This is a genomic window from Ornithinimicrobium pratense, assembly GCF_008843165.1.
GTDB lineage: Bacteria > Actinomycetota > Actinomycetes > Actinomycetales > Dermatophilaceae > Ornithinicoccus > Ornithinicoccus pratensis.
In genome coordinates this window covers 454,692-685,377 of the sequence record NZ_CP044427.1, presented here as the reverse complement: position 1 = coordinate 685,377, position 230,686 = coordinate 454,692, and the positions used below count along the sequence as shown (strand labels likewise).

At 70.7% G+C, this 230,686-nt stretch carries 198 protein-coding genes, 7 tRNA genes and 6 pseudogenes (2 of these 211 only partly in view); 80 read left to right on the top strand and 131 right to left on the bottom strand.

Features of this window, described 5'->3' with window-relative positions:
* On the top strand, positions 1-1,368 hold the 3' portion of the coding sequence (gene treS, locus FY030_RS03135; protein WP_158060244.1) for a maltose alpha-D-glucosyltransferase. 369 nt of this gene lie to the left of the window's left edge; 1,368 of the gene's 1,737 nt are visible here — the last part of the coding sequence; the start codon falls outside the window, past its left edge; it ends in the stop codon at positions 1,366-1,368.
* Complete coding sequence (gene glgB, locus FY030_RS03130) at positions 1,368-7,445, top strand: 1,4-alpha-glucan branching protein GlgB (protein ID WP_158060243.1); 6,078 nt, start codon at positions 1,368-1,370, stop codon at positions 7,443-7,445. Before treS ends, glgB begins: the two co-directional genes overlap by 1 nt.
* Positions 7,446-7,488: 43 nt before the next feature.
* Here the strand turns inward: glgB and FY030_RS03125 are convergent, their stop codons facing one another.
* Positions 7,489-8,493: a tetratricopeptide repeat protein gene (locus FY030_RS03125; protein WP_158060242.1), complete on the bottom strand. Its 1,005-nt coding sequence runs from the start codon at positions 8,491-8,493 to the stop codon at positions 7,489-7,491.
* 87 nt (positions 8,494-8,580) lie between these two features.
* The gene (locus FY030_RS03120) at positions 8,581-9,810 is read right to left on the bottom strand and encodes a hypothetical protein (RefSeq protein ID WP_158060241.1); all 1,230 of its coding nucleotides are present in this window, start codon (positions 9,808-9,810) and stop codon (positions 8,581-8,583) included.
* Positions 9,811-10,060: 250 nt separating this feature from the next.
* On the opposite strand from FY030_RS03120, the gene FY030_RS03115 reads away from it, so the two are divergent.
* Positions 10,061-11,317 carry an NRAMP family divalent metal transporter gene (locus FY030_RS03115; protein ID WP_158060240.1) on the top strand — a complete coding sequence of 419 codons (1,257 nt, stop codon included), beginning with the start codon at positions 10,061-10,063 and terminating at the stop codon, positions 11,315-11,317.
* Positions 11,318-11,328: 11 nt separating this feature from the next.
* On the opposite strand, the gene FY030_RS03110 is transcribed toward FY030_RS03115, so the two are convergent.
* The 4 genes from FY030_RS03110 to FY030_RS03095 all read right to left on the bottom strand — a co-directional run bounded on the left by FY030_RS03110 (position 11,329) and on the right by FY030_RS03095 (position 15,730).
* Positions 11,329-11,844, bottom strand: coding sequence for a GNAT family N-acetyltransferase (locus FY030_RS03110; RefSeq protein ID WP_158060239.1), 516 nt, complete (start codon positions 11,842-11,844; stop codon positions 11,329-11,331).
* 29 nt (positions 11,845-11,873) lie between these two features.
* Complete coding sequence (meaB, locus tag FY030_RS03105; protein WP_158060238.1) at positions 11,874-12,842, bottom strand: methylmalonyl Co-A mutase-associated GTPase MeaB; 969 nt, start codon at positions 12,840-12,842, stop codon at positions 11,874-11,876.
* Between the two features lie 14 nt (positions 12,843-12,856).
* Positions 12,857-14,065: an acetyl-CoA C-acetyltransferase gene (locus FY030_RS03100; protein WP_158060237.1), complete on the bottom strand. Its 1,209-nt coding sequence runs from the start codon at positions 14,063-14,065 to the stop codon at positions 12,857-12,859.
* Between the two features lie 123 nt (positions 14,066-14,188).
* Positions 14,189-15,730 (bottom strand): amidohydrolase, encoded by a 1,542-nt coding sequence (locus FY030_RS03095; RefSeq protein WP_158060236.1) that lies wholly within the window; start codon positions 15,728-15,730, stop codon positions 14,189-14,191.
* 92 nt (positions 15,731-15,822) lie between these two features.
* Between FY030_RS03095 and mce the strand changes: the two genes are divergently transcribed.
* Positions 15,823-16,338: a methylmalonyl-CoA epimerase gene (mce, locus tag FY030_RS03090; RefSeq protein ID WP_158060235.1), complete on the top strand. Its 516-nt coding sequence runs from the start codon at positions 15,823-15,825 to the stop codon at positions 16,336-16,338.
* A 261-nt stretch (positions 16,339-16,599) separates the two neighbouring features.
* Here mce and FY030_RS03085 read toward each other — a convergent pair whose 3' ends face one another.
* Both FY030_RS03085 and FY030_RS03080 read right to left on the bottom strand, forming a co-directional pair.
* Entirely contained in the window at positions 16,600-16,920 is a 321-nt protein-coding gene (locus FY030_RS03085) for a hypothetical protein (RefSeq protein WP_158060234.1), read from the bottom strand.
* A gap of 20 nt (positions 16,921-16,940) precedes the next feature.
* The gene (locus FY030_RS03080; protein WP_158060233.1) at positions 16,941-18,614 is read right to left on the bottom strand and encodes a 3-hydroxyacyl-CoA dehydrogenase family protein; all 1,674 of its coding nucleotides are present in this window, start codon (positions 18,612-18,614) and stop codon (positions 16,941-16,943) included.
* A gap of 67 nt (positions 18,615-18,681) precedes the next feature.
* Here FY030_RS03080 and nucS point away from each other — a divergent pair, with 67 nt between their 5' ends.
* The 4 genes from nucS to FY030_RS03060 all read left to right on the top strand — a co-directional run bounded on the left by nucS (position 18,682) and on the right by FY030_RS03060 (position 22,025).
* Complete coding sequence (gene nucS, locus FY030_RS03075) at positions 18,682-19,377, top strand: endonuclease NucS (RefSeq protein WP_158060232.1); 696 nt, start codon at positions 18,682-18,684, stop codon at positions 19,375-19,377.
* A gap of 14 nt (positions 19,378-19,391) precedes the next feature.
* The gene (locus FY030_RS03070) at positions 19,392-19,778 is read left to right on the top strand and encodes a GtrA family protein (protein WP_158060231.1); all 387 of its coding nucleotides are present in this window, start codon (positions 19,392-19,394) and stop codon (positions 19,776-19,778) included.
* A complete protein-coding gene (locus tag FY030_RS03065; RefSeq protein WP_158060230.1) occupies positions 19,775-21,301 on the top strand; it encodes a gamma-glutamyltransferase in 1,527 nt (508 codons plus the stop codon). The genes FY030_RS03070 and FY030_RS03065 overlap by 4 nt, the downstream gene beginning before the upstream one ends.
* An 82-nt stretch (positions 21,302-21,383) precedes the next feature.
* Positions 21,384-22,025, top strand: coding sequence for a cob(I)yrinic acid a,c-diamide adenosyltransferase (locus FY030_RS03060; protein WP_158060229.1), 642 nt, complete (start codon positions 21,384-21,386; stop codon positions 22,023-22,025).
* Here FY030_RS03060 and FY030_RS03055 read toward each other — a convergent pair.
* The gene (locus FY030_RS03055; RefSeq protein ID WP_158060228.1) at positions 22,022-22,450 is read right to left on the bottom strand and encodes a DUF2550 family protein; all 429 of its coding nucleotides are present in this window, start codon (positions 22,448-22,450) and stop codon (positions 22,022-22,024) included. The genes FY030_RS03060 and FY030_RS03055 overlap by 4 nt on opposite strands.
* Before the next feature lie 7 nt (positions 22,451-22,457).
* Positions 22,458-22,736: a F0F1 ATP synthase subunit epsilon gene (locus FY030_RS03050; RefSeq protein ID WP_158060227.1), complete on the bottom strand. Its 279-nt coding sequence runs from the start codon at positions 22,734-22,736 to the stop codon at positions 22,458-22,460.
* Positions 22,737-22,885: 149 nt separating this feature from the next.
* Between FY030_RS03050 and FY030_RS03045 the strand changes: the two genes are divergently transcribed.
* Entirely contained in the window at positions 22,886-24,115 is a 1,230-nt protein-coding gene (locus FY030_RS03045) for an acetyl-CoA hydrolase/transferase family protein (RefSeq protein ID WP_158060226.1), read from the top strand.
* A gap of 120 nt (positions 24,116-24,235) precedes the next feature.
* Here FY030_RS03045 and atpD read toward each other — a convergent pair whose 3' ends face one another.
* From atpD to FY030_RS02985, 12 genes are all read right to left on the bottom strand, one after another.
* Positions 24,236-25,693, bottom strand: a complete 1,458-nt coding sequence (atpD, locus tag FY030_RS03040) for a F0F1 ATP synthase subunit beta (protein ID WP_158060225.1) — start codon at positions 25,691-25,693, stop codon at positions 24,236-24,238.
* Between the two features lie 17 nt (positions 25,694-25,710).
* Positions 25,711-26,607, bottom strand: coding sequence for a F0F1 ATP synthase subunit gamma (locus FY030_RS03035; RefSeq protein WP_158060224.1), 897 nt, complete (start codon positions 26,605-26,607; stop codon positions 25,711-25,713).
* Positions 26,608-26,696: 89 nt separating this feature from the next.
* Positions 26,697-28,328 carry a F0F1 ATP synthase subunit alpha gene (atpA, locus tag FY030_RS03030; RefSeq protein WP_158060223.1) on the bottom strand — a complete coding sequence of 544 codons (1,632 nt, stop codon included), beginning with the start codon at positions 28,326-28,328 and terminating at the stop codon, positions 26,697-26,699.
* An 87-nt stretch (positions 28,329-28,415) separates the two neighbouring features.
* Positions 28,416-29,234: a F0F1 ATP synthase subunit delta gene (locus FY030_RS03025; protein WP_158060222.1), complete on the bottom strand. Its 819-nt coding sequence runs from the start codon at positions 29,232-29,234 to the stop codon at positions 28,416-28,418.
* Complete coding sequence (locus tag FY030_RS03020) at positions 29,234-29,800, bottom strand: F0F1 ATP synthase subunit B (RefSeq protein ID WP_158062600.1); 567 nt, start codon at positions 29,798-29,800, stop codon at positions 29,234-29,236. Before FY030_RS03020 ends, FY030_RS03025 begins: the two co-directional genes overlap by 1 nt.
* 89 nt (positions 29,801-29,889) lie before the next feature.
* Entirely contained in the window at positions 29,890-30,096 is a 207-nt protein-coding gene (locus FY030_RS03015; RefSeq protein ID WP_158060221.1) for an ATP synthase F0 subunit C, read from the bottom strand.
* Between the two features lie 72 nt (positions 30,097-30,168).
* Complete coding sequence (gene atpB, locus FY030_RS03010; RefSeq protein ID WP_158060220.1) at positions 30,169-30,990, bottom strand: F0F1 ATP synthase subunit A; 822 nt, start codon at positions 30,988-30,990, stop codon at positions 30,169-30,171.
* Positions 30,991-31,090: 100 nt separating this feature from the next.
* Positions 31,091-31,351: an AtpZ/AtpI family protein gene (locus tag FY030_RS03005; RefSeq protein WP_202879751.1), complete on the bottom strand. Its 261-nt coding sequence runs from the start codon at positions 31,349-31,351 to the stop codon at positions 31,091-31,093.
* Entirely contained in the window at positions 31,348-31,839 is a 492-nt protein-coding gene (locus tag FY030_RS03000; RefSeq protein ID WP_158060219.1) for a hypothetical protein, read from the bottom strand. The genes FY030_RS03005 and FY030_RS03000 overlap by 4 nt, the downstream gene beginning before the upstream one ends.
* 77 nt (positions 31,840-31,916) lie before the next feature.
* Positions 31,917-33,023, bottom strand: a complete 1,107-nt coding sequence (locus FY030_RS02995; RefSeq protein WP_158060218.1) for a glycosyltransferase family 4 protein — start codon at positions 33,021-33,023, stop codon at positions 31,917-31,919.
* A 16-nt stretch (positions 33,024-33,039) separates the two neighbouring features.
* The gene (locus FY030_RS02990; protein ID WP_158060217.1) at positions 33,040-34,341 is read right to left on the bottom strand and encodes a serine hydroxymethyltransferase; all 1,302 of its coding nucleotides are present in this window, start codon (positions 34,339-34,341) and stop codon (positions 33,040-33,042) included.
* A gap of 33 nt (positions 34,342-34,374) precedes the next feature.
* Positions 34,375-35,214: an L-threonylcarbamoyladenylate synthase gene (locus FY030_RS02985; RefSeq protein ID WP_158060216.1), complete on the bottom strand. Its 840-nt coding sequence runs from the start codon at positions 35,212-35,214 to the stop codon at positions 34,375-34,377.
* A gap of 620 nt (positions 35,215-35,834) precedes the next feature.
* On the opposite strand from FY030_RS02985, the gene FY030_RS02980 reads away from it, so the two are divergent.
* A complete protein-coding gene (locus tag FY030_RS02980) occupies positions 35,835-37,907 on the top strand; it encodes an acyltransferase family protein (RefSeq protein ID WP_158060215.1) in 2,073 nt (690 codons plus the stop codon).
* Here the strand turns inward: FY030_RS02980 and prmC are convergent.
* The 6 genes from prmC to argS all read right to left on the bottom strand — a co-directional run bounded on the left by prmC (position 37,904) and on the right by argS (position 45,314).
* Positions 37,904-38,767: a peptide chain release factor N(5)-glutamine methyltransferase gene (gene prmC / locus FY030_RS02975; RefSeq protein WP_158060214.1), complete on the bottom strand. Its 864-nt coding sequence runs from the start codon at positions 38,765-38,767 to the stop codon at positions 37,904-37,906. The genes FY030_RS02980 and prmC overlap by 4 nt on opposite strands.
* A complete protein-coding gene (gene prfA, locus FY030_RS02970; protein ID WP_158060213.1) occupies positions 38,764-39,864 on the bottom strand; it encodes a peptide chain release factor 1 in 1,101 nt (366 codons plus the stop codon). The genes prmC and prfA overlap by 4 nt, the downstream gene beginning before the upstream one ends.
* 76 nt (positions 39,865-39,940) lie before the next feature.
* Positions 39,941-40,156 carry a 50S ribosomal protein L31 gene (gene rpmE / locus FY030_RS02965; RefSeq protein ID WP_158060212.1) on the bottom strand — a complete coding sequence of 72 codons (216 nt, stop codon included), beginning with the start codon at positions 40,154-40,156 and terminating at the stop codon, positions 39,941-39,943.
* Between the two features lie 110 nt (positions 40,157-40,266).
* Positions 40,267-42,429, bottom strand: coding sequence for a transcription termination factor Rho (gene rho / locus FY030_RS02960; RefSeq protein ID WP_158060211.1), 2,163 nt, complete (start codon positions 42,427-42,429; stop codon positions 40,267-40,269).
* A 252-nt stretch (positions 42,430-42,681) separates the two neighbouring features.
* Positions 42,682-43,644, bottom strand: coding sequence for a homoserine dehydrogenase (locus FY030_RS02955; RefSeq protein WP_192498697.1), 963 nt, complete (start codon positions 43,642-43,644; stop codon positions 42,682-42,684).
* Positions 43,645-43,649: 5 nt separating this feature from the next.
* Positions 43,650-45,314 (bottom strand): arginine--tRNA ligase, encoded by a 1,665-nt coding sequence (gene argS, locus FY030_RS02950; protein ID WP_158060209.1) that lies wholly within the window; start codon positions 45,312-45,314, stop codon positions 43,650-43,652.
* Positions 45,315-45,395: 81 nt separating this feature from the next.
* On the opposite strand from argS, the gene FY030_RS02945 reads away from it, so the two are divergent.
* The 4 genes from FY030_RS02945 to FY030_RS02930 all read left to right on the top strand — a co-directional run bounded on the left by FY030_RS02945 (position 45,396) and on the right by FY030_RS02930 (position 46,494).
* Positions 45,396-45,467, top strand: a tRNA-Arg gene (locus FY030_RS02945).
* An 18-nt stretch (positions 45,468-45,485) separates the two neighbouring features.
* Positions 45,486-45,578, top strand: a tRNA-Sec gene (locus FY030_RS02940).
* Between the two features lie 266 nt (positions 45,579-45,844).
* The gene (locus FY030_RS02935) at positions 45,845-46,093 is read left to right on the top strand and encodes a type II toxin-antitoxin system Phd/YefM family antitoxin (RefSeq protein WP_158060208.1); all 249 of its coding nucleotides are present in this window, start codon (positions 45,845-45,847) and stop codon (positions 46,091-46,093) included.
* Complete coding sequence (locus tag FY030_RS02930; protein WP_158060207.1) at positions 46,090-46,494, top strand: type II toxin-antitoxin system VapC family toxin; 405 nt, start codon at positions 46,090-46,092, stop codon at positions 46,492-46,494. The genes FY030_RS02935 and FY030_RS02930 overlap by 4 nt, the downstream gene beginning before the upstream one ends.
* 1,655 nt (positions 46,495-48,149) lie before the next feature.
* On the opposite strand, the gene FY030_RS02920 is transcribed toward FY030_RS02930, so the two are convergent.
* The 7 genes from FY030_RS02920 to FY030_RS02890 all read right to left on the bottom strand — a co-directional run bounded on the left by FY030_RS02920 (position 48,150) and on the right by FY030_RS02890 (position 56,458).
* Positions 48,150-48,482, bottom strand: a complete 333-nt coding sequence (locus tag FY030_RS02920; protein ID WP_158060205.1) for a hypothetical protein — start codon at positions 48,480-48,482, stop codon at positions 48,150-48,152.
* A 115-nt stretch (positions 48,483-48,597) separates the two neighbouring features.
* Positions 48,598-48,951: a single-stranded DNA-binding protein gene (locus FY030_RS02915; protein ID WP_192498696.1), complete on the bottom strand. Its 354-nt coding sequence runs from the start codon at positions 48,949-48,951 to the stop codon at positions 48,598-48,600.
* A gap of 105 nt (positions 48,952-49,056) precedes the next feature.
* Complete coding sequence (locus FY030_RS02910; RefSeq protein WP_158060203.1) at positions 49,057-49,659, bottom strand: hypothetical protein; 603 nt, start codon at positions 49,657-49,659, stop codon at positions 49,057-49,059.
* Between the two features lie 279 nt (positions 49,660-49,938).
* On the bottom strand, positions 49,939-53,751 hold the full coding sequence (gene mobF, locus FY030_RS02905; RefSeq protein WP_158060202.1) for a MobF family relaxase: 3,813 nt from the start codon (positions 53,749-53,751) through the stop codon (positions 49,939-49,941).
* 284 nt (positions 53,752-54,035) lie between these two features.
* Positions 54,036-54,698, bottom strand: coding sequence for an RES domain-containing protein (locus tag FY030_RS02900; RefSeq protein ID WP_158060201.1), 663 nt, complete (start codon positions 54,696-54,698; stop codon positions 54,036-54,038).
* The gene (locus FY030_RS02895) at positions 54,695-55,087 is read right to left on the bottom strand and encodes a hypothetical protein (protein ID WP_158060200.1); all 393 of its coding nucleotides are present in this window, start codon (positions 55,085-55,087) and stop codon (positions 54,695-54,697) included. Before FY030_RS02895 ends, FY030_RS02900 begins: the two co-directional genes overlap by 4 nt.
* Positions 55,088-55,318: 231 nt before the next feature.
* Positions 55,319-56,458, bottom strand: a complete 1,140-nt coding sequence (locus FY030_RS02890) for a tyrosine-type recombinase/integrase (RefSeq protein ID WP_238348522.1) — start codon at positions 56,456-56,458, stop codon at positions 55,319-55,321.
* Between the two features lie 382 nt (positions 56,459-56,840).
* Here FY030_RS02890 and FY030_RS02885 point away from each other — a divergent pair, with 382 nt between their 5' ends.
* The 7 genes from FY030_RS02885 to FY030_RS02855 all read left to right on the top strand — a co-directional run bounded on the left by FY030_RS02885 (position 56,841) and on the right by FY030_RS02855 (position 65,528).
* Positions 56,841-57,827 (top strand): ABC transporter ATP-binding protein, encoded by a 987-nt coding sequence (locus tag FY030_RS02885; RefSeq protein ID WP_158060198.1) that lies wholly within the window; start codon positions 56,841-56,843, stop codon positions 57,825-57,827.
* A complete protein-coding gene (locus FY030_RS02880) occupies positions 57,824-58,660 on the top strand; it encodes an ABC transporter permease subunit (protein WP_158060197.1) in 837 nt (278 codons plus the stop codon). The genes FY030_RS02885 and FY030_RS02880 overlap by 4 nt, the downstream gene beginning before the upstream one ends.
* Positions 58,661-58,753: 93 nt before the next feature.
* On the top strand, positions 58,754-62,761 hold the full coding sequence (locus FY030_RS02870) for a multifunctional oxoglutarate decarboxylase/oxoglutarate dehydrogenase thiamine pyrophosphate-binding subunit/dihydrolipoyllysine-residue succinyltransferase subunit (RefSeq protein ID WP_192498695.1): 4,008 nt from the start codon (positions 58,754-58,756) through the stop codon (positions 62,759-62,761).
* A 36-nt stretch (positions 62,762-62,797) separates the two neighbouring features.
* Positions 62,798-63,556: an alpha/beta fold hydrolase gene (locus FY030_RS02865; protein ID WP_192498694.1), complete on the top strand. Its 759-nt coding sequence runs from the start codon at positions 62,798-62,800 to the stop codon at positions 63,554-63,556.
* A gap of 27 nt (positions 63,557-63,583) precedes the next feature.
* Positions 63,584-64,654 carry a GNAT family N-acetyltransferase gene (locus FY030_RS02860; protein WP_158060195.1) on the top strand — a complete coding sequence of 357 codons (1,071 nt, stop codon included), beginning with the start codon at positions 63,584-63,586 and terminating at the stop codon, positions 64,652-64,654.
* A gap of 9 nt (positions 64,655-64,663) precedes the next feature.
* A complete protein-coding gene (locus FY030_RS16250; protein WP_192498693.1) occupies positions 64,664-64,834 on the top strand; it encodes a DUF6104 family protein in 171 nt (56 codons plus the stop codon).
* A gap of 28 nt (positions 64,835-64,862) precedes the next feature.
* Positions 64,863-65,528, top strand: a complete 666-nt coding sequence (locus FY030_RS02855; RefSeq protein WP_158060194.1) for a GDSL-type esterase/lipase family protein — start codon at positions 64,863-64,865, stop codon at positions 65,526-65,528.
* Here FY030_RS02855 and pheA read toward each other — a convergent pair.
* The 5 genes from pheA to FY030_RS02830 form a co-directional block, all read right to left on the bottom strand.
* The gene (gene pheA, locus FY030_RS02850) at positions 65,488-66,432 is read right to left on the bottom strand and encodes a prephenate dehydratase (protein ID WP_158060193.1); all 945 of its coding nucleotides are present in this window, start codon (positions 66,430-66,432) and stop codon (positions 65,488-65,490) included. The two genes, FY030_RS02855 and pheA, sit on opposite strands and share 41 nt — an antisense overlap.
* 19 nt (positions 66,433-66,451) lie before the next feature.
* Positions 66,452-67,996, bottom strand: a complete 1,545-nt coding sequence (locus tag FY030_RS02845; protein WP_192498692.1) for a sugar transferase — start codon at positions 67,994-67,996, stop codon at positions 66,452-66,454.
* A 209-nt stretch (positions 67,997-68,205) separates the two neighbouring features.
* On the bottom strand, positions 68,206-68,697 hold the full coding sequence (gene tsaE / locus FY030_RS02840) for a tRNA (adenosine(37)-N6)-threonylcarbamoyltransferase complex ATPase subunit type 1 TsaE (protein ID WP_158060191.1): 492 nt from the start codon (positions 68,695-68,697) through the stop codon (positions 68,206-68,208).
* Complete coding sequence (gene alr / locus FY030_RS02835) at positions 68,694-69,893, bottom strand: alanine racemase (RefSeq protein ID WP_158060190.1); 1,200 nt, start codon at positions 69,891-69,893, stop codon at positions 68,694-68,696. Before alr ends, tsaE begins: the two co-directional genes overlap by 4 nt.
* Before the next feature lie 24 nt (positions 69,894-69,917).
* Entirely contained in the window at positions 69,918-71,051 is a 1,134-nt protein-coding gene (locus FY030_RS02830) for a 3-isopropylmalate dehydrogenase (protein ID WP_158060189.1), read from the bottom strand.
* A gap of 91 nt (positions 71,052-71,142) precedes the next feature.
* Here FY030_RS02830 and leuC point away from each other — a divergent pair, with 91 nt between their 5' ends.
* Together leuC and leuD are read left to right on the top strand one after the other, a co-directional pair.
* The gene (leuC, locus tag FY030_RS02825) at positions 71,143-72,606 is read left to right on the top strand and encodes a 3-isopropylmalate dehydratase large subunit (RefSeq protein ID WP_158060188.1); all 1,464 of its coding nucleotides are present in this window, start codon (positions 71,143-71,145) and stop codon (positions 72,604-72,606) included.
* Positions 72,606-73,205, top strand: a complete 600-nt coding sequence (gene leuD, locus FY030_RS02820) for a 3-isopropylmalate dehydratase small subunit (protein WP_158060187.1) — start codon at positions 72,606-72,608, stop codon at positions 73,203-73,205. Before leuC ends, leuD begins: the two co-directional genes overlap by 1 nt.
* Before the next feature lie 27 nt (positions 73,206-73,232).
* Here leuD and FY030_RS02815 read toward each other — a convergent pair whose 3' ends face one another.
* Complete coding sequence (locus tag FY030_RS02815) at positions 73,233-74,450, bottom strand: CaiB/BaiF CoA transferase family protein (RefSeq protein ID WP_158060186.1); 1,218 nt, start codon at positions 74,448-74,450, stop codon at positions 73,233-73,235.
* Between the two features lie 255 nt (positions 74,451-74,705).
* On the opposite strand from FY030_RS02815, the gene bar reads away from it, so the two are divergent.
* Entirely contained in the window at positions 74,706-75,842 is a 1,137-nt protein-coding gene (gene bar / locus FY030_RS02810) for a barbiturase (protein ID WP_158060185.1), read from the top strand.
* Positions 75,843-76,093: 251 nt separating this feature from the next.
* On the opposite strand, the gene FY030_RS02805 is transcribed toward bar, so the two are convergent.
* The 5 genes from FY030_RS02805 to FY030_RS02785 all read right to left on the bottom strand — a co-directional run bounded on the left by FY030_RS02805 (position 76,094) and on the right by FY030_RS02785 (position 82,943).
* Positions 76,094-77,524, bottom strand: coding sequence for an amidase (locus FY030_RS02805; protein ID WP_158060184.1), 1,431 nt, complete (start codon positions 77,522-77,524; stop codon positions 76,094-76,096).
* Positions 77,521-78,885 carry a uracil-xanthine permease family protein gene (locus FY030_RS02800; RefSeq protein WP_272950552.1) on the bottom strand — a complete coding sequence of 455 codons (1,365 nt, stop codon included), beginning with the start codon at positions 78,883-78,885 and terminating at the stop codon, positions 77,521-77,523. Before FY030_RS02800 ends, FY030_RS02805 begins: the two co-directional genes overlap by 4 nt.
* Positions 78,886-78,994: 109 nt before the next feature.
* Positions 78,995-80,419 carry a YlbE family protein gene (locus FY030_RS02795; RefSeq protein ID WP_158060183.1) on the bottom strand — a complete coding sequence of 475 codons (1,425 nt, stop codon included), beginning with the start codon at positions 80,417-80,419 and terminating at the stop codon, positions 78,995-78,997.
* Positions 80,416-81,975, bottom strand: a complete 1,560-nt coding sequence (locus FY030_RS02790) for an FdrA family protein (protein ID WP_238348520.1) — start codon at positions 81,973-81,975, stop codon at positions 80,416-80,418. The genes FY030_RS02795 and FY030_RS02790 overlap by 4 nt, the downstream gene beginning before the upstream one ends.
* Positions 81,972-82,943 (bottom strand): oxamate carbamoyltransferase subunit AllH family protein, encoded by a 972-nt coding sequence (locus FY030_RS02785; protein WP_192498691.1) that lies wholly within the window; start codon positions 82,941-82,943, stop codon positions 81,972-81,974. Before FY030_RS02785 ends, FY030_RS02790 begins: the two co-directional genes overlap by 4 nt.
* A gap of 61 nt (positions 82,944-83,004) precedes the next feature.
* Here FY030_RS02785 and FY030_RS02775 point away from each other — a divergent pair, with 61 nt between their 5' ends.
* The 11 genes and pseudogenes from FY030_RS02775 (at position 83,005) to FY030_RS02730 (ending at position 97,223) form a co-directional block, all read left to right on the top strand.
* Positions 83,005-84,663, top strand: coding sequence for a PucR family transcriptional regulator (locus tag FY030_RS02775; RefSeq protein WP_158060181.1), 1,659 nt, complete (start codon positions 83,005-83,007; stop codon positions 84,661-84,663).
* A gap of 204 nt (positions 84,664-84,867) precedes the next feature.
* Complete coding sequence (locus tag FY030_RS02770; RefSeq protein WP_158060180.1) at positions 84,868-86,409, top strand: uracil-xanthine permease family protein; 1,542 nt, start codon at positions 84,868-84,870, stop codon at positions 86,407-86,409.
* Positions 86,410-86,522: 113 nt separating this feature from the next.
* Positions 86,523-87,416: an FAD binding domain-containing protein gene (locus tag FY030_RS02765; protein WP_158060179.1), complete on the top strand. Its 894-nt coding sequence runs from the start codon at positions 86,523-86,525 to the stop codon at positions 87,414-87,416.
* Positions 87,413-88,063, top strand: coding sequence for a (2Fe-2S)-binding protein (locus FY030_RS02760; RefSeq protein WP_158060178.1), 651 nt, complete (start codon positions 87,413-87,415; stop codon positions 88,061-88,063). The genes FY030_RS02765 and FY030_RS02760 overlap by 4 nt, the downstream gene beginning before the upstream one ends.
* Positions 88,060-90,459, top strand: a complete 2,400-nt coding sequence (cutA, locus tag FY030_RS02755) for an aerobic carbon-monoxide dehydrogenase large subunit (protein WP_158060177.1) — start codon at positions 88,060-88,062, stop codon at positions 90,457-90,459. Before FY030_RS02760 ends, cutA begins: the two co-directional genes overlap by 4 nt.
* Positions 90,362-90,760 (top strand): annotated as a pseudogene (locus tag FY030_RS16715) (SRPBCC domain-containing protein); the annotation flags it as partial. The gene cutA and the pseudogene FY030_RS16715, both read left to right, overlap by 98 nt.
* A 59-nt stretch (positions 90,761-90,819) precedes the next feature.
* On the top strand, positions 90,820-91,158 hold the full coding sequence (locus FY030_RS16710) for a hypothetical protein (protein WP_238348702.1): 339 nt from the start codon (positions 90,820-90,822) through the stop codon (positions 91,156-91,158).
* Positions 91,159-91,335: 177 nt separating this feature from the next.
* A complete protein-coding gene (locus tag FY030_RS02745; protein ID WP_158060176.1) occupies positions 91,336-93,549 on the top strand; it encodes a hydantoinase/oxoprolinase family protein in 2,214 nt (737 codons plus the stop codon).
* Positions 93,546-95,441 carry a hydantoinase B/oxoprolinase family protein gene (locus tag FY030_RS02740; RefSeq protein WP_158060175.1) on the top strand — a complete coding sequence of 632 codons (1,896 nt, stop codon included), beginning with the start codon at positions 93,546-93,548 and terminating at the stop codon, positions 95,439-95,441. Before FY030_RS02745 ends, FY030_RS02740 begins: the two co-directional genes overlap by 4 nt.
* Positions 95,442-95,451: 10 nt before the next feature.
* Entirely contained in the window at positions 95,452-96,291 is an 840-nt protein-coding gene (locus FY030_RS02735; protein WP_192498690.1) for an SDR family oxidoreductase, read from the top strand.
* Positions 96,288-97,223 carry a carbamate kinase gene (locus tag FY030_RS02730; protein WP_158060173.1) on the top strand — a complete coding sequence of 312 codons (936 nt, stop codon included), beginning with the start codon at positions 96,288-96,290 and terminating at the stop codon, positions 97,221-97,223. The genes FY030_RS02735 and FY030_RS02730 overlap by 4 nt, the downstream gene beginning before the upstream one ends.
* 42 nt (positions 97,224-97,265) lie before the next feature.
* On the opposite strand, the gene FY030_RS02725 is transcribed toward FY030_RS02730, so the two are convergent.
* The gene (locus tag FY030_RS02725) at positions 97,266-97,796 is read right to left on the bottom strand and encodes an acyl-CoA thioesterase (protein WP_238348519.1); all 531 of its coding nucleotides are present in this window, start codon (positions 97,794-97,796) and stop codon (positions 97,266-97,268) included.
* A 431-nt stretch (positions 97,797-98,227) separates the two neighbouring features.
* Here FY030_RS02725 and leuA point away from each other — a divergent pair.
* Positions 98,228-99,921, top strand: a pseudogene (leuA, locus tag FY030_RS02720) (2-isopropylmalate synthase).
* 110 nt (positions 99,922-100,031) lie between these two features.
* On the opposite strand, the gene FY030_RS02715 reads toward leuA, so the two are convergent.
* From FY030_RS02715 to glmS, 6 genes and pseudogenes are all read right to left on the bottom strand, one after another.
* Complete coding sequence (locus tag FY030_RS02715; RefSeq protein WP_158060171.1) at positions 100,032-100,652, bottom strand: superoxide dismutase; 621 nt, start codon at positions 100,650-100,652, stop codon at positions 100,032-100,034.
* A gap of 97 nt (positions 100,653-100,749) precedes the next feature.
* Positions 100,750-101,211, bottom strand: a complete 462-nt coding sequence (locus FY030_RS02710) for a VOC family protein (RefSeq protein WP_158060170.1) — start codon at positions 101,209-101,211, stop codon at positions 100,750-100,752.
* A 47-nt stretch (positions 101,212-101,258) separates the two neighbouring features.
* Positions 101,259-101,804: an ADP-dependent NAD(P)H-hydrate dehydratase gene (locus FY030_RS17170; RefSeq protein ID WP_337692474.1), complete on the bottom strand. Its 546-nt coding sequence runs from the start codon at positions 101,802-101,804 to the stop codon at positions 101,259-101,261.
* Between the two features lie 119 nt (positions 101,805-101,923).
* Positions 101,924-102,715 (bottom strand): annotated as a pseudogene (locus FY030_RS17165) (NAD(P)H-hydrate epimerase); the annotation flags it as partial.
* A gap of 77 nt (positions 102,716-102,792) precedes the next feature.
* Positions 102,793-103,149, bottom strand: coding sequence for a holo-ACP synthase (locus tag FY030_RS02700; protein WP_158060169.1), 357 nt, complete (start codon positions 103,147-103,149; stop codon positions 102,793-102,795).
* A 7-nt stretch (positions 103,150-103,156) separates the two neighbouring features.
* Entirely contained in the window at positions 103,157-105,016 is a 1,860-nt protein-coding gene (gene glmS, locus FY030_RS02695; protein ID WP_158060168.1) for a glutamine--fructose-6-phosphate transaminase (isomerizing), read from the bottom strand.
* A gap of 74 nt (positions 105,017-105,090) precedes the next feature.
* Here glmS and coaA point away from each other — a divergent pair, with 74 nt between their 5' ends.
* The gene (coaA, locus tag FY030_RS02690) at positions 105,091-106,050 is read left to right on the top strand and encodes a type I pantothenate kinase (protein ID WP_158060167.1); all 960 of its coding nucleotides are present in this window, start codon (positions 105,091-105,093) and stop codon (positions 106,048-106,050) included.
* A gap of 60 nt (positions 106,051-106,110) precedes the next feature.
* Here the strand turns inward: coaA and FY030_RS02685 are convergent, their stop codons facing one another.
* The 3 genes and pseudogenes from FY030_RS02685 to FY030_RS02675 form a co-directional block, all read right to left on the bottom strand.
* Complete coding sequence (locus FY030_RS02685) at positions 106,111-107,133, bottom strand: aggregation-promoting factor C-terminal-like domain-containing protein (RefSeq protein ID WP_158060166.1); 1,023 nt, start codon at positions 107,131-107,133, stop codon at positions 106,111-106,113.
* A gap of 243 nt (positions 107,134-107,376) precedes the next feature.
* Positions 107,377-108,750 carry a PhoH family protein gene (locus FY030_RS02680; RefSeq protein WP_238348518.1) on the bottom strand — a complete coding sequence of 458 codons (1,374 nt, stop codon included), beginning with the start codon at positions 108,748-108,750 and terminating at the stop codon, positions 107,377-107,379.
* 345 nt (positions 108,751-109,095) lie between these two features.
* Positions 109,096-109,859 (bottom strand): annotated as a pseudogene (locus FY030_RS02675) (isoprenyl transferase).
* Between the two features lie 119 nt (positions 109,860-109,978).
* On the opposite strand from FY030_RS02675, the pseudogene trhA (FY030_RS02670) reads away from it, so the two are divergent.
* Positions 109,979-110,703: pseudogene (gene trhA / locus FY030_RS02670) on the top strand (PAQR family membrane homeostasis protein TrhA).
* A gap of 34 nt (positions 110,704-110,737) precedes the next feature.
* Here trhA (FY030_RS02670) and FY030_RS02665 read toward each other — a convergent pair.
* Positions 110,738-111,058 carry a HAMP domain-containing protein gene (locus FY030_RS02665; protein WP_158060165.1) on the bottom strand — a complete coding sequence of 107 codons (321 nt, stop codon included), beginning with the start codon at positions 111,056-111,058 and terminating at the stop codon, positions 110,738-110,740.
* Positions 111,055-112,089: a mycothiol conjugate amidase Mca gene (mca, locus tag FY030_RS02660; RefSeq protein ID WP_158062593.1), complete on the bottom strand. Its 1,035-nt coding sequence runs from the start codon at positions 112,087-112,089 to the stop codon at positions 111,055-111,057. Before mca ends, FY030_RS02665 begins: the two co-directional genes overlap by 4 nt.
* Positions 112,090-112,207: 118 nt before the next feature.
* Between mca and FY030_RS02655 the strand changes: the two genes are divergently transcribed.
* Positions 112,208-112,681 carry a DUF4307 domain-containing protein gene (locus tag FY030_RS02655; RefSeq protein ID WP_192498689.1) on the top strand — a complete coding sequence of 158 codons (474 nt, stop codon included), beginning with the start codon at positions 112,208-112,210 and terminating at the stop codon, positions 112,679-112,681.
* Between the two features lie 38 nt (positions 112,682-112,719).
* Here the strand turns inward: FY030_RS02655 and greA are convergent, their stop codons facing one another.
* Both greA and FY030_RS02645 read right to left on the bottom strand, forming a co-directional pair.
* Positions 112,720-113,214: a transcription elongation factor GreA gene (gene greA, locus FY030_RS02650; protein ID WP_158060163.1), complete on the bottom strand. Its 495-nt coding sequence runs from the start codon at positions 113,212-113,214 to the stop codon at positions 112,720-112,722.
* A 155-nt stretch (positions 113,215-113,369) separates the two neighbouring features.
* Complete coding sequence (locus FY030_RS02645; protein WP_158060162.1) at positions 113,370-114,800, bottom strand: glutamate mutase L; 1,431 nt, start codon at positions 114,798-114,800, stop codon at positions 113,370-113,372.
* Between the two features lie 196 nt (positions 114,801-114,996).
* Here FY030_RS02645 and msrA point away from each other — a divergent pair, with 196 nt between their 5' ends.
* A complete protein-coding gene (gene msrA / locus FY030_RS02640; RefSeq protein WP_158060161.1) occupies positions 114,997-115,677 on the top strand; it encodes a peptide-methionine (S)-S-oxide reductase MsrA in 681 nt (226 codons plus the stop codon).
* 12 nt (positions 115,678-115,689) lie between these two features.
* On the opposite strand, the gene FY030_RS02635 is transcribed toward msrA, so the two are convergent.
* Complete coding sequence (locus tag FY030_RS02635) at positions 115,690-116,628, bottom strand: hypothetical protein (protein ID WP_158060160.1); 939 nt, start codon at positions 116,626-116,628, stop codon at positions 115,690-115,692.
* A 214-nt stretch (positions 116,629-116,842) separates the two neighbouring features.
* On the opposite strand from FY030_RS02635, the gene FY030_RS02630 reads away from it, so the two are divergent.
* From FY030_RS02630 to FY030_RS02610, 5 genes are all read left to right on the top strand, one after another.
* Complete coding sequence (locus FY030_RS02630; protein WP_192498688.1) at positions 116,843-117,865, top strand: 3-oxoacyl-ACP synthase III; 1,023 nt, start codon at positions 116,843-116,845, stop codon at positions 117,863-117,865.
* A 10-nt stretch (positions 117,866-117,875) separates the two neighbouring features.
* Positions 117,876-120,593, top strand: coding sequence for an alpha/beta fold hydrolase (locus FY030_RS02625; protein ID WP_238348517.1), 2,718 nt, complete (start codon positions 117,876-117,878; stop codon positions 120,591-120,593).
* Entirely contained in the window at positions 120,593-121,606 is a 1,014-nt protein-coding gene (locus FY030_RS02620; RefSeq protein WP_192498687.1) for an NAD-dependent epimerase/dehydratase family protein, read from the top strand. The genes FY030_RS02625 and FY030_RS02620 overlap by 1 nt, the downstream gene beginning before the upstream one ends.
* 98 nt (positions 121,607-121,704) lie before the next feature.
* Positions 121,705-122,928 (top strand): acetyl-CoA C-acetyltransferase, encoded by a 1,224-nt coding sequence (locus FY030_RS02615; protein ID WP_158060158.1) that lies wholly within the window; start codon positions 121,705-121,707, stop codon positions 122,926-122,928.
* Between the two features lie 66 nt (positions 122,929-122,994).
* On the top strand, positions 122,995-123,966 hold the full coding sequence (locus FY030_RS02610; protein WP_158060157.1) for a DUF808 domain-containing protein: 972 nt from the start codon (positions 122,995-122,997) through the stop codon (positions 123,964-123,966).
* Positions 123,967-124,419: 453 nt separating this feature from the next.
* Here the strand turns inward: FY030_RS02610 and FY030_RS02605 are convergent, their stop codons facing one another.
* The gene (locus FY030_RS02605; protein WP_158060156.1) at positions 124,420-124,704 is read right to left on the bottom strand and encodes a hypothetical protein; all 285 of its coding nucleotides are present in this window, start codon (positions 124,702-124,704) and stop codon (positions 124,420-124,422) included.
* A gap of 1 nt (position 124,705) precedes the next feature.
* A complete protein-coding gene (locus FY030_RS02600) occupies positions 124,706-125,587 on the bottom strand; it encodes a Bax inhibitor-1/YccA family protein (protein WP_158060155.1) in 882 nt (293 codons plus the stop codon).
* Between the two features lie 245 nt (positions 125,588-125,832).
* On the opposite strand from FY030_RS02600, the gene FY030_RS02595 reads away from it, so the two are divergent.
* From FY030_RS02595 to FY030_RS02585, 3 genes are all read left to right on the top strand, one after another.
* Positions 125,833-128,325: a M14 family zinc carboxypeptidase gene (locus FY030_RS02595; protein WP_158060154.1), complete on the top strand. Its 2,493-nt coding sequence runs from the start codon at positions 125,833-125,835 to the stop codon at positions 128,323-128,325.
* A 68-nt stretch (positions 128,326-128,393) separates the two neighbouring features.
* The gene (locus FY030_RS02590; protein WP_158060153.1) at positions 128,394-129,629 is read left to right on the top strand and encodes an MFS transporter; all 1,236 of its coding nucleotides are present in this window, start codon (positions 128,394-128,396) and stop codon (positions 129,627-129,629) included.
* A 23-nt stretch (positions 129,630-129,652) separates the two neighbouring features.
* A complete protein-coding gene (locus FY030_RS02585) occupies positions 129,653-130,414 on the top strand; it encodes a MerR family transcriptional regulator (protein WP_158060152.1) in 762 nt (253 codons plus the stop codon).
* 261 nt (positions 130,415-130,675) lie between these two features.
* On the opposite strand, the gene FY030_RS02580 is transcribed toward FY030_RS02585, so the two are convergent.
* From FY030_RS02580 to mfd, 14 genes are all read right to left on the bottom strand, one after another.
* Positions 130,676-130,749: transfer RNA gene (locus tag FY030_RS02580), tRNA-Leu, on the bottom strand.
* Between the two features lie 31 nt (positions 130,750-130,780).
* A complete protein-coding gene (locus FY030_RS02575; RefSeq protein ID WP_158060151.1) occupies positions 130,781-131,605 on the bottom strand; it encodes a uracil-DNA glycosylase in 825 nt (274 codons plus the stop codon).
* A gap of 44 nt (positions 131,606-131,649) precedes the next feature.
* A complete protein-coding gene (locus tag FY030_RS02570; RefSeq protein ID WP_158060150.1) occupies positions 131,650-134,181 on the bottom strand; it encodes a CHAT domain-containing protein in 2,532 nt (843 codons plus the stop codon).
* An 8-nt stretch (positions 134,182-134,189) separates the two neighbouring features.
* Positions 134,190-134,693: a hypothetical protein gene (locus FY030_RS02565; protein ID WP_158060149.1), complete on the bottom strand. Its 504-nt coding sequence runs from the start codon at positions 134,691-134,693 to the stop codon at positions 134,190-134,192.
* Positions 134,680-135,309: an RNA polymerase sigma factor gene (locus FY030_RS02560; RefSeq protein ID WP_238348516.1), complete on the bottom strand. Its 630-nt coding sequence runs from the start codon at positions 135,307-135,309 to the stop codon at positions 134,680-134,682. The genes FY030_RS02565 and FY030_RS02560 overlap by 14 nt, the downstream gene beginning before the upstream one ends.
* Positions 135,306-136,844: a S8 family peptidase gene (locus FY030_RS02555; RefSeq protein WP_158060148.1), complete on the bottom strand. Its 1,539-nt coding sequence runs from the start codon at positions 136,842-136,844 to the stop codon at positions 135,306-135,308. The genes FY030_RS02560 and FY030_RS02555 overlap by 4 nt, the downstream gene beginning before the upstream one ends.
* 534 nt (positions 136,845-137,378) lie before the next feature.
* Positions 137,379-138,320, bottom strand: coding sequence for a Ppx/GppA phosphatase family protein (locus FY030_RS02550; RefSeq protein WP_158062589.1), 942 nt, complete (start codon positions 138,318-138,320; stop codon positions 137,379-137,381).
* Positions 138,317-138,835, bottom strand: coding sequence for a DUF501 domain-containing protein (locus FY030_RS02545; RefSeq protein ID WP_158060147.1), 519 nt, complete (start codon positions 138,833-138,835; stop codon positions 138,317-138,319). Before FY030_RS02545 ends, FY030_RS02550 begins: the two co-directional genes overlap by 4 nt.
* The gene (locus tag FY030_RS02540; RefSeq protein ID WP_158060146.1) at positions 138,832-139,335 is read right to left on the bottom strand and encodes an FtsB family cell division protein; all 504 of its coding nucleotides are present in this window, start codon (positions 139,333-139,335) and stop codon (positions 138,832-138,834) included. The genes FY030_RS02545 and FY030_RS02540 overlap by 4 nt, the downstream gene beginning before the upstream one ends.
* Positions 139,336-139,449: 114 nt before the next feature.
* Positions 139,450-140,730 carry a phosphopyruvate hydratase gene (gene eno, locus FY030_RS02535; RefSeq protein WP_158060145.1) on the bottom strand — a complete coding sequence of 427 codons (1,281 nt, stop codon included), beginning with the start codon at positions 140,728-140,730 and terminating at the stop codon, positions 139,450-139,452.
* A 43-nt stretch (positions 140,731-140,773) separates the two neighbouring features.
* A complete protein-coding gene (locus FY030_RS02530) occupies positions 140,774-141,820 on the bottom strand; it encodes a nucleoside triphosphate pyrophosphohydrolase (protein ID WP_158060144.1) in 1,047 nt (348 codons plus the stop codon).
* Complete coding sequence (locus FY030_RS02525; RefSeq protein ID WP_158060143.1) at positions 141,793-142,341, bottom strand: SurA N-terminal domain-containing protein; 549 nt, start codon at positions 142,339-142,341, stop codon at positions 141,793-141,795. The genes FY030_RS02530 and FY030_RS02525 overlap by 28 nt, the downstream gene beginning before the upstream one ends.
* 28 nt (positions 142,342-142,369) lie before the next feature.
* Complete coding sequence (locus FY030_RS02520; RefSeq protein WP_158060142.1) at positions 142,370-142,810, bottom strand: DUF6918 family protein; 441 nt, start codon at positions 142,808-142,810, stop codon at positions 142,370-142,372.
* 62 nt (positions 142,811-142,872) lie between these two features.
* Positions 142,873-146,478 (bottom strand): transcription-repair coupling factor, encoded by a 3,606-nt coding sequence (gene mfd, locus FY030_RS02515; protein WP_158060141.1) that lies wholly within the window; start codon positions 146,476-146,478, stop codon positions 142,873-142,875.
* 109 nt (positions 146,479-146,587) lie between these two features.
* Between mfd and FY030_RS17000 the strand changes: the two genes are divergently transcribed.
* The 4 genes from FY030_RS17000 (at position 146,588) to FY030_RS02495 (ending at position 152,241) form a co-directional block, all read left to right on the top strand.
* A complete protein-coding gene (locus FY030_RS17000; RefSeq protein ID WP_192498686.1) occupies positions 146,588-148,684 on the top strand; it encodes a TPM domain-containing protein in 2,097 nt (698 codons plus the stop codon).
* A 145-nt stretch (positions 148,685-148,829) separates the two neighbouring features.
* Positions 148,830-149,549, top strand: a complete 720-nt coding sequence (locus tag FY030_RS02505) for a PspA/IM30 family protein (protein ID WP_158060139.1) — start codon at positions 148,830-148,832, stop codon at positions 149,547-149,549.
* Between the two features lie 50 nt (positions 149,550-149,599).
* The gene (locus FY030_RS16245) at positions 149,600-151,267 is read left to right on the top strand and encodes a TPM domain-containing protein (RefSeq protein WP_192498685.1); all 1,668 of its coding nucleotides are present in this window, start codon (positions 149,600-149,602) and stop codon (positions 151,265-151,267) included.
* Entirely contained in the window at positions 151,267-152,241 is a 975-nt protein-coding gene (locus FY030_RS02495) for a TPM domain-containing protein (protein ID WP_192498684.1), read from the top strand. The genes FY030_RS16245 and FY030_RS02495 overlap by 1 nt, the downstream gene beginning before the upstream one ends.
* Here FY030_RS02495 and FY030_RS02490 read toward each other — a convergent pair.
* From FY030_RS02490 to glmU, 8 genes are all read right to left on the bottom strand, one after another.
* On the bottom strand, positions 152,238-153,065 hold the full coding sequence (locus tag FY030_RS02490) for a MetQ/NlpA family ABC transporter substrate-binding protein (protein WP_158060137.1): 828 nt from the start codon (positions 153,063-153,065) through the stop codon (positions 152,238-152,240). The two genes, FY030_RS02495 and FY030_RS02490, sit on opposite strands and share 4 nt — an antisense overlap.
* A 71-nt stretch (positions 153,066-153,136) precedes the next feature.
* Positions 153,137-153,979: a MetQ/NlpA family ABC transporter substrate-binding protein gene (locus FY030_RS02485; RefSeq protein WP_158060136.1), complete on the bottom strand. Its 843-nt coding sequence runs from the start codon at positions 153,977-153,979 to the stop codon at positions 153,137-153,139.
* Positions 153,980-154,125: 146 nt separating this feature from the next.
* A complete protein-coding gene (locus FY030_RS02480) occupies positions 154,126-154,785 on the bottom strand; it encodes a methionine ABC transporter permease (protein ID WP_158060135.1) in 660 nt (219 codons plus the stop codon).
* Entirely contained in the window at positions 154,785-155,765 is a 981-nt protein-coding gene (locus FY030_RS02475) for a methionine ABC transporter ATP-binding protein (protein WP_158060134.1), read from the bottom strand. The genes FY030_RS02480 and FY030_RS02475 overlap by 1 nt, the downstream gene beginning before the upstream one ends.
* Before the next feature lie 471 nt (positions 155,766-156,236).
* Entirely contained in the window at positions 156,237-156,833 is a 597-nt protein-coding gene (gene pth / locus FY030_RS02470; RefSeq protein WP_158060133.1) for an aminoacyl-tRNA hydrolase, read from the bottom strand.
* A gap of 150 nt (positions 156,834-156,983) precedes the next feature.
* Positions 156,984-157,637: a 50S ribosomal protein L25/general stress protein Ctc gene (locus FY030_RS02465; RefSeq protein ID WP_158060132.1), complete on the bottom strand. Its 654-nt coding sequence runs from the start codon at positions 157,635-157,637 to the stop codon at positions 156,984-156,986.
* A gap of 320 nt (positions 157,638-157,957) precedes the next feature.
* Entirely contained in the window at positions 157,958-158,941 is a 984-nt protein-coding gene (locus tag FY030_RS02460; protein ID WP_158060131.1) for a ribose-phosphate diphosphokinase, read from the bottom strand.
* Positions 158,941-160,452 (bottom strand): bifunctional UDP-N-acetylglucosamine diphosphorylase/glucosamine-1-phosphate N-acetyltransferase GlmU, encoded by a 1,512-nt coding sequence (gene glmU / locus FY030_RS02455; protein ID WP_272950534.1) that lies wholly within the window; start codon positions 160,450-160,452, stop codon positions 158,941-158,943. The genes FY030_RS02460 and glmU overlap by 1 nt, the downstream gene beginning before the upstream one ends.
* Before the next feature lie 81 nt (positions 160,453-160,533).
* Here glmU and FY030_RS02450 point away from each other — a divergent pair, with 81 nt between their 5' ends.
* From FY030_RS02450 to FY030_RS02440, 3 genes are all read left to right on the top strand, one after another.
* The gene (locus tag FY030_RS02450; protein ID WP_158062588.1) at positions 160,534-161,142 is read left to right on the top strand and encodes a TetR/AcrR family transcriptional regulator; all 609 of its coding nucleotides are present in this window, start codon (positions 160,534-160,536) and stop codon (positions 161,140-161,142) included.
* 63 nt (positions 161,143-161,205) lie between these two features.
* A tRNA-Gln gene (locus tag FY030_RS02445) sits at positions 161,206-161,287 on the top strand.
* Positions 161,288-161,306: 19 nt separating this feature from the next.
* On the top strand, positions 161,307-161,807 hold the full coding sequence (locus FY030_RS02440) for a MarR family winged helix-turn-helix transcriptional regulator (RefSeq protein ID WP_158060129.1): 501 nt from the start codon (positions 161,307-161,309) through the stop codon (positions 161,805-161,807).
* Here FY030_RS02440 and FY030_RS02435 read toward each other — a convergent pair.
* From FY030_RS02435 to FY030_RS02415, 5 genes are read right to left on the bottom strand one after another with little or no spacing between them, the layout of a single operon-like run.
* On the bottom strand, positions 161,773-162,759 hold the full coding sequence (locus FY030_RS02435) for an arsenic resistance protein (protein WP_158060128.1): 987 nt from the start codon (positions 162,757-162,759) through the stop codon (positions 161,773-161,775). The genes FY030_RS02440 and FY030_RS02435 overlap by 35 nt on opposite strands.
* Before the next feature lie 7 nt (positions 162,760-162,766).
* Positions 162,767-164,605 carry an ABC-F family ATP-binding cassette domain-containing protein gene (locus tag FY030_RS02430; protein ID WP_158060127.1) on the bottom strand — a complete coding sequence of 613 codons (1,839 nt, stop codon included), beginning with the start codon at positions 164,603-164,605 and terminating at the stop codon, positions 162,767-162,769.
* Positions 164,605-165,546 carry a 4-(cytidine 5'-diphospho)-2-C-methyl-D-erythritol kinase gene (locus FY030_RS02425; RefSeq protein WP_158060126.1) on the bottom strand — a complete coding sequence of 314 codons (942 nt, stop codon included), beginning with the start codon at positions 165,544-165,546 and terminating at the stop codon, positions 164,605-164,607. The genes FY030_RS02430 and FY030_RS02425 overlap by 1 nt, the downstream gene beginning before the upstream one ends.
* Complete coding sequence (gene rsmA / locus FY030_RS02420; RefSeq protein WP_238348515.1) at positions 165,543-166,400, bottom strand: 16S rRNA (adenine(1518)-N(6)/adenine(1519)-N(6))-dimethyltransferase RsmA; 858 nt, start codon at positions 166,398-166,400, stop codon at positions 165,543-165,545. Before rsmA ends, FY030_RS02425 begins: the two co-directional genes overlap by 4 nt.
* A gap of 37 nt (positions 166,401-166,437) precedes the next feature.
* The gene (locus tag FY030_RS02415) at positions 166,438-167,631 is read right to left on the bottom strand and encodes a zinc-dependent alcohol dehydrogenase (protein ID WP_158060124.1); all 1,194 of its coding nucleotides are present in this window, start codon (positions 167,629-167,631) and stop codon (positions 166,438-166,440) included.
* Positions 167,632-167,710: 79 nt separating this feature from the next.
* Between FY030_RS02415 and FY030_RS02410 the strand changes: the two genes are divergently transcribed.
* On the top strand, positions 167,711-168,733 hold the full coding sequence (locus tag FY030_RS02410) for an SDR family NAD(P)-dependent oxidoreductase (RefSeq protein WP_158060123.1): 1,023 nt from the start codon (positions 167,711-167,713) through the stop codon (positions 168,731-168,733).
* Here the strand turns inward: FY030_RS02410 and FY030_RS02405 are convergent.
* From FY030_RS02405 to FY030_RS02385, 5 genes are read right to left on the bottom strand one after another with little or no spacing between them, the layout of a single operon-like run.
* Entirely contained in the window at positions 168,715-169,566 is an 852-nt protein-coding gene (locus FY030_RS02405) for a TatD family hydrolase (protein WP_158060122.1), read from the bottom strand. The two genes, FY030_RS02410 and FY030_RS02405, sit on opposite strands and share 19 nt — an antisense overlap.
* Entirely contained in the window at positions 169,563-171,380 is a 1,818-nt protein-coding gene (gene metG / locus FY030_RS02400) for a methionine--tRNA ligase (RefSeq protein WP_158060121.1), read from the bottom strand. The genes FY030_RS02405 and metG overlap by 4 nt, the downstream gene beginning before the upstream one ends.
* A 33-nt stretch (positions 171,381-171,413) precedes the next feature.
* Positions 171,414-172,283 carry a hypothetical protein gene (locus FY030_RS02395; RefSeq protein WP_158060120.1) on the bottom strand — a complete coding sequence of 290 codons (870 nt, stop codon included), beginning with the start codon at positions 172,281-172,283 and terminating at the stop codon, positions 171,414-171,416.
* A 54-nt stretch (positions 172,284-172,337) separates the two neighbouring features.
* Positions 172,338-173,726 (bottom strand): hypothetical protein, encoded by a 1,389-nt coding sequence (locus tag FY030_RS02390; RefSeq protein ID WP_158060119.1) that lies wholly within the window; start codon positions 173,724-173,726, stop codon positions 172,338-172,340.
* Positions 173,719-174,204: a SigE family RNA polymerase sigma factor gene (locus FY030_RS02385; RefSeq protein WP_158060118.1), complete on the bottom strand. Its 486-nt coding sequence runs from the start codon at positions 174,202-174,204 to the stop codon at positions 173,719-173,721. Before FY030_RS02385 ends, FY030_RS02390 begins: the two co-directional genes overlap by 8 nt.
* 160 nt (positions 174,205-174,364) lie before the next feature.
* Here FY030_RS02385 and FY030_RS02380 point away from each other — a divergent pair, with 160 nt between their 5' ends.
* Positions 174,365-175,138, top strand: coding sequence for a HipA family kinase (locus FY030_RS02380; protein WP_158060117.1), 774 nt, complete (start codon positions 174,365-174,367; stop codon positions 175,136-175,138).
* Positions 175,135-175,515 carry a DUF3037 domain-containing protein gene (locus FY030_RS02375; protein ID WP_158060116.1) on the top strand — a complete coding sequence of 127 codons (381 nt, stop codon included), beginning with the start codon at positions 175,135-175,137 and terminating at the stop codon, positions 175,513-175,515. The genes FY030_RS02380 and FY030_RS02375 overlap by 4 nt, the downstream gene beginning before the upstream one ends.
* A gap of 1 nt (position 175,516) precedes the next feature.
* On the opposite strand, the gene FY030_RS02370 is transcribed toward FY030_RS02375, so the two are convergent.
* Both FY030_RS02370 and FY030_RS02365 read right to left on the bottom strand, forming a co-directional pair.
* Positions 175,517-177,757, bottom strand: a complete 2,241-nt coding sequence (locus FY030_RS02370; protein WP_158060115.1) for a hypothetical protein — start codon at positions 177,755-177,757, stop codon at positions 175,517-175,519.
* Positions 177,750-178,241: a SigE family RNA polymerase sigma factor gene (locus FY030_RS02365; RefSeq protein WP_192498683.1), complete on the bottom strand. Its 492-nt coding sequence runs from the start codon at positions 178,239-178,241 to the stop codon at positions 177,750-177,752. Before FY030_RS02365 ends, FY030_RS02370 begins: the two co-directional genes overlap by 8 nt.
* Before the next feature lie 191 nt (positions 178,242-178,432).
* On the opposite strand from FY030_RS02365, the gene FY030_RS02360 reads away from it, so the two are divergent.
* Positions 178,433-179,044 carry a DUF4126 domain-containing protein gene (locus FY030_RS02360; RefSeq protein ID WP_158060113.1) on the top strand — a complete coding sequence of 204 codons (612 nt, stop codon included), beginning with the start codon at positions 178,433-178,435 and terminating at the stop codon, positions 179,042-179,044.
* Positions 179,045-179,087: 43 nt separating this feature from the next.
* On the opposite strand, the gene FY030_RS02355 is transcribed toward FY030_RS02360, so the two are convergent.
* The 5 genes from FY030_RS02355 to FY030_RS02335 form a co-directional block, all read right to left on the bottom strand.
* On the bottom strand, positions 179,088-179,519 hold the full coding sequence (locus FY030_RS02355) for a hypothetical protein (RefSeq protein ID WP_158060112.1): 432 nt from the start codon (positions 179,517-179,519) through the stop codon (positions 179,088-179,090).
* Positions 179,520-179,737: 218 nt separating this feature from the next.
* Complete coding sequence (rsmI, locus tag FY030_RS02350) at positions 179,738-180,592, bottom strand: 16S rRNA (cytidine(1402)-2'-O)-methyltransferase (RefSeq protein ID WP_158060111.1); 855 nt, start codon at positions 180,590-180,592, stop codon at positions 179,738-179,740.
* Between the two features lie 7 nt (positions 180,593-180,599).
* Positions 180,600-181,340, bottom strand: a complete 741-nt coding sequence (locus FY030_RS02345) for a succinate dehydrogenase/fumarate reductase iron-sulfur subunit (protein WP_158060110.1) — start codon at positions 181,338-181,340, stop codon at positions 180,600-180,602.
* A complete protein-coding gene (locus FY030_RS02340; RefSeq protein WP_158060109.1) occupies positions 181,337-183,319 on the bottom strand; it encodes a fumarate reductase/succinate dehydrogenase flavoprotein subunit in 1,983 nt (660 codons plus the stop codon). Before FY030_RS02340 ends, FY030_RS02345 begins: the two co-directional genes overlap by 4 nt.
* A 13-nt stretch (positions 183,320-183,332) precedes the next feature.
* The gene (locus FY030_RS02335; protein ID WP_158060108.1) at positions 183,333-184,034 is read right to left on the bottom strand and encodes a succinate dehydrogenase cytochrome b subunit; all 702 of its coding nucleotides are present in this window, start codon (positions 184,032-184,034) and stop codon (positions 183,333-183,335) included.
* Positions 184,035-184,116: 82 nt separating this feature from the next.
* Between FY030_RS02335 and FY030_RS02330 the strand changes: the two genes are divergently transcribed.
* On the top strand, positions 184,117-185,637 hold the full coding sequence (locus FY030_RS02330; protein ID WP_158060107.1) for a dolichyl-phosphate-mannose--protein mannosyltransferase: 1,521 nt from the start codon (positions 184,117-184,119) through the stop codon (positions 185,635-185,637).
* Positions 185,638-185,643: 6 nt separating this feature from the next.
* Here FY030_RS02330 and FY030_RS02325 read toward each other — a convergent pair whose 3' ends face one another.
* The 9 genes from FY030_RS02325 to FY030_RS02285 all read right to left on the bottom strand — a co-directional run bounded on the left by FY030_RS02325 (position 185,644) and on the right by FY030_RS02285 (position 192,932).
* Positions 185,644-186,000 (bottom strand): tetratricopeptide repeat protein, encoded by a 357-nt coding sequence (locus FY030_RS02325; RefSeq protein ID WP_158060106.1) that lies wholly within the window; start codon positions 185,998-186,000, stop codon positions 185,644-185,646.
* A 7-nt stretch (positions 186,001-186,007) separates the two neighbouring features.
* Entirely contained in the window at positions 186,008-187,450 is a 1,443-nt protein-coding gene (locus FY030_RS02320; protein ID WP_192498682.1) for a PH domain-containing protein, read from the bottom strand.
* Between the two features lie 233 nt (positions 187,451-187,683).
* On the bottom strand, positions 187,684-188,217 hold the full coding sequence (locus FY030_RS02315) for a PH domain-containing protein (protein ID WP_158060104.1): 534 nt from the start codon (positions 188,215-188,217) through the stop codon (positions 187,684-187,686).
* Complete coding sequence (gene argF / locus FY030_RS02310) at positions 188,214-189,218, bottom strand: ornithine carbamoyltransferase (protein WP_158060103.1); 1,005 nt, start codon at positions 189,216-189,218, stop codon at positions 188,214-188,216. The genes FY030_RS02315 and argF overlap by 4 nt, the downstream gene beginning before the upstream one ends.
* A 77-nt stretch (positions 189,219-189,295) precedes the next feature.
* Positions 189,296-189,371: transfer RNA gene (locus FY030_RS02305), tRNA-Ala, on the bottom strand.
* A gap of 49 nt (positions 189,372-189,420) precedes the next feature.
* The gene (locus tag FY030_RS02300) at positions 189,421-190,338 is read right to left on the bottom strand and encodes a hypothetical protein (RefSeq protein WP_158060102.1); all 918 of its coding nucleotides are present in this window, start codon (positions 190,336-190,338) and stop codon (positions 189,421-189,423) included.
* A gap of 96 nt (positions 190,339-190,434) precedes the next feature.
* Positions 190,435-191,139 (bottom strand): GNAT family N-acetyltransferase, encoded by a 705-nt coding sequence (locus tag FY030_RS02295; protein ID WP_158060101.1) that lies wholly within the window; start codon positions 191,137-191,139, stop codon positions 190,435-190,437.
* A gap of 39 nt (positions 191,140-191,178) precedes the next feature.
* The gene (gene moaC / locus FY030_RS02290) at positions 191,179-191,664 is read right to left on the bottom strand and encodes a cyclic pyranopterin monophosphate synthase MoaC (RefSeq protein ID WP_158060100.1); all 486 of its coding nucleotides are present in this window, start codon (positions 191,662-191,664) and stop codon (positions 191,179-191,181) included.
* A complete protein-coding gene (locus FY030_RS02285) occupies positions 191,661-192,932 on the bottom strand; it encodes a molybdopterin molybdotransferase MoeA (RefSeq protein ID WP_158060099.1) in 1,272 nt (423 codons plus the stop codon). Before FY030_RS02285 ends, moaC begins: the two co-directional genes overlap by 4 nt.
* A gap of 60 nt (positions 192,933-192,992) precedes the next feature.
* Here FY030_RS02285 and FY030_RS02280 point away from each other — a divergent pair, with 60 nt between their 5' ends.
* The gene (locus tag FY030_RS02280; RefSeq protein WP_192498681.1) at positions 192,993-193,625 is read left to right on the top strand and encodes a 5-formyltetrahydrofolate cyclo-ligase; all 633 of its coding nucleotides are present in this window, start codon (positions 192,993-192,995) and stop codon (positions 193,623-193,625) included.
* A gap of 13 nt (positions 193,626-193,638) precedes the next feature.
* On the opposite strand, the gene FY030_RS02275 is transcribed toward FY030_RS02280, so the two are convergent.
* Together FY030_RS02275 and FY030_RS16700 are read right to left on the bottom strand one after the other, a co-directional pair.
* A complete protein-coding gene (locus FY030_RS02275) occupies positions 193,639-195,543 on the bottom strand; it encodes a penicillin acylase family protein (RefSeq protein WP_238348514.1) in 1,905 nt (634 codons plus the stop codon).
* Positions 195,504-196,319, bottom strand: a complete 816-nt coding sequence (locus FY030_RS16700; RefSeq protein ID WP_238348513.1) for a penicillin acylase family protein — start codon at positions 196,317-196,319, stop codon at positions 195,504-195,506. The genes FY030_RS02275 and FY030_RS16700 overlap by 40 nt, the downstream gene beginning before the upstream one ends.
* Before the next feature lie 60 nt (positions 196,320-196,379).
* On the opposite strand from FY030_RS16700, the pseudogene FY030_RS17160 reads away from it, so the two are divergent.
* Positions 196,380-196,472: pseudogene (locus FY030_RS17160) on the top strand (FmdB family zinc ribbon protein); the annotation flags it as partial.
* Positions 196,473-196,534: 62 nt separating this feature from the next.
* On the opposite strand, the gene FY030_RS17155 reads toward FY030_RS17160, so the two are convergent.
* Positions 196,535-196,720 carry a hypothetical protein gene (locus FY030_RS17155; protein ID WP_337692506.1) on the bottom strand — a complete coding sequence of 62 codons (186 nt, stop codon included), beginning with the start codon at positions 196,718-196,720 and terminating at the stop codon, positions 196,535-196,537.
* A 110-nt stretch (positions 196,721-196,830) separates the two neighbouring features.
* Here FY030_RS17155 and FY030_RS02265 point away from each other — a divergent pair, with 110 nt between their 5' ends.
* The gene (locus FY030_RS02265; protein WP_192498680.1) at positions 196,831-197,385 is read left to right on the top strand and encodes an SAF domain-containing protein; all 555 of its coding nucleotides are present in this window, start codon (positions 196,831-196,833) and stop codon (positions 197,383-197,385) included.
* A gap of 110 nt (positions 197,386-197,495) precedes the next feature.
* Positions 197,496-197,903, top strand: a complete 408-nt coding sequence (gene mscL, locus FY030_RS02260; RefSeq protein ID WP_158060095.1) for a large conductance mechanosensitive channel protein MscL — start codon at positions 197,496-197,498, stop codon at positions 197,901-197,903.
* Positions 197,904-197,991: 88 nt separating this feature from the next.
* Here the strand turns inward: mscL and FY030_RS02255 are convergent, their stop codons facing one another.
* The 3 genes from FY030_RS02255 to FY030_RS02245 are packed head-to-tail and all read right to left on the bottom strand — an operon-like array spanning position 197,992 to position 203,158.
* A complete protein-coding gene (locus FY030_RS02255; protein ID WP_158060094.1) occupies positions 197,992-198,189 on the bottom strand; it encodes a hypothetical protein in 198 nt (65 codons plus the stop codon).
* A complete protein-coding gene (locus tag FY030_RS16240; protein WP_192498679.1) occupies positions 198,186-201,785 on the bottom strand; it encodes a hypothetical protein in 3,600 nt (1,199 codons plus the stop codon). Before FY030_RS16240 ends, FY030_RS02255 begins: the two co-directional genes overlap by 4 nt.
* Positions 201,782-203,158 (bottom strand): MFS transporter, encoded by a 1,377-nt coding sequence (locus FY030_RS02245; RefSeq protein ID WP_238348512.1) that lies wholly within the window; start codon positions 203,156-203,158, stop codon positions 201,782-201,784. Before FY030_RS02245 ends, FY030_RS16240 begins: the two co-directional genes overlap by 4 nt.
* A gap of 58 nt (positions 203,159-203,216) precedes the next feature.
* On the opposite strand from FY030_RS02245, the gene trhA (FY030_RS02240) reads away from it, so the two are divergent.
* Positions 203,217-203,918: a PAQR family membrane homeostasis protein TrhA gene (gene trhA / locus FY030_RS02240; RefSeq protein ID WP_238348511.1), complete on the top strand. Its 702-nt coding sequence runs from the start codon at positions 203,217-203,219 to the stop codon at positions 203,916-203,918.
* Between the two features lie 84 nt (positions 203,919-204,002).
* A complete protein-coding gene (locus tag FY030_RS16235; protein WP_192498678.1) occupies positions 204,003-204,179 on the top strand; it encodes a hypothetical protein in 177 nt (58 codons plus the stop codon).
* A 238-nt stretch (positions 204,180-204,417) separates the two neighbouring features.
* On the opposite strand, the gene FY030_RS02230 is transcribed toward FY030_RS16235, so the two are convergent.
* Positions 204,418-205,164, bottom strand: coding sequence for an HAD-IA family hydrolase (locus FY030_RS02230; protein ID WP_158060091.1), 747 nt, complete (start codon positions 205,162-205,164; stop codon positions 204,418-204,420).
* A gap of 298 nt (positions 205,165-205,462) precedes the next feature.
* Between FY030_RS02230 and FY030_RS02225 the strand changes: the two genes are divergently transcribed.
* Together FY030_RS02225 and FY030_RS16995 are read left to right on the top strand one after the other, a co-directional pair.
* On the top strand, positions 205,463-206,230 hold the full coding sequence (locus tag FY030_RS02225; RefSeq protein ID WP_202879747.1) for a CHRD domain-containing protein: 768 nt from the start codon (positions 205,463-205,465) through the stop codon (positions 206,228-206,230).
* Between the two features lie 13 nt (positions 206,231-206,243).
* Positions 206,244-207,050, top strand: a complete 807-nt coding sequence (locus tag FY030_RS16995; protein ID WP_158060090.1) for a class F sortase — start codon at positions 206,244-206,246, stop codon at positions 207,048-207,050.
* Positions 207,051-207,268: 218 nt separating this feature from the next.
* On the opposite strand, the gene FY030_RS02215 is transcribed toward FY030_RS16995, so the two are convergent.
* The 3 genes from FY030_RS02215 to FY030_RS02205 form a co-directional block, all read right to left on the bottom strand.
* Positions 207,269-208,543, bottom strand: coding sequence for an MFS transporter (locus FY030_RS02215; protein ID WP_202879746.1), 1,275 nt, complete (start codon positions 208,541-208,543; stop codon positions 207,269-207,271).
* Positions 208,540-209,148: an ArsR/SmtB family transcription factor gene (locus FY030_RS02210; RefSeq protein ID WP_158060089.1), complete on the bottom strand. Its 609-nt coding sequence runs from the start codon at positions 209,146-209,148 to the stop codon at positions 208,540-208,542. Before FY030_RS02210 ends, FY030_RS02215 begins: the two co-directional genes overlap by 4 nt.
* A gap of 248 nt (positions 209,149-209,396) precedes the next feature.
* A tRNA-Ser gene (locus tag FY030_RS02205) sits at positions 209,397-209,494 on the bottom strand.
* A 179-nt stretch (positions 209,495-209,673) separates the two neighbouring features.
* Between FY030_RS02205 and FY030_RS02200 the strand changes: the two genes are divergently transcribed.
* The 6 genes from FY030_RS02200 (at position 209,674) to FY030_RS02175 (ending at position 213,680) form a co-directional block, all read left to right on the top strand.
* Complete coding sequence (locus tag FY030_RS02200) at positions 209,674-209,916, top strand: type II toxin-antitoxin system Phd/YefM family antitoxin (protein ID WP_158060088.1); 243 nt, start codon at positions 209,674-209,676, stop codon at positions 209,914-209,916.
* Positions 209,913-210,185: a Txe/YoeB family addiction module toxin gene (locus FY030_RS02195; protein ID WP_158060087.1), complete on the top strand. Its 273-nt coding sequence runs from the start codon at positions 209,913-209,915 to the stop codon at positions 210,183-210,185. The genes FY030_RS02200 and FY030_RS02195 overlap by 4 nt, the downstream gene beginning before the upstream one ends.
* Positions 210,186-210,445: 260 nt before the next feature.
* Positions 210,446-210,721, top strand: a complete 276-nt coding sequence (locus FY030_RS02190; protein WP_238348510.1) for a DUF1905 domain-containing protein — start codon at positions 210,446-210,448, stop codon at positions 210,719-210,721.
* Between the two features lie 36 nt (positions 210,722-210,757).
* The gene (locus FY030_RS02185; RefSeq protein ID WP_158060086.1) at positions 210,758-210,988 is read left to right on the top strand and encodes a hypothetical protein; all 231 of its coding nucleotides are present in this window, start codon (positions 210,758-210,760) and stop codon (positions 210,986-210,988) included.
* Positions 210,989-211,059: 71 nt separating this feature from the next.
* On the top strand, positions 211,060-211,971 hold the full coding sequence (locus FY030_RS02180) for a hypothetical protein (protein ID WP_131104409.1): 912 nt from the start codon (positions 211,060-211,062) through the stop codon (positions 211,969-211,971).
* Positions 211,972-212,514: 543 nt separating this feature from the next.
* Positions 212,515-213,680, top strand: a protein-coding gene (locus tag FY030_RS02175; protein ID WP_420371868.1) for an IS3 family transposase whose coding sequence is annotated in 2 segments (ribosomal slippage) — positions 212,515-212,799 and positions 212,802-213,680 — 1,164 coding nt in all. Because the reading frame shifts where the segments join, the coding sequence is not laid out codon by codon here.
* Positions 213,681-214,078: 398 nt separating this feature from the next.
* Here FY030_RS02175 and FY030_RS02170 read toward each other — a convergent pair.
* The 4 genes from FY030_RS02170 to FY030_RS02155 all read right to left on the bottom strand — a co-directional run bounded on the left by FY030_RS02170 (position 214,079) and on the right by FY030_RS02155 (position 216,485).
* Positions 214,079-214,537, bottom strand: coding sequence for a GNAT family N-acetyltransferase (locus tag FY030_RS02170; RefSeq protein WP_131104408.1), 459 nt, complete (start codon positions 214,535-214,537; stop codon positions 214,079-214,081).
* 122 nt (positions 214,538-214,659) lie between these two features.
* Positions 214,660-215,367, bottom strand: coding sequence for a DUF6308 family protein (locus FY030_RS02165; RefSeq protein WP_192498677.1), 708 nt, complete (start codon positions 215,365-215,367; stop codon positions 214,660-214,662).
* Positions 215,368-215,594: 227 nt separating this feature from the next.
* The gene (locus FY030_RS02160; RefSeq protein WP_158060084.1) at positions 215,595-215,834 is read right to left on the bottom strand and encodes a hypothetical protein; all 240 of its coding nucleotides are present in this window, start codon (positions 215,832-215,834) and stop codon (positions 215,595-215,597) included.
* A gap of 111 nt (positions 215,835-215,945) precedes the next feature.
* Positions 215,946-216,485, bottom strand: a complete 540-nt coding sequence (locus FY030_RS02155) for a hypothetical protein (RefSeq protein WP_158060083.1) — start codon at positions 216,483-216,485, stop codon at positions 215,946-215,948.
* 466 nt (positions 216,486-216,951) lie between these two features.
* On the opposite strand from FY030_RS02155, the gene FY030_RS02150 reads away from it, so the two are divergent.
* Positions 216,952-217,158: a hypothetical protein gene (locus tag FY030_RS02150; RefSeq protein ID WP_158060082.1), complete on the top strand. Its 207-nt coding sequence runs from the start codon at positions 216,952-216,954 to the stop codon at positions 217,156-217,158.
* Between the two features lie 322 nt (positions 217,159-217,480).
* Here the strand turns inward: FY030_RS02150 and FY030_RS02145 are convergent, their stop codons facing one another.
* Positions 217,481-218,224 (bottom strand): hypothetical protein, encoded by a 744-nt coding sequence (locus FY030_RS02145; RefSeq protein ID WP_158060081.1) that lies wholly within the window; start codon positions 218,222-218,224, stop codon positions 217,481-217,483.
* 453 nt (positions 218,225-218,677) lie between these two features.
* Here FY030_RS02145 and FY030_RS02140 point away from each other — a divergent pair, with 453 nt between their 5' ends.
* On the top strand, positions 218,678-219,166 hold the full coding sequence (locus tag FY030_RS02140) for a hypothetical protein (protein WP_158060080.1): 489 nt from the start codon (positions 218,678-218,680) through the stop codon (positions 219,164-219,166).
* A gap of 1,434 nt (positions 219,167-220,600) precedes the next feature.
* On the opposite strand, the gene FY030_RS02135 is transcribed toward FY030_RS02140, so the two are convergent.
* Complete coding sequence (locus FY030_RS02135; protein WP_158060079.1) at positions 220,601-221,491, bottom strand: hypothetical protein; 891 nt, start codon at positions 221,489-221,491, stop codon at positions 220,601-220,603.
* Positions 221,492-222,387: 896 nt separating this feature from the next.
* Positions 222,388-226,158 carry a MobF family relaxase gene (gene mobF / locus FY030_RS02130; RefSeq protein ID WP_202879745.1) on the bottom strand — a complete coding sequence of 1,257 codons (3,771 nt, stop codon included), beginning with the start codon at positions 226,156-226,158 and terminating at the stop codon, positions 222,388-222,390.
* Positions 226,159-226,507: 349 nt separating this feature from the next.
* Between mobF (FY030_RS02130) and FY030_RS02125 the strand changes: the two genes are divergently transcribed.
* Together FY030_RS02125 and FY030_RS02120 are read left to right on the top strand one after the other, a co-directional pair.
* Positions 226,508-226,705 carry a helix-turn-helix domain-containing protein gene (locus tag FY030_RS02125; RefSeq protein WP_029202704.1) on the top strand — a complete coding sequence of 66 codons (198 nt, stop codon included), beginning with the start codon at positions 226,508-226,510 and terminating at the stop codon, positions 226,703-226,705.
* Positions 226,702-227,826 carry a tyrosine-type recombinase/integrase gene (locus FY030_RS02120; protein ID WP_158060077.1) on the top strand — a complete coding sequence of 375 codons (1,125 nt, stop codon included), beginning with the start codon at positions 226,702-226,704 and terminating at the stop codon, positions 227,824-227,826. The genes FY030_RS02125 and FY030_RS02120 overlap by 4 nt, the downstream gene beginning before the upstream one ends.
* 35 nt (positions 227,827-227,861) lie before the next feature.
* Here FY030_RS02120 and FY030_RS02115 read toward each other — a convergent pair.
* Positions 227,862-227,934 (bottom strand) — tRNA-Arg (locus tag FY030_RS02115).
* A 79-nt stretch (positions 227,935-228,013) separates the two neighbouring features.
* A complete protein-coding gene (locus tag FY030_RS02110; protein WP_158060076.1) occupies positions 228,014-228,481 on the bottom strand; it encodes an SRPBCC family protein in 468 nt (155 codons plus the stop codon).
* A 104-nt stretch (positions 228,482-228,585) separates the two neighbouring features.
* Between FY030_RS02110 and FY030_RS02105 the strand changes: the two genes are divergently transcribed.
* On the top strand, positions 228,586-229,062 hold the full coding sequence (locus FY030_RS02105; RefSeq protein WP_158060075.1) for an OsmC family protein: 477 nt from the start codon (positions 228,586-228,588) through the stop codon (positions 229,060-229,062).
* Between the two features lie 80 nt (positions 229,063-229,142).
* Entirely contained in the window at positions 229,143-229,769 is a 627-nt protein-coding gene (locus FY030_RS02100) for a GNAT family N-acetyltransferase (protein WP_238348509.1), read from the top strand.
* A 36-nt stretch (positions 229,770-229,805) separates the two neighbouring features.
* On the opposite strand, the gene FY030_RS02095 is transcribed toward FY030_RS02100, so the two are convergent.
* Positions 229,806-230,686: the 3' end of an AAA family ATPase gene (locus FY030_RS02095; RefSeq protein WP_158060074.1), read on the bottom strand. The gene runs 1,828 nt beyond the window's last position; only the last 881 of its 2,709 coding nucleotides appear in the window; its start codon lies off the right edge, out of view; its stop codon occupies positions 229,806-229,808.

The following is a 230,686-nucleotide window of genomic DNA, read 5'->3' as shown; positions in this document are numbered from 1 at the left end:
CAGGCCAGCCGGTCCGACCCGGAGGGGCCGTACGGCCACTTCTACGTCTGGTCCGACACCGACGAGAAGTATGCCGACGCCCGGATCATCTTCGTCGACACCGAGACCTCGAACTGGACCTTCGACCCGGTCCGGCGGCAGTTCTTCTGGCACCGGTTCTTCTCCCACCAACCCGACCTCAACTTCGAGAACCCGGCCGTCCAGGAGGCCATGTTCGACGTCGTCCGGTTCTGGATGGACCTGGGCATCGATGGTTTCCGCCTGGATGCGGTGCCCTACCTCTTCGAGGAGGAGGGGACCAACTGCGAGAACCTGCCCAGGACGCACGAGTTCCTCGCCGAGCTGCGGGCCATGGTCGACGCGGAGTACCCGGGCCGGGTGCTGCTGGCTGAGGCCAACCAGATGCCCGCCGAGGTCGTCGACTACTACGGCACGGAGGAGGCTCCCGAGTGCCACATGTGCTTCCACTTCCCGGTCATGCCGCGGCTGTTCTACGCCCTCCGGGAGGAGAAGGCCGAGCCGATCATCCGGGTGATGGACGAGACACCGCCGATCCCCCCGGGCACGCAGTGGGGCACCTTCCTGCGCAACCACGACGAGCTGACCCTGGAGATGGTCAGCGCCGAGGAGCGGGCGGCGATGTACGGCTGGTACGCCCCCGATCCGAGGATGCGCGCCAACATCGGCATCCGACGCCGCCTGGCGCCATTGCTGGACAACTCCCGCAGCGAGCTGGAGCTGATCAACGCCCTGCTGCTGTCCCTGCCTGGCTCACCGTGCCTGTACTACGGCGATGAGATCGGGATGGGCGACAACATCTGGCTCACCGACCGGGACGCGGTTCGTACCCCGATGCAGTGGACCCCCGACCGCAACGCCGGTTTCTCCACCGCGGACCCGGGCAAGCTCTACCTGCCTGTGGTCGGCTCGCTGGTGTACCACTACAACAACGTCAACGTCGAGGCCCAGATGGCCAGCGGTGCATCGCTGCTGCACTGGACCCGGGGGATGTTGCACGTGCGCTCAACCCACGAGGTCTTCGGGGTGGGCGACTACGTCCCCTGCGAGGCGGACAACGACACGGTGCTGGCCTTCTGCCGGATGATGCCCGAGACCGAGCAGAGCGAGCAGCGCGAGGGCGTGCCCGCGGTGCTGTGCATCAACAATCTGTCCTCCCGGCCTCAGGCGGCGACCGTGGTCCTGCCCGAGCAGTTCAAGGGCGCTGAGGTCCAGGACCTGTTCGGCGGCCAGGGCTTCGTGGACGTCACCCCCGAGGGCACGATCACGCTCACCCTGGGGTCTCGCGGCTTCTACTGGCTCGGCCTGACCCCCTCGACCCCCGTGACCCCCGCCACCGAGGAGTCCTGATGCCCACCCTGACGCCGCCGTTCGAGGAGTTCCTGCCGGACTGGGTCGCACGCCAGCGGTGGTTCCGTGGCAAGACCGCCGGCGGTCCGCCGCGGCTGCGTCGGATCGGCTCGGTGCGGTGGGAGGACCCGCTGGGCGAGGTCGGTCTCGAGGACCACATCGTCATCGACGAGTCCGGCCCGGAGCCGGTGGTCTATCAGATCCCGCTGTCCTACCGGGCCGAGGCGGTGGCGTTCATGTCCGCCGGGCTCGTCGGCACCGCGGAGCACAGCGAGCTGGGCACCCGCTACGTCTACGACGCCACCCATGACCCGGTCTTCGCCCAGGTGCTGCTGCAGCACATGTATGCCGGCACCGACGTGCCCTCGGCGCACGCGCGGAGGCTGGCCGCGCACGACACCGTGCCTGCCCTGCGCACCGCGCAGGTGCTCACCGGCGAGCAGTCCAACACCTCGATCATGGTGCAGCTGCACCGGGAGGGGGACCCGGTCATCATCAAGGTCTTCCGGGTCCTGGCCGACGGAGACAACCCGGACGTGGTCGTCCAGGCCGCCATCAGCGACACCGGTTCCCGCCAGGTGCCGAGCCCGCTCGGCTACGTCGAGGGTCGCTGGTCGACCGACGACGGCGAGGCCCGGGGACACCTGGTCTTCGCCCAGGAGTTCCTGCCCGACACCCGGGACGCCTGGCAAGGCGCGCTGGAGGCCTGCCGTGACGAGGCAGACTTCACCGCTGCTGCCCACACCCTCGGGGCGGCGACGGCGGCAGTCCACCGCGCCCTCCGCGAGGCCTTCGGCACCACCGAGCCCGACGACGAGCGCCGCCGCACCCTCGTCACGCAGATGCGCCGCCGGGCCGAGGCGGCCTACGCCGACGCGCCCGAGCTGGCGCAGGTGGCTGCGCAGGTCGAGGCGGTCTACGCGCGCCTGGAGTCGCAGCCCCTGCCGACCCTGCAGCGCATCCACGGCGACTACCACCTGGGTCAGGTGCTGCAGGTGCCCGACCGGGGCTGGGTGCTCCTGGACTTCGAGGGCGAGCCCCTGCGCCCGCTGCCTGAGCGCACGGCCCCCGACCTGACGCTGCGTGACGTGGCCGGCATGCTTCGCTCCTTCGACTATGCCGCGGCATCCGTCTCCCTGACCGGGGAGCGCGCCGGGTGGGCTCGCGCGGCCCGTCAGGCCTTCGTCGAGGGGTATGCCGAGGAGTCCGGTGAGGACGTGTCGGCCCAGCAGGACGTGCTGGACGCCCTGGAGCTGGACAAGGCGCTCTACGAGGCCAGCTACGAGGCTCGCAACCGCCCTGACTGGCTTGCGATCCCCGTCGCCGCGGTCCACCGCCTGGTGGCCGGCGCGGTCCAGGTAGCGCCGGGGCCGGACTCCGGCGCCGAGCACACGGCTGCGCGCGAGACGCCCACCGACCCCCCGACAGGGTCCGCGGCGGCGCCGCTGAGCGACGCAGCACCTGTTGAGACCAGCTCGACACCCGGCGCCCAGAGCACCAGCCAGGACGATGCCGACGATGCCGTCCCCACCGAGGACTCTGACGACCTCGGTGCGACCGAGCAGGTTCAGACCCAGCAGACCCAGCAGACCCACGAGACCCAGGGCACCGAGGAGGCTTCAGTGGCTGTCGATGAGCGCACCGGCGACGAGGCCCAGATCCCCGATGCCAGCATCCCCGACGACGACTACGGGTCCAGCCTGATCGAGATGGAGCACGTCCATCAGACCGTGGCCCATCCCGGCGACCGGGCTCTGGCCAGCGGCGGCGTCCCGCACGCGCCCGTCGCACCACCGCGCGGCGCGTTCGACCTGGAGCTGCCGCCCCTGGCGCCTGTCGGTCACCGGCCCGGGGAGAGCGCCGGCACCGCCGCGGCAGGAACCGAGGGCAGGACCCTGACCTCGGGCGAGCTGCGCGCCCTGAGCGCCTCCGGCTGGTCCGGCGTCGTGGACCTCGACCCCGCCGCCTCGCGGGACCGGGCCTGGCAGGACGCCATCGGGTCCCCCGATGTCGTCACCGGCCGCACGGTCGGTGGCGCTGCCTCCGGCGACAGCGCCGACGAGGACGGTGGGGCAAGCGACGTCCGGGCCGGCACCAAGGTCACGCGCCGGCCGCTGGAGGGGCCGAGCGAGCCCTCGGCACCGCATACCCGGCCCCTGGACCTGGAGGAGGCGACCGACGTCGTCCACGGTTTGCACCGCAACCCGCACGCGCTGCTGGGCGCCCACCCGCACGAGGGACACGTCACGATCCGCACCCTGCAGCCCGAGGCGGAGGCGGTCGAGGTGGTCCTGGGCCAGGGGCGCACCGTCTCGATGACCCACGAGACCGGCGGCATCTGGGTGGCGGTGATCCCCGAGCCGGAGGTCCCGGCCTACCGGTTGCAGGTGGCCGGCTCGGAGGGCGCACGGCTGGTCGACGAGGCCTACCGGCACACCTCCAGCCTGGGCGAGACCGATCTGCACCTCATCGGCGAGGGCCGGCACGAGGAGCTCTGGCGGGCGCTGGGATCGCACGTCATGACCGTGCGCGACGAGCTCGGACCGGTGACCGGCACCCGCTTCGCCGTGTGGGCGCCTCACGCGCTGGCCGTGCACGTCATCGGTGACTTCAACGGGTGGAACGGCAACACGCACGCCCTGCGCGCGCACGACAGCGTCGGGGTCTGGGAGCTCTTCGTGCCCGGTGTGCGCGAGGGCGCCCACTACAAGTACGACATCACCGGTCCGGACGGGGTGCGGCGGGCCAAGGCCGACCCGATGGCACGGGCCAGCGAGGTGCCGCCCTTCAACAACTCGGTGGTCACCGTCAGCCGCCACCGGTGGAGCGACGGGGACGCGGCCTGGATGAGGCGGCGGTCGGAGAACAATATCCACCACGGCCCGATGAGCATCTACGAGATGCACCTGGGCAGCTGGCGACAGGGGCTGTCCTACGAGCAGCTGGCCGACGAGCTGGTGGACTACGTGGCCGACCTGGGCTTCACGCACGTGGAGTTCATGCCGGTCATGCAGCACCCCTACGGTGGGTCGTGGGGCTACCACGTCACCGGCTACTTCGCCGCGGACAGCCGGTTCGGGCACGAGGACGGGCTGCGCTACCTCATCGACCGGCTGCACTGCGCCGGGATCGGCGTCATCCTCGACTGGGTGCCGGGGCACTTCGCCACCGACCCCTGGGCGCTGGCCAGGTTCGACGGGACCCCCATCTACGAGCACCCTGACCCGCGCAAGGGCTGGCACTCGGAGTGGGGCTCCTACATCTTCGACTTCGGCCACCCCCAGGTGCGCAACTTCCTTGTCGCCAACGCCACCTACTGGCTGGAGGAGTTCCACGCCGACGGGCTGCGGGTGGACGGCGTGGCCTCGATGCTCTACCTGGACTACTCGCGCCAGCCGGGCCAGTGGGTGCCCAACCGTTACGGCGGCCGGGAGAACCTGGAGGCGGTCGCCCTGCTGCAGGAGACCAATGCCACCGCCTACCGCCGCAGCCCCGGCGTGGTGATGATCGCCGAGGAGTCCACCTCCTGGCCCGGGGTCACCGCCCCCGTGGACGAGGGCGGACTGGGCTTTGGCTTCAAGTGGAACATGGGCTGGATGCACGACACCCTCGACTACCTGGGGCAGAGTCCGTATGCCCGTGCGCACCACCACCACACGATGACCTTCTCGATGGTCTACGCCTTCGGCGAGAAGTACATCCTGCCGATCAGCCACGACGAGGTCGTGCACGGCAAGGGCTCGCTGGTGCGCAAGATGGCCGGTGACGCCTGGCAGAAGTTCGCCACCATGCGCGCCTTCCTGGCCTACCAGTGGAGCCACCCGGGCAAGCAGCTGCTCTTCATGGGCACCGAGTTCGGCCAGGTGCGCGAGTGGGCCGACCAGGCCTCGCTGTCCTGGGAGCTGACGCAGCGGCCCGAGCACGCGGGCGTGCTGGCCCTGGTCCGCGACCTTAACCGGCTCTACCACGAGCTGCCGGCGCTGTGGCAGATCGACCACCACGAAGACGGCTTCCGCTGGCTGGACGCCAACGACGCCTCGCGCAACCTCTACTCCTACCTGCGCTGGGGTGACGAGGGGCCGGACGGGTTGCGGCCGGCCGTGGTCGTGCTGGTCAACTTCAGCGGCGTCACCCAGCACCAGGTGCACGTCGGCCTGCCCTACGGCGGACGCTGGCACGAGGCCCTCAACACCGACGCCGAGGTCTACGGCGGGTCCGGGCAGGGCAACATGGGTTACGTCCAGGCCTACGACCACCCCCACCAGCACCAGCCGTTCTCGGCTCTGGTGACCGTGCCGCCGATGGGCGCGATCTATCTCGTGCCCGACCCGGAGCCCGAGGCTGCGACGGTGGACGAGGAGGGCGCCCTCGAGCCGGGCAGCGCCGAGGGGGCAGCCTCGGAGGACAGCCCGACGCGGCACGCGCGGGCGGGGCAGCCGGCCAGGTCTGAGGACCTCGTCGACGTGGCTCAGCTGTTGGCCGCCTACACCGAGATCGTGCCTGACCCGGACGACGTCGACCAGCAGGTCGCCTTCGGCACCTCGGGCCACCGGGGCAGCGCGCTGGACGGGGCCTTTAACGAGCAGCACATCCTGGCCACCACCCAGGCGATCTGCGACTACCGCCGCGACCAGGGCACCGACGGGCCACTCTTCCTCGGCCGGGACACCCACGCCCTGTCCGAGCCGGCCTGGCGCAGCGCGCTGGAGGTCCTCATCGGCAACGGGGTGGACGTGCACATCGACAGCGGTGAGGGCTACACGCCCACCCCCGCGGTGTCCCGGGCAATCCTGCAGCACAACCGGGAGACGCCCGACGCGCAGGGTGAGGCTGACGGCATCGTGGTCACCCCCTCCCACAACCCGCCGCGCGACGGTGGCTTCAAGTACAACCCGCCGCACGGTGGACCGGCAGACACCGACGCCACCAGCTGGATCGCCGACCGCGCCAACGAGCTGCTGCGGGCCGGGCTGGACGAGGTCCAACGGGTCCCCTTCGAGCAGGCCCACACCCGCGCCGCCGGCTACGACTTCATGGGCGAGTACGTCCGGGCCCTGCCCCGCGTCATCGACCTGGACGCGATCCGCGAGGCAGGGGTGCGGATCGGGGCCGACCCGCTCGGCGGTGCCGCCGTCGACTACTGGGGTGCGATCGCCCAGGAGCACGGTCTGGACCTGACCGTCGTCAACCCGGACGTGGACCCCACCTGGCGGTTCATGACCCTGGACTGGGATGGCAAGATCCGGATGGACTGCTCCTCACCCGACGCCATGGCCTCGCTCATCGAGGTCATGCGCGGCGAGCAGGGTGGACAGCCGCGCTTTGACGTGGCCACGGGCAACGACGCGGACGCCGACCGGCACGGGATCGTCACCCCGGACGCGGGGCTGATGAACCCCAACCACTACCTGGCGGTAGCCATCGACTACCTCTACGGCGGCGCCCGCCCCGACTGGCCGCAGGACATCGCGATCGGCAAGACGCTGGTCAGCTCCTCGATGATCGACAAGGTGGCCCAGAGCCTGGGCCAGCAGCTCATCGAGGTGCCGGTCGGCTTCAAGTGGTTCGTCCCGGGCCTGCTCGACGGCTCGGTCGGCTTCGGTGGTGAGGAGTCCGCCGGCGCCTCGTTCCTGTGCCGGGACGGGTCGGTGTGGTCCACCGACAAGGACGGGATCATCCTGGCGCTACTGGCGGCCGAGATCATCGCGCGCACCGGGCGCACGCCCTCCCAGCGGTATGCCGAGCTGGTCGCCGAGCACGGTGACCCGGCCTACGCGCGGGTCGACGCGCCTGCGGGCCGCGAGCAGAAGGGCCGCCTGAAGAAGCTGTCCGCGCGGGACATCAGCGCCACCGAGCTGGCCGGCGAGCAGATCACCGCCGTCCTCACCGAGGCGCCCGGGAACGACGCTGCCATCGGTGGGGTCAAGGTCGCCACCGAGCACGCGTGGTTCGCCGCCCGGCCGTCCGGGACCGAGGACGTCTACAAGATCTACGCCGAGAGCTTCCGCGGGCCCGAGCACCTCGCCCAGGTCCAGGCAGAGGCCCAGCAGGTGGTCGACCAGGCGCTGCGCGGCTGACCACCGCAGGCGGCGCCCGCGGCTGACCACCCGGGAGCGGCGGCTAGAAGAGCGCGCTCATCAGGGCCGACCGCGCCTTCTGCACGCGCGGGTCCTGGGGGCCGACGACCTCGAAGAGGCTGAGCAGGTGGGTGCGGGCGGCGTCCCGGTCCTTGTCCGAGGTCCGGCGCACGGTGTCCACCAGCCGGGCGAAACCGTCCTCGACGTGCCCGCCGACCACGTCCACGTCCGCGGCCTCGATCTGGGCGCTGACATCGGTGGGGTCGGCCGCCGCGCGGGCCCGGACCGCCGCAAGGTCGAGGGTGCTGGTCCGTTCCAGGAGCCGGACCTGTCCCAGTCCCAGCCGGGCCATCTCATCGGACGGGTCCTGCTCCAGCGCCTGCTCGTAGGCGGTGATGGCGGCGGCCCAGTCACCCCGGTCGATGGCGTCATAGGCGGCCTGGTGCAGGGGCGGCAGCTCCCCCTCCTCACCCGCCTCATCCACGGGGGCGTCGGCGGCGCCCACCTCCACGCGACCGGTGACGCCGTTGGCCACCGCCGCCTCGAGGAACTTGGTGAGCAGCTGGTCGACCTGGGCCATGGGCTGCACGCCGACGTAGAACGGCATCGGCTGCCCGCCGAGCAGTCCGATGACCACCGGCAGAGAGCTGACCTGGCCGAAGGCCTGCTGCAGCAGCGGGGTCAGCGCCTGCATGATGCCCGGGCTCGCGGCGAGGTCAGCGGCCGCCACCTGGAAACGTCCGCCCGAGCTGCGCGCGGCGTCCACCAGCTCGCGCAGGTGCTGGGCGGACTCTGGCGCCTGCGGTGACCACAGGACCAGCACGACGGGCGCAGTCAGGCTGGCGGTGACGACCGACTCGAAGCTGCTGTCGTCCATCGTCACCAGGGCGCCCTGGCGGCCGGGCACGGCGCCGGTCTCCGCCGGCCCAGATCCTTGCGCGGACGCTGCTGAGGGGGGCTGCTGAGTCCCGCCGCGCGGTCGCGCGCCCAGGCCGGACAGGTCGACGGCACCGCGCAGGGCGGCAGGGCTGAAGGGCTGCTGGGTCATGGTCCCCAGGGTATGCGCAGGGGCCGGGGCGGGACCAACCCGCTCCGGCCCCCTCACGACGTCCGTGCGGTTGGCTCGACTACCCGCTCACTCGCCCCAGGCGTCGACCAGCTGCTCGCGGGCTGCGATCATCTCCGGCTTGAACTCCACCTGATCCGAGGGTGCCCGCATCCCGATGAAGACCGTCGTGCGCAGCACGGCCTCCTGAGTGAGGACCGGGGTGTCCTGGAAGACCCGGAAGGTGTCCGGCGGATTGAGCTCGCTGCCGCCGTTGACCCGGAACTGGGTGTCGCGCAGCAGGGTGCCCATCACGAAGGCGCTGCCGTCGTCGAAGAGCAGGGTCTTGGTGTCCTCCGAGACCAGCCAGTTCTTCTCCTGCAGGGTGGCCTGGCCGGCGACGGCGTCCGCCTGGTTCTGGGCGGCGCGGCGCACCGTGGGGGCGTAACCGTGGGTGCGGTAGTCCGGGACGTCCTCGGGCTGGGGGTAGCTGATGTAGGACGCCACCGACTTCAGCAGGTCGCGCGGGGCCATCGTGAGGTCGCCGGAGCCGGAGCGCAGCACCGGGGAGCCGACCGAGCGGCGCTCGAAGCTGGGCAGCTCGGTGCCGGGCAGCATCGGGGCCTCCCAACTGATCCGGAAGTCGGCGCTCTCGCCGGTGCGGCTCTCGAGGAGGTGTAGCAGCGGCACGCTCCCCTCCTCGGGGACGGTCTGCACCAGGAGGAACATCGGCAATTCGCCGTCGTCCTTGCTGATCGCCAGGACGATAGGCTCGACCGGGTTGCGCTCCAGGTCGACCTGCGGCGGCTCTCCGTTGACCGACTCGAGCTGGTCGGCGGCCTCGTGGGCCGTGCGGACGTTGCCCATCATCGACTTGCGCTGCAGGTCGGTGATGTCCTCCCCGTCGCCCTGGTCGGCCTGGAACCGCGCCGTGAGCACGGTCTCGGCGACCTCCTCGGCCTCCTCCAGGGGGATGGCCGCGGTGATCTCGTCGGTCGCCATGGCCACCTCGGTGGTGGACTCGTCGTCCGCGGCACCCGCGGTCGTGGCCGCCTGGTCGGTGACGGCCGCATCGTCGCCGGCGGTGCTCGCGCCGTCGTCCGTGGTCGCGCCGTCATCGGTGGTCGTGTCGTCGCCGGCGGTGGTCGCGCCGTCGTCGGTGGTCGTGTCAGCGGTGGTCTCGGTGCTGTCGTCGGCCGGCGACGGGGTGGTCTGGGCCGCGGGGCCGACGCCCTGCTCCTCGGGGTCCTCACCCGAGCAGGCCGTCAGGACGAGGGCCGAGCTGAGGGTGGCCGCAAGGATCGAACGGGAGAACTTCATAACGAAACGGTAAACTTCTCAGGGCCAAGAATGAAATCAGCGAACACCCAGCATCCCGGCTGCGGCACCCGGCCTTCCCTCTGGCAGGGCGCTGACCTGCAGGGACAGCGCCAATCGGGCGTGAGCAGTTCCACAGAGTGACGCCCCCGGTCCAGGTGACCGCGGCCGCCTATCCAGGCCGGCTCCCGCCATCGCTGGTCGGACCGCACACGATGCGGTGGCGCTCCGAGACCTGGTAACCTGCCTGCCCATGTCGACGACGACGAGCCCGGCCCACGCACCGGGATCCCGGTGGGCGGCCGTCGGTCCTGGCCTGCTGATGGCCTCGGCCGCGATCGGCGCCTCACACCTGGTGGCCTCCACGCAGGCGGGGGCCTTGTTCGGGTGGCAGCTGGTGGGGCTGATCCTCGTGGCGAACCTGCTGAAGTACCCGTTCTTCCGGTTCGGGCCGCAGTTCACCGCCGAGTCCGGGCTCTCCCTCGTCGAGGGGTACGCCCGCAAGGGCCGGGGCTACCTCATCGTCTTCTTCATCCTGTGTATCTACTCCTCGGTGGTCTCTGCCGCAGGCGTGGCGCTGCTGTGCACGGTGATCCTCGCCTACCTGCTGCCGGCCAGCTGGGGACTGGGGGTGCCGCTGCTGGCCACCCTGCTCATGGGTATCACCTGGGCGCTGCTCGTCGGTGGCCGCTACAAGGCCCTGGACACGGTGACCAAGGTGATCCTGGTCGTGCTGTCCCTGTCGACCGTGGTCGCGGTCGTGATGGCCGCCTCGCAGGGGACGGTGCGTGAGCCGGGTTTCCTCGATCCCTCGCCGTGGAACCTGGCCACCCTGGCCTTCCTGGTGGCCCTCATCGGCTGGATGCCCGCCCCGATCGAGGTCAGCGCCCTGAACTCGCTGTGGATCCGGGCCAAAGCCCAGGACCGCACGGTACGGCCCCAGGACATCATCTTCGACTTCAACCTCGGTTTCATCGTCTCCACCGTGCTCGCGGTGATCTTCGTGGCGCTCGGCGTCTTCGTGCAGTACGGCAGCGGCGAGGAACTGCAGATGGCTGGCGGTGCCTACATCCCGCAGCTGATGTCCATGTATGGCGCCGCGATCGGCACCTGGGCTGTGCCGCTCATGGCGCTCATCGCCTTTGCCGCGATGTTCGGCACCGTGATCACGGTGGTGGACGGTTATGCCCGGGCCAGCGCCGAGTCGTTGCGGCTGCTGCGCCGCCGGCCCGACTTCAGCCGACGGGAGAAGAACCTCTGGATCACCGGCATCTCGTTGGCGGCGCTGGCGATCGTGCTGTGGATGAGTGCCGAGCTGGCCGACATGCTGCGGTATGCGATGATCAGCGCCTTTGTCACGGCGCCGGTCTTCGCCTGGCTCAACTTCTCCCTGGTCCGCCGCGGGCCCCGGCTCTCCCCGGCGCTGCGGTGGCTGTCCTGGGCGGGCCTGGTCTTCCTGGTCGGCTTCACCCTGCTCTTCCTGCTCACCCTGGTGGGGGCCGTCGGCTAAGGAGGTCCGGGTCAGTGCCGGACCATGCGCAGCTCGGTGACACCGTCGTGCCGGCCGGTGCTCTCGGTCCGGTCCAGGGTGAAGCCGTTGCGCTCGTAGAACCGGATCGCGCGCCCGTTGCCCCTGGCCACCCACAGGTAGGCCTCCCCCGGCCCCAGACCCTCGTCCATGAGCCGCTGGGCGATCCCGAGGCCGTGGTGCTCGGGGTGCACGTTGAGGGAGTAGAGCTGACGTTGGACCGGCCGGTCCTCGTCCCGGCCGGGCCCGAAGAAGATGAAGCCCACGGGCTCCTCGTGCAGCGTCGCCACCCAGAAGCCACGCCCGTCGTCCGGGATCGTGCCCTCGTCGTAGCCGCTGCCCACCGCCATCCAGGTTGCCGCGAAGCTTGACGGCTCCAGCGCGTCGAGCACGCGGTCCTCCATCAGCCCCCGGTAGGCCGACCGCCAGACGTGCACGTGCAGCGTGGAGAACGGCACCGTGTCGCTGCGGGTGGGGCGACGGATGAGGTAGTCCTCGACGTTCGTCATGCCCAGGGACGCTACCAGCGGGTGGTTGCTCAGCCAGCAACCCGGGAGACCACCTGGTCGGCGGCGGCATACGGGTCCAGCCGGCCGGCGAGCACCTCCTCGGTGGCCTCGGCGAGGGCCCCGTCGCCGAGCACCTCACCCATGCGCGCGCGCAGCCGCTGGAGCGCGATCGCCTCGACCTCCCGGGCCGCACGGGTGCGGCGGCGACGGTCCAGCTCGTCGTGCTCCTGCATCCAGGCCAGGTGCCTGTCCAACGCCTCGACCACCTCCTCACCACCCTCGTGGCGGTCGGCCACGGCCTTGAGCACTGGCGGGCGCCAGAGGCCGGGCTCGGTGCGGTCCCCCAGGGAGATCATCTGGCGCAGCTCGCGGACCGTGGTGTCGGCCCCGTCCCGATCGGCCTTGTTGACCACGAAGACGTCACCGACCTCCAGGATCCCGGCCTTGGCGGCTTGGACGCCGTCACCCATCCCGGGCGCGAGGAGCACCAGGGTGGTGTCAGCCAGCCCGGCGATCTCCACCTCGCTCTGGCCCACGCCGACGGTCTCGACCAGGATCACCTCGCAACCGGCGGCGTCCATCACCCGCAGCGCCTGCGGGGTGGACCAGGCCAGACCGCCGAGGTGCCCCCGCGAGGCCATCGAGCGGATGTACACACCGGGGTCGAGCGAATGCTCGCTTAGGCGGATCCGGTCACCGAGCAGCGCGCCACCGGAGAACGGGCTGGAGGGGTCGACCGCCAGCACCCCGACCCGCAGGTCGCGCTGACGCAGGGCGCGCACCAGCATCGAGGTGCTGGTCGACTTGCCGACGCCCGGGCTGCCGGTCAGCCCGATGATCCGGGCCTGCCCCGTGTGCGGCGCCAGCAGCGCCATCACCTCGCGCAGCGCGGGGTGGGCGTTCTCGACGAGGGTGATCAGCCGGCCCAGGGCACGCGAAGAGCCCGCCCTGGCCTGCTCGACCAGGGCGGGGACGTCGACCGAGCGGCGAGACCGCATACCAGGCGGTCGGTTCAGCCCTGGGACTGCGGGACGCGCACGATCAGCGCGTCGCCCTGCCCGCCGCCTCCGCACAGGGCGGCTGCGCCCGTGCCGCCACCGCGGCGCTGCAGCTCCAGCGCCAGGTGCAGCACGATCCGTGCACCGGACATGCCGATCGGGTGGCCCATCGCGATCGCACCGCCGTTGACGTTGACCTTCTCCGGGTCCAGACCCAGCTCCTGGGTGGACGCCAGGGCCACCACCGCGAAGGCCTCGTTGAGCTCGACCAGGTCGAGGTCGGTGGGCTCGATGCCCTCCTTCTTGCAGGCGGCCACGATGGCCCGCGAGGGCTGGGTCTGCAGCGTGGAGTCCGGCCCGGCGACCATGCCGTGGGCGCCGATCTCGGCGAGCCAGGCCAGGCCGAGCTCCTCGGCCTTGGCCTTGCTCATCACCACGACCGCGCAGGCACCGTCGGAGATCTGCGACGCCGAGCCGGCGGTGATGGTGCCGTCCTTGCGAAAGGCGGGACGCAGCTTGCCCAGGGACTCAACGGTGGTGTCCGGACGGATGCCCTCATCGGTCTTGAACTCGATCGGGTCACCCTTGCGCTGCGGGATGGGCACCGGGACGACAGCCTCCTCGAACAGGCCCTTCTCCCACGCCTGGGCAGCCAGCTGGTGGCTGCGCGCCGAATAGGCGTCCTGCTCCTCGCGGCTGAACTCATGCTGGCTGTCCGACTCGTTGGCCGCCTCGGTCAGGTTGCCCATGGCCTGGTCGGTGAACGCGTCCCAGAGGCCGTCGTAGGCCATGTGGTCGCGCGCGGTGACGTCGCCGTACTTGTAACCCTCGCGAGAGCGCGGCAGCAGGTGCGGCGCCTGGCTCATCGACTCCTGCCCCCCGGCGACGACGATGTCGGCCTCGCCGGAGCGCACGAGCTGGTCGGCGAGCGCGATGGCGTTGATGCCGGAGAGGCAGACCTTGTTGATGGTGAGTGCGGGCACGTCCATCGGGATGCCACCGGCGACGGCTGCCTGGCGGGCCGGGATCTGACCGGCCCCGGCCGTGAGCACCTGACCCATGATCACGTAGTCGACCTGGTCACCGGAGATCCCGGCCTTCTCCAGGGCGCCTTTGATGGCGATCCCGCCGAGGTCGGCGCCGGAGAAACCGGCGAGCGAGCCGAGCAGGCGACCCATGGGGGTGCGGGCGCCCGCGACGAGCACAGAGGTGGTGTCGGACATGGTCTTGCAGCCTCCAGCGACGGTGAGGGACGGTATGCCTTGCTCGCCACTGTAGTCCTGCTCGCGCGGTGACCCCACGTCGGTCCGCTGCCGGTGGCCTCCGCCGCGCGGCCCGAGAGCCGCCTACGCCTCGTGCACGACCTGCCCGTCCAGCACCGTCGCGGAGACGGTCATCTTGCGCAACCGGGCTGCCTGCTCCGCCGAGGTGCTCTGCGGGCCGTCGGCCCCGAGCGGATCGATGTCGAGCAGCACCAGGTCCCCCGGGGCTCCCGCACGGATCCGTCGTCCGTCCACGGAGGCGGCCAGCGCCTCGCGGGGGCTGATCTGCTGCTCCGGGTGCCAGCTCTCCTCCCCCTCGGCCCCGCGGTGCACGGCCGCCGCCATCGCCAGCCACGGGTCGAGAGGGGAGACCGGCGCGTCGGAGCCGAACGCCAGCTCGATCCCGGCGTCGAGGAAGCCGCGCAGGACGAACGTGCGGTGGGTGCGTTCGGGCCAGCACTGCTCGGTGACCGTGCGGTCATCGAGCAGGTGGGCGGGTTGGACGCTGGCCCGGACCGGCAGCCGGGACCACCGCTGCAGGTCGGTCAGGTCGACGAGCTGGGCGTGCTCGACCGAGCCGCCGGCCCCGGTGGCGGTGAAGGCGTCCAGGACGGTCGACACTGCGGCGTCGCCGATCGCGTGCAGCGCCGCCTCTAACCCGGCGTCGTGGGCGCGTTGCAGCAGCTCCACCAGCTCGTCGGCGGGCAGGTTGGGGGCGCCGTGCGCCAGATCCGGCTCCGCGGCGTCGGCGTAGGGCTGGCAGCACCAGGCGGTGCGGGTGTTCAACGAGCCGTCGGTGATGACCTTCAGCGGGCCCATCGTGACCAGGCCGTCGGTGGCCCGGATCGGATCACCGGTGCGCACCCCGGCGGCGATCACCGCGTCCAGGCCCTCGGGGTAGACGGCCGTCCGCGCCCGCAGCGGCGGTGTCTCCCCGGCCGTCCGCGCGCGCCACTGCAGCCACGGCTGACCGAACTCCAGGTCGACGATCCCCACGATGCCGCGGGCGTGGGCGGCGGCCACCGCCTGCGCCACCCCGAACTCGGCCTCCTGGGCCGCGCCCTGGAGCCGCTGCAGCCGGTCGTAGAGGGGGAACCACGCGCCCTCGGACACCACGCCGGTCACCATCGGCCCGCCGACCAGGCGCAGCGCTGCCGTGTTGAGCCAGCCATGGTGAGCGTCACCGGCGATGAGGGCCACCGGCACCTCCCCGGTCACGGCGTCCAGCGCCGCGACCGTGGGCCGCTCGTCCCAGCTGCCCGTCCGGTGCCCGTATCCCACCAGCATCCCGGTGGGGGTGTCGAGCCCGCCTGCGAGTCGGGCGGCCACGAGGCCGAGGACCTCCTGAGGCCCGCTCGTGCCAGAGGTGTCCAGCCGGGTGCGGCTCAGGCCCCACTGGACCATGTGGACGTGCATGTCCCACAGCCCGGGCACGGCATGCCGGCCCTTGCCGTCCAGCACGGGTATGCCGAGCGCCTCGACCCGCTCCCGGACCCCCTCCCCGACGGCGATGATCGCGCCGTCCCGGACCAGGACGTCCACGGGCTCCCCCGGGACGGGGGCCTGCTCGGGGAGGGGTGCGTCGAGGGCGACGAGACGCACGTCGCGCACGAGGAGGTCTGGCATGTCGCGCATGCTAGCCCCGGGACCCCGCCGTCCCCGCGCGGGCCCTACCGTGGTGCCAGACGACGATGGCCGATCCACCCGAGGAGACGCAGATGAACACCACACCCACCGGAGGCTCCGTGGACCGGCCGGAGGGCCGGCACCGCGACCGCGGCCCCGCTGACGACCTCTCGCCCTTCCTGCTGTGCGTCGACCACGTGGGCCTCGCGGTGCCCGACCTCGACGCCGCCATCGCCTTCCACTGCGAGGTGCTGGGCCACCGGCTCGTGCATCAGGAGACCAACACCGAGCAGGGTGTGCGCGAGGCGATGATCGCGGTCGGCCCTCCCGAATCGGAGGGCGGCAACGCGACGACGATGCTGCAGCTGCTGGCGCCCACCGGGCCCGAGTCCACGATCGCCAAGTTTCTGGACCGCAACGGGCCCGGTCTGCAGCAGCTGGCCTACCGCGTCAGCGATATCGAGGCGGCCAGCGCCCTGCTGCGCGAGCGCGGGCTCCGGCTGCTCTACGACGAGCCCCGCCGCGGCACCGCCGGCTCACGGATCAACTTCATCCACCCCAAGGACGCCGGCGGCGTGCTGGTGGAGCTCGTCGAGCCCGCGGGCTGAGCCCTAGCCGACCAGCTCGGCACCACCCAGCACCTGCCGGGCCAACAGCTGCCAAGCGGTGGTATAGGTGCCGGGGAAGGCCTCGTTGTGCAGTCGGGCCAGGGCCGGCAGGTCCGCGGGGATGGCGGCTCGGATGCCCTCGGCGGGCGGCGGCCATCCCTCGTCGCACCGGGCGCGGAAGACGATGTCGACCTCGCCGGCCGGCCACCCCCCGGGGCGTTAAGGCACGGTGCACCGCCGCCCGGCGAAGAACTCACCAGGTCAGGCGAACGACCCACCCGGACGCCGCCGCTCCCGTGCCGACCAGCAGACGGTGTGCCAGTGCCGACGGTTCTCCAGCTCCCGCATCGACTCAGCCGGCCAGACCACGGTGTGCGCGGTTCCGGCGCTCACCTCCTGCTGGCAGCCCGGACACAGGTAGCTCCGCCCGCTGTCGTTGGGCCGCACCTGACGGACCAACCACAGCTGACCCGCGTAGCGCACCTCGCCGACGCCGCCGCGCTGCACCGACGGGGGCAGGCCGCCCCCGGCCACGCCCTTGCGCGGCCGGCCGTGGCGGCGGGGTCGGTTGGAACGGCCCACAAGCGCGTCCCCGACGACCGTCAGCCGGTGAACGGCCGGTCCAGCAGGACGTGCTCGACCAGCAGAGGCGAGGGGGCGACAGCGTCGGCGGGCAGACCTCCGGCCGAACGCAGCTCCTCCAGCACCGCAAGCACCTCGTCGGCGCCGAGGTGGTCGACCATCGCGAACGGCCCGGCCGGGTAGCCCAGGCCGTACTGCAGCGCGGTGTCGATGTCCTGCACGCTGGCGTAGCCCTCGTCGAGCATCCGGACCGCATCCCCCAGGTGGGGCATCAGCAGCGCGTCGACGACCAGGCCGGCCCGGTCCTTGCAGACCACGGGCTCGGCCCCGATCCGGGTGACCACCTCGCGCAGCAGCGCCACGGTCGAGTCGTCGGTGGCGCTGGAGCGGCCGATCTCGACGACCTGGCCGTGGTGGGTCGGGGTGTGGATGCTCAGCACGGCAGCCTTCTCGGGCCGGCCGGACAACGCGCCGACGACGACGGCGGCGTCCGGGTTCACGGTCGCCAGGACCGTGTCCGGGCCCACGGCCGCGCCGAGCTGCTCCCAGAGGTCCTCGCCGGCCTCTTCGACCCACAACCCCTCCTCCTCCAGCTCGTCCTCGGCGGGCGCCTCGGGTGCCGCTGCGGCCTCGATGACCAGCCCCACGTCGGCCAGGCCGGCCAGCTCCTCGTCTGAACCCGGGTCGGTGACCCGGGTGACGGCATACCCTGCCTCCTGCAGCCGCGAGGCCAGCTCGTCAGCGACCTCACCGCCACCGACCACGCCGACGGCGCTTAGCCCGAAGCCCTCCGGCGCCGCGGGCGTCTGCTCGTCCTCGACCACCTGGCCGGACCCGGCCCTGGCGTAGGTGTAGAAGCCGCGCCCGCTCTTGCGACCGAGCAACCCGGCGGTCACCATCCGCTCCAGCATCGGGCTGGGCGCATGCATCGGCGAGCGGGTGTGGGAGTAGATCACGTCACCGATGTGATGGCAGACGTCCAGACCGACCAAGTCCATCAGCGTGCAGGGGCCCATCGGCAGGCCGGCTCCGACCCGCATCGCAGTGTCCAGGTCCTCACGGCTGACGTGGCCCTGCTCGAGCATCCGCAGCGCGGAGACGAAGTAGCCGAACAGCAGGTAGTTGGCCACGAAACCGGCGCGGTCCCCCACCACGACGGGCTTCTTGCCGATCCGCTCGGAAAGCTCGACGACCGCGTCGATGAGCGCGGTGTCCGTGCGGACCGTGGTGATGACCTCGACCAGCTTCAGGATCGGCGCCGGGTTGAAGAAGTGCAGCCCAACCACCCGATCCGGGTGCCGCGTCCCGGCCGCGATCTGGGTGATCGACAGGCTGGAGGTGTTGGAAGCAAGCACCGCGTCCTCGGCGATGATGTCGTCGAGCTTGGCGAAGACCTCGTGCTTGAGGCTCAGCACCTCCGGGACCGCCTCGACCACCAGGTCGGCGTCCTTGAGGTCTCCCAGGTCGGTGCTGATGGTGATCCGGTCCAGGATATGCGCTTGCCCGTCCTCGTCCAGCTTGCCCTTGGCCACGGCCCGGTCCGTGGAGGCCTGCAGGATGCCCCGGCCGCGGTCGGCATAGTCCTGCGTCGTCTCCACGCCGATCACCTGCAACCCTCCCCGGGCGAAGACCTCGACGATGCCGGCACCCATGGTGCCCAGTCCGATGACCCCGACGGTGGTGATCTCACGCATGGCCCGATCCTCTCAGACGCACCGGCGGCCGGGCCGGGCGAGGTAGGCGGTCCGTTAGGGTTGCCCGGTGCGTGTCGTCATCGCCCGCTGCTCGGTGGATTACCAGGGTGCCCTCCAGGCGCACCTGCCCCTGGCGACGCGCCTGCTCATGGTCAAGGCGGACGGGTCGGTGCTCATCCACTCCGACGGCGGCTCCTACAAGCCGCTGAACTGGATGGCCCCGCCGTGCACCATGGCCGAGCTGGAGCCCGACGACCTGGAGCGTCAGGAGGGCGTGCAGTCGATCTGGCTGGTCCGGCACGGCAAGCGCGAGGACACCCTGCGGATCCGACTGCACGACGTCCTCTCCGACACCTCGCACGACCTCGGCGTGGACCCCGGCTTGGTCAAGGACGGTGTCGAGTCCCAGCTGCAGGCTCTGCTCGCCGAGCACGTCCAGACTCTCGGTCTCGGCTGGACCCTGCTGCGGCGGGAGTACCACACCGCCATCGGCCCCGTCGACCTGCTGTGCCGCGACCGTGACGGCCGCACGGTGGCGGTCGAGATCAAGCGGCGCGGGGAGATCGACGGCGTCGAGCAGCTGACCCGCTACCTGGAGCTGCTCAACCGCGACCCCCACCTGGCACCGGTCGCGGGCGTCTTCGCCGCCCAGGTGATCAAGCCGCAGGCCAAGGTGTTGGCCACCGACCGTGGGATCCGTTGCGTCACCCTCGACTACGAGGCGCTGCGGGGCCTGGACGACGCCGAGTCCCGGCTCTTTTGAGCAGGCCAGGCTCGATGAGCGCCCTCGCCCGCTTCCTGGTCGTCGGCGTCGCCAACACGCTGGTCTACTACCTGCTCTACCGGCTGCTCCTGTTGGGCCTGGCCTACCTGCCCGCACACCTGCTGGCCTACGGCGTCGGGATCGTCTTCTCCTTCTTCGCCAACTCGCTCTACACCTTCCGGGTGCGTCCCACCTGGCGCCGCTTCCTCATCTTCCCGTCCACGACCCTGGTCAACTTCCTGGTCGTGACCCTGGGATCGGTGCTGCTGGTCGAGCGGGGTTGGGTCGACGAGCGCTGGGCGACCCTGCTGATGACCGTGGCGGCGGTGCCGGTGACCTTCCTGCTCACCCGCCTGGTGCTCACCTCGCGCCGCGGCGGTCGGGCAGAATCAGCGGCATGACCACCCGCGCTGCGATCGCCGCCCCCAACGCCTACGCGACGGACGCCGCCCGGCACGCGCTGGCCGAGGGCGGCACCGCCGTCGACGCCGCGATCGCGGCGATGCTGGTGGCTTCCCACACCGAACCGGGGATCATCTCGTTGCTCGGTGGGTGCTTCGTCAACATCTGGCCCAGCACCGGAGCTCCGGTGGTCATCGACGGCAACGTCGAGATGCCGGGGCGGGCGATGACCGACGACGCGCGCGGGAGGGGCCTGATCGAGGCCGCCTCCGAGTACGGCGGCGGCATGGTCACCTACGTCGGTCCCGGGTCGGTGGCCACCCCCGGGATGTTCGCCGCCTTGGGCGCCGCGCACCAGCAGTTCGGCCGGGCACCCTGGCGCGAGCTGGTGCAGCCGACGGCGGACCTGGCCCGGTCCGGTTTCCCCCTGGGCCGCATCTCACAGTCCTACCTGACGTTGGTCACCGAGACCATCCTGGCCTGGGACCCGGCCACCCGGGCCCTGCTCACCAACGCCGGGGAGCCCCTGCAGGTCGGCCATCGGATCGTCGACCCCGAGCTCGCGCAGACGCTGGAGCACATCGGTCAGGCCGGGGCCGCCGACGTCTACCGCGGCGACGTCGCGCGGGCAATTGACGCCGACATGCGTGCCCGCGACGGCCTGCTCTCCCTCGTCGACCTGCAGGCCTACCAGCCGGTCGTCCGACAGGCCCTGCGCAGCACCCTCGGGGACTGGGACCTCGCCTGCAACCCCCCGCCCTCGATCGGCGGGCCGGTGCTCACCGCCCTGCTCCGGCTGCTCAGCGCGGTCCAGGGCGACATCGACCCGGCTGAGGCCGCGCAGGTCATGCGGGACGTCCTGGACATCCGCCTGGACCGGATCGACACCGCCGAGGACCTCGCGGCCGCCGGTGCCGAGCTGCTGCAGACCCTGCACGAGATCGGCGACACGGGGCTGCCCACCTCCCCCTCCACCGCCCACGTCTCGGTGGTGGACGAGCACGGTATGGCGTGCGCCCTCACCGCCTCGGCCGGCTATGGCTCCGGCATGACCATCGCCGGGACCGGGCTCATCGCCAACAACGCCCTCGGGGAGCTGGAGCTGAACCGGCGCGGTCTGCACGCGCTGGCTCCCGGCGCGCGGCTGGCCTCCAACATGGCGCCGACGACCGCCCGACGCAGCGACGGAGGCGTGCTGGCGATCGGCACCCCTGGCGCCGACCGGATCACCACCGCCCTGGCCCAGGTGCTGATTCACCTGGCCCGGCACGGCGAGGACCTGCAGACCGCGACCGACCGCCCCCGGATGCACCCACGCCGCCTCGAGGACGGCAGCACCAGGATCGACCACGAGCAGGACGCCGAGATCGCCGCGTCGCTGGACGCCGCGGGGATGGTGCGGCACGAGCACCCCCGGTTGGCCATGTACTTCGGCGGCGTCAGCGCCGCCATGCTCTCCCCGGGCGGTGGCCTGCTCGCGGCCGCGGACCCACGCCGTGAGGCGGCCACCCTCGTCACCTGACCGGGCGCCCTGCGGCTGACCGGACGCACGTCCCTGCGACGGGGCCGCATACCCGACTCGCTCATCTGGCACGATCGGGGCCATGGTCAACCTCACCAAGATCTACACCCGCACCGGCGACGACGGCACCACGGCCCTGGGCGACAACGGGCGCACCCGCAAGACCGACCCGCGGCTGGTCGCCTACGCCGACACCGACGAGGCCAACTCGGTCCTCGGGGTGGCCCTGTCCAGCGCCGACCTGCCACCCGAGGTCCGGGAGACCCTCACCAGGGTGCAGAACGACCTCTTCGACGTTGGCGCCGACCTGTGCATGCCGCTCCGCACCAGCTATGAATGGGAGCCACTGCGGGTCAAGGCCGAGTGGGTCGATGAGCTCGAGGCCGACTGCGACCGCTACAACGAGGGGCTGACCACGCTGCGCAGCTTCATCCTGCCCGGGGGCACGCCCGGCTCGGCGCACCTGCACGTGGCCCGCACGGTCGTCCGGCGCGCCGAGCGCTCGTCCTGGGAGGCGCTGGAGACGTATGGCGACCAGCCCGCTGGGGAAGGGGCAGGCAAGGGCGAGGGCGGCGTCAACCCGTTGGCCGCGAAGTATCTCAACCGGCTCTCGGACCTGCTCTTCATCCTGGCCAGGGTGGCCAACACGGCGGGCGAGGGCGATGTGCTGTGGCGCCCCGGCGGCGGCCGGGACGAGGCGCCGGAGAGGCGCCGCCGGACCTAGGCGACCTGGCTGTTCCAACCGGGGGGAACGGCCTCGATCCAGGCCCGCAGCGCGGTGTAGTGGTCCTCGGCGAGGGCCAGCTCGAAGCGGGAGCCGAAGTAGCTGACCGGGACCTGGATCTGGCCGTCGCACCCCAGCGCCCGCGCGGACTCCTCGTCGAGCGGGGTGGAAACGCCCAGGTCGAGGTTGCCGCGCTGCCACGGGCCGACAGAAAGGCCGCCTGGTCCACGCAGGACCAGACGGCCGGAGATGAAGCGGAGGGTGCCGCGGCACCATTGGGTCTGACCCTCGGCGCGATAGGCGGCCGGCATGGTCATGGTGGAGGCATGCCGCTGCCCGACGAGCCGGTAGGCGCCCAGGAGCAGTCCCAGCAGAAGCATGCTGCCGAGGACGGCGAGCAGCACCGGGGACAGCAGCTCCGTCATCGTCGGGTCAACCGGTGGTCGTGGCCAGGTTGCCGGCGTCCACGTGCTCGGCCACGATCACCACGCGGTCGTTGTCGACCGAGAGGAAACCGCCGTCGATCGTGACTGTCTGGGCACCTCCGCCGGTCTTGATCCGCACCTCGCCGGCGACCAGCACGCCCAGCAGCGGGCTGTGGCCCGGCAGGATGCCCAGTTCGCCGTCGACGCTGCGCGCGCTGACCTGCTGCGCCTCGCCCTCCCAGACCTGACGATCGGCGGCGACGAGCTCGACGTGGAGTGCACTCACGAGATGATCCCTTTCCAAGGTGTGCGACACGTCCAGTCTAACGGCCTGTGGTTGCCCGCCAGGACGGGTGCCGTTCCACCCTTCCGGACGAGGTCGTGCCGCGGGGGCCCGGCTGCTTCCGGCGTGGTGCGGAAAGGCAGGATGAGGTGGTGATCACCATCGACACACCAGGCCTGGCCCGGGCACTGCACGCCCTCCCCGACAATCCCCGCGTCGTGGTGTCCGGCAACCACGTGATCCCGTGGGATCTGGTCGAGGTCGTGGACCGGACGCTGGAGCGTTACACCCTGCACGCACTCAACGGGCCGGCAGGCCTCCCGGACCGGGACGGGGTGACCCTCGAGACCAGCTTCGTCGGTCCGGGCCAGCGACGCAGCCCCCGCCTGCGCTACGTCCCCTCCCGGCTGTCGCTGGTGCCCATGCTCTTCCGACGCACCCTGCCCCCGGACGCCGTGCTGCTGCACTGTGCTCCCCCACGCGACGGCGTGCTCTCCTTAGGCCTGGAGGTCAACGTGCTGCCGGCGGCCCACGAAATGGTGCGGGAGCGGGGCGGCATCGTGGTGGCGCTCATCAACGACCAGATGCCCTACACCTACGGCGACGCACTCATCCCCGTCGAGCAGGTGGACTACGCGGTGCACACCTCTTCGCCGCTGGCCGCGGCCGGTGCCGCGGCCCCCCTCGGCCAGGACGCGCTGGAGATCGGCCGCCGCGTCGCCGAGCGGGTGCCGGAGGGCGCCACCTTGCAGATGGGCATCGGGGCGGTGCCGGACGCCGCGCTGGCGGCCCTCACCGGTCACCACGGCCTGCGGATCTGGACCGAGATGTTCTCCGACGGGGTGCTGACACTGGACCGGGCCGGGGCCCTGGACGACGGTCACCCGCTCACCACCTCCTTCCTCTTCGGCTCCCAGGAGCTCTACGACTGGGTGGACGGCAACCGGCGGGTCACCATGCTGCGCACCGAGCGCGCCAACGACCCGGCGTTGATTGCCCGGCAACGGATGATGACCTCGATCAACACCGCGCTGGAGGTCGACCTCTTTGCCCAGGCCAACGCCTCACGGATCGACGCCCGCATCCACAGCGGCACCGGCGGGCAGACCGACTTCATCGTCGGTGCGCTGCACTCCCCGGGTGGCCAGGCGATGATCGCCCTGCGCTCCTGGCACCCCAAGGCGGACGTGTCCACCATCGTGCCGTTGCTCGACGAGCCGGTGACCTCGGTCCAGCAGTCCGCGGTCGTCACCGAGCACGGCACCGCCCTGATCTGGGGCCACTCCGAGCAGGACCAGGCCGCGGGTCTGATCGAGAGCTGCGCCCACCCGCGCGTCCGCGACGAGCTGTGGGAGGAGGCCCACCACCTGGGCCTGGCCTGAGGGGACTCAGCCCCTGACCGCGCACGACAGCGTACGGCGGCGCCTCGCCGCCCACCCTGACGACGAACGGGCCCGGTGCAGGTGCACCGGGCCCGGTCGTCGGGCCGAATCAGCAGCCGGTCAGCTGTTCTTCTCCAGCTCCGCGGCGTTGCGCTCGACGTCGTCGAGGCCACCACACATGAAGAACGCCTGCTCCGGCAGGTGGTCATAGTCACCGTCGGCCACCTTGGTGAAGGCCTCGATGGTGTCGGCCAGCGGCACGGTCGAACCCTCGATGCCGGTGAACTGCTTGGCGACGTAGGTGTTCTGGGACAGGAAGCGCTGGATGCGACGGGCCCGTCCGACGAGGATCTTGTCCTCCTCGGACAGCTCGTCGATGCCCAGGATCGCGATGATGTCCTGCAACTCCTTGTAGCGCTGCAGGATCGACTTGACCCGCACCGCGGTGTCGTAGTGCTCCCGGGCGATGTACCGCGGGTCGAGGATCCGGCTGGTCGAGGCCAGCGGGTCCACGGCCGGGTAGATACCCATCGAGGCGATCGGGCGGGACAGCTCGGTGGTCGCGTCCAGGTGGGCGAAGGTGGTCGCCGGGGCCGGGTCGGTGTAGTCGTCGGCCGGCACGTAGATGGCCTGCATCGAGGTGATCGAGTGGCCGCGGGTGGAGGTGATCCGCTCCTGCAGCGTGCCCATCTCGTCGGCCAGGTTGGGCTGGTAGCCCACCGCCGAGGGCATCCGGCCCAGCAGCGTGGAGACCTCGGAGCCGGCCTGGGTGAAGCGGAAGATGTTGTCGATGAAGAGCAGCACGTCCTGCTTCTGGACGTCACGGAAGTACTCCGCCATCGTCAGCGCGGACAGCGCCACGCGCAGGCGGGTGCCCGGCGGCTCGTCCATCTGGCCGAAGACCAGGGCGGTCTGCCCCAGGACGCCGGCCTCCTCCATCTCCACGATGAGGTCGTTGCCCTCGCGGGTGCGCTCGCCGACCCCGGCGAACACCGACACACCACCGTGGTCGCGGGCGACACGGGCGATCATCTCCTGGATGAGCACGGTCTTGCCCACGCCGGCGCCGCCGAACAGGCCGATCTTGCCGCCCAGCACGTACGGGGTCAGCAGGTCGATGACCTTGATGCCGGTCTCGAACATCTGGGTCTTGGGCTCCAGCTGGTCGAAGGCCGGGGCGGCGCGGTGGATGCCCCAACGCTCCGAGATCTCCAGGGTCTCCCCCTCCGGCAGGTCCAAGACGTCACCGGTGGCGTTGAAGACGTGCCCTAGGGTCACGTCGCCGACGGGGACGGTGATGGGACCACCGGTGTCCTGCACGCTCTGGCCGCGGACCAGGCCGTCGGTGGGCTGCAGCGAGATGGCGCGCACCATGTTGTCGCCGATGTCCTGCGCGACCTCAAGGTTGATGGTCTTGGTCTCACCGCCCAGCGTCACCTGGGTCTTGAGCAGGTTGTAGAGCGCGGGCATGCTGCCCGGGGGGAACTCGACGTCGACGACCGGGCCGATGATCCGGGAAAGCCGACCGGCGGCACCCTGGGTCTGCTCCGTCTGCGGAGCTTGCGTGGTAGCAGTCATGGTTTCGTGCTTCCTTCTCACTTGGCGTCGGCGAGGGCGCTCGCGCCGCCCACGATTTCGCTGATCTCTTGGGTGATCTCGGCCTGGCGGGCCTGGTTGGCCAACCGGGTGTAGGTCTTGATGAGCTCCTCGGCGTTGTCCGTCGCCGACTTCATCGCCCGCTGGCGGGCAGCCAGCTCGGACGCGGCGGACTGCAGCAGCGCGTTCCAGACCCGGGAGGTGATGTAGCGGGGCAGGAGCGCGTCGAGCACCTCCTGCGGGTCCGGCTCGAACTCGTACAGCGGGTGCACGTCCTCGCTGCGGGGACGCTCGTCCGCGACGACCTCCAGCGGCAGCAGGCGGGTGACGGTCACCTCCTGGGTCACCATGTTGATGAACCGGGTGTAGACCAGGTGCACCTCGTCCACCCCGCCCTCCTCGGCTCCGGTGATGAACTCGGACACCAGCCGCTGGCCGATCTCCCGCGCCACCTCGAAGTAGGGCGCGTCGGAGAAGCCGGACCAGGACTCGGCGAACTCCCGGCCGCGGAAGCGGAAGTAGGTCTCCGCCTTGCGCCCGGTGAGGAAGGGCACGGTCTGTATCCCGCGCTCCTGCAGGTGCTCACGCAGCTGCTCGGCCCGCTTCAGCACGGTGGCCGAGTAGGCACCGGCCAAGCCCCGGTCGGAGCTGATGATCAGCGCCGCTGCCCGGGTGGGGTTCTCGCGCTGCAGCGTCAACGGGTGCTCCACCTCAGCGTGGCTGGCCACCGCGGACACGGCGCGGGTGATCGCCCCGGCGTAGGGGGACGTCGCCGCGACCCGCTGGCGGGCCTTGACCACTCGCGAGGCCGCGATGAGCTCCATCGCCCGGGTGATCTTCTTCGTCGACTGGACGGACCGGCTGCGCTGGCGGTACTCCCGCTGCTGCGCTCCCATATCTCGCCTCTCTCGTTCGTTCGTGGGTGGTGCTGATCGGGTATGCCGTGCCCCGCCCGGCTCGGGCGGGGCGCGGCATCACCGGACGGTCAGTGACGCTGGACGGTGATCTGGGCCTGGTCGTCGTGCTCGCGCCCGTCGACGTCTTCCTCGCTCGCCTGGATCTCCTGGCTGGAGTCCGGGGAGAACTCCTGCTTGAACGCGGCCATCGCCTCGCCCATCACAGCCTCGGCGTCGTCACCGAGCTTGCCGGTCTCCCGGATGCCGGCCAGCAGACCACCCTGCTCGCGGCGCAGGTAGTCGACCCACTCGGACTCGAACCGGCGCACGTCGGTCACCGGCACGTCGTCGATGTGGCCCTTGGTGCCGGCCCAGATGATTCCCACCTGCTCCTCGACCGGGACCGGGGAGGACTGCGGCTGCTTGAGGATCTCGACCATGCGCGTGCCCCGCTCCAGCTGCGCCTTGGACGCGGCGTCCAGGTCGGAGGCGAACATGGCGAACGCCTCCATCTCGCGGAACTGGGCCAGGTCGACCTTGAGCCGGCCGGAGACGCTCTTCATCGCCTTGATCTGCGCGGCACCACCCACGCGGGAGACGGACACACCCACGTCGATGGCCGGCCGGACGTTGGAGTTGAACAGGTCGGCCTGCAGGTAGATCTGACCGTCGGTGATGGAGATGACATTGGTCGGGATATAAGCCGACACGTCACCGGCCTTGGTCTCGATGATCGGCAGGCCGGTCATCGAGCCGGCGCCCATCTCGTCGGAGAGCTTGGCGCAGCGCTCCAGCAGCCGGGAGTGCAGGTAGAAGACGTCACCCGGGTAGGCCTCACGACCCGGCGGGCGTCGCAGCAGCAGGGACACGGCGCGGTAGGCCTCGGCCTGCTTGGACAGGTCGTCGAAGACGATGAGGACGTGCTTGCCCTGGTACATCCAGTGCTGGCCGATGGCCGAGCCGGTGTACGGCGCGAGGTACTTGAAGCCGGCGGAGTCAGAGGCGGGGGCCGCCACGATGGTGGTGTACTCCAGGGCGCCGGCCTCCTCCAGGGTGCTGCGCACCGAGGCGATGGTCGAGCCCTTCTGGCCGATCGCGACGTAGATGCAGCGGACCTGCTTCTCAGGGTCGCCGGACTCCCAGTTGGTCCTCTGGTTCAGGATCGTGTCGATCGCCACCGCGGTCTTGCCGGTCTGCCGGTCACCGATGATCAGCTGACGCTGGCCCCGGCCGACGGGGATCATCGAGTCGATCGCCTTGATGCCGGTCTGCAGCGGCTCGTGGACCGACTTGCGCGCCATCACGCCAGGAGCCTGCAGCTCCAGGGCGCGGCGGTCGTCGGTGGCCACCTCGCCCAGGCCGTCGATCGGCTCACCCAGCGGGTTGACGACGCGACCCAGGTAGCCGTCACCGACGGCCACGGACAGGACCTCCCCGGTGCGGCGGACCTCCTGGCCCGACTCCAGGCCGGAGAAGTCGCCCAGGACGATGACACCGACCTCGTGGACGTCGAGGTTCAGCGCCAGGCCCAGCGTGCCGTCCTCGAACTGCAGCAGCTCGTTGGTCATGACCGAGGGCAGGCCCTCGACGTGGGCGATGCCGTCGCCGGCGTCCACCACGCGGCCCACCTCCTCGCGCGAAGCGGCGCTCGGCTGGTAGGACTGGACAAAAGTGTCCAGGGCGTCCCGGATTTCCTCCGGACGGATCGAAAGCTCCGTCATCTCATCTCTCCTGCTCGTCTGCCCGGTGCTGCGGGCCGGTGGTCTGTCGCGGTAGTCGGGGGTCGGTGGGGTGGGTCGGTCGGCTGGTCAGCTGGTCATCTGGCGCCGGGCTTGCTCCAACCGGTGGCTGACGGTGCCGTCGATGACCTCGTCACCGATCTCGACCCGGATGCCGCCGACGACGCTCTCGTCGATGACGACGTTGGTGTGGACCTGGCGGCCGTACTGGCGGCTGAGTGCGCCGACGAGCTTCTCGTGCTGCTCGTGGGTGAGCGGGACGGCGCTGACCACGGTGGCGGTCACCTGTTGCTGCCGCTCCGCGGCCTGCTCCAGGTAGGCCGCGACCGCACGGTCGAAGCGGCGCGCCCGCAACCCACCGGCGGCCTGGCGGGCCAGGCGCACGGTCTCCGGAGCGGTCTTGACCGCCAGCAGCCGGTCCACCAGCGTGACCCGGGCAGCCGGCTCGGCGCGACGGTCGCTCAGCGCGGCCTGCAGGTCCACGTCACCCTCGACGATCCGGGAGAACCGGAACAGCTCGTCCTCCACCTGACCCAGGCGGCCGTGGCGCTCGGCATGGGCCAGGACGGCCTCGACCCCGAGCCGCTCCAGAGCGTCCGCGAGGACACCCGGGCCGGCCCACCGTTGGGCGGCGACGGCCTGAGTGACCTGCAGCGCCCCCTGGCCGATCCGGCCGGACAGCAGCCGCTCGGCCAGCCCGGCGCGGTCGACACCCTCACGGGAGGGGTCGGCCAGGCTGCGGCGCAGGGCGGCGTTGCCGTCCAGGAGCCGGGCGACGGCCCAGAGCTCGTCGCCGACGTGGGCAGCGTCGCTGCCTGCCTCGTCCTGAAGCACCTGCTCCAGCGCCGCACGGGCGCCGTGGTAGGAACGTCGGAAGGCGGTGTCCATCAACGAGCCTGCCCGCTGCTGCCCACCTGCTCGGGGCTGATGGCCCCGGAGTCCAGGTCGGTCAGGAACCGGTCAACAATGCCGCGCTGACGGGTCTCCTCGTGCAGCGACTCGCCGACGATCCTGCTGGCCAGGTCGGTCGAGAGCCGGCCCACCTCGCCGCGCAGCGAGATCATCGCCTGCTGACGCTCAGCAGCGATCTGCTTGTGCGCGGTCTCGGTGATCCGTGCGGCCTCAACGTTGGCCTGCTCACGCATCTCCGCGATGATCTGCGCGCCCTGCTCCTTGGCGTGCTCGCGGATACGGGCCGCCTCGGCTCGCGCCTCGCCCAGCTGATCCTCGTACTGCTTCTTGGCGGCGGCAGCCTCGGCCTCGGCCTGCTCGGCGCGCTGCATCCCGCCCTCGATCGCGTCCGTCCGCTCGCGGTAGACCTTCTCCAGCCGGGGGTTGATCACCTTGGCGAAGAACAACAGGAAGATCAGGAAGAAGATGACCGAGACGATCAGCTCGGGCAGGTAGGGCACGATCGGGCTGGCGTGGTACTCGGGGTAGTCCGACACCGCCATCAACGCCGCCTCGGCAATGGGTTGCACTGTGGTCTCCTCGTGGTGCTGCGCGGCGGGCTGCCGCGCAAGAAGTTGCGGGGCGGGCTGGGTCAGCCAGCGATGAAGAAGAGGACCAGACCGAAGATGGCCAGCGCCTCGGCGGCGGCGAAGCCGATGATGGTGAACGGACGCAGCAGCGGCGCCGACTCGGGCTGCCGGGCCACCCCGTTGAGGTAGGCGGAGAAGATCAGACCGACGGCCAGGGCCGGGCCGAGGGTCGCCAGGCCGTAGCCGAGGAGGGTGATGTCACCAGTCATTGCAGCATTCTCTTTCTCTGTCGGTTCCGGAGGCGGTCGCCGCCGGAGATCGGGGGTCGTGCGGTGGAAAGGTCAGTGTTCGTCCGCGACCGCGGCGCCGATGTAGGAGGCGGACAGCAGGACGAAGACGTAGGCCTGGATGGCCTGGATGAGCATCTCGAAGACGAAGACGCCAAGGCTCGCGATCCAGGCCGGGAAGGCCAGGACGCTGTAGATGCCACCGGTCTGGAACATCTGCCAGGCGCCCAGGGTCAGCACCAGGACGAGCATGTGCCCGGCGAACATATTGCCGAACAGTCGCAGCGCCAGCGTCAGCGGCCGGGTGATGAAGAAGGTCATCAGCTCCAGCAGGAAGACGATCGGGACCATGACGACGGGCAGGCCCGGGGGCACCATGAACTTGAAGTAACCCAGGAAGCCGTGCCGCTTGAAGCCGATCGCGTGGTAGAGCACGTAGACGATAAGCGTCAGGCCGGCCGCCATCCCGACCCGGCCGAAGGTGGGCAGGTTGATCATCGGGATGATCCCGGCCCAGTTGTTGAAAAGGATGACGATGAAGACCGAGAACAGGAACGGCACGTAGGGCAGGAAGTCCTTGCTGCCGATCATGTCGCGCGCCACGCCCTCGCGGATGAAGCCGTGCGCCTGCTCGGTGACCCACTGGCCCTTGGACGGCACGACCGCCACCTTGCGGGTGCTCAGGTGCAGCCAGACGCCGATGGCGACCATGGTCAACGCCAGCACCACCATGGGGCGGGTCAGGGCGATGGTCATCTGCTGACCGAACAGCTGCACCTCCCCGAAGACCACGAGAGGCTGCCAGAAGGTCGACGGCGTCGGGGGGAAAGAAGAATCGGCCGCGACGACAGACCCGGCTAGGGCGGTCAGGCTCACTGCTGCTCCTCACACAGGTCACGAGGACGAGGGGACTGGATCACAAACTCGCAGAACTGCCGGTGGGCACTCTGGCCGGGACAGCCGGTCTCCGCCGCGTTCATGCTCTACCGTACCGGAGCCAGATGACGTAGAACGCCAGCCCCATCCCGCCAAGCAGACCGACGACGAGCAGGAAACTGGTGCCGAGCCACTGGTCGACCCCCCAGCCCATCAGGCCGAAGGTCAACGGACCGGCGAGCAAGTAGGACAGGACGGAGATCGCGGGGTAGGCGCCGTGCACGAACTGGCTGTGCGTCGTCGGCTCCTCCTTGGCGGAGTAGCCGGAGGGGTGGCCCGCAGGGCCAGTGGACTGGCTCACCGGTCGGCTCCCTTCGTGGTCGGGGTGACGCTAACAGATGAGGTGGAGCTGTCTACGTCGACGCTGACCCGCGCCCGCAGGGCACCGACGACCGTGCCGACCTGGACGCTCAGCCCGACCGCGATGAAGGTCAGGCCCAGGGCCATCAGGCTGACCTGCTCGGACCGGCTGAGCAGGAAGAGCACGCCTGCGGTCAGTGCGAGCTGGACGAGGAAGACGAAGAAGGCGCCGGACATCACGATCTGGCCTGGCCCGGAGAGCAGGCCGCGGATGGCGACGATCCCCAGCCCGAAGACACCGAGCGAGAGCACACCCCCGACGAGGGCGGACAGGGCCGCCATACCGTCCACCACCAGCCAGGCCGCCAGGGCCCCGACCAGCGTGATGGCCAGCCCGGCGGGGACGGCCCACAGCAGCATCAGCCGGGTCGGCGACGACCGGGTCGTGGACCCGGTCGACGAGCGCGCCTCGGCGCTGCTGGAGGTCATGAACGTCCTCGGCGAAAGAGGGTGCGGATGGATTGTGAAAGTTATCACAAGCAGCGCTGCGGGGGCGAACCTGACGGTCAACGACGCGCCCAGGTCGTCGGCCGCGACGGCTGCCAGGTGAGTGCCAGGGCCAGGGTCAGCAGGAGCACGATGCCGACCACGGAGGTCCACACCTGGAGGTAGGCGAAGGACACCGCGCCCAGCGCGATGAGGGCCGACCATAGGTAGAGGAGAACCACCGCCCCCCGGTGGCTGTGCCCGATGTCCAGCAACTGGTGGTGCAGGTGGCCGCGGTCCGGCTTCCACGGCAGCTGCCCCCGGCGGGTGCGGCGCAGCACGGCCAGCAGGACGTCGAGGAAGGGCAGGGCCATGACCGCCAGCGGGATCAGGACCGGCAGCAGGATCGCGGTGGCGGCCGAGGCGCTGGCCAGCGAGGAGTTGGGGTCGACCGAGCCGGTCATCGAGATGGTCGAGGCGGCCAGGAGCAGACCGAGCAGCAGCGCACCGGCGTCGCCCATGAAGAGCCGGGCCGGGTGGAAGTTGTGCGGGAGGAAGCCCAGACAGACGCCGATCAGCGCCGCGCTGATGAAGGTGGCCTGGTGGAAGACGTTGGGCGGATCAAAGGCGCGGCTGACCAGGTAGGTCCAGGCGAAGAAGGCGCTCGCGGCGATGAGCACCACCCCCGCGGCCAGCCCGTCCAGCCCGTCGATGAAGTTCACCGCGTTGGTGGAGATCACCACGACCAGGATGGTGAGCATCACCATCACCGGCTCCGGCAGGACGGTGACGCCGAGGATGGGCAGCTGCAGCAGCCGGACCCCGAAGAAGGCCATGACGCCGCCGGCGAGCACCTGGCCCGCGAGCTTGGTCAGCCAGTCCAGGTCGTGCACGTCGTCGACGGCCCCGAGCAGGGTGATGATCGCCGCCCCGGCGAGCACCCCGTAGATCGCCGGGGTGCTGGAGAAGAGCTGGCCGAGGTAGGGCAACTGGGAGCCGAGCAGGACCGCGGCGCCGAAGCCGAGCAGCATACCGACCCCACCCAGGCGCGGGATCGGGACGGAGTGCACGTCCCGGTCCCGCACCGCGGTCATTGCCCCGACGGCGAGCGCCAGCCGGCGGATGAGAGGGGTGACGAGATACGTGACGATGGCTGCGGTGAGCAGCACCATCAAGAACTCGCGCACGGTATGGGGTGCGGCGTCAGCCGGCGTGCGGGTCCGGGTAGGCGGGGTAGGCCTGCAGCAGCTGGGTCACCTCGGCGCGGATCTCCCGGGCCACCGCGTGCTCGGGGTCGCCGTCGGTCTGGGTGATCGCCCGGTGCATCAGATCGGCGATGGCGTCCATCTGCTCCACGCCCATCCCCTGAGTGGTGACCGAAGGGCTGCCGACCCGGATGCCGGAGGCCACGTTGGGCTTCTCGGGATCGAACGGGATGGCGTTCTTGTTGAGCACGATGCCGGCGGCATCGCACCGTGCCTCGGCGTCCACGCCGGTGACCCCGACTCCGCGCAGGTCGTGCAGGGACAGGTGGGTGTCGGTGCCGCCGGTGATCGGCCGGATGCCGTGCCGGTCCAGTCCGGCCGCAAGCGCCGCGGCGTTGTCGAGGACCTGCCGGGCGTAGGCCTGGTAGGCGGGAGTCATGCACTCGGCGAAGTTGACCGCCTTGCCGGCCACGCCGTGCATCAGCGGGCCGCCCTGCATCATGGGGAAGACCGCGCGATCGATCTTCTTGGCGTGCTCCTGCTTGCACACGATCGCGCCGCCACGGGGCCCGCGCAGCACCTTGTGCGTGGTGAAGGAGACCACGTCGGCATACGGCACAGGCGAGGGGATGACTTTGCCGGCCACCAGGCCGATGAAGTGGGCGGCGTCGACCCAGAAGATCGCGCCGACCTCGTCGGCGATGGCTCGGAACCGCTCGAAGTCGATCAGCCGCGGGACCGCCGAGCCGCCGGCCACGATCATCTTGGGCCGGTGTTCCCTGGCCAATGCCTCGACCTGGTCGTAGTCGATGTCCTCGGTGTCCTGCGTGACGCCGTAGTGCACTGCGTTGAACCATTTCCCGGAGAAGCTGACCTTGAAGCCGTGGGTCAGGTGGCCACCGTGATCCAGCGACATCGCCAGGATGGTGTCGCCGGGAGCGGTGAAGGCGCCGTAGACCGCCTGGTTGGCGCTGGCGCCGGAGTGCGGCTGCACGTTGGCGTGGTCGGCGCCGAAGAGCTCCTTGGCGCGTGCTATCGCCAGGTCCTCGACCTTGTCCACCTCGGAGCACCCGCCGTAGTAGCGCGCGTGCGGGTAGCCCTCGGCGTACTTGTTGGACAGCGTGGAGCCCAAGGCGGCGAGCACGGCCGGGCTGGTCTGGTTCTCGCTGGCGATGAGCTGTAGCCCCGCGCGCTGGCGGTCCAGCTCGGAGACCAGCAGTTCCGCGATCTGCGGGTCCTGCTGAAGCAGGGCACCGAAGTGCGGTCCGTAGTAGCTCTGGGGGGTTACGGCGGTGGTCATGCGCCCCACTGTAGGGCGTCGCCGTGTGCGTGGTCAGGAACGGTCGCGGGCCGCGGGCACGACGCGGTATGCCGTGGCCGGGACCGGCACCGCGCTGGGCCGAACGCTGCCCACCAGGACGGCGCCGTCGGGCTCAGCCGGCTGGCCGTGCCCCCGGGGCCTCTCCCCCTCCCCGTGGCCTTCCGGCTCGCCCACCGCCGGAGGGTGGTCGTGGAGGACCGTGGTGCCGAGCACGCTCCTGATCTGCGCCGCGCTGAGCGCCCCGGAACGCAGGATGACCGGTTCCCCCCCGGTGCAGTCCACGATCGTCGAGGGCAGCCCGCCGGTGCGCGGGCCGCCGTCGAGATAGACGGTGACGGCGCCACCCAGCTGGTCCAGGGCCTCCTGGGCCGTCGTGGCCGCGGGCTGCCCGGTCACGTTGGCGCTGGTCACGGCCAGAGGTCCCACCTCGGTGAGCAGGGCCAGGGCCACCTCGTCGTCGGGCATCCGCAGGGCGACCGTGCCGTTGGTCTCCCCCAGGTCCCACTGCAGGGAGGGCTGGGACCGGAAGACGAGGGTCAGGGGCCCGGGCCAGAACTGGCGCATGAGGATCCGGGCGTACATCGGCACGTCGACCGCGAGACCGTCGACCGTGCGCGCGTCGGGGACGAGCACGGGCGGGGGCATCTCTCGGCCACGGTGCTTCGCGGCCAGCACCATGGCCACCGCGACCTCGTCGAAGGCGTCAGCGCCCACGCCGTAGACCGTGTCTGTCGGCAGCACGACGAGGCGGCCCTGGCGCACCACCTCAGCGGCGCGTCCCACCGCCGCCGTCCGGTGCTCCGGGTCGCTGCAGTCCAGCAGCCGCTCGGGCGTCGATGACGTGCCAGCCATGGGTCCTCCGGTCCGGCTCAGGGGTGGTCAGGGCGCCATCGTCCCACGCCAGGAGGGTCGTACTGCCGCCCTTTCGAGTTGCGGGGGCCAGCCGGTCGTCCCAGAGTGTTCCCAGACACGGGTTGCACGACGGCGCCCGTGCCGAACTAGGAAAGGAACCCCCCATGCGTGGTGGAGGACTGATCTGGACCATCGTCGGCATTCTGCTGATCATCGCCCTGATCATCTTTATCTTCTAGCTCTCCGCTCGGTTGCAGTTGACCCACCGGGACGTCAGGCTCGACCGAGCCAGCCCCTGCTCGTCCCGTCGGTGTCCGAGCGACCGTGACCTCAAGCGACCCTGAACCGCCGGGGAGCCCCCTGCGCCCCGGCGCACCGCACCAAGAAAGGAGTCGACCCATGCGTGGAAGCGGACTCATCTGGACCATCGTCGGCATCCTGCTGATCATCGCCCTGATCATCTGGATCATGAACCGCACCTGACCAAGGTCAGAGCGCAGTGCAGGCCTGCCCGGTCGCGACAGCGACCGGGCAGGCCTTGCTCATGGGGGCAGCAGGACCGGGGTACGGTGATCCAGGCCCGGTCCGGCGGGCCGCGCCGATGATCGAAGGTCGAGGGGATGGTTGCACCGAGCGCCCGCCGCGAAGGCCTGCACGGCCTGCGGGGGGTGGCCGTGGTCCTGGTGGTGCTCTTCCACCTCTTCGGAGCCGGCCGAGTCTCCGGCGGCATCGACGTCTTCCTGGCCATCTCCGGCTTCCTCTTCACCGGCCTGATCCTGCGCCGGGTGAGCGGCCAGGGGTTCGACCTCCCGGCCTACCTGGCCCGGCTCGTGCGCCGGCTGCTGCCCCCCGTCGTGCCCGTGCTCGCCTTCGTCGTGCTCGCCACCCTGGTGCTGCTGCCCGCCCCGATGCGCGCCCAGACCTGGCAGGAGACGGCGGCGGTCCTGCTCTACGTCGAGAACTGGCAGCTCATCGCCTCCCAGCTCGGCTACGACGCCGCCGGTGTGCAGACCAGCCCGCTGCAGCACTTCTGGTCGCTGTCCGTCCAGGGCCAGTTCTACCTCCTCTGGCCGGTCGTGCTCGGCGCCGCGTGGTGGCTGCTCCGCCGCCGCCGCCTGCCCGTCCGGGCGGCCCTGACCGTGGTGGTGCTCGCGGTCAGCGCCGCGTCCTTCGGGTATGCCGTGCACCTGCACCGCCTCGACCAGCAGGTCGCCTACCTGCACACCGGGGCCCGTCTGTGGGAGCTGACCCTGCCCGGCTTGCTAACCCTCACCGCCGCGCACCGGCGGTTGCCGCGGGCGGTGCGGGTCGGCCTCGGCTGGACCGGCCTGGCCCTGATCGTCTCCTGCGGTTTCGTCCTGGACGGCGCCGCGCTCTTCCCCGGCCCGTGGGCCCTGTGGCCTGTGCTGGGCGTGGTGCTCTTCCTGCTGGCCGACGACACCGGCGCGCCCGGCAGCGCCGACCGGCTGCTCGCCACCGGCCCGGCCCGCTGGCTGGGCGACATCTCCTACGGCCTGTACCTGTGGCACTGGCCCCTGCTCATCGTGGCCCTGCACCTGGGCACCCGGCCGGCCGGCGATCCCCTGCTCTCGGCCGGGGTCCTGGTGGCGTCCGTGGGGCTGGCCCACGCCACGCACCGGCTGGTCGAACGCCCCCTCGCGGACGTGCGGCGCTGGCCGTCCCCACGCCGGACGGCCGGAGTCGGGGCCGTCGCCCTGGTGGTGCCGGCGCTGATCCTGGCCGGGTCCGGGCTGTGGCTGGACTCCCGGGCCCAGCAGGAGGCCGAGGCTGCCCGGGCCGACCTGGCCCGACAGGTCCTGGACGGCACCAGCCACGACCATCCCGGGGCCCTGGCGCTGCGGCCCGGCTGGGGCCCGGTGCCCGAGGCGCCGCTACTGCTCGACCCGACCGAGGCCGACGCGGACCTGCCGCCCCACGACGCCCAGGGCTGCTGGCAAGGCGCGGAGGACCGACCCGAGCTCGCCGAGGTGCTCTTCTGCCCGGAGCCACCCGGCATGGAGGTGCCCGACCCGGTGGCGACGGTGGTCATCACCGGCGGCTCGCACGGTGCCATGTGGGAGCCCACCTGGCGGGTCCTGGCCGCAGAGCACGGCTGGCGGGTCCTGGTCATGGTCAAGGCCGGCTGCCAGCTGACGACGAGCACCGGGCAGTTCCCGGCGGAGACCGACCTCGTGCCCAACGCCTCCTGCCAGGAGTGGAACCGCCGCGCCCTCGCGGAGTTGGTCGAGCTGGGCCCGGACGTCGTCTTCACCCTGGCCACCACGACGGCGCAGGCGGAGACGACCGGGGAGAAGGCCTCCCGCGGTTTCGTCGAGGTTTTCGAGCGGCTCGCCGAGCACGACATCGACGTGGTCGCGATCCGGGACATCTTCAGGATGCAGGGCGACGTGCCCTCCTGCGTGGCGCAGAACCTTGCCGATCCCTCGGTGTGCGACACCCCCCGGGTGCCGGGTCCGTCACCGATGACGCCGGACATGGTGCCCGCCAACGTCGGGCTGGTGGACCTCACCGACCACGTCTGTGCTCCCGAGGTGTGCCAGGCCGTGGTGGGCAACATCATCGCCTACCACGACCACTCGCACCTGTCGGCGTCGTTCGCGACCACCCTGGCTCCTGCGCTGGACGAGGCGTTGCGCGAGGCTGCCCCAGGGCTCTACGCGCACCCCCGCTAGGGGCGCGCGCCGCGGCTCACCCGCGGTCGGCCGCCCAGGTCGGGGTGATCGGCGACGTCGGCGAAGCCCAGCTCGCGCAGCGCCGCCGGCAGGCTCTCCCCCTGGGCGTCCGCATGCTCCATGAGCAGCACCCCGCCTGGGCGCAGGAGCCGCAGCGCCCACCCGGCGATCTGCCGGGGCACCTCCAGCCCGTCCACCCCGCCGCCGTAGAGGGCCAGCTCCGGGTCGTGCTCACGCGCCTCCGGGTCCACCGGCTCGGCGTCCGGTGGGATGTAGGGCGGATTGCAGGTGATCACGTCGACGCTGTCACACAGTTCAGGAAAGGCCTCTTGCGCACGGCCCAGGCGCAGCTCGACCGAGCGCCCGGCGGGGTGCGCGGCGAGGTTGGTGGCCGCATACCGGTGCGCCTGTGGGGAGAGCTCCACCGCCCCCACGCGGGCGTCCGGTCGGGCCGCCGCCACGGCCAGTGCAAGCGCCCCTGAGCCGGTGCACAGGTCGAGCACGACCGGGTGCGCCACACCCTCGAGGTCACCGAGCGCCAGGTTGAGCAGCGTCTCGGTCTCGGGGCGGGGGGTGAAGACGCCGGGGCCGACGCTCAGGTCCAGTCCGGCGAAGTGGGCGGTCCCGGTGAGGTGCTGGAGCGGCACCCGGGCTGCGCGGCGCTCCACCAGGGACCGGTATGCGGTCAGCGTCGCCTCGTCGATGTCCCGGCCCAGCAGCCGCTCCCGCCTCAGTTCGCCCACGTCACGGCCGGTGGCGTGGGCGAGCAGGTGCTCGGCGTCGACCGCAGGGCTGGGCACCTGCGCCCGGGCCAGCTCGGCCGTGCCCCAGCGGGCCGCGCGGTCAACGCCGGGGCTCACCGCTCCCCCGCCGCCTCGAGGCGGGCCTGCTCGTCGGCGGCGACTGCGGACTGCAGGACCGGGTCGAGGTCGCCGTCCAGCACCTGGTCCAGGTTGTAGGCCTTGAACCCCGTGCGGTGGTCGGCGATGCGGTTCTCGGGGAAGTTGTAGGTCCGGATCCGCTCGCTGCGGTCCACCGTCCGCACCTGGCTGCGGCGCTGCTCGCTCGCCGCAGCCTCGGCCTCGTCCAGTGCCATCTGGTGCAGCCGGGCGCGCAGCACGCGAAGCGCGGACTCCTTGTTCTGCAACTGTGACTTCTCGTTCTGGCAGGAGACGACCAGGCCGGTCGGCAGGTGGGTAATCCGGACCGCGGAGTCGGTGGTGTTCACCGACTGCCCGCCCGGACCGGAGGAGCGGAAGACGTCGATCTTCAGGTCGTGCGGGTCCAGGGCCACCTCTGCGGGGTCGTCGATGTCGGGCATGACCAGGACACCGGCCGCTGAGGTGTGGATCCGCCCCTGGCTCTCGGTGACCGGGACCCGCTGGACACGGTGCACACCGCCCTCGTACTTCAGCCTGGCCCACGGCGCCGCCCCGGGCGCCGGGGTGCCGGTGGCGCTGATCGAGACCCGCGCGTCCTTGTAGCCGCCCAGGTCCGACGGGGTGGTATCAAGCAGCTCGGTGCGCCAGCCCCGGCGTTCGGCGTAGCGCAGGTACATCCGCAGCAGGTCACCGGCGAACAGCGCCGACTCCTCCCCACCCTCGCCCGCCTTCACCTCAAGGATGATGTCGCGGTCGTCATCGGGGTCACGCGGCACGAGCTGGCCGCGCAGGTGCTTGGCAGCCTTCGCCTCAGCCTCCTCCAGCGTGGGGACCTCCTCGGCGAAGGAGGCGTCCTCCGTCGCCAGCTCGCGGGCCGCCCCGAGGTCGGCCGCAGCCCTCTCCCAGGCCCGATAGGCGCTCACCGTCGGGCCGAGCGCGGCATACCTCTTGTTCAGCCTCTTCAGCGCCGCCGGGTCACCGTGCACAGCCGGGTCGGCGAGCTGCCGCTCGATGTCGGCATGCTCGGCCAGCAACGGCAGGGCCGAGTCGAAGGCCTGGTTCACAGCCACTGCCATACCTCTCATTCCTCACGGGCGCGGGAAAGGCGAACGCCGGCCCCGCGATCAACTCGCGGGACCGGCGTCGGTGGTCCTACTTGGCGGCCTTCTTGCCGTAGCGCTCCTGGAAGCGGGCCACGCGGCCACCGGTGTCCAGGATCTTCTGCTTGCCCGTGTAGAACGGGTGGCAGTTGGAGCAGACGTCGGCGTTGATGCGGCCGGACGCGGACGTGCTCCGCGTGGTGAACGTCGCGCCGCAGGTGCAGGTGACCGCGGTCTCGACGTACTCCGGGTGGATGTCCTTCTTCATGGTCTCTCCTCGCAGGTGGCGTTCTCCCCGGGTCGCCTCCGCGGCTGCGGGGGCGTGAACCGGAAGGCCAACGAAATAGTCTACCGCGTCCGCGGCGTGGTTCTGGTCGGTCAGTCCTCGTCGTCCAGCCGGGTCGAGCTGGTCTGCTGGACCTGGGTGAGGAACTCGTAGTTGTGCTTGGTCTTCTTCAACCGGTCGATGAGCAGCTCGATTCCCTGCTGCTGGTCGAGCGCGGAGAGCACCCGGCGCAGTTTCCACATGATCTTCAGCTCGTCGCCGCCCATGAGGATCTCCTCGCGGCGCGTGCCTGAGCCGTTGACGTCGACGGCCGGGAAGGTGCGGCGGTCGGCCAGCTGTCGGGAGAGCCTGAGCTCCATGTTGCCGGTGCCCTTGAACTCCTCGAAGATCACCTCGTCCATCTTGGAGCCGGTTTCCACCAGCGCCGTGGCCAGGATGGTCAGCGAGCCGCCGTTCTCGATGTTGCGGGCGGCGCCGAAGAATTTCTTCGGCGGGTAGAGCGCGGCGGAATCCACACCACCGGACAGGATTCGGCCGGAGGCGGGGGCAGCCAGGTTGTAGGCCCGGCCCAGGCGGGTGATGCCGTCCAGCAGCACCACCACGTCCTGGCCCAGCTCGACCAGGCGCTTGGCCCGCTCGATAGCCAGCTCGGAGACCAGGGTGTGGTCGCTGGCCGGCCGGTCGAAGGTGGAGGAGATGACCTCGCCCTTGACGCTGCGCTGGAAGTCGGTGACCTCTTCCGGACGCTCGTCCACCAGGACGATCATCAGGTGGACCTCGGGGTTGTTGGTGGTGATCGCGTTGGCGATCGCCTGCAGCACCATCGTCTTGCCGGCCTTGGGCGGGGAGACGATGAGGCCACGCTGGCCCTTGCCGATCGGTGCCACCAGGTCGATGACCCGGGTGGTGAGGTTCTTCTGCTCGGTCTCCAGGCGCAGCCGCTGCTGCGGGTAGAGGGGGGTCAGGCTGGCGAAGTCCGGGCGTCGACGGGCGCCGTCCGGCTCCTGGCCGTTGACCTTGTCCAGTCGGACCAGCGCGCTGAACTTGCCCCGGTCGCGCTTGTTGCCGGTTGAGGACACGGTGTGCTGGCCGACGTCGCTGCCGTCCTGGGGCGCCTTGATCGCACCCTGGATCGCGTCGCCCTTGCGCAGACCGTGCCGCTTGACCATGCCCATCGGCACGTAGACATCGGTCGGGCCGGGCAGGTAACCCGTGGTCCGGATGAAGGCGTAGTTGTCGAGCAGGTCCAGGATGCCGCCGACCGGGACGAGCACGTCCTCCTCGGTGTAACCCTCCTGCTCCTCCTGCTGACCGCTGGGGCCAGCCGGGCCGTCCGGGCCACCCTGCACGCGCCCCCGCTTGCGGTCACGGTTGCGGTTGCGGTTGCGTCGCCGGCCGCGACGACCGTCGTCATCGCCGTCCAGGTCGTCCCGCTGCTGCTGGCCCTGCTGCTGCCCCTCACCGGCCTGCTCGCCGTCCCGGCTCTGCTGGCCTCGCTGACCCTGCTGCTCGCGCTGCTGGCCCTGCTGCGCCTCACGGTCCGGCGCGGCCTCGCGGTTGCGCTGGGTGCGGTCCTGCTGGCCCTGCTGCGCCTCACGGTCCGCCGCGGCCTCGCGGTTGCGCTGGGCGTGGTCCTGCTGGCCCTGCCGCGCCTCACGGTCCGGCGCGGCCTCGCGGTTGCGCTGGATGTGGTCCTGCTGGCCCTGCTGCGCCTCACGGTCCGCCGCGGCCTCGCGGTTGCGCTGGATGTGGTCCTGCTGGCCCTGCTGCGCCTCACGGTCCTGGACGGGTGACTCGACGGCCCGGGGAGCGCCCGCACTGGAGCCGGCGCGACGGCTACGGCGGGTGCGGGAGCCGCCCTGGCTCCCGTCCCGCTGCGCCTGCGCCCGGTCCAGGGCGGCCTCGAGGCTGTCCGCGGGGTCCTGGCCGGTCGTGCTGGCGCCGGAGCCTGCCTCCTGGGCCGGGGCGGCCTGGATCTCGTCAGGGCTATGCTCGCGGCTCTGGTCCCGCTGTTCTTGGCGGCCGGTGGCCCGCTGCTCGCGTTGGTCCCCGCCCTGCTCGCGCTCCTGGGCAGCGGCGGAACGGCCCGCGGGGCCGGCTCCGCCTCCCGCGCGGATGGCGGAGACCAGGTCGGCCTTGCGCATCTTGGCGTTCACGGTGATGCCCATGCTGCTGGCCAGCTGCTGCAGCTCGGCCAGCCGGAGGGTGCTGAGCGAACCGGTCCGGGTCGGCACGGCGTCAGTAGTCTCGGTCACGTAGATGTCCTTCCCCCTCGGCCCCGGCGAGGTCCTCGCCGTGCCTGGGGTCTCAGGTGTGGTTCAACCCTGCCCGGAACGGGTGGCAGGGCTGTAAGGGTGGGCGCGGACCGACTGGTCTCGGGGTCGTGGTCAGCCAGCGTCGACTGCCACTGGGGATCAGGCCCGCACCGAGGGATGCTCCAGCGTGCGGGGGGAACTCCCACCCTGCTCATGGAACACCCCCAAGATAACACGCAGGCGGGAGTGCTCCTACCGGACCCGCCGTGCCGCGCGCACGATGTCCCCCAGCACTGCGGAGGCCGTCTCTTCGCCGCCCGCTCCCGCCCCCTGCAGCCGCAGCTCCCCCGCGGACACGGCCTCGATGACGACGATGTTCGTCCCGCCCCGGACCGCAGCCAGCGGGTCGTGCGCCGGGAGTGCCTCCGGTCGCACCGCCACCTGAGCCCCGCATCCGGCGCGCCGGGCGGAGGCCACCAGCTTGATCACGGTGCCTTCCTGCGCAGCGCGCTTGAAGTCTTCGTCGGTCAGCCCGGTGATCCCGACCCGGTCGACCTCGTCCAGGCCCACCTGCGCGCCGAAGGCGGTGCGCGCCAGGATGACGGCCTTTGCGGCAGCGTCAAGGCCCTCCAGGTCCTCGGTGGGGTCGGCCTCCAGGTAACCCAGCTCCCCGGCCTGCCGCACCGCCTCGCCGAAGGCCACGCCCTCACGGGCGACCAGGTCCAACACGTAGTTCGTCGAACCGTTCACCACCCCCCGCACGGCCGTGACCTCGTCCCCGGCGAGCGAGTCGCGCAGCACCGCCAGCACGGGGACGGCTGCCATGACGGCGCCTTCGTAGTCCAGGCCCACCCCCTGCTCCGCGGCGACGGCGGCCAGCCCCTCGCCCTGCTGCGCGACCAGCTGCTTGTTGGCGGTGACCACCTGCGCACCGCCCCGCAGGGCCGTCTCGATCAGGGACCGGGCCGGCTCGATCCCGCCCATCACCTCCACCACGACGTCGGCCTGCCGCACCAGGGCCTCGGCGTCGGTGGTGAGCAGCACTGGGTCGACGCCCTCCCGGGGAAGGGACCGGTCCCGGACGGCGACACCCACCAGCTCCAGGGATCGGCCGAGCAGCTCGGCATACCGCTCCTGCCTGTCCTGCAGGCGGCGGGCCACCGCCGAGCCGACGGTGCCGCACCCGAGGAGGGCGACGCGCACGGGGGACGGCACGGCACTCACATCCGCTCGGGGGCGGAGACGCCAAGCAGGTGCAGCCCGTTGGCGAGCACCTGCCGGGTGGCGTCGTTGAGCCAGAGCCGCGAGCGGTGCAGGTCGGTGACCTCCTCCGCGGCGGAGGTCGGGCGCACCCGGCACTCGTCATACCACTTGTGGAAGCGGCCGGCGAGGTCCTCGAGGTAGCGGGCGATGCGGTGAGGTTCGCGCAGCTGGGCGGCCTGGGCGACGACGCGCGGGAAGTCGCCCAGGGTAGCCAGTAGCACTGCCTCGGTCTGGTGCGTGAGCAGTCCAGGGTCAAAACCGTCCTGGCGGTGCACGCCGTCCTCGTTCGCCAGCCTGGCGACGTTGCAGGTGCGCGCGTGGGCGTACTGGACGTAGAAGACAGGGTTGTCGTTCGTGCGGCTGGCCAGCAGGTCCAGGTCGATGTCGATCGAGGAGTCGGTCGAGCTGCGCGTCAGGGCGTAGCGGGCGGCGTCCACCCCGACCGCGTCCACCAGGTCCTCGAGCACCACGCCCGTGCCCGCCCGCTTGGACATGCGCACCGGCCGGCCGTCCTTGACCAGGTTGACCATCTGGCCGATGAGGATCTCCAGGTTCACGCCCGGCTCGTCGCCGAAGGCGGCGCACATCGCCATCATCCGCTGCACGTAACCGTGGTGGTCGGCCCCCAGCATGATGATCGAGCGGTCGAAACCGCGCTCGCGCTTGTCCAGGTAGTAAGCCAGGTCGCCGGCGATGTAGGCGGCGCGCCCGTCGCGGCGGATCACCACACGGTCCCGGTCGTCGCCGTAGGCGGTGGTGCGCAGCCAGAGAGCCCCGTCCTCCTCGAACATCACGCCCTGCTCGGTCAGCCGGTCGACGGCGCGCTGGACCGCCCCCGTCTCGTGCAGGGAGTTCTCGTGAAAGAAGACGTCGAACTTCACGCCGAAGTCAGCGAGCGAGACCTTGATCTCCTCGAACATCAGGTTGACACCGACCTCGCGGAAGACCTCCTGGCCCTCCTCCTCGGGCAGGTCCAGAGCGTCGGGGCGGCGGCGCAGCACCTCGGTGGCGATGTCGTCGATGTAGGCCCCGGCATATCCGTCCTCGGGGGCCTGCGCACCGCGTGCCGACGCCACCAACGACCGAGCGAAGCGGTCGATCTGAGCGCCGTGGTCGTTGAAGTAGTACTCGCGGGTGACCTCGGCCCCGCTGGCTTCGAGCACCCGGGCCAGGGCGTCACCGACGGCCGCCCAGCGGGTCCCGCCCAGGTGGATCGGGCCGGTGGGGTTCGCCGAGACGAACTCCAGGTTGATGCGCTCACCCGTCGCGGCGCCGCCCTGGCCGTAGCTCTCCCCCGCCTCGACGATCGCCCGCGCCAGCTCGGCCGCGCTCGCGGCGTCGAGGGTGATGTTGAGGAAGCCGGGACCGGCCACGTCGACCGCGGCCACCCCCTCCACCTCGCGCAGGCGGGCGGCGAGCTGATCGGCCAGCTGGCGGGGCGGCATACCGGCCGCCTTGGCAAGTTGCAGGGCCACGTTGGTGGCCCAGTCGCCGTGCTCGCGGCTGCGCGGTCGCTCCACCCGGAGGGCCTGCTCGGCCGGCACCTCGATGGCGAGGTCACCGTCGGTGACGGCCTGGGAGAGGACAGTATGCAGTGCTGCGGCGAGTTGCTCGGGGGTCACCCGGGCAGTCTAGTCGGGCTCAGGATCATCCCCGGAACCGATTCTTGGACAGCGGTATCCGGCTGCTACAGTCTCGCTGTTGCCCCCGTAGCTCAGGGGATAGAGCACCGCCCTCCGGAGGCGGGAGCGCAGGTTCGAATCCTGCCGGGGGCGCGCAGCACGACCGCACGGGGAGGCGTCTGGGTTCCTGGTGGGCCCCCCGGGCTTCAACCCCGCGGAACGGCGTTCGACGTCGTTGGCAGGTTCGATTCCTGTCCGCCTCCGCTACGAAAGGGCCGCTGACCTGCAGAGACAGGTTGGCGGCTTTTCCGCGTGCAACTAACGTGCAAGATGCTGTCGCCTGAAACGGCCCGTGAACCGTGTGGACGCACCCCCGACCCGTCGTCACCGGACCTGATCACACGCTGTCGAGCCACCAAGCTCCTTTACCGCTATGCAGGGACGACGACGGGCCCAGGGCACCGGCCCCCCTTGACGTAGACGCCTCACGCTGATGAGCGAGTGTGTAGCACAAGCGCTACCATGGGGCTATGGAAACGGTGGGACTTCGTGAGCTGAGGCAGGACGCCTCTGGACTTCTGCGACGCGTGGAGCGAGGCGAGGAGATCATCATCACTGTCTCTGGTCGGCCCAGCGCCAGACTCGTACCAGCTCGGCAGACCCGTTGGCAGCGCTGGGGTGACGTCACGGACCTGTTCGCCGGCCCTGCCGATGCGGACTGGGAGACTGACCGAGAGTTGGTCGATGACACCGTCCGCGACCCCTGGGCAGAGCAGTGACCGAGCAAACAGAAACGGACGAGCGGGGCCTGCTCGACACGAGCGTGGTGATTGCCGAGGACCTCACGCCAATCCCCGGCGTCCTGGCCATCAGCACCGTCACTCTGGCGGAGTTGCACTTCGGGGTCCTCGTTGCCAAGTCCGCCGGGGTGCGCGCCGAGCGCCTGCGACGACTCAGCATCCTTCAGCGCCGGTTCGATGCCCTGCCCCTCGACGAGGTCGTCGCGGCCAGTTACGGCCGCCTCGCGGCCGCGATCGTTGAAGCCGGACGTCAACCCCGCCGACGCACGATGGACCTGTTGATCGCAGCCACCGCCCATGCACATGACGCTGCGCTCTACACCCGCAACTCGGATGATTTCGCCGGACTTGAGGACCTGATCGATGTGCGCGTGGTCTAACGACCCGCGGCAGTACAGGGCGTTGCGTCGGCGACTACGCCACCTGTCGAGGCGGCGCGAGTCAAGGAGGATGTCGGAGACCACCCCAGCTGAACCTTCCGTGGCCTTCACCTGCCGAAGACACGCCGGTGTGAACACGACCCAATGTCGGTGCTCCCTGCTGCACTTGAGTTGAGACCACGCCGTGGGCTCGCCACCAGCACGGTGCCCGAGTTGGTCGGCCACATCGACACCGCAGAACGGTGGGACGGACCGGGAGCACGCCAGGAGCGCGCGAGAAGCAGGCCGAGCACGGATCGGTGCCTGGCGCGGGGAAGGCCTGGTCGCGGACGGGCGCAGGAAGGAGGTAGGCGGCATCGTGGCTCGACGTGGTGGTAAGAAGACCAGCGCTAAGGTCGCAAAGCAGGCGTCCCGCGCCTTGCGTGACGGTCGCTCGTCCAAGCGGACCAAGTCCATCGCTGCGTCTGCCCTCGCGCAGGCCTAGCAGATGAACCAGGGGTCTCGTCGGCCGCCCCCGACGAGACCCCTCTCGCCACGCGTGTCCCGCCGGTGGAGATATGCGATACCAGCTTCCCTTGCAGCTGAGCGAGCTCAAGCGCTTCCTGGGCGCGGCAGGAGGGGACGTCATACCCCTCTTAGTTCTTGAGTTGTCCGCAGGAATCCTCGAAGGCCGAGCCTCGCCCGGCTCACTCCTGTGAGGAGGGGCGGCACCTTCGGCACAGCGCAACTCCAGCGCTGAAGTCCCATTTCAACTTCTGGGCCTTGGCCCGGCTGCGACACTGCTTGCCGCAGGACTCGCATGTCACCCGATCCGCGTCAGGGCTGTCCACCATCGTTTTCGCCACTTCCTGCCTCCTCGATGTGGAGTGCGGCCACGTCCCGCGATCCTGTCCATGCCAGCCTATCGCTGCTTTCTCCAGACGATCCGGGTCTCGGGGGATGTCAACGCTCTGCGGCAATACCGGAAGTGTTGGCGCAGATCCTCCGGCATGCCAGGGCGGCGGTTGCCTGGCTATGGTCCAGGCATGGCGACCTGGGACGTGACCAACGATCACGGGCGGACCCGTGCCTGGCAGGCCCTCTGTCATGAGTTGATCGGTATTGCGTCTGCACTTGAGCTTGAGGTGGACCGGGCTCTTGCTCTGGCCCACGGTCGAAGCCCTGATGCGGTAGAGCGTCTGCAGGCTGCCGTCTTCACCCGCGTTCCTTGGGACGTGAAACTGGAACTCCTATCGGCAGTCCTCGCCTCAACACCATACCCCCAGACTCAGCTTCCTGCAGAGGCGTACTTTCCATTCTGCATCCCTGGCCTTCGCCTCATCTTTCGTCTACGCAACGCGGCAGCACACGGGGAGGTGGCCTCCGACTCGACGGACCGCACGCTGGTGCTTGCTGGCCGGTATAGGGGTCGTGAGCATCGGCACGAGATCCCACTGACGCGATTCGACTACGCTCGCGGGAAGTTGGCGGAGGCCTTGCGTAAGGATCTCAGGGAACTCTCTCTCTGGGCAGCCGACCGGCGCGTAGTTCAGGTATGGGTCGACTGAAGGTCAGGCGATCGGCGGCACGGTCGGGACGCTACGCGAAGACAGCGGCAAAATCGGACGAGCGTAGCCGTCCTCCACGCGGCAGATCCGGTCGTTCCGGAGAGGGTCTCAGCCCGGTCTCGGGCGCCATGGACCCGGCTGCGGCCCCACAATCCACTCGGTGTCTCCACGGCTGATCTCCACCCGCTCGAGCCACTGGACAGTGAAAGGCCCCTCATTACCGTTGCGCTCGGAACGACGCAGCTGCTCTGCCTCGGCACCGGCGATGAAGCCGTCATAGAAGTCCCGTACCGGCCTCTCAGCCGGCCCGCCGAGGATCACGTGGACAAGGGTGCGGACATCTTGGGATGGGTTCCAGCGGGCGAAGTACGTTCCCGCCACGTAGCCATCATTTGCGGCTCCCGTAGCCGCCTTGACCTGGGCATCTGGGGCGTCACTCATCACTGGAGACTATGCGTTTCACGACCATCCCGTCTCCCGTGCGCGCGGGCTTTCGCCGAACGGGGCCTCCCGTTTCGCCGCGGGCCTTCATCCGGGGGCGCGTCGGGCCATGAGCTCAACCAGTGGTCCTATTGGAGGGAACACGAAATTTGTCAAGGGAGACGCCGATGTGTAGGGCGCTCACCTGAGTCATCTCCCGCTCCTCGCCTGCCTCGTCGGTGAGGGTGCCTACGTAGCTGTGTCCCTCGACCAGCACCGTGTCGCCTTTACGCAGGCTCATGCTATTTTCGGCATCCGGGCCGGACACGATTACGACGTGGTGCTCGGATTCGCCCGTGTGCCTGCTGCCCTCGCCGTCATACCACTCCAGGGTCTCGACCACGCGCAGTAGGACGATCTCTCTGAAGCCACCAGTGCTCAAGATCTTTGGATCGCTGGCGAGGGTTCCGTGGATCGTGACGTGAGCCATGAGTGCTCCTTCTTCCCGCCCCACGCGGGTGAGAACGAAGTGCGAGTCTAGCATCGGCACCGCGCGACCTGAGCGCGCGGCTCGGTGTCGCCGTGGGGGTGCCGATTACGACGTAGGGGGGTGCGGCGCGGCGTCGTTCCCCGGCCCATCCCGCCCCCTCACCACCGGCTGTACCCGCGCCGCGGCGTCGTCCGCCCGTCGGGCGCGTTCGACGTGGTCGACGTGCAACTGCACCACCGGCTGCTCGTGAAACCGACCCTCCAGCACCGGTCCGCCGTAGAGGTACATGTCGATGGAGCGACCACCCGTCCGCCAGTAGGCGGTGAAGCGATAGTCCTCGCCCTCGCGCCGCATCTCGTCCATCGGCTCACCCGCGATCTCGACAAAACGGCCGCGCAGCAGCTCTGCGAGCCCAGGCACGACGTCCTCCGACAGCCCGTGCCACAAGAACCAGCTGATCCCGACGAACTCTCCCTCGAAGACGTGCCAGCCAACCGCAGGCCACGGGGCGCCCGGGTCACCGCTGTGCCAGGACTCGCCTCCGTGCTCCTCCCGCACCAGTGCGGCACCCTCCGTCGCGATGCCGTGCCGCTCGAACCACGCGCTCCGCTCGTCTTGCGTCGTCGGCCATTCTGAGGCGATCAGTTCACCCACGAGCCGGGCGACCTCCTCGACCGACGGCACGACCTGCCCCACGTCTTCGCTCATGACCGGCAGCCTAGGCCCGCGCGCCGACAGACGCCCGCAGGTGTAGTCCGGCGCTAAGGCCGCACGACCATGACGAGTACACCGACACTGCCGCCAACTCCAGGCATCTCGTCTGCGACCGGGCAGTCCGGTCCTCAAGACGCTCGCGGGTCGTCGTTTGCGACGTCCTCTCGGGAGTGTCCGACCACGATGAGTTCGTCGCCCAACATCCGACTCTCGGCGGTACAGCGATGTATCGACCGCGGTCCCGCGGCGGGGTCGGCCCTCATCTGCGATCGGTTACCGGGATGGACCTGACACCTCGCTGGAGGGGTGCCCATAGCGAGCGTGCTGCTCGGCTTGTCGCTGGCTGGCTCGCAGCCTCTCCCCTGCTGTGCCTTCCATCGGTCTGCCGCGGGGCGGGGACAGTGGGTTCAGTCGTCGGGTGAGTCGGGTCTGGTGCCGTGCGACGTCGGGGTCTTTGACGGGCGCTCCGGTAGGCCTGGGTTCGGTGTGTGGGACGGCGTGGGCGGCGCGCCAGACCGCAAGGTCGCCGAGCAGCTGTTCCTCGACGTCCGGAGGCAGCATCCGCTGCCACGGCACCCGATCGGACGCACCTGCCCGCTGGGCCTGGTCCGTGACCTGATGCTTGAGGTCGTCGATCCGGCCGGTCAGGCGGTCGAGGTAGGTGCTCGTGCCCGGTTCCTCTCGTAGGGCGGGTGGGATGTCGGGCAGCCACGGCAGCGGCGCGTCCCTGTGCGGCAGGGGCGTGAGGGCACTGATGCGCCAGGTGAGGGCGGCGGCGGGGTCCTCAGCCTCGGTGAGGGTGCGCTTGCCGCGGTACAAGGTGGCTTCCTGCACGACGGTCTCGGGCCGGGTCCCGTCGGCCCAGCGCACGGCGAGCTGGCCGCGCAGGTGCGGGTAGGCCGGTGCCCGGGTGAGGCCGGGTAGCCACCGTTCGAGCGCGTCGTCCAGGGCGGCCATCTGCTCGGGTCCGAGGTGATGCTGGGCCAGGACCGTCAGGGCGTCCTGGTAGGCCAGCACCGCCTCCCGCAGCAGCCCTGCGGTGTCGCCGTGCTCGGCGGTCGTGGCCGACTGTGCACGGCCGTCCCGGGCGAGGATGTCGGTGAGCACCTGCCGCGGCTCGGCGACAGTGTCCTGGACCTCGGGACCGACGGAGTCCAGGGACACGGTGGGGGTGGCGAGGTAGAGGTGGTTAGTCTGCCGGCCGCGGGAGAGCGCGACGTACAGGCCCTGCCGGGTCTCTGTCCCGGTCAGGACGGTGTGCGTGGTGTCTACGGTGGCGCCCTGGGCGCCGTGGATCGTGGACGCATACCCCAGCTGGACATGCTCGGCCACGTACCCCGCCGGTAGCCGGACCCGGCCCGGCTCGTGCCGGGCTCGCCCGTCCTGGCGGTCGACGGTCACGGCGCCGTCGGGGTGGACGGCCAGGACGCGCCACCGGTCCCCGTTCCTCACCCACGCCCCGTCCCCGGCCCGCAGGCGCCGGTCGTTACGGCGGGTGATCACCGTGTCGCCGGCACTCGCGCAGGTCCCATCAGCCAGGGTCACCTCTGGGCCGGATGCCTGTCCGGCGGTAGCGTCGAGCCGGTCATGGCGGGCGCGCTGGTTCAGGTCACGCACGGTGTCCCGGGTCGCGGCCAGCAGCAGGCTGGACATGCCGCCCTGCTGGTCGGCCTTCCAGGCGGCGTACGCGGTCTCGGCCATGGTGCCGGCGTCTCCGGCTTGGACCCGTCCCCGCTCGAGGTAGTGCTCCAGCGCGGCGGGATCGCCGTCCCGGATGGCGAGGGTGGCCTGTCCTTCTTCGGGGTCGATGAACCGGTGCAGCTCGGTCAACGTGACGGTGGTGCCGTGCGCGTACCCCTGCTCGGCCAGGTCGGTGAGGATCCCGCCGGCCGCGACGGCGGCCAGCTGCTGGTCATCCCCCACCAGACGCACACTGCCACCGGCGTCCACGACATGCCGCACCGCATCCGCGAGGGCGCGGGTTCCGGCCATGCCGGCCTCGTCGACGACCACCAACGTCCCCGGCCCCACGCGACCGCCTACGCCAGCACCCGGGTACTGGGCCGGACGGCCAGCCCTCGCCGTGGTGGTCTGGTGCAGGTACTTCGCGAGGGTGTCGGCACCGATGCCGGTGGCCCGGGCCAGTTCGTCGGCCGCGACCGCGGTCGGGGCCAGTCCCAGGACGGTCCCGCCGGAGGCCTCCCACGCCCGGGCGAGCACCCGCAGCGCGGCGGTCTTGCCGGCCCCGGCTGGGGCGAGGGCGACCTGGACCCGGCACCCGCTCGTCGCGAGGGTGCGGACCATTGCGGCCTGGGACCGGTCCAGCCCCGGACCGTCCGCCCCCTCGGCGGCCAGGACGGTCTCGACCACGGCCGGGTCGGCGTGGCGGCCGTCCCGACGCAGCGCGAGGGCCAGGAGCTCCTCCTCGGCGGCGAGGATCGCGCGCGAGGTGTAGGCCTGGCTGCCGTGCACCGTGTGGGCGGGCTGCCCGTCCGGGCGCCGCAGCACCTCCGGTTCGCCCAGCTCCGGTGGTACTCCGACCGGGACCGAGAAACCCTGCAGGACCCACCGTTCCACCGAGCGCCCGTACTCCTCGAGCCGGGCCAACGGCACCCCCGCGGTGCGTAGCTGACGTGAGGTCTCGGCCCGCACGTGCCAGACCTGCCACGTCGCCCGCGACCCCTCCAGCACCGACACCACCCGCGCCGCGACCACCTGGGGACGCACGTCCCCACCACGTCCCCGGATACGTCCCTGGAGCGTCCCCACCCGCTGACCTCCGGTGATGCCCACGTCTCTATTGCGTCCCTTGTTGCGTCCCCACCCCGCCCCTACCGCCGCCGTGACCATCTCTTCCGGGGCCTTGCCGTCAGCGGCGAGCACCGTGCTGGCCTGCTGTCGCCACGCCTGCCGCTGCTCGGCCTCCGAGCGCGGCTCGTGCTTGCCCGGGCGGGTCTCCAGGTTCGCCCGCTGCGCCAGGTCCAACGACTCGATCACGGTCGGGGCCCGACCATGGTCGGCCAGGAACGCCGAGGCCAGTTCGTCCATGCGGGCCTGGATCGCCTGCCGCCGTGACGACCAACTGGCGAGCAGGGCCGGGGCGATCCCGGCGATCTCCCGCACCGCCCGCTTGCCCTCCACCCCCGGGCGGTCGACGAACGCGACCCCGAGCCGGTCCACCAGCCCGGCCTCCAGGTGGGTGTTGTAGTGCTCCGAAGCCATCACCTTGGCCTTGAACAGCATCCGCCCGTCCACCGTCAACCACCGCCCACCCTCCTCGGCCAGCGACTGCACCTTGTTCGAGACCACCACGTGGGTATGCAGGTCCGGGTCCCCCGTCCGCGAGTCCCGATGATCGAACGACGCCGCCACCAAACCCGTGACGGGCACCTGACGGATGCCGCCCTTGCCAACCCTCGTGAACGCCACCTCCCGCTCCAACAGTTCTAGCGTCGCCCGGACCGCGTCCTCGTGCGCGGCCTCCACCTGCCTCGCGACCTCGGCCGGCGCCAGCGCCCACAGGGCAGAGACCGATTTCACCGGGGAGAACGTCAGGTCGAACCCCGCCACCGGCACCTGCGCCGGCTTGGACGCACGCGCGAGGAACTTCGTCAGCTCCGCCTCGTCCACCGGCGCGCGGCCGTGGCGTTGCTCGAACACCTCCCGGGCGACCCGGGTGCGGATCGCTGCCCGCTCCTCCGCCGGGATCGGGGCGTTCCACGCCAGTCCCTGGCTGGTGTTGTGCTCGCTGAACGCCCGAGCGATCATTTGCCGCAGGGTCGTGGCGTTGTAGGTGGGGAACGCCCGCCCCAGAGCACCCCAAGCCTGTTCGGCGGCGCCGGGCTCCCCCGCCCGGGGATGGCGGCCCTGACCGAACAGCAGCTTCATCTGCTCCTCGGACACCACGTCGCCGACTTTCAGGTCGAGACCGGCCAGGCCGGCCCCGAGCCAACGACCGGGCGACTCACCCTTCTCCTCGTAGTAGGACGCCAGGCCGGCCTGCCGACGCTCGGTCGCGTCGTGCTGCGCGACCTGACTCGTCAGGTACGTGTACCCGCTCCCGGCAGACAACTTGTGCAACGTCATCACACCCCCTAAAGCGGAGCAGCCGCGCTCAGGGGGTCACTTTTCCGGAACTATTTCACCGAGTGCACCAGGTGTGTTCCGTTCGAGCGGAGCGACTTTTGAGAGTCTCGGGTCGACGAGGGCGAGTTCGTCGACGGACGGATCGGTCTCGTGCGGGTTGTCTAGGCAGACGGTGTGGTACGAGTCGAGCCAGGCTGTGGCGGGCGGTGACAATCTCTTCGATCGCACTGGTGGCGTAGCGCTGGTGCGCTGTGCAGTCTCACTGGGGGAAGGGCTGCAGTCAGTCAGTGCAGCGTCAGTCCGTATGTGCCTGCCACTCGCTGCAGCGCCTCGTCGCGCAGGCTGAGCTCACCAGCTGGCGCCACCTCGAGCACGGTAGTGCCGTCGAAGATCGCCCAGCACTCGAAGTCACCGGTGCGCGACAGATAGCGCACGCCGGAGTAAAGGGGAGCGCCCTCCGCGTCCGTCTGTGAGTAGACCCAAGCCGCGATGGCCCGCGTGAGGAGCCTGTCGGGCCCGCGCACGTGACTTACGTCAAGGTGGTGCACGCCGGCCGGCATCGCGATAGCAGCCTCGAGCGTGTTCCAGGTGTCCTGGTGCTCGACGTCGACGAAGGGTAGGGCGTCAGGCAGGCCGAGAGCGAAGCGGCGCCGGTTCTCCCGCCATGACGCGGCGACGTTCCCCGCTCGCATGTGACGGCTGTCATCCTCGTCTAGGCCGATCATTCCTGGGGCCGGTCGCAAGCGTGCCAGGACTTCTCGGTAGCAGCCTTCGAGCAAGGTCGAGGCGTACAAAGCCCCTCCGCCCACCACATCGAAACGGTTGCCGGCGTTCAGCGACAATGCATCGACCGGGTCGATCTGCGAGAACTCGGTCCCTTTGCCAAGTCGAGCGACCCGCCACACTGTGTCGGGGGCGGCGACCAGGCGCGGCTCGGTGACGGTCATCCTCCGGACGTGAACGCCCTGGCCGCAGCCATGACGGCCCGCAGGTCACCCGTCACGACGACCTCTGCGGGGCTGCGGTCCTCCAGCTGGGGGTTCATGCCGATGAACCAGGATCGCACGACGTGGCGGGAGTCGGTCTCAACCAGAAGCTGGACAATCTGGAACGCTCCTCGAAGCCTGCGCTCGACGTCAGGCTGCGGGGGGGCCTGGGCGCCGCCTGCCCACCGCGCCACTGTTTGGGGGCTCTTGCCGACCATGTAGGCCACGAGCTTGGGGCCGAGGGTTTCGTTCAGGTAGGCCGTGATCTGCGGCACCGTCCACTCCTCCGGCCGCCGCGGCCGCACGTCCGAGGTGGCGCGTGCTCGATGACTTGTGTTGGCAGTAGCCATACCCGACTCTTCTCGTCCTTGACGACGCACAAACGCCGTGATTTCGACGTCGTTTCGATACTACAGCGTCACGGCTGGGCCATGCCTGGCGATGGCGTCCGTCGGACCTATGCGGCACGCCCTCACCACGCAGCAGCCACCACCCGCCATCCCCAGCCAGGTGCTCGGTCCCGCCCGCCTCGTTACGGAACAGCAGCGCCGACGGAGGGCGTGTCGGCGCGCGGCGCGCAGTCACGTGCTGCCCCCCGCGAGCCGGGACATGCGGGCGGCAATCTCGGCGTCGCGCCCGTGGGCGACGTGCTGGTATCGCAGGCTCGCATCCGCCGAACTGTGACCATATCTGCCCATCAGCTCGGCCACGGTCGCCCCCGACTGTGCAGAGAGCACCGCCGCGGTGTGCCGCAGGTCGTGCAGACGCAGGTCAGGACGTCCAGCAGCGGCCCGCGCCGGCATCCAGACGTACTTGTAGAACGTGGCGTGCGCCAGGTGCTCGGTCCCGCCCGCCTCGGCAGGGAACAGCAGCGCCGACGCACCGGGGCCGACGTGCTGGTGCATGTGGGCCGCCAGCAGCGGCAGTACATGAGGCGGCACAGTGACGGCCCGGACGCCGGCGGCGGACTTGGGCGGCCCGACGATGTTCTGCCCCTCCACCCGCACCACGGCGCGGCGCACGTGCAGCACTCCGGTCTCTAGGTCCACATCCGAGCGGCGCAGCTCGGCGGCCTCCCCGAACCGCAGCCCGCACCAGGCGAAGGCGACAACGACCAGGGCACGGAAACGCGGGGGCGTGTGCTCCAGCAGCGCGTCCAACTCGACCAGGGCCGCAGTGCGAATCTCGTGGCGCCGTTGCACAGTCCCTGCGCCCTTGACGGTGCACGGGTTGATGGTCACGCCGGTCCGGGCGCGTTGCTTCGGGTGCACGGCGTCGACGAACAGCCCGTGCAGCAGCGCGTAGGCGTGCGCGTTCTGCGTCGGCGTGTCCGGGTCCAGCCCGTCGAACCAGCCACTCACGTCGTCGTCGGTCACCAGTCGCATGGGCACGTCCCCGAACCGCGGATAGATCACCCGGCGCAGCAGCCCCTCGTACAGGCTCATGGTCTTGGGGCGCAACGGCTTGCCGCGTGTGCGGCGTCTGGCCAGGGCCTCGGGCGCGAAGTGCCGTAGGGTCATCCCACCCTCCGCGGCGGCCCGTAGTGCCTCGAAGCGGGCCCTGGGCGGCGTCCATGGCTCGTCCGATGCCACCAGCCGCCGCTCCTGCGCCAACCAGCCCTCTGCATCGATGGCGGCCTCGAACGTGTACGGCGCGGCATGCCGTTTGAGGTCCGGGCCGACGTAGGACGCTTGGTAGCGACCGCTCGGGAGTTTGCGCACCGCGCCGAAGCCTCGTCGGCCCCGGTCCCTGCGTCGCCCTCGTGCCACGTTGCAGCCTCTCTGTCGTGCAACATACGTGCAACATGCGTGCACTCTCGTGGCCGCTTCTGTGCACTCGTGCAACTAGGATACCGGCGTATCACCGCAGGTGAAAGGGCATTTGCGCAGGTCAGGAAGACTGTGAGAAAGGCATCCGTGGACTAGTTCGATTCCTGTCCGCCTCCGCCACGAGCGGGTCATCCTCGGCAATGGCCCGCTTGTCCCAACCCCTGCCCGACGACCGGCCCCTCCCGCCGATCGGGTGTTCTCCCACCTGTGACGGAGATGGATCTCCCCCACCCGGCCGATGCGGCGCACCCGGTGACCTGGTTGGCTACCTGTCATGAGCAGAGCGGGGACGGAACACAGACCACGGGAGGGCCGCGACGTCAGCGTCCGGGGCCTGACCAAGACTTTCGGCAGCCTGCGGGCCGTCGACGACCTGACCTTCGACGTGCGGCCCGGCCGGATCACCGGCTTCCTGGGACCCAACGGCGCCGGTAAGACCACGACCTTGCGCATGCTGCTGGGGCTGGTCCGCCCGACCTCCGGGGAGGCCCTGATCGGCGGCGAGCGCTACGTCGACCTCCAACACCCGATCCGCACGGTCGGTGCCGGTCTGGAGGCGACCGGCTTCCACCCCGGCCGTTCGGGGCGCAACCACCTTCGAGCGCTGGCGGCCACCGGGGACATCCCCGACTCGCGGGTGGACGAGCTGCTCGAGCTGGTGGGCATCCCCGCGGCCGCGCGCAAGCGGGCGGGGGGCTACTCGATGGGGATGCGGCAGCGCCTGGGCCTGGCCGGGGCGCTGCTCGGTGACCCGCAGGTGCTGCTACTCGACGAGCCGAGCAACGGGCTGGACCCCGAGGGCATCCGCTGGATGCGGGGCTTCCTGCGCCACCTGTCCGCCGACCAGGGCAAGACGGTGCTCATCAGTTCCCACCTGCTGGCCGAGGTCGAGCAGACCGTCCAGGACGTCGTCATCATCGCCAACGGCACGATGGTGCGCAGCGGCACCATGGACGAGCTGCACGGCGAGCCGGCCGCGCTGGTCCGCGCGGCGGACCCGCAACGGCTGGCCGCGGCGTTGGACCGGGCTGGGATCCCTGCCCGGCCGCTGCCGGAGAAGGGCGAGGGCGCACTGGAGGCCGCGAGCGGTGACCTGGCCGCGATCGGCCGGGTCGCGCTGCAGGCCCAGGTGGCCCTGAGCGAGCTGAGCCCGCGACGGACCGACCTGGAACGCCTGTTCCTGGAGCTCACCGACTCCCCGCAGCACCGCAACCGCAACCTGGGCGACACGCCCGTCACCACCGAGGGGGACAACCGATGACCGGCCTGGTGCGCTCCGAGCTGCGCAAGTTCTTCACCACTCGGATGTGGTGGGGCCTCACCCTCGCCGCCTTCCTCCTGGGCGCGGCGCTGACCGCCCTGTCCGGCTGGTTCATGATCTACGGGTCGATGCCGACGCCGAACGGCGAGAGCCTGAGCCTGGCCGAGGCGATGGACGATGTCTCACTGGCCCGGATGATCTACACCCAGTCGATCTCGATGGGCTACCTGCTCACCTTCGTGATGGGCATCATCGTCATCGGCGGGGAGTACCGGCACAAGACGCTCACCGCCACCCTGCTCGCCGCTCCTCGCCGGGGATCGCTCATCCTGGCCAAGGTGGCCGCCGTCGCCATCACCTCCTCGGTGATCGCGCTGGCCCACCTCGCCGGCTCGGTGCTGGCGGGGGCGGTCCTGCTCGGCTCGGCCGGGCACGAGATCTTCCCCGACGCGGGGCAGCTGGGATGGGTCTTCCTCCGGGTGATCCTGGTGCTGGTGCTGTGGGGCCTGATCGGGCTGGGGCTGGGCGTGCTCATCCCCAACCAGGTCGTGGCGCTCTTCGTCGGCGTGGCCATCGTGTGGATCGTCGAGCCCCTGATGGGGGTCTTCATCCAGCTGGCCACCTGGGGAGAGACCCTGGCCAGCTACTTGCCCGCCCAGGTGTCCCTGGCCACGGTCGACGCCTACTCCGGCATGCCCGAAGAGACCCGGCAGATGTTCGGCGTCTCCGGCACCACCCTCACCTGGTGGGTCGCCGCCCTGGTGCTCGCCGGGTATGCCGCGGTGATGACCGCCGTGGGCTGGTCCCTGACCCGCCGCAGGGACGTGAGCTGAGGCCGGGGCCGGCGGCACGGGGGAGGTGCTCCCCCGCGGCGGCGATCAGGATGGTCACCGGCTAGGCTAGGCGTGGCGTGCGGCGATCGCACCATGCCTGGTAGCCCCCCGGATGTGAGAGAAGGCGCAGACCCAGTGGCCAACCCCCCGAGCAGCGACAAGATTCTCGCCGACTTCGGAGCCAACGAGTGGCTCGTGGAGGAGATGCGAGAGCGCTTCGATCAGGATCCAGGGTCGGTGGGACCGGAGTGGCGCAACTACTTCGAGAACGGCCAGAGCAGCAACGGCAGCTCCAGTCACGGGTCCGAGCAGGCGCAGGGCGTCGCCTCCTCGCCGACTTCCGGGTCGGGCTCGTCCTCGCCGTCCACCTCCGCCACCACTCCGCGACCGACCAGCCGCAACAAGGTGGCCCCGGCCCCACCGCGCCGTCCCTCGCAGGGCAGCTCGGCCCAGAGCGGGTCGGCTGCCCAGGGCTCGGCTAGCAAGGGCACGGGCAGCAAAGACTCCGGCACCAAGAACTCCAGCAGCCAGGGCACGGGCAGCAAGAACTCCAGCAGCAAGAACTCCAGCAGCCAGGGCACGGGCAGCAAGAACTCCAGCAGCAAGGAGTCCAGCAGCACGAGTTCGACCGGCAACGGCGGCGCCAGCAACGACGGGCCGAAAACCGTCCCGGTAGCCCGGGACGCCCCGGCGCAGAGGTCGGCCGGGCCCCAGAACGACGTGACCCACACCCCCATGCGGGGTGCCGTGGCTCGCGTGGTCACCAACATGGAGTCGTCGCTGGAGGTGCCCACCGCGACCAGCGCCCGGGCCATGCCGGCCAAGCTGCTCATCGACAACCGCACGGTCATCAACAACCACCTGGCCCGCAGCCGCGGCGGCAAGGTCAGTTTCACCCACCTCATCGGCTACGCCATGATCAAGGCGCTGCAGGTGATGCCGGAGATGAACAACGGCTTCGAGGTGCAGGACGGCAAGCCGGTCCTCGTGCAGCCCGCCCACATCAACCTCGGCCTGGCCATCGACGTGCCCAAGCCGGATGGCACCCGCCAGCTGCTCGTACCCAGCATCAAGGGCGCCGAGGAGATGACCTTCCACGAGTTCTGGGCCGCCTACGAGACCCTGGTCAAGAAGGCTCGCGCCGGCAAGCTGACGATCGAGGACTTCCAGGGCACCACGATCAGCCTGACCAACCCCGGCGGCATCGGGACGCTGCACTCGGTGCCGCGTCTGATGAAGGGCCAGGGCACCATCCTGGGCGTCGGCTCCCTGGACTACCCGGCCGAGTGGCAGGGCGCCTCCACCAAGCGGATCGCCGAGAATGGCGTCAGCAAGATCCTGACCCTGACCTCGACCTACGACCACCGAATCATCCAGGGCGCGCAGTCCGGGGAGTTCCTCCAGGTCCTGCATCAGCTGCTCCTGGGCCAGGACGGCTTCTACGACGAGGTCTTCACCTCGCTGCGGATCCCCTACGAGCCGGTCCGGTGGGCGCCGGACATCACCGCGAGCCATGACGATGACATCTCCAAGGCCAGCCGCATCCAGGAGCTCATCCACTCCTACCGGGTCCGGGGCCACCTCATGGCCGACACCGACCCGCTGGAGTACCGCCAGCGTCGCCACCCGGACTTGGACATCAACAACCACGGTCTCACCCTGTGGGACCTGGACCGTGACGTGCCTACCGGCGGTTTCGGCGGCAAGCCGAGGCTGACCCTGCGTCAAATCCTGGGCATCCTGCGCGACTCCTACTGCCGGACCGTGGGCGTGGAGTACATGCACGTCCAGGACCCCGAGCAGCGCGCCTGGTTCCAGAAGAAGCTCGAGGTCCCCTTCGCCAAGCCGGCCCCGGCCGAGCAGTTGCGCATCCTGCGCCGCCTCAACGCCGCGGAGGCCTTCGAGACCTTCCTGCAGACCAAGTTCGTAGGTCAGAAGAGGTTTAGCCTCGAGGGTGGCGAGTCGGTCATCGCGCTGCTGGACAAGGTGCTCAACCGGGCGGCCGAGGACGGCCTGTCCGAGGTGACGATCGGTATGCCGCACCGCGGCCGGCTCAACGTGCTGGCCAACCTGGCGGGCAAGTCCTACGGCCAGATCTTCCGCGAGTTCGAGGGCAAGTCGGCCCCCGGGACGGTGCAGGGCTCGGGCGACGTGAAGTACCACCTGGGCACCGAGGGCGAGTTCAGCACCGAGCAGGGCAAGACCACCCGTGTCTACCTGGCCGCCAACCCCTCCCACCTGGAGGCGGTCAACCCGGTCCTGGAGGGCATCACCCGCGCCAAGCAGGACCGGCTCTCCCGCGAGGGCGGCCAGCCCGCCTCCACCGTGCTGCCTGTGCTGCTGCACGGTGACGCCGCGTTCGCCGGTCAGGGCGTGGTCCTGGAGACGCTCCAGATGTCCCAGTTGCCGGCCTACCGCACGGGCGGCACCCTGCACGTCATCATCAACAACCAGGTCGGTTTCACCACCGCCCCGCACCACTCGCGATCCTCGGTGTACTGCTCCGACGTGGCCCGCGCCGTGCAGTCGCCCGTCTTCCACGTCAACGGTGACGACCCCGAGGCCGTAGTCCGGGTCGCCGAGCTCGCCTACGAGTACCGCCAAGAGTTCGGCAAGGACGCCGTCATCGACCTCATCTGCTACCGCCGCCGGGGCCACAACGAGGGCGACGACCCGTCGATGACCCAGCCGCTGATGTATGACCTCATCGAGGCCAAGCGCTCGGTCCGCAAGCTCTACACCGAGTCCCTCATCGGCCGCGGCGACATCTCCGTCGACGACGCCGAGGCCGCACTGCGTGACTACCAAAAGCAGCTGGAACAGGTCTTCATCGAGACCAAGGCGGCGCTCAAGGGCGAGGGTGATGGCACTCACGGCCTGGAGCGCCCGCAGGCCCAGGACGAGGGTGACATGGCCACCCGCCAGCGGCCCACCGCGATCGACGAGGGGACGCTGCACCGCATCGGGGACGCCTTCGGCTCCCCACCGGAGGGCTTCACCGTCCACCCCAAGCTGGCCAAGCTGCTCAGCACGCGCCAGCAGATGACCCGCGAAGGCGGCATCGACTGGGGCATGGGCGAGCTCATCGCCATCGGCTCCCTCGTCCTGGAGGGGACTCCGGTGCGGCTGACCGGCCAGGACAGCCGCCGCGGCACGTTCGTGCAGCGGCACGCGGTCCTGACCGACAACCGGACGGCCGAGAACTGGACCCCCCTGCACCATCTGTCGCAGGACCAGGCCCCGTTCGAGGTCTACGACTCACTGCTCTCGGAGTACGCCGCGATGGGCTTCGAGTACGGCTACTCGGTGGAGAAGACCGACACCCTGGTCCTGTGGGAGGCCCAGTTCGGCGACTTCGCCAACGGCGCCCAGATCATCGTCGATGAGTTCATCTCCTCCTCGGAGCAGAAGTGGGACCAGCGCTCCAGCGTGGCGCTGCTGCTCCCGCACGGCTACGAGGGCCAGGGCCCGGACCACTCCTCGGCCCGGATCGAGCGCTACCTACAGATGTGCGCCGAGGACAACATGCGCGTGGCCTACCCCTCCACGCCGGCCTCCTACTTCCACCTGCTGCGCGCCCACGCCACGGCCCGGCCGCGCAGGCCCCTCGTGGTCTTCACCCCCAAGGCGATGCTGCGTCTAAAGTCCGCCGCCAGCGCCCCGGAGGACTTCACTACGGGCACCTTCGAGCCGGTGCTGCCGGACCGGCTCGAGCTGGACAAGGAGAAGGTGGACCGGGTGGTGCTGGCTTCCAGCAAGCTCGTCTACGACCTGGAGGACGCACGCCAGGACCGGGACGACGACCGCACGGCCATCCTGCGCATGGAGCAGCTCTACCCCGTCCCGGGTGCCCAGCTGGCCAAGTTGACCGCCCAGTACCCGAATGCCGAGCTGGTGTGGGTGCAGAACGAGCCGGAGAACCAGGGCGCCTGGCCGTTCATGGCGCTCAACTTGCCGCAGGCACTGGCCCAGCACGGCGAGGACCGTCCGCTGCGTGTCCTCGCCCGCCCGGCCTCCGCCTCGCCTGCGACCGGGTCGGCCAAGGTCCATGACGTCGAGCAACAGGCCCTGGTCGGTGAGGTCTTCCACCGCGCCGAGTGAGGTCAGGGGCGCGGCGCCCACGGGGTGGTCGCGGTCGTGACGCCTGCCGTCCCGGTCCAGATCTGGGGCTCCGGCGCACGGGTGGTGCTGGTGCACGGCTCGCTGACCACCGGTCCGCTGGAGTGGGACGCCCAGCGTCCCCTTGCTGAGCAGGGTTACCAGCTGGTCGTGCCCACCCGACGGGCTTACGCGGCCACCGGGGTCGGTGAGGACTTCCTGGTCGACGGGCAGGACGTCGCCGAGCTCCTGGGCGACGGTGCCCACCTGGTGGGTCACTCCTACGGCGCCCTGGTCGCGCTCGTCGCCGCCCGAGAGCGACCCGAGGCGGTGCGCTCACTCCTCCTAGCCGAGCCTCCCCTCTTCGAGGCCACGGACCACCCGGCGGCGGGAGCGCTGCAGGAAGGGCTCGTGCGGCTGCTGGCCAGGCCGGTCAGTGACCGGGAGTTTCTCACCGCCTTCCTGCAACTCGTCGGCACCGACGTCGCCGACCTGCCGCCGGAGCTGGTGGACGAGTTGTCCGCGATGGTCCCGGCACTGCGCGGGGCACGGCAGCCGTGGCAGGCCCGGGTGCCGGTGGCCGAGCTCGCGGACGCCGCCTTCCCCATCGTCGTGGTCTCCGGGGCCCACCATCCCGCCTTCACGGCCGTCTGCGAGGCGTTGACCGAGCAGCTGGGCGCCCAGCACCACGTCGTCGTGGGGGCAGGCCACGAGGTGCAACTGGCGGCCGCGGAGTTCAACGCCGTCCTGACGCGGCTGTGGAAACCTCTCCGCCCATGCTGGGAGTCGTCCGCGTAGCCAGGGCCGTCTGGAAGAATCCCCTCCATGCCCAGCAGCGTCGCCGCACCGCTCCTGCCCGCCGGATACACCTCCTACGCCCCTGGTGTCGATGATGTCGACGACCTTGTGCGCCTGCTGCGCAGGCACGAGCGGCAGGCGCGGGGCTGGCCCGGCGCGGACAGCGAGACCGTCGCCGCCGAGGTGACCGGCCGCGGCGCGAACACCCACCTGCACGAGGTCGTCCGCGATCCGGAGGGGAAGCTGCAGGCCTGGATCAACTGCCACGACCGCGCGGCGGGTCGGGTGCTCGTCGGGGTCACCGTGGCCCCGGAGCTGTCGGACCAGGACGCCGACCCCCTGGCCGCCTACGGCTACGCCCGCGTCGAGGACCTCGGGCGCGAGGTGATGGCCCGGCGAGGGGTGGAGCGCACCCAGCTGGACTCCGGCGCGTTCAGCGACGACGAGCGCCAGCAGCGGTGGCTGACCGAGTCCGGCTACACCCGCGTGCGCGACTGGTGGCAGATGTCCCGCCCCGTCGACCCGGAGACCGACGCGGTCCCGCCCGTCCTGCGCGAAGGGGTCAGCATCCGCCGCGTCCGCCGTGACGACGGGGTCGGTATGCCGAAGGAGGACGACCTGCGGGCCGTGCATCTGGTGCTGGAAGCCTCCTTCGCGGACCACTTCAACTCCTACCGGGAGACCTTCGAGGAGTTCGTCTCCCGACTGCGGGAGGACCCCGGCCATCGGTGGGACCACTGGTGGTTGGCCACCGTGGACGGCGAGCCTGCCGGTGCGCTGGTGGCCACCACCCTCACCGGCCGGGTGGACGAGGAGGGCAGGGCCCGCCCAGACTCCTCCTACGTCGAGTACATCGGGGTGCACCGCCGGGCCCGAGGACGGGGTGTGGCCAAGGGTCTGCTGCATACCGTGATCCAGGACGCAGCCTTGCGCCGCCGGGCCTCGGTGGGCCTGGAGGTGGACGCCGACTCCCCCACCGGGGCGGACCAGCTGTACAGCTCGCTGGGGTGGCGCACGCGCTACTCCACCCAGTCCTGGCACCGCCAACTGGTCCGTGACCCCGGGCCGGTGCCAGCCGCGCGGAACGCAGGGCGCTAGCCTGACCAGGTGTACTTCACCGACCGTGGCATCGAGGAGCTGGAAGCCCGCCGGGGTGGGGACGAGGTCAGCCTCACCTGGCTTGCCGACCAGTTGCGCACCTTCGTGGACCTCCACCCGGAGTTCGAGGTGCCGGTCGACCGGCTGGCCACCTGGCTGGCCCGGGATGACGAAGAGTGAGCCGAGAGCAGAGAGCAGGTCAGAAGCCATGAGCAGCGGCGAGCGCATCGACCCCGCAGCGCTGGAGTATGCCCCCAGCGCCGACTTCGCCGTGGGAGAAGGGCCGCGCGACATCGGCCTGTGCTTCGTCGGCGACGGCTTCGTCGCCGGCTACGGCGATCCCAAGGCGCTGGGCTGGGTCAGCCGGGTGGTGGGCCGTACAGACCGCCAGGGCGCCGACCTGACCAGTTACAACCTCGGCGTGCGCGGATCGAGCTCGGCGGGCGCCATGACCCGATGGCGTGCCGAGTGCACCACCCGGTGGGAGGGCCGCGGCGAGCGCAGGCTGGTCATCGGGGTGGGAGCGGAGGACGTCGCACACAAAGTCACCACGGCCCGGTCGCGGCTCAACCTGGCCAACATCCTCGACGAGGCCAGCTCCACCGGGATCGCCACCTTCGTCGTCGGCCCGACGCCCACCTTGGACGCCGAGGTCAACGCCCGGCTGCGGGTGCTCTCCGAGGCCCAGGCGGACGTCTGCGGCCGGAGGCGCGTGCCCTACGTCGACTGCTTCACCCCGCTGGTCGACCACGACCAGTGGCAGTCCGATCTCGCGGCCGGTGACACGGTGCACCCCGGCCAGGCCGGTTACGGGCTGATCGCCTGGCTGGTGCTCAACGGCGGCTGGGTCCGCTGGTTACAGCTGGACCGCTGAGGCTGCGCACCCAGGCGGCTGCGGCCGCGTAGGTCTGCTCGTCCGCGTGCTCGGGGACGGGGGTCGCTCGGGTGTCGGCGCGCGGGTAGGACCCGAAGAAGCGCACGTCCCGGCAGGTCCGGCGCAGCCCGAGCAGGGCCTCGGTCATCCTGGCCTCGGTCAGGTGGGCGGTGGCGTCGATCCAGAACTGGTACTCCCCCAGGCCCTCGCCCGTGGGGCGCGACTCCAGACGGGTCAGGTCGATGCCGCGCACCGCGAACTGGTCCAACAGCTCCAGCAGCGCACCGGGGCGGTTGGCCCAGATCAGCGCCAGCAGCGTGGTGCGGTCGGCACCGGTGGGCGGGGGCACCGGCACGCCGGCACGCAGCACCACGAACCGGGTGACCGCACCCTCCCGGTCCGCGATCTGCTCGGCCGCCTCCGCCAGCCCGTAGGCGCGTGCGGCACCGGGGGCGGCGATGGCCGCGTCGTACTGCCCTTCGGCCACCGCCTGCGCCGCGCGGGCGGTGGAGGTCTCAGGCACGATCCGGGCCTCCGGCAACTCACCGGCCAGCCAGCCCCGCACCTGGGCAGCGGCGTGCGGGTGCGTCGCCACCGTCCGGATCGGGCGCTGCGCCCATTCGGGTCGCACCAGCAGGCTGAACTGGACCCGGACCAGCTCCTCGGCGACGATCCGCACGTCCTGCGTCTCCTGCAGCGCCTGCAGGGTTGCCGGGACCGAGCCCTCGACCGAGTTCTCGAAGGGCACCACCGCGGCACCCACCTCGCCGGCCGCCAGGGCGGCGAGGGCCGCCGGCACCGTTGGCACGGGGAGCAGCTCGTGGGCACCCTCGCGGTCCCACTGCCGGGTGGCCTGCTCGGTGAAGGTGCCCTCCGGGCCGAGGTAGGCGATGCGCGAGCTCACGCCCGGCACCCTACCGGGGTCAGTAGGCGCCGGCGTTGCTCGGTCGGACGACGACCTGGAAGGTGCGCCACATGATCATCAGGTCCAGGACCGGGGTCCAGTTCTCGACGTAGTACAGGTCGAGCCGCACCGACTCCTCCCAGGACAGGTTGCTGCGTCCGCTGACCTGCCACAGACCTGTCATCCCGGGCTGCACGAGGAGCCGCCGCTGGGTGTCGGTCTCGTACTCGGCGACCTCCCGCGGCAGCGGCGGGCGGGGCCCGACGAGGCTCATCTCCCCGCGCACCACGTTGAGCAGCTGCGGCAGCTCGTCGATGGAGTAGCGGCGAATGATCGCGCCGACCTTGGTGACCCGGGGGTCGGTCTGCAGCTTGAACAGCGGGCCGGCCCCCTCGTTGGCGTCGAGCAGCTCGGGCAGCCGCGCCTCGGCGTCGGTGACCATGCTGCGGAACTTCTTCATCTTGAACGGCCGTCCGTCGCGACCCACGCGCTCCTGGGTGAACAGGGCAGGCCCACCGTCCATGCGCACCGCGATGGCGGTTGCCACGAGCACCGGCGCGAGCAGGGCGAGCAGCACCAAGGCACCGGTCCGGTCCAAGATCGACTTCAGCACCCGCTGGGGGCCGACGAAGGTCGGGGCCTCCACGTGGATCAGCGGCAGCCCCTGGACCGGGCGGGTGAGCACCCGCGGCCCGGCGACGTCCATGATGCCGGGGGCGACGACGAGGTCGATCTCGGTGCCCTCCAGTGCCCAGCCGAGGCGGCGCAGACCGAGCTGGCCCAGGCCTGAGGAGGACGACACGGCAATGACGTCGACCTTGAGCTCCATGGCCTTGGCCACCGCATCGGTCTCCGGGCCGAGCACTGGGACGCCGGCGACCTTGCCCGACCTGGCGTGGTCCACGCAGGCGCCCAGCACCTTGTAACCGGCGTCGGGGGTCCGGCGCAGCGCGGTGACCAGGCTGGCCACGTGCTCCCGGTCACCGACGAGCAAGACACGGTCGGACAGGTGACCTTCGCGCCGCTGCTGGACCAGCCACCGGCGTGCGGTCCACCGGCCGAGCAGCAGCATCAGGGTGCCGAGCGGGAAGGCGAGCATGACGAAGCCGCGGGCGAAGTCCAGCTGGAAAGAGTAGGCGAGGATGGCGAGCCCGGCGAACAGCCAGAGCGAGGCGTGGAAGGTCTGCCGGTACTCCTGGATGCCGTGCCCGACGAGCCGACCGTCGTAGGCGTTCTGCACGTGCAGCGAGACCATCCAGGCTAGCCCGAGGGCCACGCCGATCAGCGAGTAGTTCACCTGCCCCGGTCCCGCCTCGAGCGGGACCGGGCCGAAGCGCAGCAGCAGGGCCAGGGCGATCGCGGTAGAGACGGCCGCCAGGTCCAGCACGCGCACGGCACGCAGGTAGGGACGCAGGTAGCGCCGGGCGCGCGCGGGGTGCGCGGGGTGCGCGGAGCGACGCTCCTCGGTGGCGGCCCGGTCGGTGGGCACAACCGCAAGCGAGGGCCTGCGGGACTTCTTGTTCTCCTTCGGTGCGGGGGCGAGAGCAAGACTGCCTCGCTGCACCTCCACAGATGTATACACGGGTTTCCCATCTGTCACTCCCGCGGCCACATGCCATCGCGCCACGGTGCGACGGCCCTTTGCGTCACGGAGCAAAGGTCCTCTGCGTCACGGTGCAGAGGTCGGGCCTGCGGGAAGTCTTGCGCCGATAGTAAACCAGCGTCGGTGGGCTAAGTCCAGTTCCGCCTGCCACATCGGCGCGGCGGGTCCGGTCAGGACCCGATGACCTGCTGGAGGAGGGACGCCCATCTGCCACCGACGCCGCGCAGCCGTGCGGTACGCCCCTGCTGGTCCTCGGCGACGCTGCCGGAACGGACCAGGATCAGCTCGAGCCGCTCCTCAGTGAGTTGCTCCGCCAGCCCCGCGCCCCATTCGACCACCGTCACCGACTCCGCCAGCGACTCGTCCAGGTCCAGGTCGTCCAGCTCGGCGCCGTCCCCGAGCCGGTAGGCGTCCACGTGGACCAGCGCCGGGCCCTCCTGCAGCGAGGGGTGAACCCGGGCGATGACGAAGGTGGGTGAGGTGATCGGCCCTCGCACGCCCAGCCCCTCGGCCAGGCCCTGGGTCAGGGTCGTCTTGCCGGCCCCCAGGTCGCCGGTGAGCACGAGCAGGTCGCCAGCGCGCAGGAGACTGCCGAGGCGCCTGCCCAGGGCCCGCGTGTCCTCGGCTGTGGGCAGGTCGAGCACGACCTCGGACGACGTCACGACTCGCCTCCCCGGTAGACCCGGGGCACCCGCGGTCCGAAGCGGGTGACGATCTCATAGCTGATCGTGCCGACCGCGTCGGCCCACTCCTGGGCTGTTGGCTCGCCTTCGTCCCCGGCACCGAAGAGCACCACCTCATCCCCGGCACCGACCTCCAGGTCTCCGACGTCGACGACGAACTGGTCCATGCACACCCGGCCAGCGATGGTGAAGCGCTGTCCACCCACCTGCACCGGGGCCAGGTTCGAGCCGTGGCGGGGCACGCCGTCGGCATACCCGAGCGGGACGTCGACCACCGTGGACTCCCGCTTTGGCGCGTAGGTGTGGCCGTAGGAGACGCCTTGGCCGGCGGGCAGCCGTTTGGCCACCGCGACCGCCGCGGCGACCCGCATCGCCGGGCGCAACCCGTAGTCGGCGGCAGAGCCGAGGTCAGGCACCGGGGTCAGGCCGTAGACCGCCAGGCCGGGGCGGACCATGTCCCAGGTGGCCGCGGGCGTGGTGAGCGTGGCGGCGGAGTTGCTCATGTGCCGCACCTCGGGGTCGAGCCCGGCCCGCTCGGCGACGGCGACCGCGTCGGCGAAGGCCTCCTGCTGGGCCCGCACGGTCGGGTCCCGGGGGGCGTCGGCGTGGGAGAAGTGGGTGAACAGCCCGCGCACGCGCAGCACTCCCTCGGCCGCCAACCGCGCGGCGTGGTCGACCAAGTCGGTCCAGTCGGTGCGGGGATCACCGGCGCGCACGGGCAGGGAGAAGGCTCCGTTGCGGGCCAGGCCGGTGTCAGCCTTGAGCTGGGTGACCGCGGTCGTGCCGCTGGCCCGGGCGGCCGCGGCGAGCGCGTCCAGGGTCCAGGGAGTGGACGCGGCGACCTCCACCCCGGCCTCGACCAGCGGCAGCACCTCGACGCCGGGGGCGACCAACCAGGTCAGGACAGGGGCGTCGATGGCGGCCTCGCGCAGGGCGATGGCCTCGCTGGGCTGGGCGACACCGAGCGCGCAGGCCCCGCCCGCCAGCGCCGCCCGGGCGCTGGGCACCAGCCCGTGGCCGTAGGCGTCGGCCTTGACCACCGCCATCAGCTCGGCACCGCCGACGCGCTCGCGCAGCGTCCGCACGTTGTCCCGAATCGCGCCGAGGTCGACCGTCACCCGGGCGGGCCAGAGCGAACCCGCGCGCAGCGCGCCGCCTCCACCTGCCACCGTCATGCGTTCATCACCCGACCATTGTCCCTAGCCGGCCAGCATCGTGGCCAGCTGCTCCATCAGGCTGCACTCAAGCCTTGCCACCGGGCCGGCGTCGGTCTCGCCGGTTGTCACAGCCCGGGCGATCCGCTCGCCCAGCTCTGAGGTGCTGGCGCCCATGCCCTTGCCGGCCATGGCGGGCATGCCGGCCAGGACCGCGGCGGTGGCAGCCTCGACCGCTGCGGCGGCCTCGCCCTCGCCGAGATGACCGAGAAGCAGCGACAGCGACAGGCAGGCACCGGCCGGGTTGGCCCAGCCACGGCCGGCGATATCGGGTGCGGAGCCGTGGATCGGCTCGAACATGCTGGTGCCGGTGCCGTCGATGTTGAGGTTGCCGCTGGCGGCCACGCCGAGGCCACCCTGCAGCACGGCACCGAGGTCGGTGACGATGTCCCCGAAGAGGTTGTCGGTGACGACCACGTCGAAGCGCTCGGGACTCACCGGTAGGTGCATGCACATGGCGTCCACGTGCACGTAGTCGGTCTCGACGTCGGGGTAGCGCTCTCCCACCGACTCCATCACGGCGGTCCACAGCTTGCCGGCCTCGACGAGCACATTGGTCTTGTGACACAGCGTCAGCCGCTTGCGGCGGACGGACGCGAGCCGGTAGGCGAAATCGACGGCGCGCTCCACGGCATACCAGGTGTTCACCGACTCTTGGACCGCGACCTGGGCCGGGGTGCCCCGGTGCACGGTGCTGCCCTGGGCCACGTAGGCCCCCTCGGTGTTCTCACGGACGATGACCAGGTCGCAACGATCAGGGGTCAGCCCTGAGATCGGGGTCGGCACGCCTGGGTACAGGCGGACCGGGCGCAGGTTGATGGCCTGCCGCATCGCGCCGCGCAGGGCCAGGATGATGCCGCGCTCCAGGATGCCGGGAGCGACCCGAGGACTGCCGATGGCGCCGAAGAGGATCGCGTCGTGGTGGGCGAGCGCGGTGACGGTGTCGTTGGGCAGCAGCTCTCCGGTGGACAGGTAGTGGTCGGCCCCGAGGGGGACCTCGGTGCGCTCGATGCTGAACCCGAACCGTTCCTGGGCGGCGTCCAGGACGGTGAGCGCCGCGCGGGTCACCTCCGGGCCGACACCGTCCCCGGGCAGAACGGCCAGCGTGTGGCTGCGCATGACGACCTCCATGACGTTACGTCAATGTATGAGCACTACAGTGGCTGCATTCTGACGCACCCCACATCTACCGAAGGGAAGGGGTTCCGCTATGGCTGGCCGTACCTTGGCCGAGAAGCTGTGGGCGCAGCATGTCGTCCGCTCCGCGCAGGGGGAGCCTGACCTCCTCTACATCGATCTGCACCTGGTGCACGAGGTGACCAGTCCGCAGGCCTTCGACGGGCTGCGGTTGGCCGGTCGCGGGGTGCGTCGTCCGGACCTGACGGTGGCGACCGAGGACCACAACGTACCGACCACGCTGGGGCCGGTGACCGACCCGGTCTCGCGAACCCAGCTGGAGGCGTTGAGGGCCAACTGCGAGGAGTTCGGGATCGTGCACCACGCCCGGGGCCGGCTCGGCCAGGGGATCGTGCACGTCATCGGTCCCGAGCTGGGGCTGACCCAGCCGGGGATGACCATCGTGTGCGGTGACTCCCACACCTCCACGCACGGGGCGTTCGGGGCGCTGGCCTTCGGGATCGGCACCTCAGAGGTCGAGCACGTGCTGGCCACCCAGACGCTGCCGCTGAAACCGTTCAAGACGATGGCGATCACGGTGGAGGGCGAGCTGGCTGATGGTGCCAGTGCCAAGGACATCATCCTGGCGGTGATCAACCAGATCGGCACCGGCGGCGGGCAGGGCTACGTGCTGGAGTACCGCGGGACCGCGATCGAGGCGCTGTCGATGGAGGGGCGGATGACGATCTGCAATATGTCCATCGAGGCCGGTGCCCGGGCCGGGATGGTGGCCCCTGACGCAACCACCTTCGCCTACCTGCGGGGCCGCCCGCACGCCCCGAAGGGCGCGGACTGGGACGTGGCGGTCGAGGCGTGGCGTCAGCTGCGCACCGATGAGGACGCGGTCTTCGACGCCGAGGTCGTCATCGACGCCTCCCAGCTGAGCCCGTACGTGACCTGGGGGACCAACCCGGGCCAGTCGGTGCAGCTGGGCCAGGCGGTGCCCGACCCCGAGTCCTTCGGCTCCCAGGACGCCCAGGACACCGCCCGGCGGGCGTTGGAGTACATGGACCTGTCCCCCGGGACGCCGATGCGGGACGTGGGCGTGGACGTGGTCTTTCTCGGCTCGTGCACCAACGGGCGGATTGAGGACCTGCGGGTCGCCGCGGATGTGTTGCGCGGGCGCAGGGTCGCCGACGGGGTGCGCCTGCTGGTGGTGCCCGGCTCGCACGCAGTCCGGCTGCAGGCCGAGGCCGAGGGTCTGGACGAGGTGTTCACCGATGCCGGTGGCGAGTGGCGGCTGGCCGGGTGCTCGATGTGCCTGGGCATGAACCCCGACCAGCTGGCGCCCGGGGAGCGCTGCGCGTCCACCTCCAACCGCAACTTCGAGGGCCGTCAGGGCGCCCGCGGCCGCACCCACCTGGTCTCACCCGCGGTCGCTGCGGCCACCTCGGTGCTCGGCACCCTGTCCTCCCCCACCGACCTGGGCGGCCGGGACGAGGGCGTCCCCGGCGCACCGCATACCCCTGTCCCGGCGCGTCAGGAGGTCCGGACCTGATGGAGAAGTTCACCACCCACACCGGCATCGGGGTGCCGCTGCGGCGCTCCGACGTCGACACCGACCAGATCATCCCGGCGCACTACCTCAAGCGGGTCTCGCGCACCGGGTTCGAGGACGGCCTGTTCGCCCGCTGGCGCGAGGACCCCGACTTCGTCCTCAACCAACCCGCCTACGCAGGTGGCTCGGTCCTGGTCGCCGGGCCCGACTTCGGCACCGGCTCCTCCCGCGAGCACGCGGTGTGGGCGCTGCAGCAGTACGGCTTCCGGGCGGTCCTTTCCTCCCGGTTCGCCGACATCTTCCGCGGCAACTCCGGCAAGGGTGGCCTCCTCACCGCCCAGCTGGACCAGGGCGACATCGAGCTGATCTGGAAGCAGCTGGAGGCCGAGCCCGGCACCACCATCACCGTGGACCTACCAGCCCGGTCCATCACCTGCGGCCAGCTGACCGCACCCTTCCAGGTCGACGACTACCTCGCCTGGCGGCTGGAGCACGGGTATGACGACATCTCCCTGACCCTGCAGCACGAGGACGCCGTCAGCGCCTACGAGGCCCAGCGCCCCGCCTGGAAACCCGTCGTCACCACCGCCGTCGAATAAGCCGCGAATGCGCCGCGCCTGGCCCGTTCAGCCAGGCTGCAGCCAGTCTCGGACGGCGGGCCCGTGCTCGTCGAGCAGCGGGGGGCTCTGGTGCGCGGTCGGCGTGACCTCGGCCCCGTCGTGGTCGAAGAAGCGCAACGGGGGCCCAGGCAGCTGCACCGGCCCCAGGGTGGGGTGCTCCACGTCGACCAGCAGGCCCTGAGAACGGGTCTGGTCCCACTCGTAGACCTCCTGCAGGTCCCGCACCTTGCCGGCCGGCACGCCGGCCGCGGCCAGGCGGGCCAGCACCTCTTCGCCGGTCTGGGGCGCGAAGGCCTCCTCCAGGGCAGCGATGACCAGCTCGCGGTGGGCCACCCGCTCGGCGTTGGTCGCCATGCCCTCGGCGTCGGGGTCGAGCCCGAACTCAGTGCACAGCCGCCGCCACAGGCTCTCGTTGCCGCAGGCCACCTGCACCGAGCCGGCGCCGCAACGGAACAGTCCATAGGGGGCGATGGAGGGGTGGTGGTTGCCCTGGGCCCGCGGCACCTGGCCGGCGACCGTCCACCGGGTGCCCTGGAAGGCGTGCACCCCGACGATCGAGGCCAGCAGCGAGGTGCGCACGACCTGTCCCCGGCCGGTCCGCTCGCGCTCCAGCAGAGCGGCCAGCACCCCGTAGGCGCCGTACATCCCGGAGAGTAGGTCGCCGATCGGCACGCCCACCCGCTGCGGGTCCTCCGGCCCGGACCCGGTCAGCGACATCAACCCGGCCTCACCCTGGGCGATCTGGTCATAACCCGCGCGCCCACCCTCAGGCCCGTCGTGACCGAAGCCGGAGATCGACAGCAGCACCAGGCGGGGATTGAGCTCGGCAAGCCGCTCCGCGGAGAAGCCCAAGCGGTCCAGGGTCCCCGGGCGGAAGTTCTCCATCAACACGTCCGCGCGCTGGATCAGGGCAGTGAGCACCTCCCGGCCGTCATCAGACTTCAGGTCCAGCGCCACCGACTCCTTGTTGCGGTTGCAGGACAGGAAGTAGGTCGCGACGTCCTGGCCGTCCTGCCCCTTCACGAAGGGCGGTCCCCACGTGCGGGTCTCATCACCGCTGCCGGGCGCCTCGATCTTGATCACCCGAGCCCCCAGGTCGGCCATCATCATCGCAGCGTGCGGACCGGCCAAGGCCCGGGTCAGGTCCACCACCAACGTCCCGGTGAGCGGGCCGTGGGTCCCGGAGTGCGGCTCGGCGGGCTGGTCGGGGGCGTGGGCGGTCATCGGTCGCTCCTTGGCGTCAGGGGTGCGGTCCGCCCACTCAATCAGGCCGACCCGCACCCTACGAACACAAGGTCCTATTGTCTCACCGATGGTTTTCTGGCAACTTCTGCCAGGAGTATCGGTGCGCAGTCCACCTAGCCTGGGACGAAGGTGTCTCACCGGTGCGGACCCGGGCCCTGCCGCCACCCCCGGCGCAGGTGGCCCCGACCACCGGAGAGCCACTTCCGACCGTCAGCTGCAGAAAGGTGCGAGCTCATGCCCGACCCCATCGAGGTACGCAAGGTCCCGATCCACTCCGTCAGCGACGCCAGCGAGCTGACCCGGCTGCTGGACGAGGGTGTCCTGGAAGCCGACCGTGTCCTGGCCATCATCGGCAAGACCGAGGGCAACGGTGGCGTCAACGACTACACCCGCATCATCGCCGACCGCGCCTTCCGTGAGGCCCTGATGGCCAAGGGCGTGGATCAGGAGCAGGTCAAGCAGATCCCGATCGTGTGGTCCGGCGGCACCGACGGTGTCATCAGCCCGCACGCGACGATCTTCGCCACCGTCGACCCGTCCACGGTGGAGGCCACCGACGAGCCCCGCCTCACCGTGGGGATGGCGATGAGCGAGCCGATCCTGCCCGAGGAGATCGGGCGGATGGGCATGGTCGACAAGGTCGCCGACGCCGTCAAGGTCGCTATGGAGCGCGCCGGGATCACCGACACGGCCGACGTGCACTACGTGCAGACCAAGACCCCGTTGCTGACCATCGACACCATCCGGGACGCGCACAGCCGCGGCGAGGACGTCTACACCGACGACACCCTGACCTCGATGGACGTCTCCAACGGCACCACCGGTCTGGGCATCGCCAAGGCGCTCGGCGAGGTCACCGACCTGAGCAACGAGGACATCATGCGGGACCGCGACAAGTTCTCCGCGGTGGCCTCCTGCTCCTCCGGTGTCGAGCTGGACCGCGCGCAGGTCGTCGTCGTGGGCAACGCCACGGGCGTCGGCGGTCGCTACCGCATCGGCCACTCGGTGATGGAGCACGCCCTGGACCAGGACGGCATCTGGAACGCCATCAAGGACGCCGGTCTGGACCTTCCCGAGCGCCCGCACCGCGACGACATCCAGGGCCGCCTCGTCAACGTCTTCCTCAAGTGCGAGTCCAGCCAGGACGGCAAGGTCCTCGGCCGTCGTAACGCCATGCTCGACGACTCGGACGTGCACTGGCACCGGCAGATCAAGGCCGCCGTCGGTGGCGTCACCGCCGCAGTGACCGGCGACCCGGCCGTCTTCGTCTCGGTCTCCGCCGCCCACCAGGGTCCCGAGGGTGGTGGCCCCGTGGCCGCGATCGTCGACCTGGGCGAGGAGCCGACGGGCTACGTGCCGCCGGCGAGCTGACCCACCCCCGGTCCGCCGGGCGCAACGCTGAAGCGCAGGTCACCTTCGGGTGGCCTGCGCTTCGCCGTGCCAGAGGTGCCCCCTGGACGGACAACGTCCAGGGCGCAACGCTGAAGCGCAGGTCACCTTCGGGTGGCCTGCGCTTCGCCGTGCCAGAGGTGCCCCCTGGACGGACAACGTCCTGCACCTCATGCAGGGTCGTCGACGCTGCATGAGGTGCAGGACGTTGCCTGTCCCCCGGTGGCTGTGGCTCAGGGTTGCGGCGCGACCTCCGCGTGCCGAGTGGCGCGCTCGTAGACCCTCGCCAGGCGCAGCAGCCGGTCGTCGGCGTAGGGCGCGGCGACGAGCTGCATACCGACCGGGAGCCCGTCGACGAAGCCGGCGGGCACGGACACGGCCGGGCACCGGGTGGCGGAGATGACCGAGCAGGAGCGCATCCACTCCACGTAGGTCTCCAGCTGCACCCCGTCGATCTCCCGGGGCCAGGTCTGCTCGGTCGGGAACGGCATGACCTGCACGGTGGGGGTGAGGAGCAGGTCCCACTGCCCGAACCACTCGCGCACGGCGGCGTCCAGCCGGCCGCGGGCCTCCGCGGCGGACATCAGCTGCTCGGCGCCCATCTGCAGGCCGTGGCCCACATTCCAGATGACCTCTGGCTTGAGCGTGCCGTCGTCGCTGTGCTCGCGCACCAGGCGGCGCAGGTTGGTGGCCATCTCGAAGGCCCGCTGGACATCGAAGACCTCGTCGGCGTCGGCCAGCCGCGGCGCCGACTCCTCCACGGTCGCGCCGAGCGAGGCCAGCACCTCCGCCTGCTCGAGCATGGCGCGCCGCACCTCGGGCGCGACCGGCACCCCGACGCCGAGGTCGATGCTCACCCCGACGCGCACGCCGGACAGGTCCGCGGGCCCCGCGTCGTCGAGCAGCGCGGCGAACGCCTCCGGCGGCAGCGGGCTGGCCAGCGGGCTGGCCGGGTGCGGACCGGCGACGACCGACATGCCGAGCGCCAGATCATCGACGGACCGGGCCATCAGCCCGGTCCGGCTCAGCCAGGTCTCGGGGTTGGCCGCGGGCACGGTCGGCACCACGCCCGGGCTGGGCCGCAGCCCCACGACGTTGCACCAGGCAGCCGGGTTGCGCAGCGAGCCGCCCATGTCGGTCCCGTCGGCCAGGGGCTGGACGCGAGCCGCGAGGACCGCCGCGGCGCCGCCGGAGGACCCGCCGACCGAGCGGCTCGTGTCGAAGGGGTTGCCGGTCGCGCCGAACACCGGGTTGTAGGTGTGCGAGCCGGCCGCGAACTCCGGCACGTTGTTCTTGCCGGTGCAGATGACACCCCCCGCCCACAGCCGTTCGATGATCAGGTCGCTGTGCTCGGGCACCTGGTCGGTCAGCAGCGGGCTCCCGCTGGTGGTGCGGATCCCCTTCGTGGCCAGGGTGTCCTTGTGCGTCATCGGTATGCCGTGTAGCGGTGGCAGGTCTCCGCCGCCGGCGGCGAGGCGGTCGGCCTTGTCGGCGCCGGCGAGAGCGGCCTCCGCTTCCACGGTGACCACCGCGTTGAGCGCGGGGTTGACCTGCTCGATCCGGGCCAGGTGGTCCTCCACAACCTCGCGCGCGCTCACCTCCCGGGCGTGCAGCCGGTCACGCAGCTCGAGGAGTCCCATCTCGTGCAGGGCAGTGTTGGTCATCGGTCGTCCTCCTGGGTGGTGGTGCGGGGTGCTGGGCCATCGACGTCCGTCGCGGCGGCAGGCTCCTCGTCCTCGGCGAAGTGCCCGGCCAGTGGGGCGTCCACGTCGAGCAGCCTCTCCCCCTTGGGCTTCATCGAGTAGAGCACGATGGCGATCGCCGCGGCGGGCACGATGCCCGAGGTCATCAGCGCGGCGACGTTCTCCGGCAGGTTGGCCGCGATCTCCGGCCGCCAGGCGAACCCCTGGCCGACGACGACGGACACGGCGATGATGATGAGGTCGTTCTGGGTCAGCGGGCGCGTCGTCAGCAGGCTGATGCCGGCCGAGATGATCATGCCGAACATCACCACCGCAGCCCCGCCGATGACCGACGCCGGGATGACCGCGATGATCATCGCCAGCTTGGGCACGAACCCAGACAGCACGAGGAAGCCGGCCCCGATCGTCACCACGAAACGGCTCATGACGCCGGTGAAGGCGACCAGGCCCACGTTCTGGGAGAACGAGGTGTTGGGCAGCGCGCTGAAGAGGGCGGCGAGGGCCGTGCCGACCCCGTCGCCCATCAGGCCGCCGCGCATCTCGCGGGTCGTCGGCTGACGCTGGTCACCGGCCTTGGTCAACGCTGAGATGTCGCCGACGGTCTCGATCGAGGTGGCGATCGCCATCGCGCCCATGGCGATGAGCGCCGCGGCGGGGAACTCCAGCCCGAACTGCAGCGGCTGGGGCGCCGAGAACCAGGCGGCCGAGTTCACCCGGCCCCAGTCGACCATCCCCAGGCCGGAAGCGAGCACATACCCCGCGATGATGCCGATCAGGACCGCAGCGGCGCCGATGAAACCGCGCCCAAACCGGTACAGCACCAGGATCGCGACGAGCACGAAGGTGGCCACGGCGAAGTTGCGGACCGAGCCCAGGTCCTCCGAGCCGGCGCCACCGGCGAAGAGCTGAATGCCGGTGGGGATCAGGCCGATGCCGATGACGAGCACGACGATCCCGGCCACCAGGGGCGGGAAGAACCGGCGGATCTTGCTGAACACCGCCCCGAAGAACACCTGGACGACACCGGCGAAGAGCGCCCCGCCGAAGACCGCGCCCAGTCCGTACTGCTGGGCCAGCGGGATGGAGACGACCAGGAAGCCGAAGCTGGTCCCTTGCACGATCGGCAGCCGGGCGCCGACCGGGCCGATGCCCAAGGTCTGCAGGAGCGTGGAGATCCCCGCGACGAGCAGCGCCACCTGCACCAGGAAGGCCGTGTCCTCCGGGCTGGCACCGATGGCTGTGGCCAGGATGACCGGGATCGTCACATTGCTGGCCATCATGACCATGACGTGCTGCAGGCCTAGGGGCACGGCCCGCCTCAGCGGGGGCGGTCGTCGAGCCCGTACCGGACAGGCTGGGCGCTGCTCGTGGACACGGTGGACCTCTCGGGACGTCGTCGGTGACGAGGGTGGGGGGTGGAGAGGAGGGGGCTCAGTCCCGCGTCGGCACGCGGTCGGCCAGGGATCGCAAGGCGTCCACGAAGACCTCGGCCGGTGGGGTGACCAGACCCGCGCCGACCTGACCGGTGCCGGCGACCCGACCGGCCATGCCGGTGTTGATCTGCGGCAGGACGCCGGTGCGGGCGACGGCGGTGGCGTCGATGGCGATGGGGGCGCCGCGGAACTCCAGGATCGGCACCTGCAGGGAGGGGTGCTCCCCGAGGGTGATCTCGTACATGGTCCGGGTCGTGGTCAGCGCGAAGTCGACGTTCCCGCCGACCAGGCGGACGATCGCCGGTGCGGCAGCCATCACGAAGCCGCCCATCCCGGCGGTCTCGGTGATGGCCGAGTCACCGATGTCGGGGTTGGCGTCCTCGGGCCCGTAGGAACCGAGGAAGAGCCCCTCCGGGGTGTTGGCCGGGGCGGTGAACCACTCGTCGCCGGTGCCGGCCAGCTGGATGCCGAAGTCGGTGCCGTTGCGGGCCATGGTGACCACGACCGAGGAGCCGGGGATGTCCTTGGCCGCGGCCATCGCCAACTTGCAGGCGGGCATGACCAGGTTGAGTGCGAAGTGGTCGTTGGCGCCGACGAAGCGGCAGACCTCGGCGATGTCGGCCGGGTCCCGGTCGCCCTGGGCGACGATGTGCGGCAGCAGGTCGCGCAGGAACATCAACGTCGCGCTGCGGTTGCGGTTGTGACCCTCGTCGCCCATCTGCAGCATCTGGGGCAGGTAGGCCCGGATGTCTACCGGGCCGTGCCGTTCGACGGCGCCGGCCAGCACCGGGCCCAGGACGTCACGCATCCACTCCAGGCGGGTGATGACCTCCTCGGAGTAGGCGCCGTAGCGCAGCACCTTGCCCAGCCCCTCGTTGAGGGAACAGTGGGAGACGTTGCCGTGCACCGGATCACGCAGCTCAAAGACCCACATCGATGGGGAGATGACACCGGCCATCGGTCCGACGGCACCACGGCTGTGACAGGGGGCCAGGCTGATGTCCGGCCCGGCCAACTTCTGCTCCGCCTCCTCGGCGGTGGACGCCAGGCCCTCGAAGAGCATGGCCCCGAGGAGAGCGCCGCGCATCGGGCCGGAGGCCCGCTCCCAGGTCAGCGGCGGGCCGCTGTGCAGGAACTCGCCGCGCTGCAGGCCCAGCACCTCGCTGGCCGGGGCGATCCGGACCAGCTCGGCCTCGGCGGCGGTGATGCGCCGCAGCGCCTCCGCGTTGGCCTCCGTGAGCCGGGGATCGGCCAGGACCCGGGCCAGTGCCTCGCTCGTGCCGTCCATCGGCGGACGCCACTCGACGTCGGTCACCGGCACCGCCTGCTGGCGCAGGGCGTCGCCGAAGATGCCGGCGCCGGCGGCGACGACGGACGGGTCGCGGGTCAGCAGGCCACGCAGCGGCTGCTCGGTCGTGCTCATCGGTCGGTCCTCCCGGTCTCGTGCTGGGTGGGCGTGGTCGTGGATGGGTCAGCGGGTGCGGGGGTGCCCAGGTGGGACAGCGCCGCGCGCACCGCCTGCGCGTTGGAGGTGAAGACGTGGGCGCCAGCGGTGGACAGCATGCGGGCGCACTCCTGCAGGCCTTGGGGATCGGCCTCGGTGCCGACCAGGGCGACGACGACCGGCAGGTGGCCGCCGCGGCCGGTGGCGGCCGTGCGGGCGGCGCTGACCGCCTCGGCCAGTTCGCCGGCGGGATCCTGGTGTGCCCCGTGGCCCAGGACAAGGTCCAGCAGCAGCACGCCGCATGTCGGGTCCTCCCCCTGCTGCCGGATGCGCTCCAGGCGCAGCGAGGGGTCGATCATCGGGTGTGCCCGTCCCTGGGTCAGCTCGTCGTCGCCGAAGTCGATCACCACGTGGCCGGTCAGCGTGTCGTGGCCGGAGACCTGCGGCGCCCCCCGCAGCGGGATGTTGGAGCTGATCGGTCCCAGAGCCTCTTCGGCGAGGATCATCGCCTCGTCGGCGAGGGTGCCCCCGCAGTAGAGCCCACGCAGCGACCGGCCACCGGCGGCCGCCGAGGACGGACGCGGCTCGACCGGCACCCACGAGGGCCAGGTCGGCGCCTGAGCGCCGACGGCGGTGAGGGTCTGCTCGACGGCCGCGGTCAGGTCCGGCAGCCCGCGCCCGAGCGTCGCCCAGGAGACCGGGACCCCCAGCTCGGCGGCCAGCTGCTCGAGCTCGGTGACGACCTCCTCCGCGGCGGGTTTGGAGACGATGACGACGTGCGCGGTGGACTCGTCGGCGGCGAGCGCCCTCAGCGCCTGCCGGGCCGAGCGCCCACCCACGTCGGAGGAGAGGTCACGACCACCCAGCCCGAGGCAGTGGCTGATGCCCTCCCCGGCCAGGTCGAGCAGCGCCATCACCTGCTGGGCACCGGTGCCGGAGGCCGCGACCAGGCCGATCCGACCGGGCCGCACGACGTTGGCGAAGCCCAGGGCCGCACCGCCGACGACCGCGGTCCCGCAGTCAGGGCCCATGACCAGCACGTCTTTGGCTGCGGCAGCGTCCTTGAGCGCCACCTCGTCGGCCAGTGGCACGTTGTCGCTGAAGAGCATCACCGACAGGCCTGCGTTGACGGCGTCCAGGGCGTCCAGCACGGCATACTGCCCGGGCGTGCTGATCAGCGCGATGCCGCCGGGGGCGCGGCGGGCGGCGGAGCCGATGGTGCGCGGGGCGACCTCGGTTGTGGAGCCGGTGGCGCGGGAGCGCTCGTGCAGCTCGGCGAGGACGGCCACGAGCTTGTCCTGCCCGGCTGCGAGCGCGGCCTCGTCCTCGCCCCGCAGCGCGATCACCAGGTCGTTGGGACCGGCCTCGTCGGGCACCTGGAAGCCGACCTCGCGCATGAGGCCGAGGTTGAGCTCGGTGCCCATGCCGATCAGTGCTTCGTGCACCCCCGGTGCGGTGCGTACCTGCTGGGACACCTGCATCAAGGTGACGGAGTCGTGGTAGACACCGCGGCGGATCTCGACCGAATCAGTCACGACGTTCCTCTCGTGGCGCCGGCCACCAGGACCGGCTCGGGTTGGGGACGGGCGGGGGTGGTGCGGGCGGGGGTGGTGCGGGTCACCGGGCCGGTGCCGGGGGCGGAGGTATGACGGGCAGGACGGCTCTGGGGTGCGGCCAGCGCCGCGGTCAGACCCAGGACGAGGGCAGGACCGGAGGTGTGCCCGATCCCGGCAACCAGACGGCCGGCGAGGGTGAGGGCGGAGACCCCGGCACCCCGGTGCCAGGCGCGCAGCAGTGCGACGACGGGTGGCACGGCATACCCCTGAGCAGCCTGGTGGAGCAGGGTGGCCGAGATCGCGGTCGTGCGCCCCAGCAGCGGCAGCATGGCCGCCTCCAGCAGCGAGCGCTCGCGGTCCCGGCCGCTGGCGCGCAGCCCGAGCAGCAGCCCGCAAAGCACGTCGTCACCCGCGGGGGTCAGGCCAGGGCCGAGCCCGACCAGCCCGCGGGCCGCCTCGAGGTCGGGACCGGCGGCGAGGACCGCTGCGAGCTCGGCCAACCGACCGGCCAGCGCGTCCTCCAGCGGCGCGAGCCCCGCCAGTCCGGCGCGGGCGGCCTGCCGGGCAGACTCCGGCAGGGGTGCCGTCGGGACGGGCTGCGGGCGCCAGACCCGCCGGACGACCAGTCCGCCACGGGGGGTGCGGACCTCGCCCCCGCCGACGAGGACCCCCTCACCGACCCGCACCCGCAGGGCGTCCAGGTCGGCCCGGGTGATGACGCGCAGCGCGCCCGGGAGCATCAGCGCCTCGGGGGCCAGCAGCGGCAGGACCTCCTGCCCGCGCCGCAGGTAGATGGCCTGGTCGAAGACCGCGGCCACCTCGGTGGGCGCCGGCTGCGCCTGCAGCCACGAGGGGCTGAGCGTGGAGGCGGCCGCCGGCCGCAGGTGCGCTCCCGGCGCGCAGGGCAGGGCTCGCGCCCTGTCCGGACGAGCCTCGGCGGTCTGCATCTCGCCACGATATGCACGGCGCCGGTTTGCCAGGCCAGTGATTTCTGACAACGATTCGGGCATGGATCGTCAAGTTTCGCCCGTGCTGCCCGCCTCCCCGACCTCCGGGATCACCGTGTCCGAGGTGCTGCGGCTGCCGGTCATGCGGGGCACCACGGTGCTGGCCGGCGAGCGGGGCCTGGACCGGCTGGTCGCCACCGTCAACGTGATGGAGGTGCCCGACCTGTTGCCGTGGGTGCGTCCTCGCGAGCTGCTCCTGACGACCGGCTACCCGCTGCGCGCCCACGAGGGCAAGGACCTCGCCGCCTGGATCGCCGACCTGGACGACCACGGGCTGTCTGGGGTCGCGATCAAGCTGGCCCGCTACGTGGACGAGCTGCCCGAGGCTGCGCTGCGGGAGGCCGACCGGCGAGGCTTCCCGGTGCTGGTGGTCCCTTTCGACCTGGGCTTCGACGACGTGATCACCCAGGTCCTGACCGTGGTGATCAACCGGCGGGCCGACACCCTGGCCCGGGCCGAGCAGGTGCTCCAGGACCTCGTGGGTGTGGTCATCGCCGGCGGCGACCTGGACCAGGTGTGCCAGGGGGTGGTGCGTCACCTCGCCCGGACCAGCCTGGTCACGACCATGGACGGCCGCGTCCTGGCGGCCGCCGGACCGGTCCCGGAGCGGGTCGCCAACCTGCCCGGATTCGACCCAACGGGCCGCTTCGTCGTGGAGACCGAGGTGCCCGGGGTGTCCGCGGAGTTCGACGGGGTGCACCGCCTGGTGGCCCGCGTGACAGGGGCACGGGCGGACCTGGGCCGGCTGATCCTGTTCCGGGAGGACGCCTTCACCGACGACGACAACCACGTGGTCGGCCAGGCGACGACGGCGGCCGCCCTGGCGATCACCAAGCAGCAGGCGGTGGCCGCGGTCGAGGGCAAGTACCGCGCCGACTTCCTGCGCGACGCCCTGCTGGGCCGGGCCGGTGACGCCGAACGGGTAGCCTCCCACGCCGGCGAGCTGGGCTGGGACCTGCGCCGACCCCTCGCCGTGCTGGTCGCCGAGGCCGAGGAGGTGCCCTCGGACGACCCTGTGCTGCGGACCCTGCCCGAGCGTTTCCGCGCCGCGTGGGAGCGGGTCGCGAGCACCGACGACGAGGCCGCGGCCGTGGCCGGCTTCAACCAGGAGGTGGTCGTCCTGCTCGGCGTCCCGGCCCACGACGACCCGAGCGCGGTCGCCGAGCGGGTGCGTCAGATGGCCGAGCAGGTGCACGGCCGGGGCGGCGGCGGCCGGCGGGTCTTCGTCACCGGCATCTCGCGCACCATCACCGACCTCGCCGACCTGCCCCGGGCCTACTCGGAGGCGCGCAAGGCGGCGCAGGTGGGGCGCCGGCTGCACGGCGACCGGGCCGTGACCCACTTCGATGCGCTGGGGGTCTTCCGGCTCCTTTCCCAGGTCGAGGACCGAGCCGAGCTGGCCAGCTTCATCAGCGAGACCCTGGGGCCGCTGGCCGCCGAGGACTCCGAGGAGATGGAGGACCTGCGCACCACCCTGACCGCGCTGCTGGACCACAACCTCAACGTGGCCTCGACCGCCCGCGCCCTGCACTTCCACTACAACTCGCTGCGCTACCGGATCAGCAAGCTCGAGCGCCTGCTCGGCCCGTTCACGACCGACCCCCGGCTCCGGTTCGCGATCATGCTGGCGCTGCAGGCCCGGCAGCTGGACCACGGCTGACCCTCCCGCCGGTGTTCCGCACCCCACCCCCGGGGCGCATACCGCATACCCGTCAAGAGGTGCCCAACGGTGCCCGCTCCCAACGTCACATAGTGCCAGTCCTGTCCCTCGGGGCGGGGTTTAGTGTCGGGTGGCACAGGAGGCGTGCCCCGACCCAGACCCTGCGGGGCCCGTGAGCGCCCCCCACGAACGAAGGAGTTTGCGGTGTCGGCATTCGGCTGGAAATTGCACGGGGACGGGAAGAACCTCAGACCCGGAGACGTCGTCGCACCCGACGAACGCCTGAGCTGGGGCAAGACGGTGGGCCTGGGCGCCCAGCACGTGGTCGCGATGTTCGGCGCCACGTTCGTCTTCCCCCTGATCATGGGCCTGAACCCCCAGTTGGCGATCATGATGAGCGGGATCGCGACGATCGCCTTCCTGCTCATCGTCCAGGGCAAGGTGCCCTCCTACCTGGGCACCTCGGCCGCCTTCGTCGGCGGTGTCGCCGCAGTGATCTCCCAGGGCGGCACGCCCCAGCAGGTCACCGGCTCGATCTTCGTCGCCGGCATCGTGCTGACCCTGACCGGCATCCTCATCCACTTCATGGGTGCCGCGACGCTGACCAAGATCCTGCCGCCGGTCGTCACCGGCGCGGTCGTCATGCTCATCGGCTTCAACCTGGCGCCGGTCGTGGCCAATGTGTACTGGCCACAGGACCAGTGGATCGCCCTGGCCACGATGACCGCCACCATCCTGCTCGCCACCGTCCTGCCCGGCTTCTGGGGACGGGTCTCGGTGCTGCTCGGGCTGGTTTTCGGCTATGTCGCGTCCTGGCTGGCCGACATCGTGACCGGCCCGATCACCGCCTACAACGCGAACACCGACCAGGTCGACACCCACAACCGCGTCGACTGGTCCGGGGTGGTGGACGCCCCGTGGCTGGGTCTGCCGCCGGCGACCGACAGCGCCGCGGGCGTCGTCGGGTGGCACCTGCCCGACATCCAGCTGACCTTCGTCCTGCTGATGCTCCCCGCGGTCGTCGCCCTGGTCGCGGAGAACGTCGGCCACGTCAAGGCGGTCGCCGAGATGACCGGGCACGACCTCGACCCGGTCATGGGTCGGGCTGTCGCCGCCGACGGTGTCGGCACCATGCTGGCCACCTCGGTCGGGGGGTCGCCTACCACCACCTACGCCGAGAACATCGGCGTCATGGCCTCCACCCGGGTCTACTCCACCGCGGCCTACTACGTCGCGGCCCTGGTGGCCATCATCTTCGGCCTCTCCCCCAAGTTCGGCGCCCTCGTCTCGGCTGTCCCTGGCGGCGTGCTCGGCGGGATCACCGTGGTGCTCTACGGCATGATCGGCCTGCTCGGCGCCAAGATCTGGGTCGAGAACAGGGTGAACTTCTCCCGCCCGATCAACCTGGTCCCCGTCGCCGCCGGCATCATCATCGCCATCGGCGACACCTCCCTGGACATGGGCGACTTCTCGCTGGCCGGCATCGCCCTCGGCACCATCGTGACGATCCTGGCCTACCACATGGTGGCCCTGCTGATGCCCGCCTCGATGAAGGACGACGACTTCGGCACCGCCCATATCGCCGATCCCCCTGGCGGCCAGAACCTGCAGAACCTGGGGCTCGCCGACGACTACGGCCTCTACGGTCACCGCATCCTGGGCCGCACCTCCGAGGGCCACCTCATCGTGGAGGAGAAGGCCCAGGCCCCGACGCAGGACGCCGACCCTGACCGCAAGGACGGCTAACCAGGTGGACCGCTGACGTGACCGCATAGCCTTGACCGCACCCGCCTGGCCGAGGGCCGGGCGGGTGCGGTCACGATCCCAAGACCCGAGCTCGCAGAACAGGTGATCCGACCATGAAACCGGCCCCCTTCACGTACCACGCGCCGGCCGACCTCGACCAGACCCTGGCCCTGCTGGCCGAGCACGGCCCGGAGGCCAAGGTGCTGGCCGGCGGGCAGTCGCTGGTCCCGGTCCTCAACATGCGGCTGGCGAACCCGGCGCACCTGATCGACATCAACCACGTGCCCGGCCTGGACACGGTCGTGGCCAACGACGACGCCGTCCACGTTGGCGCCCTCGTCCGACACGCGCACCTGCTCTCCCACTCCGCCGCCCGGACCGCGCAGCCGCTCCTGCGGCAGGCCCTGCAGTGGGTGGCCCACCCGGTCATCCGCAACCGGGGCACCACCCTGGGCTCGATCGTGCACGCCGACCCTTCCGGCGAGATGCCCGCCGTGCTAGCGCTCACCGACGGCCGCGTCCGGCTGCGCTCCGCGGGCGGGGAGCGGGAGGTCCCCGCCGCCGAGTTCTTCGTGGGCCCGATGGAGTCCGCGATCGCCGATGACGAGCTCGCGGTCGAAGCCATCTTCGGGCGCTTCCCGGCCGGCACCCGCACCGGCTTCACCGAGACCGCCCGCCGGCACGGCGACTATGCCCTGGCGGGGGTGGCGCTTGCGGTGAGTGTCCAGGACGGTCCCGGTGGGGGCACGGTGGGGCAGGCCCAGGCCAGCTTCGTGTCCGTCACCGACGTCCCCGACGTTCTCGACCTCACCCCGGTCGTCGGTGGCGCCGCCGTCGCCGACCTGGCCGGCCTCGCCGACGCCGTGGCCGAGGCGGTCGCCACCCACGTCGACCCGGTGGGGGACATCCACGCCTCCGCCGACTACCGACGGCACCTGGCCGTCGTGCAGACCCAGCGCCTGCTGTCCACCCTGGTGGGCGCCACCGCCGAGGAGGAGATCGCATGAGCAGCACCCCCGACGCCCAGCAGCCCGAGCCCAAGAGCGTGCGCGGCACGATCGTCACCACCGTGCCCCGCGCCTCGTTCGACCCCGCCGGCGGCGCCGCCCAGCCCGAGGAGCTGCTCGACGTCTACCTGCGGGTCAACGGCGCCGAGCAGCATATTCGTGTGCCCGGCCGTCGACTGCTCTCCGATGCGCTGCGCCACGACCTCGGCCTGACCGGCACCCACGTCGGCTGCGAGCACGGTGTCTGCGGCGCGTGCACGGTGCTGCTCGACGGCCAGCCGGCCCGCGCCTGCCTGATGTTCGCCGCGACCGCGCAAGGTCACCAGATCACCACGGTCGAGGGCCTGAGCACCCCGGACGGGGAGCTCGGGCCGGTTCAGCAGGCGTTCGTGGAGTGCCATGGCCTGCAGTGCGGTTTCTGCACCCCCGGTTTCCTCACGACCATCACCGCCTACCTGGACGAGAACCCGGACCCCACCCCGGAGGAGGCGCGGGAGGCTATCGGCGGCAACCTGTGCCGGTGCACCGGCTACCAGAACATCGTCAAGGCCGTCTGCCGCGCCGCCGAGCTGCGCCGCGGTGAGCAGGCACCGCCGGACGGCACGCAGACACCAGCAGCGCCGACCGAGAGGCAGGAGCAGCGATGAGCACCCGCACCGTCGGATCATCCGTCCAGCGCCGCGAGGACCCACGGCTGGTCCGCGGGGACGGCCGCTACCTCGACGACCTCGGGCACGACGCCCTGGCCGCCGCCTTCGTGCGCAGCCCGCACGGGCACGCCAAGGTCGTCGACATCGACACCTCCGGCGCCATCGACGTGGACGGCGTCGTCGCGGTGTGGACGTGGGAGGACCTGGAGGGGACCGGCTCGGCGGCCGAGCCGCTGCCGATGTTGCTGCCGCACCCGAGCATCGAGCACCCGGTGACCGGTTACGCGCTGGCCAAGGACCGCGTGCACCACGTCGGCCAGCCCATCGTCATGGTCGTCGCCCAGGACCGTTACCTGGCCGAGGACGCGGCGCAGCGGGTGCGGGTGAGCTACGAGCCGCTGCCGGCCGTCGTCGGCGTGGAGGCCGCCCGGGCCGCGGAGCGCCTGGTGCACGAGGAAGCCCCGGGCAACGTCGGCGCCTACTTCGAGCAGCACCTCGGTGACGCCGCCGGTCAGATCGACGCGGCCCCTCACGTGCTGGAGCTGGATCTCGACATCGAGCGCAGCGCCTGCATGCCGATGGAGGGCAAGGGGATCCTGGCCCGCTGGGACGCCGAGGAGGGGCGGCTGAAGGTGCACGCCTCCACCCAGACCTCCACCGGGCTGCGGGCAGCCCTGGCCGCCAAGCTCGGCCTGCCCCTGTCCGCCGTGGAGGTGATCGCCCCCGACGTCGGTGGCGGGTTCGGCGTGAAGATCAACCACCCCTGGCCCGAGGACGTCGCGGTGGCGGCGGCGGCGATGCGCATGCAGGCCAAGATCAAGTGGGTCGAGGACCGGCGGGAGCACTTCATCTCGTCCGCGCACGAGCGCCAGCAGCTGCAGCACGTGCGGGTCGGTTTCGACGACGACGGCCAGATCCTGGGCATGCAGGCCCAGGTCTGGCACGACCACGGGGCCTACCTGCCCTACGGCGTCATCGTCCCCCTCAACACGGCCACCCACATCCCCGGTCCCTACCGGATGCGTCACTTCTCGGTGACCTTCACCTCGCTCTACACCAATACGGTCATCGTCACCCCCTACCGCGGCGCCGGCCGACCCCAGGCTGCATACCTGATGGAACGCACCATGGATGCCATCGCCCGGCACCTGGACAAGGACCGCACCAAGGTGCGCTCGGTCAACTTCGTCCAGCCTGAGCAGATGCCCTGGGACCTGGGCATGGTGCTCCAGGACGGCCGGATGGGCATCTACGACTCCGGGGACTTCCCGGCCAGCCTGGAGAAGCTCAAGGAGCTGGTCGGCTGGGAGGACTTCGAGGACTACCGCGAGCAGGCCCGCGCCGAGGGGCGGCGGGTCGGCATCGGTATGGCGTGCTACGTCGAGGGGACCGGGGCCGGCCCGTATGAGGGCGGGCACATCGAGGTCGAGACCAACGGCCGGGTCAACGTCTCCACCGGGCTGACCACCCAGGGGCAGGGCCATGCCACCGTCTTTGCTCAGATTGTCGCCGACGAGCTCGGCGTCAAGGTCGAGGACGTGCACGTCACCACCGGTGACACCCGGCGGATGGCCTACTCGGTCGGCACCTGGGGCTCGCGCGGCGCCGTGATGAGCGGCAACGCGCTGCTGTTGACGGCCCGCAAGGTCAAGGAGCAGGCGCTGCGCATCGCGGCCGACGCCCTGGAGGCCAACCCCGACGACCTGGAGATCGTCGACGGCATCGTCCGGGTCAAGGGTGCGCCGAAGAGCCAGATCCCGCTGCCGATGGTGGCCGTGCTGGCCAACCCGTTGCGCTATGCCTTCGACGAGACGGCTCGGGCGGCGACCCAGTTCGGCGGCAAGAGCGATGAGAGCAAACCGCCTATCGGCGACGCGGAGCACCCCGGCCTGGAAGGCAGCGACTTCTTCTCCCCGGTGCGGACCACGTTCGCCAACGGCATGCACGCCGCCGTCGTCGAGACCGACCCCGACACCGCCGACATCACCGTGCTGCGCTACTGCGTGGTCCACGACTGCGGGCCGATGCTCAACCCGATGATCGTCGAGGGGCAGGTCCACGGCGGGGTAGCCCAAGGCATCGGCGGCGCCCTCTACGAGCGCCTCGCCTACGACGCCGACGGGCAGCTGCTCAACGCCTCGTTCATGGACTTCCTCATGCCCTTCGCCACGGAGGTCCCGCACATCGAGACCGACCACCTGGAGACCCCCAGCCCGCTGAACCCGCTGGGCATCAAGGGTGCCGGCGAGGCCGGCACGATCCCGACCTCGGCGGCGATCGCCTCAGCGGTCGAGGATGCCGAGGGGTTCCCGATCCGGCGTATGCCGATCTCGCCGCCCGAGCTGTGGGAGCTGCGCAAGCAGCACGCCAGCGATACCACCGACCCCTCCTGAAGGAGAGCCTGACATGCAGATCACCGGCCGCAACCACCTGTCCGTCGACCCCCAGACCGCCTGGGCCGCCTTCCACGACGCGGGGGTGCTGGAGCGTTCGCTGCCCGGCGCCCAGAGCCTGCGCGAGGTGGAACCCGGGCGCTTCGCGATGACCGTGGTCGCCGGGGTCGCCGCGATCAAGGGCAGCTACGACGGCTTCGCCACCTTCAGCCAGGAGCAGGAGCCGGAGAGCTTCGTGCTCTCCCTGTCCGGCAGCGGTGGGCCGGGCACGGTCGACGCCGATGTGCACGTGCGCCTCTCCCCCGCCGAGGACGGCGGGACCGATCTGGACTGGACGGCCGACGCGGTGGTCGGGGGCCGGTGGGCGGGGTCGGCCAGCGGATGCTCTCGGGCGTCGCCAAGCGCCTGGCCACCCAGTTCTTCACCAACATCGACAAGGATCTGGCCGCCGGCTCCCAGACCGCGGCAGGAGGGGACGAAGAGCTGGCCGGCGGCGACGCGACCGGTGATCACGGGGCCGGAGTGCAGCCTGCCGGGCAGACCGGCACTCCCCGGGCCGGCGCGGGGGCACCGCGCCCGTCCCTGCCCTCCCCCGGCGGGGCGATCCCCTCGGCCCCCGGGCAGCTCCTGCCGATGTTGACCGGGGCCGCGGTCGCCCTCGTCGGGGTCGCGGTGGGGGCTCGCCTCAGGCGTCGCTGAGCGCCCGCGCACCATCTAGCAACATCCGCTGAAGGTCTCGTCGGCCGTCGTCATATCTTGACGACGAAGGGGGCAGGTTAACCGGCTTGAATCAAAGGCGCGTGGCCGGGCGCTGGACCCTGTTTCCGTCCGGCCACGCGCAGGCCAACCCCCGCAACAGGCCCGAAGGGAAGCTGGATGAGCAACACGCACCGCCGAATCCGGATCGGCATCGACACCGGTGGCACGTTCACCGACGTCGTCGCCTTCGACGAGGACGCCGGCACGATCACCACCACCAAGACCCCGTCCACGCCGAGCAACCCGGCTGACGGGTTCATCAACGGCATCGACAAGGTCCTGGACCTGCTCGAGGCCTCAGGAAGTGACATCACCGCGGTCTCGCACGGCACCACGGTCGCCACGAACCAGCTGCTCGAGGGCAAGGTTGAACCGGTCGGCTTCATCACCACCGAGGGCTATGAGTTCGTTCTCGAGATTGCTCGCCAGACCGTCCCGAACGGCTACGGCAACTCCTACTTCTGGGTCAAGCCGAGCCGCATCACCCCCGCCGACCTGGTCAAGACCGTCGGTGGCCGGATGGACTTCGAGGGCAACGAGGTCCGCCCCTTCGACGTCGAGGGGGCCCGTCAGGTCGCCCGCTGGTTCAAGGAGCGCGGGATCACCACCATGGCGGTGAACTTCCTGCACGCCTACGCCAACCCCGCGCACGAGCAGGCGATGCGGGCCATCCTTGAGGAGGAGTATCCCGGCGTGGTGGTCTCCCTCTCCAGCGAGGTGCTGCGCGAGTACCGCGAGTACGAGCGCTCGATGACCACCCTGGTGGACGCGGCCGTGAAGCCGAAGGTCAGCGCCTACGTCACCAACATCTCCGAGCGCCTGCACAGCTACACCGAGGGTGGTCACGCTGAGGCCGGGGGGTCCACGGGGGGCGCAGCCCCCCGTGCGATGCCGTTCTACATCATGAAGTCCAACGGTGGCGTGCTGTCGGCCGATGAGGTCGTGCACCAGCCCATCACCACCGTGCTCTCCGGCCCCGCCGCTGGCGCCCTGGGGGCCGCGCTCATCGCCGGCAAGGCCGGCTTCGACCGCGTGCTCACCTGCGACGGTGGAGGCACGTCGACCGACGTCTGCGTGGCGCTGAACGGCGAGCCGACCCTGACCACCGAGGGCACCGTGGGTGCCTACCCCTCCAAGATCCCGATGATCGACGTGGTCACGGTGGGAGCCGGCGGTGGGTCCATCGCCTGGATCTCCCCGGAGGGATCGCTCAAGGTCGGGCCGCACTCGGCCGGTGCGGACCCAGGCCCGCTGTGCTACGGCAACGGGGGCGCCGACGGCGCCCCCACCATCACCGACGCCCACCTGCTGCTCGGTCGCATCCCGGCCCACCTGCTCGGTGGCGAGATCCCGCTCGACGCGGACGCCTCCCGCGCCGGTCTGGAGCGCCTGGCGCAGCAGCTCGACCTCAGCATCGAGCACGCCGCCGCGGGCATCCTGGAGATCAGCGCCTGGAACCAGGCCAACGCGCTGCGGCAGGTCTCCGTCAAGCGCGGCCTGGACGTGCGCGAGTTCATGCTGGCCACCTTCGGTGGCTCCGGCTCGCTGCTGGCCTGCCGGCTCGTCGACATCCTCGATCTGGCCGGGGTCATCGTCCCGCTGAACCCGGGCAACGTCTCCGCCTTCGGCCTGCTCACTGTCGACGTCAAGAACGACTACGTGCAGACCATGGTCGCCAAGCACGCCGCACTCGACCTGGGTGCCCTGCAGCAGGCCTACACCGAGCTGACCGAGCGCGCGGCACACGCGCTGGACATCGAGGGCTTCACCCCTGAGCAGCACCAGTACCAGCGCAGCGCCGACCTGCGCTACGTCGGCCAGGCCTTCGAGGTCCGCGTGTCGGTGCCGGAGGGCGACCTGGACGCCGCCGCCGCCGAGACGGTCGCGGACGCCTTCCACGAGGCCCACCGGGCCCTGTACGGCTACGACTTCCGCGGTGATGACACCCAGCCGGTGGAGTGGGTCAACCTGCGCGTCACCGGCATCGGCCCGATCACCCGGCCGGAGCTGCCGACCATCGCCGAGGGCGACGGCAGCCCGGAGCGGGCCTGCACCTCCGTGCGCCCCGTCTGCTTCGACGCGGACGCGGACTATGTCGACACCCCCGTCTTCTGGCGGCCCGACCTGCGGGGCGGCGACACCGTCGAGGGGCCGGCGATCATCGAGGAGTTCGGCTCGACCATCCCCGTCCACCCGGGCTTCACCGTCAAGGTCGACCCCTGGGGCAACCTGGTCATCACCAAGCCGGACACGGTCGCCTCCCGTGAGCTGACCGACGACGTGCCCGTCATCCAGTCCGCCTCCGCGCAGAACGAGGAGAGCTACGCATGAGCAGCACCACCACCCCCGCCACCACCGTCGTCGACCCCATCCTGGTCGAGATCATCGAGGGCACCCTGGCCTCGGTCGAGCAGGAGGTCGAGACCGCCATCGGCCGTACCTCCCGCAGCCCGATGATCCGCGACGCCCACGACTTCCGCGCCGGCATCTACGACTGGCAGATGCGCAAGCTCACCGGTCGTTCCTACAGCGCCCTGGTGCAGCCGGTCGTGCGGGACTTCCCGCTGGAGACCATGCGCCCCGGCGACGTCTTCTTCCACAACGACGTCTACGAGTCCGAGGGCGGCATTGGCCACCTGCCGGACCTGTGCGTGACCGTGCCGGTCTTCTTCGAGGGCGAGGTCGTCGCCTTCGTGCAGGCCTTTGGGCACCACGACGACATCGGCGGCGCGACGCCGGGCTCGATGCCCTCGACCGCCACCAGCGTCTTCGAGGAGGGCCTCATGGTCCCTCCGATCAAGCTGTGGGACCAGGGCGTGCCCAACCGCGCCGCCTTGCGGATCATGACCCGCAACTCCCGCATGCCCGACTCCCTGGCCGCCGACCTGGACGCCGAGTGCTCGGCCTGCCTGATGGGCGCCAAGCGCATCACCGAGCTCTTCGGGCGCTACGGCCGGGAGCCGATCGAGGCCGCCTTCCAGGCGATCCTGGACAAGACGACTGAAACCTACCGCCGGGAGATCCTGTCCAAGATCCCCGACGGCGAGTACGTGTGGGAGGACTACGCCGAGCACGACGGGGTGGACGAGCCCAGGCTGCACACCCAGCGGATCACCCTGACCAAGACCAGCACCGGTGGCCCCGGCACCGAGCCGGGCGGCGGCCCGAAGCTCATCTTCGACTTCACCGGCACCGCGCCGCAGGCCAAGGGCCCGATCAACCACTGCGGTGACTACGCCGACGGCAACTTCCTGAAGAAGTGGCTCGCGCCGATCCTCCGGAACCTGGCCGACACCCCCGAGCGGATGGCCGAGCTGGACGTCAACGAGGGCATCGTGCCGTTGATCGAGATGAAGTTCCCGGAGAAGGGCACGTTGCTCACACCGATCTTCCCGGCACCGACCAATGCCCGTACCTTCGTCATCCTGCGTCTGCTGGGGGTGCTCTCCGGGGTGATCGCCAAGGCGGTGGACGGTCGGATGCCCGCCGACCAGGAGACGATCCGCTACACCGGCGTCTACGGCAAGGACCGCGACGGCCAGGACTACCTGATGCGTGAGGTGCTCGGCGGTGGCTCCGGCGGGCGCTACTACGCCGATGGCGAGGACACCATCCACGTGGTGCCCGAGTCACGCAACCTGCCGACTGAGTTCACCGAGTCCCGCTTTCCGTTCCTGGTCGAGCGTCTGGGCCTGGCCGTCGACTCCGGCGGCGCCGGTCGCTATCGCGGCGGTCTGGGCTATGAGAAGCACATCCGGATGCTCAAGGACGGCCACTTCATGTCGATCGCCGACCGGTCGATCCTGGCGTGCTGGGGCGTCAAGGGCGGCAAGGCCGGCCGGCCCTTCCAGGTCACCATCGACCCGGGTGGTCCGCACGAGCGCGAGGTCGAGGCCCTGGTCGACGCCGAGGAGGTCAAGGCCGGTGAGGTCATCCGCATCCGCACCACGGGTGGTGGCGGTTGGGGTGACCCGCTCGACCGGCCGGTCGATGAGATCGAGCGCGACCTGCGTTGGGGGAAGATCTCCTTCGACGGCGCCCGCGCGGACTACGGCGTGGTCGCCTCCGGCACCAAGGACGAGCCGGCCATCGACACCGCGGCCACCGAGGAGCTGCGGGCCACGATCCGTGCCGAGCGCGGCGAGGAGCCGTTCTTCGACCGGGGCCCGGGTTATGCCAGTCTCTCCGGCGGCGCGACGTCCGCCGACGTCGACTGGCTCTGAGGGACGACCCGTGCGTGCAGGGACCGTCGCGGTGCTCGGCGCCACCGGCAAGACCGGTAGCGCCGTCGCTGCGGCGGCCCTGCACGCGGGGCTGGCCGTGCGCGGGACCACCCGCCACCCTGGCCAGGCCGACGGCCCCGCCGGTGTCGAGTGGCACCAGGCGGACGCCCTGACCGGAGACGGCCTGACCCACGCGCTGACCGGCGCCGAGGCCGCATACCTGATCGTGCCGAACGTCCACCCCGCGGAGGTGGAGATGGTGGACCTGGTCGCCCAGGCCGCGACCGAGGCGGGGGTGGACCGGGTGGTCTACCACTCGGTCGCCGACCCGCACGACGCCCGGATGGCCCACCACCTGCGCAAGGCGCGGGCCGAGACCGTGCTCCGGGGGGTGCGGCCCGAGGCGGTCGTCCTGCGCCCCTGCGCCTACCAGCAGAACCTGCTCGGGGCCGCGCTCGCCGGGCGCCTAGAAGTGCCCTACCGGGTGAGTGCTCCCTTCAGCCTCGTCGACCTCGGGGACATCGCCGAGGTCGCCGTGGCCGCGCTGTCCGGCCAGCTCGAGCCGGGCAGCACCCACGTGCTGGGCGGGCCGGAGGAGCTGACTGTCGAGGACCTGGCCCGCACCGCGACCCGGGTCCTGGGCCGCCCAGTGACGGCCTCCTCCATCACCATCGAGCAGTGGCGGTCCGGCCCAGGAGCTCGGACCCAGGGCTGCGCCCTCACCGACCTGCTGGCGATGTTCGAGGCCTACGACCAGACCGGGTTCACCGTGGACCCGACACCCCTGACCCACCTGCTCGGGCGCCCGCCCACGACCTGGACCCAGCTGCTGTCGAAGGAGACATCATGAGGATCGTCATCGCCCTCGGGGGCAACGCCATGACCACGTCGGACGGGCGCTCGACCCAGGACGACCAACGAGCCGCGATCGAGGTGGCTGCCCAGCACATCGCCCGGCTCGTGGCCGACGGGCACGAAGTCGTCCTCACCCACGGCAACGGTCCCCAGGTCGGCAACATCCTGCTCAAGAACGAGCTGTCTGCCCACCAGCTCACGCCGGTCAGCCTGGACTGGTGCGGGGCCCAGACCCAGGGAACCCTCGGCTTCACCCTGATGAACGCGCTGGAGCGGGCCCTGGCCGCGGCCTGCGCGGACCAGCCCGTAGCGGCGCTCGTCTCGCGCACCGAGGTGTCCCCCGACGACCCCGCCTTTGACCGGCCCACCAAGGCGGTCGGTCCCTACAACGACGCCGAGCACGCGGCCGCGCAGACCTCGCTGGGGCAGACCTGGCGGGACGAGGGGGCCAAGGGGTGGCGCCGGCTGGTCGCCTCCCCCGAGCCGCGGCGGATCGTCGACGCCCCCGCGGTGGCCGCTCTGCTCGCCCAGGGCTTCCTCGTCGTCTCCTCCGGCGGCGGCGGCATCCCGGTCGTCCCGGACGACCGGGGGGGCTACCAGGGCGTCGAGGCGGTCATCGACAAGGACCTCACCGCCACCCTGCTCAGTCGGCAGGTGGAGGCCGACCTGCTCGTCATCGCGACCGACGTCGAGCACGCCGTGCTCGACTGGGGCACGCCGCAGGCCCGGCCCGTCGGGCGGGTCAGTGCGTCGCAGATCCGCACGCACATCGAGGCCGGCGAGTTCGGCGAAGGCTCCATGCTGCCCAAGATCGAGGCCGTGACCCGCTTCGTCGAGCAAGGCGGAGCGATGGCCGTCGTGACCGCGCTCCCCCGCATCGCCGACGCCGTGGACGGTGAGGTGGGCACGGTCATCACCCCGGGCTGAGCGGCGCGAGCCGGCGTCCCCCACCCGGCGTTCCGTCGGTGCTCAGCCCCGGTGCGCCACGTCGATCGCGCGCGCCCACTGGTCCACGTCGGCAGGCAGCGGCGGGGAGGGCACACCCGGAGCGAGCAGCGAGGCGACGTCGGTGGCCGGCACCCGGGCGCCGGAGCCGTGGGTCAGGAAGCGGCCGGCCACCAGGCCACGGGCGCACAGCTCATCCCCGCGGGTGAACAGTTGCTCCAGGTAGATCACCCGCGGGTCCCAGCCGACCACCCGGGTGGTGATCGTGAACCGCTGGCCGAGGGTCAGCGAGCGCCGGTAGCTCACCGTCTGCGCGGCCACGACGGGGTACCAGCGCTTCTTCTTCAGCAAGGGGAAGCCGCCCAGATCGGCGATGTAGGCGCTGCGGGCGACATCCATCATCTGCAGGTAGACGCCGTTGTTCACGTGCAGGTAGACGTCCAGGTCCGCTGGCCGCACCCGCAGGTGCAGCACGGAGGGGTCCAGGATGCCCTGGCCGGGGATGGCGGGGCGGGGGCGGACGGTGGTGCGGACGAGCTGGAACTGACGGGCCACCAGGTCACGGTAGCCGCAGGCCGCCGCGGCTCCGATGGCCGGTCGGGACCCTGCGGGGCGAAGGGGGAAGAAGGTGGTGCTCGCCGTTGAGCACCGCGACCCACCATAGGACAGATCTGGGGGGCCCGTCAGGAGGGTGCGCCAAGACGGTCCCATCCGCTGCGTGTGACAAGGACCACGTTGACGCAGGGTCACCCGGAGCGGGTAGGGTGCGAGCCAATGACTGCTCTGCTCCTCCTTCGACGCCGCAGCGAGACCTCCTAGGTCCGGCCCTCGCTGCGGAGTTCTGCTGTCCATCAGCGGACCGTCACCCTGACCAGCGAGGAAGAGCCAGACCCTTGAGCATCATCACCCCAGCCCCGCCCGCCGACGCCCGCACGCAGGTCCCCCAGAGCCACGTCGTCCGACGCAACCCCCAGCAGCCCAGCGGCATGCCGGTCGGCCGCTATGCCCCATACCCTGCCGTCGACCTGCCCGACCGCACCTGGCCGGGCCGCACCATCACCCAGGCCCCACGCTGGTGCGCCGTCGACCTGCGGGACGGCAACCAGGCGCTCATCGACCCGATGACCCCGAGCGCAAGAAGCGGATGTTCCAGCTGCTGGTGCGGATGGGCTACAAGGAGATCGAGGTCGGCTTCCCCGCAGCCAGCCAGACCGACTACGACTTCGTCCGGATGCTCATCGAGGAGAACCTGATCCCGGACGACGTGGTCATCCAGGTGCTGACCCAGGCGCGGGAGCACCTGATCGAGCGCACCTACGAAGCGATCGCCGGGGCCACGCAGGTGATCGTGCACCTCTACAACTCCACCTCCACCCTGCAACGGCGGGTCGTCTTCGACGCCAGCGAGGACGAGATCGTCGACATCGCCGTGCAGGGCGCCCGCACCTGCAAGAAGTACGAGGAGGTGATGCGGGCCCGCCACCCGGAGACCGAGATCTACTACCAGTACTCCCCCGAGTCCTACACCGGCACCGAGCTGGAGTATGCGGTGCGGGTCTGCAACGCGGTCATGGAGGTCTTCGTCCCCACGCCCGACAAGCCGGTCATCATCAACCTGCCGGCGACGGTGGAGATGGCCACCCCCAATGTGTATGCCGACTCCATCGAGTGGATGAGCCGGCACCTGAACCACCGGGAGAACGTCATCCTCTCCCTGCACCCGCACAACGATCGCGGGACGGGCGTGGCCGCCGCGGAGCTGGGCTACCTGGCCGGCGCCGACCGGGTCGAAGGCTGCCTTTTCGGCAACGGCGAGCGCACCGGGAACGTCTGCCTGGTCACCCTGGGGATGAACCTGTTCGTGCAGGGTGTGGACCCGCAGATCGACTTCTCCGACATCGACGAGGTCCGCCGCACGGTCGAGCACTGCAACCAGCTGCCGGTGCCGGAGCGTCACCCCTACGGTGGCGACCTGGTCTTCACCGCCTTCTCCGGCAGCCACCAGGACGCGATCAAGAAGGGCCTGGAGGCGCTGGAGCGGGATGCCGTGGCGGCGGGCGTGCCCGTCGAGCAGTTCGGCTGGGAGGTGCCCTACCTGCCGGTCGACCCCAAGGACATCGGGCGCACCTACGAGGCGGTCATCCGGGTCAACAGCCAGTCCGGCAAGGGCGGTGTGGCCTATGTGATCAAGACCGAGCACAAGCTGGACCTGCCCCGGCGGCTGCAGATCGAGTTCAGCGGGGCCGTGCAGCGGCGGACCGACACCGACGGCGGGGAGATGACCCCGGCCCAGATCTGGGCGGCCTTCCAGCAGGAGTACCTGCACGAGGCCGGCCCCGTCCTCGGCACGGACTACACGGTCACCCACGACGACACGCACGACCGCGACCGGATCGAGGCGCGGATCAGCATCGACGGAGCCGCGCGGCAGGTGACCGGCACGGGCAACGGACCCATCGCGGCCTACACCGACGCCCTGGGCGCGCAGGGTGTCGATGTCCGGGTGCTCGACTACCAGGAGCACGCGCTGAGCTCGGGCTCCGACGCCCTGGCCGCGGCCTACGTCGAGTGTGCCGTCGACGGGGAGGTCCGCTGGGGGGTCGGTATCCATCCCAGCACGGTGACCGCCGCCCTGCAGGCGGTGAACAGCGCCGTCAACCGGCCGCGGCACCGTTCCTGAGCGCCGCCCTCCCGCCTGCGGAGGAGACGCGGCACCGCCCCGGCCGGACGGCCGGGGCGGTGCTGGGGGATCAACCGGTCGTGCGTGAACGCACGATCAGCCGATATGCGTCAGGGAACGAGGAGCCCGGAGGTGGCCGAGCGGGCCTTCTCCAGGCGGCGGGCCACGTCAGCCCAGTTCACGACGTTCCACCAGGCCTTGACGTAGTCGGCCTTGACGTTCTTGTACTGCAGGTAGTAGGCGTGCTCCCACATGTCGAGCATCAGCAGCGGCACCTGACCGACCGGCACATTCCCCTGCTGGTCGTAGAGCTGGCCGATCAGCATCCGCTGGGCCACCGGGTCCCAGGTCAGGTAGGCCCAGCCCGAACCCTGCAGGGTGTTGGCGTTGGCCTCGAACTGACCCTGAAAGCCCTCGAAGCTGCCGAAGAACTCGGCGATGCCCGCGGCCACCTCACCCTCGGGCCGGTCACCGCCGTCCGGGGACATGTTCGTCCAGAACACCGAGTGGTTCGTGTGGCCGCCCAGGTGGAAGGCCAGGTTCTTGGACAGCATGGTGATGGCGGCGAAGTCGCCCGTCTCGCGCGCCTGGGCCATCTTCTCCAGGGCGGTGTTGGCGCCGTCCACGTAGGTCTTGTGGTGCTTGCTGTGGTGCAGCTCCATGATCTCGCCGGAGATGGCGGGCTCGAGAGCAGCGTAGTCGTAGGGAAGATCGGGCAGCGTGTAGGTCACTGGTTCCTCCTGATGTGTTGGTGTTCGATGGGCGGGCGATGTGTCCACTGTCTCCCCGGGGTCACGGCAGGCGCAAGCGCAGGCCACCCCGGAGGTGTCAGCCGCGGCCGTCCCCCAGCAGGGTCAGGCCGTCCTCGGAGACGCTCCAGTAGGGGTTGTAGGCGATCTCCCAGACGTGGCCGTCCGGGTCGGCGAAGACGCCGGAGTAGCCACCCCAATAGCGGTTGCCGGGCTGGCGCAGGATCGTGGCGCCGACGTCGTGGGCCTGCGACATCTGCTCATCGACGTCGGCGGCGCTGGTCAGGTTCAGGCCCAGGTTGATGCCACCCCAGCCGTCGCCGCTGCCCGGGGTGTCCTCGCCCTCGCCCTCACCGAGGTCGATCCCGGAGTCCACGCCGAGCGCGGCCCGCTCCCACAGCGCGACGACCATGCCGCCGGCCTGGAAGAAGACGATGTGCTCCGGCGAGGGTCCCGGCTCCCAGCCGAGCGCGGTGTAGAACGCCCGCGCCCGGTCGAGGTCCTGCACACCGAGGGTGACGAGGGACAGACGCTGATCCATGACTCGACCCTAGCCGTCGGCCGCCGCCCACGGCCCGGGGCCCCTGGTCAGCGGCGCAACAGGTGGGCTATGGCCTCCGGTATGGCGTGCGCGACCGCGAGCGCGCGCACCGGGCCACCGGGGTTGGCCCGGTCGGCAGCCACGCCGTGGACCAGTGCGGCCAGCGCGCCGGCGTCCGGGGCGGAGCACCCGGCGGCCAGGAGCGTGCCCGCCAACCCGGCCAGGACGTCCCCGGCCCCCGCCGTGGCCAGCCAGGCCGGAGCATCGGTCTGCACCCGCAGCGGCGCCTCCTGGTCGTGCGGGACGACCAGCGTGGCCGCGCCCTTGAGCAGCACGGTGGCCCCGGTGCGCCCCGCCAGCCACCGGGCCGTGCCGACCGGGTCCGCCTCGACCTGCGCCCGCGTCGTCGACGCGCCCAGCTGCGTGCACATCCGGGCCGCCTCGCCAGCGTGCGGGGTGAGCAGGGTCGGGAAGGGAGCAGGAGGGCGGCCGGTGCTCGGTCGCCGGTTGCCCTGGCGGATCCAGGTCGCAAACAGCTCGAGGGCGCCCGCGTCCACGACGAGGGGCAGCGCGGCGCCAAAGGTCTCGAGCACCCTGGCGGTCTGGGGGTCCTCGCGGCCCGGGTCCTCACGGCCCGGGTCGTCGTCACCCCCCGGCGCGGGATCCCCGGGCCCACGACGAGCGCCTGGGCCTGTCCTTCCCCGGGCACCACCTCGGGGCAGGCGGCGATCACGAGGTCCTCGGCCCGCCGGGGCCCCAGGTAGCGCACCATGCCGGCGCCGGCCTCCACCGCGGCGGTGGTGGTCAGCACCGCGGCCCCCGGGTAGGCCTCGCTGCCGGCGACGACACTGACCACCCCACGGGTGTACTTGTGGTCATGGGTGGCCGGCACCGGCCACATTTCGGCGACGTCGGCGTGCTCCAGCCGCTCCACCACGGGGGTCACGGCCATCTCCACACCGATATCGACCACCGTCAGGGTGCCGACCGCGGGCTCGGTGGCGGGCAGCAGGTGCACCGGTTTGAGCATGCCGAAAGTCACCGTCTCGTCGGCGAAGACCATCCGGGCCGGCCGTTCCCGCCCCTCGGGGTCGGCGCCGCTGGGCAGATCAACGCTCAGCAGGTAGGCCGTGTCCGGCACCGCCGCGACCGCCAGGTCCATCGCGCCGCGCAGACCAGGCCGACCCCCGATGCCGAGCAGCCCGTCGAGGACCAGGTCCGCCTCCGCGAGCACGGCGAGCACGCTCGCGGGCAGCTGGTCGGCGTCAGGGTCGACGCGGTGGACCTCGAGGCCGGCCTCCTGGGCCGCGGCCAGGCCCCCCTCGTGCAGGCGGGTGGCGACGCCGACCACGGCGACCGGGTGCGTCCGGGCGAGCAGGGCCGCGGCATGCAGGGCGTCACCCCCGTTGTCCCCCGGCCCGGCGAGCGCCACGATCCGGCCTGCACCCTGCTGCCGGGCGCGCACCCGGGCCACCTCCGTCAGCCCCCGCGCCGCGCGGAGCATCAGCTCCCCGTCGGCCAGCCCGGTCCGCACCCGGTCCTCGGCCTCTCGGACGGCGGGCACGGCATACCCGCGCAGCATCAGCCCTCCCCCTCGGCGACCACGACGGCCGAGGCGATACCCGCGTCGTGGGACAGCGAGAGGTGGAACCGGGCGACACCGAGCTCTTCCGCCCGGGCGGCGACGGTCCCCTCGACCTGCAGCCGCGGTCGTCCGTCCGGATCGCGGATGACGGTCGCGTCGGTCCAGTGCAGGCCCACGGGCGCCCCCAGCGCCTTGGCCAGGGCTTCCTTGGCGGCGAACCGCGCGGCCAGGGACTGCGGCCGCAGCCCCAGCTCCTGCGGCGTGAAAAGACGCGGACCCAAGCGGGGGTTGGCCTCCAGGCGCGCGCTGAACCGGGCGATGTCGACCACGTCGATCCCGACGCCGACGATCATCGCGTCATCACTCGACGGTGACCGACTTGGCCAGGTTGCGGGGCTGGTCCACGTCGAGACCCTTGGCCGTGGACAGGTGCAGGGCGAACACCTGCAGGGGCACGACGGTGAGCAGGGGAGCCAGCAGGGGGGAGGTCCGCGGCACCCGGATCACCTCGTCGGCGAAGGGGACGACGTCTTCGTCCCCCTCCTCGGCGATGACCAGCGTGCGGGCCCCGCGGGCGCGGATCTCCTGGATGTTGGAGACGACCTTGCTGTGCAGGCCGTGCTCGCTGTCCGGGGAGGGCACGATGACAAAGACCGGCAGGCCGGGCTCGATCAGCGCGATGGGCCCGTGCTTGAGCTCGCCGGCGGCGAAGCCCTCCGCGTGGATGTAGGCCAGCTCCTTGAGCTTCAGCGCGCCCTCCATCGCGATCGGGTAGCCGACGTGCCGGCCCAGGAAGAGCACGGCCCGGGAGTCGGCCATGAAGTAGGCGATCTCCTTGACCCGGTCCATGCTGCGGAGCAGGGTCTCGATCTGCAGCGGGATCTCCTGCAGCTCGGCCATCACCCCGTGCGCGGCCTGCTCCGAGATCCCGCCCTGGAGGGAGGCCAGGTAGAGGCCCAGGATGTAGGAGGAGGTGATCTGGGCCAGGAAGGCCTTGGTCGAGGCGACCGCGATCTCCGGGCCGGCGTGGGTGTAGAGGACCGCGTCGGACTCCCGCGGGATGGTCGAGCCGTGGGTGTTGCAGATCGAGATGGTCTTGGCACCCAGCGCCTTGGCGTGTCGGACGGCCATCAGGGTGTCCATGGTCTCCCCGGACTGGGAGATCGACACGACGAGGGTGTGCTCGCCGACGACCGGGTCGCGGTAGCGGAACTCGTGCGCGAGCTCGATCTCGACCGGGATCCGGGCCCAGCGCTCAATGGCGTACTTGGCGACCATCCCGGCGTAAGAGGCGGTGCCGCAGGCCACGATGACGATCTTGGTGACGGCCCGCAGCTCCTCGACGTCGATGTGCACCTCGTCCAGCGTGAGCCGGCCCTCGGCGTCGGTGCGGCCCAGCAGGGTGTCGTGCACCGCCTTGGGCTGCTCGTGGATCTCCTTCTCCATGAAGGTGTCGTAGCCGCTCTTCTCCGCCGCGGCGGCGTCCCAGGTGACCTCGTAGACCTTGCCGTCACTCGGCGAGCCGTCGAAGTTCATCACCTCATAGCCCTCCGGGGTGATGGTGACGATCTGGTCCTGCGCCAGCTCCATAGCCTGCTTGGTGTAGCCGATGAAGGCGGCGACGTCGGAGCCTAGGAAGTTCTCGCCCTCGCCGAGCCCGACCACCAGCGGGCTGTTGCGGCGGGCGCCGACGACGACATCCGGCTGGTCTGCGTGGACGGCCAGCAGGGTGAAGGCGCCCTCCAGAATGTTGACCACCTCACGCATCGCCTGGGTGAGGTCGGGAGTGCGGCCATAGGCCTCGCTGAGCAGGTGGGCCACCACCTCGGTGTCCGTCTCGGAGGTGAAGGTGACGCCCCGGCCCTGCAGCTGCTGCTTCAGGGCGTGAAAGTTCTCGATGATCCCGTTGTGGACGACCGCCAGCTTTCCGTCCAACCCCCCGCGGTGGGGATGGGCATTCTGGTCGGTGGGGCCGCCGTGGGTGGCCCACCGAGTGTGCCCGATCGCGGTGCTGGTCTCCGGCAGCGGGGCGTCGCCCAGGGCGGTGACCAGGTTGGCCAGCTTGCCGGCCCGCTTGCGGGTCTCGACGGCTCCCTCACCGACCGCTGCGATGCCCGCGGAGTCGTAGCCGCGGTACTCCAGGCGGGTCAGGCCCTCCATCACGACGTTGAGGGCCTTCTCGCCACGCTCGGCTCCGACATATCCGACGATTCCACACATGGTCACCAAGGATACGGCCCGCGAGCCGGATCCCGGCCCACGACGCGGGTCGGCGGCTTGGCAGAATGCCGCCCATGGTTTCCCACGGCAATGGCGCCAGCATCCCCTCGCCCTACGTCGAGCTCGACCGGGGTGACTGGGCGCGGCTGCGGGAGGAGCACCCGATGCACCTGGACGCCGCTGACGTCGAACGGCTGCGGGGCCTGGGTGACCGGTTGGACCTGGCCGAGGTGGAGCAGGTCTACCTGCCGATCAGCCGACTGCTGTCCTTCTACGAGCAGGAAGTGGGTCGGCTGCACCGCATCACCAGCGAGTTCCTCGGCGAGCGCAACCAGCGCACCCCGTTCATCGTCGGGGTGGCCGGGTCGGTGGCGGTGGGCAAGTCCACCACGGCGCGCATCCTGGCCGAGCTGATCCGCCGGTGGGACTCCCGCCCCCAGGTCGAGCTGGTGACCACCGACGGCTTCCTCTACCCCAACGCGGTCCTGCAGCGTCGCAACCTCACGGCCCGCAAGGGCTTCCCCGAGTCCTACGACCGGCGTGCGCTGCTGCGGTTCGTCGCCGAGGTCAAGGCGGGCAAGTCCGAGGTGAGCGCCCCGGTCTACAGCCACCTGCTCTACGACATCCTGCCCGGCGAGCGCACCGTGGTGCGCCGTCCCGATGTCCTCGTGGTCGAAGGGCTGAACGTGCTGCAGCCACCGCGGGCCCAGGAGAACGGCGGGGCCGGGCTAGCGGTCAGCGACTTCTTCGACTTCTCCGTCTACGTCGACGCGCACGTGGGCAACATCAAGCGCTGGTATGTCGACCGCTTCCTGGAGCTGCGCCGCACCGCCTTCGCCGACCCGGAGTCGCACTTCCACCGCTACGCCTCGCTCGAGGACGACGCCGCAACCGACATCGCCGAGAACATCTGGGACTCGATCAATGCCCCCAACCTGGTGGAGAATATCCTGCCAACCCGCAGCCGGGCCACCCTCGTGCTGCTCAAGGGAGCCGACCACACGGTGGACCGGGTGCGACTGCGCCGACTGTAGGGGCCAGAAGAGGGCCAGCGCGGGCGAAACGGGGTCCTCGGACGTGCAGACCTCGGGGGATCAGTACCAGTTGTGGGCCTGCGAGTGCGCCCAGGCGCTGCACGGGCTGCCGTAGCGACCCTGGATGTAGCCCAGGCCCCAGGCGATCTGGGTGGCGGGGTTGGTCTGCCAGTCGGCTCCGGCGGAGGCCATCTTGCTGGCCGGCAGCGACTGCGGGATGCCGTAGGCACCGGAGCTGGGGTTGGTGGCCGTGTGGCTCCAGCCGGACTCCTTCTGCCACAGCGAGTCCAGGCAGCTCCACTGGTCCATGCCCCAGCCGTAGCTGCCGAGCATGCCCTGGGCGACGCCGCGGTTGCCGCCCGGGTTCGAGGGCGGGGCCGGTGCCGGGGGCTCGGGCTGGGGCGCCGGCTGCGGGGCGGGCTGGGGCGCCGGCTGCGGAGCGGGCTGCGGCGCCGGCTGCGGAGCGGGCTGGGGCGCCGGCTGGGGAGCCGGTTGTGGTGCGGGCGGACGCTGGGCGTCGCGGGCAGCGGCCTGCTCGGCCGCAGCGCGCTCAGCCGCAGCCTGCTCGGCAGCAGCCTCCTCAGCAACAGCGCGCTCAGCCGCAGCCTGCTCGGCAGCAGCCTCCTCAGCAACAGCGCGCTCAGCCGCAGCCTGCTCGGCAGCTGCCTCCTGCTCGGCAGCGCGCTCAGCCGCGGCCTCCTGAGCCTTGCGCTCGCGGATGGCCTCGTTCTGGGCCTGGACGGCGGAGACACCCTCACCGCGCAGCCCCAGGGAGGCACCGAAGGCCTCGCCGGCCTGCTCCGCCCGCATCGCACGCGCCTCAGCGAATACCCCGGAGGCGTCGGTGGCGACGGTCTGGCTGAGCGCGGCGACCGCGTCGGCAGCCACGTTCGGGGCGACCTGGCTGACGCTGGCCTCAAGACCTGCGGTGCGGTCCACGGCGGGGGCCACCGCGGTCGAGGTGACGGCGTAGGTGGCCAGCGCCAGTGAGCCGGCGGCGATGGTCGCGGTCAGCGCGGTGGCCACGGGGGACACGCGGCGAGAGCGCTGACTGGTGGGCTCAACGGAATGGGCATCGTTCATGGGACGGTTCCTGTTCTACGGGACTGGGCACGCCACCGGCCAGACCTTGTCAGGGGACAGGGAAGTCAGGGGAGCCTGGGGGGACGTGGCGGCGTTACCAAATCGTGATCAAGCACTCCCACGGTGCCAACCTCGACGCCGAAGGTCAACTCCTCGCGGGCAGGAGTGGCGAACGTCACACGGCGGCTGAGCGCCCGTCGCCTTGCGTCAGAGCAGGTCGGCCGCCTCATTGTTCACAGGAAATTACAACAGCCCGTGCTGACCCTCCAGCATCTCGGTGACCAGGGCCGCGATCGGGCTGCGCTCGCTGCGGGTCAGGGTGACGTGGGCGAAGAGCGGGTGACCCTTGAGCGCCTCGATCACCGCCGCGACCCCGTCGTGCCGACCGACCCGCAGGTTGTCGCGCTGGGCCACGTCGTGGGTGAGCACCACCCGGGAGCTCTGCCCGATCCGGGACAGCACAGTGAGCAGCACATTGCGCTCCAGGCTCTGTGCCTCGTCGACGATGACGAAGGCATCGTGCAGGGAGCGACCCCGGATGTGGGTCAACGGGAGCACCTCGAGCATGTCCCGGTCGAGGATCTCCTCCACCACCTCGGTGGAGACCACCGCCCCCAGGGTGTCGAAGACGGCCTGCGCCCAGGGGCCCATCTTGTCGTTCTCGGAGCCGGGCAAGTACCCGAGCTCCTGGCCGCCCACGGCATACAGGGGGCGGAAGACGATGACCTTGCGGTGCTGGCGCCGCTCCATGACGGCCTCCAGACCGGCGCACAGCGCCAGGGCGCTCTTGCCGGTGCCGGCCCGCCCGCCCAGGCTGACGATCCCCACGTCGGGGTCGAGCAGCAGGTCCAGGGCGATCCGCTGCTCGGCCGACCGACCGTGCAGACCGAAGGCGTCCCGGTCCCCCCGGACCAGCCGCACGGTGTGGTCGGCCCCGACCCGCCCCAAGGCGCTGCCGGAGGGGCCCAGCACGGTGAGGCCGGTGTGGGTCAGAAGGTCCCGAACGGCCGGGTGCTCCAGCCGCCCGGTCTGGTAGAGCTGCTGCATCTGCTCGTCGCCGACCTCGAGCTCGGACATGCCGGTCCAGCCGCTGTCCACCGCTAGCTCGGCGCGGTACTCCTCGGCGTCCAGGCCCACCGCCGAGGCCTTGACCCGCATCGGCAGATCCTTGCTCACCACGCACACGTCGTGGCCCTCGGCCGACAGGTTCTTGGCCACCGCGAGGATGCGGGTGTCGTTGTCGCCGAGGCGGAAGCCCGCCGGCAGGGACGTCGGGTCGGTGTGGTTGAGCTCGACGTGGACGCTGCCGCCCGCCTGGCCCACCGGCACCGGCTCGCTGAGGGTGCCGTGCTGGACGCGCAGGTCGTCGAGCATCCGTAGCGCCTGCCGGGCGAAGTAGCCGAGCTCGGGGTGGTGCCGCTTGGCCTCCAGTTCGGTGATGACCACGACCGGGAGCACGACGGCGTGCTCGGCGAACCTCAGGAGGGCGTGCGGGTCGGACAGGAGGACCGAGGTGTCTAGCACGTAGGTCTTGCGTCCGGTGTCAGGCAGTGCGTGCAGGCCGAACCCGTCCTGCGAGAGGTTCTGGATCACGCGGCTCTGGGGGCTGGTGGTCATGCTCACTCCCTGGCTGACACGCGCGGCTGCTCCGCGTCGTGGCGGTGGATGGACCGGGACCGCGTCCCGCCACGACGGCGACGGGCCGGTGCCGGCCCTCCGCCTGCGAGCCTGAGCTCCATGTGGTGGGCCTCCCGAGAGGCGGGACGGGGCTGTCCCGCGTCACCTCCGACGGTAGGCCCCACGCCCCCCGATGCCACCGCGACACGGCGACGAGGGCGTGGACGCTTGGTGAATTCGAAGGTGGCGGGCAGCGGAGGCGGGGGCGAGCTGGAGGGATGCCGGTCAGGGAGCCTGGCGGACCCGGTGCACAGCCGACCGTCGGGACCGCGTCATGACCTTGGGTCAGGTGCCGAACCGGCGCTCGCGCTCGGCATACGCCCGCAGCGCTCGGAGGAAGTCGACCTGGCGGAAGTCGGGCCAGTATGCCTCGCAGAAGTAGAACTCGCTGTGCGCGCTCTGCCAGAGCAGGAAACCGCCGAGCCGTTGCTCCCCGGAGGTGCGGATCACCAGGTCGGGGTCGGGCTGACCGCGGGTGTAGAGGTGGTCGGCGATGTCCTCCACGGTGACCGTCGCAGCCAGCTCCTCCAGCGTCTGGCCCCGCTCGCGGGCGGAGCGCAGCAGGGAGCGGACCGCGTCGGCGATCTCCCGTCGCCCGCCGTACCCGATGGCCACGTTGACCACCAGCCCGTCCACACCGTCGGTCGTGGCGGCCGCGTCGGAGAGACACTGTGCGGTGACCTCGGGCAGCAGGTCGAGGGCCCCAACGACCCGCACCTGCCAGCGACGGGCGGCCGCGAGGTCGGTGACCACCTGCTCGATGATCCTCAGCAGCGGCTCCAGCTCGGCCGTGGGGCGGTTGAGGTTGTCGGTGGACAGCAGCCACAGGGTGACGACCTCGATCCCGGACTCCTCGCACCACCCCAGGAAGGGCGCAATGTTCTCCGCCCCCGCCCGGTGCCCCTCGGCCGACTCCGCCCCGCGCTGCCGGGCCCACCGCCTATTGCCGTCCAGCATGACGCCGACGTGCCGCGGCAACGCCTCGGGGGGAGGTTGCGGCGGAGCGAGGAGGTATAGGCCTTGTAGACCAGGTCCCGCGGCGACTGCATACGGCAAACCTACTGCGTCCTGCCCACCCGGACAGGTGACCTCCCCGCGGGTGTTCGGGCCGCGGTTGCGAAAACTTACGGGCTCGTAACCTACGGTCCCGTAAGTTAGGCTGACGGGTATGACGCACCACCGGCACCCCCACCATTCCTCCGCCTCTTCCGTGGGGGACGTCGTCAGCGGAGCGCAGGAGTCGCTGGGGGCACTGGTCGAGCAGGCCAAGCCGCACCTGCGCGGCTGGCTGCACCTCGGCATGGTCCCGCTGTCGCTGGCCGCGGGCATCGTCCTGGTCGCGCTCGCCGGCAGCACCCCGGCCCGCGTCTCGACCACGGTCTTCGCCCTGACCGGTGTCCTGCTCTTCGCCACCTCGGCCGTGTACCACCGGGGCAACTGGAGCCCGGGCACGTCCGCCGCACTCAAGCGGTGGGACCACGCCAACATCTTCCTGATCATCGCCGGCACCCACACCCCGTTCGCGGTGCTGCTGCTGGAGGGTGGACAGCGGACCATGCTGCTGTGGGTGATCTGGTCAGGGGCGCTGGCGGGGGTGGCCTTCCGGGTGTTCTGGGTCACTGCGCCACGGTGGCTCTACACGGTCGTCTACATCGCCCTGGGGTGGGTCGCGGTCTTCTACCTGCCCGATTTCTGGCGCACGGGGGGCCGGCTGTGGTGCTGCTGCTGGCCGCCGGCGGGCTGCTCTACACCCTGGGCGCGGTGGTTTACGGCCTCAAGCGGCCCAACCCCTCCCCGCGCTGGTTCGGCTTCCACGAGATCTTCCACGCCTTCACGGTGGCTGCCTTCGGGGCGCACTGGACGGCGGCCCTACTCATGGTCCTAGAAAACTAGGCGAACCCTCCCTCGGGGCGAGGCTGCCTCGGGCCTAGGCGAGCGGGTCCCTGTCCACCGGCTCTGACGGGCGACGCTGGCTTGCCGCGGCGGCTGTGTCCTTCGCCGAGTCCTGCTGCCCGTCGGCCCGCTGCTGCTCCGCGCGGTTCATCCGCCGCAGCCGCCGGGTCAAGTCGCGGCCGAGCACCCACACGGCCAGTCCCATCGCGAAGACGACGAGAAAGCCGCCCAAGCCCGCGGTGACCGCGGTGGATTCGTCGGACATCCCCGGTGCCGGGTTCTGCGGCGTCGGCACAGTCGTGGTCGACTCTTCATCGGCCCCGGACGCGGCGGTGAGGGTCAGGTCGACGATCATTCGGAGTGGCCTTCCTTCTCGCGCATCTCGTCCGTGCCGTCGCCGTCACCGTCGACCGGCTCGGTGGAGCGCGACTCGTCCTTGCCCTCCGGGGGCAGGGGCGGTGCGCCGCGATGCTGCACCACGAGGGCACCGTGCTCGTCGCGCTCGTGGCGGCGACGGCATACCTCGTCCAGCTCGCCCGCGTCGGCGAGCTCGCGCAGCCCGGCGAACAGGTCCTCCTCGGGCAGGTGCGCCTCGACTAGGGAGCGGGCCAACTCGAAGTCCTCGGTGGGCCAGACCCGCTGCTGGATCTCCATCGGCACGCGGAACCAGAAGCCGTCCGGGTCTACCTGGGTGGCATGCGCCCGCAGGGCGTCGTCCCGGACCGGGAAGTGCTCACCGCAGGGCACCCGGGTGCTCACCACGCGGCGGGGGCGACGGGCCAGGTTGGCGCGCCAGTCGGCGAAGGGCGCCTCGTGCCCCGCCTGCACCATCGCCTCGTCGATGCGCTCCATGCGCTCGGGCGACCAACTGTTGTAGTAGACCTTCAGCGGCTGCCACGGCTCACCGGCGTGGGGGTATGCCGTCGGGTCACCGGCCGCCTCAAACGCCGCCATCGTCACCGTGTGGGTCATGACGTGGTCGGGGTGCGGGTAGCCGCCGTTCTCGTCGTAGGTGGTCAGCACGTGCGGGCGGAACTCGCGGATCACCCGGACCAGGGCCTCGGTGGTGACCCCCAGCGGCTCCAGCGCGAAGCAACCCTCCGGCAGCGGGGGCAGCGGGTCACCCTCGGGCAGGCCCGAGTCGACGAAGCCCAGCCAGGTGTGGCTCACCCCGAGGATCTCGGCGGCCGCCGCCATCTCCTCCCGGCGGACGTGGCTGATGTCCCGCTGGATCTGCGGGTCACCCTTGAGCTTGTCGTTGAGGATGTCCCCACGCTCTCCCCCGGTGCATGACACCACGCGGACCTGCACACCTTCGGCGACGTAGCGGGCCGTGGTGGCCGCACCCTTGCTGGACTCGTCGTCGGGATGGGCGTGCACGGCCATCAGACGCAGGCCGGCTCCCGGGCTCGTGGTGGTCACGGGGCTCCTTCGTGGACAATGGTGGATGTGCCGCGGCCTGCCGCAGGCACCCGCCCATCTTCTCACTGCCGGAGCCCCTCACGTGACCACCCCACCCCCCACCGAGCACCATCAGCGCAGCGACGAGGCCGACCCGGTCGTGGACTGGGACGCCGAGGAGGAGGCGGTCGAGGCCGCCCGCCCTGCGCGGCAGCCGAACGCCCGTCGCTGGTGGATCTTCGGCGGCACTGCGGTGGCGATCATGGTGGTGATGGCCGTCATCTGGGGCCTGTCCGCGACGGTGGGGCGGGTGCACTGGACCTACACCGGGCATGACCTCGTGGCCGAGGACCAGGTCGACGTGCGGCTGGACCTGCAGCGGGATCCCGAGCGGGCGGTGACCTGCCGGATCGAGGCCCGCGACGAGCGCAACGCCGTCGTCGGGCGGGCAGACGTCGAGATCGGGCCCGCGCAGAGCTCACCCAGCCGGCACGTGCTCAGCGTGCGCTCGGCGTCCCCGCCGCGGACCGGCTACGTCGACGCCTGCTGGTACTCCGACGAGCCGCCGCGTCGCTAGGGGCGGCCTCGCCGGGTCCTAGCCGGGTCATATAGGGCTCAGGCGCGGTAGGGCTTGGCCTTGACGACCTTGACCTCGATCTGCTTGCCGTTGGGCGCGGCGTAGGACACCTGGTCGCCGCGCTTGGCTCCGAGGAGGGCAGCACCCAGGGGCGACTTCTCGCTGTAGACGTGGAGCTGGGTGTCCTCGTCGATGATCTCGCGCGAGCCGAGCAGGAAGGTCTCGGTCTCGCCGAACATCTCGACGGTCACCACCATGCCGGGCTCGACGATCCCGTCGTCGGCGGGGGCGGTGCCGACCACGGCGTGCTGCAGCAGGTGCTCGAGCTGGCGGATGCGGGCCTCCATCTTGCCCTGCTCCTCCTTGGCGGCGTGGTAGCCGCCGTTCTCCTTGAGGTCACCCTCCTCACGGGCGGCTTCGATGCGCCGGCTGATCTCCGTGCGACCCTCGCCCTTAAGAGCGGACAGCTCGGCCTGGAGGCGGTCATAGGCCTCCTGGGTCAGGTAGCTGGCGGTGTTCGCGGTCTCGGTCACGTCGGTCTCTCCTCGTCAAGCGGGCGCGACGGGGCAGGACGCCCCGGCGCGCGAGGGACCCGCCGGGCCCTCGCACGGACGTGCCGGGTCACCCTGCGGCTCCGATAAGACAAGGTCCGGACCACGCTGGCCCGGACCGTGCTGATACCCCGATCCTAGCCCGGGACCCCGCCACCCGTCGAATATCCGGCTGTCCCGGGGGCCACGAGCGGCTCCACGACGGCCCCGGCGAGGTCGGGCCGCAGTGGCGCAAGCAGGCCCGCCGCCAGCAGGAGGTATGCGGTGTCCACACCGGCCCTGGCCTGCGCCGGAGCGCGCCACCCACCCACGTGGTCGGCAAGCACCCGATCCAGCACCTGGCGCGCGCCTGGCGCCGACGCGTGCCGCAGGACCCCGCCGGAGCCGAGCAGCAGGCCGACGTCGGCCAGGGGACGGGTCGGCTCCCCCGGCCCGGCGGGCCGGCCGTGGCGACGGGCGGCGATGATGGCGGCCAGCGTGGCCAGCCGCAGGTCGAGCTCCCGCCCAGCCTCGTCGGCGGGCACGACGGATGGTTCCGCCAGCACGTGCTCCGCCCAGGACGCGAGCTCCCGCGCCGGTGCGTCCTCGCCGAGCAGACCCTCGGCGCGGGCCGCCTCGATCACACCGAGGGCGCCCCACCGCATACCCAGATCGCCTTCCACGGTCCGGGCGTGCCACAGGGGGGCAACCACCTGCTTGCGCAGCCCGGCGTCCTCGCCCTGCGGCTCGAGCACGGAGTAGACGTCGGTGGTCGCCCCGCCGACATCGATCACCATGACGTCCTGACCGGCCGCCGCGGCCAGGACCTCGACGCCGCCGAGCACCGCGTCGGGCGTGGCGGCCCGGACGAGACGGGCGAACCGGGGCCCACGGGACAGCCCCTTGCCGCCGATCACGTGCTGCAGGAAGACCTGCCGGATGGCAGCCCGCGCACCCAGTGGCTCAACCACCCCGATCCGGGGCAGGACGTTGGGCGCGAGGATGAACCGTCGCCCCGTCGACTCGAGGTCGGCGGCCGCCTCCTCCTGCGCCTGGGCGTTGCCCGCGACGACGACCGGGGCCCCGACCCGGGAGCGGGCCAGCCGGCGGGCATTGTGCAGGAAGACCTCGGCGTTGCCCCCGTCGGTGCCACCGACGAGCAGCACGACGTCGGGGCGGGCGGCGCGCAGCGACGCCACGTCGGCGACACTCAGCGGGCCGGACGCCACGTGCACGACCTTGGCCCCGGCCGAGAGCCCCACACGGTGCCCGGCTTCCGCGGTGACCTGTCGCTCGTAGCCGACAACGGCCAGCCGCAGCCCGCCGCCGGCGCTGGAGCAGACCAGCACCCGGTCGCGGTCGCCCCCAAGGGGGTCCGGCACCTGCGCCCTCGTGCCGGATCCGAGCTCATCCGCCACCTGCACGAGGCCGTCCAGCACGTCCCTGCCCGGCCCGACGGTGGTCGGCACGGCAGCCCTGGCCAGCAGCGATCCTTCATCATCGATCAGCGCGGCCTTGGTGAAGGTGGACCCGACGTCGACCAGGAGCGTGGTGCCGGACCTGGCAGGCGCGACAGGCGGGGCAGGCATGGCGGACATGGCAGGCAAGGTGCCACACCGTGGGGGCAGCAGCATCAGCGGGTCGATCCGTCAGCGGGTCGATCCGAGGTCACCGGCGTCAGCCGCGCGGGCCGTGCGTGGCCCTCGCCGGTGACCACGTGGTCCTCCCGACGAGCATCTTGTCGCGCGGCAGAACACTCCCAGCAGCGCGTGGGAGAATGGTGCGATGGACAGTTTCACCACGCCCCCCGGCCACCCCGAGCCCCTTCCTGGCGTCCCGGACCCCGGGCGGCACCTAGTCTTGGGCACCCCGATGCGGGGCCCGTGGCCCGAGGGCACCGAGGTGCTCTCCGTCGCCATGGGCTGCTTCTGGGGGGCCGAGCGGATCTTCTGGAAGCTCCCCGGCGTGGTCACCACAGCCGTCGGCTACCAGGGCGGCTCGTTGCCGTCCCCGACCTACGAGCAGGTCTGCACCGGCGCCACCGGGCACGCCGAGGCCGTGCTGGTCGCCTACGACCCGGTGCAGACCAACCCGGAGCAGCTGCTCAAGGCGTTCTGGGAGAACCACGACCCCACCACGCTGAACCGCCAGGGCAACGACGTCGGCAGCCAGTACCGTTCGGCGATCTTCTGGACCACCTCCGAGCAGGAGCAGGCCGCCCGCGCCACCCGGGACGCCTTCGAGCAGGTCCTCACCGCCGCCGGTCACGCTCCCGTGGTCACCGAGCTGCGCCCGGCGGCGGAGGCCGGTGAGTTCTTCTACGCGGAGGACTACCACCAGCAGTACTTGCAGAAGAACCCCGGTGGGTACTGCAACCACGGCCCCAACGGCTACAGCTGCCCCGTGGGCCTGCTCACGAGCGGCGAAAGCACCCCGGCCCAGACCGAGGTGCTCCCGCCGCGCTAGGGCTCCTCAGGGTCAGCCCCCGGACTCCGTCCCCAGGTCGTCCATGTCCATCACCTGGTCGGGCTCGGGGACCTGGATGTCCTGGTCCTGACCCCAGTTGTCCATCCGCATCTCCGCGGTTTCACCGCCGGTGTCGAAGACCATCTTGCGCATGAGGTCATCGCCGTCGACCCAGACGTCGTAGACGATCTCGTCCTCCAGCCCCAGGCTGGTGGCAGCTGCGTCCTCGCCGGACGCGGCAAGGGCGGCCTGGGCGTCCACGGTCACCTGGTAACGGCGCATCTGCTCTCCGTCGACGTCCTCCTCCCCCAGGAAGACGACCTCCTGGGCGCCCTGCTCCCAGGCGTCCCACTGAGCGGTGATGTCGATCTCGTCCAGCTCGGCGGTGTCACCGAGCAGGTCAGCGGGAGCCAGGAGGTACATACCCTCCGGGGTCACACCCGGGACCGTCATGTAGGCGTCGCCGTCGGCGTAGATCATCTCCACGGTGCCCATCTCGGGCACCGCCATGGTGATCCGCATCCGGGTGTCGTCTTCGGACAGGTTGACGGCGCCGTCCATGGTGAGCTGCTGACCCTCCGCCTCCATGTCCATGGACATGGTGTAGCTGGAGAGCATGTCCTCACCCGGTGCCTGCAGCATGGCGAGGAACTCGTCCACGGGGACCGTCTCGCCCTCCGTGGCACCACCGGCGTCAGTCTCCGCCTCGGTGGTCTCGGCCTCGGTGGTCTCGGACTCGGTCGTCTCGGCCTCGCTCGTCTGCTCGCCCGTGTTTTCGGCGGTGGCGGTGGCCTCGTCCTCGGTGCCAGCCTGCGCGTCGGTGCCGGCCTCCTCAACCGTGCTGGCCGGGGTGGTGGTGTCCGGCTCGTCGTCTCCGCCACAGGCGGCCAGGCCGAGGGTCAGCACCCCCGCCGTGACGAGCGATCCCAGACGCATGCGCGTCGTGCTCATGTCAGTTGCTCCTTTTCCCACGAGAAGGCCCGCGGACCGGGCCGCCGTTGCGGCTTCATGGTGGCACACCGGGCTGGACGGCCCCTGCTCCCTGGCCGTTCCTCATCGGGTGTGCCGGGCCGATCGTGTGCCGCTCCAGTTCTTGCCCGGCCCGCGGATGTGGTCGAATGAGACGTTCTCCCCCGCCCCTCTCCAGCACCCGAGGTCCCCACACTTGAACGGCAACGCCACCTTTCGGCATCACGACACCGCGGTGCTGTCCGTCACCGCCGTCGACGCTCCCGTGGTCAAGACCTCGGCCGAGTTCGACGAGATCATCGGTGAGTCCTACGACCGGAACGCGCTGCGCCCCGGCATGCTCGCCAAGCTCGCCGGCATCACGGAGCGCCGTTGGTGGCGGGAGGACCAGAACTTCGTCGACGGCGCGGTCGAGGCCGCGCGCGCGGCCCTTGAGCAGGCGCAGGTTGACCCCGCCAAGGTGGGCCTGCTGGTCAACACCTCGGTGAGCCGGGAGCACCTCGAGCCGTCCATCGCCGTCTCGGTGCACAAGAACCTCGACCTGCCGACCAGCTGCCTGAACTTCGACATCACCAACGCCTGCCTCGGTTTCGTCAACGCCATGCAACTGGCCGCGACGATGATCGACGCGGGCCAGATCGACTACGCCCTGATCGTCTGTGGCGAGGGCTCCCGCACGCCGCAGGAGCGCACCCTGGCCCGGCTGTCCTCGCCGGAGGCGACCGCGGAGGACATCACCAGCCAGTTCGCCACCCTGACCCTGGGCTCCGGGGCTGCGGCCATGCTGCTCGGCCGGGCCAGCGAGCACCCCGACGGTCACCGCGTCGTCGGCGGGGTCACCCGGGCGGCGACCCAGCACCACGAGCTGTGCGTGGGCGACTTCACCGAGATGCGTACCGACGCCCAGGGGCTGCTGGTGGCCGGCATGGGCCTGGCCAAGGAGCTGTGGGCGGATGCCGCGAAGGAGTTCGACTGGTCCGACATGGACCGCTACATCGTCCACCAGGTCTCCAAGGTGCACACCTCCCGGACCGCAGAGGCCCTCGGCCTGGACCCGTCCCGGATCCCGCTGACCTTCCCGACCTACGGCAACGTGGGCCCGGCCGCGGTCGCGATCACCCTGGCCAAGGAGGTCAACTCCCTGACCGACGGTGACCGGGTGCTGATGATGGGGATCGGCTCGGGCCTGAACATGACCTGTGTCGAGATCGATTGGTGAGGTGAGCCCTGTGGCCGACGCGCTGACCACCCCCGTCGACCAGAAGATCCACACCCGCGCCCGGCGCGCAGCTCAGGACCCTGTCGGCCTGCCGCCCCGCCCGCTGCCGGGGCTCGACCCCGCCTGGTCCCGGGTGGTCACGGCTCCCGACGCGGAGGGTGTGACCCGCCGTTGGCACGTGCTGGACAACGGCCCGGTGCTGCAGGGCCGGGGCGAGGCCGTGCGGCGTACCTTGCTGTGCGTCCACGGCAACCCCACCTGGTCCTACCTCTGGCGCCGGGTGCTCGCCCGGGCACCGTCCGGGTGGCGGGTGGTGGCGGTCGACCAGCTCGGGATGGGCTGGTCGGAACGGCCGGGTGCTCCGCGCACCCTGGGTCAGCGGATCGAGGACCTCACCCGGCTCACCGACGCCCTTGAGCTGACCGGGCCGGTCTCGACGCTGGCGCACGACTGGGGCGGGCCGATCAGCCTGGCTTGGGCCCAGCGGCATACCGAAGGGCTCGCGGCGGTCGTGCTGACCAACACCGCGGTCCACCAGCCCGCGGACAGCGCACCGCCCTCGCTGATCCGGTTGGCGCGCACCTCCGCGCTGCTGGACCGGGTCTGCGTCGACACCCCGGTCTTCGTCCGGGCCACGACTGCGTTGAGCGTGCCGCCCCTGCCCCGCCCCGTGCGGGCGGCCTTCGCCTCCCCCTACGCCTCGCCCGCCCGCCGGGCCGCGGTCGGGGAGTTCGTGGAGGACATCCCGTTCGAGGCCGACCACCCGAGCCGGGCCGTCCTGGACGAGGTCGCCGCCGGGTGCGAGGACCTGCAGGACGTGCCGGCGCTCATGGTGTGGGGCACCCGGGACCCCGTGTTCGGGCAGCGCTACCTCGAGGACCTGCTCCGGCGGATGCCGCACGCCGACGTCCAGCGCTACACCGACGCCTCGCACCTGGTGCTCGAGGACCGTCCCGACGGCGTCGAGGTGATCTGGGCCTGGCTGCAGGACAACGCCTCCGGCCGGCGACGGCCCGCCGCCCATGCTCCTCGTGACGGGCGCGCGCCAGTGACGCCCGTGCCCGTCCGGGTGGACACCACCCGCCCCCACGAGCTGGCCGTGGCCGAGCTCGCCGGCGGCACCCCACGCCGGATCACCTTCGGTGAGCTCGCCCAGCGGGTCGACGACGTGGCCCGCGGCCTGGCCGCCCGGGGGGTCGGGGCGCAGGACCGCGTCGCGGTCCTGGTGCCGCCGGGCATCGAGCTGACCACCCTGGTGTATGCGGTGTGGCGCCTCGGCGCGGTTGTCGTCGTCGCCGACGCGGGGTTGGGTCTGGGCAGGCTAGGAGCCGCCCTGCGCAGCGCCGGACCGCGGCACGTCGTGGGGATCCGCACGGCGCTGGCGCTCACGAGGCTGACCCGCGTGCCCGGGCAGCGGCTGCACATCGAGCCCGGCGGTGACCAGGTGCAGGCCCTGGCGGAGGAGGGGCGCACCGCAGGGGTCGCACTGCCCGACCCGTCGACGATCGACGGCGACCAGGACGGTGCCGTGCTGTTCACTTCCGGGGCGACCGGTCCCCCCAAAGGGGTCGTCTACACCCGGGACCGGCTGGGCGCCCAGGTCGGCCTCCTCCGGGAAGGCTTCGGCTTCGGCCCCGGGGAGCGTTTCGTCGCCGCGTTCGCCCCGTTCGCGCTCTACGGTCCCGCGCTGGGGCTGACCAGCGTGGTGCCGGACATGGACGTGACCGCGCCGCAGACCCTCACCGCGGCGGCGCTCGCGGAGGCCGTCGCGACGGTGGACGCCACCACGGTCTTCGCCGCCCCGGCTGCGCTGCGCAACGTGGTCGCCACCGCCGACGGGCTCGACGCGGCGCAGCGCGCGGTGCTGAGCGGGCCGCGACTCGTACTCTCGGCGGGCGCCCCCGTCCCCGTCCAGCTCCTGCACCAGGTCAAGGAGCTGCTGCCTGCGGCGGGCACCCAGACGCCCTACGGCATGACCGAGGCGCTGCCCGTCGCCTCGCACGACCCCACGCTGGTCGCCCCTGAGGAACTGGCGGCGCAGTCCGGGGTCTGCGTGGGCGCTCCTCTGCCCGGGGTCGAGGTAGCGGTGGCCCCCCTGGCCCAGGACGGGACTTCGGCCGAGCACCTCGTGCACGAGCCCGGCACGCTCGGCGAGATCGTCGTGCGGGCCGCGCACGTCAAGGACCGTTACGACCGGGCCTGGATGGCCCAGCGCGACAGCGAGCGTCCACCGGGGTGGCATCGCACCGGGGACGCCGGGCACCTGGACGACCGGGGCCGCCTGTGGGTCGAAGGGCGTCTGGCGCACCTGCTGGTGACCCCGCAGGGGCCGCTGACCCCGTATGCGGTGGAGGACCGGGTGCGGGACGGCGTCCCGGATGTCGCGGACGTCGCGGTCGTGGGGGTGGGCCCCTCGGGTGCCCAGCAGGTCGTGGTCGTGGTCGTCCCCGAGGAGCGTCTCGGCAGGATGGCGCGGCTGCGTGGAGCGCAGACGGGCGCCTCCACGCTCGCCCAGGGCGACCTCGCGGAGGTGGTGCGTGCCGCGGCGGCCGTGCCCGTGGCTGCGGTGCTGGTGCGTGACTGGCTGCCGGTGGACGTCCGCCACGCCAGCAAGGTGGACCGTTCGGCCGTGGCCGACTGGGCGGACGCGGTCCTGCACGGACGGGGTCCTGTCGAGCGGGTCCGCAACGTCCTGCGCGGCTCGGCCCCCAGGACGAGAAGCCGTTGATGGGGGGCTCCTCTGGCAAGGTGCTGGTGACCGGCGCCAGCGGCATGCTCGGGGGCGCCGTCGCCGACCTGCTCGCGACCCGCGGATGGGACGTCACCGTCATGCAACGGCGCACGGCTGGCGGCCGGCACCGGGAGTCGCTGGGCGACATCCGGGACGCCGAGGCGGTCTCCCGTGCCGTGACCGGCCAGGACACTGTCGTGCACCTCGCGGCCAAGGTCGACGTGGTCGGACCGTGGATGGACTTCGTGCAGACCAATGTGGGCGGCACCCGCAACGTCATCGCCGCTCTACGGGCCCAGGGCGGCGGTCAGCTGGTCCAGGTTTCCTCCCCCTCCGTGGCCCACACCGGCCGCTCCCTGACGGGCGAAGGCGCTGTGGAGGCCACCCCGATGCGGGCCCGCGGCAACTATGCCCGCACCAAGGCCGCGGCCGAGCTGTTCGCCCTCGAGGCCGACCAGGGCGGCACCGGCCCGCTAGCGGTGACCGCCGTGCGTCCTCACCTGGTCTGGGGCCCCGGGGATACCCAGCTGGTGGGCAGGATCGCCGAGCGGGCACGGCAGGGCAGGCTGGCGCTGGTCGGCAGCGGCACCGCGCTGGTCGACACCACCTACGTGGACAACGCCGCCGCCGCCATCGTGGCCGCGCTGGAGCAGATGGAGGCAGCCCGGGGTAGGCCGTTCGTGGTGACCAACGGTGAGCCCCGGCCAATCGGTGAGCTGGTCGCGGGGATCTGCCGGGCCGTCGGTGCCCCCGTGCCCCGGCTGCGGGTGCCGCTGCCGGTGGCCTGGGGGCTGGGTGCCCTCGTCGAAGGGGCCGTGGTCCTGTCGGAGCGGGTGCCTCGGGCGCCCACGATCAGCCAACCGCCGATGACCCGGTTCCTGGCCGAGCAGATGGCCACCGCGCACTGGTTCGACCAGCGCACCACCCAGGAGGTGCTGGGCTGGCGACCGCAGGTCAGCATCGACGAAGGGCTGGAGCGTCTGGCCCGCCACGCGCGCGGCACTGGGTGACCCTTGCTTGCCCGATGTCCGTGGCGTCAGGCAGAGAACCTAGACTCACGGCATACCGAGCAGCCGCCTGCCCAGCCTGACCCGTCCAGGAGGACCCCATGGCCGAAGCCGTCATCGTCGCCGCCGCCCGCACTCCCATCGGCAGGGCCTTCAAGGGCTCTCTGGCCGGCGTGCGCCCGGACGACCTTGCGGCCGGAGTCATCCGCGCCGCCCTCGAGCAGGTGCCGGAGCTGGACCCGACCACCGTGGACGACCTCTACCTGGGGTGCGCAGAGCCCTGGGCCGAGCACGGGTTCAACATGGCCCGCATCGTCTCGGTGCTGCTGGGGCTGGACGAGGTGCCCGGCGCGACCATCAACCGTTTCTGCGCCAGCTCGGTGCAGACGACCCGCCAGGCCTTCCACGCCATCAAGGCCGGTGAGGGCGACGTCTTCATCAGCGCCGGGGTCGAGTGCGTGTCCCGCTACGCCGACTTCTCCGGGGCAGGCGGGGGCAAGGCCGAGTGGCACAACCCGGCGTTCGCGGACGCGCAGGAGCGTACTGCGCAGACGGCGGCCTCCAACCAGACGTGGACCGACCCGCGCGAGCAGGGCCTGTTGCCGGACGCCTACATGGCGATGGGTCAGACGGCAGAGAACGTCGCCACCGCCCTGGGGATCTCCCGTGAGCGCCAGGACGAGTGGGGCGTGACCAGCCAGAACCGGGCAGAGGCCGCGATCGCGGCGGGGATCTTTGCCAAGGAGATCGCGCCGGTGACGCTCGCCGACGGCACTGTCGTCTCCACCGATGACGGACCCCGGGCCGGGGTGACGATCGAGAAGGTGTCGACTCTGGCGCCGGTCTTCCGCGAGGACGGCACGGTGACCGCTGGCAACTGCTGCCCGCTCAACGACGGTGCCGCTGCCCTGGTCGTCATGAGCGACACCCGCGCCAAAGAGCTGGGTCTGACGCCGTTGGCCCGGGTGGTCTCCACGGCTGCCTCGGCGCTGTCCCCCGAGGTCATGGGTCTGGGCCCGATCCAGGCCTCCCGGAAGGCGCTGGCTCAGGCCGGTATGTCGATCGGTGACATGGACCTCTACGAGATCAACGAGGCCTTCGCGGTGCAAGTGCTCGGCTCCGCCGACGCCCTCGGCATGGACTACGACCGACTCAACGTGCACGGTGGGGCGATCGCGCTGGGCCACCCGTTCGGCTCCACCGGTGCCCGCATCTCGACCACGATGATCAACGCGATGCAGACCCGTGACGCCCAGTTCGGTCTGGAGACCATGTGCGTCGGCGGAGGCCAGGGGATGACGATCATCTTGGAGCGGCTGAGCTGACGCGCAACCCCGGTCCGGGGCGAGTAGCCTGAGCCAGGTTTATCGCCCTATGACCGGGAGGTCCTCATGGCTGGTGGTCTGGCAGCCCTGCTCGACGACATCGCTGCGATCGCCCGCGTGGCGGCCGCCTCCGTCGACGACATCAGCGCCGCCGCCGGACGCGCCAGTATGAAGGCGGCCGGGGTGGTCGTCGACGACGCTGCGGTCACTCCACGCTACGTCACCGGGTTCTCCCCCAGCCGAGAGCTGCCGATCATCAAGAAGATCGGTCTGGGCTCGCTGCGCAACAAGCTGCTCTTCATCGTCCCGGCCGCGCTTCTGCTCAGCCAGTTCGCGCCCTGGCTGCTCACTCCGATCCTCATGCTCGGCGGCGCCTACCTGTCCTACGAGGGTGCCCACAAAGTGCTGGAGTGGCTCGGGGTGGGCGGTCACCACGACACGGCCAAGGACGAGCCGGTCGTGGAGCAGGGCCCGGAGGAGGAGAAGAAGATGGTGTCGGGGGCGATCCGCACCGACTTCATCCTCTCCGCCGAGATCATGGTCATCGCGCTGAATGAGGTGGCCACGGAGGCGTTGCTGAACCGGGCCATCATCCTCGTGGTGGTAGCCATCGCGATCACGCTGCTGATCTATGGGGCTGTGGCCATCATCGTGAAGATGGATGACATCGGCCTCCACCTGGCGCAGCAGGACTCAGCGCTGCGGCAGAAGGTAGGGCTGGGCCTGGTCAAGGCGATGCCGGTGGTGCTCAAGGTGCTGTCGATCGTGGGGGTCATCGCGATGCTCTGGGTCGGCGGGCACATCCTGCTGGTGGGGATGGACGAGCTCGGGTTCCACCCCGTCTACGACTTCGTCCACCACGCCGAGGAGGTCGTCGCCGGCGCCGTCGGAGCAGCCACCGGCCTGTTGACCTGGCTGACCAACACCTTCTTCTCCGCCGTGCTGGGCCTGCTCGTCGGCCTGGTCCTCGTCGGGCTGATCTCGCTCATCCCCCGCCGGTCCAAGGAAGAGGCCGGCGACACCGCTGCCGCCCACTGACCCTCACGCGCACTGACATCGCCTGCGGCCGGACCAGCCGGGCGCCTGGCCTTCTGCTCAGCGTTGCGTAGGTCAGAAGGGGGGGTGGTCGTCGTCGCGGTGACAGGACAGCCTCCAACTCACCCCGCAGCCGCCCATCACCCGTGGCCGCACCCCCGACCGCCTCCGCCGCCACGTCACCACGGTCATCACCAACCCCCGACGCGCCCCCGCGTTCACCATCCCGCCTCACCCCGACCACCCCGCGGCCTCACACAGCCCAGCACCCCCGCCCGGAACCCCTCCCCGACAGTTCGTGACCAACACCCACATCCTAGAACACCCGTGCGACACACCCTCAGGCTTGTCCACAGCGCGTCGTGCCATGTCACAGACAGCAATGTCAGTTCTGCACCAGGACACCGGTGACACTGCGCGGCGGGTCACGCGACGGGTTCTCTGCCGACCCTCACCTCAGGGCAGTTTCCTGCGCAACGCGATGAGTCGGCCCCCCAGGTCACCCTCGGGCAGTCCTGCCCGCCGCCAGTCGTGGACCATCACCCGCAGCTGATCCATAGCCACGGCCGGTCCCAGGTCCGGCACCGGGACGCGCGCCTTGCCCGTCTCACGGGCGATGTCGTCCGCGAGGAGCTGCACCACGTCGCGGACACCCGGATACGCCAGGAGCGCGCGGTCCAGAGGCAGCTGATGCCACCTCCGGGCCACGCGCTCCAGCTCGGCGTCCCCGAGCTCAGGCATCTCAGTCGCTCTGCAGGATCGCGAAGAGACGCAGGAACTCGATGTAGAGCCAGACCAGGCTGGCGACCAGCCCGTGACCAAGCAGCCAGGAGTACTTCTCCGGGGCGCCCATGCGCACGGCCTTGTCGACCGAGTCGAAGTCGACGGCCAGGCTGTAGGAGGCCAGCCCAACACCCAGCAGGGCGATGGCCCAGCCGAACTGCATCCCGAAGACGCCCCAGCCCTCGCCGAAGCCCAGGAACGAGGCCCCCAGGTTGACGAGCAGGAAGACCAGGTAGCCCATGGCGGCCATGCTGAAGATCCGCCGCGACTTGCTGGTGACCTTGATCACGCCGAACTTCCAACCGATGAACATGCCTGCGAAGGTGGCCATCGTGGCGACGACGGCCGTGGAGACCACGCCCGGCCAGCGCATCTCGAAGGTCGCGCTGACCGCGCCCAGGAACAGGCCCTGCAGCACGGCGTGGGTGAGGACCAGCGGGACCTTGACCTGCTTGGCACGGGCGATGACGAAGCTGAGCGCCAGGGAGCCGAACATGCCCAACAGCCAGATCGGCGTGGCGATGCCCGGCTGGCCGCCCACGACATACCAGGTGCCGGCGGCGACCGCCACGACGATGCCGAACAGCATCAGTGACTTCACCACGACGTCGTCGAGGGTGAGCCGCCCCGTCTGGGCAGGGCCGGCCGGCGCCTGCGTGTACATCTGGCGCAGCTGCTCGTCGGTCAAGCTTTCAGACGGCCCGGGGTAGCCCCCCTGGGCCGGAATGTGCGGTGCCCCCTGGGGTGGCGGGTAGGCGCCGGGCTGCTGCTGGCCGAAGCCGGCATAGCGTCCCTGGGCGGCCTCACTGTCGATGCGGTTGAAGACCGGGTTGACGGCCATGGATCCTCCGAGGTCGTGCGGCACCGTCGGCCGGCCGGCCAGCGGTGTCAGTGTTCTCCAGAATAAACGTGCGAGGCAGGGGAGTGATTCCGCGCCCCGCCAACCACCTGCAAGAATGCCTCATCAGGATCCGATCATCCCGTCCTGGCACGCCGTTCGTGGGCTCACGGCCAGACTTTCCCACAGGCCATTCCGTGCCGGGCCTGTGGCAGATAGGATCCCCCGGTACTCACGGAAGGACAGGTATGACGCGTGCTCGGCGCCCGATGCGAGCCGTCGCCACGGCGACGGCTCTCGGTGCAGCCATAGCACTCGCGCCGCTGCCGTCCTCCGGCGCTGGCCTGGCTGCTCATCCCGGCTCCCTGGACGAGCCCGCCGTGGAGGAGCAGGACGCCTCCCTGCGACTGGGCCTGGCGGCATACCACGACCTTCACCCCATGCTGAACGACCTGGCGCAGTCCTCGGACCGCGTCAGCGTCGAGGTGATCGGCAGCTCAGCGCAGGGACGGGACCTGCTGCTGGTGACACTCACCGCCCCCGAGAGCACGGCCCAGACCCACCAGCAGGACCGGATGCGCGAGTTGATCACCGACCGGCCCGCCCGCGCGGCGCGGGACCAGGCCCTGGCGCGCAACTACAAGGTTCCCATCTTCGTCAACGCCAACATCCACGGCAACGAGTGGGAGGGCACGGACGCCGCCCTGCGGCTCGTGGAGGACTACGCCACCTCCGACGACCCGGGGGTCGAGGCGTTCCTGGCGAGCACGCGGATCCACCTGCTCCTCTCGGCCAACCCCGACGGACGCGTGGAGGGCGACCGGCGCAACGCTCACGGCTTCGACCTCAACCGGGACCTGATCACCGCGACCCAGCCCGAGACCGTGGCGCTGCGGGAGGCGTTGATCCGCACGCAGCCGGCCTTGGTGGTCGACCTGCACGGCTACGTCAACGGCACCCTGGTCGAGCCGACCACGCCCCCGCACGGGGACAACTACGAGTTCGACCTGCTGGTCCGGCACTCTTACCCCCTCGCCGTCGAGGTCGAGCGGGCAATCGAGGAGTTGGCGCCGGGCGGCACCGACGGCGTGCGCCCCGTCCAGATCCCGTTGCGCGACTGGGAGCAGGGGTGGGACGGCTGGCCCCCGATCTTCGTGCCGCAGTATGCCGCGCTACACGGGGCGGTCGCGCACACCGTCGAGCTCCCGTTGCGGGTCAACGGCTCGAGCTATGACCTGCCCGAGGACGAGCTGCGTCGGCGGGCGTCGGTCAACACCGACATCGCCCGAGCCGCGCTCACCGCGACGGTGGAATATGCCGTCGAGCACCGCACCGAGCTGCTCGCCGACCACATCGAGATCTTCCGCCGAGCGGCCGCCGGGGAGCGCCAGCGGCCGGTCGAGGAGGGGTTGTTCGGGGTGATCGGACCGGAGGACGTCTACACCACCGACTTCCCCCGGGCCTACGTCATCCCGGCGGGCGAGGGGCAGCGCTCGGCGCCGGCCGCTGCCCGGCTGGTGGACCATCTGGTCGCCAACGACGTCGAGGTGACCCGCCTGGGCCTCGACACCTCCATCGCCGGGCGCAGCTACCCGGCCGGCAGCTACGTGGTCGACCTGCACCAGGCCAAGCGGGCCGTCGCCAACGCCATCCTGGGCCGTGGCGCCGACCTGACCGACCGGGTCGAGGCGATGTATGACATCTCCGGGTGGAGCCTGGGGCAGCTGTGGGGTGCCGACGTGGTGACGGTGCCGGAGCGGTACCCACTCCGGCTCGTGGGCACTGAGGTCGAGTCCGCCGACCCCACGGGCGACCTCGCCGAGAGCTCTACCGGGTGGGTGCTGCCGATGGCGGACCCCGCCGACGTCCAGGCCGTGTCCACCCTGCTCGGTCAGGGGATCCCGGTCGAGCTGCTGGCCGACGGCAGCGTGCTCGTGCCCTACCGCTACCCGTGGGCCGCCGGCAACGTGACCGAGGTGCACGGCGTCATCCTCGAGCAGGCACCCGCCGACGCCGCAGGAGAGCCCCTTGCCCCCTCGGCGCGCGTCGTCGGGGTGGCTGGCACCGCGGAGGAGAGGTGGGCCTTCGCGGAGATGGGGCTGACCGTGGAGCCGATCAGCACCCGCAGCCTCAACGCCGGGCTCGACCTGTCCGGCCTGGACGCCCTCTACGTCTCCAGCGGGATGTCCTGGCGCGAGCTCGGTCCCGGGGCACGGGCCGAGCTGCGGGCCTTCGTCGAGGCTGGCGGAGGGTTTGTCGGGCGCGGCAGCGTCGGGGCGGAGATCAACGACGCCCTCGACCTGCTCGACGTCGCCGTGGTCCCGGGCCGGGCCGACGCCAACGGCGTGGTGCGGGTCGCCTCCGACCCGGCGAGCCCGGTCACCTCGGCCGCCACCGAGCACACCTTCGTCTACTCCCCCTACTGGTTCACCCGGCTGGGCCCGGACGTGCGGGCCGACCAGCGGTTGACCGCCGACCCCCTCGTCTCGGGCCACTGGGCCGGAGGCACCGACGGCGGCCAGGAGGCGGCCGTCGGCCAGGCCCTGGTGGTCAGCGGCGAGACGGCGGCCGGGACCCGTGCGGTCCTCTTCGGTTCCGAGCCGCTGTTCCGGGCCCACCCCAAGGGCCAGTACGCCCTGGTCGGCCGGGCCGTGCTCTGGGCGGGCAGCGAAGGCGCCCCGGGCACGGACCAGGCTGAGGCCGCCGACGAGTCTGACCTGGACGACGGACGGGGCCTGTAGCAGCCCCTCGTAGGCTTGCCGAAGTGCGCTTTGACTCCGCCCCTACGTCATAGTTCTCAATGGGGGACATGCGTCGAGTCACCGTCTTCTACCTTTCTTCCATCACGCTGGCAGTACTGGGTCAGTCCGTCGCTGCGATCGCGCTGCCCCTGATCGTGCTGACCACCACCGGCAGCGTCCTGGGCACGGGTGCGGTGGCGGCAGCAACCGCAATCCCCGGGCTGTTGGCGGGCCTCTTCATGGGCGTGGTCCTTGACAGGATCAACAGACGGACGGCGTCAGTAATGTGCGATCTCATCTCCGCGGCATCGATCGCGGCGCTGCCGATCGTCGACCTCATCACCGGGCTGAACATCGGCTGGTTCATGCTCTTCGGAGCGCTCTCCACCCTCGGTGACGGTCCTGGCATCACCGCTCGGGAAACTCTCTTGCCGGCGATCGTCCGCCACGGGGATATCTCTGCTGAGCGGCTGATGGGCCTGCGAGAAACGATGACCACCATCGCGTTACTGCTTGGTCCTGCCGCGGCTGGAACACTGATGGGTTTCTTCGAGGGAACCACGGTGCTGTGGATCACCGCAGGAACCTCCCTGGTCGCAGGCCTGATGTCCCTCATGCTCCCGGCCGTGGTGGGGAGTAGTTCTGTGGAGGCAGGCCATGGCACCAAGTTGGCGGGCACTGGATGGTCCCAGCTCAAGGACGGGTGGAAGGTGCTGCTTACCAGCCGCTTCCTGGTGGGCGTGACCCTAATCATGATCGTGGCACTGGTCACCATCGCTGCACTGCAAGGATTGTTACTGCCGGTTTACTTCACCATGGAAGGCTCTCCCGAACTGCTCGGTTTCGTGCTCACCTCCCTGGCTGCCGGGTCTCTTCTCGGGGGTTTGCTCTATACCGTCGCGGGCAAGAAGGGGCGTCGTCGCGCCTGGTTTATGCTGGGAATCTGCGGCAACGCAATGGGCTTCGCGGTCGTCGCAACGCTGGCAGAGATCTGGGTAGTCTTCGTAGGAGCATTCCTACTTGGATTCTTCAATGCGCTGTTCGGCGCGCTGATCTCTGTGCTGAATATCGAGCGAATTCCTGAGAATATGCGTGGCAGAATTTTGGGAACCCAAAACGCCATGATTCCTGCGGCCGCTCCCGCTGGAATCGCCGGTGCAGCGGTCATGGTCGAGTTCATGAGTCTTCAGACAGCCGCGATGATATTTGTCGGCCTGTGGGTGATCTGCGTCGTCTTCGCCCTGTGCTCCTCGGCCTTCCGTAACCTGGAGAAGTCCCCGCCCGAAGAGGTTAAGGAGGTATGAAATGCGCAGCAAGGAGGTATGAAATGCGCAGCAAGGAGGTAGCTCGCCTGGCCGGTGTCACCGTGCGCACCCTGCGCCACTACCACCAGGTCGGCGTGCTTGCCGAGCCGCCACGGACCAGCAATGGCTACCGCGAGTACAGCGTGACTGATCTGGTCCGACTACTACGGATCAGGAAACTGAGCAACCTGGGTATGCCGCTGGAGCAGATGGGCTCCATTCTCGATGATGCTGAGACAGACCGGGGGAGGACGGAACAATACCTGGACGATCTGGACCAAGAACTGTCTGAACAGATCCAGCGGCTCACTGAGCAGCGGAAAATAATCGCCCACCTGCGCGCGCATCAGGCCGCCCCGGATCTACCGGCGGAACTAGTGCCATTCTACTCATTGTTCACCATTGCGGGTTACACACAGCGTGTGGCCCGGATGGACCGCGACCAAGCCATACTATGGAGCCATTTCTCCGAGGAGACGGGGAGAACATACCTGACGGCTCTCTACCGGAAGCTCAGTGAACGCTCGGACCTTCTTGAGACATCTGTCGACATCTCTCGACGTTTCGATGCACTTGATTCGACCAGCAGCGCTGCGCAGGTCACCGATCTGCTTGACGACTTCACTGCGTTCTGCGCAGAGCTGGTCTCACCCCTCAGCGGAGACGCTCGACCCATCGATCTGGGACAGGCAGCGGATCTCCTGGAGGAATACGGCATCGAGACCTACAATCCACAGCAACGTAAAGCCCTGAGCTTATGGGCCCAACGATTCAGTGGGGACTGACGCCCCTAAGCGCCGGATGAGGGAGCACCTGAGTCGATCTACACAAGACGCCCAAAGATCATCGACGCGTTGCTGAGGCGTCCTGCGCTCGGACTCGTGTGCTGAAGCTGCCTGGCACTCGCTGCGGTTCAGCGCGATGGGTCCCGATCTTGCCCGAACCAGCTTCGCGCCGACCCCTCGCGGCGTTCGGCGTTGTGCTCTGCGGCGAGTGAGCCGGGACCGGCCGCGCTCCGTACGCTGGGTGGAACCGCGACGCTCTCGTGCCCCCGGCGGGATTCGAACCCGCACTAGACCCATTTTAAGTGGGCTGCCTCTGCCGGTTGGGCTACGGGGGCGGCCCGGGCGGTCCCCAGGATAACCGGGCGCTCAGGCCCGGGCGATAACGTCGTCCAGCATCTGCTCGGTGAGCCGTCCGGTAAAGGTGTTCTGCTGGCTGACGTGGTAGCAGCCCAGCAGGCGCACCGGGCGTCCGGCCCCCGTGGTGAGCAGCGCCTCCGCGCCGTGGCCGAATCGCGGCTTGGGTCGCGGCACCACCCAGCCGACGGCGCGCGCGGCGACGAGGAAGGCGTCCCAGCCGATGCCGCCGAGGGCCAGCACCGTCTCCAGGTGCGGCTCCAGCAGCCGCAGTTCGCGCTCCAGCCAGGGCCGGCAGGTGGCGCGCTCCTGCACCGACGGGGCGTTGTCGGGCGGTGCGCAGTGGACCGGCGCGGTGATGCGGACCTCGCGCAGCCGGAGCCCGTCACCGGCGTGGGTCGAGGTCGGCGAACTGGCGTAGCCGGCGCGGTGCAGCGCCGCGTAGATCCAGTCGCCAGATCGGTCGCCGGTGAAGATGCGGCCGGTGCGGTTGGCACCGTGGGCGGCCGGCGCCAGGCCGACCACGAGCACCCGCGCATCGGCCGGTCCCAGACCCGCCGCCGGGCGCCCCCAGTAGGGCTGGTCGGCATAGCTGGCCCGTCTGGTCACCGCCACCTGCTCGCGCCAGGCGACCAGCCGCGGGCAGGCGCCGCAGACGGACACGCGTGCATCCAGCTCCGCCAGATCGGCCGAGCCGGCCGCTAGCCGGCGCACCCCGGCGACGCTGCGCGCCCTGCGGGTATGGGGTCCCGCCGGGTCCTCGGGCCAACCCGTTCCGGGCGGGACCGGGCTGGGGAAGGGCTGCCCGGTCAGCGGGTGGGGCAGGTCGGTCGGCATCGTCCCAGTCTGGGCCAGAGAGGGTGCACTGTGCCCGCCGGGCCTCACCGCCGGATCTGCAGGTCGCTGCCGAAGCACATCAGTGCCTGCGCGCCCGGCGTGTCCCGGACCGCGGCCGCCAGGGCGGCCGCGGCGTCCGCCCCGGCCGCGAGCTGCTCGTGGTAGAGCGTGGCCGCCTGGGCCGACACCGTGTCGGCGAGAGGCGCGACGGCCGCGACCACGCACCAGGCGCCAAGGCTGAGCAGGGCCGCGGTCATCCCCAGCGCCTCGCCACCGCTGCGGATCCGGGCCCGTCCCACGTCGCAAGCGGAGAGGACAACGTGCCGGGCGTGGACGGTCGGGACCAGGTCGTGAGCGTAGAGCGGCCCGTCGTGCAGCCGCAGGGAGGAGAACAGCGGGTTGTCACCGGCGTGCTGGCCGTGAGCGGCGACGTGGACCAGGTCGTCCTCGGCCAGGGCCCGTGCGACGTCCCGGGTGGTGGCCCGTCCGGGGCCGGTCGTCGCCGCGGCCTCGGCCCCCCAGGTTCGGCGCACAGCGCCGACCTCGCCGGTGGCCTCCGGGAGGCCGGGCCCGGCATGTGCGCTGACCCGGCGCAGCGCGACCGGGCCGTCCCCGAGATGCCGCACCCAGCGCGAGGCGGAGGGCGTCACGGTCACCGGCCGGCGCGCCACCTGCGGCAGGCACGCCCACGCCAGCGCGTGCAGGGTCCGGTTGGGCGCGATGACGAGCCGGTCGCACGATCCCACCACGTCGGCGAGCGGGTCGAGCAGCAGGCGTCCCAGACGGGCACCGGACTCCTCCAGCGCGGCGGCGAGGGTCGTCTGCAGCCCGGGCGCCCGCCCAGCGAAGGCCTGTCCGCGCAGGTCGCGGCGCACGGTCGCCACCGCGTCCTCGATCTCCCGCTCGGGCCCCACGTCGTGCAGCTGGTGCTGGCCGCTGCCGTTGGCCACAGCGGCATACATGCGCCCGCCGGTCTGGCCGAAGGTCAGATATGCCGTGCCCGCCGGCAGCGCCGCGAGGAGCTGATCGCAGGTCAGGGCTGCGAGTACCGGACCGTCGGACGCCCGCCGGCCCAGCCGCGCCCGGGCGGTGATTCGCTGCTGCAGGTCGGCCATCCTCGCCTCCCGCTCCGCAGGGTTCTCCGGCGCACCTGTGCTCATCCCAGACGCGAGCCAGCGCAGCTCCTGGAGCAGGGACGCCGTCTCGTCGTCGGCGGACAGGGTGAGCTCTTCCGCGCGGGTCGAGGCACCCCTCCAGCGCTCGACCGTCTCGATGCACGCGGCCGCGGAGCCGTGGCGCACCGCACGGGCCAGGTCGAGCTGGGCAAGGCGCGCGGCGTGCTGGGTGACGGCGGCGCGCAGCTCCAGGCTGCGCAACGAGCTTTGGGCGGTGGCGAGGGCGTCGCTGGCCTGCCGGGCCACCTTGGCGAACTCCTCGTCGTCACCGACTCGGTCGGCGACGAGGGCCCGCAGGTGGTGCGCGTGCAGTTGGACCGGTAGGCGCAGGGACGACGCTGGCCCCAGCCGGTCCAGCCTGCGCTGGGCGACCTGGGGACGGTCCCGGGCGATCTCCGCCTCCGCCGTCAGCAGGGCCGCCTCGACCTGCTCGGCCGTGTGCGGGTCGGTCCCCTCCCAGAGCGCCGCTGCGGCGAGCGCCCGCTCGGCCGGGGCGCCGTCGGCCAGGTCCAGCCCCGCCAGGAAGAGTTCGGCCAGGGCCCGCCGCGAGCTGGCCTGCCGGGACCGGAACGCGGCGACCGCCCGGCGCGCCTCGTGTCGAGCGGTGTCGCGTTCCCCGCGCAGCAGCGCGCACCGGGCCAGGTCGAGCAGGATGTCTCCCTCGTCCAGGCGGTGGCCCTGCGTCTTCGCCGAGGTGAGGGCGGTCTGCAGCAGGTCATCGGCCTCCTGCACCAGACCCGCGTCCAGGAGCGCCTCGGCATGGTCCAGGTGGGCCCGGTCGCGCGAGACCTGCACCGGCATGGCGTCGGCCTCCGCCATGAGCGCCAGCGCCCGGGGCACGTCCCCGGCCACGAAGTGCACGCACCCGAGATTGTGGGTGGCCTTGAACAGGTGGGCGTCGAGGTCGTGGGCGGCCGCGAGGGCGCGGGCCTGCTCCAGGTGGCTGGTTGCCCCCGTCAGCCGGCGCAGGGAGAGCTCGGTCAGCCCGAGGGTGATCAGGGTCGAGCACTGCTCGACCGCCCCGAGGTGGTCCCGCAGCTCCATGGCGGCGAGCAGCTCCTCCCGGGCCCGGGCCCAGCTGCCGGACCGGGCCTCGACCACCCCGTGCTGGATGTGGGTGAGGGCGACGAGGTCCGGCGCCGCCATCTGCCCGGCCCGGAGGCGAGCCGCGCGGAGCAGGTCGGAGGCCGCGGCATACCCGTCAAGCTCCAGTGCGGTGAGCGCGCCGGTGACGTCGACCCGGACGAGCATCCGGGCCGCGTCGAGGTCGCCCGCAGGTGCCTCGGAGAGGACCCGCCTGGCGTCGTCGAGCGCCTGGGCGGCCGCCCTGAAGTCCCCGAGGTCGTTGAGCCGCCGCGCCTCGGACCAGACCTGCTCGCCCCGGGTGCTCGGCTCGACCACCCTGCTCCTTACAACTCGATGGCCGGGGTGATGACCGGGCGGTCGCCCCGCTCGTCGGTGGGTCGGAAGACGAAGTGCACCAGGCCCGGCTCGACCTGCTCGAAGCTGAACCGGCCGGTCGCGTCGACAAGGAGCCGGCGGCACCGGTGCCGCTCGCGCAGCTCCACCTCGATGCCGGTCTCGCTCACCCAGCCGTGCACGGCGCGCAGGCCGTGCGCCCGGTCCTGCTCGATGTCGATCATCGCGCTCACCGACTCACTGGCGAAGGTGACCGTGTTGACCTGCTCGTAGTCCGAGCGCACGGCCGCCGGTCTGTCGGCACCCTGCTGCACGATGCGTGCCACCTCGGCCTCCAGGGCGGCGACCGTCATCGCGAACTGGACGCGTTCGGTCAGTCGCGGCGGAGGCGGGTCGACCGCGTTCCACAGGTCGCGTAGCTCGCGCAGGATCTGCTCGTCGGTGGCGTCGAGCTCGGCCGTCGCGAGGCGCTCGAGGTCATCAGAGTGCGTCATGTTGGTGCCCCGTCGGGTAGGAGGGTTCACGGGTGAGGGCCGCGCGCAGGCTCGCCAGGCACCGGCCGCGGGTGGGTCCGATGCTGCCGACCGGCATGCCCAGGGCGGCGGCGATGGTGGCGTAGTCCGGCCGGTCGGCGAAGGCGATGACGCGCAGCAGGTGGCGGCACCGTTCCGGCAGGGCGGCGACATGGCGCCACAGCACCTGGTGCTCGTGGCTGGTGACGACATGGTCGCCGACCGGGTCGGCCCGCTCCCCGGAGGCCGGGTATGCGATGTCTGCATCGAGCAGCTCGCCGACCTCGGCGTGAGTGGCCTCACGCTGGCCCGCGCGGCTGACCCGCCACGCCTCGCGACGGGTGGTGGTGAGCAGCCACTTCAGCACCGCCCGGGGGTCCTGGATACGCTCGGCGCTCTCCAGCAGGCGCAGCCAGGTCTGTTGCACGACGTCCTCGGCGGCATGGACGCCCAGGCCTTGGGCGCGCGCCACGTGCCACAACATCGGGGTGAGCTCCTCCACGACGGTGGGCAGTGGACCGAAGTCCCCGTCGCGGTAGGCCTCGAAGGCCTGGGCGGCACGAACGGCCAGGGGCAGGACCTCGCTCTCAGCGGTCACGGCACACCCTCCGCGCACAGCTGGTCGGCGGCCTCACAGGCGAGCGCGATCCGGTCCTGGGGATCCTTCGGTCGCTGCCGCGCGGCGAGTGCGCTCGCCAGTTCACCGACCAGGCCCGGGGCGGAGAAGGAGGTGCCGCTCCACAGGCCGAACCCGCTGCTGAAGTCGTCCAGGTCGGGCGTGCCCCGCCGGGGGTGGGCCGAGCCGTTCCCGGACTGCGAGGCCTGCCCGGCACCGTCCAGGGTGATGGGCATGGTGCTGACCACTCCCGCGCCGGGACGGTAGGTCCGCACCCAGCCCCCCGTGTTGGAAAAGTGCGAGACCTTGCCTCGGCCGGCGTTCGTCGAACCCACACTGACCAGGGGCGCCCCGCCGTGACCCACCACGCCGCGGGAGCCAGCCGCGGCCGGCCAGAACGGTACGTCCGAGGCACCATTGCCGGCACTGGCCACCACCGTCACCCCGGAGGCCGAGAGGGCCGAGAGGGCGGCCATCAGCCCGGTCTCGTCCGTGACGGTGTTCGGAGTCTCGTGGTAGTAGCCCAGCGAGAGGTTGACGATGTCCAGCGGCGGGTCGTCGATCTCACCAGCCAGGCTCTGCAGGTGCCGGGTGTGCAGGTCGGTGAGCGCCGCGATGAGGTCAGCCTCGTGGCAGGAGCCGTCGCCGTGCATGACGGGCACCGCGACGAGGTGGGCCTCGGGGCAGGCCGCCCGCACGATCCCGGCGACGAAGGTCCCGTGGCCGGCCATCGGGTCCAGGAGCCCGTTGACGGGGTCCAGGGTGATGCCGTGCACCTCGGGGTCCTGCTCCGGCGCGAACCGCAGCCCGATCGGCCGGCCGTCGATCTTCGGGTCTCGGGTCACATTGTCCGCGAACCACGGGTGCATCCCGAGCCCGGTGTCCAGGACCGCCACGACCGGCGACCACCGTCCCTGCTTGCCCCGGGGCCGTTCCCCCGGCCACGAGACCGGGATCTTCCCCGCGGGAGCACCCGGGCCGGCGCCGCCCACCCCGGAGACGTAGCCGACCCCGGACACGTACCCGACACCCGACACGTAGCCCACGCCAGAGACGTAGCCGACCCCGGAGGCGTAGCCGGCGGCCATCAGGACGTGGTCGAGCGAGAGCTGCGGTGCCACGGCCAGCCCGGCCTCCTGTGCCCTGGTCAGCAGCTCCCACGCGTCGGGGGTCCCGGGGCCGGAGGGGTGGATCTGGACCACGCTCTGCGGGGGCACGCGTTCGGCGAGCTCCCCGCCCCGCGCGACCGCCCTGCTCTGGCGGGCAGAGCCGAGCGGGGTGATGTTGACCTCCACCGCGGAGTCGCGGGCGAGGGAACGCAACTCAGAGGCGCGCCTGGAGCGGTCCTCGCGCGCTCCGGCGAGGAGCAGCCGGTCGGCCACGTAGACGGTGCCGTCGTGGCCCGGCCCCGGGGGCAGCGAGCGCAGGTCCCACCGCTGGGCGGCAGTGGCGGGGACGTGGAAGGCGGGCGGCACCTTCGGGGAACGGGGCGACCTCGTCGTCGCTGGGTCGGTCATGTGAGCACCTCTGTACGGAAGGGATCCACCGCGATGACTCGCCGTCATGCTAGTGGCTGGGGACGGCCGTTGTCAGGGCAGCAGCCAGAAACTCACGACACCACCGCCACGTCCGGGGACGTCCCTGCACGTCCCCGGACGCGGGCGGCAGCGCCCCCACCCGCGCCACGATCCCGTCGTTGAGCGGGCTCGTGACGACGCGAGGTCCGAAGGAACTCTGCTGCGGGACCGGTGTCGGTCGCGCAGCCGAGCAGCCCCGCTGCCGGAGCTGGTTGAACGGGCGTCAACCCTGCCTGCGCAGGCGGTCTCGTCCTCGCGGTCATGCACAGCACCCTGGGCACCCGGGTCACGGCCGGGTGCCCAGGAGTGCTGGGTCGGTGGACCGGTCAGGCTTGCCCTGCCTCCGGTCGACATCTGCTGTCCTTCCCTCGTCGCCGGCCCGAGCGGCCGTGATGCAGGGAAAGAGTCGGCGGGCGCCGTCCTGATACATCCGGCGCGAGAGCTTCTTCGCGACTGCTGCTGTGGCCCTCTCAGTCAGCCCAGGGAGAGCGCGATGCCGTCAAGGATGTCGGTCTCGGAGGTGCGCACGGTGCGCAGCCTGGAGTCGTGCGCGACCCGCTGGACCACGGTCCGCCAGATGAGGGCTCCGGCGCCGATGACGTCGACCCGCCCGGCGTGCATGAAGGGCAGCGCCCTACGGACCGAGAGTTCGGACAGGAGCAGGTCGGTGCAGGCCTCAATCACCGCCTCGACGGGCAGTTGCGCTCCGTGGATCCGCTCGCGATCGTAGTCCGGTAGCCCCAACGCGTGGGCGGTCACCGTGGTCACCGACCCGGCCAGCCCGATGAGCGTCCCGACGCCAGAGAGGTCGACGTCGCCAGCGACGTCCTCGACCGCCCGCACGATGTCGGTCAGCGCGGCCCACACCTGGTCCTCGGTCGGCGGGTCGTCGTGCAGATGTCGCTCGGTCATCCGCACGCAGCCGATGTCGACCGACTTGGCGGCCCCTACCCCACCCGCGGAGTCGCCGAGCACGAACTCGGTGGACCCGCCCCCGATGTCGACCACCAGGTAGGGCTCCTGGGCGCCCGTCAGGCCGGCGGTCGCCCCGGCGAACGACAGCTGCGCCTCCTCCTGGCCGTTGATCACCTCGGGCCGCACGTCGAAGGAGCCGAAGGCCGAGCGCACCCCGGCGACGAAGTCTGCGGCGTTCGAGGCGTCCCGGGAGGCCGAGGTCGCCACGAACCGGACCACGCGACAGCTCTCCTGGCGGCACTGCTCGGAAAACTCCGCCGCCGCGGCGAGGGTGCGCTGCATGGCAGCCGGTGAGATGGCCCCCGTGTCGTCGATCCCCTCCCCCAGCCGGACGATCTGCATCTGCCGGGTGACCTCGGTGAGGGTCCCGTCACCCCGGACGTCCGCGATGAGCAGGCGGATGGAGTTGGTGCCGCAGTCGACGGCGCCGACCCGGGTCACGGTGCGCCGCAGCAGCCGTCGGCCCACCAGTCCGGCAGCGCGGCGAGGGCCTCGTCGCCGAGGGGGTTGACCCCCGGGCCGGCCGCGAGCGCGTGCGCGACCAGCACGTGCAGGCACTTGACCCGGTTGGGCATGCCACCGGCGCTGATGCCCGCGATCTCGGGCACGTCCGCCAGCTGCTCGCGTCGGCGCAGGTAGTCCTCGTGCGCCAGCGTGTAGGCCCAGCGCAGCTCGGCGTCGTCGGCCAGCCGCTGCGTCATCTCCTTCATCAGCCCCTCGCCCTCCAGGGTGGAGATCGCCCCGGTCAGCCGGGGGCAGGTGGCGTAGAAGGAGGTGGGGAAGGGGGTGCCGTCAGGGAGCCGTGGCTCGGTGCGGACCACGGTGGGGCAGCCGCAGGGGCACCGGTGCGTGACGGAGACCACACCCCGGGCCGGGCGGCCCAGCTGGTGGGCAATTGCGGCCAGGTCCTCCGCGGTGGGTGGCTGGTTCAGCGTGGTGCGGTCCGGCGCGCTCATGGGGTAGTCGTCTCCGGCAGGCCCTCGTTCGCGATGCGCACCGACTCCCACACCTGGCCGTACCACGGGCTCTGCTCGATGGTCTCCTCGCTCACCGGGGCCATCCCCGGCAGAGCCTCGCTGTAGTCGGTGCCGGTGTCGTCGATCACCGCGAAGACGGTCTCACCCTCCTTGACGTAGCGCAGCCGCTCCCGGGCCTGCTGCTCGACGTGGGCAGGGTCCGACCACGTCTGCAGCTCGGCCTCCAGCGCCGCGATCTCCTTCTTCTCCGCCTCGATCTGCTGCTCGGTCGCGGTGATGTCGGCCCGCTGCTGCAGGTAGCCGGACAGGGTGGGGGTCACCACCACCCCCATGAGTACCAGGAGTACCGCCAGCGTGATGAGTCGCCGCACGTGCACCGGGGTTCGTCCCGAGACGCCGACCGGCCGGCTGGCCGCCGCCCGGGTCGGCATCGGCTGCCCGGGCCGGGCGGTGGGCCGCCGGGGTGGGCGGGTGCTCATGGGGCTCCTGGGGCGATGGGTGCGACGGACGGCTAGATGCCAGGGTATGCCGCGCGGCCGCCCGGGCGTGGTCGCAACGCCGGGCGGCGCGCCGGGCCTGAGGCGCGAAGAGCCTTAAACGCGGAAACGGGGGAAAGCCCCGGCGCCGGCGTAGACGCCGGCGTCGTCGAGCTCCTCCTCGATGCGCAGCAGCTGGTTGTACTTCGCGACCCGCTCAGACCGGGCGGGCGCCCCGGTCTTGATCTGACCACAGTTGGTCGCGACGGCCAGGTCGGCGATAGTGACGTCCTCAGTCTCGCCGGAGCGGTGGCTCATCATGCTGCGGAAGCCGTTGGCGTGGGCCAACGCGACCGCGTCGAGGGTCTCGGTCAGTGAGCCGATCTGGTTGACCTTGACCAGCAGGGCGTTGCCGGCCTTGTCGGTGATGCCGCGCTGCAGCCGCTCGGGGTTGGTCACGAACAGGTCGTCCCCCACGAGCTGGACCTTCTCGCCAAGCTCGGCGGTGATGGCCACCCAGCCCTCCCAGTCGTCCTCGTCCAGCGGGTCCTCGATCGAGACCAGCGGGTAGGAGGACACCAGCTCGGCGTAGTAGGCGGTCATGTCCGCGGCCGAGCGCTGCTCGCCCTCGAAGGTGTAGGCACCGTCGGTGTAGAACTCGCTGGCTGCCACGTCCAGGGCCAGGGCGATGTCGCTGCCCGCGGTGTAGCCCGCCTTGGCGATCGCCTCCAGGATGAGGTCCAGGGCCGCCCGGTTGGACTCCAGGTTCGGCGCGAAGCCGCCCTCGTCGCCCAGCCCGGTGGACAGCCCGCGCTCCTGGAGGACGGCCTTGAGCGCGTGGTAGACCTCGGTGCCCCAGCGCAGCGCCTCGCGGAAGGAGCCGGCGCCGATGGGGGCGATCATGAACTCCTGGATGTCGACGTTGGAGTCGGCGTGCGAGCCACCGTTGAGGATGTTCATCATCGGCACCGGCAGCACGTGCGCGTTGGGGCCGCCGACGTAGCGGAACAGCGGCAGCCCGGCGGAGTCCGCGGCGGCCTTGGCCACGGCCAGGGAGACCCCCAGGATCGCGTTGGCGCCGATCTCGCCCTTGTTGTCCGTGCCGTCCGCGGCCAGCATCTCCTGGTCGACGAGGCGCTGCTCGGAGGCGTCGAAACCCAGCAGCCGCGGCTCCAGGTCGTCCATCACCGCGGCGACCGCGTTCTCCACGCCCTTGCCCAGGTAACGGCTCTGGTCGCCGTCGCGCCGCTCGACGGCCTCGAACGCCCCGGTGGAGGCCCCGGAGGGCACGGCGGCGCGGGCGACGGTGCCGTCGTCCAGGCCGACCTCCACCTCTACGGTCGGGTTGCCTCGGGAGTCGAGGATCTCGCGGGCGATGATGGCATCGATGACGGCCATGGGTGCTCCTTCGTCGGGCGTGCGGGATGGCGTGTCGGGGTGGTCAGGTCCGATCCGAGCCTAGCGCCCGAGCGGCCTGGGCCACGGCCCGGAGGGTATGCCGCAGCGCCGCGTCGGGATCGGTCCCCTGGGCCCGCAGCTCGAGCACCGCCCGCAGCAGCCGGCTCCCCGCGTCCCCGGCGTTCTCCAGCTCTCCCACCTGGCTCGCCAGCCAGTCCTCGTGCCCGCCCCGCTCCAGCCGGGAGGCCACCTTGGCTGCACGGGCGAGGGACGGCATACCCGCCGGGATCCCGTCCAGCGGGTGGGCCCGGTGTGCCTTGCCGGCGTTCTCCTGCGCCTTGATCGCCTCCCAGCTGGCCTCCACTGCTGCGGCGTCCTGCGCGTCGTGCTCATCCCTGTCGGCGAAGACGTGCGGATGGCGCCGGACCAGCTTGGCCACCAGCGCCCCGGCCACGTCGTCGACGTCGAAGGGGTCATCCGGGTGGTCGGCGCCGACCCGGGCGTGGAAGAGCACCTGGAGCAGCACGTCGCCGAGCTCGTCGACCGCATCACTGCGTAGGCCGGCCCCGTCGGGCCCGTCGAGCCGCTCGAGCACCTCGGCCGCCTCGTAGGCCTCCTCGAGCAGGTAGGGGGTCAGACTGGTGTGCGTCTGCTCGGCGTCCCAGGGGCACCCGCCGGGTGAGCGGAGTCGGTCCATGACCGAGACCGCGTCGAGCAGTCGGGCGCCCGGGGTGTCCCAGGAGGCGATGAGCAGCTCCAGGGTCGGGGGGTCCTGCTCGGGCAGCTCGACTGCGAGCGCCTCCGCCAGCCCGGGGTCACCGTCGGGGGAACCCACCCAGACCAGAGTGCCCTCGACCCGCGTCAGCAGGTGTCGCGCCAGGCTCTGCGGGGAGGCGAGGTGCTCCGGGCCTGGCCGGGACACCTCGACATCGGCGGCGCGCAGTGACCGGGGCGTGGCGGCGTCGGGGTCGGCGGCGAGCACGGCATCCGCGCCCCGGACGGTGTCCCACGCGGTCGCCGAGAGCAGCCCCGGCGCGACCCGGGGCGAGGTGAGCAGGAGCGTCAGTTGGTGCCGGACGGGGTGATCCACGCGGGCACCTCGGCGACGACGCCGCCCTCCTCGGGGCTCCACGTGCCGAAGCGGGGGTTGACTTCGACGTCGAGGCTCAGGATGTCCTCCTGGGTCACGGCACCCAGCTGCGCCAGGACCGGAGCCATCGACGGGTCCTCCTGGACGCCTGGGGCCTGCAGGATCGAGGCGTAGTGGCGGAACCGGGCCGAGTCCAGGGCCAGCTCGTTGGGCTCACCCTCCAGGCCGGCCCCGCGCATCGTGCTAGTCAGCTCGGCGTCGGAGACGGTGTAGGGCGAGCCGTGGAAGGCGTCGTCGATGAGGTGCACGACGGCCGCCTCGTAGACGATCTGCGAGACGTCGACCGGGTTGGCGGCGACGCTGTCGACCTGGGCGACGGCCTGCTGCACCTCCTGCATCGAGTAGGAGGTGCCGTTGATGACCGCACCCTCGCGCATCCCGGGGCCGCTGCACGCGCTGAGGGCCAGCGAGGCCGCGATGACCAGCGCTGCCGGGCGCGTCGAACGCTTCACATGGCTCATCACGGGGCCATCATCGCACGCGCCGTCGTCAGCGGACGAAGCGCTCCAGGGTCGCGCCCAAGCCCGGTAGGGCCGCCACCACGTGCTCCTTGGCCCGCCCCCGGAAGCTGGCATAGAGCTTGCCCAACGGGTTGCCCTCCACCGACCTGGCCCGGGCGTCGGCGACGGCGAGCAGCTCGTCGGCGACCTGGGAGGAGCGGGCGGGGTCGGCCAGGTAGGCCCCGAACGGCTGGGACCCTTTGGCCTCGAAGTGGGGGTCCAGCGCCCGGGCGACCCCGGGCAGCAGGGCGTTGGCGGGCCGACCCACCCCACCGCCGGGCGCCTTGCGGGCACCAGCCAGCGCGGTCTTCAGCATGGTGCCGCTGATCCCCTTCTTGCCCGAGACCTCGGTCTCGGCCAGCTGGACCAGGGCGTCGACCACCTGCGGGCGGACCGTGGGGTCGAGCAAAGAGGTGCTGAGCGTCGTCATGAGCCCAGCATGTCATCCGCCCGCGCGCCGCGCGCGGATCACGACCGTCGGCTGAGCCGCGCTCAACCCGCCGCGGCGTAGTCGTCCAGCAGGATCGAGCGCACCAGCTGGGCCGCCCAGTCCAGGATCTCCTTGTCCCGCAACGGCTTGCCTCCGACCGGGGCGGTCTTCGGCATCGGCACCAGGATCTGCCGCAGCGCCGGCTTGATGATCGTGCCCTTGTAGACGCGGGTGAGCCGCAGCTGCTGGGACTCGCGCAGGTCCTCGACCGGGGCGAGGCGGACCATCTTGCCCTGGACGGCGACGTCAGTGATCCCAGCGGCCCGCGCCACCGTGCGCAGCCGGGCCACCTCCAGCAGCGTCTGCACGGGCGGCGGCGGGGCGCCGTACCGGTCGACCAGCTCCTCATGAATGCTCTCGACCTCAACAGCATCAGTGACCTGCGCCAGCTTGCGATAGGCCTCCAGCCGCAGCCGCTCCCCCGGCACGTAGTCGTGCGGCAGGTGCGCGTCGACCGGCAGCTCGATCTTCACCTCGGCCGGAGGCGTCTCGACCTCACCCTTGAACGCGGCCACCGCCTCGCCGACCAGCCGCACGTAGAGGTCGAAGCCGACCCCCTCGATGTGCCCCGACTGCTCCCCGCCGAGCAGGTTGCCGGCGCCGCGGATCTCCAGGTCCTTCATCGCCACCGCGATACCGGAGCCCAGGTCGGTGTTGGATGCGATCGTCTGCAGGCGGTCGACCGCGGTCTCGGTGAGCGGCTTCTCCGGGGGGTAGAGAAAGTAGGCGTAGGCCCGTTCCCGCCCGCGACCGACCCGGCCGCGCAGCTGGTGCAGCTGGGACAGGCCGAGGGTGTCGGCGCGCTCGACGATGAGGGTGTTGGCGTTGGGGATGTCCAGGCCCGTCTCCACGATCGTGGTGCACACCAGGACGTCGAAGCGCCGCTCCCAGAAGTCGACGACCACCTGCTCCAGCTTGTGCTCGCCCATCTGCCCGTGGGCGATCTCGATCCGGGCCTCCGGCACCATGTCCCGCAGCCGGGCAGCAGCCTTCTCGATCGAGCCCACCTTGTTGTGGATGTAGAAGACCTGCCCCTCGCGCAGCAGCTCGCGGCGGACGGCGGCGGCGATCTGCCGTTCGTCATACCCCCCGACGAAGGTGAGGATCGGGTGCCGCTCCTCCGGCGGGGTGGCCAGGGTCGACATCTCGCGGATACCGGTGATCGCCATCTCCAGGGTGCGCGGGATGGGGGTCGCCGACATCGCCAGCACATCGACGTTCGTGCGCAGCGCCTTGAGCTGCTCCTTGTGCTCCACGCCGAAGCGCTGCTCCTCGTCGATGACCACCAGGCCCAGGTCCTTGAAGCGCACCGTCGACCCCAGCAGCCGGTGGGTGCCGATGACGAGGTCGACCGAACCGTCGGCCAGCCCGGCGATGACCTCCCTGGCTTCCTTGTCGCTCTGGAACCGGGACAGCGCCTTGACGACCACGGGGAACTGGGCGTAGCGCTCGCAGAAGGTCTGGTAGTGCTGCTGCACGAGCAGGGTGGTCGGCACGAGCACGGCCACCTGCTTGCCGTCCTGGATCGCCTTGAAGGCCGCCCGGACCGCGATCTCGGTCTTGCCGTAGCCCACGTCGCCGCTGACCAGGCGGTCCATCGGCACTGTCTTCTCCATGTCCGCCTTGACCTCCTCGATCGAGGAGAGCTGGTCAGGAGTCTCAACGAAGGCGAAGGCGTCCTCCAGCTCGCGCTGCCACGGGGTGTCCGGCCCGAAGGCGTAGCCCTGGCTGGCCTGCCGCGCCGAGTAGAGCCGGATCAGCTCGCCGGCGATCTGCTTGACGTGCCTGCGCGCCCGCGCCTTGGTCTTCTGCCAGTCCGCCCCGCCGAGCCGGTGCAGGGTGGGGGCCTCACCGCCGACGTACTTGGTCAGCTGGTCCAGCTGGTCGGTGGGCAGATACAGACGATCCGGTTGCGGAGCGCTCGATCGGCCGCGCGGCTTGGAGCTGGCGTACTCCAGCACGACGTACTCACGGGTCGCCCCCTGCACGCTGCGCTGCGCCATCTCCACGAACTTGCCCACGCCGTGCTGCTCGTGCACCACGTAGTCGCCGGGCCGCAGCTGCAGCGGATCGACCTGGTGCCGGCGCCGCGCCGGCATCCGCCGCATGTCGCGGGTGCTGCCGCCGCTGGTCTGCTGCCCGGTGAGGTCGGTCTCCCCGACCAGCACCAGCCCGCCCTCGCTGAGGACGAAGCCTCGGCCGACCCGTCCGGTCGTGACGGTGACCACGTCCGCCGGCAGCGACGCCGACAGCTCCTCGACCACCCGGTGGGGCACGTCGTGCTCACCGAGCACCTCCCCCACCCGCCGGGCCAGGCCCGGGCCGTCCAGGGCCAGGACGACCGGGCGCTGCTCACCCAGCCAGGTGCGCAGGTCACCCACCATCGTCTCGACATCGCTGCGGTATGCCGTGACCTGGGCGGACGGGACGACCAGGGTAGTGACCTCGGCCTCGTCGGCGGTTGCCTCGACCAGCTCGGCGTCGGCGGTGAAGGCGGTCAGCGCCCACCACGGGCGGCCGGAGGCCAGGGTGTGGCTGCGCATGTCGGCCAACGACCACGACGAGGCGGTGCCGAGCACCTGCTGCAGGTCGATCGGCACGCTCGCGCCACCACCGGCGGCCGCGGCCCAGCCCGCCTGGAGGAACTCCTCGCTGGTGGTGACCAGGTCGTGGGCGCGGATGCGAACCCGCTCGGGGTCAAGCACGACCACGCGTGCACCGGCGGGCAGGACGTCGACCAGAGTCTCCATCCCGTCCACGAGGGCGGGCGCGAGGGACTCCATACCCTCCACCGCGATCCCCTCGGAGATCCTGGTGAGCAGGTCCGCGGCGCCGGGCAGGACGTCGACCAAGTCCGCCGCCCGGGCCTGGACCTCATCGGTGAGCAGGACCTCCCGGCACGGCGGGGCGTAGAGGCCGTGCTCGGCGATCTCCAGACTGCGCTGGTCGGCGACCTTGAACCAGCGCACCTCCTCGACCGTGTCCCCCCAGAACTCGACGCGGACCGGGTGCTCCTCGGTGGGCGGGAAGACGTCGAGGATGCCGCCGCGGACCGCGAACTCGCCGCGCTTCTCCACCATGTCCACGCGGGTGTAGGCGGCCGCCACGAGCGCCTCGGCCACCTCGGTGAGCGAGCGGTCCTGCCCGGCCCGCAGCGTCACCGGCTCCAGCTCGCCCAGCCCTTTGACCACGGGCTGCAGGAGTGCGCGGACGCTGGCCACGACCACGCGCACTGGACCGGCGCTGGGGTCGGTGCCGTCCGGGTGGGCCAGGCGGCGCAGGGTCGCCAGCCGCCGACCGACCGTGTCCGAGCGGGGACTGAGCCGCTCGTGGGGCAGGGTCTCCCAGGAGGGGAAGGCGGCGACCACGTCGGGCCCGTCCGTCAGCAGGTCACCCAGGGCGGCGACTAGGTCGTCGGCCTCACGGCCGGTGGCGGTCACGGCGAGGACGGGGGCCTGGTCGCGCCCGGCCAGGGCGGCGACCAACGCCGGGTGAGCACCGGAGGCTGCGGAGACGTCGACGGCGCTGACGCCCTCCCGGGCGGCAGCCAGCACCGGCGCCACGGACGGGTGGGCGCACAGCAGCTCGACGACGGGCGAGAGGGGCATGGGGTTCCTTCAGGCACGAGGCGGTAGGAGCGGGGGTGGCCCCTCAGTCTACGGCGGCCGCGCACCCCGGTGGACGAGAGCGCGACCGGTCGGGGAGGATCGGGGCGTGATGCCTGACGTTCGCCCGTCCCGTCCCCGGTCCCGGCGCGCAGCCGCGACCCTGGCCACGCTGGCCGTGGCTGGCCTCCTCGCGACGGGGCCGACCGCGCAGGCGCAGGAGCCGATCGACCTGCCCGGCCCGGTCACCGACCGCGCGGACGTGCTCTCCTCCTCGGAGGAGACCGAGGTGGTGGAGCGGATCGAGGCGCTGCAGCAGGAGACCGGCCTGCAGCTGTTCGTGGTCTTCGTGGACGAGTTCACCGACCCTTCCGGCGCCCGCACCAATGGTCCGGAGTGGGCCCAGCTCACCTCCGAGGAGTCGGGTATGGGGCACGGCGACCTGGTCCTCGCGGTCGCGGTCGAGCAGCGCGCCTACGGTCTGGGCGACATTGGCGGCACGCTCTCCAGTCAGGCCGTGCAACGGGTGCAGCTGCAGGACGTCGAGCCACGGCTCGGCCAGGACGACTGGGCCGGCGCGGCGGAGGCGGCTGTCAACGGTTTCGCCCGGGAGCACGCTCGGGCTGCCTCAGGCGGGGGGATCAGCTCGGACCGTCCGGTGCGCACGCGCTCCTCCGGGGGCCTGGGCAACTTCACCGGCGCCCTCCTGATGCCGCTGCTCATCGGCGGCGGGGCGGTGCTGGCCATCAGGGCGGCCAGCAGGAGCAGCAGCCGCACCACCCGCGGCACCGCAGCGTCGGCACCGGCCGGGGCGCGGGGGGTCAGCCTGCAGGAGCTGGAGCGGCAGTCGGCCGAGGCGCTGGTGGGGATGGACAACGCCGTGCGCAGCGCCGAGGAGGAGTTGGCCTTCGCCGAGGCCCAGTTCGGCCGGCAGCGCACCGAGGCCTTCCGGGGGGTGCTGGAACAGGCCAAGGCTGCGGCCAAGGAGGCATTCTCCCTGCGCCAGCAGCTCGATGACGACCAGCGCGAGCCGGACGACGTGCGCCGCAGCATGCTGTCCCGGATCGTCCAGCTCACCAGCCAGGCCCGCCGGACCCTGGACGAGCACACCGCGGAGTTCGCCACGCTGCGGGCCTTGCAGGACCGCGCCCCGCAGTTCCTTGACGAGCTGACGACCCGGGCGCGCGAGACCCGGGAGCGGCTGCCCACCGCCCGGCAGGAGATCGATGGGCTGGCCGCCCGCCACCCCCGCGAGGCGCTCGTCACGGTGCGGGCCCACCTCCAGCAGGCGACCGGCCTGCTGGACTCCGCCGACGGCTTCGTCATCGCCGGCCGGCAGTCGCTGGAGCGGGACGACCGGCCCTCGGCCGTGGCCGCGGCGCGGGCCGCAGAGGAGTCGATCGGGCAGGCGGCGAGCCTGCTGGACGCCGTCTCCCGCGCCGACTCCGACCTGGCCAGCGCGGCGCAGCAGCTCAGCCGAGGCATCGCCTCGCTGACCGCCGACATCCAGGACGCCCAGCGGCTGGCGCCGCACGAGCCGACCGTCGGCCAGTCCGTGCAGCGGGCCCGGGAGGCCATCGAGCAGGCCCAGGCGGCCCGGTCCTCGGGCGATCCGCTGCGGGCGCTGGCGGACCTCGACGTGGCCGAGCACGACCTGGACACCCTGTTGGAGCCGATGCGCGAGCAGGAGTCCCACGCGACCAAGATGCGGGGGGACTTCACCGAGCGCTTCACCCGGGTCGGGGCCCGCCTGCAGAGCATCAACCAGACGATCGCCACCCGGCGAGGAGCCATCTCCAGTGGGGCCCGGACCCGGATGTCAGAGGCGCTGCGGCTCTACGAGGAGGCGCGCACGACCAGCGGCAAGGACCCGCGCACCGCGATGGCGCTGCTCACCCGTGCCGAGCAGCTCGGCGAGCAGGCCCTCACCGAGGCCAACAACGACCTGGGCAGTTGGGGAGGGCCCGGGGGGTCCGGCGGCGGCGGCATCGACCCGTGGTCGGTGATCCTGGGCGGGATATTGCTCGGGGGCAACCGCGGCGGCGGGCGACGCCACTCCGGCGGCTGGGGCGGCGGCGGCGGGTTCAGCGGCGGCAGCTTCGGTGGCGGCAGCTTCGGTGGTGGCAGCTTCGGTGGTGGGAGCTTCGGTGGTGGGAGCTTCGGGGGCGGCGGAGGTGGAGGGGGAAGCTTCACCGGCGGTCGGTTCTGAGGCCACCACCAGACCCTGACCCTGCCGTGACCTGCCTTCGCACCCCGCCTCGCACCCCGGCCTGGCCGTACCCTGACGACAGCATGATGGACGCAGATGGACCCACGTTCTCCGCCAACCGGCGGGATGAGAAAGGACACCCAGAATGACCCAGAAGCAGACGATCGTCGGCCGGATCAGCCAGCTCGCGCGGGCCAACATCAACGCGATGCTGGACCGTGCCGAGGACCCCGAGAAGATGCTGGACCAGCTCATCCGTGACTACACCAACAGCATCGCCGAGGCTGAGGAGGCCGTGGCGCAGACCATCGCCAACGTGCGGATGGCCGAGACCGACCTGGAGACCGACCGCGCGGCGGTGGCCGAGTGGGGTCGCAAGGCGGCTGCCGCTGCGGCCAAGGCGGAGCAGATGCGCGGCGCGGGCGACCCGGACGGCGCCTTCAAGTTCGACGACCTCGCGCGGGTGGCGCTCAGCCGCCAGATCCAGCACGAGAACGACATCAAGAACGCCGAGCCCGTCATCGCCCAGCAGAACACCACCGTCGACCAGCTCAAGGACGGGCTGGCGACGATGAAGACCAAGCTGGAGGACCTGAAGTCACGGCGCAACACCCTGGTCGCGCGGGCCCGGTCCGTCGAGGCACAGGAGACCGTGCAGAACGCGATGTCCTCGATCGACGTCATGGACCCCAGCAGCGACATCGCCCGCTGGGAGGACCAGGTCCGGCGCCAGGAGGCCATGGTGCAGGGCCGCGCCGAGGCGCAGTCGAGCAGCCTGGCGGACCGGTTCGCCGAGCTCGAGGACCACAGCAACGACAGCGAGATCGAGGCGCGTCTGCAGCAGTTGAAGGGGCAGCAGAGCTGAGCCGGCTCCAGCAGCTCACCGCCATCCTGGCCCTCGGGACCGGGGCGGCGGTGCTGCTGGTGCCTCCGGCGGCGGCCGAGCCGCCACAACGGCTCGAGGAGCAGCTCACCGACCCGTCGGCATACCTGTCCCCGGCACAGGTCCGGGAGGTGACAACGGCGCTCGCGGAGCTGGCGGACGGACACGCGATCGTGCTCCACGTCGTGCTGGTCGAGGACTTCGACGGGATGGACGGGATCGCCTGGGCCGAGGAGTCCTTCGACCGGACCGGGCTGGGCGCCGACGACGCGCTCCTGGCGGTGGCCGTCGAGGCCGGCCGGTACGGGTTGATCGATGAGACCGAGGTCCATCCCGACCGCGCGCGGCAGATCGCGGCGGACGAGGTCGAGCCGCAGCTGCGCGAGGGTGACTGGGCCGGGGCCGCCGTCGCCGCGGCCCAGGGGTATGCCGTGGCGGAGCCGGTGGGCGCCCGGGCGCCTTGGGCTGCTCTTCTTGGCACCCTCGGCGCGATGGCCGCCGTGGTGGCCGGGGTCGTCGGCACCAGGTCCTGGCGACGCCGCCGCCAGGTGATGCGCACGCTCCTCGCCGAGCGGGAGAGGACGAGCGGGCGGCTCGGGCAGCTGCGCGAACGACTCGAAGGTCTGGGTCAGGAGGTCCGCTTCGTCCCCACCGAGCTCAGCGAGGAGGACGCGCAGTGGGCCGGGGAGCGCCACCAGCAGGCGGAGACCCTGCTCGACGAGGCGGTCACGACGCTGGGCCGGGTGCCGCGCGAGCTTCGGGGCTGGCCGCCCTCCCAGGACACCGCTCTGGACTGGCAGAGGGACCACGACCAGGCCTCCCGGGCCCTGGACCGGCTGGACGACCACCTGACCGCGTCGGCGGCACAGCTGCAGCAGGCGCGGGAGATCGTCACCGGTCCGGCCCCGCTGTCCGACCTCACGGTCGGTCTGGAGGAACAGCGGGGCCGGCGCGAGCAGGTGGCCGAGGTGGCCCCACGGACCGAGCCGGCTGCGCCGACGTTCGTCCGGCGCCGGGTGGCGGAACTGACCGAACGGGCCGACACAGCGTTGGACGGGGCGGCCGCAGCGCTGCGGACCGCCCATGAGCACGTCGCGGCCCGTCGGGGACAGGCGGCCCTGGAGGCCGTCACCTCGGCCCGCGAACACCTCGGGCAGGCCACCGCCGCCCTGGACAGGGCCACGGACCCGCAGGCCGAGCTGGACCAGGCTGTGACGGACCTGCACCGTGGGCAACGCGCGCTGCACAGCCTGGTCACGGAGGGTGAGCGGGAGCTAGGCCAGCACCAGCGCTACGCCAGCGAGCTGGCGCCGCCCGGTCGTGGGGGACGGTGGTCCAAGCTGTCCCCCGACGTGCTGGACGCAGCAGTGCGGCAGGCCCGCGAGGTGGTCGACGCCGCGCCCGGGGACGACCCACAGGCTCAGTTGGGGCAGGTCGAGGTGGCCGCGTCCGGGCTGGGCATGGCGCTAGGTCCGTACCAGCAGGCTAGGACGACGCTGCAGCAGCGGCAGCGGGCCAGGGAGCGTGCCTGGGAGGAGGAGGATGAGGACGCCCGGTACGGCTCAGGCAGCGGGTGGTCGGCGTCCAGGTCGTCGAGGTCCCGGTCCTCCAGGTCCCGGTCGTCCAGATCGCGGTCCTCGCGGTCCAGCTCCTCCCGGTCCCGGTCGTCCAGCCGCAACCGCAGCGGGGGCCGCTTCTGATGCGGCGGCCGGTGGCCGGGTCGGCCCGGCCGCTTCGCACCGCGGTCCTCGCCCTGGCCCTGCCGGTTGGCCTGTCGATCGGGCTGTCGGGAGGGGCCGCCTCGGCAGTGCCTCCGTTCGACCTGCCTGCCGAGCTGGTCGACGAGCAGGGGGTGCTCGCCCACCCCGAGGCCGTGCAGCAGGCCCAGGACGCCTACTACGAGGAGACCCGCCGCCAGCTCTTCGTGGTCGTGGTGGACGACCTCGACGGGTGGGACACGCCGTCCTGGCTGGCGCAGACCGCCCGGCTCAGCGGCCTGGGTCAGGAGGACCTGGCGCTGGTCGTCGTGACCGACGTCGACGCCGAGCCCGGCATCGTGACGGCCGCGCTGCAGGTCCCGGAGGGCGCGGGCGTTCCGGCCAGTGCCGTGGCCCGCACCGAGCGCGACATCTCCGCCGCCGCCGCCCGTGGCGACGCGGACGAGGTGGCCCGGACGGCGCTGGCCGGTCTCCGGGCCGCTGGGGTGGACCGGCCCGGTGACGCCACCGCCCGGACGCTGTGGTGGGCGGCCGTGGTGATCCTGGTGCTGGCCGTCGCAGGCACCGTGGCGCTCTGGCTGATCCAGCGCGCCCGCACCGCCACCCGGGAGGCTGTCGACCGGGTGCGGGCCGAGGAGCTGAGCGGCACGCTGGGGAGCCTGGTCGTCGAGCTCGACGACGCCCTGGAGGAGGCCCAGTTGGAGCTGGGCCTGGCCCAGGCGCGCGTCGAGGACGAGGAGGCCGCGGCGAGGCTGCGCGAGGCCCAGGAGACAGTCCGGCTGGCCGAGGCGGAGGCGGGGCAGGTCCACCGTCGGCGCTCGGAGCTGTCGCTGGGGCCGACGGCGGCCCTGACCTGGCGGGTGCCCCCCGGTGAGGCGGTCGCCGAGCTGGAGCAGCTGCATACCCTGGCCCGGTCCACGCGTGAGCGGCTGCGGGGGCTGCAGCTGCCGGCCTAGGCGGAGCGGGCGGAGATCACCGCGCCGTCGTAGGTCTCCTCGATAAACTGGGCGACCTCCTCCGAGCCCAGCAGCTCGGCGAGCTGGACGATGCGCGGGTCGCTCTCGTCCCCGGCCCGCACAACCAGCAGGTTGGCGTAGGGGTTGTCCTCGGGCGCCTCGGCGGCCAGCGCGTCGGTGGCCGGGGACAGGTCAGCCTGGATCGCGTAGTTGCCGTTGATGACGGCCGCGTCGACGTCGGGCAGGCTGCGGGGCAGCTGGGCCGCCTCGATCTCCACGAACTGCAGGTCACGCGCGTTGTCCTCGATGTCCAGCACGGTGGCCGACGCTGCGTCGGTGTCGGCGAGGGTGAGCAGACCCTGCTCGGCGAGCAGGTGGAGCGCTCGTGCCCCGTTGGTCGGGTCGTTGGGGATGGCGATTTGCGCGCCATCGGGGATCTCCTCGACGCTGCCGAGCGTGGCCGAGTAGAGCCCGAGGGGCTCCAGGTGGACGGGGGTGACGGCCTCGAAGTCGTACCCTGCGGCGGCCTCCTGCTCGGCCAGGTAGGGAGCATGCTGGAAGTAGTTGGCGTCCAGAGATCCGTCGTCGAGGGCGACGTTGGGCTGGAGGTAGTCGGTGAACTCAACCAGCTCCAGGTCGAGCCCGGCCTCTTCGGCGAGCTCGTCGTCGACGAACTGCAGGATCTCCGCGTGCGGCAGCGGCGAGACGCCGACGGTGAGCGGGCCGGGGTCGTCGGCATTCTCGACGGCGCTGTCCGAGCCGCAGGCGCTCAGGGCCAGCGCGGCGGCGGCGAGGAGGGCGGTGAGGGTGAACGGGCGGTGCATGGTCGTGTCCTTCGTCAGGGGTGAGTGAGGGGTGGGAGTGAGGGGGGTGGGGGTAGAGCCGAGAGGCTGGCCTAGAAGGCCGCGACCACGGCCCCGTCGTAGGTCTCGTCGATGAACTGGCGGACCTCCTCGGAGGTCAGCACCTCCAGCAGGGCCTGCAGCGCCGGGTCCTCCTCGTCACCGGCCCGGACCACGAGCTGGTTGGCGTAGGTGGTGTCGGTGAGGTCCTCGGCGACCAGGGCGTCCTCGGCGGGCTTGAGGTCGGCGTCCAGGGCGAAGTTGCCCGGGACGGCGGCGATGTCCACGTCCGCCAGGCTGCGCGGCAGCTGGGGCGCCTCGACCTCCTCAAACTGCAGGTTGCGAAGGTTCTCCTCGATGTCGAGCACGGTCGGCACCGGGGCGTCGGGGTCGGCCAGGGTGATCAGACCCTCGGCGGCGAGCAGCTTTAGCCCGCGGGAGCCGTTGACCGGGTCGTTGGGGATCGCCACCGTGGCACCCTCGGGGACCTCGGCGAGGTCGGTCAGGCTGTCGGAGTACAGGCCCATCGGCTGGAAGCTGATCGTGGCCAACCCGGTGAAGTCATACCCCGCGGCCTTTGACTGGTCGGCCAGGAAGACGCCGTGCTGGTAGTAGTTGGCGTCCACCGCGCCCTCGTCGAGGGCCACGTTGGGCTGGACGTAGTCAGTGAACTCCACGATCTCGATGTCGATGCCGGCCTCGGCGGCCAGTTCCTCGTCGACGAACTCCAGGATCGCCGCGTGCGGGACCGGGGTGACGGCCACGCGGACGGTGGTGACACCGTCCGCGGCTGTCTCGGGCGCCGCGTCGGAGGCGGTGTCGGAGGTGCTGCCGCAGGCGGCCAGGGTCAGGGCCGAGGTCAGGGCGAGGGCGGTCAGGGGCAGGGAGGTACGCATGGAAGCTCCTTGGGTGCAGGGCAGGCAGAGGATGGGTGTTGACGATGGGTAGGGAGTGGTCGTCCGGGCGGTCGACGCGCGCGGCCGGGCTGTTCGACCGAGCGTTTTCGCCCGAGCGTTTCGGCCGGGCGGTTCGGCCGGGCGGGTCAGCGGTGGGCGAGTCGGCGGGCGAGGCGGTCGCCGGCGGACTGCAGCAGCTGGACCATGACGAGCAGCACGACGACGCAGGCGAGGGTCACCGCGGTGTCGAAGCGCTGGTAGCCGTAGCGGATGGCGAAGTCGCCGAGCCCGCCGCCGCCGATCGCGCCGGCCATCGCCGAGTAGGAGATGAGCGCGATGAGGGTGACGGTGCCGGCGGCGATCAGCCCGGGGCGTGCCTCGGGCAGCAGCACGGTCCGGACGATCTGCCGGGTGCCGGCCCCCATGGCGCGCGCCGCCTCCACCTTCCCGGGTGCGACCTCGCGCAACGAGGCCTCGACCAGGCGGGCGAAGAAAGGCACCGCGGCGATGGTCAGCGGCACGATCGTGGCGGTCGAGCCGATGGTGGTGCCGGTGAACAGCCGGGTCACCGGCGCGACGAGGACGAGCAGCACGATGAACGGCACCGAGCGGCCCACGTTGACCACGGCTCCCAGGACGTTGCTCACCAGCGGGCGGGGGGTTAGCCCGTCGGGCGCCGTGAGCAGCAGCAGCACGCCCAGCGGGATCCCGAGCAGCACGGCCAGCCCCATCGAGGCGGAGACCATGTAGGCGGTCTCGACGGTGGCCTGCCACAAGGCCGGTCCGATGCGGTCCCAGTCGATCATCAGGCCACCGCCTCCCGCAGCTCGGGCCGCCCGGCTAGGTGGTCGAGGGCGGCGCGGACTTCGGCGGGCGCGCCGTCGAGGCGCACCTGCAGCCGGCCGAAGCGCTGGTCGCCCAGGGTCTCCACGGACCCGGCGAGCACGGCGACCTGCACGTCATACCGGCGAATGAGCTCGGTGAGGACCACGTCGTGCTCCGCGCCACCAACGGTGATCTCCACGACCTGCTCGCCGACGGGGCGCTCTGGACGGGGAAGGAGGCGGGTGGCCAGCGGCGAGTCCGGCCGGCTCACGACATCGCCGAGGGCGCCGGCGTCGACGACCCGGCCGTCCTCGAGGAGGGTGACGTGGTCGCAGGCCCTCTTGACGACATCCATCTCGTGGGTGATGAGCACGGTCGTGAGGTCCAGCTCGTCGGTGAGCTCTCGCAGCAGGCGCAACACCGAGGTGGTGGAGACCGGGTCCAGCGCCGAGGTGGCCTCGTCGCAGAGCAGGACGTTGGGCCGCGGCGCGAGAGCCCGGGCGATGGCGACGCGCTGGCGCTGACCGCCCGAGAGCTGGGCGGGGTGGGCGTCCAGCTTGTCGGCCAGGCCGACCCGCTCGAGCAGCGCGGTCGCGCGGGACCGCCGCTCGGCGCGGCCGACGCCGGCCAGCGCGAGGGGGAGCTCGACATTAGCCAGCGCGGTCCGCGAGTCCAGGAGGTTGAACTGCTGGAAGATCATGCCGATCCCCCGGCGGGCCCGGTTGAGCTCGCCGGCGGACAGGCTGGTCAGTTCCAGCCCGTCCACGACGACCGTGCCGGTGGTGGGGCGCTCGAGCAGGTTGACGATGCGGGCCAGGGTGGACTTGCCGGAACCGGACGGGCCGACGATGCCCATGACCTGCCCCCGTTCGACGCGCAGGCTGACGTCGTCGAGGGCGGCGACGGCGACCTGTCGGCGCCGGGCCGGGAAAACCTTGCTGATGTGGGTGAGGGTGATCACGAGGTTCCTTGGCAGCAGGAGGGACGGGCCCGACCGCACGACGGTGCAGGGGAATGCCGCAGCGTGCTGTGCTGGGCGGGCCGGCCCGCGGGGTGGGCTGGGTGGAGGGTGACGCTCAGGCGACGGCGCTCAGGTGACGCATGGCCGCAGGACAATGGGTCCTGGCGGTGCCTGGCGTCGGGCGCATTCGTCGGCCGGTCATCTCGTCCTTCTCAGCTCGCGAGTGAGGTGCAGCGCCGCACCGGAGCGGTGGACGCTGGGTCAACGGTAGGCGGTGCGGACAGGCAAGACCAATCGGCACGCGAACGATATTCATCAGACCGCGCCAGTCAGTGGACCCTCACCGATGAACCTGCGTTGCGAGTGGCGAACGTGGGTGGTTTCTTCTGTTGAGGGCTCATGGCGCAGGCGCAACCTTCTGAGGCATGTGGTGACCTACATCACACCAAGAGATGGGCGAGCCGCCTGCCCCTAGCGCGCGTGGAAGCGCCGCTGGGTTGGCTCAAGCCCGAGGTGCACCAGGTCGTGCACCGCGTCGACCCCGTCCCCGACGAGAAGTTCGACCTCGACCTTGTCCCGCATCGGGAAGTCCGTGAGCACGTAGTCGGCGGCGTCCTGGCGCCCGGGAGGTCGACCGATCCCCAGCCGCACGCGCAGGTAGTCCCGGCTGCCTAGGGACTGGCTGATCGAGCGCAGGCCGTTGTGGCCGCCCTCGCCCCCACCCCGCTTGAGCCGCACGGCGCCGAAGTCGATGTCCAGCTCGTCGTGCACCACGATGACCTGCTCCAACGGCGTCTTGTAGAACTTCGCCAGCCCACTGACGGGACCCCCCGAGAGGTTCATGTAGGTCATCGGTCGGGCCAGCACGGCACGCGGGCCCGGCACCCCGCCCGGTGCGGTCCCCAGCCGCACCTCAGCCGCCCAGGCCCGGCTCGCCTTGTGCTCACGCAGGCTCGCACCGGCCTGGCGGGCGAGCTCGGCGACCACCATGGCACCGATGTTGTGCCGGTGGCCGGCGTACTTGGGCCCGGGGTTGCCGAGCCCGACCACGAGCCAGGGTGCGCTCATCGACTCCTCCTGAGGGTGGATGCGGGGCAAGATTGGTGCCGAGGCGACGGGGTGGGTGCCGCGGCGCCGGGGGGACGAGCAAGGCCGCGCCGTGCGGGTTGTCCCGCGCGGCGCGGCCACGTCAGTTGAGGCAGGTGCGGAGCACCCAGGTCACTCCTCGGTGGACTCAGCCTCCGCAGGCTCCTCGGCGGGAGCCTCGGGCTCGTCCTGCTCGATGCCGGCCTCGGCCTCGGCCTCAGCCAGCTCGGCCTCCAGCGCCGCCTCGGAGACCGCCTGGGTGATGTTGATGACCAGAGCCTCGGCGTCGATCGCCAGGCTGACGCCCTGGGGCAGCTCGAGCTGGCCGGCCGTGATCTGGGTGCCGGCCTCCAGGCCCTCCACGGAAACCGTGATGACCTCGGGGATGTTGGTCGCCTCCGCCTCGACGCTGAGCTCGGTCAGCTCGACGGACACGAAGGTCTCCATCGCGGCCTCACCCTCGACGTGGACGGTGACGTCGACCACGACCTTTTCACCCTTGCGGACGATGACCAGGTCGACGTGCTCGATGAAGCGGCGGACGGGGTCGCGCTGCACGTCCTTGGCCAGGGCCAGGTGCTCCTCGCCCTCGACGTCCAGGGTCAGCACGGCGTTGGTGTGACGCAGCGCGAGCATGGTGTCGTGACCGGGCAGGGACAGGTGGACCGGGTCGGTGCCGTGCCCGTAGAGGACGGCGGGGACCTTGTCGGCACGGCGGATGCGGCGGGCAGCACCCTTGCCGAACTCGGTGCGCTTCTCGGCGGAGATCTTCAGCTCATCAGACATGCGTCGGTGCCTCTTCTGGTATGCAGTCGGGTCAGGGTCGGGCCTCGACGCGGGACGCGGCACGCGATCGGTCATCGCGCGGTCATCACGGAGGCGACACGGACGGGCAGACCCGTCGGCATCCGCTTCGTCGATGACGGACGTCGTGGGACGACCCTCGCCGAGGCAACCCCCCGAGTCTAACGCCCGCCGCGGGGAGGGTGAAATCAGGCTCCGCTACGCCCGGTGCCTTGGATCGCCTGCTACGCCCGGCGCACCTGACCGCCTGCTACGCCCGGCGCCTTGGATCGCCTGCTACGCCCGGCGCCTTGGATCGCCTGCTACGCCCGGCCTTCGAACATCGAGGTGACCGACCCGTCCTCGAAGACCTCCTTGATCGCCCGGCTGATGAGCGGTGCGATCGAGAGCTGGGTGATCTTCTCCAGCTGCTCCGCCTCGGGGCTGAGGGGCAGGGTGTTGGTCACCACAACCTCCTGGGCCCCGGAGTCGCGGAGCCGCTCCACGGCCGGGCCGGAGAAGATGGGGTGGGTCGCGGCGATGACCACGCCCCTGGCCCCCTCCTCCATCAGGGCGTCGGCGGCGTGGCAGATGGTGCCGCCGGAGTCGATCATGTCGTCGACCAGGATGCACAGCCGGCCCTCGACCTCACCGACGACACGGTTGGCGACCGACTCGTTTGGCCGGGTGATGTCGCGGGTCTTGTGGATGAAGGCCAGTGGCGCCCCGGCGAGCTTGTTGCTCCACCACTCCGCCACCTTGATCCGGCCGGCGTCGGGCGAGACCACGGCCAAGGGCTGGTCGCCGTACTTCTCCTTGACGTAGCCGGTGAGGATCGGGGTCGCCATGAGGTGGTCGACTGGCCCGTCGAAGAAGCCTTGGATCTGCGCGGTGTGCAGGTCGACTGCCAGCAGGCGGTCGGCGCCGGCGGTCTTGTACATGTCCGCGATCAGCCGCGCCGAGATCGGCTCGCGCCCGCGGTGCTTCTTGTCCTGACGGGCATACCCGAAGAACGGCAGCACGACCGTGATCCGCTTGGCCGAACCACGTTTGAGCGCGTCGACCATGATCAGGTGCTCCATGATCCACTGGTTGACGGGAGCCACGTGACTCTGGATGACGAAGGCGTCGCAGCCGCGCACCGACTCATCGAAGCGGACGTAGGTCTCGCTGTTGGCGAAGTCGTAGGCCTGCGTCGGGACCAGCGAGATCCCCAGGTTCGCGGCTACCTCCTCCGACAGCGCCGGGTGCGCACGCCCGGAGAAGACCATCAGGTTCTTCTCGGTGGTCCGGTGGATGCCGGTCATCAGCTCTCCTGGGTCGGGGTGGAGGTGGTCTCGTCGAGGTGGCGGGCGCCCCGGGCCCGGGCTGCGTCGGCGGCGTCGGCGGTCCGGGTGCCGGCGCGGCGGCGGGCCACCCAGCCGTCAATGTTGCGCTGGCGGCCCCGGGCAACCGCGATCTGCCCCGGTTCGACGACGCCCTCGATGGTCGAGCCGGCGGCGACGTAGGCCCCGTCCCCGATGTCGACCGGGGCGATCAGCACGGAGTCGGAGCCGACGAAGCTGTGCCGCCCGACGTGGGTGTGATGCTTGGCCACGCCGTCGTAGTTGGCGAAGATCGTGCCGGCCCCGATGTTGGCGCCCTCCTCGATGGTGGCGTCGCCGCAGTAGGTCAGGTGGGGGACCTTGGCCCCGGCGCCGATCCGGGCGTTCTTGGTCTCCACGAAGCCGCCGATCTTGCCTGCCTCGTCTAGCACGGTGCCGGGCCGCAGGTAGGAGAAGGGACCGACGGTGGCGCGGGGGCCGATGACCGCATGCTCGGCCTGGGTCCGCACGACGCTGGCGCCGTCGCCGACCGAGGTGTCGGTCAGGGTGGTGTCCGGCCCGATCGCCGCGTCCTCACCGACCGTGGTGGCACCGAGGAGCTGGGTGTGGGGACGGATGACGGTGTCCTGACCGATGCTCACGTCGACGTCGATCCAGGTGGTGGCGGGGTCCACGACGATGACCCCGGACTTCATGTGGCGCTCGACGTTCCGGGCGTTGAGGATCCGGCCCAGCTCGGCCAGCTGCGCCTTGTCGTTGACGCCCTCGGTCTGCACCAGGTCCGGGCCGCGAAGCGGGTGGGCCAGCACCAACCGACCCTCGTCGCGGGCCAGCTTGACGACGTCGGTGAGGTACTTCTCGCCGGTCACCGGTGAGGGCTCGATGCGGCGGAGCGCGCTGCGCAGGACCTCTACGTCGAAGGCGTAGATGCCGGAGTTGTACTCGGTGATGTCCAGGACGTGGGCGAACTCGTTGCCCAGCCGGCGGTGCTCCTCGGCGTCCTTGCGCTCCATGATCTGCAGCAGGTTGCCGTCCGCGTCGCGGACGACCCGGCCGTAGTTGCCGGCGTCCTCGACGACCGCGGAGAGCAGCGTGACGGCGGCCCCGGCCTCCTCGTGGATCCGGGTGAGGTCGGCGAGGGTCTGCGCTTCCAGGAGCGGGACGTCGCCCATGGTGACCAGCACGGTGCCGGTGAGGTCGTCCGGGAGCGCCTCCAGCCCGCACTCGCAGGCGCGGCCGGTCCCGGGCTGCTCGTCCTGGTCGGCGATGGTCGCCGCGGGGTCGATCTGCGCGATGTGGTCGGCGACGCGCTCGCGCTCGTGGCGCACGACGACGGCGAGCTGGGCTGGTGAGAGGCAACGGGCGGCGTGCAGCGCGTGCCCGACCAGGGAACGCCCACCGATGGTGTGGAGCACCTTGGGGATCTTGCTCTTCATCCGCGTCCCCTGGCCGGCGGCGAGGATGATGACGGCTGCAGGATGGTGGGTCGGCACGGCTCCGACTCTACCTGCGCGGCCCCTTGGCATGATGGGGCGGTGAGCTCCTCGACACCCAAGGCCTCGGCACGCAGCCGGATGACCGGTCCGCAGCGCCGCCAGCAGCTGATCGAGGTGGGCCGGGGCCTGTTCGCCGAGAAGGGTTTCGAGGGCACCAGCGTGGAGGAGATCTCGCTCAGTGCGGGGGTCTCCAAGCCGGTGATCTACGAGCACTTCGGCGGCAAGGAGGGGTTGTATGCCGTCGTCGTCGACCGCGAGATCCAAGCGCTGCTGGGCCAGATCACCACCGCCCTTCAGGAACACGAGGGCAACGCCCGGGGTCTGCTGGAGGCGGCCGCGCTGGCACTGCTGGACTACATCGAGCACTCCACCGACGGCTTTCGCATCCTGGTGCGGGACAGCCCGCCGGGCCAGGCCACGGGCTCGTTCGCCAGCCTGATCAGCGATATCGCCAGCCAGGTCGAACACATCCTGGCGGCGGAGTTCAAACGCCGCCGCCTGGACCCCAAGACCGCCCCCCTCTACGCCCAGATGCTGGTCGGGATGGTGGCCATTCCCGGTGGATGGTGGTTGGACTCACGCCGGATGAAGAAAGACGACGTGGCCGCGCACCTGGTCAACCTGGCCTGGAACGGCCTGGCCGGGATGGAGGCCAAACCCACCCTGCGCACCAGGCGCAAGCACTGAGACCGCCAGACGTCCGGGTCCCGGTCCGGGGCCCGGTTAGGCTGGTGCGGTGCTCCGGCACGATCCCCGGTTGCTCTGCTGGCAGGGGCCGCCTGACTTTGAATCAGGATTAGCGACGAAGGTTCGATTCCTTCCCGGGGAGCCAGGCGCCTAGGGTGACCGTCATGGGTCACCAGGGCGACGAGGTCGACGAGGTCGTCGCGGCGTGGCGGCGCGAGCGTCCCAACCTGGACGTGACCCCGCTGGAGGTGCTTTCCCGGGTCTCCCGCCTGGCCCGGCACCTCGACCTGGCCCGCCGGCAGGCCTTCGCCGAGCGGGGGCTGGAGACGTGGGAGTTCGACGTCCTCTCCGCGCTCCGGCGCGCCGGCGAGCCCTACCGGCTGACGCCGACCGCCCTGGTGCGTCAGACCCTGGTGACCAGCGGCACCATGACCAACCGGATCGCCCGCCTGGTGGAGCGTGGGCTCGTGGACCGGTCCTCCTCGCCCACCGACGCCCGGTCAGTGCAGGTCCGCCTCACCGAGGCCGGGCGGGATGTGGTCGACGCGGCGATGGCCGAGCTGATCGCGGGGGAGCGCGAAATCCTCGCCAGCCTCGACCCCCAGGAGCAGGCACGCCTGGCCGGCCTGCTCAAGACCCTGCTTGAGCCCTTCGACGAGGCGTGACCTCCCGGAAGAAGACCCCTGGCACCAGGCGCACCAGGACGATCATCCCCAGCAGCTCCACCACCGACTGCAGCACGACCACCAGGGCGGCGGTCTCCCACCCGGCTGGCAGGGTTAGCGCGAACGGCAGCACGATGAAGCTGTTACGCGTGGCGAGGCTGAAGGCTAGCGTCCGGCCCTGGCCGACGGGCAACCGGGCCAGGCGCGCCAGCAGCACGGCCAGCGTCACCGCGCCGACCAGGTAGAGGCCCGCCAGCCCGGCCACCACGCGCAGCACCGCACCGGATCCGGCGATCTCGTCGGCATGGCTGACCCCCACCAGCAGGATCACCACCGCCAGCAGCGGCACCGGCGCCACCTCCAGCCGCTCCACCAGCCGCCGGCTCCGCGGGCGGTCACCGGCCCATCGCAGGGTCAGGGCCGCCAGCACCAGCGGCCCGAGCAGCACCAGTAGTGCCGGCCAGACCTGACCCGGGGTGAATACCCCGGTCACGGGGGTTCCACCCAGCAGCCACAGGTAGACCGGCAGCAGCAGCAGCTGCAGCAGGAGGGAGAAGGGGGTCAGCGCGGTGGCCCGCGCACCGTCGCCGCCGCCGAGCCGGGTGAAGGTGATGAACCAGTCGGTGCACGGCACCAGCAGGACCAGCAGCAGACCCAGGCGCAGCGCCGGGTCCGGCGGCGCCAGCTGCACCAGGCCCCAGACCAGAAGCGGCACCAGGACGAAGTTGCCCACCAGCGCCGTCCCTAGGAAGCGAATGTCGCGGAACGCCTTCGGCACCGAGGTCAGCGGCAGCTGGGTGAACGTCGCGTAGAGCAGCAGGGCCAGCGCCGGCCAGACCGAGGCCTGCGCGGCCGGGCCCAACCCCGGGGCCACCTGGCCCAGGAGCAGTCCCAGGACGAGGGCGGCCAGATAGAACCACACCTGGTGCCGCTCCAGGCGCTCGCGGGTCATCGCCCGTTCACTCCTGCGCGACCTCGGACACCTCGAGCCACTCGGTCTCCAGCGCCTCCTCCTGCGCGTGCATCTTTGCCAGTCGTGCCGTGAGCCGCGCGAGCTCGTCCGGGTCCGTCGCGGCAGAGGCCATCTGCTCGTGCACCGCGGCCTCCTGCTCGTGCAGCCGGTCCAGGGCTCGTTCCACCCGAGCAAGGGTCTTGCGTGCCTCGCGCACCTGCGCCGCCGACGGTCCGGAGGGCGGAAGTGCGCCCTGTGCAGGCCTACCGGCCGGGCGACCAGCCGGCCCGCCTGCGCCGTCGCGACGCATCACCCGCCTCAGCTCGAGGTACTGCTCGACCCCGCCGGGCAGGTCGCGCAGCGTCCGGTCCCCGAGGAGGGCCACCTGGCGGTCGGTCATCCGTTCCATCAGGTAGCGGTCGTGCGAGACCACGATGAGCGTCCCGGCCCAGCCGTCGAGAACGTCCTCCATCGCGGTGAGGGTCTCGATGTCGAGGTCGTTGGTGGGCTCGTCCAGCAGCAGCACGTTCGGCTCGTCCATGAGCAGGCGGACGAACTGCAGCCGCCGCCGCTCCCCGCCGGACAGGTCGCCGACCCGTGACTGCTGTCGGCCACCGGAAAACCCTAGCCGCCGCGCCAAGGAGGCCGCAGACACCTCCTTGCCGTCGATGAGGGTGTAGGAGCGCACCTCGGTGATCGCGTCGATCACGGTCCACCCGGCTACCCGGTCCAGCTCACGCAGTTCCTGGGTCAGACAGGCCATCTGCACGGTCTTGCCGGTCTTGAGCTTGCCCGCCGCCAGCGGGTGCTGACCCTGCAGCACCCGCAGCAGGGTGGACTTGCCGGCCCCGTTGACACCGACCACCCCGTAACGGTCGCCGGGTCCGATCCGCCAGGTGACGTCCTCCAGGAGCACCCGGTCACCGACGGTCACCGTCGCCCCGAGCAGGTCCAGCACGTCCTTGCCCAGCCGCGTGGTGGCGAAGCGCATCAGCTCGGCGGTGTCCCGCGGCGGCGGCTCGCCTTCGATCAGGGCGGTGGCGGCCTCGATCCGGAACCTGGGCTTGCTGGTCCGTGCCGGCGCCCCCCGGCGCAGCCAGGCCAGCTCCTTGCGCGCCAGGTTCGTCCGCCGCTCCTCGGTGACCCGTGCCACGCGCTGCCGCTCGACGCGGGCGAGCACGTAGGCGGCATACCCGCCCTCGTAGGCATGCACCTCGCCGTCGGCGACCTCCCAGGTCCGGGTGGAGACCGCGTCGAGGAACCACCGGTCGTGCGTCACGACCAGCAGCGCGCTGCCGGTTCGTGGGCGCTGCCCGGACAGGTATCCGGCCAGCCAGGCGACCCCCTCGACGTCGAGGTGGTTGGTCGGCTCGTCGAGGATGAGCAGGTCGGGGTCGGCGATGAGCAGGGCTGCCAGGGCCAGCCGGCGGCGTTCGCCGCCGGACATCGGCCCCACCAGGGCCTCCCAGCCGCCGACGGCCTCGGCGTCGGTGCCTCCGAGGAGTCCCTCCAGGACCGTGCGCACCCGTGGGTCGCCGGCCCACTCGTGCTCAGCCAGGTCACCAAGCACCTCCTCCCGCACGGAGGCCTCCGGGTCGAGCCGGTCGGTCTGGCTCAGCATCCCGATCGTGACATGCCCCGTGCGGATGACCCGCCCGGCGTCCAGGGGACGGGAGCCTTGAATCACCGACAGGAGCGAGGTCTTGCCGCCGCCGTTGCGGCCGACGACACCGATCCGGTCACCGTCGGACACGCCGATCGAGACGTCGTCGAGCAGCACCTGGGTGCCGGCGAGCAGCCGGGCCCTGTCTAGCGCGACGAGCGCCGCGGGGACCGCGACCGCCATCAACCCTGCCCCACGCGGTGCACCAGCTGGGTGCCGGGCACGGGCCCCATCGCCCGGAGGATCTCACCGGTCGGGCCGTTCGCGGCCAGCCCCACGGACAGGTCGATCGCCTGAGCCTGGGAGCCGACCAGAAAGGCGACGGTCGGGCCCGAGCCGGAGACCACGCCACCGCGGGCGCCCAGTTCCTGGCCCGCCTCCAGCACCTCGGCCAGGATCGGGTGCAGCGAGACCGCCGCCTCCTGCAGGTCGTTGTGCAAGGTCGCGGCGACCGCGTCTGTGTCCATCCTGCGCAGGGCCGTCAGCAGGTCTCCAGGGGGTTCGGGAGCACCCACCTCCGTGCCGCGCTCCTCCCGCAGCCGGTCCAGCTCGACATACACCGCCGGGGTGGACAGGGTCAGCCCCTCCCCCGCCCACAGCACCCAGTGCAGCTCGCCCCGGGCCAGCACCGGCGTGATCTGCTCCCCGCGCCCGGAGCCGATCGCGGTGCCCCCGTGCAACAGGAAGGGGACGTCGGAGCCCAGGCTGGCCGCCATCGTCTCGAGCAACTCGTTCTCGATGTGGTCCAGCGTCCACAGCTCGCGGCAGGCCACGAGGGCGGCGGCGGCGTCGGCACTGCCGCCCGCCATGCCGCCGGCGACCGGGATCTGCTTGTCGATGTCGATGCGCACCGGAGGCACCGTGGCCCGACGCTGCCGCCGCGCCGCCAGGGTGCGCGCGGCGACCATGGCCAGGTTGCTCCCGTCGGTCGGGACCCGGTCGGCGAAGGGCCCGGTGACGTGCACGGACCAGTCGTCGGCCGGTTGCACCGTGACGTGGTCGAAGAGGCTGACTGCGTGGAAGACGGTGGACAGCTCGTGGTAGCCGTCCTCCCGCAGCGGCCCGACGAACAGGCCCAGGTTGATCTTCCCCGGCACCCTGACCGTGACCGCGTCCGTCGTCATGACCTCACCCTATGGGCCGCGATCCGGGCGAAGTCCTCGACCCCGATCACCTCACCGCGGGCTTGCGGGTCGACTTCGGCGGCCCGCAACGCCTGCTCGGCAGCGGCGGGCGACCCAGCCCACCCGGACAGGGCCGCCCGCAGGGTCTTGCGCCGCTGGGCGAAGGCCGCGTCGATGACGGCGAAGACCTCCTGGCGGGAGGCCGATGTCGCCGGTGGCTCGCGGCGGACCATGCGCACCAGGCCGGAGTCGACGTTGGGCGAGGGCCAGAAGACGTTGCGACCGATCCGCCCGGCCCCGGTCACCTCGGCATACCAGTTGGCCTTGACGCTGGGCACGCCGTAGACCTTGCTGCCGGGGCCGGCCGCGAGCCGCTCGGCAACCTCAAGCTGGACCATGACCAGCACCGTATGCAGCGTGGGCACGGTCGCCAGCAGGTGCAGCACGACGGGCACGGCGACGTTGTAGGGCAGGTTGGCCACCAGCGCGGTCGGCTGGGGTTCGGGCAGTTCGGTGACCCGCAGCGCGTCAGTCTGCAGCACCGTGAGCCGGTCAGCCAGGTGGGGGGCCCGGGTGATGACCGTCTGGGGCAGCTGGCCCGCCAGGACGGGGTCGATCTCGACGGCGGTGACGTGCTTGACCTGAGGCAGCAGGGCCAGGGTGAGCGAGCCCAGCCCAGGACCGACCTCGAGGACCACGTCCTCCTCGCCGACCTCGGCCGCCCGCACGATCCGCCGCACGGTGCCCTTGTCGATGACGAAGTTCTGCCCCCACGACTTGGTCGGTCGGACTCCCAGCCGGGTGGCCAGGTCGCGGATCTCGGCAGGGCCGAGGAGGTGCTCGTCGGTGCTCACCGGTGCATTATCCGTGCCTGCCCGGTCCACTCCCCGGTCAGGGCTTGAGCACCACCTTGAGGCAGCCGTCCTGCTTCTTCTGGAAGGTCTCGTACATGGCAGGGGCATCTTCCAGCGGCACCCGGTGGGTAGCCAGCGACTCCAGGCCGAGCACGTCCTCGTCCTGGCTGACCAGCTCAAGCAGCTCGGGGGTCCACTGCTTGACGTGGCACTGTCCCATCCGCAGCGACATACCCTTGTCGAACATGTCGAGCAGCGGCATCGGGTCGACCGCGCCGCCGTAGACGCCGCTCAGCGAGACCGTCCCGGCCCGGCGGACCGACTCGATGCTGGCGTGGAGCGCCGCCAGCCGGTCGATGCCCAGGTGCTCGATCATCGGCTTGGAGACCAGGCCGGGCAGTTTGCCGACCGCGTTGATCATCTTCTCGCTCACCGGGTTGCCGTGGGCTTCCATCCCGACGGCGTCGAGGACGCCGTCGGCGCCGCGGCCGTCGGTGAGGTCACGCACGGCTGTGCCCACGTCGGCGGCGTCGTCCAGACCATCGCGCAGGTCGATGACCTCCGCACCCCACTGCTCCGCCAGCGCCAGTCGCTCGGGGACCAGGTCGACGCCGATGACCCGAAGACCCAGATGGCGGGCGCTGCGTACGGCCAGCTGACCCACCGGGCCCAGACCCAGGACGGCCAGCGTCCCACCCTCGGGCACCTCGGCCCACTTCACGCCCTGCCAGGCGGTTGGCAGGATGTCGGAGAGGTAGAGATAACGCTCGTCGGCGCCGCGCTCGGGCAGCTTTACCGGCCCGAACTGCGCCTGGGGCACCCTGACCAGCTCGGCCTGGCCCCCTGGGACCTGGCCGTAGAGCTCGGTGTAGCCGAACAGCGACGCGCCCTTGCCCTGCTCACGGTTCTGCGTCGTCTCGCACTGGGCGAAGAACCCGCGCGAGCACATCCAGCACGTCCCGCAGCAGATCGTGAAGGGCACGACAACGCGGTCACCCACCTGCAGGTCGCCGGTCTGCCCGCCCACCTCCTCCACGATCCCCATGAACTCGTGACCCAAGACGTCACCCTTGTCCAGGTAGGCCCCCAGGACCTTGTAGAGGTGCAGGTCCGACCCGCAGATGGCGGTCGAGGTGACCCGCACGATCGCGTCGGTCGGCTCCTGGATCACCGGGTCCGGGACGGTCTCCACCCGGACGTCCTCCACGCCTTGCCACGTCAGTGCTCGCATGCCACCGACGCTACGGGCCACCCTCGGGGGACGCACTCTCAAGAGGCACCACCGTCCGGACGGTCCTACCGTGGCGGGTATGCCGCCCACCGATCCGTCCACCACCCCCGTGATCTCCCCGGTCGACCCGATCCCGGCCGCCCCCCGGCCCGTCGCCCTGGTCATGGGCGCCTCCCGCGGTCTGGGCCTGCTCATCGCTCGCGAGCTGGTGGAGCGGGAGCACCGGGTGGTCATCTGCTCGCGCACGCTCGCCGACCTTCAAACTGCCCGGAATCAATTGCTCGCGCGGCGTCCCGACGCCCAAGTCGACGTCCGCGCCTGCGACGTGAGCGACCGCGCTGCCGTCCAGGAACTCGTCCAAGAGGTGGAGTCGGGCGTCGGTCCGATCGAGGTGCTGATCACGGTCGCCGGCGTCATCCAGGTCGGCCCGGCGGAGTCGATGACCTTCGACCACTTCGACGCCTCGCTCGGGACCATGCTGCACGGCCCGGTCAACGTGACCCTGCCCGTGGTGCGGCGGATGCGCGAGCGCGGTCACGGCCGGATCGGCACCATCACCTCGATCGGCGGCGAGGTCACGCCGCCGCACCTGTGGCCCTATGCGGTGGCCAAGTCCGGCGCGGTCGCCTTCAGCGAGGGGCTTTCGGCCGAGCTGTCCGGCACGGGCGTGACCGCCACGACGGTGGTCCCCGGGCTGATGCGCACGGGCTCCCACGAGCGGGCGCACTTCACCGGCCAGGCGGCCAAGGAGTTCGCATGGTTCGGACCGGCCGCCTCCATCCCTGGACTCACCATGTCCGCCGACCGGGCGGCGCGCAAGATCGTGGACGCGGTGCTGGCCGGGGAGACCCGGTGTGAGCTCACGCCGCTGACGGTGGTCGCCACCCGGTTCCGCGGGCTGCTGCCCGGGGTGACGACCAAGATGATGGGGCTGACCACTCGCCTGCTGCCCTCTGCCTCCGGCCCGGGCGAGACGATCGAAGGGCGGGACGCTCAGCGGCGCCTCGGCTCCTCGGTGGTTAACGCGCTCACCACCCTCGGTCGCCGGGCCGCCGAGCGCAACAACGAACGCCGCCCGACCACTCAGGCCCAGGAGCCGTAGACCGCCTCGCTGTTGGCGGACAGCGCCTGGCACAGCTGGGGGACGCTGGTGTTCAACGTCTCGGCCATCGCCCGGACGGTGTGCGGGATGAGGTAGGGGGCGTTGGCACGGCCCCGGTGCGGGGTCGGGGTCAGGTAGGGCGCGTCGGTCTCCACCAGGAGGTGCTCCGGCGGCGTCACCGACAGCGCGTCGCGCAGGGCCTTGGCCGACTTGAACGTGACCGTGCCCGCGAAGGAAAGGTAGTACCCGCGGCGCACGCACTCGCGCGCCATCTCCATGTCCCCGGAGAAGCAGTGCAGCACCGTCCGCTCCGGTGCCCCCTCCTCGGCCAGGATCCGCAGGATGTCCTCGTGCGCCTCCCGGTCATGGACCTGCAGGGCCAGGCCGAGCTCCTTGGCCAGCGCGATGTGCCGCCGGAAGGAGTGGTGCTGGGCGTCGACACCCTCCGGGCCGGTGCGGTAGTAGTCCAGCCCGGTCTCCCCGATCACCCGCACGCGGGGGTGCCGGGCCAGGGCGGCGATCTCGTCAATCGCCTCCTCCAGGTCGCCAGCGGTCTGGTGCCCGGGCGCCTCGTTGGGGTGGATGGCGACCCCACCGAGCAGCGCCGGGTGCTCGTCGAGGACAGAGACTGTCCACCGGGCCGAGTCCAGGTCGCACCCGATCTGGACCAGCCGATCCACCCCGACAGTCGCCGCCTCGGCCACCACCTGGGCCAGACCGGTCACCGGGGCGTCGTCGCGTCGGATGTCCAGGTGGCAGTGATTGTCCACCACCGCGATCGGCAGCGGGTCCGGTGCCGGGGGGCGCCCGGTGAGCCGGTCGCGGGACGTCATACCCCCGCCTCGTCGACCAGCCCGAGCCGCGCCCGCTCCTCCTCCACCACCGAGGCGTCCAGCTTGGTGAAGATCGGTGACGGCTTGGCCACCGACGCCCCCACGGGGACCGGTCGGTGCTCCCAGCGGGGGGCCGCGGAGTACTCGCCGGTGATGACCGGGTAGCCGGGTCTGGACGGGTCGTCGAGGTCATCGACCTGTTCCAGCACCGGCATCGGCTGGAAGACGCCCTCCCCTCCCAGCGCCTGGTGCACCGCCGTGGAGCTGTGCGGCAAGTAGGGCGACAGGATCGTGTTGAGGTCGAGGACGGCCTGGGCAAGCACGTGCAGCACGGTGCCCAGGCGCTCGCGCTGATGGTCCGCCTTGAGCTTGAACGGCTCGGTGGCGGAGACGTAGGCGTTGGCCTCGCCCACCAGGCGCATCGCCTCGGCCAACCCGGCCTTCTGCTTGTGCGTGGCGATGAGCCGGCCGACGGTGGTGAAGCCCTCGGCGATTTGGTCGAGGAGCGCGCGGTCGACCTCCTCCAGCTGCCCCGCAGCCGGGAGCTCGCCGAAGTTCTTGGCGATCATCGACGCGGTGCGGTTGACCAGGTTGCCCCAGCCAGCGACCAGCTCGGTGTTGGTGCGCTTGACGAACTCGGGCCAGGAGAAGTCAGAGTCCGCGGTCTCCGGGGCCGCTGCCGAGAGGAAGTAGCGCAGGGCGTCGGGCTGGTAGCGCTCCAGGACGTCGCGGACGTAGATGACGATCGAGCGCGAGGTGGAGAAGGCGCGGCCCTCCATGGTGAGGAACTCACTGGAGACCACCTCGGTGGGAAGGTTGAGCTCGCCGTAGGGACCGACCTGCCCGCCCTTGCTGCCCCGGCCGTTGTGGGCGAGCATCTCGGCCGGCCAGATCTGGGAGTGGAAGGTGATGTTGTCCTTGCCCATGAAGTAGTAGGCCAGGGCCTCCGGCCGGTTCCACCACTCGCGCCAGCGCTCGGGGTCGCCGACCCGGCGTGCCCACTCCACCGACGCCGAGAGGTAGCCGATCACGGCGTCGAACCATACGTAGAGCTTCTTGGTGCCGTCCTGCTCCCAGCCCGGCAGGGGGACGGTGATGCCCCAGTCGATGTCCCGGGTCATCGCCCGGGGCCGGATCTCCTCCAGGATGTTCTGGGAGAACTTGATGACGTTGGGCCGCCACAGCCCGCTGGCCTCGCGTCCGTCCAGCCATTCCCCAAGGGCCTCGGCGAGCGCGGGCAGGTCGAGGAAGAAGTGCTGGGTGTCCTTGAACTGCGGCGTCTCCCCGTTGATCTTGGAGCGCGGGTTCACCAGGTCGATCGGGTCCAGCTGGTTGCCGCAGTCGTCACACTGGTCGCCGCGCGCCTCGGTGTATCCGCAGATCGGGCAGGTGCCCTCGATGTAGCGGTCGGGCAGGGTCCGCCCGGTCGAGGGGCTGATCGCGACCTGCTGGGACTGCTCGAGCATGTACCCGTTGGCGTGGCAGGCGAGGAACATCTGCTGCACGACCTGGTGGTGGTTGACGGTGGTCGTGCGGGTGTAGAGGTCGTAGGAGACACCCAGCGCGACCAGGTCCTCGGCGATGAGGCGGTGGTTGACGTCGATGAACTCCTGCGGGCTCATCCCGGCCTTGTCGGCCTGCACCAGGATCGGGGTCCCATGCTCGTCCGAGCCGGAGACCATGAGCACGTCGTGCCCGGCCATCCGCATGTACCTGCTGAAGACGTCGGAGGGGACACCGAAGCCGGCGACGTGACCGATGTGGCGCGGGCCGTTGGCGTAGGGCCAAGCGACGGCAGACAGGACATGGCTCATGGGTCACCATCCTAGGTGGGCCGGGGTGCTCTCTCAGTTGCGCGCAGCGAGCCGGTGCAGGACGGGGAGGTCGTCCGGATCCAACCGGGCGGCTACCTGGCGCATCCTGTCGTGGCGCTCGGCCGGTGCGTGGTTGCCCAGGAAGTGGGTGAACCAGCGTGCCCACTCCTCGTAGGAGAGCGCAGAGTGCACTACCAGCTCCCGGTCCGGGTGCCGGCGCAGCAGGCTCTCCCGCCAGACCTTGACCGTCGCCGCGAAGTAGTCGAACTGCTCCGGGCAGTACTGCTCCAGCGGCGCCACCCGCAACCCGGCCTGGGCGACGGCCGTGGCCACGACGGACTCGTCATTGGGGTAGGGATCCGGCGACGGCTCGGCCTGACTGATCCGCAGCCGCAGCTGGTAGGCCGCGTCCACGGCGGCCTCGTTCGACCGCGAGAGGGGGAACAGGGACCGGTAGACCGGGCCGCCCGTCAACTCGGCCAGCGCGGGGCGCCAGAGCCAGCCTTCGGGGGCGAGCCCGAAGCGGGGGATGAGCAGGTCCTCCTCGTGGACGCTGAGCCCTTCGACCCAGTCCCGCACCGAGGGCAGTGCGAAGTGGACGTCCGGCTCGGTCACCCAGTAGTGGCGCAGGTCCGGCTCTTGGAGGGCCCAGAGGTACAGGCCGTAGTCACCCAGCCGCCATCCGGGCCGCTCGACGTCCCGGTGGCGCAGCCCGATGCCGTCGAGCACGTCCGGGTCGATGCTCACCACCTGCCACCCCTTGGGCCAGACCCGTCGACCCTGGAAGTCGTCGGACAGGATCCACACCCGGTCGGCCCCGAACTCCGCGACGAGCCGGTGGCGCAACTCGATCACGGAAGAGGTCAGCTCATGGGCCCGGATGCCGAAGCCGTCGTCGACCATGTGGCCCAAGGTATGGCCTGATCACGGCCCGGTCAGGGTGAACCGCCGTCACGGTCAGGAACCGGCGGGGACCGCGACCACCGAGACCTCACCCGCCGGCCCGGTGATCGTCACCACGTCCTGACCGGAGACGGGCGGCGGTTCAGGGTCCCGGTCACCGTGGGAGTAGGAGAAGTGGACCTTGTGATGATCCGACCAGGGCCACCAGTGCTGTCGCCACATGATGATCCCCCCGCCCCCGCTTCCCCCAGGCGGCCCATCGCTGTCGGAGACCGTAAGGAAGACCGTCCCGTCCGCCTCGAGCAGCTGCGGCCAGCCGTAGGCGTCTACGGCGACCTCATACGCCTCACCCAGGAGCAGGATGCGGGCACCTGGACCGACAGTCGTCACGGGGTCGTCGATGCCCTCGCCGTCGTCGCCCTTGTTGTGCCAGGTGTGTCCGTCCGCCGACCACTGGAAGGTGGAGGGCGAAAGGCTGGCCGGGTCGAGCGGATTCTCCTCCCCGGCGTGGGAGAAGGTGCTGTACGCCGCGTCACCCACCCGCACCGTCTCCGCACGTCCGCCGACCAGGCGGACGGCGTCCTCCTCGTCGAGCCAGACCGGACGGACGTGCGTCGCCTCGTCCGGCGCACGCACGATGGTCACCGAGTAGACGTCACCGCCCCGCCACCACGCCTCCTCGCCTCCCGTCAAGCCGAAGCTGTCTGCCTCCATGACGTTCAACGACCCGTGATGCACGACCCCGGTGACGTCGAGGCCGCTCAGCGAGAACGCGACGGCCTCCGCCCGTCCGTCAGTCAGCTCGACCGTCTCAGCCACCGTCCCGCTGGCGGTCCAGACGTCGTGGTCGGAGAAGAAGAGGAGATCCTCGGGCAGGTAGCCAGCGTCGGAGACGAGGTACCACAGATCATCGTCCCCCTGGGCACGGCCAATCTCGTACCCGCGGTACGAGTTGGGCCACGGCTGGACCTGATGCTGGTCACCCTCGGGATCGGCCCACACCGCCACGGTGGCCCGGCCGCCGACGAAGAGGTCGACGCCTCCGGCCATCGTCCGTCCCTCGACCGTCTCCTCGACGCCCTCCACCGTGAACGTCGCCGACGCCGAACCGTCCGGCCCCTTCGTGACGGTCAGCGGTGAGACGTTTCCGCCGCGCGTCACCCCGTCCAGCACGGTCAGCCTGGTCGGCTCGTCCACCTCCCACGAGACGCTCGCCGGTGAGATCTGCTGCGTGCCGAGAAGGTCGCTGCCCAGCCCCGGGCCCAGCCATACAGCACCCGCGAGGGCGAGGGCACCGATCGCCATACCGGTCCCCCCTGCACGGCGACGCCGGGCGATCTGCCGGCCGCGGCCGATCACCGCGTCGCGGTCGAGGTGCAGGGGCGGGCTGTCGGCGGCGGCCCGGTCGAGCAGGGCCAGCACGTCGCGGTCGGTCTCAGACACGGGTCTGCTCCCCTTCGCTCAGCTGGGCGCGCAGTCCGCGCAGCCCGTGCATCGTGTAGCTCTTGACGCTACCCACGCCGATCCCGAGCGTCTCGGCGGTCTGCTTCTCGGACAGGTCGAGGTAGTGCCGCAGCACCACGCACTCCCGCTCGCGCGGGGCCAGCGTCCGCAGGGCGCGCACGAGGTCGACGGTCCGGGGGTCGTGCATGCGACCGACCTCTGGTGTCTCCTCGGTGAGGACCTCCCGGCGGTGCTTGCGCCAGCGGTCGGTGTGCAGGTTGGCCAGGACCCGGCGGGCAAAGGCCATCGGGTTGCCGGTGCGCACCGTGCCCCACCGGGCGTAGGTGCGGGCCAGCGCCTCCTGGGCCAGGTCCTCCGCGGCCTGCTGCTGCCCGGTCAGCAACCACGCGACCGAGAGCAACCGAGGAGAGGCGGCGTCGAAGAACGCCGCGAACTCCTCCTCTCGCGACTGCCGCATACCGCCTCCTCGCGGGCTCTCGGAGGACCCCCGCAGGACCCTCTCGATCATCTAACGTGCGAGGGGTCGAAAAGGTGGGGAAGACCGCGCGTATGTCGAGCACGCCGGGGCGCGCCGACCTCGAGTGGTCGGGTGAGTGATCCGGGCTAGCCTGACGCTCGTGCTCGACCACGTCACCGCCGTCCGCTACGTCACCCCGCTGCGCGAGGGCGGCTCCATGCCAGGCGTGGTCGAGGGCGCCGACCAGGGCACCTACGTGGTGAAGTTCCGGGGGGCCGGGCAGGGGCTGAAGGTGCTCGTCGCCGAGGTCATCGTCGGCGAGCTGGCCCGTCGACTGGGTCTGCCAGTCCCCCGTCTCGTCACCATCGACCTGCCGCCGGCGATGGCGCGCTACGAGGCTGACGCGGAGGTCCAGGATCTGCTCAACGCCTCCCCCGGCACCAACCTCGGCGTCGACCTGCTCCCCGGCGCGTTGGGGTATGACGGCTCCCGCCCGCCGGACACGGCGCTGGCCTCGCGCATCTTCTGGCTGGACGCCTTCACCGCCAACATCGACCGCACGTGGTCCAACCCCAACCTGCTGACCTGGCACCGACGGACCTGGCTCATCGACCACGGCGCGGCCCTCTACTTCCACCACTCCTGGCCGAGCAAGGCACCCAGCGCCGAGCGCTTCGCCCAGCAGCCCTTCCGCGTAGGAGCCGACGACCACGTGCTCGGTGCGCTGGCGACCGACCTTCTCGGCGCCCACGGCGAGCTCGCGCCGCTGGTCACCGAAGAGCTCGTGGGTGACGTGCTCGACCAGGTGCCCGAGGACTGGCTGGAGACCACGGACCATCTGCCCGATCCACCGGCGGTACGCACGGCATACCGGCAGCATCTCCTCGCGCGGGTGCGGACCCCACACGTCTGGCTGCCCGGGAGTGCGGCATGACCTACGACTACCAGTACGTCGTGCTGCGGCTCGTCCCGCGCGTGGAGCGTGAGGAGTTCATCAACGTCGGGGTGGTGCTCTACAGCCAGGAGGCCGACTTCCTGCAGGGCGCGGTCGCGCTGGACCACGCCCGGGCGCTGGCGCTCGACCCCGAGCTGGACCTGGAGTCGGTGCGGGCGTCGTTGGACCAGGTATGCCGTGTCGCCGCCGGGGAACACTCCCCCAGTACCCCACGGCTGGACCGGCTCGGGCCGCGGTTCGGGTGGCTCAGCGCCCCGCGCAGCACCATCGTGCAACCGGGGCCGGTGCACGGCGGGACCAGCGAGGACCCGGCCGGCACGCTGGAGCACCTGGTGCGGGTGCTGGTGCGCCGCTGAGTCAGCCGCGCGCTGGGGGCCTCAGGTCCGCCACGCCGTCGCCATCCAGGTCCAGCCCGACGGCGTCGGCGGGGGACAGCGCGGCGCCGAGGTCGACGACTGCGCTCACTACCTCCAGGCCCTCGAGGGGACCGATGCCCGTCTGGGAGGAGACCAGCCGGGCCCCGGGGGCCAGCACCAGCTCCCCCGCAGAGCCCTCCGGCAGGACGGCGGCGACGTAGAGACGGCCAGGGCCCGTCGCGTCGCCGAACTCGCTGAGCGTGGCGCCGACCAGCCCCGGACGCACGGCCACACTGGTCGAGGTTGAACCCCAGGAGTCGTCACCCAGGGGGTACATGAGCCACGGGTCCCCCGCAGCCGACCCACCGGCCGTCACCACCAGATCACCCTCGATCACCATCGACCCGGAGCGGTCGCTGTCCAACAGGGTCCAGGTCAGGTCGACACCGTGCTCGACCGCCGACGCCGGCCGGACGGCCAACTGTGTGCCCTCCGTCAGCATCCCCGGGGCTGTCTCTACGACGAGGACAGGACCGTCCTCGGTCTCCACCATCCGGTTGTCGCCGAGCACCCAGGGCGCCGGGTCGAGGCTGTCCCCCTTGCGCAGAAGGGGCAGCACCCTGTCGTCGGCGCCCAGGCCCGGAGGCATCACCAGCAGGTCCTCGCCGCGAGAGTCCGACGCGGCGTACAACCGGGCCTCCCCCAGCGAGGCGAGGCCCACGTCCTGCAGCGCCTCACCGTCGACGAACGGCACGACCCGGCCCTCGATCTCCTGCCAGTCGACACCGTCGGCCGTAGCCAGGAGGGGCTCCCACCCGTCCCAGCGCACGACGGAGTCGTCGTCCTCGTCGGCGACGACCCCGACGCCGGTGACAGTCATGCCCTCGGCCTCGTCGACGGTCAGCACCGTTGTGACGCCTCCGTCGGCCGTCGGCACCTGCGCCACGTCGGCCGGCTCCACCCAGCGGCTCACCCCCTGAGCGGTGACCTCGAGCCGGGTGTCGGTGAGCACGGACGGTCCCGCGTCCCAGCCCACCACCACGGTGACGAGGCTGCCACCGACGGCCTCCGTGGCTCGGTCTGCGGCGAGGTCTTCGGCTGACCAGGTGAGGACGTCCGGGGAGTCGTCCGACATCTCGCCGAGCGCGATCCCGCCGTCCCCCCGGGAGTCGGGTGTGATGCTCAGCTGCGTGCCGTCGGCCAGTTCCACCGTGAACAGATCCTGGGTGTAGTCGTTCAGCACGTGCTGGTGCCGGCCGATGCGGAAGACCACGTCGGGCACGTCATCACCCCGCACCCCGCCGAGCACGATGGGTCGGCCAGCCAGCACGGTGCTGTCGGTTTCCCCCTGCTGGACGTCCACGAGCTCGGCGCCCTGGGGCAGGAGCGCGACGGAGATCATCCGGTCCGCCTCCTGCCAGGTGCCGCCGGAATGCTGCGCAGGCTGAGCACCCAGCGGGGCGAGCATCGGGTCCTCGCCGTGCACGGCATACCCCCACACGCCCCGCTCGGCATCCGCCCAGGTGAGCGCGGACGTCCCGCCCGCGTGCAGCTCGGCGGTTACCACCTCGGCACCCGAGAGGGTCACCACCTCATGCGCGCCGACGAGGTAGACGTCGAGCACCTCCTGCGGCCGGACCATGCCGGTGACGTCGGCGGGCCACACGGAGTAGCCGTAGCGCCCCCCGCCCATCGCGGTGCCGGAGCGGCTGCTCGGGCCGCCGGGGTCGACCGGGCCGACCAGGGGAACCGCGGTTTCTACCCCCTCCGGCTCAGCCCAGACCGCGGCGGTCATCCGCTCACCCACGAAGACCTCCAGCCCCGGCTGTGGGGACCGGGCCGGGATCCGCTCGACGACCTGGCCGTGGTCGGACAGCTCCAGCACGACCGGACCATCAACGTCCGGACGGGTGAGCCGACCGTCGAAGCGGTGCGCCACCTGATCGCTGTCGATCGAGTGGTAGTTCTTGAACAGATTGGCGTCGACGGTCTCCCCCTGCTCCCAGACGGTGGTCGCCGGCTGGATCGGGACGTCCCCGGAGAGGAGACCCCCGCCACCGGCCAGCCCGCCCCACAACGCCGCGACCAGCGCAGCCGCGCCAAGGCCACCGCCCGCACCGAGCAGGCGCCGACGACGGACCCGCCCTTTGGCAGCCGTCAGGAGGTGCTGGCCGTCCAGGTGCATGGGCGGCGCGTGGTGGACCGCCCGGTCGAGCAGCTGGGTCAGCTGGGGTTCAGACATGACGCTCCCCTACGGTCGTGTCGGCCAGCAACGGGCGAAGGCTCGTGAGTCCCTTGGACGTGTAGCTCTTCACGCTGCCCACGCTGATACCGAGCGTCGCGGCGGTGTCCTTCTCGGACAGGTCGATGTAGTGCCGCAGCACCACGCACTCTCGCTCCCGTGGCGAGAGCCGCTGTAACGCGCGCACCAGATCCGTGGTCATCGGGTCGGAGGTGTATGCCGTCTCCGGCACCTCGTCGCGGAGCACCTCCCGCCGCCGGCTGCGCCAGTTGTCGGTGTGCAGGTTGCTCAGGATCCTGCGGGCGTAGGCCAGTGGCTGGCCCTCGCGAAGTCGGCGCCACCGGACGTAGACGCGGACGAGGGTCTCCTGGACGAGCTCCTCGGCAGCGTGCCCGTTGCCCGTCAGCAGCCAGGCATAGGCCAGCAGCGTCGCTCTGGACGCGTCGATGAACTCGACGTAGGCCACGTCGTCACTGCTGCGCACCCGTCGCTCCTCATCGGTCGTCCGGCCTATCCTCCACCCGGTAACGGCGCAGGGTCGGCAAAGGTTGGGGAGGTTGTCGCGGACGAATCCGCTGGCCACCCGTCAGCGGAAGAGGGACGGCATACCCCGTGGTTGACTGAGGAAGACCGCCCTCCGCCGGAGGGCCGCCGAGAAGAAAGGCGAGGCGTCCTATGCTCGCTGCCCTGACCGGAGCCGGCCTGTCGGCCGCGGCCGGCCTCAACGCCTACATCCCGTTCCTTCTGGTCGCGCTCATCGCGCGCTTCACCGAGGTCCTGGATCTGCCGGTGCAGTATGCCTGGATCGAATCCTGGTGGGCGATTGGCATCGCCGCGGTGCTGCTGCTCTCAGAGGTCGTCCTGGACAAGATCGCGCTCGTCGACCACCTCAACGACGCGGTGGGCACCTTTATCCGGCCGGCGACGGGTGGCCTGATCTTTGCGGCCACGACGGCGGCAGGTGGCCTGGAGCGCGGCTCGTCCTTCATGCAGGACAACCCGTGGATCGGGGTGCTGCTCGGGATACTGACCGCAGGTGTGGTGCACACCGGCAAGGCCGTTGCCAGGCCGGTCGTGAATGCCTCGACGGGTGGGTTGGGCACCCCGGTCGTGTCGGCCGCCGAGGACGGGGCTGCGGTGACCATGTCGCTGGTGGCGATCTTCTTGCCGGTCCTGGTGGTCTTCCTCTTCCTCATGCTGCTCTGGGGCGGGTTCATGCTGTGGCGGCGTGGAAGGGCCGCACGACAGAAGCGGGACCAGCTGATGGCCGAGGCTGGCTACGAGTAGGGGGTTGGCCGGGCTGGCCCCGACAGCCTCTGGGCCTCCTACCTCAGCGGAGGCGTGCAGCCTCTGGGTCGTGCCGGGAGCGGTGCTGCAGCAGCGCCGCGGTCATGCCGCAGGCGGTGGCAAGCACGAGCATCCCCAGACCCAGGATGAGGATGCCCTCGACGACGGTGCGGCCGATGCCGGTGACCCCCCAGCTGGCCGTGAACCACGTCCACGTCCCCCAGCCCGCTCCTAGCACGGTGACGATGGCCGCGATGCCGCCGAGCCCGCGCCCTCGACGACGGTGCACGAGCCAGCCGACGATGACGCCCACCGCCCCGCTCAACGCTGCGGCCAGCGCCGCCACCCCCGCTCCTCCCAGGGTGTGGTCCGAGCCGACCTCCGGCAGGTAGCGCGCCACGACTATCCCGGCGACGACGGCCGTCACGGCACCGCCGACCAGGCCGCCAAGCAGGGCGGACCAGTTGAACCTCATACCGTGCGGCCTCCTCGCCACGTCCGCGCCGACCAGGGCGTCGGCGCTGGGGGTGAGTGTGCCGTACGGGGCGTGATGGCACAACACGCGCCCCCGTCGGAGCGGGTGTCCGTGGCCTGCGCCGCCCCGGCCGGGAGTGCGGTACATCAATGTCGCGATAGCGACACCGAGCTACCGCAGACCCACGGGGTCCTCCCGCTCGCGATGCAGCTGGGGACCTAGCGCGCCGCCACAGCTGCGTCGTAGAGCGCTTTGGCGGACAGCCCGGTCTTCGCGGCCAGGTCTCGGGTCACGTCCTTGAGCCGCTCCCCAGCCGCGGTGCGCGCGAGCACCTGCGCCACGACCTCGGCAAGGTCCACCTCGCCGCCCGCAGTCGCTGACCGTCCGGCCACGACGACGGTGATCTCACCCTTGACCCCCGGCTCGGCCCAGGCCGCCAGATCGGCCAGACCTCCCCGGCGGACCTCCTCGTAGGTCTTGGTCAACTCGCGGCAGACAGCCGCCGGGCGCCCGTCGCCGAAGACCCCGGCCATCGCCGACAGGGTGGTGGCGAGCCGGTGCGGCGCCTCGAAAAAGACCATCGTCCGGGGCTCCTCGGCCAGGGCGGACAGCATGCGCTCGCGCTCACCGGCCTTGCGTGGCAAAAAACCTTCGAAGCAGAACCGGTCGACCGGCAGCCCGCTGACCGCCAAAGACATCAGCACCGCCGAGGGCCCAGGCACGCAGGTCACCCGGAGATCCTGCTCGACGCAGGCCCGCACGAGTCGGTAGCCGGGGTCGGAGACCGACGGCATCCCGGCATCGGTCACGACCACCACCCGTGCGCCCTGGGCGATCCGGGCGACCAGCTCCTCGGTCCGGGACGCCTCGTTGTGCTCGTGGTAACTGACGATCTCGCCGCCGACCGACACCCCGAGCCGCTCGACCAGTCGACGCAGCCGCCGGGTGTCCTCGGCTGCGACGACGTCCGCCGAGCCCAGCTCGAGGACCAGTCGCGGACTGGCGTCCCGCGCGTCACCGATGGGGGTGGCCGCGAGAACCAGGGCACCCTGCGACGGCTCGCCGGGCGTCATCGCGCGCTCAGACGCTGAAGCCGGTCCGGAGCAGGTCCCGGTTCATCTGCGAGATGACGTTGAGCGGGATGCCCTTGGGGCAGGCCCGGGTGCACTCGCCGAGGTTGGTGCATCCACCGAAACCCTCGAGGTCGTGCTGCTCGGTCATCTTCAGCACGCGGGCGTCCCGCTCGGGCTGGCCCTGGGGCAGCTCACCGAGGTGGGTGATCTTGGCGCCCATGAAGAGCATGCCGGAGGCGTTCGGGCAGGCCGCGACGCAGGCTCCGCAACCGATGCACTCAGCCGCCATGAACGCCCGGTCGGCGTTCTCCTTCGGCACTGGGGTCGCGTGCGCGTCCGGGGCCGACCCGGTGTTGGCGGAGATGTATCCGCCCGCCGCGACGATCCGGTCCAGGGCACCGCGGTCGACACAGAGGTCCTTGATGACGGGGAAGGCGTCGGCGCGCCAGGGCTCGATGATGATCTCGTCACCGTCGCGGAAGGACCGCATGTGCAGCTGACAGGTCGTGGTCCGCTCGGGGCCGTGCGCCTCACCGTTGATCACCACGCCGCACTGGCCGCAGATGCCCTCGCGACAGTCGGAGTCGAAGGCGACCGGCTCCTCGCCCTGCTCGTGGAGGTGCTCGTTGAGCAGATCCAGCATCTCCAGGAAAGAGCTGTCCTCGCTGACCTCGTCGAGCTTGTAGTCGACCATCCGGCCCTTGTCGCGGGGGTTGGCCTGGCGCCAGATCTTCAGGGAGATCCTCACTTGTAGCTCCTCTGCTTGAGCTCGATAAACTCGTAAACGAGGTCCTCCTTGTGCAGGACCGGAGCCTCGCCATCACCGCCCCACTCCCAGGCCGCCACGTAGGCGAACTCGTCGTCGTGGCGCAACGCCTCACCGTCCTCGGTCTGGGACTCGGCGCGGAAGTGGCCACCGCAGGACTCGCGCCGGTGCAGCGCGTCGATGCACATCAGCTCGCCCAGCTCCAGGAAGTCGGCCACCCGGCCGGCCTTCTCCAGCGACTGGTTCAGACCCTCGGCCGTGCCCAGGACGCGGACGTTGGTCCAGAAGTCGGCGCGCAGGGCCCGGATCTGCTCCACGGCCTCCCGCAGCCCCTCGTCGGTGCGCTCCATCCCGCACTTCTCCCACATGATCTTGCCGAGGGCCTTGTGGTAGCTGTCCACCGACCGGGTCCCGTTCATCGACATGATCCGGTGTATGCGGCTACGCACCGAGTCCTGCGCCTCCCGCACCTGCGGGTGATCCTCGCCCAGGGGCCCGAACGGGCCCTTGGACAGATAGTCGCGGATGGTGTTGGGCAGCACGAAGTAGCCGTCGGCCAGGCCCTGCATGAGCGCCGAGGCCCCCAACCGGTTCGCGCCGTGGTCGGAGAAGTTGGCCTCGCCGGTGACGAACAGTCCGGGGATGGTCGACTGCAGGTCGTAGTCGACCCACAGGCCACCCATCGTGTAGTGCACGGCGGGGTAGATGCGCATCGGCACCTGGTAGGGGTTCTCCCCGGTGATCCGCTCGTACATGTCGAAGAGGTTGCCGTACTTGGACCGGACCGCGTCCTCCCCCAGCCGCCCGATGGCGTCGGCGAAGTCGAGGTAGACGCCCCGGCGGGAGCCGTCGACCTCCGGGCCGACACCGCGACCCTCGTCGCACATGTTCTTGGCCTGCCGGGAGGCGATGTCGCGCGGCACCAGGTTGCCGAAGCCGGGGTAGATCCGCTCCAGGTAGTAGTCGCGGGCCTCCTCCGGGATCTCGCGGGGGTCCTTGTCGCAGTCCGCGGCGTTCTTGGGCACCCAGATGCGCCCGTCGTTGCGCAGCGACTCGCTCATCAGCGTCAGCTTGGACTGGTGATCACCGGACTGCGGGATGCAGGTGGGGTGGATCTGGGTGTAGCAAGGGTTGCCGAAGTAGGCGCCCTTGCGATGGGCCCGCCAGATGGCGGTGGTGTTGGAGCCCATCGCGTTGGTGGAGAGGAAGAAGACGTTGCCGTAGCCCCCGGAGGCCAGCACGACCGCGTCGGCCAGGTGGGTCTCGATCTCGCCGGTGATCAGGTCGCGGGCGACGATGCCGCGGGCCCGCGGGCCGGAGCCGTCGTCGACGACGATGAGCTCCATCATCTCGTGCCGGGCAAACATCTCGACCGAGCCCGCGCCGATCTGGCGCTCCAGCGCCTGGTAGGCACCGATGAGCAGCTGCTGGCCGGTCTGGCCGCGGGCGTAGAAGGTCCGGGACACCTGCACGCCACCGAAGGAGCGGTTGTCGAGCAGCCCGCCATACTCCCGCGCGAACGGCACGCCCTGGGCCACGCATTGGTCGATGATGTCGGCGCTGACCTCGGCCAAGCGGTAGACGTTGGTCTCGCGGGAGCGGTAGTCCCCGCCCTTGACGGTGTCGTAGAAGAGGCGGTGGACCGAGTCACCGTCGCCCTTGTAGTTCTTGGCCGCGTTGATCCCGCCCTGGGCGGCGATCGAGTGGGCCCGCCGGGGGCTGTCCTGGTAGCAGAAGGCCTTGACCCGGTAGCCCGCCTCCCCCATGGTCGCGGCGGCTGCGGCACCGGCCAGCCCGGTGCCGACGATGATGACGGAGAGCTTGCGGCGGTTGGCCGGGTTCACCAGCGCCGCCTCGAACTGGCGGGTGCTCCACTTGGCGGCGATGTCACCCGCGGGCGCCTTGGTGTCGGCGATCGGCTCGCCCTCCCGGTAGAGACCGGCGATCAGCGTGTCAGTCATAACGTCATAGTCCTCAGTCGACAAACCCGAACAGGATGGCAAAGGGTGGGATCAGGAAGCCCACCACGATGAGTGTGGTCACCGCGATGGAGATGAGGCGGATCTGCTCGCCCCGCTTCACCGTGGTGTTCAACCCCAGCGTCATGCACGCCGCGTAGATGCCGTGCACCAGGTGCATGCCAACCGCGATCATGGCCACCACGTAGATCAGCACAGCCCACCACAGCTGGAAGCTGCTGATGACCCGCTCGGCCGGACTCACGTGCTCACCGGCCAGGGTGATCGTCTGCGTCGTGAAGTGCAGGATGTGAAAGATCACGAAGAGCAGGATGGCCAGCCCGCCCCAGCGCATCGCCTTGGCGTAGACCGATCCGTAGGTGGTCTTCCGCTTGCCGGCGTAGCGGGTGGAACGCGCGGCCCCGGCCCGGCGCCACAGCACCATCCCGGCCCAGACGTGCGCCACGAGCGAGGCCAGCAGCAGGATGCGGGCGATCCACAGCACGCCGTTCTCCGGGACCATTCCCTCGCCGAACACGCGCAGGTGGTGGGCGTAGTCGTCGAACGCCCCGCGGCCGAAGAGGATCTGGAGGTTGCCGTACATGTGCAGCAACAGATAGCCGACGAAGAACAGGCCGGAGGCGGCCATCACGGTCTTCAGCAGGATGTTGTTCGGACCCCTGCGGGTCTCGCGCGCGGGAACGGTTGAGGTGGCCACGGATGGGAGCCTACTACTGGCCGTGACGTCTCCTTTATCGTCAGGGGACACTGTGCTAAAAGCACGACCTACGATGCACGGTATGGAGTCTCTGCGGGCGCGCCTGCTCGGTCCCGCGCCCCAGGCTCTGGCACGTCAGCGCCGCATCGCGATGATCGGGATCGCGCTGGTCACCGTGGCCGGGGGCGTCCTGCGGCTGTGGCGACTCGGCTACCCGACCCGGCTGGTCTTCGACGAGACCTACTACGTTAAGCAGGCGTGGAGCCTGGCCCTGTACGGCACCGAGATGGACATCCGGGAGGACCTCGAGGAGCCGGACGAGCTGTTCACCCAGGGCACCCCTGACGTCTTCGGTGACAGCGCCGACTACGTGGTGCACCCACCCATGGGCAAGTGGATGATCTCCCTCGGTCAGCTGCTGCTGGGCCCCGGGGACCCGGCCGGGTGGCGCCTGGCCTCCGCCGTCGTCGGCACCCTGTCGATCGCGGTCCTGGGCCTGTGCGCCTGGCTGATCTGGAAGAACGCCCTCCTGGCGATCAGCGCCTCGCTGCTCCTCGCGGTCGACGGTCACCACTACGCCCAGTCCCGCATCGGCCTGCTCGACATCTTCCTCATGTGGTGGGCGCTGCTGGCTTTCCTCTTCCTTCTGCTGGACCGTGAGCATGGCCGACGACGCCTGGCGCTGGGGGCGCGGTGGAGTATGCGGTGGTGGCGGCTGGCGGCGGGGGTGGCCCTGGGGCTGGCGGTCGGCACGAAGTGGTCCGGGCTCTTCTTCCTCGCCGTCTTCGGACTGATGACCGTCTGGTGGGACATCGGCGCCCGGCGGGCCGTCGGCGAGCGCCGGTGGTTCACCTCCGCAGTGGTGCGTGACGGCATACCCGCCTTCCTGCTCATCGTGCCCACCGCCCTACTCACCTACCTGGCCACGTGGACCGGCTGGTTCCTCGGTGACCGGGGATGGAAGCGGACCTGGGCGGAGGACAACCCGGCCACCGGCCTGGCCGGCCTGGTGCCCGACCCCCTGCGCTCGCTGTGGGCCTACCACCAGGAGCAGATGAACTTCCACGTCGGGCTGGCGAACGAGCATGCGTGGAGCTCCAACCCGTGGAGCTGGACGGTGCAGTGGCGACCCACCCTCTTCTACGCCGAGTGGCCCAAGGAGGGCGAGAAGGGGTGTGAGGTCGCGGACTGCGTGGAGTACGTCGCCTCCCTGGGCACCATCCCGCTGTGGTGGGCCGCCACGCTCGGGTTGTTCATCGTGACCTTCCAGTGGCTGCTCGGCCGCGACTGGCGTGCGGGCGCCGCCCTCTCCGGCATCGTCGCCGGCTGGCTGCCGTGGTTCCTCTACCAGACCCGGACGATCTACAGCTTCTACGCCGTCGCCTTCGTGCCCTGGCTGGTGCTCGTCGTGGTCAGCTGCCTGGCCCTGGTGCTGGGCCGCGAGAGCGACCCGCTGCGCCGTCGACGCTGGGGCGCAGTGCTCGTCGTGGTGTACCTGACGCTCAACGTTGCTTGGTTCGCGTGGTACTGGCCGGTGCACACCGCGGTGCTGCTGCCGCGCGAGCAGTGGAACATCCGGATGTTCTTCGACTTCTGGAACTAGCGACCCTCAGGTGTCCAGGCCCATCGCCTCGGCGATCTTCAGGTGCCGCGCGCCCTCCTCGGCGCGACCGGCCCGTTGCAGCGTCCGGGCCAGGAGAAGGTGGGCGTAGGCCTCGCTGGGCCACCGCTCGATGATGTCGCGGGCCACCTTCTCGGCCGGCCCGAGCCGGGCCGCGTGGTAGTAGCTGCGAGCCAGCAGGAGAGCCACCGCGCCGTTGCCGGGCTCGGCCTGCGCCAGCGGCTGAAGCAGCTGGGCCGCCCTCCCGTAGTCCTTGGTTTCGAAGGCGAAGGTGGCGCGGTCGTACCGGGCATGGTCGTCCAGGTGCTCGTCGTCGGAGAGCTGGATCCAGTCGAAGTCACCCATGCCTGGACTACGCCAGCAGACCGTCCAGCATTCCCGGGGTGGCCCGGTCGGCCAGGTCCGCTGCCAGCTCCAACGGGATGTTCGGGGCGACCAGACTCTCGCCACCGGCCGCGGTGGTGGCAATGAGGTCGGCCAACCCGAGGCGGCGCTGGAAGAAGTTCTGGTGCACCACCCAGCCGATGATGCCGGCGCGTTCCAGCGCCGCTCGGGTGCGCACCACGGCCCCTGTCTGCACCACGAGGTGGTCCCGGGTCAGGCCGTGGCCCAGGTTGCGCCAGGCGCTCTCGGCGATCAAGACGTTGAGGAGGGCCAGCCCGCCCAGCACCGCCAGCGGCAGCCACCACGGCCAGGTGGCGAACCACCAGAAATCGAGGACGTAGGTGGGCACGGCCACCAGGGCCGCGGTGATCAGGCTGCCCCACTGCTGGCTGACGTGGATCCGCCGGCGGGCGCGTGGCCCGTGACCGGTGAGATCCATGGTCAGCGGCCCGGACTCCTCGAGCAGCTCGTGCCCCACGGACTGCACGACCGCGCGCGGTGCCGGCGGCAGCACCTTGACCGTCCCGCCCAGGCCCACCCCGGTGGCCAGTGCGGAGAGCTCGGCGCCCCGGACGAAGCGCAGCAGGAACGGCTCGCCCATGCTCACCCCGCGGACCTTGGCCCGTTCCAGCGTCTGGGAGCGGGTCGTCAACAGCCCACGGGAGAGCCGGATGTTGGTGTTGGCCTCCCGCACCAGGCGCAGGTTCCACCAGTTCAGCACGTAGGAGGCTGTGGACAGCAGCGTCCAGCCCACCGCGACGAGCAGGACGGTCCCGGCCACCAGGACCAGCAGAGCCTGCGCGACCGCCCAGGCCCACGCCTCCCGGACCAGCCCCACCTCGTCGACCGGCAGGTCGTCGCCGAACTGGAAGAGGACACCGGCCACACCGGCGACCACGACCAGGCTGCCCAGGGAGAACGGTGCGAACCGCAGCCAACTCCAGTCGATCCGGGCCAGCAACTGCTCGTCGGCAGGGGGTCGGACGGTCTCGGAGGTGTCCTGCGGAGATCCCTCCTGGGCGGTGGCGGCCGGGTGGTCCACCTCCTGCGAGCGGCGCAGCAGCTCCACGCGCAGCACCGCGGCCTGCTCCTGGGTCAGCCCGTCCAGCTCGATCTGCCGGGAGTCCACACCGGTGCCGACCCGGACCTTGGCCAGGCCGAGCACACGGTGGATGGGCGTGGACTCGATGTCGACGCTGCGGATCCTGTCCAGCGGTGCGGTCAGCACCCGGCGGCTGAACAACCCGGTGCGCAGCTGCAGCTGCTCGGGGGTGAACCGGTAGCGGGTGAACATCCACGTCAACACACCGACGACCAGGGCGATGACACCGCCGCCGAGCACGTAGATCAGCCATCGGCCGTCCTCGCCTCGGTTGAAACCCAACGTGATGAGCAGCAGCGGGACTGCCAACGACATCAGCGTACGGACGGGATGCACCACGAGCATGCGGGTGCTCAGCCGGTGCCATCCCTGTGCCTCCAGGCGGCCCAGGACCGTGCTCTCGGGAGGCTTCGGGTCATCGGGATCGGGGCCCACAGGCTGCTGGGGCGGCGGCGCGGGGAGGTCGTACGGCATACCCGACGGGCCCGGGGGGATGACCGGGGGCCCGGTGGGGGGCGGGAGGTCAGAAGGGCCCGGGGTGCTCACGTCGCGTCGCCCTCGGTCTGCCCGGTGACCCGGGCCAGCTCGGCGGTGATCCGGTCGGCAACGTCGCTGTCCAGGCACGGCAGGGTGATGGGGCCGGCAGCCGAAGCGGTGGTCACGGTCACGTTGGCCAGCCCGAACAACCGCATGATCGCCCCCCGGTGGGTGTCGACCGTCTGGACCCGGGACAGCGGCGCTATGCGCTGGTCGCGGGAGAGCCAGCCGGTCTGGACGAAGACCCGCTCGTCGGTGACCTCCCAGCGGGTGCGCCGGTAGCGGATGATCGGCTCTAGGGTCACGTCGCTGAGGTTGGCAGCGAGGATGAGGATGATGACCGGCCCCGCCCAGCGGCCCCACGAGTCGGGGATCAGCAGGTAGATCGCGAACAGCACCACCCAGATGATGATCCCGCTGATGAGACCGTTGACCACCCAGTACTTCACCGCGCGGGAGCTGACCTGGTGCGCCGGCTCGCGCAGCCCGGTCGGGGTAGCGCTGCCGGGGGCGTCCGTCGGCACGGTGTCGGGGCTCATACGAGTGTGGCGACCATGAGCGCCTTGATCGTATGCAGCCGGTTCTCGGCCTGGTCGAAGACGATGCTCGCCGGGGACTCGAAGACCTCGTCGGTGACCTCCAGTCCCTCGGCCAGCTCGGGGTGGCGGGCCATCAGCTCCTGACCCACCTCGGTGTGCATGTCGTGGAAGGCCGGCAGGCAGTGCATGAACCGGGCCTCGGGGTTGTCCGTGGCGGCCATCAGCTGGGCGTTGACCTGGTAGGGCAGCAGCAGGTCGATGCGGTCCTCCCAGGCCTGCACGGGCTCCCCCATCGACACCCACACGTCGGTGTGCACGAAGTCGACGCCGCGCACCGCCTCGACCGGGTCCTCGGTGATGGTCAGCCGGGCCCCGGTCTCGGCCGCAACCTGCTCGCAGAGGCGCACCACGTGTGCGGCGGGCTGCCGCTCCTGCGGTGCCCCGATCCGCACGTCCATCCCCAGCTTGGCGCCGAGCAGGAGCAGCGAGTGCCCCATGTTGCCGCGGGCATCGCCCAGGTAGGCGTAGGAGATCTCGTGCCGCTGCTTGTGGCTGTGCTCGGTCATCGTCAGTGCGTCGGCGAGCATCTGCGTGGGGTGCCAGTCGTCGGTCAGACCGTTGTAGACCGGGACCCCGGAGTGCTCGATGAGCTGGTCGACCTTGACCTGCTCGGCGCCACGGTACTGGATGGCGTCATACATCCGCCCCAGCACGCGGGCGGTGTCCTTGATCGACTCCTTGTGCCCGATCTGGGTGCTGGAGGGCTCCAGGAAGGTGGTGCTGGCCCCCTGGTCGGCGGCGGCGACCTCGAAGGCGGACCGGGTCCGGGTGGAGGTCTTCTCAAAGACCAGCGCGACCGACTTCCCGGCGAGCAGCTGACGCTCCTGATGGGCGTACTTGGCTCGCTTGAGGTCGTAGGCCAGGTCGAGCAGGTAGCGGATCTCCGCCGGCGATTCCTCGACGAGCGAGCGCAGGCTACGCCCCCGCAGATTGACGGCCATCCGTGCTCCTCCTGTGTGCTGGTCGTGTGAGCCTACGACGCAGGGCCGGCCCTCGTGGTTGAGGACCGGCCCTGTGGTGGTGGAGCTGAGGGGATTCGAACCCCTGGCCTTCTCATTGCGAACGAGACGCGCTACCAACTGCGCCACAGCCCCGTGTGCGGCTACCCACTATACACCGGCGCCCCGGTGCTCCACGTCGGCCTCAGCCGACCCGGTGGACCTGCGGCAGCTCCTCGAACTCCTCCTCCAGCGCCATCTCGGCACCGTCGGCGGGCAGCTCGGCGGGGGCCCGGTAGGCCTTCGCCTTGAGGGTGTAGGTCGGGGGCGGGACCGGCACGGGGTCCCAGGAGCCAGGCGCGGCCGGCGCGGGCTCCACAACCGGTGCCTGGACGGCCATGAGCTCGGCAGCCGGGTGCGCGACGACCTCGTCCGGCGCGGGCTGGGTCAACCGGGCCTCGACCTCGTCGATGTCGTAGAGAGCGACTGTCGGCACCGAGGCGGGTCGTCGGGCCTCCAGGTCCACCGCACGTCGGGCAGTGCGGGGCACCGCGACGGCCGTGGCCTGGGCGGCGAGCTCGGGCCGAGCCTCGGCTGGGCGACGCAGGTCCCGGGAGTGGGGGCGGGAGGCGGGACGGGCCCGGCGGCTGCGCGCCACCGAGCGCCGCAGGCCGGCCACCGTGGCCGCGAGCAGCGCGATGCCGACGAACGCCCACGCCCAGTGGATGAGCTGGAACCCGACGAGCCCGACCAGGATGACCATCACCAGGGACGACGCGAGCAGGCCGGCGGCGCGCAGCTGGGCGGCCCGCCTGCCCCGGTGGTATGCCGCTGTCGGCGCCACGGCGGTGGCCGTGACCGGCCGAGCAGGTGCACCCCGCTTGACGACCACCTCGGGGCGGGCGGGTCGCAGCAGGGGGACGGAGGCGCTGGCGGGGGCGTGCTCGCTGACGTCCGGCCTGGGCAGGGCGCGACGGCGCTCCAGCACCCGCATCGCCTCGGAGAACCGGTCGACGGAGCGGGCGGTGGCCAGGTGGTCGCGGCGGCGCACCCAGTGCTGCACCAGGTAGACAGCCCACACCGCCAGGATGACGACGAAGATCAAGCTGCTCACGGGGGGCACGGCCCTCACGCTAGGCCGGTCGGGCCCCGGATCCGGTGAGGCCGGCGGAGTGTCGCGCAAGTTTCCGGTGTGACGACTGTGGTGCAGCCGGGAACCTCAGGTGGGGCCGGTCGAGCTGCCCCCGCCATCGCCCTGCCCATCGCCCTGCCCACCGCCCTGCTCGGCCCCGTCCTGCTCGCTATGAGCCAACCGCCCGAGCAGCCCGCCCGGGCCCAGCTCCTCGGCGAGGACCACGAAGCTGCGGTGGTCGCGCCATCCGCCGTCGACGTGCATCAGCCCACGCTGCAGCCCTTCCTCCCGCAGGCTCAGGCGGGCGACGACGGCCAGCGACGCGGTGTTCTCCGGCCGGATCGCCACCTCGATCCGGTGCAGGCCCACGTCGAGCAGGGCATGGTCGACCAGGGTGGCCAGGGCCCACGTCGCGTAGCCGCGACCGGTCTCCTCGCGGGCCAACCAGTAGCCTGCCCACCCGGTGCGCCGGGCCCCCCAGAGCACGTCGAAGAGCTGCACCTGTCCGACGATCCGGTCGTTGATGTCGATGACCAGCGGCAGGTGCAGTCCGTCCCTGGCGGCTCGATCGGCCGAGCGTCGCATCCGGTGGAAGGGTGGCCGGACGGGCACGGCCGGCGTGCCGTGGGCGGCAGTCCCCGGGGTGGTCGACTCCCAGGGCCGCAGCCAGCCGGCGTTGGCGCCCAGGACGGCCTCGAACTCGGCCCGGTCCTTGCGCACCAGCGGCCGCAGGGTCAGGCGCTCACCGGAGGGGAGCTCCTGGCGCAGGGCGACCGGCCAGCGCCAGGTCACGGCCCGTCCCCGTCCTTCACCCCGGCCCGCACCGGCCGCTCATGGTCGGGTCCAGTCCCCGCTGCGCCCCCCGGCCTTGGCGGTGACCCGGATGTCGCTGATCACCGCCAGCTTGTCGACCGCCTTGATCATGTCGACCAGGGCCAGGGCCGCGACGCTGACGCTGGTCAGCGCCTCCATCTCCACCCCGGTGCGGTCCGCAGTGCGCACGGTGGCCCGGATCTGCACGCCCTCGTCCACCACCTCCAGATCGACCTCGACGCCATGCACCGCCAGCGGGTGGCACAGCGGCACCAGGTCAGGAGTGCGCTTGGCCGCCTGGATCCCGGCAATGCGGGCCACGCCCAGTGCGTCCCCCTTGGGGACCTGCCCACCGCCTTCGCGCAAGGCGGCCACGGCCGTCGGTGACAACAGCACCCGACCCTGCGCCGTCGCGGAGCGGGCGGTGACCTGCTTGCCGCTCACGTCCACCATGTGCGCGGTCCCGTCCCCGCGCAGGTGGGTCAGCCTCTCGCCCTCGCTCACGACTGGCCCGCCTCCTGCGTCGACTCGTCCTCCAGCCGGCCTTCGATCTCGCGCCGGGGCCGCAGCAGGATGAGATCGACCTCCGAGCCGGCGCTCACCTCGACTGTCTCGGGGTCGGAGACCGCGAGCGCGTCGGCCTGGGCCAGCCCACCGAGCAGGTGTGAGCCGGGACCGCCGGCGGGGGTGACGGCATACGCGCCGCCGGAGTCGCGCGAGACGCGCACCCGGGTATAGGTCCGGCGGTCCGACGCGCTGGACCAGGACTCGGTGGCCAGACCGGTGGCCGTGTGCTGGCTCACCCGCCGGCCCCCACGGCTCTCCAGCGCCGGGCGGACGAAGACCTCGAAGCTGACCAGGGCGCTGACGGGGTTGCCGGGCAGGGTGAAGACGGGCACGTGGCGACGGCCCAGCACCCCGAAGCCCTGCGGCTTGCCCGGCTGCATCGCCACCTCGACGAACTCCATCGAACCCTGCCCGGTGAGCACCTTCTTGACGATGTCGAAGGCCCCCTTGCTCACGCCCCCGGTCGTGATGATCAGGTCCGCGTCCTCCAGACGGGCGTTGATCTGCCGGGTGGTCTGGCCCTCGACGTCCCCCAGTCGGCCGACGTGCACGACCTCCGCGCCCGCCTCGCGGACAAGGGCCTCAAGCATCGGCCCGTTGGAGTCAACGATCTGGCCCGGCCCGACCGGCTCCCCCACCGGGACCAGCTCATCGCCGGTGGACAGGACGGCGACCCGTACCGGCCCGACCACCTCGACCTCGTGCACCCCGGCCGAGACCAGCACCGCGATCTGGGCGGGGCCGATCCGGGTGCGGCGGGGCACCAGCAGGTCACCGGGACGCACATCCTCCCCGGCCCGGCGGATGTTGGCCCCCTCCTCGGGCTGGGTGCGGAACTGGGGCTCGCGCTCGTGCCCGTCGGTGTCCTCCAGCCGCACGACGGTGTCGGCGCCCGGTGGCACGGGCGCGCCGGTCATGATGCGCATGACCTGTCCGGGGGCCAGCGGCTGGGATGCCGGGTCACCGGCGGCGATGTCGGCCACGACGGGCAGCATCACGGGGTGCTCGGCGCTGGCCCCCTCCAGATCGGCGCGGCGGACGGCATACCCATCCATGGAGGAGTTGTCGAACCTCGGCAGCTCAGCCTGGCTCAGCACATCGGCCGTGGTGACCATGCCCAGGGTGCGCGGCACCGGCAGGGTGACGGCGTCGACCGGCTCGATCTGGGCCAGGATGCGCTCGAGGTGCTCCTCGACGGTGATCATCACACATGTCCTTCGCTCGGGGTCCGCTCCAGCCTAGACGGCGAGGGCACAATGGCTGAGGTGAGCCGACCTCTTCTACCCCGCTACCAGCCCACCGGTGACGTGGTCGCCGACAAGGCGACCTGGCGCTCGCTGGTGCGCGCCGCCCGCCGCGAACTCGTCGATGGCTGGTCGGAGGCTGACCGCGCGGCTCGAGCAGAGGCCCTGGCCCAGGCCGGGCTGCAGTGGGTGCAGGAGCATGCCGCACGCGCGGGGCTGGGCCTGGACCGGCTCACCGTCACCGCGTTCGAGCCGATGCGCACCGAGCCGCCCGCGCAGCGGCTGACCGGTGCGTTGCGGCAGGCGGGGGCACGGGTGCTGGTGCCGATCACTCTGGCCCGACCCCGGCTGGACTGGGCCGACCTCGCCGACCCCACCCGCGGCCCCCTCGGCGAGGCGGTGCTCGCGCAGGTCGACGTCGCCCTGATCCCCGGGCTGGCGGTCTCCGAGGCGGGGGTCCGGCTGGGCCAGGGCGGGGGCTACTACGACCACACCCTGCCCCGGCTGCACAACCTCACCGCTGCCCGGCGGGTGCCGGTCGTCGTCGTGCTGCACGACCACGAGGTCGTGCCGCAGGTGCCCGCGGACGAGCACGACGCCGTCGTGGACGCGGTCCTGCGCCCCGGGACCGGCGTGGTCGGGCTGGGCCGGTAGGAAACCGGGCGCGTCAGCCTGCCGGGGCCGGGACCAGCAGCAACGTCTGCTCGACGCCTTCCTCCACGGCCTCGCGGGTGACCGCCCACGGATAGGTCTCCCCCGACACCCAGGCGCTGGTCTGGTCGGAGTAGTGGGGGTGGAAGGCGTGGCCGGAGGTCCCGGTCTGGTTGACCCAGACTGAGGTGTCACGGTCGGCGAGGTCGGCGACCATCCGCATAGACGGGCCGGCGGTGACCTCGAAGGTGCCGGTGCTGGCGTCCCAGCTCATCGCGTTGACCACGGAGGTGTTGCCCGCCACGGGCAGCTGCGGGCTGTTGAAGACGCCCCGCACCAGGGCGGGGACGTCGCCCGACCCGAGCACCTCGTGCCGCAGCATGGCTCGGTGCAGCTGCCCCCACGTCCACTTGGACGGGTCCTTGGAGATGTCCCGGGTGAGGTCCTCGCGCGCCTGCACCAGGGCGGCGCGGATGACCTCGTCGCGAGTCTCCACCACCCCCGGTGTGCGCTTGTCGTCCCACCACACGCTGGTGGGGTCGGCCAGCAGGCCCTCCAGGATGAGCATCGAGCGGGAGTTGCCGGTGACCGCCAGGTCGGGCGGCAGCTCGTCGTCGAAGACCGCGGTGAGCAGGTTGGCGAAGACGGCGTTGAAGTAGGCCGCCGCGGCGGACTGCTCCCCCTCCGCCGGCGAGGCTCCGTCCCAGTCGCGCAGCATCTGCTGCGGCTCGGTGTAGAACGCGCCCTCGAGCTCGACGTCCAGCAGGTAGGGCACCACGGACAACGCGAAAGGGCTGGTGTCGTCCAGCTGGATCTGCGCCATGTCCGCCGGGGTAAGCGGACCTTCCTCGAGCCGCTCGTGGAGCAGCTCCAGGATGCGGGTGGAGCGGTAACCCATGGCGTACTCACTGGTCAGGAACGGCCTGGTGCCGTGGGTCACCGCCTGGTTGGCGGTGACGATGATCCCGTCCTCGGGGTTGTGGCTGTGCGGCAGGTCCTCAAAGTCGACCCAGCCGTTCCAGGCGTAGGTGGGGTCCCAGCCGGGGGCGGGGTAGAAACCGGGAGGGGTGCCGTGGGTGGCGCTCTCCCGGATCGGGACCAGGCCAGGGGCCTGGTAGCCGATGTTCCCCTCGACGTCGGCGTAGACCAGGTTCTGGGCCGGCGCGGCGAAAGACCTGGCCGCGTCGCGGAACTCATCCCACCCGGTGGCCTTGTTGATCCCGAACACCGCATCAGCCGTGGTGCTGGGCTCCAGCCCGGTCCAGGCCAGGGCGACCTCGAAGCGGCGCGAGGTCTGTACCCCGTCCAGCGGCCCGTTGGCGCCCATCTCGGCGACGTCGTCGAGCACGTCGGAGACGATCGGACCGTGCGTGCTCTCCCGGATCCGGATCGGCACCTCGTCCCCGCCCGCGACCCGGATGACCTCCTCCCGGACCCGCATCGGCACGAAGTCGCCCTCGCGGCGCACCAGGTCGCCCCGGGTCTCCTCGAGGTAGAAGTCGGTGACGTCGGGGTCCAGGTTGGTCAGGCCCCATGCGATCCGGTGGTTCTGGCCGATGATGACGCCCGGGAAGCCGGCGAAGGTGAACCCGGAGACGTCGAAGGGGCAGGCCTCGCTGACCACGCGGCAGTGCAGACCGACCTGCATCCACACCCCGGGCTGGGACAGGCCCAGGTGGGGGTCGTTGGCCAGCAGCGGCATACCGGTGCTGGTGTGCTCGCCCGAGACCACCCAGGAGTTGGAACCGACCCCCTCCCCCTGACCGAGCAGCTGGGGGACCTGCGCCAGCGCCAGCAGGGTGTCGTCCAACGAGTCCGTCCCCTGAGCCAGCCACTGCTGGGTCGGCGGGCCGGCCGGTGTCTGGGTCGGCTGGGGCGGGTTCAGCCGGGCCACGTCAGCGGGGTCCTGACCCGACGGCACGAGAGGACCCGGCCCGATGGTGCCGCCGCGGGAGCTGCCGCTGGAGGGCGGCGGCGCGTCTGGGGCGGTCCAATCCCCCGCGACAGGATCGGCGGGTGCTGCTCGTGGGGGTACGCCGGGTAGAGGGTGCCCAGCTGGTTCAGCGGGACCCGCCCGACCAGCCGGCCCCGGGTCAGCTCCTCCTGGTAGTTGCCGCGCAAGTCCCAGGCCATGGCCTTGAGCCAAGCCAGGGAGTCGACCGCGTCCCAGGGACGAATCTGGTAGCCGGGCGCATTCTGCGCCAGAGCCAGGTACTCCAAGCTCATCGTGGAAGGCCCGCCGCGGGAGTCGATATAGGCGTTGACACCGGAGGCATAGGCCTGCAGGTAGGACCGGGTCTCCGGCGAGAGCAGCGCGAGCTCCTCCTCTGCGACTCGGCGCCAGCCCAGGGTGCGGATCACCTGGTCGGTCTCGACCCCGCCCTCCCCGACGAGCTCGGAGAGCCGGCCGCTGACGACGTGCCGGCGCAGGTCCATCTGGAAGAACCGGTCCTGGGCGGCGACGAACCCCTGGGCGCGGAAGAGATCCTCGGGGGTGTCGGCATAGATGCGCGGGATGCCCTGCCCGTCGCGCAGGACCTCCACCTCTGCGGTCAGCCCGGGCAGCTCCAGCTCACCGCTCGTCTGCGGGAAGGCCCGTCTGGTCAGCCCCACCCCGACGACGGCGGTGGCGACGACCACGACCACGAGAATGGCCGCGATCGGCACGGCAAGACGCTGCCAGAGGGGGCGGGACACGGGCCCCAGCCTAGGTCACCGTGTCGGTCCCGCCCCGGACAACACGTAGAATCTCACCTCGTGCCCACCTACTCCTACGTCTGCAAGGACTGCGCCCACGCCTTCGACATCCAGCAGGCCTTCACCGACGACGCCCTGACGACCTGCCCCGAGTGCGCGGGCGTGCTGCGCAAGGTCTTCAGCGCGGTCGGGGTCGTCTTCAAGGGGTCCGGCTTCTACCGCACCGACTCCCGCGGGTCCGGCTCGTCGTCGGGATCCTCGGGCGAGAAGGCGGCGGCAGCGGCATCGACGTCGACCTCGGAGACGGGCAGTGCGAAGCCCGCAGAGTCGTCTGCGGCCAAGCCGGCCTCAAAGTCCGCCACCTCGTCCACAGCCCCGGCGAGCACGTCCTCGTCGTCCACAACCTCGAGCTGACGCCTACCGCCGTCCGGCCGTGCCGCCTAGCGTGCTGGACGTGCACCGACGACGGCCAGCCCGAACGAACCGACGACCTGCCCTGCAGTCACGCCGCGTGCTCGCTGCCGCCCTGGCTGCGCTCACGGCGGGCGGGACGGCCTACCTCGCGCTGAACCGCGCGGCCGACGACGCGGTGCCGGCCCTGGTCGCTGTCCGAGCGCTCCCGGTGGGCCATCTGCTGGGCGACGGCGACGTGCAGGTGCGGGGCCTGCCTGCCCCCGCCGTGCCGGTCGGCGCCCTGACGCAGGTGGAGACGGCGGTGGACCGGACCGTAGTGGCTCCGCTCGCCGAGGGTGAGGTGCTCACCACGCTGGACGTGCGGACGGCAGCTCTGCTCACCGGCTTGGTCGAGGGGACGGTCGCTGTCTTCCTGCCCCTGTCCGAGCCAGCCGTGGCGGCATCGGTGCAGGCCGCGGATCTGGTGGACGTGCATTCCCCGGTCGACGGCTCGGTGGTCGTGCCACGGGCTCTGGTCCTGCGCTCCGGCGGCGGCGAGCAACCAGGGCTCTGGCTGGGGGTGGACCGGACCGGGGCGCAGGCGTTGGCCGCCGCCCGGGGAGCGGACCCCGCCGGGGCGGCGCTGCAGGTGGCGCTGCACCCGCAACCCTGAGGCGGTCGGACCCTAGGCTGAGCATGGCCTGAGGCGGTGACGCACAGGCTGGATCCCCCATCCCGCTCGGGCGAGGCACCTGCCTTTCCCGGAGACGAAAGGAGAGGCCAGTGCTCAAGGGCTTCAAGGACTTCATCATGCGCGGCAACGTCATCGAGCTGGCGGTCGCTGTCGTCGTCGGCACCGCCTTCGCCAACGTGGTCGAGGCCATCGTCAGCGGCGTCGTCACCCCGCTGCTCAACGCCGTCGGGGGCGGGGGCGAGGTCGAGGGACTCATCGTCCCGCTGCGCCCGGGGCAGGAGAACACCTACCTGGACTTCGCGGCGATCAGCAACGCGCTCATCGTCTTCCTCATCACGTCGGCGGTCGTGTACTTCGTGCTCGTCGCCCCGATGAACACGTTCCAGGAGCTGCGCAAGCGCGGTGTGGAGGAGCCCGAGGAGGTCTCCGAGGAGATCGCCACCCTGCGCGAGATCCGTGACCTGCTGGCCGCCCGCCGCACCGACGGCACCGTCTAGCCAGGAGTCCAGCCGGACGCCCGAGCCAGCCGTCAGCCGCGCGCAACCCCGTGGCGCCAGCGCGCTGCGCTGGCTCCCCCGCCGCGAGTCAGTCCCAGTGGGGCGGACGCTGCTCGACGATCCAGTCCTCGCGCGGGTCCGCGACCGGCCGCGCGCCGCGGGCGCGGTCGTCCCCGGCTGCGGCACTCACGTCGTCGCCGGGGTCCGCGTCGGGGTTGGTGGCCGGGGCGTCCACCCGGCGGCGGGAGCGTCCCGGACGTGCTGGGCGGCCAGGAGTCTTCCTCACGGGCGTGCAGGACCGCGCTCGCGCAGCGCCGCAAGGACGCGGGCGACCTCTCGGGCGGGGTCGGTGAAGACATCGGTGCTGCGCACCCGGACCGGTGTCCACCCCATGCGGATGAGCTGCTCGTGGCGCAGCCGGACGTCGTCGCGACCGGGCACCTGCCCCGGGGTGGGCGCATGCACGTCGCCGTCCACCGCCACCGCGAAGCGCCGTGGTTCGGTCTCGCTGACAACGCCCACGTCGACGGTATGGGGACCGTGGCCGACCTCCTCGACGATCTCCAGACCCTCGGCCCGCAGCCTGCGCACCAGCTCGCGCAGCACCGCGGAGTCGCCGGCCGCGTCGTCCCCGACCGGGAGCAGTGCCTGTGCAAGCAGGGCGGCCCCCTCCCCGGGCCGGGCCGACCATTCCTCGATCGAGGACGGCACCACCAGGTCGACCGACCTACGCGCTGCCGCCAGGACCGACCCGGCGACCTCCGCCTGCGCGGACCCGCCGGGGCTGGTCACCCACACCACGCGGTCGCGGACCTCACCGCTGATCCGGTGGGCGGGGCGGACCAGGAACGGCTCGATGAGCCGCTCGTCGTCGGCCAGGGCTGCCGACGGCGACGCCCAGTCCTCGTGGGCGTATGCCGACCGCAGGGCGATCGCAACGTCCTCGGCCCCCGCATCGTCGTCGGTGACCAGCAGCAGGCTGTCGCGCGGATGCTTGCGGGCGTGCTCCAGCGCGAGGGCCACCCCGGCGGACACCTGGGCGGCCACGCCACCCTCCGCGACGTGCTCACGCACCGCCGGCCCGCGGTCGACCCCCGGGAAGGAGTAGACCGGGGCGGGCATGAGGGCGGCGAGCGGCGCGACCAGACCCTGGTTGAGGGCTCGGTAGTGCACCTTGAGGTGACGCACGGGCAGCACCCGTGCCGCGTCGTCGAGCAACGAGCCGCCAGCCTCCTCGGCAGCGGCTTCTCGCTCCGCCTTGGGATCGGCCACGACGCTGAACTGCCGGGGCCCAGGCCCGCCGCTGTCACCGACGATCATCGTCTGTCGGCCGTGGGCCAGTGCCGGGACCGTCCTGGCGGTCGTGGTGCGGCCGGCCCGGTCGACGATGACTAGGTCGAAGGTCAGGTCGGCGGGCAGGGCGGCCGGCACGGCCAGCGGGCTGGCGAGCACGACGGGCCGGGCGGCCAGGACAATGTCCGGAGCCCGGCTGATGATCGCGCGTGCATCGACCGCGCCGACCTTGGCCTCGTCGAGCGCCCGCTGCCAGGCACCGACCTGTGAGGAGTGGCCGGTCAGCGCCCGCCGCAACCGCCGCAGGACGGCCCGGCGGGCCCGCAGGGCGTTGCGACGCAGGTGGGCCCGGTCGGCCGCTCGGAAGGCCCGCTCTGCCTCACGCACCGCTTGGCCGGGCACCTGCTGCGGCACCTCGTCGGAGGTGAGATGGTCCAGCACCGAGCTGCGGTGGACGAAACGCACCTCGGCGGCCACCCGCTCGGGAGGCATGCCACGTCGGGCCAGGTCGTCCACCAGTTCACCCAGCCCGGCCTCCCGTAGGGGGGCCAGCAGAGGGTGCGCCTGAGCGGCCACGCCTGCCCGGTCGCTGCGGGCGTCGAGGCGGACCAGACGCTCCAGCACGATGTCCAGGTGGCTGGTGAACAGCTCGTGGCCGGTCGCGGTCCCCTCAAGGACCTGCGCCAGCCAACCGAGGTCCTCACCGATCGGGGTGTGGGCCAGGACTGCCCGCTCCCACTCGTAGGGGGCGTTGGGGCGGGCAGCCTTCCCGGCGATCTGTTCCCACTCGTCGCGTTCGTCCCTGGCCAGCCGGACCCGGTGGGCCAGGTCGGCCGGAGGGGTGCCGGGACGGAGGTGCTGACGCACCTGACGGCGCATCCGCGCCCGGGTGACCGCGCCCGGCCGTTCCGCGACCTCGTTGCGGGCCGTGGTCGCCGCCACCATCTCGTCGAGGGGTGCGTCGTAGATCTGCGGGGAGAAGACGTCCAACGTCTGGCTGGCCCGGGCAATGAGACCCAGCCGGTGTGCCCACTGCTGCAGCGAGACCGGCACCGGCATCCCGGCCTTCTTGCAGATCTGCTCGGCCTGCGCCCTGGCGGCGGTGAACTCCCCGCCGACCAGCCGGCCTACTACCTCGGTGGCGCGGCCGGCCTCGTCCGCGGAGGCGAGGCGGGCGGCATACCACGGGTCCTCGGTGCGGGAGCGTGACCAGGCCCCGGCATCGGCCGCCTCGATGAGGGCGTCGGTCACCTCAGAGAGCCGGTCCTGGCTGAGGGTGCCCAGCACCGCGCGCGGGAGCCGGACCCGCGAGGCGGGCGGGTGGTCGAGGGCGGCCAGCTCGGCGAGGTCGCCCTGCGTGCCGGCCAGGCTCAGCCCCCACGGCTCGTGCTCCCGGTGGAGCACCTCCTGCTCCCGGCGCAGCACGGCCAGGGCGTCCTCGCGGCCCGGCAGCGGATCGGTGCCCAGATCGGGCTCGGGCTCCTCGGAGAGGCGGTCCAGCGCCTGCCGGGCGTCCTCCAGGGTGGCGCGCATGGAGACGGGGTCCTCTGCCAAGTGCAAACACAGGTCGCCCAGCCCGACGTGCTGCAGCCGCCGCTGCAGCGCCTCCAGCGCCGAACGCTCCTCGGAGCAGACCAGCACCCGGCGTCCTTCGGACAGGGCCCCGACCACCACGTTGGCGATCGTCTGGGTGCTGCCGGTGCCGCTGGGAGTGTCGAGGACCAGGCTGCCGCCGTGCACCGCCTCGTCGATGACCAGCCGCTGGGAGCGATCGGCGTCCAGTGCGCTCAGCTCAAGACGGGGGTCCTCGGCCCGGTCTGGGTCGGGCCCCGACGACGGGAGGGCTACGTCGGCGCCGGCCAGGGCGGCGACCACGTCGCTGGCGGCCAGCGGCTCGACCTCGCCGGTGTAGGAGGTGACGAGCGGCAGCTTGGCCCAGGGGAAGGTGCTGATCACCATCTGCGGCCCGATGGCAAAGCCCTTCATCTCCCCGCAGATGTCTTCCAGGGCCTGGTAGGTCAGCCGCGGGTCAAAGCCGTGGCTCTGCGCCGAGAGCCCCACGAGCATCTCAGGGTTGAGCTGCAGGTGGACCTCGCTGCGTAGGTAGTGCTCCAGCACCGGGTTGAAGACGACGTCCTCGTGCAGCTGCAGCACGAAGTCAGAGTGGGCGGGGTCGGTGGGGGTGATGGTGCAGGCCCGCAGCAGCACCGGCGCGCGCGGCGGGACAAGCACCCGGTGCAGGTCCCAGGTCGCCAGCCCGATCGCCAGGAAACCCGCCTCGATGCCGTGCTCGCGTCGCAGCTCCGCAATCTTGTCGCGGATGCCGCCGATGCGGCGGGCCGCGTCGGTGAACGCGACCTGCTCCCGGACCAGGTCCGACAGCGGGGTGGGCCGCCCGGAGAGCAGCTTGGCCACGCCACCGGGGTGGGCCAGGTTGAGGTCGAAGGTGCCGGTGAGCGAGGTGCGGTGCCACAGCAGGGTGTTGGGCCCACCGAGGTCGGCGACTTCATGGCGCCAGCGCGCGCGGGCACGCGAGACCGCCTCGAGGCGGGCCTCGTCGAGGGTATGCGGTGCTCGGGCGGCGTTCACCCACCCAGGCTAACTACTCGGCGACGCGCAACCGTCAAGGCGCTCAGGGCGAGTGCCGTAAGACCCGAGACGACGGCCAGGACGTCGAAGCCGAACCGGTCCATGACCACGCCGGCCAGTGCCCCTCCGGCAGCGGCCGACAGCCCCATCACCAGGTCGGCCGCGCCCTGGACCGCGGCACGGACAGGGACGGGGACGGCTCCGGCGATGGTGCCGGACCCCGCGACCATGGTGCAGGACCATCCCAGCCCCAGCAGGATCAGCGCTGCGGTCAGCGTGCCGGAGTGCCCGTCGGTGGAGATTGCGGCCAGCGCGCAGGACAGCACCAGGATGGCCGTGCCCAGGAGCACCACCCGGGTAGCGCCCCACCGATCGACGAGCTGACCGACGACGGGTGAGAGCCCGTACATGCCGAGGATGTGCAGGCTGATCACCAGGCCAATCACCTCGATCTCCGCCTGCCCGTGCCGCATGTGCAGCGGGGTCATCACCATCACGGCGACCATGACCACATGCCCGACCGTCAGGGCGACGGTGCCCCACAGGGCCGCAGGCGTGACCCGGATCAGCCGCAGCCCCTCCACGATGCTGCCTCCGCGGGCAGTGGCGGCCGGCGACCCGCTCACCGGGTCGGGTGCACCCAGCGGGTCGGGTGCACCCAGCGGGTCGGGTGCACCCAGCGGGTCGGACGGACCCAGCGGGTCGGGAACGGGCTCTGGGTCCGGACCGGCTGCCTCGTCCGCGGCCAGCCTGCGGGCCAGCAGCAGCGGGTCGGGGCGCAGCAGCGCCACGAGCACCAGCGCGGCGAGCCCGAAACCGGCCATGGACAGCACCCAGGCACCGGCGAGCGGGGGGATTCCGAGGACGGCGGCCACCCGCTGCCCCGGCCCGATGAGGTTGGGGCCCAGCACCGAGCCGACGGTGGTGGCCCACACCACCCAGCTCAGGTGCCGCCCCCGGCGCTCGGTCGGGGAAAGGTCGGTAGCCGCATACCGGGCCTGGTTGCCGGCCGTGGTCGAGGCACCGAAGAGGGTCGTGCCGACCAGGAGCAGCCAGAACTGGCCCGTCGCGGTGGCCGTGATGGCAAGGAGGGCCCCCAGGCCACCGGTGAGGTAGGCCGTGACCAGACCGAGGCGTCGACCGAACCGGGCCATCAGCGCCACGACGGGGATGGTGAACAGCGCACCGCCCAGGACCTGTGTAGTGGTGGCCAGGCCGGAGAGGGCGTCGTTGCCGCTGACGTCGGCCGCCACGATCGCGCCGACCGCCAGGCCGCTGGCGACGCCGATGCCGCCGAGGGTCTGGCTGCCCATGAGGGTGAGCACGGTGCGCCCCTGCACCCGGTCTGTTTCGGGCGGCATCCGGAGGGTCACCGGGGCAGTGTGGCAGACCTTGCCCGCGTCAGGGCCATCTAGATGGGAAGATGGCGACGTGGGTGAGGAGACCAGAGACACGGGACAGTTGCCTGCCCTCAGCCGGGACGGCAGCATCCACGTGACCGATGAGAAGGTCAACACCGTCTCCCACCTCGTCGGTTCCTGCCTGGCCGTGCTGGGCACCGCCCTGCTGGTGACCCAGGCGGCGGTCCAGGACGACCCGTGGAAGATTGTCTCGTTCGCGATCTACGGCCTCTCGCTCATCATCCTCTTCGTCTGCAGCACCCTGCACCACGGGATCGACCGGGGGGCTCGCGTCAACGACATCCTGCGCACCCTGGACTACACCTCGGTCTTCCTACTCATCGCCGGGACCGTCACCCCGCTGGTGCTGATCCTGGCCCGCACCCCGTTCGGGTGGGCGGTCCTGGGCACGGTCTGGGGGATCGCGACGCTCGGCATCGTCGTGCGCTCGGTGTGGCGACAGTTGCCGAAATACGTGACGAACACCCTCTACATCGCCCTGGGCTGGATGCCGGTGGCTCTCGTGCTCACCGAGCTTTCACTACCATTTGGCGGACTGGCCCTGCTGGCCGTGGGCGGCCTGGTCTACAGCGTCGGTTTCGTCGTCTTCGTGCTGGAGCGGCCCAACCCCTGGCCGGGCGTCTTCGGCTTCCACGAGCTGTGGCACGTGCTGGTCGTCCTGGCCGCCGGTCTGCACTTCGCCGTCATGTACGGCTACGTGCTACCGGCTTGACGCGCGGCCCGGGCCACGACGAAGACGTCGACGCCGGCGCCCACGTGCTGCGCTGAATGCTCATGACCAGTAACGTTCACACGCATGACGCAGACCCCGGACGGGCACGATGTGGAGACCCGCGCGCGGTTGCTTCCCGAAGAGCAAGCGGCGGGCAGCGACTCCCCGCGCGTCCAAGCAGAAGCCATCCTGCAGGAGTCCCTTGAAAGGACCGAGGACCCCGAGGGCACGCAGCACAACTCGACCCAGAGCCCAGGCTGAAACGTCGCCGTGCCTCGCCCAGAAGGTTTCGAGTACAGCGTGCGGGGTGAGCAGGTGGTGATCAGTCACCATGGTCGCCTCGCCACCACGCTGCGGGGCTGGCGCGCTCAGGTGTTCCTGGAAGACGTCGAGTCCGAGGACCCTCAAGAGTTGATGGCCAGGCTCACCGGTAACTACCGACGAGGTCACGAGCGTCAAGCCCGGAACCACCCACGTCACCAGCGCCGCTGAGGCACTTTCAGACGCCCTCGATGGCGGCCCACAGGTCCGTCAGCGTGGCGTAGTGGTAGTCCGGCACGGTCATCTCTTGCGGCGTCGGGGTGGCCCCGAAACCGCCCTTGTCTGCTCGGCGCTCGATCCAGCAGGTTGCCACGCCTAACCGTCTTGCCGTGGCGATGTCGTGGAACTGGCTTTGCGCCACGTGCAGCCAGGCCTCGCGCCGGTAGCCGCCTGCCTGCTGCCGGTCAGCGCAGTACTCGAACACCCGAGGATCAGGCTTGTTGACACCCACGTCTTCGGCTGTCACAGAGTCGTGGAAAGGACTGCCCAGAGTTGCAGCCATGTGCTCTAGCGCCCAGTTGTCAGCGTTAGTCAACGCCACCAACCTGTAACGGTGCCTGAGTTTGGCCAGCACCTCCACGGCATCAGGAAACGCAGGCCAACTCGGGATGGACTGACGCAATGCCACACTGCGCCCCTGGGAGTTGGGCAGCCCCAGCTCGGTGGCGATGCGCCGATAGATTGGCGTCAGCATCTGCGTGAACGGAAGCTCCGGAGCCAGACGTTGCTGTTCGTCCTCCGCAGCGGCAAAGCAGGACAAAGCGCGCTCCTCGTCGAGGCGGACGCCGGCCTCAGATGCGATCTCGCGAAGACACGCAACGATCCCGGCCTCGAAGTCGATCAGAGTGCCCACGACGTCGAAACTAAGCCACCGGTACTGCGACAGCTGCTGGGTCGTACCGTCACGCGAAGTCGGCTGATCCATGCTCTTCCCTCTCGGTGCGGTGATCCGATACCCGCCAGCGTAACCAGCAGCCAGCACACGTCGCCGTCCCGGAAGCAGCAGATCAGTGTGGCGGCGATACCCAGCCAGTTTGTAGTCGTCGTCTCAGGGGGCGGTCTTACACCACTCGTGCGGGCCAGCTAGGTGAAATCGGGTCCACGGTCCAATCCGATCGTCGATCGGCGCCGAATACCTAGCAGAAGCCCCACCGACGTGGGGTCACCTGACCTTGATGGTGTGCACACAGCGTGCCCTGGGTCCGAGCAGAAGGATTGACCCGATGAATATCTCCCGCAAGATGTTGGCCCTTCCGGCCGCTGGTGCCGCTGTGATGCTCCTGTCCGGGGCGCCCGCGATGGCCGCGACGGGCTCGTCGATGGCTGACCTGCAGCCGGTCCCGCTGAACGAGGCCCCCGGTTCTGGGTCGGCCATGTTCGAGGTCGATGGCACCACGTTGCACTTCACCCTGAACTACCAGGGTCTGCTCGCTGACGCCCCGCACGCTGCGCACATCCACTTCGGTGCGGACGCGCGGCAGGCGTGCCCCACCGTCGAGGATGACGCCGATGGTGATGGTTTCATCAGCACCAGCGACGGGGCCCCGGCCTATGGCGGCATCGCCGTCTCGCTCACCACCGAGGGCGACACCAGCCCCGACTCCGGCCTGGCCATCGACCGGTTCGGCGTTGGCGATGACGTCAGCTACTCCCGCGAAGGCATCGAGGTCGACCAGGCCACCGCTGATGCGGTGATGGCCGGCGGCGCCGTCGTGGTCGTGCACGGTGTGGACCACAACGGCAACGGTGAGTACGACGAGGGCGACCGTGGCGCTTCTGACCTGGACCCCGCGCTGCCCGGTGAGGCCACCGACCCCGCCCTGTGTGGTGTGGTCATGGCCTCGCAGATGAACGACATGCCCGCCGGTGGCGTCGACACCGGTGCGGCTGCCCTCGGCAGCCAGAACCTGCTGCTGGCCGCGACCGGTGGTGTCGCCCTCGTCGGTGGCGCCCTGATCCTGGCCCGTCGCCGCACCGACTCCGTCAACTGATCCAGGTCATCTGATGACTCAGGACGTCAGGCCGCCGGTGGCGGGCCAGTCCCGTCCCGGCGGCCGGCGTCCCGGTCTGATGCTCCATACGCTCATCGCGTTCTCCCTGCTGATCAGCGGTGGGGCCGCGGTGGCCGTGGGGCTCTCCCACCAGGGCAGCACACCCGCACCACCGGCCCTGTCCGCACCGACGACGCAGCCACAGGCCACTACGGAACCGCCCGCCAACCCGGCAACCACTGCCGACCCGGCAGCGACTGCGGACCCGGCGCCGGCCACAGGCCCCGCGCCAACTGGCTCGGCCACCAGTATCCCGACCGCCTCCGCGTCCACCCCAGCCACGGCTGAACCAACCCAGGAGGCCGCCCCCGTGGCGCTCCCGGTCTCGGTGTCCATCCCCGCCATCGACGTCACCTCCGACCTGCTGCACCTCGGGCTGAACCCCGACGGCACCCTGCAGGTCCCCCAGGGCCCCGACTTCGACAGTGCCGCCTGGTATGACGGCTCCCCGCGTCCCGGTGAGGTCGGCCCGGCAGTGCTAGAGGGACACGTCAGCAGCATCGGGCGTGGTCCCTCGATCTTCTTCAACCTGACCCAGCTCCAGGTCGGGGACACGATCGACGTCACCCGCCAGGACGGCACCATCGCCACCTTCGAGGTGTACGACCTGGCGCAGTTCCCCAAGGACTCCTTCCCCACAGTGCAGGTGTACGGCCCCACCAAAGGCCCCGAACTGCGGCTCATCACCTGCGGCGGCACCATCGCCCAGAGCACAGGCCGCTTCGCCGACAACATCATCATCTTCGCCCGCGAGACCTAGATGGGGTCGCTGTCCGTCGAGCACCGCCCCACCTGGGACCAACCGTCCGCATACGGGGCACCGCGTCACGCCGGACGAATGCCTGTGCGGACGTTGAAGGTGCTGAGAGACACGCCCGCGACGACGAGGCCGTCGTCACCCCCGTCGCAGGTCAGGCTGCGGCAGATGCGCTGGTGTCACGACTCGTCAGAGTTTCGGTGGGCAGCCGCACTTGGGCGTCAGGCCTGAGGCGGTAGCGATGCCCTGCGGTCCAGTTCCCGCCACGTGGGTAGTAGGGCGGGCAGGGTGGTCGTGACGAGGTAGGCACCGCCGAGAAGCAGCAGGGTGGGGGAAAGTGCGATCCCGGCGACCAGTGCTCCGCCGATCAGGCCGCCGAACGGGATGCCGGCCCAGGCCAGCGATGAGCCGAGCACGCTGACCCGGCCGACGAGCCCGTCGGGGATCCGCTCGAAGATGACGGCGCCGATGATGGGGTTGAGGAAGCCGGCGCCCAGGCCTGCCACCGCGAAGACCGCGAGCGAGACGCTGAGCGGCACGTCCAGCGCGAGCACGACGAAGCGGGGTGCCCCGGCCACGAGGAAGCCGAGGAGGTAGGTCACCCGACGCGGCATCCGGTGGCCGATTCCCGCCGCCAGCATGGAGGCCACGACTGCTCCGGCGCTCATCGTCGCCGCAAGCAGGCCGACGGCGGCGGGCCCGGCACCGGTCTGGGCGGCCCACACGGGCAGTACGACGGAGAAGAGCGCGGCGTCCAGCAGGTTGGTCACCGCCGACATGGCGAAGATCGACACCAACAGTTTGTCCCTGCCGATGACACTGGCTCCTGCCAGAAGGGAGGCCAGGTAGGGCTCGGCCTCGCCGGGTGTCTGCCGCGGGCCGCTGAGGGCGATCACCACCGCCGCCACCGAGAAGGTGCCCACCGTCACGAAGAGAGAGGGGGCGGCGCCCAGCCAGGCGACCAGCGCCCCGGCCAGGCCGGTGCCGACTGTGGTCGCCAGTCGCTCGACGGTGCCCGAGAGCCCAGTGACCCGCTCCAGGGGGACGCGGGCACCGGCTGCGACTGAAGGGACCATGGCGTTCTTGCCCCCGTCGGCGGGTCCGCTCATCACCCCGACCAGCGCCACGAGCACGCAGAGAAGAGGGAAACTCAGGGCGCCGTGCAAGTGCAGGACCGGCACCGCGAGCACGGCAACCCCCGCCCCCACCTCCGCCACGATCACGACCCGCCGGGGGCCGAACCGGTCCAGGAGTGGCCCGCAGGCGGCCTTGGCCACGACGTAGGGACCCATCTGCGCAAAGGCGGCCACCCCGGTCAGCACGGCGCTGCCGGTCGTGGTGATGACCAACCAGGGCAGGGCGATCGCCGAGAGCCGTGTGCCGGTCAGTGACAGAGCTTGGGCAAGGAGCAGGCCCACCAGGATGAGGCGCCGGGGCCCCGGAGGCTGCCGCGTGTCCTGTTCGCTGGCCGCACCGTCAGTTGGAACCCCGCTCACGGCTCGTCCGGGAGGCGCTCGGGGTGGTGGGGGAAGAGCTGGAGGAGAGCGGCGAACGGCACCGATCCTTGCGGGGCAAGAGTGTCCTCGGGGTCGTGCCGGCGGTAGCGGTCGAACACCTCGGCCAGCTCGCGTCGGAGCTGCTGCGCCTCCCGCGGCGTGAGGCGCAGCACCCAGTCGCTGAAGGTGCTGACCGCCCGCCACGCCTCAGGCAGGGTCGCGTTGGCCTCCGCTGCGCGCTGAATGCGCTCGGTGGCGGTCTGCGCGACCGCGCGGACGAACGCTTCGCGCCCCTCGCTCTGCTCGAGGCTGCCGTAGGTGTGGGAGGAGTGCGCCGCGCGCCACCAGCGTTCGCGGGGAGTACCGCGCTCAGGGTCCTCGACCACGAAGCCGTAGGTCGCCAGCTGGCGCAGGTGGTAGCTGGTGGCGCCGGTGTTCAGACCGAGCGCGGCCCCGACCATGGTCGCGGTCGCGGGGCCATCGGTGCGTAGCCAACCCAGGATCTTCAACCGCAGGGGATGCGCCAGGCCACGGGCGGAACGCGCGTCGAGCGCGACGGTGTGCGGCGGTCCGGGCTTCTGGGCGGGGGGGTGTTCCTCGGGCATGGCCCACTGTTGCACAGAACCCTGTGCACAGCAGTGTGTGCCATCCGATCCAGTGGGAGGGTCACATCCTGGAGTCCCCCGGCACGACCGCACGATGTGCCCGCCCACCAAGGAACGGGGGCGTGATATCCGAGGCAAAAGTCGTCCTCGGCCTGTCGGCCAGTTCCTCGTCACAGGATGGCGGCAACAGGAGCCCGACAACGACTGTCGGAGGGGGTTAAAGCGTCAGACCTGCAAAGCACACGACGTGCCCCCGGCAGGATTCGAACCTGCGACACCCGCTTTAGGAGAGCGACCTGGGTAGGCGCGCGACGATCGCCAAGCCGAGTTTTGCCTGGTTAAGGGCCTAGAGCATGTGGTCGACACTGGGACGTAGTGGGCCTCTCCAGGCGGTGACGTCCCACTGACGACCCACACGATGGCTGCTGGTGCAGGGGTCTCATGGACCATATGCCGAGGCATGCACGCGGACGGCTCTTGTTGATCCGTACGGGATGGCGTACGGTTGCTGTGGAGGTGGGTGACATGACCGCTGTGAGCGCGACGACGGCCCGGGCGAATCTGTACCGGCTGATCGACCAGGTGAACCAGGAGTCTGAGCCGCTGACCATCACTGGTCAGCGGGGCAACGCAGTGCTGATCGGCGAGGACGACTGGCGAGCGATCCAGGAGACCCTGTTCCTGGAGTCGGTCCCTGGCCTGCCCGAGTCGATCCGTCGAGCCCGCGCTGAGGGTGTGGAGGCTGGGTCGACCGAGCTCGACTGGTGAGCCGTACATCCTGGACCCTGGTCTACTCACGCCAGGCCCAGAAGGACGCCAAGAAGCTGGCGTCGTCAGGCCTGAAGAAGAAGACGCAGGACCTCCTGGACGTCCTGGCGGAGGACCCGTTCGCCACGCCCCCGCGCTACGAGAAGCTCGTCGGTGACCTCGCCGGCTGCTACTCGCGGCGGATCAACATCCAGCACCGACTCGTCTACGAGGTGTTCCCGGAAGAGCGCATCGTCCACGTGCTGCGGATGTGGACTCACTACGAGTAGGGCTTGCCAGTGCCAGCGGCCCTCGTTGCGCCGCGCTTGAGAGATCGAGGCGGCCCATCAGCTCGGTCACGGCATCGGGACGCCCGTGCAGGCCATGACTCCTGAGCAGCAACCGGTCGGTCCGCGGGAGAGGCGGACGCTGATCCACTATGCGGCGGGCGCTTGCACCGGGCCCCTAGTCTTGGCTTCATGACGACCTTCCACACCGTGCTCGAGGCGACCGGCGGGAACAACGTCGGCATCGTCGTGCCTGAGTCGAAGTGCTCGCATTCAACCATGGGAAGCGAGTACCCGTCATCGTCACGATCGACGGCGGTTACACGTACAAGACGACCATTGGGGTGATGGGAGGCCGTTACCTCGTCTCGTTCAACGCGGAAACCCGCAAGCAGACGGGGCGCGGCGCGGGCGACGAGGTCAGGTGGACCTGGTGGTTGACCCCGAGCGCTGAAAGGCCAGCTGGGCGGCCTGGCTGCGCACCGGATGCGGCAGACCCGGTCGTGGCGGTCGGCCCGCTCGGCGGTGTACATGCATAGGATCTGGCTGTGAGGGGTGCCGGGCTACGAGCCACCGTGGTGATTGGCCTCGTGGTCGTCATGGGCTGTGCGGCCCTCTTCGTCGCCTCTGGCGTTAACTGGCGAGCTGCCGAGCAGAAGTGCGGGCTGCTCTTCGGATTCGATGAGCGCTTCGCTGACGCGCACGAGATCAGCTTTGAGAACCGCCTGTTCCCGTCGCCCGTTGAGTGTCGCTTCGACAACGGCGTGACGCTCGCCCACCGTTGGTGGCCCACGGCCTCCCCATAGGCAGACATACCCGTCGCGACTTGCGGCAGAGTCGGATGTTGTTGGCGCCGTCCTCGGCTACCGTTCGCCTCGTGATTGACATCGGTGAGGATCTGGTTGGTGCCTATCTGAGGGAGGTCGTGGGGTGTCCCGTGATCCAGTTCAACGTCCGGACGGGGGTCGCTCAGGGCGAGATCGATGTCGTCGCGCTTCAGTTAAGCGGTGGGCGTGTCACGGAGGTGTGGCTCTGCGAGGTCAGTACGCACACCAGTGGTTTAGGTGGGTATCAAGGGAATGTCGCGGGTAAGTTCCGGACGAAGATTGAGTCGGTGAAGGCCTATGCGGACGCGACCTACCCTGGCGCCACTCGGCACATTGAGGTGTGGTCACCGAAGGTGCGACCCGCGATGCTCCGCAAGTTGGAGGACGTGTGGTCCGAGCATGTTGATGTGGAACTGGTCGCGAACGAGGAGTACGCCGCACGCGTGGGGGCATTGGCGCAGATCGCGCGGAAGACCACTTCTTACAGCGACTCGCCCTCCTTCCGTCTCCTGCAGATCCTGACCCGCCTGCCTGCGAATCCTTTACAGGCCCAAGCGTCGGCCAGGCAGCCCAAAGCGGACCCGCTCGACGTCTGGAACCGGGCAACGAGCGGCACCCCCTACAGCGCCAAGGTCGGCGACGTCGCACTGGCGCGCGTCCTTCTGTTCCATGGCTACGCCGAGAACGGCGGCCTTCCCGAAGCCATCCAGGTTGCTACCGAGACCGAATTTGGCCTGAACGAAGCACTAGCGGCCTACCGCTACTTCGACCTCGGCGCAGCAGCCGACCTGATCGAGAGCACCTTTTCCGCTCAACTTGGGGTCTGGGAACGCGAGGACACCGCGGCAGAAACACGGCTCGCACAGTCCAGCAGTCAGGCATACGGCTCCCTCGACGTGGAGGCTCGTCTGACGACAGCGCTGGCGAAGAGGCTCAGCGCCGAGCCGCAAGACTTCGCCTGATCACCGATCCGCCCGGGTAGAAGAGGCCGACACCGGCAAAGTCGGACGTCATTCGCGACACTCGGAGGCGGGCAGGGCGTGTGCGAACGTGTCCACGATCCAGCGGCCTGGGCCATAGTGCGTCGCCGTCACGCTGGCCGGCCACCGAGCCCTGTGAGGGGAGCGAAAGGCGGCCATGCCTTCGTCCTCCTCCGTGATTACTGTCCCTAGCTCTAAGGAATCTAACAACACGCTGATGGCTTCGTATTGCGTCGCGGCCTGTAGCCTGACGCCATCCACCATCCCTACCGTGCTCTCTAGTCGACCCCCTGCCGCTGCTTGCTCCTCCAGCAGGTGCCTGCCCTGTTCTACCGCAGTGAGCAAGTCAGGATCTTCTTCAAATTCGCGGACCATCTCCCTCAGGTAACCCAGCGCGGCTTGCTCCGGATCGGGATAGCCAAGGGGCGCTCCCGGTGATCCAGCTTCTGGCAACTGGGGACTGCTGCACGGATAGATGACACCTGAGCTGCCTAGTCTTCGGGCTGGGCTGGAAGGATGTTCACCGTGACCAAGCCCTATCCCCAGGAGTTCCGCGACGACGTGGTCCGGGTCGCTCGAAACCGTGAGCCGGGTGTCGGACTGGACCAGATCGCCAAGGACTTCGGGATCCACTTCACCACGCTGTATTCGTGGATGAAGAAGGCCGAGGAGGAGGATGGTGAACGGCCCGGTGGTGCCGCGGTTGCCTCGGCCGAGCTACGCGAGGCCAAGAGGCGGATCCGGTTGTTGGAGCAGGAGAACGAGGTTCTGCGCCGTGCGGCGGCCTACCTGTCCCAGGCCAACCTGCCGGGAAAATGATGTACCCGCTCGTCCGTGAGCTCGCCGGTGACGGGATCCCCGTCACGGTGACGTGCCGGGTGCTCAACCTCGCTCGCCAGCCCTACTACCGGTGGCTGACCAACCCGGTCACCGACACCGAGCTGGCGGCCGCCTACCGCGCCAACGCCCTGTTCGACGCCCACGTCGACGATCCCGAGTTCGGGTACCGGTACCTGGCCGACGAGGCCCGCGACGCCGGCCAGGGCATGTGCGCGCGGACCGCGTGGCGGCTGTGCTCAGCCAACGGCTGGTGGAGCGCGTTCGGGAAGAAGCGCGGCAAGAACGGTAAGAAGCCCGGGCCACCGGTCCACGAGGACCTGGTGCAGCGCGACTTCACCGCCGAGGCCCCCAACCAGCTGTGGCTGGCCGACATCACCGAGCACCGCACAGGCGAGGGCAAGCTCTACCTGTGCGCCATCAAGGACGCCTACTCCAACCGGATCGTGGGCTACTCCATCGACTCCCGGATGAAATCCAGGATCGCTGTTGCCGCGCTCAACAGCGCCGTCGCACGGCGTGGTGAGGTGGTCGGCTGCGTGGTTCACACCGATCGAGGGTCGCAATTTCGTAGCCGGAAGTTCGTGCGTGCGCTGAACGGTCACGGCATGGTCGGATCCATGGGCAAGGTCGGTGCGGCCGGTGACAACGCGGCCATGGAGTCCTTCTTCGCCCTGCTGCAGAAGAACGTTCTGGATCGCCGCACCTGGACCACTCGCCAGGAGCTACGGATCGCGATCGTCACCTGGCTCGAGCGCACCTACCACCGCCGCCGACGCCAGGACGCTCTGGGCCGGTTGACCCCCATCGAGTACGAGACCATCATGACCACACCAGCCACCCTGGCTGCGTGACTAACCACTGTCACCTATCCGTGCAGCAGTCCCCTCCATTGTTTGGGTGACGCTGCACCCCAGTTCTGCGGGTGCGCCTCCAGTCGCGACGGCAGCTCGTTCAGGAGAGCTGTACCGCTCGGTATCACCACCCTGCGTACCGCAGGCAGCAGTGAGGGTCGCCATGAGAAGGACACCTAAGCAGCGCACTGCACCAGCCCTGAAGCAGACCATGCTCCCTCCCTTCGCTCGGCGTTCTGACGCACCCATTGGCTCACAGGTTCCGTCGAGGCCGGGCAGAACCGATCCACCACCAGACGGCTGAGATCCACCACCGGAGCAGGGGAGTTCTTGAAACTGCGCCTATAGCCACCAGCGGCAAGTCCGGATGCCGCTGTCGAGTTGGCCGGGCCCAGGTCTCAGACCGGCTTGACCATGAAGAGGCACGGATTCGCTTCACCCCAAAGGTTCGTCTCCTCGAGCGGGAGGAACCCAGCCTGCTCGTAGAAGTGACGGGTGCGCGCGTAACCGGGGTCCGGGTGTGAGCTGCCCAACGTCTTCACCTCGAGCAACTGAACACCGCGCTCCCTTGCGTCTTCCTCGACGGCCCGGACCATGGCGGTTCCGACACCCTGACCGTGACGGTCGCGGTCGACGACCATGAGGTGGAGTTCCGCCACGTGCGGGAAGTGCCTATCGACCAAGGTGAGCCCGATGACGTTGCCGTCGTCATCGCGGACCGTCCAGGTCTCCTTAGTACGAGCCGCTTCGATGTAGTCAGCGTTCGCTTCCGGGAGACCGAACCACTCAGGCACCTCCGCCAGAAGTCGCTTCGCCGCTTCCGGCACCTGCAGGTCCCGGCCACAGATCCATCCCATGGACTGAGCCTGCCAGAACGCACGGCCCAAGGACACGTGATTGCCGGCTCGAGCAGAAGTGCTCCGCGGAGCGCCCCAACCCTGCGCGACCGACCACCAGCGGCAGTACAGGATGTACGGCCTCAGTCGTCGTCTCCGGGCTTCCCTTCTTCTGTCTGCACGCCAATCGGCATTTCCCGAAGCACCAGTTCGCTGTTCCCAGACCCGTCCATCCAAGCCAGGACGTCAAATACGCGAAGGACGGAGACTTCGGGTCCAAGCCCTGCCTGATCGCGTAGGTGCACGAGCCTTTTCCAAAGCGCGTTGCCGTCGGCAACGAGTGCCTCGTGCAGGGGAGACCAGTGCCGGGTGGCGTTGTTGAATGCGCTTTGCCTGATCACGCTGTCCACGATGGGGACCAGCCGGGGACGTTTGCGCGCGAGCAGCTTCGTGGCGCGCGTCTCCCCGATGCCGGGGACGTTCCGCAGCGCCGCGTAAGTGTGGCGAACGGCACGGAAGTCTTCTCCGTCAGCGGACTTCACTGTGACGAAGTCGCGATCTGGACCGACTTCTTCGAGGAGCTTCTCAAACTTCGGCCGTTGCCGTTGAAGGAGTTCTAGCGTTGCCCGGCCGTGGATAGGAGTGGCCAAGAGTGCGCAGGCGGCGAGGTCGTCAGCGGTGAAGGTGTTGGTGCTCAGGGCCCGGGTGCCGCTGGGGTCGAAAGTGTCCCAAGCACCGCCTGTGAACCCGAAGCCGTCGCGCAACGGCGCGTAATAGGCGCGTAGGACGCGGACAGCCTCCTCAAATTTGTCTCTTTGCATGCTGGCCGTCAGGGTCACCGTGGCGGACAAGGTCAGCTCCTTTTCGTTTGGGCACTGGCTTCAACCACCGAGGATCCTCTAGTCGAGCGGGGAAGCCCGTAGTCCTGATCGAGCGGCGCAAGAAGTGGCATGTGGTGGAGGACCTCGGGAACAACATGTCGGCGCCGGCCGGGTGTCGTTGGCCGGAAAGATGCGGGTGGCGGCCCTCAGCGGCCTCGCAGCCTTCGTCCGCCCTGAGCTCAAGACCGGAGTGCGATTCAGTGGCTGTGAGCAACGAGCTTGTTGAGGATGGGGATGGCGGCTCCAGCAGCGATGAGCCCGGCCAGTATGGCGCCCCAGATGTTGGGAGCCTCGGCGGCCCAGGTGAGGATTCCGACCATCACGCCAACCAAGACTGCGCTGAGAACGATCACCAAGGTGCGGACGTCAACCAGGGTTGGGTCTGGGCCGGCATGAGTCTTTGCCTGCTCGACTGTTGTGCTCTTCTTCTGGGGCATGGCAACGAGAGCCCTCTCTGGGCGTATCCCGCGTTACCAGCGTGGGAAGATTCCGGCGACCCCGCTCAGGATGTTCCAAGTTGTAGCGTTTACATCATATCAGTGACGGCGTCATCCCTCGGCTATGCGCCTGTCGTAGTGGCCCGATCCGTCTGAGATCAGCACGTTGACGATGCCTGGGGTGAGCACGTTCTGCGGCCCTCCATCCGCGGGACTCGGGAGGTTCAGGAGGCCGGCGATGTTCGGGAAGTAACCAGGGAACAAGAAGTAGCTCACTCGGCATCGCGGACAGGTCACGACCAAGGGATTCAGCGTACGGGACCGGTGCGCGTCCTGGCCGTCATAGAGTGCCACCGCGGACGGCGGGACCTTTTTCTTGGGCGTGCTGTGTCCGGCTACCCAGAGCCATGTGAAGATTCCCTGGACGTCGTCAGCCCGTCCAGTCACAGTGCGCGCCAGGAGCCGCTGGTTGCCAGACTGGTCGCCGGCACAGGGGCAGACGCATCGGGAGCCTCTTGCGATGCGACGGGACGCGGGGAAACTCCAGTCGGTCTCGACCTCACGGAACCTGCCGCCCTTGGCTTTCAGGTCTCCGAGTATCTCCGCCGCGTTCTCTGTGGCTGCGTCGCGCTCGACGGTCTTGTTAGTCACTGAACTCCTCCGTATGCGGTCGAGGCTATCTTGCCGCACCATCCTGCTGACCCAAATCGCGACCTGCTGGCGCACCGGGCAGGCCTCGACGTAGCTGGGCGAGCTTCTTGACGTCGAAGGAAGGTCGTCGGCGGGCGTGTTCCTGCTTCTGGCCGTGCGGAAGGGTGCCCTTACGATGGCAGCAGGATCCTCGTGTTCCTCGTACCGCTCCTGTTGCTGCAGAGGGCCGTCAGGTCAGACCCGCCCTCCTTCGTGGTTTTGGGTCCATACACGCTATGGGTGGTGGGCTACGACGTGCCCTAGACATTCCAGCTCTGGCAACTCAACCGAGCCGCGCCCGCCGATGTGATGCGCGGCCCATGTCTGTGGGGCGGGCCAAGGACCCCGTGCTTGAGTAGCGCGCTGTCCCTGCGCACGCGCAAGGCGGCAAAGTCGGACGTGCTCCAGACCGGGGTACCTTGGAGCCATGGGTCACATCTACTCCGTTCGGGGCATCGAGGAGATGCCCGTTTACCTGATTGGCTCCAGTCCGCCGTGGTCGTTCTCAACGGACGAGTTCATCAGCGGTGTGCCGTTGACTACCCTGCTCGACCGCTTAAACTCCGATGAGAATCTCTACCTCGTCGACTACGCCTCGGTTCCGGGGACAGCGCGCGTTACCCGTTTGACATGAGCTCCATCAGCACCTGTTGACGCAGTACCCGCGGCAGTACAGGGCGTCGGACGTGCGCTCAGAGCGAATGATCGACGTACCGGGGGTGGCCTAGGTCAGCCGTTGAACAAAGACGATCAAACGGGGTTCGGTCTGGCAGTGCTCCGTGACGCGGCTCGTAATCTCGACCTCCTGGCCAGGCGGCAACCTGACGGCGAACAGCAGGCGTTCACCTGTAGCCCGATGGCTCGCCATGAGCCTTTCCAGGGCTGGACGGCTGGTCTACCCGGGTACCCCGATCCTGCGTTAAATGGACGCATACCCGCACGGGCTATGCTCATGTTCAGGGTGAGTTCAGTGACGTCTCAGGTCCCACCTCCATTCCAACGATAGGCATTTCCGATTCCTCTAGAAGTAGAACATCTTGAAACTCGTCGGGAAGGTCCGAGTAAAGCAGCTCGAGCAGGACCTCTTCTCCGCCTGCCTCTTCGATCTGCCCTCGCGAAGCAAGCACCCAGACCACATTCTCAAGACTGCCAAGCCCCAACCCATTAATTTGGCCGTCGAGCATCCGCGGCCGCAAGAGATCACGGATGTGGTCGAGGGTGCTGAAAGAATGGGTGACCGTAACGAACTCAACCCGCTCCCCTCCATGCGCCGCATCGGGTACTTGTCGACGTAGCCAGGCGACCTCGGGTGTGTCCTCCTGCCCCGCGGCCACTTGGATCGTGAATCCGCTGTAGTCCTCACCGGTCCAGCCGACGCTGGCGAAGGTATCGGGATGCTCGTCGGTGTAGGCCGCAACCATGTCAGCGAAGTCTCGGTCCACGGCCGGCGCCCGGCTGCCCTCAGGCTCTAAGGATGTTGCGACCGACTCATCTGGTGGTGCCGATGCGACCGACTCATCTGGTGGTGACAATGTGACCGAGGCATCTGCTGGTGCCGACGCGACCGATGCATCTTGTGACGCAGTGGTAGCCCCGCCCTTCTCAAGGTTGGCGCAGGAAGCGGTGACAAGCACGAAGACTGCCATCAGGACCACCACCCCGAGGCGACTTGAGAATCCTTGAAGACCGATCGACGTCATCCTGGAACCTTCCCCACTTGTCACTCCACCGTGCGCTTAACGTATGACCCTCTGGCCCCTACGGAGGCCATTGATAGGGCAACCTTCAGGCTCGCTGATGAGGTCAGGGTCCTCCCTCGGGCTCGATGTTGATGAGCTCCAGCCCCGTACGGTCCGCAGCGGCGGCCAAGTCCTCTGACACTTCGGCGTCCCGAGGCACGGCCCGCGCGCCCCCGCTGGAGTTGGCCCCGTCATACCGCTACGACGCGGGCGGCGCCGAATCGGTTCCTTCCCGCCCGCGGACCGTCATGACCGAGCAACGAGACTAGGGGGCGCGGGCGGGGTCTCTCCCCTCTGTGAGGCGGCGACAAGCTGACCTTGATTCCTGGTTGCGGCAGATGCGGATGCGCCCGCGCTGGGCACCGGACCCCCGCATGAGTGACCTTCGGTCCGTACCTCGTGCCATCATGGCGTGTGCCCAAATACAAGTTGACTGGCGCCAGCGCTGGCGTTGGAGGGTTCTCTCTCGGTGCGCAGTGGCAAGTCGACCTCAGTGATCGCGACGTTGCGGTGCAGTTGATCGATGAGCTGGAGGATCGCCGCCTCTTGTGGCCGGCACACCATAGGGAAGACCCGCTGCGCTGCGCAGCATCGGCGAGCTATATCCGCCAGTTCATCGGCACCCTGCTGCGCACTCCCGGTCTAGGTCGGGAGTTGAAAACAGAGCTAAAGACGATCCGTCGTCACTTCACCGAGTTCATGTCCAACCTCAGCACTTACGACCTGGATCGTCCACCGCCCGTGGACCTACAGGCGCTGGAACGGGTTCTGCGGTGGCTCCGAGAGCCAGTCGGTGAGCAGGTAGGACTGTTAGCCGCTCAGTATCAAATCGACGTCAGCGCTGAACTGGCGCAGATCGTGCCCGACCGATGTGAGTGGTTCTTCAGAGAGTTCAATTCCTAATAGGTGTGAACCATCCCCCCTGCGCGCGACCTCATCGACCCGGCCCTCGGGAGACGTCCCTGGCGTGACCAAACGTCATATCTGCCTTGTTGGCATTCCGGAGCTGGCGCCGACCGTCCTTCAGCGCCCGTGACGGGGAATGGCTGTCGGCAAGCGCATGGGCTCAGTAGTGCACGTTGGGCTCCAGCCCTCTAGCGAAGCGGCACACCGTGCCCAAGGCGGCAGATGCGCGCGTCTGGCGGCGCACCACCGGGGTCTACTTGCAGCCCTTCTCTTACCCGTGAGGGAAGACCCGTGTGGTGCCTTACCGGCTGCACGGCCGCGGGCGGAACACTACCGGGATGCGGCAAAGTCGTGTGCGTCGCCGGCCACGCCCTCGTCGGGAGACCAGCCGAAGCAGACTGCATCCCCGCTACCTCATTGGTTGCCATCTAGGGAATTCTCCCAAAAACGATGACTGCATCAGCATCGCTGCCGTCACGAGTCATCAACTCCACCCAATCGTTGGTCCGGGCCAGGAGGGGCAGGGCAATGGCTGGTAGTGAACGCGCCAGCGACCGCAAGTCTACGTTGGTCCGGTCTGGGCCGTAATGTACCCAGTCGCTCGCATCGACTAGGTCGGTGGTGATCTGTGGACCTAATCGGGCAGTTTCGTCGTCGTCAGTTGGCACCAGGGACCACGAGAGAGGGGGGAAGACGATATCAGCAAAGGTGAAGTGCGCGACCCTTTCTTTTAGCACTCTCATGGCCCACACCCCGCTGGATATAACCCCCGCTCTTGGATAGAGGGGATGCGTTCGCCCCAATCGCAAAGCAACTCGATCTGGCCATCTGATTGGGCCGTGCCCTGGCGAGGGCTCGTGCAATAGATCGTGAGCTAACTCCGGGAATATCACCCGGAGTCGCAAGTTAACTGCGAACATTCCGAACAAGACACACCGTGCGACTAGCCCGGGCGCGAAACGAGCTGCGGGAGCCTCTCCCGGGATAACGGCCAGAAGCCTCGCAGTTGGCGTCGAGAGACGTGTGACCTGGCTGGCGAAGTCGGCATAGGCGCGGTCGTGGGCGACGCCGGCGAGATTGTTGCAGTCTGCGCACAAACCCCGCACCCACATCCCACCCCTGACCCAGCGTCCGGGCCGACGAAGCCGCTCATCGTCAATAAGATCGGCTGCACGCTCGACACTGGTGCCGTTACCAGCGGCCTGGGGTGGAACGTGAGCCCGGGAGAGTTTGCGGACATCACCACACAATCCACATGCACGCGGCTGCTGGTCAGTGAGCGTTGTGCCCACGGTCCTCAAGCGTTCCAACTCCTCACCTCCGCTCTGCACGTCGCGCCAGTTGATCTTGCCTGGTAAGTCTATTTGTCCGCGCCGCAAGGCCAGGTCCGCGTAGAGTCGACGTGACATAGTGCTGTTCACCATCGCCCACTCACTTGCCTCCCCGAAAGAGAACCCGCGGTAGGCGTTCAGGATGGGCCAGGATATCGATTAGGTACAGGTAACCCAGTAGACTCACGTCGTGCGGAATTTCTCCGTCATGGTGTGCGAGCAAGGCCGCGGTCTGTGCCTTGGACGATTCCTTGTCGGAACCGTGGCCGTGAGTGGCGTCACGCAAGATCTTCAGGTACAACGCTGTCGCGGCCTCGACCGAGAGGTGGCGCGTATTTCCGGGCCCAAGTTGCAGGTCTACCGTGACCGTTCCCAGCTGACGACGAATAAAGAAGCCTTGCTGCATCTCTTCAAGAGCGGAGACAGCGCGCCGCGCGGTTGGCAAGAGGATCTCCGCCGCGGGAGATGGAATACATGTCTCTAAGCGCTGTAAGACCTTTGTAGCGTGACCGAGGGTGAACATTGTGATGAGGTTCGTGCCTCGCACGCCCTCCATGGAGTCCAAAATGGTGAAGAGCAGGGTGCGCCGAGCGTTGGTATCGCGATGGGCGACCAGCATGGATGTCGTCCGGCGGAAGATCTGTTCGAATGTAAGCAGTGCCTCAAGATGCTTAGCTGGCTGGTAGTCGCCCTCGCGATCAGCGAAAGGAGACAGATCGCTGAGCACGCCGAACAAGAGGTTGAGATGCTCGATCCACCAATGGAGCGCGGCATCAGCCGCCGAGACGGAAAGTGGGCGAAACTCGGTCGCCTCTTTCGCGCCCGGAGTCCGGACCAGTTGCAAGAGTTCGGAGGCCTCGCCTTCTGTGCCAGACACAAAGGAGCCCAAACTAAAGATCAGCGTGCCGAAGGATCGGAACACGCTGACCGCCCATATCCCCGGAGCTCCAGCGGCAAGTAGTGGATTCAAGTAGGCGTCGAAGGTCAGCACGCCATCGTACAAGCCAGCGGAGGAGGAGAAGATCGCATCTTGTTGCGTGTTGAGTCGTTTCAGGTGCGTAGGATCGCCCCCTCCTAGCCGTGGATCTTGTCCTATGCGCACCCAAACGGAGGCCAACTTGAGGCGATGATGAAGAGCGGGGTTAGTTTCGACTAGGTGGACCCAAGTACTTCTAAATGGCCCACTCGACGGATCATCTTTGAAAGTTATAGCGTTGAGGGTTTCGACCAGGTACTTGGACTGAGTGGGTAGTTGATCTAGAGGCAAGGTGTGCAACACTAAGAGTTGGTGGTTTAGTAGGTCAACAAGCTCTCCTCGCCCCTCAGCCTTGGTCAGTTGCCGCTGGAGAGTCGAAGCCACCCGCTCTGGGAGTTCTACCGTCACCCTTTCAGACAGGCGCCCGAACTCGTCCCATCGAGGCGTAGAATCGAAGGGCTTAGCGATCGTTCTCAGGCGGACGAGATCGGGACGCTGGTACCGGTACGCCTCCTCAGTTTGGACTAAGAACCGCCCCTGACGGTCCGGACGTGACAACATCTCACACCCATCCAAAAGTCCTTTAGGGTTACCGCCCCAAATCCAACCCGGAACTTGCACCCTTGCGCGTCTTGGAGGTTCGACAGCCACCCGAAGAACATACATCCTCACCAGCCCTCGAACCTGCAAGTAGCCTTCGGTGCGGTCACCGGCTCGGCTGCAGGGCTCCTCTCTTGGAGTCGTCGAAGTCGCCTTCTGTGTTGCATGGCAGGTCGAGTGACGCTGCCACTGCAGTTCTCGAGGTTCTAGCTCACGGCCATCCGGACATCGGCGGAGGCGGGATGTCACGCACCTCGGCGGTACAGCGATGTATCGACCGCGCGGTTCCGCGTTCTTGCGGTGCACTTTGGTCATCGCGACGGACCAGAGAGGTGGCGGGTAGCACCGTCATGGAGACGTTGACGGTCTGCCTGTCGTTGGCTGGCTCGAAGCCTGTCAGTCGCGCCGTCTGCCGTGGGCGCGGATGAGACCGGTGACTGCACCGCCAGTCGGCGAATGAGGCGGGACTGGTGTCTGGCTGCCTGGGGGTCCTTGATGGGCGGGCCCGTTGGGCTCGGGTCGGTGGGTGGGATCTCGTGGGCAGCGCGCCAGATGGCGAGGTCGCCGAGGAGCTGGTCGTCGGCCTCTGGGGGCAGCGTGCGTTGCCAGGGGGCTCGATCGGAGGCGCCCGCCCGCTGTGCTTCGTCTGCGACGCGCTGCTTGAGGTCGTCGATCCGGTGGGTGAGCTGGTCGAGGTAGTCGCTGTTCTCCGCGTCCTGCCGCAGGACGGGTGGGGCGTCGGGCAGCCAGGGCAAGGGTGCGTCCCGGTGCGACGGTGGGATGGTCCCGGCGATGCGCCAGGCGAGGGCGGCGGCGGGGTCTTCGGCCTCCGTGAGGGACTGGGTGCCGCGGAACCAGGTCGCCTCTTCGACCACCGTCTGTGGTGGTGCGCCGTCGACCCAGCGCAGCGCGAGCTGGCCGCGCAGGTGCGGGTAGGCCGGCGCTGCGGTAATGCCGGGCACCCGGTGCTCGAGCGCTTCGTCCAAGTGCGCCATGCGCTCATGTCCGAGGTGCTGCTGGGCCAAGACCGGGAGGGCGTCCTGGTAGGCCAGCACCGCCTGGCGCAGCAGCTGGGCGGCGTCACCGCGCTCGACCGCCGTGGCGGACAGCGCGCGGCCGTCCCGGGCCAGGATGTCGGCGAGCACCTGCCGCGGCTCCACGACCGTGTCCTGGACCACGGGGCCGGCACCATCCATCGAGGCTGTAGGCGTGGCGAGGTAGAGATGGTTGGTCTGCCTGCCCCGGGAGAGGGCGACGTACAACGCCTGGCGGGTCTCGGTGCCGTTCAGGACGGTGTGGGTGGTGTCGACGGTTGCGCCCTGGGCTCCGTGGATGGTGCTGGCGTACCCCAGCTGCACGTGCTCGGCCACGTACCCGGCCGACAGGCTGACGTGAGGCCGCTTCCTCTCGCCACCGTCGCGGTGGCGCTCGACGGAGAGGCTTCCGTCGGGGTGAATCTCCAGGACGTGCCATCGGTCGCCGTTCTTGACCCACGACCCATCCCCAGCACGCAGGGTTCGGTCGTTGCGGCGGGTGATCACGGAGTCACCGGCGCTGGCGCGGGTGCCGTCGGCCAAGGTCACCTCGCGTCCGGGCGGCTGCCCAGTGGTGTCGAGGCGGTCGGTCCGCGCGCGCTGGTTCAGTTCACAGACGGTGTCGCGGGTCGCGGCCAGCAGCAGGCTGGACAGCCCGGCCTCCTGGTCAGCAGCCCAGGCGGCGTACGCCGCCTCGACCACGTTCCCGGTGTCACCAATGTGGACCCGGTCGTGGTCGAGGTAGTGCTCCAGGGCGGCGGGGTCGCCGTCGCGGATGGCGAGGGTGGCCGCGCCGTCGGCCGGGTCGGTGAACCGGTGCAGCTCGGTCAGGGTGGCGGTGGTGCCGTGCGCGTGCCCCTGCTCGGCCAGGTCCCGGAAGATCCCGCCGGCGGTGACGGCAGCCAGCTGCTGGTCGTCCCCGACCAACCGGACGCTGCCGCCGGCGTCGACCACGTGCCGGACCACGGCTGCGAGGTCGCGGGTGCCGGCCATCCCCGCCTCGTCGATCAGCACCAACGTTCCCGGGCCGACCGCTCCGCCCACGGTGGTCTGGTGGAGGTACTTGGCGAGGGTGTCCGCGGGGATGCCGGTGGCCCGGCCGAGCTCCTCGGCCGCGACCGCGGTGGGCGCCAGACCGAGGACGGTGCCACCGGAGGCTTCCCAGGCCCGGGCCAGCACCCGCAGCGCGGCGGTCTTCCCGGCGCCCGCCGGGGCGAGGGCGACCTGGACCCGGCACCCGCTCGTGGCCAGGGTGCGGACCATCGCCGTCTGCGACCGGTCCAGGCGCGGCCCGTCCGCGCTCTGGGCGGCCAGGACGGTCTCGACCACTGACCGGGCGGCCTGGCGGCCGTCGCGACGTAACCCCAGTTTGAGTAGTTCGTCCTCGGCAGCGAGGATCGCGCGGGAGGTATAGGCCTGGCTGCCGTGCACCGTGTGGGCGGACTGCCCGTCCGGGCGACGCAGCACCTCCGGCTCACCCAGCTCCGGAAGCACACCGACCGGTATCGAGAAGCCCTGCAGCACCCAGCGCTCGACCTCACGCGCGTGCTCCTCCAGGTGGGCCAGCGGCACCTGGGCGGTGCGGAGCTGGCGCAGCGTCTCGGCCCGCACGTGCCAGACCTGCCACGTCGCCCGCGACCCCTCCAGCACCTTTACGACGCGGGCGGCGAGGAGCTGAGGGCGCACGCCCCCACCCCGCCGCTCCGGGAGGCGTCGCTGGAGCGTCTCCACCTCGTGACCTGCGAAGATACAACCGTCTCCGCCGCGCTTCCGGGGGCGTCTCCACCCCGCCCCCACCGCACTCGCGACCATCTCCTCCGGGCTGCGTCCGTCGCGGGCGAGCACTGACGTGGCCTGCGCCCGCCAGGCGTGGCGTTGCTCGGCCCCGGAGCGGGGTTCGTGCTTTCCGGGGCGGGTCTCCAGGTTCGCCTGCTGCGCCAGCGCCAGGGACTCGATGGCGGTGGGGGTGCGGCCGTGGACAGCCCGGAAGGTTAAAGCGAGCTCGGCCTGCCGGGCCTCGATCGCCTGCCGGCGCGACGACCACGCCGTGAGCAGGACTGGATCGACCCCGGCGATCTCTCGCACCGCTCGCTTGCCCTCCTGACCGGGGCGGTCGACGAAGCGGACACCGAGCCGCTCCACGAGCCCGGCTTCGAGGTGGGTGTTGTAGTGCTCAGACGCCATCACCTTGGCCTTGAACAGCATCCGCCCGTCCAACGTCAACCAGCGTCCGCCCTCCTCGGGCAGCGACTGCACCTTGTTGGAGACGACGACGTGGGTGTGCAGGTCCGGGTCCCCGGTGCGGGAGTCCCGATGGTCGAACGCCGCCGCCACCAACCCGGTCACCGGGACCTGGCGGATACCGCCCTTGCCCACCCGGGTGAACGCAACCTCTGCCTCCAGCATCGCCAGGGTGGAGCGGACCGCGTCCTCGTGCGCGGCCCCTACCTGCTGGGCGACCTCGGCCGGGGCGAGGGCCCACAGGGCCGAGACCGACTTCACCGGCGAGAACGTCAGGTCGAACCCAGCCACCGGCACCTGCGCCGGCCGCGACGCCTTCGCGACGAACGTCGTCAGCTCGGCCTCGTCGATCGGGGCGCGGCCGTGTCGCTTCTCGAAAGCGCCCCGGGCCACCTGAGTGCGGATCTGAGCCCGAACCTCCGCCGGAATCGGGGCGTTCCACGCCAACCCCCGGCTGGTGTTGTGCTCGCTGAACGCCTGCGCCGTCACCTGCCGCAGGGACGTGGCATTGAACGTCGGGAACGCGCGCCCCAACGCACCCCACCCCTTCGCGGCGGCCTCAGGTTCGTCGGAACGGGGGTGGTGGCCCTGCCCGAACAGCAGTTTCATCTGCTCCTCGGTGACGATGTCACCCTCGGCGAGGTCGAGGCCAGCGAGGCCGGTGCCGAGCCACCGCCCGGGCGCCTCGCCCTTCTCCTCGTAGTAGGTGGCGAGGCCGACCTGCCGCCTCTCGGTGGCGTCGTGGGCAGCGACCTGCTTCGTCAGGTACGTGTACCCGCTCCCTGCGGCGAGCTTGTGCAACGTCATCACACCTATACAAAGCGGACGAGCGAGGCCCAGGGTCTCACCACGGCGACCGAGTGCACCGGGTGTGTCCTTCTCCGTGGTTCTGCAGGTGCGGGGTCGCGGCGGTAGTCGGTCGTCGGACTGTGGGTCGAGGATGCGGTCGTCGCAGGGGGTGATGGTGTCGGGTCGCGGGTGAGCGGCTGGCTCGGAGGCTGACGGGCGGGGTCTGTCCACAATCTTGGTCCGGGGTCGATCGTCAGACGGTCGGAACTGGCTGAATGGGAGAAGACGGTGAGTCCCTGGGATCGATCTCGACGCTTTAGGGATCACAGCAGCAAGTGCTGACCACGAGTGGAAGGACGTCAACGTCATGTCTCAGACCATCAGCCCCATCGAGCTGCTCACCATCGAGGAGGCTGCCCGGTGGTGCCACATCTCGCCGAACACTCTCAACTACCTCCGGCTCCAGCGCCGGTTCGCACCGGCGATCCGGGTCGGCCGCCGGGTGTTCTTCAAGCCGTCGGACCTCAACGACTGGCTTGAGGCGCAACGAGAGGTCTTGGAGTGATCGAGAAGCGCGGGCGCCGCTACCGCGTCAGGGTGTGGCATCGAAGCCGGATCGTCGCCACCCGCTCGTTCGAGCGGCGCGGGGACGCCGTCGCGTGGGAACGGGAGCAGCAGCAGCTCATCCTCATGGGCGACTTCGTGTCCCCGTCAGCCGGCAGGGTCAGCGTCGCCGACGTGGCCAAGGGATATCTAGAGGTACGTCAGGGGCAGGTCTCGGTGCGAGCGTGGGAGTCGGACGAGAGTGCGCTCCGCGTCCACATCCTCCCGGTGTTCGGCCAACGGTCGACGGGTTCGGTGAACCGGCTGCAGGTCGAGCGGTTCCTGGCCGACCTTGCGTCTTCCCGCTCGGTCGGGACCGCAGCGAGGGTGCGGACAACCCTTCGCGGGCTCTTCGACTACGCGGTGCGTGCCCGGGTCATCCGGGACTCCCCGGCCGCCGCTGTGCGGATGCCCCGCCCGGACGCGCCGAGCGCGGGCGCCGAGGTGCGTCCCTTCACGCTGGACGAGCTGCTCGCGCTGGTGGACGAGCACCGAGAGCTCGCCGGCGACCTGGCCGACGTCACGCTGATCCTCGGTCTGACAGGGCTGCGCTTCGGGGAGCTGCGGGGGTTGCGCGTGCGGGACGTCACGCGCGTGCCCTACCCAGCCCTGGTGGTGTCCAGGTCGCTGCCGCAGTCAGGTCGGACGGGCAAGGTCATCGAGCGGTCCACCACTAAGAGCGGCCGGAGCCGTGTCGTCCCCTTGCTGTCGCTGGCTCTCCCGGCCGTCGAGGCGAGGGCTGCCTCCCTGGAGCCGGACGATCTGCTCTTCCCGGCGCCGCACGGCGGTTACCTGCATGCGCAGAACTGGCGCCGCGACGTGAACTGGAACGCGACGGCCGGCGGTCGACGTCCGCACGACCTACGGCACACCGCGGCGAGCCTGTGGATCGCAGCCGGCGTGGACATCAAGACCATCGCCTCGTGGCTGGGCCACAGCTCGACCAAGCTCACCCTCGACACCTACGGGCACCTGATGGGCACCGACGCCGACCGAGCAGCGATCGAAAGGGTCAACCGGGCATTCACGTCCCAAACACGTCCCAAGATGGGGCCGGGGATCGACCTGGGAGGAAGTCTGTGAGCGTCGGCAGCACGTTGACGTGCACAGATGCAACGTGCCCCCGGCAGGATTCGAACCTGCGACACCCGCTTTAGGAGAGCGGTGCTCTATCCCCTGAGCTACGAGGGCAGGCCAGCGGTACCGCCACCGGCGCACCCTCAATCCTCTCACGGGTATGCCGCTGGTCCAGCACCGCACGGCCCCTGGCTCAGCCGCCGGAGACCGCCGCGGCCAACCGGGCGAGGGTGCCCTCCAACTGCTCCTCAGTGACGAGCGGGAAGGAGACCTTCTGCAGCAGCTCCTGGTCGGTCACCTTGCCCCAGTCGTAGCTGTGCCGGACCTCGGTGTTGCCCGGGCCCTGGGGAACCAGCTCCCACACCCACTGCCACCCGGGCGGTTGCGTGCCAGCTGGGGCGGTCTCCCAGGCAAGCAGGTGGTCCTTGTCATAGCCAGTGACGTGGTTGTCGGTCTGGTAGTCACCGCCCATGTGGTCCCCGGTCATGTTCATCGTGAAGACCTGGCCCGTGCTGGTGATCCGGTCCCCATGGTCCACGGATCGGACGAAGCCGGAGCCGTCGAGCTCGACGTGCCGTTCAGGCAGGGAGAGGACGTCGAAGATCTCCGCGGCCGAGGCGTCGATCGTGCGGCTGACGGTGATGCTCGTGTCGTCGTTCATGTCCTCGACGCTAGTGGCCACCTGCCGACCCCGCGACCGGAGGAAGCGCCCGAGCCTGAGACCACTGCGCGCCACTGAGCCGCCAGCTCTGTCACAGTGACGTCATGGCCATGCACACCTACGCGCTCGACCTGACCTGGAGCGGCAACCGCGGCACCGGGACGTCCGGCTACCGCGACTACTCCCGGGACGTGCTTGCCCACGGCCCGGGCCGACCCGAGCTGGAGCTGTCCGCAGACAAGCCGTTCCGAGGCGATCCGAGCCGGTGGAACCCCGAGCTATTGCTCCTGGCCGCCCTCTCGGAGTGCCACCTGCTCTCCTTCCTCCACGTCGCGGTGACCCACGGGGTGACGGTGACCGCATACCGAGACGAACCTGTGGGCTGGCTCGAGCAGGAAGGCATCGGCGGCCGGTTCAGTCGGGTGCTACTGCGCCCGCACGTCACTGTTGCCAGCGCTGTGCACGTCGACCTGGCCCCCCGGCTGCACGAGGAGGCCGGGAGCGCCTGCTTCATCGCCTCGTCGATGAACTTCCCCGTGGAACACGAGCCGGTGACGGAGGTCGCCGCGCCCCCTGCCTGAAGGGGAGCACGCGTCCTGTTCGTACATCCGGCGCGTCCGGAAGGATGGGCGGTGTGGGACGCCTACTACCGTCCTGGTCTATGAGCGATGCCGTGAGCCCAGAGACCGTACGGGTGCTGCTGAGTAGCGACCCGCAGTGCCGAGAGCTTGAGGCCCGCGGCTGGCGGGTCCTCGCAGAGTCGTGGGGGGCCAGGCTGCGACCCAGCGAAGAGGATTTGCCGCGCCTGGGGCACCTGGTCACTCGCGCCCGCGCCCACGGGTATGCCGTGCTTGAGCTGGGCCCCGCCGACGCGGCCGAGGTGGCGGGCCTGGACGGGGCGACGCGCGAGGACTACCCGCGGGCGGGGCCGGCCACCGCGCACGCACCCGTCGACGAGGCCCAGGCCGCCGCGGCGCTGTCGACCGGCCGGGGCTTTGGTGCGCGCGACGCCGAAGGGGCGCTCGTCGCGATGAGCATGACCCGCTCTGGGGGAGACCGGGTCGAGACCGAGTTCACCGCAGTCCATCCCGACCACCGCGGTGCCGGGCTGGGCACCGCAGTCAAGGCGGCCTCCGTGCTGGCCTGGTGGGCGGACGGGGCACGGGTCTTCGGCACCGGTGGCGCGCAGACCAACCCGGCGAGCATGGCGATCAACCGGGCCGTGGGCTACACAGTGACCGAGCGGTGGCTGACCTACGCGCCAGGAAAGGCAGGATCGACGTCGTGACCCGGTCGGTCCAATCTCGGCGGTGAGCCGGCTCGGCTAGGCGGTAAGCCGGACCGTGTGCACGTCGGGGATGGTGGCGTATCGCTCGGGAGTGCAGGTGAGCAGGATGACCTGCATGTCGGCCGAGCCCTCGGTGGCTGAGCCCAGCACCGCTCCCATCTGCTGCAACCGCTGTGGGTCGGAGTAACCGAGGGCGTCGTCGATGACGACGGGCACCCCCTGCGTGGGGTCAACGAGCCGGGCCACGGCCAGCCGCGCCAGGATCCCCAGCTGCTCCTTGGCCCCGCCGGACAGCTCAGCGAATGGGACGGTCACCCCGCCCAGGGTCCGGGCCGACAGGGACAGGTCCTCGTCGACGGTGACCGCGAAGCCGGACCCGTAGACCTGACGGCCGAGCTCTTCCAGCGCGTGGGTGTAGGGGCGGACGTAGGCCCGGTGGGCATTGTCCCGGTGGCGGTTGAGGGTGGCGTGCAGGTGGCGGGCCGCGCGGGCCCGCCGGTCGATGGCGCGTAGGTCGCGCTCGGCGTCGTCAAGGTGGGCAACCGCGAGGTCGTAGAGCTCTTGGCGCCCCTCCCCCGCTGCCATCTCCACCTGACCCTTAATCTGGTTGAGTTCGGCGTGGGCGTCCTCACGCGCCCGTGATGCCAGCGTGTGCTGGTGGCGGGCGGAGCGCAGCTCGGCGCGCGCCCCCTCGACATTGGCCGCGGCCATCGCCTCGGCCGCCTCGTGCACAGCACGGGTCCAGTCACCGACTTCGGCCGCACACCTGCCCACTTGCTCCGCCAACACCTCGTCGGAGGCGTCCTCCCGCGCGGCCACCAGCTGGGTCTGAAGCGCTCGCACCCGGTCCTGCTGAGCGGCAATATGACCCTCGGCCCGGTCCAGCCGGGTGGTCAGGGTGGCCACGTCCGCGCGAC

Coding starts and splice junctions, on each gene's coding strand:
- FY030_RS02435 (WP_158060128.1), bottom strand. CDS start 162,759: ATGACCCGCGAGCGCCTGGAGCGGCACCAGGTGTGGTTCTATCTGGCC.
- FY030_RS02740 (WP_158060175.1), top strand. CDS start 93,546: ATGAGCAGCACCACCACCCCCGCCACCACCGTCGTCGACCCCATCCTG.
- FY030_RS02575 (WP_158060151.1), bottom strand. CDS start 131,605: ATGCCGACCGACCTGCCCCACCCGCTGACCGGGCAGCCCTTCCCCAGC.
- FY030_RS02620 (WP_192498687.1), top strand. CDS start 120,593: ATGGGGGGCTCCTCTGGCAAGGTGCTGGTGACCGGCGCCAGCGGCATG.
- FY030_RS02170 (WP_131104408.1), bottom strand. CDS start 214,537: ATGGGATGGATCTGTGGCCGGGACCTGCAGGTGCCGGAAGCGGCGAAG.
- argF (WP_158060103.1), bottom strand. CDS start 189,218: ATGGCCGTCAATCTGCGGGGGCGTAGCCTGCGCTCGCTCGTCGAGGAA.
- FY030_RS03025 (WP_158060222.1), bottom strand. CDS start 29,234: ATGGACACCGCCTTCCGACGTTCCTACCACGGCGCCCGTGCGGCGCTG.
- FY030_RS03000 (WP_158060219.1), bottom strand. CDS start 31,839: ATGACCTCCAGCAGCGCCGAGGCGCGCTCGTCGACCGGGTCCACGACC.
- FY030_RS03080 (WP_158060233.1), bottom strand. CDS start 18,614: ATGCGTGAGATCACCACCGTCGGGGTCATCGGACTGGGCACCATGGGT.
- FY030_RS02815 (WP_158060186.1), bottom strand. CDS start 74,450: ATGACCGCCCACGCCCCCGACCAGCCCGCCGAGCCGCACTCCGGGACC.
- FY030_RS02980 (WP_158060215.1), top strand. CDS start 35,835: ATGGTTGCACCGAGCGCCCGCCGCGAAGGCCTGCACGGCCTGCGGGGG.
- mobF (WP_202879745.1), bottom strand. CDS start 226,158: ATGACGTTGCACAAGCTCGCCGCAGGGAGCGGGTACACGTACCTGACG.
- FY030_RS02765 (WP_158060179.1), top strand. CDS start 86,523: ATGAAACCGGCCCCCTTCACGTACCACGCGCCGGCCGACCTCGACCAG.
- FY030_RS03035 (WP_158060224.1), bottom strand. CDS start 26,607: ATGGGAGCGCAGCAGCGGGAGTACCGCCAGCGCAGCCGGTCCGTCCAG.
- eno (WP_158060145.1), bottom strand. CDS start 140,730: ATGGCCGTCATCGATGCCATCATCGCCCGCGAGATCCTCGACTCCCGA.
- FY030_RS02900 (WP_158060201.1), bottom strand. CDS start 54,698: ATGACCGTCACCGAGCCGCGCCTGGTCGCCGCCCCCGACACAGTGTGG.
- FY030_RS02495 (WP_192498684.1), top strand. CDS start 151,267: ATGCGGCGGCCGGTGGCCGGGTCGGCCCGGCCGCTTCGCACCGCGGTC.
- FY030_RS02710 (WP_158060170.1), bottom strand. CDS start 101,211: ATGGATCAGCGTCTGTCCCTCGTCACCCTCGGTGTGCAGGACCTCGAC.
- FY030_RS02125 (WP_029202704.1), top strand. CDS start 226,508: ATGTCTCAGACCATCAGCCCCATCGAGCTGCTCACCATCGAGGAGGCT.
- FY030_RS02225 (WP_202879747.1), top strand. CDS start 205,463: ATGAATATCTCCCGCAAGATGTTGGCCCTTCCGGCCGCTGGTGCCGCT.
- metG (WP_158060121.1), bottom strand. CDS start 171,380: ATGAGCCATGTCCTGTCTGCCGTCGCTTGGCCCTACGCCAACGGCCCG.
- FY030_RS02910 (WP_158060203.1), bottom strand. CDS start 49,659: ATGAGCGAAGACGTGGGGCAGGTCGTGCCGTCGGTCGAGGAGGTCGCC.
- FY030_RS02450 (WP_158062588.1), top strand. CDS start 160,534: ATGACCGGTCCGCAGCGCCGCCAGCAGCTGATCGAGGTGGGCCGGGGC.
- FY030_RS02315 (WP_158060104.1), bottom strand. CDS start 188,217: ATGAGCCCCGACACCGTGCCGACGGACGCCCCCGGCAGCGCTACCCCG.
- atpD (WP_158060225.1), bottom strand. CDS start 25,693: ATGACTGCTACCACGCAAGCTCCGCAGACGGAGCAGACCCAGGGTGCC.
- FY030_RS02615 (WP_158060158.1), top strand. CDS start 121,705: ATGGCCGAAGCCGTCATCGTCGCCGCCGCCCGCACTCCCATCGGCAGG.
- bar (WP_158060185.1), top strand. CDS start 74,706: ATGCCCGACCCCATCGAGGTACGCAAGGTCCCGATCCACTCCGTCAGC.
- FY030_RS02150 (WP_158060082.1), top strand. CDS start 216,952: ATGGGTCACATCTACTCCGTTCGGGGCATCGAGGAGATGCCCGTTTAC.
- FY030_RS02805 (WP_158060184.1), bottom strand. CDS start 77,524: ATGACCAACACTGCCCTGCACGAGATGGGACTCCTCGAGCTGCGTGAC.
- FY030_RS02600 (WP_158060155.1), bottom strand. CDS start 125,587: ATGGCCGTCAACCCGGTCTTCAACCGCATCGACAGTGAGGCCGCCCAG.
- leuD (WP_158060187.1), top strand. CDS start 72,606: ATGGAGAAGTTCACCACCCACACCGGCATCGGGGTGCCGCTGCGGCGC.
- FY030_RS02325 (WP_158060106.1), bottom strand. CDS start 186,000: ATGGGTGACTTCGACTGGATCCAGCTCTCCGACGACGAGCACCTGGAC.
- FY030_RS02360 (WP_158060113.1), top strand. CDS start 178,433: ATGCTCGCTGCCCTGACCGGAGCCGGCCTGTCGGCCGCGGCCGGCCTC.
- FY030_RS02375 (WP_158060116.1), top strand. CDS start 175,135: ATGACCTACGACTACCAGTACGTCGTGCTGCGGCTCGTCCCGCGCGTG.
- FY030_RS03120 (WP_158060241.1), bottom strand. CDS start 9,810: ATGAAGTTCTCCCGTTCGATCCTTGCGGCCACCCTCAGCTCGGCCCTC.
- FY030_RS02410 (WP_158060123.1), top strand. CDS start 167,711: ATGCCGCCCACCGATCCGTCCACCACCCCCGTGATCTCCCCGGTCGAC.
- FY030_RS02645 (WP_158060162.1), bottom strand. CDS start 114,800: ATGCCTGCCCCGCCTGTCGCGCCTGCCAGGTCCGGCACCACGCTCCTG.
- FY030_RS02610 (WP_158060157.1), top strand. CDS start 122,995: ATGGCTGGTGGTCTGGCAGCCCTGCTCGACGACATCGCTGCGATCGCC.
- FY030_RS02920 (WP_158060205.1), bottom strand. CDS start 48,482: ATGAGTGACGCCCCAGATGCCCAGGTCAAGGCGGCTACGGGAGCCGCA.
- FY030_RS02460 (WP_158060131.1), bottom strand. CDS start 158,941: ATGACCGGCATCCACCGGACCACCGAGAAGAACCTGATGGTCTTCTCC.
- FY030_RS03015 (WP_158060221.1), bottom strand. CDS start 30,096: ATGACTGGTGACATCACCCTCCTCGGCTACGGCCTGGCGACCCTCGGC.
- FY030_RS02100 (WP_238348509.1), top strand. CDS start 229,143: ATGAGCGATGCCGTGAGCCCAGAGACCGTACGGGTGCTGCTGAGTAGC.
- FY030_RS02160 (WP_158060084.1), bottom strand. CDS start 215,834: ATGCCCCAGAAGAAGAGCACAACAGTCGAGCAGGCAAAGACTCATGCC.
- FY030_RS02745 (WP_158060176.1), top strand. CDS start 91,336: ATGAGCAACACGCACCGCCGAATCCGGATCGGCATCGACACCGGTGGC.
- FY030_RS02540 (WP_158060146.1), bottom strand. CDS start 139,335: ATGAGCACCCGCCCACCCCGGCGGCCCACCGCCCGGCCCGGGCAGCCG.
- FY030_RS02680 (WP_238348518.1), bottom strand. CDS start 108,750: ATGACCACCAGCCCCCAGAGCCGCGTGATCCAGAACCTCTCGCAGGAC.
- meaB (WP_158060238.1), bottom strand. CDS start 12,842: ATGCGGTCTCGCCGCTCGGTCGACGTCCCCGCCCTGGTCGAGCAGGCC.
- FY030_RS02985 (WP_158060216.1), bottom strand. CDS start 35,214: ATGGCTGGCACGTCATCGACGCCCGAGCGGCTGCTGGACTGCAGCGAC.
- FY030_RS02330 (WP_158060107.1), top strand. CDS start 184,117: ATGGAGTCTCTGCGGGCGCGCCTGCTCGGTCCCGCGCCCCAGGCTCTG.
- FY030_RS02585 (WP_158060152.1), top strand. CDS start 129,653: ATGCGCAGCAAGGAGGTAGCTCGCCTGGCCGGTGTCACCGTGCGCACC.
- FY030_RS02210 (WP_158060089.1), bottom strand. CDS start 209,148: ATGCCCGAGGAACACCCCCCCGCCCAGAAGCCCGGACCGCCGCACACC.
- FY030_RS02145 (WP_158060081.1), bottom strand. CDS start 218,224: ATGACGTCGATCGGTCTTCAAGGATTCTCAAGTCGCCTCGGGGTGGTG.
- FY030_RS02545 (WP_158060147.1), bottom strand. CDS start 138,835: ATGAGCGCGCCGGACCGCACCACGCTGAACCAGCCACCCACCGCGGAG.
- FY030_RS02385 (WP_158060118.1), bottom strand. CDS start 174,204: ATGCGGCAGTCGCGAGAGGAGGAGTTCGCGGCGTTCTTCGACGCCGCC.
- prfA (WP_158060213.1), bottom strand. CDS start 39,864: ATGGCAGTGGCTGTGAACCAGGCCTTCGACTCGGCCCTGCCGTTGCTG.
- FY030_RS02110 (WP_158060076.1), bottom strand. CDS start 228,481: ATGAACGACGACACGAGCATCACCGTCAGCCGCACGATCGACGCCTCG.
- mce (WP_158060235.1), top strand. CDS start 15,823: ATGAACACCACACCCACCGGAGGCTCCGTGGACCGGCCGGAGGGCCGG.
- FY030_RS02355 (WP_158060112.1), bottom strand. CDS start 179,519: ATGAGGTTCAACTGGTCCGCCCTGCTTGGCGGCCTGGTCGGCGGTGCC.
- FY030_RS02885 (WP_158060198.1), top strand. CDS start 56,841: ATGAGCAGAGCGGGGACGGAACACAGACCACGGGAGGGCCGCGACGTC.
- FY030_RS02285 (WP_158060099.1), bottom strand. CDS start 192,932: ATGATCACCGTCGAGGAGCACCTCGAGCGCATCCTGGCCCAGATCGAG.
- FY030_RS02395 (WP_158060120.1), bottom strand. CDS start 172,283: ATGGTCGACGACGGCTTCGGCATCCGGGCCCATGAGCTGACCTCTTCC.
- FY030_RS16235 (WP_192498678.1), top strand. CDS start 204,003: ATGACGCAGACCCCGGACGGGCACGATGTGGAGACCCGCGCGCGGTTG.
- FY030_RS03125 (WP_158060242.1), bottom strand. CDS start 8,493: ATGACCCAGCAGCCCTTCAGCCCTGCCGCCCTGCGCGGTGCCGTCGAC.
- FY030_RS02935 (WP_158060208.1), top strand. CDS start 45,845: ATGGAAACGGTGGGACTTCGTGAGCTGAGGCAGGACGCCTCTGGACTT.
- FY030_RS02525 (WP_158060143.1), bottom strand. CDS start 142,341: ATGAGCCATGTGAAGCGTTCGACGCGCCCGGCAGCGCTGGTCATCGCG.
- FY030_RS03020 (WP_158062600.1), bottom strand. CDS start 29,800: ATGGCGGTGTCGGACTACCCCGAGTACCACGCCAGCCCGATCGTGCCC.
- FY030_RS02505 (WP_158060139.1), top strand. CDS start 148,830: ATGACCCAGAAGCAGACGATCGTCGGCCGGATCAGCCAGCTCGCGCGG.
- FY030_RS03055 (WP_158060228.1), bottom strand. CDS start 22,450: ATGACGGAGCTGCTGTCCCCGGTGCTGCTCGCCGTCCTCGGCAGCATG.
- mfd (WP_158060141.1), bottom strand. CDS start 146,478: ATGCCCCTCTCGCCCGTCGTCGAGCTGCTGTGCGCCCACCCGTCCGTG.
- glmS (WP_158060168.1), bottom strand. CDS start 105,016: ATGTGTGGAATCGTCGGATATGTCGGAGCCGAGCGTGGCGAGAAGGCC.
- FY030_RS02200 (WP_158060088.1), top strand. CDS start 209,674: ATGACCGCTGTGAGCGCGACGACGGCCCGGGCGAATCTGTACCGGCTG.
- FY030_RS03095 (WP_158060236.1), bottom strand. CDS start 15,730: ATGCCAGACCTCCTCGTGCGCGACGTGCGTCTCGTCGCCCTCGACGCA.
- FY030_RS03115 (WP_158060240.1), top strand. CDS start 10,061: ATGTCGACGACGACGAGCCCGGCCCACGCACCGGGATCCCGGTGGGCG.
- FY030_RS02785 (WP_192498691.1), bottom strand. CDS start 82,943: ATGCAGACCGCCGAGGCTCGTCCGGACAGGGCGCGAGCCCTGCCCTGC.
- rpmE (WP_158060212.1), bottom strand. CDS start 40,156: ATGAAGAAGGACATCCACCCGGAGTACGTCGAGACCGCGGTCACCTGC.
- FY030_RS02555 (WP_158060148.1), bottom strand. CDS start 136,844: ATGACCGACCCAGCGACGACGAGGTCGCCCCGTTCCCCGAAGGTGCCG.
- rsmI (WP_158060111.1), bottom strand. CDS start 180,592: ATGACGCCCGGCGAGCCGTCGCAGGGTGCCCTGGTTCTCGCGGCCACC.
- FY030_RS17000 (WP_192498686.1), top strand. CDS start 146,588: ATGCCTGACGTTCGCCCGTCCCGTCCCCGGTCCCGGCGCGCAGCCGCG.
- FY030_RS02870 (WP_192498695.1), top strand. CDS start 58,754: ATGCCTGGTAGCCCCCCGGATGTGAGAGAAGGCGCAGACCCAGTGGCC.
- FY030_RS02895 (WP_158060200.1), bottom strand. CDS start 55,087: ATGGCTACTGCCAACACAAGTCATCGAGCACGCGCCACCTCGGACGTG.
- FY030_RS02685 (WP_158060166.1), bottom strand. CDS start 107,133: ATGAACGATGCCCATTCCGTTGAGCCCACCAGTCAGCGCTCTCGCCGC.
- FY030_RS02230 (WP_158060091.1), bottom strand. CDS start 205,164: ATGGATCAGCCGACTTCGCGTGACGGTACGACCCAGCAGCTGTCGCAG.
- FY030_RS02700 (WP_158060169.1), bottom strand. CDS start 103,149: ATGATCGTCGGCGTCGGGATCGACGTGGTCGACATCGCCCGGTTCAGC.
- FY030_RS16995 (WP_158060090.1), top strand. CDS start 206,244: ATGACTCAGGACGTCAGGCCGCCGGTGGCGGGCCAGTCCCGTCCCGGC.
- FY030_RS02635 (WP_158060160.1), bottom strand. CDS start 116,628: ATGAGCACGACGCGCATGCGTCTGGGATCGCTCGTCACGGCGGGGGTG.
- FY030_RS02860 (WP_158060195.1), top strand. CDS start 63,584: ATGCCCAGCAGCGTCGCCGCACCGCTCCTGCCCGCCGGATACACCTCC.
- leuC (WP_158060188.1), top strand. CDS start 71,143: ATGGCTGGCCGTACCTTGGCCGAGAAGCTGTGGGCGCAGCATGTCGTC.
- FY030_RS02520 (WP_158060142.1), bottom strand. CDS start 142,810: ATGACGACGCTCAGCACCTCTTTGCTCGACCCCACGGTCCGCCCGCAG.
- FY030_RS02480 (WP_158060135.1), bottom strand. CDS start 154,785: ATGATCGACTGGGACCGCATCGGACCGGCCTTGTGGCAGGCCACCGTC.
- glgB (WP_158060243.1), top strand. CDS start 1,368: ATGCCCACCCTGACGCCGCCGTTCGAGGAGTTCCTGCCGGACTGGGTC.
- FY030_RS02565 (WP_158060149.1), bottom strand. CDS start 134,693: ATGACGCACTCTGATGACCTCGAGCGCCTCGCGACGGCCGAGCTCGAC.
- FY030_RS02370 (WP_158060115.1), bottom strand. CDS start 177,757: ATGTCTGAACCCCAGCTGACCCAGCTGCTCGACCGGGCGGTCCACCAC.
- FY030_RS02340 (WP_158060109.1), bottom strand. CDS start 183,319: ATGACTGACACGCTGATCGCCGGTCTCTACCGGGAGGGCGAGCCGATC.
- FY030_RS02105 (WP_158060075.1), top strand. CDS start 228,586: ATGGCCATGCACACCTACGCGCTCGACCTGACCTGGAGCGGCAACCGC.
- FY030_RS02485 (WP_158060136.1), bottom strand. CDS start 153,979: ATGCGTACCTCCCTGCCCCTGACCGCCCTCGCCCTGACCTCGGCCCTG.
- FY030_RS02425 (WP_158060126.1), bottom strand. CDS start 165,546: ATGACGACGGACGCGGTCACGGTCAGGGTGCCGGGGAAGATCAACCTG.
- FY030_RS03060 (WP_158060229.1), top strand. CDS start 21,384: ATGGTCAACCTCACCAAGATCTACACCCGCACCGGCGACGACGGCACC.
- atpA (WP_158060223.1), bottom strand. CDS start 28,328: ATGACGGAGCTTTCGATCCGTCCGGAGGAAATCCGGGACGCCCTGGAC.
- alr (WP_158060190.1), bottom strand. CDS start 69,893: ATGACGGTGGCAGGTGGAGGCGGCGCGCTGCGCGCGGGTTCGCTCTGG.
- FY030_RS02775 (WP_158060181.1), top strand. CDS start 83,005: ATGGATCGTCAAGTTTCGCCCGTGCTGCCCGCCTCCCCGACCTCCGGG.
- FY030_RS02440 (WP_158060129.1), top strand. CDS start 161,307: ATGGGTCACCAGGGCGACGAGGTCGACGAGGTCGTCGCGGCGTGGCGG.
- FY030_RS02415 (WP_158060124.1), bottom strand. CDS start 167,631: ATGCGAGCACTGACGTGGCAAGGCGTGGAGGACGTCCGGGTGGAGACC.
- FY030_RS02430 (WP_158060127.1), bottom strand. CDS start 164,605: ATGGCGGTCGCGGTCCCCGCGGCGCTCGTCGCGCTAGACAGGGCCCGG.
- FY030_RS02595 (WP_158060154.1), top strand. CDS start 125,833: ATGACGCGTGCTCGGCGCCCGATGCGAGCCGTCGCCACGGCGACGGCT.
- FY030_RS02855 (WP_158060194.1), top strand. CDS start 64,863: ATGAGCAGCGGCGAGCGCATCGACCCCGCAGCGCTGGAGTATGCCCCC.
- FY030_RS02880 (WP_158060197.1), top strand. CDS start 57,824: ATGACCGGCCTGGTGCGCTCCGAGCTGCGCAAGTTCTTCACCACTCGG.
- FY030_RS02665 (WP_158060165.1), bottom strand. CDS start 111,058: ATGATCGTCGACCTGACCCTCACCGCCGCGTCCGGGGCCGATGAAGAG.
- FY030_RS02830 (WP_158060189.1), bottom strand. CDS start 71,051: ATGCGCAGCCACACGCTGGCCGTTCTGCCCGGGGACGGTGTCGGCCCG.
- pth (WP_158060133.1), bottom strand. CDS start 156,833: ATGAGCGCACCCTGGCTCGTGGTCGGGCTCGGCAACCCCGGGCCCAAG.
- FY030_RS02795 (WP_158060183.1), bottom strand. CDS start 80,419: ATGAGCACGACCGAGCAGCCGCTGCGTGGCCTGCTGACCCGCGACCCG.
- FY030_RS02990 (WP_158060217.1), bottom strand. CDS start 34,341: ATGACCACCGCCGTAACCCCCCAGAGCTACTACGGACCGCACTTCGGT.
- mobF (WP_158060202.1), bottom strand. CDS start 53,751: ATGACGTTGCACAAGTTGTCTGCCGGGAGCGGGTACACGTACCTGACG.
- FY030_RS02405 (WP_158060122.1), bottom strand. CDS start 169,566: ATGACGTCCCGCGACCGGCTCACCGGGCGCCCCCCGGCACCGGACCCG.
- cutA (WP_158060177.1), top strand. CDS start 88,060: ATGAGCACCCGCACCGTCGGATCATCCGTCCAGCGCCGCGAGGACCCA.
- FY030_RS02730 (WP_158060173.1), top strand. CDS start 96,288: ATGAGGATCGTCATCGCCCTCGGGGGCAACGCCATGACCACGTCGGAC.
- FY030_RS02915 (WP_192498696.1), bottom strand. CDS start 48,951: ATGGCTCACGTCACGATCCACGGAACCCTCGCCAGCGATCCAAAGATC.
- FY030_RS02490 (WP_158060137.1), bottom strand. CDS start 153,065: ATGCACCGCCCGTTCACCCTCACCGCCCTCCTCGCCGCCGCCGCGCTG.
- FY030_RS02605 (WP_158060156.1), bottom strand. CDS start 124,704: ATGCCTGAGCTCGGGGACGCCGAGCTGGAGCGCGTGGCCCGGAGGTGG.
- coaA (WP_158060167.1), top strand. CDS start 105,091: ATGGTTTCCCACGGCAATGGCGCCAGCATCCCCTCGCCCTACGTCGAG.
- FY030_RS03070 (WP_158060231.1), top strand. CDS start 19,392: ATGAGCGCCCTCGCCCGCTTCCTGGTCGTCGGCGTCGCCAACACGCTG.
- FY030_RS02465 (WP_158060132.1), bottom strand. CDS start 157,637: ATGTCTGATGAGCTGAAGATCTCCGCCGAGAAGCGCACCGAGTTCGGC.
- mca (WP_158062593.1), bottom strand. CDS start 112,089: ATGGCCGTGCACGCCCATCCCGACGACGAGTCCAGCAAGGGTGCGGCC.
- msrA (WP_158060161.1), top strand. CDS start 114,997: ATGGACAGTTTCACCACGCCCCCCGGCCACCCCGAGCCCCTTCCTGGC.
- FY030_RS02590 (WP_158060153.1), top strand. CDS start 128,394: ATGCGTCGAGTCACCGTCTTCTACCTTTCTTCCATCACGCTGGCAGTA.
- FY030_RS02760 (WP_158060178.1), top strand. CDS start 87,413: ATGAGCAGCACCCCCGACGCCCAGCAGCCCGAGCCCAAGAGCGTGCGC.
- FY030_RS03065 (WP_158060230.1), top strand. CDS start 19,775: ATGACCACCCGCGCTGCGATCGCCGCCCCCAACGCCTACGCGACGGAC.
- FY030_RS03100 (WP_158060237.1), bottom strand. CDS start 14,065: ATGTCCGACACCACCTCTGTGCTCGTCGCGGGCGCCCGCACCCCCATG.
- FY030_RS03110 (WP_158060239.1), bottom strand. CDS start 11,844: ATGACGAACGTCGAGGACTACCTCATCCGTCGCCCCACCCGCAGCGAC.